Annotated in this window: 193 protein-coding genes, 3 tRNA genes, 2 pseudogenes and 1 riboswitch (1 of these 199 cut by a window edge); of the genes and pseudogenes, 118 read left to right on the top strand and 80 right to left on the bottom strand. The window is 71.4% G+C overall.

Annotated elements, in window-relative coordinates; genetic code table 11:
- A pseudogene (locus tag LVO85_RS01000) lies at positions 1 to 729 on the bottom strand (IS256 family transposase) (it extends 521 nt beyond the left edge of the window).
- A 1291-nt stretch (positions 730 to 2020) separates the two neighbouring features.
- Here LVO85_RS01000 and LVO85_RS00995 point away from each other — a divergent pair.
- Positions 2021 to 3562, top strand: a complete 1542-nt coding sequence (locus LVO85_RS00995; protein ID WP_232745542.1) for a PfkB family carbohydrate kinase — start codon at positions 2021 to 2023, stop codon at positions 3560 to 3562.
- 63 nt (positions 3563 to 3625) lie between these two features.
- Here the strand turns inward: LVO85_RS00995 and LVO85_RS00990 are convergent, their stop codons facing one another.
- The 4 genes from LVO85_RS00990 to LVO85_RS00975 all read right to left on the bottom strand — a co-directional run bounded on the left by LVO85_RS00990 (position 3626) and on the right by LVO85_RS00975 (position 8336).
- Positions 3626 to 3868: a nuclear transport factor 2 family protein gene (locus tag LVO85_RS00990; protein WP_232745541.1), complete on the bottom strand. Its 243-nt coding sequence runs from the start codon at positions 3866 to 3868 to the stop codon at positions 3626 to 3628.
- 153 nt (positions 3869 to 4021) lie between these two features.
- A complete protein-coding gene (locus LVO85_RS00985) occupies positions 4022 to 6862 on the bottom strand; it encodes a TIR domain-containing protein (RefSeq protein ID WP_232745540.1) in 2841 nt (946 codons plus the stop codon).
- Between the two features lie 246 nt (positions 6863 to 7108).
- Entirely contained in the window at positions 7109 to 7570 is a 462-nt protein-coding gene (locus tag LVO85_RS00980; RefSeq protein ID WP_232745539.1) for a transposase, read from the bottom strand.
- Positions 7500 to 8336 (bottom strand): IS110 family transposase, encoded by an 837-nt coding sequence (locus tag LVO85_RS00975; protein WP_232745538.1) that lies wholly within the window; start codon positions 8334 to 8336, stop codon positions 7500 to 7502. Before LVO85_RS00975 ends, LVO85_RS00980 begins: the two co-directional genes overlap by 71 nt.
- 792 nt (positions 8337 to 9128) lie before the next feature.
- Here LVO85_RS00975 and LVO85_RS00970 point away from each other — a divergent pair.
- Entirely contained in the window at positions 9129 to 9785 is a 657-nt protein-coding gene (locus LVO85_RS00970; RefSeq protein ID WP_232745537.1) for a histidine phosphatase family protein, read from the top strand.
- A gap of 67 nt (positions 9786 to 9852) precedes the next feature.
- Positions 9853 to 10527: a hypothetical protein gene (locus tag LVO85_RS00965; RefSeq protein ID WP_232745536.1), complete on the top strand. Its 675-nt coding sequence runs from the start codon at positions 9853 to 9855 to the stop codon at positions 10525 to 10527.
- Here the strand turns inward: LVO85_RS00965 and LVO85_RS00960 are convergent.
- The 3 genes from LVO85_RS00960 to LVO85_RS00950 form a co-directional block, all read right to left on the bottom strand.
- Entirely contained in the window at positions 10486 to 12183 is a 1698-nt protein-coding gene (locus LVO85_RS00960) for a carbamoyltransferase family protein (RefSeq protein WP_232745535.1), read from the bottom strand. The two genes, LVO85_RS00965 and LVO85_RS00960, sit on opposite strands and share 42 nt — an antisense overlap.
- A gap of 585 nt (positions 12184 to 12768) precedes the next feature.
- On the bottom strand, positions 12769 to 14595 hold the full coding sequence (locus LVO85_RS16895) for a cutinase family protein (RefSeq protein WP_232745534.1): 1827 nt from the start codon (positions 14593 to 14595) through the stop codon (positions 12769 to 12771).
- Positions 14573 to 16378 (bottom strand): cell wall-binding repeat-containing protein, encoded by a 1806-nt coding sequence (locus tag LVO85_RS00950; protein ID WP_232745533.1) that lies wholly within the window; start codon positions 16376 to 16378, stop codon positions 14573 to 14575. The genes LVO85_RS16895 and LVO85_RS00950 overlap by 23 nt, the downstream gene beginning before the upstream one ends.
- Before the next feature lie 1015 nt (positions 16379 to 17393).
- On the opposite strand from LVO85_RS00950, the gene ehuB reads away from it, so the two are divergent.
- The 5 genes from ehuB to LVO85_RS16600 all read left to right on the top strand — a co-directional run bounded on the left by ehuB (position 17394) and on the right by LVO85_RS16600 (position 21693).
- On the top strand, positions 17394 to 18320 hold the full coding sequence (gene ehuB, locus LVO85_RS00945) for an ectoine/hydroxyectoine ABC transporter substrate-binding protein EhuB (protein WP_232745532.1): 927 nt from the start codon (positions 17394 to 17396) through the stop codon (positions 18318 to 18320).
- A 9-nt stretch (positions 18321 to 18329) separates the two neighbouring features.
- Complete coding sequence (locus LVO85_RS00940) at positions 18330 to 19115, top strand: amino acid ABC transporter permease (RefSeq protein WP_232745531.1); 786 nt, start codon at positions 18330 to 18332, stop codon at positions 19113 to 19115.
- The gene (ehuD, locus tag LVO85_RS00935; RefSeq protein WP_232745530.1) at positions 19112 to 19753 is read left to right on the top strand and encodes an ectoine/hydroxyectoine ABC transporter permease subunit EhuD; all 642 of its coding nucleotides are present in this window, start codon (positions 19112 to 19114) and stop codon (positions 19751 to 19753) included. The genes LVO85_RS00940 and ehuD overlap by 4 nt, the downstream gene beginning before the upstream one ends.
- A gap of 10 nt (positions 19754 to 19763) precedes the next feature.
- Positions 19764 to 20519, top strand: a complete 756-nt coding sequence (gene ehuA, locus LVO85_RS00930) for an ectoine/hydroxyectoine ABC transporter ATP-binding protein EhuA (protein ID WP_232745529.1) — start codon at positions 19764 to 19766, stop codon at positions 20517 to 20519.
- A gap of 186 nt (positions 20520 to 20705) precedes the next feature.
- A riboswitch (cyclic di-AMP (ydaO/yuaA leader) is annotated at positions 20706 to 20884 on the top strand.
- Complete coding sequence (locus LVO85_RS16600) at positions 20884 to 21693, top strand: C40 family peptidase (protein ID WP_269812793.1); 810 nt, start codon at positions 20884 to 20886, stop codon at positions 21691 to 21693. Its footprint overlaps the riboswitch before it by 1 nt.
- Here the strand turns inward: LVO85_RS16600 and orn are convergent.
- On the bottom strand, positions 21675 to 22361 hold the full coding sequence (orn, locus tag LVO85_RS00915) for an oligoribonuclease (RefSeq protein WP_332875388.1): 687 nt from the start codon (positions 22359 to 22361) through the stop codon (positions 21675 to 21677). The two genes, LVO85_RS16600 and orn, sit on opposite strands and share 19 nt — an antisense overlap.
- A 54-nt stretch (positions 22362 to 22415) precedes the next feature.
- Between orn and LVO85_RS00910 the strand changes: the two genes are divergently transcribed.
- Positions 22416 to 23576 (top strand): PrsW family intramembrane metalloprotease, encoded by a 1161-nt coding sequence (locus LVO85_RS00910; protein ID WP_232745528.1) that lies wholly within the window; start codon positions 22416 to 22418, stop codon positions 23574 to 23576.
- Here the strand turns inward: LVO85_RS00910 and tyrA are convergent.
- Complete coding sequence (gene tyrA / locus LVO85_RS00905; RefSeq protein ID WP_232745527.1) at positions 23538 to 24656, bottom strand: bifunctional chorismate mutase/prephenate dehydrogenase; 1119 nt, start codon at positions 24654 to 24656, stop codon at positions 23538 to 23540. The two genes, LVO85_RS00910 and tyrA, sit on opposite strands and share 39 nt — an antisense overlap.
- A 37-nt stretch (positions 24657 to 24693) precedes the next feature.
- Here tyrA and LVO85_RS00900 point away from each other — a divergent pair.
- From LVO85_RS00900 to LVO85_RS00885, 4 genes are all read left to right on the top strand, one after another.
- Positions 24694 to 24766 (top strand) — tRNA-Arg (locus LVO85_RS00900).
- A gap of 111 nt (positions 24767 to 24877) precedes the next feature.
- Positions 24878 to 26563, top strand: a complete 1686-nt coding sequence (locus LVO85_RS00895; RefSeq protein ID WP_232745526.1) for a dynamin family protein — start codon at positions 24878 to 24880, stop codon at positions 26561 to 26563.
- Positions 26560 to 28197: a GTPase gene (locus tag LVO85_RS00890; protein WP_232745525.1), complete on the top strand. Its 1638-nt coding sequence runs from the start codon at positions 26560 to 26562 to the stop codon at positions 28195 to 28197. Before LVO85_RS00895 ends, LVO85_RS00890 begins: the two co-directional genes overlap by 4 nt.
- A gap of 155 nt (positions 28198 to 28352) precedes the next feature.
- Positions 28353 to 28871 carry a single-stranded DNA-binding protein gene (locus tag LVO85_RS00885; protein ID WP_232745524.1) on the top strand — a complete coding sequence of 173 codons (519 nt, stop codon included), beginning with the start codon at positions 28353 to 28355 and terminating at the stop codon, positions 28869 to 28871.
- Between the two features lie 66 nt (positions 28872 to 28937).
- Here the strand turns inward: LVO85_RS00885 and LVO85_RS00880 are convergent, their stop codons facing one another.
- A complete protein-coding gene (locus LVO85_RS00880) occupies positions 28938 to 30791 on the bottom strand; it encodes a bifunctional metallophosphatase/5'-nucleotidase (RefSeq protein WP_232745523.1) in 1854 nt (617 codons plus the stop codon).
- Between the two features lie 212 nt (positions 30792 to 31003).
- On the opposite strand from LVO85_RS00880, the gene ettA reads away from it, so the two are divergent.
- A complete protein-coding gene (gene ettA / locus LVO85_RS00875) occupies positions 31004 to 32686 on the top strand; it encodes an energy-dependent translational throttle protein EttA (RefSeq protein ID WP_232745522.1) in 1683 nt (560 codons plus the stop codon).
- A gap of 25 nt (positions 32687 to 32711) precedes the next feature.
- Positions 32712 to 33626, top strand: a complete 915-nt coding sequence (locus LVO85_RS00870; RefSeq protein WP_232745521.1) for a pseudouridine synthase — start codon at positions 32712 to 32714, stop codon at positions 33624 to 33626.
- On the opposite strand, the gene LVO85_RS00865 is transcribed toward LVO85_RS00870, so the two are convergent.
- Positions 33616 to 34548, bottom strand: a complete 933-nt coding sequence (locus LVO85_RS00865) for an acyl-CoA thioesterase (protein WP_232745520.1) — start codon at positions 34546 to 34548, stop codon at positions 33616 to 33618. The genes LVO85_RS00870 and LVO85_RS00865 overlap by 11 nt on opposite strands.
- Positions 34549 to 34605: 57 nt before the next feature.
- Between LVO85_RS00865 and LVO85_RS00860 the strand changes: the two genes are divergently transcribed.
- Together LVO85_RS00860 and LVO85_RS00855 are read left to right on the top strand one after the other, a co-directional pair.
- Positions 34606 to 35058, top strand: coding sequence for an acyl-CoA thioesterase (locus LVO85_RS00860; RefSeq protein WP_232745519.1), 453 nt, complete (start codon positions 34606 to 34608; stop codon positions 35056 to 35058).
- Positions 35055 to 35705, top strand: a complete 651-nt coding sequence (locus tag LVO85_RS00855; RefSeq protein WP_232745518.1) for a hypothetical protein — start codon at positions 35055 to 35057, stop codon at positions 35703 to 35705. The genes LVO85_RS00860 and LVO85_RS00855 overlap by 4 nt, the downstream gene beginning before the upstream one ends.
- A gap of 2 nt (positions 35706 to 35707) precedes the next feature.
- Here the strand turns inward: LVO85_RS00855 and LVO85_RS00850 are convergent, their stop codons facing one another.
- The gene (locus LVO85_RS00850; protein ID WP_232745517.1) at positions 35708 to 36253 is read right to left on the bottom strand and encodes a helix-turn-helix domain-containing protein; all 546 of its coding nucleotides are present in this window, start codon (positions 36251 to 36253) and stop codon (positions 35708 to 35710) included.
- A gap of 68 nt (positions 36254 to 36321) precedes the next feature.
- Between LVO85_RS00850 and LVO85_RS00845 the strand changes: the two genes are divergently transcribed.
- A complete protein-coding gene (locus tag LVO85_RS00845; protein WP_232745516.1) occupies positions 36322 to 37617 on the top strand; it encodes an MFS transporter in 1296 nt (431 codons plus the stop codon).
- Positions 37618 to 37662: 45 nt separating this feature from the next.
- Here LVO85_RS00845 and LVO85_RS00840 read toward each other — a convergent pair whose 3' ends face one another.
- The 3 genes from LVO85_RS00840 to LVO85_RS00830 are packed head-to-tail and all read right to left on the bottom strand — an operon-like array spanning position 37663 to position 40763.
- Positions 37663 to 39378: a glycoside hydrolase family 13 protein gene (locus tag LVO85_RS00840; protein ID WP_232745515.1), complete on the bottom strand. Its 1716-nt coding sequence runs from the start codon at positions 39376 to 39378 to the stop codon at positions 37663 to 37665.
- A gap of 60 nt (positions 39379 to 39438) precedes the next feature.
- Positions 39439 to 39846 carry a globin gene (locus LVO85_RS00835; RefSeq protein WP_232745514.1) on the bottom strand — a complete coding sequence of 136 codons (408 nt, stop codon included), beginning with the start codon at positions 39844 to 39846 and terminating at the stop codon, positions 39439 to 39441.
- Positions 39847 to 39872: 26 nt separating this feature from the next.
- On the bottom strand, positions 39873 to 40763 hold the full coding sequence (locus LVO85_RS00830; RefSeq protein ID WP_332875387.1) for a mechanosensitive ion channel family protein: 891 nt from the start codon (positions 40761 to 40763) through the stop codon (positions 39873 to 39875).
- Positions 40764 to 40853: 90 nt separating this feature from the next.
- On the opposite strand from LVO85_RS00830, the gene malQ reads away from it, so the two are divergent.
- Positions 40854 to 42986 (top strand): 4-alpha-glucanotransferase, encoded by a 2133-nt coding sequence (gene malQ / locus LVO85_RS00825; protein ID WP_232745512.1) that lies wholly within the window; start codon positions 40854 to 40856, stop codon positions 42984 to 42986.
- 230 nt (positions 42987 to 43216) lie between these two features.
- On the opposite strand, the gene pepN is transcribed toward malQ, so the two are convergent.
- On the bottom strand, positions 43217 to 45784 hold the full coding sequence (gene pepN, locus LVO85_RS00820) for an aminopeptidase N (RefSeq protein ID WP_232745511.1): 2568 nt from the start codon (positions 45782 to 45784) through the stop codon (positions 43217 to 43219).
- Between the two features lie 107 nt (positions 45785 to 45891).
- Between pepN and LVO85_RS00815 the strand changes: the two genes are divergently transcribed.
- Positions 45892 to 46359 (top strand): ribose-5-phosphate isomerase, encoded by a 468-nt coding sequence (locus LVO85_RS00815; protein WP_232745510.1) that lies wholly within the window; start codon positions 45892 to 45894, stop codon positions 46357 to 46359.
- Between the two features lie 66 nt (positions 46360 to 46425).
- Here LVO85_RS00815 and LVO85_RS00810 read toward each other — a convergent pair whose 3' ends face one another.
- Both LVO85_RS00810 and LVO85_RS00805 read right to left on the bottom strand, forming a co-directional pair.
- A complete protein-coding gene (locus LVO85_RS00810; RefSeq protein ID WP_232745509.1) occupies positions 46426 to 48033 on the bottom strand; it encodes a BCCT family transporter in 1608 nt (535 codons plus the stop codon).
- 231 nt (positions 48034 to 48264) lie between these two features.
- Positions 48265 to 48335, bottom strand: a tRNA-Gly gene (locus LVO85_RS00805).
- A 91-nt stretch (positions 48336 to 48426) separates the two neighbouring features.
- Here LVO85_RS00805 and LVO85_RS00800 point away from each other — a divergent pair.
- The 5 genes from LVO85_RS00800 to clpX all read left to right on the top strand — a co-directional run bounded on the left by LVO85_RS00800 (position 48427) and on the right by clpX (position 52993).
- Positions 48427 to 48500, top strand: a tRNA-Pro gene (locus LVO85_RS00800).
- 78 nt (positions 48501 to 48578) lie between these two features.
- The gene (gene tig / locus LVO85_RS00795; protein ID WP_232745508.1) at positions 48579 to 50000 is read left to right on the top strand and encodes a trigger factor; all 1422 of its coding nucleotides are present in this window, start codon (positions 48579 to 48581) and stop codon (positions 49998 to 50000) included.
- A gap of 174 nt (positions 50001 to 50174) precedes the next feature.
- Entirely contained in the window at positions 50175 to 50780 is a 606-nt protein-coding gene (locus LVO85_RS00790) for an ATP-dependent Clp protease proteolytic subunit (protein ID WP_232745507.1), read from the top strand.
- Between the two features lie 27 nt (positions 50781 to 50807).
- On the top strand, positions 50808 to 51473 hold the full coding sequence (locus LVO85_RS00785) for an ATP-dependent Clp protease proteolytic subunit (RefSeq protein ID WP_232745506.1): 666 nt from the start codon (positions 50808 to 50810) through the stop codon (positions 51471 to 51473).
- A 239-nt stretch (positions 51474 to 51712) separates the two neighbouring features.
- On the top strand, positions 51713 to 52993 hold the full coding sequence (gene clpX / locus LVO85_RS00780) for an ATP-dependent Clp protease ATP-binding subunit ClpX (protein WP_332875386.1): 1281 nt from the start codon (positions 51713 to 51715) through the stop codon (positions 52991 to 52993).
- 84 nt (positions 52994 to 53077) lie between these two features.
- On the opposite strand, the gene LVO85_RS00775 is transcribed toward clpX, so the two are convergent.
- From LVO85_RS00775 to valS, 6 genes are all read right to left on the bottom strand, one after another.
- On the bottom strand, positions 53078 to 53626 hold the full coding sequence (locus LVO85_RS00775; protein WP_232745504.1) for a hypothetical protein: 549 nt from the start codon (positions 53624 to 53626) through the stop codon (positions 53078 to 53080).
- Positions 53623 to 54918: a DUF58 domain-containing protein gene (locus tag LVO85_RS00770; protein ID WP_232745503.1), complete on the bottom strand. Its 1296-nt coding sequence runs from the start codon at positions 54916 to 54918 to the stop codon at positions 53623 to 53625. The genes LVO85_RS00775 and LVO85_RS00770 overlap by 4 nt, the downstream gene beginning before the upstream one ends.
- On the bottom strand, positions 54915 to 55907 hold the full coding sequence (locus tag LVO85_RS00765; protein WP_232745502.1) for an AAA family ATPase: 993 nt from the start codon (positions 55905 to 55907) through the stop codon (positions 54915 to 54917). Before LVO85_RS00765 ends, LVO85_RS00770 begins: the two co-directional genes overlap by 4 nt.
- An 88-nt stretch (positions 55908 to 55995) precedes the next feature.
- Positions 55996 to 56493, bottom strand: a complete 498-nt coding sequence (locus tag LVO85_RS00760) for a hypothetical protein (protein ID WP_232745501.1) — start codon at positions 56491 to 56493, stop codon at positions 55996 to 55998.
- A gap of 8 nt (positions 56494 to 56501) precedes the next feature.
- On the bottom strand, positions 56502 to 57263 hold the full coding sequence (locus LVO85_RS00755) for a DUF4129 domain-containing protein (protein WP_232745500.1): 762 nt from the start codon (positions 57261 to 57263) through the stop codon (positions 56502 to 56504).
- Between the two features lie 4 nt (positions 57264 to 57267).
- A complete protein-coding gene (gene valS / locus LVO85_RS00750; RefSeq protein WP_232745499.1) occupies positions 57268 to 59970 on the bottom strand; it encodes a valine--tRNA ligase in 2703 nt (900 codons plus the stop codon).
- Positions 59971 to 60143: 173 nt separating this feature from the next.
- Here valS and LVO85_RS00745 point away from each other — a divergent pair, with 173 nt between their 5' ends.
- From LVO85_RS00745 to LVO85_RS00680, 13 genes are all read left to right on the top strand, one after another.
- Complete coding sequence (locus LVO85_RS00745) at positions 60144 to 61721, top strand: alanine/glycine:cation symporter family protein (protein ID WP_232745498.1); 1578 nt, start codon at positions 60144 to 60146, stop codon at positions 61719 to 61721.
- A 368-nt stretch (positions 61722 to 62089) separates the two neighbouring features.
- Positions 62090 to 65359 carry an isoleucine--tRNA ligase gene (gene ileS / locus LVO85_RS00740; protein ID WP_232745497.1) on the top strand — a complete coding sequence of 1090 codons (3270 nt, stop codon included), beginning with the start codon at positions 62090 to 62092 and terminating at the stop codon, positions 65357 to 65359.
- Positions 65356 to 66717: a bifunctional folylpolyglutamate synthase/dihydrofolate synthase gene (locus tag LVO85_RS00735; protein ID WP_232745496.1), complete on the top strand. Its 1362-nt coding sequence runs from the start codon at positions 65356 to 65358 to the stop codon at positions 66715 to 66717. The genes ileS and LVO85_RS00735 overlap by 4 nt, the downstream gene beginning before the upstream one ends.
- Positions 66714 to 67172: a DUF4233 domain-containing protein gene (locus LVO85_RS00730; RefSeq protein ID WP_232745495.1), complete on the top strand. Its 459-nt coding sequence runs from the start codon at positions 66714 to 66716 to the stop codon at positions 67170 to 67172. The genes LVO85_RS00735 and LVO85_RS00730 overlap by 4 nt, the downstream gene beginning before the upstream one ends.
- Before the next feature lie 5 nt (positions 67173 to 67177).
- Entirely contained in the window at positions 67178 to 68002 is an 825-nt protein-coding gene (locus tag LVO85_RS00725) for an undecaprenyl-diphosphate phosphatase (protein ID WP_232745494.1), read from the top strand.
- A 10-nt stretch (positions 68003 to 68012) separates the two neighbouring features.
- On the top strand, positions 68013 to 68450 hold the full coding sequence (gene ndk, locus LVO85_RS00720; RefSeq protein WP_232745493.1) for a nucleoside-diphosphate kinase: 438 nt from the start codon (positions 68013 to 68015) through the stop codon (positions 68448 to 68450).
- A 307-nt stretch (positions 68451 to 68757) separates the two neighbouring features.
- The gene (locus tag LVO85_RS00715; protein ID WP_232745492.1) at positions 68758 to 69165 is read left to right on the top strand and encodes a hypothetical protein; all 408 of its coding nucleotides are present in this window, start codon (positions 68758 to 68760) and stop codon (positions 69163 to 69165) included.
- Positions 69162 to 70418 carry a cupin domain-containing protein gene (locus LVO85_RS00710; RefSeq protein WP_232745491.1) on the top strand — a complete coding sequence of 419 codons (1257 nt, stop codon included), beginning with the start codon at positions 69162 to 69164 and terminating at the stop codon, positions 70416 to 70418. Before LVO85_RS00715 ends, LVO85_RS00710 begins: the two co-directional genes overlap by 4 nt.
- A 6-nt stretch (positions 70419 to 70424) precedes the next feature.
- Positions 70425 to 71342, top strand: a complete 918-nt coding sequence (locus LVO85_RS16595; RefSeq protein ID WP_269812792.1) for a sucrase ferredoxin — start codon at positions 70425 to 70427, stop codon at positions 71340 to 71342.
- A complete protein-coding gene (gene mreB, locus LVO85_RS00695) occupies positions 71339 to 72373 on the top strand; it encodes a rod shape-determining protein (protein WP_232745490.1) in 1035 nt (344 codons plus the stop codon). Before LVO85_RS16595 ends, mreB begins: the two co-directional genes overlap by 4 nt.
- Positions 72374 to 72377: 4 nt before the next feature.
- The gene (mreC, locus tag LVO85_RS00690; RefSeq protein ID WP_232745489.1) at positions 72378 to 73157 is read left to right on the top strand and encodes a rod shape-determining protein MreC; all 780 of its coding nucleotides are present in this window, start codon (positions 72378 to 72380) and stop codon (positions 73155 to 73157) included.
- A complete protein-coding gene (locus tag LVO85_RS00685; protein ID WP_232745488.1) occupies positions 73154 to 73642 on the top strand; it encodes a rod shape-determining protein MreD in 489 nt (162 codons plus the stop codon). Before mreC ends, LVO85_RS00685 begins: the two co-directional genes overlap by 4 nt.
- Positions 73633 to 75633 carry a penicillin-binding transpeptidase domain-containing protein gene (locus LVO85_RS00680; RefSeq protein ID WP_232745484.1) on the top strand — a complete coding sequence of 667 codons (2001 nt, stop codon included), beginning with the start codon at positions 73633 to 73635 and terminating at the stop codon, positions 75631 to 75633. Before LVO85_RS00685 ends, LVO85_RS00680 begins: the two co-directional genes overlap by 10 nt.
- Before the next feature lie 30 nt (positions 75634 to 75663).
- Here LVO85_RS00680 and LVO85_RS00675 read toward each other — a convergent pair whose 3' ends face one another.
- The 5 genes and pseudogenes from LVO85_RS00675 to LVO85_RS17135 form a co-directional block, all read right to left on the bottom strand.
- The gene (locus LVO85_RS00675) at positions 75664 to 77091 is read right to left on the bottom strand and encodes a Dyp-type peroxidase (protein WP_232745481.1); all 1428 of its coding nucleotides are present in this window, start codon (positions 77089 to 77091) and stop codon (positions 75664 to 75666) included.
- A complete protein-coding gene (locus LVO85_RS00670; RefSeq protein WP_232745479.1) occupies positions 77091 to 77654 on the bottom strand; it encodes a carboxymuconolactone decarboxylase family protein in 564 nt (187 codons plus the stop codon). The genes LVO85_RS00675 and LVO85_RS00670 overlap by 1 nt, the downstream gene beginning before the upstream one ends.
- 76 nt (positions 77655 to 77730) lie before the next feature.
- On the bottom strand, positions 77731 to 78276 hold the full coding sequence (locus tag LVO85_RS00665) for a carboxymuconolactone decarboxylase family protein (RefSeq protein ID WP_232745477.1): 546 nt from the start codon (positions 78274 to 78276) through the stop codon (positions 77731 to 77733).
- Positions 78276 to 79436 carry a thiamine pyrophosphate-binding protein gene (locus tag LVO85_RS00660; RefSeq protein ID WP_232745475.1) on the bottom strand — a complete coding sequence of 387 codons (1161 nt, stop codon included), beginning with the start codon at positions 79434 to 79436 and terminating at the stop codon, positions 78276 to 78278. The genes LVO85_RS00665 and LVO85_RS00660 overlap by 1 nt, the downstream gene beginning before the upstream one ends.
- A gap of 274 nt (positions 79437 to 79710) precedes the next feature.
- Positions 79711 to 79827, bottom strand: a pseudogene (locus LVO85_RS17135) (thiamine pyrophosphate-binding protein); the annotation flags it as partial.
- Between the two features lie 432 nt (positions 79828 to 80259).
- Between LVO85_RS17135 and ppc the strand changes: the two are divergent.
- Both ppc and LVO85_RS00645 read left to right on the top strand, forming a co-directional pair.
- Positions 80260 to 83004 (top strand): phosphoenolpyruvate carboxylase, encoded by a 2745-nt coding sequence (gene ppc / locus LVO85_RS00650; RefSeq protein WP_232745472.1) that lies wholly within the window; start codon positions 80260 to 80262, stop codon positions 83002 to 83004.
- 43 nt (positions 83005 to 83047) lie between these two features.
- Positions 83048 to 83878, top strand: coding sequence for an Fpg/Nei family DNA glycosylase (locus tag LVO85_RS00645; protein ID WP_232745470.1), 831 nt, complete (start codon positions 83048 to 83050; stop codon positions 83876 to 83878).
- A 31-nt stretch (positions 83879 to 83909) separates the two neighbouring features.
- Here LVO85_RS00645 and LVO85_RS00640 read toward each other — a convergent pair whose 3' ends face one another.
- The 3 genes from LVO85_RS00640 to LVO85_RS00630 form a co-directional block, all read right to left on the bottom strand.
- Positions 83910 to 84632 (bottom strand): PIG-L deacetylase family protein, encoded by a 723-nt coding sequence (locus LVO85_RS00640; protein WP_232745468.1) that lies wholly within the window; start codon positions 84630 to 84632, stop codon positions 83910 to 83912.
- Between the two features lie 108 nt (positions 84633 to 84740).
- Positions 84741 to 84932: a hypothetical protein gene (locus LVO85_RS00635; RefSeq protein WP_232745466.1), complete on the bottom strand. Its 192-nt coding sequence runs from the start codon at positions 84930 to 84932 to the stop codon at positions 84741 to 84743.
- 206 nt (positions 84933 to 85138) lie between these two features.
- Positions 85139 to 86449 carry a hypothetical protein gene (locus LVO85_RS00630; protein WP_232745464.1) on the bottom strand — a complete coding sequence of 437 codons (1311 nt, stop codon included), beginning with the start codon at positions 86447 to 86449 and terminating at the stop codon, positions 85139 to 85141.
- 243 nt (positions 86450 to 86692) lie between these two features.
- Between LVO85_RS00630 and rpsO the strand changes: the two genes are divergently transcribed.
- Together rpsO and LVO85_RS00620 are read left to right on the top strand one after the other, a co-directional pair.
- Positions 86693 to 86962: a 30S ribosomal protein S15 gene (rpsO, locus tag LVO85_RS00625; RefSeq protein ID WP_232745462.1), complete on the top strand. Its 270-nt coding sequence runs from the start codon at positions 86693 to 86695 to the stop codon at positions 86960 to 86962.
- Between the two features lie 161 nt (positions 86963 to 87123).
- A complete protein-coding gene (locus LVO85_RS00620) occupies positions 87124 to 89604 on the top strand; it encodes a polyribonucleotide nucleotidyltransferase (protein ID WP_232745452.1) in 2481 nt (826 codons plus the stop codon).
- An 86-nt stretch (positions 89605 to 89690) separates the two neighbouring features.
- Here LVO85_RS00620 and LVO85_RS00615 read toward each other — a convergent pair whose 3' ends face one another.
- From LVO85_RS00615 to LVO85_RS00595, 5 genes are all read right to left on the bottom strand, one after another.
- Positions 89691 to 89843: a hypothetical protein gene (locus LVO85_RS00615; RefSeq protein WP_232745449.1), complete on the bottom strand. Its 153-nt coding sequence runs from the start codon at positions 89841 to 89843 to the stop codon at positions 89691 to 89693.
- Positions 89844 to 89950: 107 nt separating this feature from the next.
- Positions 89951 to 91147 carry a heparan-alpha-glucosaminide N-acetyltransferase domain-containing protein gene (locus LVO85_RS00610; protein WP_232745447.1) on the bottom strand — a complete coding sequence of 399 codons (1197 nt, stop codon included), beginning with the start codon at positions 91145 to 91147 and terminating at the stop codon, positions 89951 to 89953.
- 2 nt (positions 91148 to 91149) lie between these two features.
- Entirely contained in the window at positions 91150 to 91461 is a 312-nt protein-coding gene (locus LVO85_RS00605) for an AzlD domain-containing protein (RefSeq protein WP_232745445.1), read from the bottom strand.
- Complete coding sequence (locus tag LVO85_RS00600; protein ID WP_232745444.1) at positions 91458 to 92153, bottom strand: AzlC family ABC transporter permease; 696 nt, start codon at positions 92151 to 92153, stop codon at positions 91458 to 91460. The genes LVO85_RS00605 and LVO85_RS00600 overlap by 4 nt, the downstream gene beginning before the upstream one ends.
- A complete protein-coding gene (locus LVO85_RS00595) occupies positions 92150 to 92716 on the bottom strand; it encodes a GNAT family N-acetyltransferase (protein WP_232745442.1) in 567 nt (188 codons plus the stop codon). The genes LVO85_RS00600 and LVO85_RS00595 overlap by 4 nt, the downstream gene beginning before the upstream one ends.
- Positions 92717 to 92841: 125 nt before the next feature.
- Between LVO85_RS00595 and paaA the strand changes: the two genes are divergently transcribed.
- The 5 genes from paaA to paaE all read left to right on the top strand — a co-directional run bounded on the left by paaA (position 92842) and on the right by paaE (position 96665).
- Positions 92842 to 93852, top strand: coding sequence for a 1,2-phenylacetyl-CoA epoxidase subunit PaaA (gene paaA, locus LVO85_RS00590; RefSeq protein WP_232745440.1), 1011 nt, complete (start codon positions 92842 to 92844; stop codon positions 93850 to 93852).
- On the top strand, positions 93849 to 94172 hold the full coding sequence (paaB, locus tag LVO85_RS00585) for a 1,2-phenylacetyl-CoA epoxidase subunit PaaB (protein ID WP_232745438.1): 324 nt from the start codon (positions 93849 to 93851) through the stop codon (positions 94170 to 94172). The genes paaA and paaB overlap by 4 nt, the downstream gene beginning before the upstream one ends.
- Entirely contained in the window at positions 94169 to 94948 is a 780-nt protein-coding gene (gene paaC, locus LVO85_RS00580; RefSeq protein ID WP_232745437.1) for a 1,2-phenylacetyl-CoA epoxidase subunit PaaC, read from the top strand. The genes paaB and paaC overlap by 4 nt, the downstream gene beginning before the upstream one ends.
- A gap of 5 nt (positions 94949 to 94953) precedes the next feature.
- Positions 94954 to 95478 (top strand): 1,2-phenylacetyl-CoA epoxidase subunit PaaD, encoded by a 525-nt coding sequence (paaD, locus tag LVO85_RS00575; protein ID WP_232745436.1) that lies wholly within the window; start codon positions 94954 to 94956, stop codon positions 95476 to 95478.
- 62 nt (positions 95479 to 95540) lie between these two features.
- The gene (gene paaE / locus LVO85_RS00570; RefSeq protein WP_232745433.1) at positions 95541 to 96665 is read left to right on the top strand and encodes a 1,2-phenylacetyl-CoA epoxidase subunit PaaE; all 1125 of its coding nucleotides are present in this window, start codon (positions 95541 to 95543) and stop codon (positions 96663 to 96665) included.
- A gap of 42 nt (positions 96666 to 96707) precedes the next feature.
- On the opposite strand, the gene LVO85_RS00565 is transcribed toward paaE, so the two are convergent.
- A complete protein-coding gene (locus LVO85_RS00565; protein ID WP_232745430.1) occupies positions 96708 to 97640 on the bottom strand; it encodes a dihydrofolate reductase in 933 nt (310 codons plus the stop codon).
- Entirely contained in the window at positions 97637 to 98458 is an 822-nt protein-coding gene (locus LVO85_RS00560) for a thymidylate synthase (protein ID WP_232745427.1), read from the bottom strand. Before LVO85_RS00560 ends, LVO85_RS00565 begins: the two co-directional genes overlap by 4 nt.
- Before the next feature lie 212 nt (positions 98459 to 98670).
- Between LVO85_RS00560 and LVO85_RS00555 the strand changes: the two genes are divergently transcribed.
- From LVO85_RS00555 to LVO85_RS00525, 7 genes are all read left to right on the top strand, one after another.
- Positions 98671 to 100356 (top strand): ribonuclease J, encoded by a 1686-nt coding sequence (locus LVO85_RS00555; protein ID WP_232745426.1) that lies wholly within the window; start codon positions 98671 to 98673, stop codon positions 100354 to 100356.
- 288 nt (positions 100357 to 100644) lie between these two features.
- Positions 100645 to 103146: an FtsK/SpoIIIE family DNA translocase gene (locus LVO85_RS00550; protein WP_232746160.1), complete on the top strand. Its 2502-nt coding sequence runs from the start codon at positions 100645 to 100647 to the stop codon at positions 103144 to 103146.
- A 29-nt stretch (positions 103147 to 103175) separates the two neighbouring features.
- Positions 103176 to 103880, top strand: a complete 705-nt coding sequence (locus LVO85_RS00545; protein WP_232745425.1) for a two pore domain potassium channel family protein — start codon at positions 103176 to 103178, stop codon at positions 103878 to 103880.
- Positions 103881 to 103923: 43 nt separating this feature from the next.
- Complete coding sequence (gene rimO / locus LVO85_RS00540) at positions 103924 to 105387, top strand: 30S ribosomal protein S12 methylthiotransferase RimO (protein WP_232745423.1); 1464 nt, start codon at positions 103924 to 103926, stop codon at positions 105385 to 105387.
- Positions 105384 to 105965 carry a CDP-diacylglycerol--glycerol-3-phosphate 3-phosphatidyltransferase gene (pgsA, locus tag LVO85_RS00535; RefSeq protein ID WP_232745420.1) on the top strand — a complete coding sequence of 194 codons (582 nt, stop codon included), beginning with the start codon at positions 105384 to 105386 and terminating at the stop codon, positions 105963 to 105965. Before rimO ends, pgsA begins: the two co-directional genes overlap by 4 nt.
- Positions 105962 to 106468 carry a CinA family protein gene (locus tag LVO85_RS00530; RefSeq protein ID WP_232745417.1) on the top strand — a complete coding sequence of 169 codons (507 nt, stop codon included), beginning with the start codon at positions 105962 to 105964 and terminating at the stop codon, positions 106466 to 106468. The genes pgsA and LVO85_RS00530 overlap by 4 nt, the downstream gene beginning before the upstream one ends.
- Positions 106469 to 106559: 91 nt before the next feature.
- Positions 106560 to 106901 (top strand): helix-turn-helix domain-containing protein, encoded by a 342-nt coding sequence (locus LVO85_RS00525; protein ID WP_232745415.1) that lies wholly within the window; start codon positions 106560 to 106562, stop codon positions 106899 to 106901.
- Between the two features lies 1 nt (position 106902).
- Here the strand turns inward: LVO85_RS00525 and LVO85_RS00520 are convergent, their stop codons facing one another.
- Together LVO85_RS00520 and LVO85_RS00515 are read right to left on the bottom strand one after the other, a co-directional pair.
- Complete coding sequence (locus tag LVO85_RS00520) at positions 106903 to 108228, bottom strand: alpha-amylase family glycosyl hydrolase (protein WP_232745413.1); 1326 nt, start codon at positions 108226 to 108228, stop codon at positions 106903 to 106905.
- 42 nt (positions 108229 to 108270) lie between these two features.
- The gene (locus tag LVO85_RS00515) at positions 108271 to 109131 is read right to left on the bottom strand and encodes a DNA-formamidopyrimidine glycosylase family protein (RefSeq protein WP_232745411.1); all 861 of its coding nucleotides are present in this window, start codon (positions 109129 to 109131) and stop codon (positions 108271 to 108273) included.
- 109 nt (positions 109132 to 109240) lie between these two features.
- On the opposite strand from LVO85_RS00515, the gene LVO85_RS00510 reads away from it, so the two are divergent.
- Positions 109241 to 109996: a hypothetical protein gene (locus tag LVO85_RS00510; protein WP_232745409.1), complete on the top strand. Its 756-nt coding sequence runs from the start codon at positions 109241 to 109243 to the stop codon at positions 109994 to 109996.
- Positions 109997 to 110052: 56 nt separating this feature from the next.
- Here LVO85_RS00510 and LVO85_RS00505 read toward each other — a convergent pair whose 3' ends face one another.
- The gene (locus tag LVO85_RS00505) at positions 110053 to 114837 is read right to left on the bottom strand and encodes an Lhr family ATP-dependent helicase (RefSeq protein WP_232746159.1); all 4785 of its coding nucleotides are present in this window, start codon (positions 114835 to 114837) and stop codon (positions 110053 to 110055) included.
- Complete coding sequence (locus tag LVO85_RS00500; protein ID WP_232745407.1) at positions 114834 to 115046, bottom strand: hypothetical protein; 213 nt, start codon at positions 115044 to 115046, stop codon at positions 114834 to 114836. Before LVO85_RS00500 ends, LVO85_RS00505 begins: the two co-directional genes overlap by 4 nt.
- A gap of 154 nt (positions 115047 to 115200) precedes the next feature.
- Here LVO85_RS00500 and LVO85_RS00495 point away from each other — a divergent pair, with 154 nt between their 5' ends.
- The 4 genes from LVO85_RS00495 (at position 115201) to LVO85_RS00480 (ending at position 120435) form a co-directional block, all read left to right on the top strand.
- Positions 115201 to 117138, top strand: a complete 1938-nt coding sequence (locus LVO85_RS00495; protein WP_232745406.1) for an ABC transporter transmembrane domain-containing protein — start codon at positions 115201 to 115203, stop codon at positions 117136 to 117138.
- Positions 117135 to 119099, top strand: a complete 1965-nt coding sequence (locus LVO85_RS00490) for an ABC transporter ATP-binding protein (RefSeq protein ID WP_232745405.1) — start codon at positions 117135 to 117137, stop codon at positions 119097 to 119099. Before LVO85_RS00495 ends, LVO85_RS00490 begins: the two co-directional genes overlap by 4 nt.
- 46 nt (positions 119100 to 119145) lie before the next feature.
- A complete protein-coding gene (locus tag LVO85_RS00485; protein ID WP_232745404.1) occupies positions 119146 to 120069 on the top strand; it encodes an AEC family transporter in 924 nt (307 codons plus the stop codon).
- Positions 120070 to 120210: 141 nt separating this feature from the next.
- Complete coding sequence (locus tag LVO85_RS00480) at positions 120211 to 120435, top strand: DUF3046 domain-containing protein (protein ID WP_232745403.1); 225 nt, start codon at positions 120211 to 120213, stop codon at positions 120433 to 120435.
- Between the two features lie 88 nt (positions 120436 to 120523).
- On the opposite strand, the gene LVO85_RS00475 is transcribed toward LVO85_RS00480, so the two are convergent.
- Together LVO85_RS00475 and LVO85_RS00470 are read right to left on the bottom strand one after the other, a co-directional pair.
- Positions 120524 to 121624 (bottom strand): aspartate-semialdehyde dehydrogenase, encoded by a 1101-nt coding sequence (locus LVO85_RS00475; RefSeq protein WP_232745400.1) that lies wholly within the window; start codon positions 121622 to 121624, stop codon positions 120524 to 120526.
- Positions 121621 to 122901 (bottom strand): aspartate kinase, encoded by a 1281-nt coding sequence (locus LVO85_RS00470; protein ID WP_232745398.1) that lies wholly within the window; start codon positions 122899 to 122901, stop codon positions 121621 to 121623. The genes LVO85_RS00475 and LVO85_RS00470 overlap by 4 nt, the downstream gene beginning before the upstream one ends.
- 177 nt (positions 122902 to 123078) lie before the next feature.
- On the opposite strand from LVO85_RS00470, the gene LVO85_RS00465 reads away from it, so the two are divergent.
- From LVO85_RS00465 to LVO85_RS00450, 4 genes are read left to right on the top strand one after another with little or no spacing between them, the layout of a single operon-like run.
- Positions 123079 to 124005, top strand: coding sequence for an ABC transporter ATP-binding protein (locus LVO85_RS00465; RefSeq protein ID WP_232745396.1), 927 nt, complete (start codon positions 123079 to 123081; stop codon positions 124003 to 124005).
- Positions 124005 to 124805: an ABC transporter permease gene (locus tag LVO85_RS00460; protein ID WP_232745395.1), complete on the top strand. Its 801-nt coding sequence runs from the start codon at positions 124005 to 124007 to the stop codon at positions 124803 to 124805. Before LVO85_RS00465 ends, LVO85_RS00460 begins: the two co-directional genes overlap by 1 nt.
- Positions 124802 to 125656, top strand: coding sequence for an ABC transporter permease (locus LVO85_RS00455; RefSeq protein ID WP_232745393.1), 855 nt, complete (start codon positions 124802 to 124804; stop codon positions 125654 to 125656). The genes LVO85_RS00460 and LVO85_RS00455 overlap by 4 nt, the downstream gene beginning before the upstream one ends.
- Positions 125657 to 125702: 46 nt before the next feature.
- The gene (locus LVO85_RS00450; protein WP_232745390.1) at positions 125703 to 126941 is read left to right on the top strand and encodes an MgtC/SapB family protein; all 1239 of its coding nucleotides are present in this window, start codon (positions 125703 to 125705) and stop codon (positions 126939 to 126941) included.
- Between the two features lie 7 nt (positions 126942 to 126948).
- Here LVO85_RS00450 and LVO85_RS00445 read toward each other — a convergent pair whose 3' ends face one another.
- Positions 126949 to 127536 (bottom strand): MOSC domain-containing protein, encoded by a 588-nt coding sequence (locus tag LVO85_RS00445; protein ID WP_232745385.1) that lies wholly within the window; start codon positions 127534 to 127536, stop codon positions 126949 to 126951.
- A 48-nt stretch (positions 127537 to 127584) separates the two neighbouring features.
- Between LVO85_RS00445 and LVO85_RS00440 the strand changes: the two genes are divergently transcribed.
- From LVO85_RS00440 to LVO85_RS00430, 3 genes are all read left to right on the top strand, one after another.
- Entirely contained in the window at positions 127585 to 128715 is a 1131-nt protein-coding gene (locus LVO85_RS00440; protein ID WP_232745384.1) for an NYN domain-containing protein, read from the top strand.
- A gap of 230 nt (positions 128716 to 128945) precedes the next feature.
- On the top strand, positions 128946 to 130025 hold the full coding sequence (gene recA / locus LVO85_RS00435) for a recombinase RecA (RefSeq protein ID WP_232745380.1): 1080 nt from the start codon (positions 128946 to 128948) through the stop codon (positions 130023 to 130025).
- Positions 130026 to 130030: 5 nt separating this feature from the next.
- Positions 130031 to 130762 (top strand): regulatory protein RecX, encoded by a 732-nt coding sequence (locus LVO85_RS00430; RefSeq protein WP_232745377.1) that lies wholly within the window; start codon positions 130031 to 130033, stop codon positions 130760 to 130762.
- Between the two features lie 51 nt (positions 130763 to 130813).
- On the opposite strand, the gene LVO85_RS00425 is transcribed toward LVO85_RS00430, so the two are convergent.
- Together LVO85_RS00425 and LVO85_RS00420 are read right to left on the bottom strand one after the other, a co-directional pair.
- Positions 130814 to 131824, bottom strand: a complete 1011-nt coding sequence (locus LVO85_RS00425; protein WP_408637656.1) for an NAD(P)-dependent alcohol dehydrogenase — start codon at positions 131822 to 131824, stop codon at positions 130814 to 130816.
- A 2-nt stretch (positions 131825 to 131826) separates the two neighbouring features.
- Positions 131827 to 132330 carry a DUF5709 domain-containing protein gene (locus LVO85_RS00420; RefSeq protein WP_232745376.1) on the bottom strand — a complete coding sequence of 168 codons (504 nt, stop codon included), beginning with the start codon at positions 132328 to 132330 and terminating at the stop codon, positions 131827 to 131829.
- A gap of 85 nt (positions 132331 to 132415) precedes the next feature.
- On the opposite strand from LVO85_RS00420, the gene LVO85_RS00415 reads away from it, so the two are divergent.
- The 3 genes from LVO85_RS00415 to LVO85_RS00405 are packed head-to-tail and all read left to right on the top strand — an operon-like array spanning position 132416 to position 135379.
- Complete coding sequence (locus LVO85_RS00415) at positions 132416 to 133162, top strand: sulfite exporter TauE/SafE family protein (protein ID WP_232745375.1); 747 nt, start codon at positions 132416 to 132418, stop codon at positions 133160 to 133162.
- A gap of 32 nt (positions 133163 to 133194) precedes the next feature.
- On the top strand, positions 133195 to 134739 hold the full coding sequence (gene miaB, locus LVO85_RS00410; RefSeq protein WP_232745374.1) for a tRNA (N6-isopentenyl adenosine(37)-C2)-methylthiotransferase MiaB: 1545 nt from the start codon (positions 133195 to 133197) through the stop codon (positions 134737 to 134739).
- A gap of 46 nt (positions 134740 to 134785) precedes the next feature.
- Positions 134786 to 135379 carry a gamma-glutamylcyclotransferase family protein gene (locus tag LVO85_RS00405; RefSeq protein ID WP_232745373.1) on the top strand — a complete coding sequence of 198 codons (594 nt, stop codon included), beginning with the start codon at positions 134786 to 134788 and terminating at the stop codon, positions 135377 to 135379.
- Positions 135380 to 135400: 21 nt separating this feature from the next.
- Here LVO85_RS00405 and LVO85_RS00400 read toward each other — a convergent pair whose 3' ends face one another.
- Both LVO85_RS00400 and LVO85_RS00395 read right to left on the bottom strand, forming a co-directional pair.
- Entirely contained in the window at positions 135401 to 136189 is a 789-nt protein-coding gene (locus LVO85_RS00400) for a DUF1295 domain-containing protein (protein ID WP_232745372.1), read from the bottom strand.
- Positions 136189 to 137508, bottom strand: a complete 1320-nt coding sequence (locus tag LVO85_RS00395) for a class I SAM-dependent methyltransferase (RefSeq protein WP_232745365.1) — start codon at positions 137506 to 137508, stop codon at positions 136189 to 136191. Before LVO85_RS00395 ends, LVO85_RS00400 begins: the two co-directional genes overlap by 1 nt.
- Before the next feature lie 53 nt (positions 137509 to 137561).
- On the opposite strand from LVO85_RS00395, the gene LVO85_RS00390 reads away from it, so the two are divergent.
- Entirely contained in the window at positions 137562 to 137948 is a 387-nt protein-coding gene (locus LVO85_RS00390) for a hypothetical protein (protein ID WP_232745361.1), read from the top strand.
- Between the two features lie 17 nt (positions 137949 to 137965).
- Here LVO85_RS00390 and LVO85_RS00385 read toward each other — a convergent pair whose 3' ends face one another.
- Entirely contained in the window at positions 137966 to 142207 is a 4242-nt protein-coding gene (locus tag LVO85_RS00385) for an FtsK/SpoIIIE domain-containing protein (protein ID WP_232745359.1), read from the bottom strand.
- A 143-nt stretch (positions 142208 to 142350) separates the two neighbouring features.
- Between LVO85_RS00385 and LVO85_RS00380 the strand changes: the two genes are divergently transcribed.
- The 8 genes from LVO85_RS00380 (at position 142351) to LVO85_RS00345 (ending at position 153924) form a co-directional block, all read left to right on the top strand.
- The gene (locus tag LVO85_RS00380) at positions 142351 to 144543 is read left to right on the top strand and encodes an ATP-dependent DNA helicase (RefSeq protein WP_232745357.1); all 2193 of its coding nucleotides are present in this window, start codon (positions 142351 to 142353) and stop codon (positions 144541 to 144543) included.
- Positions 144540 to 145526: a DNA polymerase III subunit delta gene (holA, locus tag LVO85_RS00375; RefSeq protein ID WP_232745355.1), complete on the top strand. Its 987-nt coding sequence runs from the start codon at positions 144540 to 144542 to the stop codon at positions 145524 to 145526. Before LVO85_RS00380 ends, holA begins: the two co-directional genes overlap by 4 nt.
- A 177-nt stretch (positions 145527 to 145703) precedes the next feature.
- The gene (gene rpsT / locus LVO85_RS00370; RefSeq protein ID WP_232745354.1) at positions 145704 to 145967 is read left to right on the top strand and encodes a 30S ribosomal protein S20; all 264 of its coding nucleotides are present in this window, start codon (positions 145704 to 145706) and stop codon (positions 145965 to 145967) included.
- A gap of 224 nt (positions 145968 to 146191) precedes the next feature.
- Positions 146192 to 149122, top strand: coding sequence for a leucine--tRNA ligase (leuS, locus tag LVO85_RS00365; RefSeq protein ID WP_232745353.1), 2931 nt, complete (start codon positions 146192 to 146194; stop codon positions 149120 to 149122).
- 16 nt (positions 149123 to 149138) lie between these two features.
- The gene (locus LVO85_RS00360; protein WP_232745351.1) at positions 149139 to 150002 is read left to right on the top strand and encodes a DegV family protein; all 864 of its coding nucleotides are present in this window, start codon (positions 149139 to 149141) and stop codon (positions 150000 to 150002) included.
- 105 nt (positions 150003 to 150107) lie between these two features.
- Positions 150108 to 150998, top strand: a complete 891-nt coding sequence (locus LVO85_RS00355) for a helix-hairpin-helix domain-containing protein (protein ID WP_232745349.1) — start codon at positions 150108 to 150110, stop codon at positions 150996 to 150998.
- Positions 150995 to 153370: a DNA internalization-related competence protein ComEC/Rec2 gene (locus LVO85_RS00350; RefSeq protein WP_232745348.1), complete on the top strand. Its 2376-nt coding sequence runs from the start codon at positions 150995 to 150997 to the stop codon at positions 153368 to 153370. Before LVO85_RS00355 ends, LVO85_RS00350 begins: the two co-directional genes overlap by 4 nt.
- Before the next feature lie 89 nt (positions 153371 to 153459).
- Complete coding sequence (locus LVO85_RS00345) at positions 153460 to 153924, top strand: hypothetical protein (RefSeq protein ID WP_232745346.1); 465 nt, start codon at positions 153460 to 153462, stop codon at positions 153922 to 153924.
- 21 nt (positions 153925 to 153945) lie between these two features.
- Here the strand turns inward: LVO85_RS00345 and LVO85_RS00340 are convergent, their stop codons facing one another.
- Entirely contained in the window at positions 153946 to 154869 is a 924-nt protein-coding gene (locus LVO85_RS00340) for a LysR family transcriptional regulator (RefSeq protein WP_232745345.1), read from the bottom strand.
- Between the two features lie 30 nt (positions 154870 to 154899).
- On the bottom strand, positions 154900 to 155328 hold the full coding sequence (locus tag LVO85_RS00335; RefSeq protein WP_232745342.1) for a hypothetical protein: 429 nt from the start codon (positions 155326 to 155328) through the stop codon (positions 154900 to 154902).
- A 94-nt stretch (positions 155329 to 155422) separates the two neighbouring features.
- Between LVO85_RS00335 and LVO85_RS00330 the strand changes: the two genes are divergently transcribed.
- The 4 genes from LVO85_RS00330 (at position 155423) to LVO85_RS00315 (ending at position 159021) form a co-directional block, all read left to right on the top strand.
- Complete coding sequence (locus LVO85_RS00330; protein ID WP_232745340.1) at positions 155423 to 156139, top strand: AIM24 family protein; 717 nt, start codon at positions 155423 to 155425, stop codon at positions 156137 to 156139.
- Between the two features lie 73 nt (positions 156140 to 156212).
- On the top strand, positions 156213 to 157286 hold the full coding sequence (locus LVO85_RS00325) for an aminotransferase class V-fold PLP-dependent enzyme (protein WP_232745338.1): 1074 nt from the start codon (positions 156213 to 156215) through the stop codon (positions 157284 to 157286).
- Positions 157287 to 157394: 108 nt separating this feature from the next.
- Positions 157395 to 158123 carry a response regulator transcription factor gene (locus LVO85_RS00320; RefSeq protein ID WP_232745336.1) on the top strand — a complete coding sequence of 243 codons (729 nt, stop codon included), beginning with the start codon at positions 157395 to 157397 and terminating at the stop codon, positions 158121 to 158123.
- A gap of 34 nt (positions 158124 to 158157) precedes the next feature.
- The gene (locus LVO85_RS00315) at positions 158158 to 159021 is read left to right on the top strand and encodes a Sir2 family NAD-dependent protein deacetylase (RefSeq protein ID WP_232745335.1); all 864 of its coding nucleotides are present in this window, start codon (positions 158158 to 158160) and stop codon (positions 159019 to 159021) included.
- Between the two features lie 49 nt (positions 159022 to 159070).
- On the opposite strand, the gene lexA is transcribed toward LVO85_RS00315, so the two are convergent.
- Positions 159071 to 159793 carry a transcriptional repressor LexA gene (lexA, locus tag LVO85_RS00310; RefSeq protein WP_232746157.1) on the bottom strand — a complete coding sequence of 241 codons (723 nt, stop codon included), beginning with the start codon at positions 159791 to 159793 and terminating at the stop codon, positions 159071 to 159073.
- 206 nt (positions 159794 to 159999) lie between these two features.
- Between lexA and LVO85_RS00305 the strand changes: the two genes are divergently transcribed.
- Positions 160000 to 160383 carry a LysM peptidoglycan-binding domain-containing protein gene (locus LVO85_RS00305; protein WP_232745334.1) on the top strand — a complete coding sequence of 128 codons (384 nt, stop codon included), beginning with the start codon at positions 160000 to 160002 and terminating at the stop codon, positions 160381 to 160383.
- A gap of 56 nt (positions 160384 to 160439) precedes the next feature.
- On the opposite strand, the gene LVO85_RS00300 is transcribed toward LVO85_RS00305, so the two are convergent.
- Positions 160440 to 161018 carry a YdeI/OmpD-associated family protein gene (locus LVO85_RS00300; protein WP_232745333.1) on the bottom strand — a complete coding sequence of 193 codons (579 nt, stop codon included), beginning with the start codon at positions 161016 to 161018 and terminating at the stop codon, positions 160440 to 160442.
- 103 nt (positions 161019 to 161121) lie between these two features.
- Between LVO85_RS00300 and LVO85_RS00295 the strand changes: the two genes are divergently transcribed.
- Complete coding sequence (locus LVO85_RS00295) at positions 161122 to 161514, top strand: MmcQ/YjbR family DNA-binding protein (RefSeq protein ID WP_232745330.1); 393 nt, start codon at positions 161122 to 161124, stop codon at positions 161512 to 161514.
- Between the two features lie 4 nt (positions 161515 to 161518).
- Here LVO85_RS00295 and LVO85_RS00290 read toward each other — a convergent pair whose 3' ends face one another.
- From LVO85_RS00290 to LVO85_RS00280, 3 genes are all read right to left on the bottom strand, one after another.
- Positions 161519 to 161992 (bottom strand): hypothetical protein, encoded by a 474-nt coding sequence (locus tag LVO85_RS00290; RefSeq protein ID WP_232745329.1) that lies wholly within the window; start codon positions 161990 to 161992, stop codon positions 161519 to 161521.
- A gap of 93 nt (positions 161993 to 162085) precedes the next feature.
- On the bottom strand, positions 162086 to 164629 hold the full coding sequence (locus LVO85_RS00285; protein WP_232745327.1) for a glycoside hydrolase family 65 protein: 2544 nt from the start codon (positions 164627 to 164629) through the stop codon (positions 162086 to 162088).
- A 1-nt stretch (position 164630) separates the two neighbouring features.
- On the bottom strand, positions 164631 to 165341 hold the full coding sequence (locus LVO85_RS00280) for an HAD family hydrolase (RefSeq protein ID WP_232745326.1): 711 nt from the start codon (positions 165339 to 165341) through the stop codon (positions 164631 to 164633).
- Positions 165342 to 165457: 116 nt separating this feature from the next.
- Between LVO85_RS00280 and LVO85_RS00275 the strand changes: the two genes are divergently transcribed.
- Positions 165458 to 167548, top strand: coding sequence for a RecQ family ATP-dependent DNA helicase (locus LVO85_RS00275; RefSeq protein ID WP_232745324.1), 2091 nt, complete (start codon positions 165458 to 165460; stop codon positions 167546 to 167548).
- A 29-nt stretch (positions 167549 to 167577) separates the two neighbouring features.
- Here the strand turns inward: LVO85_RS00275 and LVO85_RS00270 are convergent, their stop codons facing one another.
- On the bottom strand, positions 167578 to 168072 hold the full coding sequence (locus LVO85_RS00270) for a nucleoside deaminase (RefSeq protein ID WP_232745323.1): 495 nt from the start codon (positions 168070 to 168072) through the stop codon (positions 167578 to 167580).
- 117 nt (positions 168073 to 168189) lie between these two features.
- Here LVO85_RS00270 and LVO85_RS00265 point away from each other — a divergent pair, with 117 nt between their 5' ends.
- From LVO85_RS00265 to LVO85_RS00250, 4 genes are all read left to right on the top strand, one after another.
- On the top strand, positions 168190 to 168588 hold the full coding sequence (locus LVO85_RS00265; protein ID WP_232745322.1) for a hypothetical protein: 399 nt from the start codon (positions 168190 to 168192) through the stop codon (positions 168586 to 168588).
- A gap of 57 nt (positions 168589 to 168645) precedes the next feature.
- Positions 168646 to 169437, top strand: a complete 792-nt coding sequence (locus LVO85_RS00260) for an SDR family NAD(P)-dependent oxidoreductase (protein WP_232745321.1) — start codon at positions 168646 to 168648, stop codon at positions 169435 to 169437.
- A gap of 64 nt (positions 169438 to 169501) precedes the next feature.
- Positions 169502 to 169801 carry an ATP-binding protein gene (locus LVO85_RS00255; protein ID WP_232745320.1) on the top strand — a complete coding sequence of 100 codons (300 nt, stop codon included), beginning with the start codon at positions 169502 to 169504 and terminating at the stop codon, positions 169799 to 169801.
- A 9-nt stretch (positions 169802 to 169810) separates the two neighbouring features.
- Positions 169811 to 170281: a GyrI-like domain-containing protein gene (locus tag LVO85_RS00250; RefSeq protein ID WP_232745319.1), complete on the top strand. Its 471-nt coding sequence runs from the start codon at positions 169811 to 169813 to the stop codon at positions 170279 to 170281.
- Between the two features lie 12 nt (positions 170282 to 170293).
- Here the strand turns inward: LVO85_RS00250 and LVO85_RS00245 are convergent, their stop codons facing one another.
- Together LVO85_RS00245 and LVO85_RS00240 are read right to left on the bottom strand one after the other, a co-directional pair.
- Positions 170294 to 171253, bottom strand: coding sequence for an LLM class flavin-dependent oxidoreductase (locus tag LVO85_RS00245; protein ID WP_232745318.1), 960 nt, complete (start codon positions 171251 to 171253; stop codon positions 170294 to 170296).
- Between the two features lie 117 nt (positions 171254 to 171370).
- Positions 171371 to 172189, bottom strand: coding sequence for a class I SAM-dependent methyltransferase (locus LVO85_RS00240; RefSeq protein WP_232745317.1), 819 nt, complete (start codon positions 172187 to 172189; stop codon positions 171371 to 171373).
- A gap of 106 nt (positions 172190 to 172295) precedes the next feature.
- Here LVO85_RS00240 and LVO85_RS00235 point away from each other — a divergent pair, with 106 nt between their 5' ends.
- Complete coding sequence (locus LVO85_RS00235) at positions 172296 to 173927, top strand: LuxR C-terminal-related transcriptional regulator (RefSeq protein ID WP_232745316.1); 1632 nt, start codon at positions 172296 to 172298, stop codon at positions 173925 to 173927.
- 10 nt (positions 173928 to 173937) lie between these two features.
- Here LVO85_RS00235 and LVO85_RS00230 read toward each other — a convergent pair whose 3' ends face one another.
- On the bottom strand, positions 173938 to 174429 hold the full coding sequence (locus tag LVO85_RS00230; protein WP_232745315.1) for a hypothetical protein: 492 nt from the start codon (positions 174427 to 174429) through the stop codon (positions 173938 to 173940).
- 415 nt (positions 174430 to 174844) lie between these two features.
- Positions 174845 to 175444, bottom strand: a complete 600-nt coding sequence (locus tag LVO85_RS00225) for a DUF6318 family protein (RefSeq protein WP_232745314.1) — start codon at positions 175442 to 175444, stop codon at positions 174845 to 174847.
- A 411-nt stretch (positions 175445 to 175855) separates the two neighbouring features.
- Here LVO85_RS00225 and nrdR point away from each other — a divergent pair, with 411 nt between their 5' ends.
- The 6 genes from nrdR to LVO85_RS00195 all read left to right on the top strand — a co-directional run bounded on the left by nrdR (position 175856) and on the right by LVO85_RS00195 (position 189895).
- Positions 175856 to 176344, top strand: coding sequence for a transcriptional regulator NrdR (gene nrdR / locus LVO85_RS00220; protein ID WP_232745312.1), 489 nt, complete (start codon positions 175856 to 175858; stop codon positions 176342 to 176344).
- Positions 176345 to 176395: 51 nt separating this feature from the next.
- Positions 176396 to 179233 carry a vitamin B12-dependent ribonucleotide reductase gene (locus tag LVO85_RS00215; RefSeq protein WP_232745311.1) on the top strand — a complete coding sequence of 946 codons (2838 nt, stop codon included), beginning with the start codon at positions 176396 to 176398 and terminating at the stop codon, positions 179231 to 179233.
- A 121-nt stretch (positions 179234 to 179354) separates the two neighbouring features.
- Positions 179355 to 179702 (top strand): hypothetical protein, encoded by a 348-nt coding sequence (locus LVO85_RS00210; RefSeq protein WP_232745305.1) that lies wholly within the window; start codon positions 179355 to 179357, stop codon positions 179700 to 179702.
- 67 nt (positions 179703 to 179769) lie between these two features.
- A complete protein-coding gene (locus LVO85_RS00205; protein WP_232745303.1) occupies positions 179770 to 181431 on the top strand; it encodes an NERD domain-containing protein in 1662 nt (553 codons plus the stop codon).
- Positions 181432 to 181557: 126 nt separating this feature from the next.
- Positions 181558 to 185175: a hypothetical protein gene (locus LVO85_RS00200; RefSeq protein ID WP_232745301.1), complete on the top strand. Its 3618-nt coding sequence runs from the start codon at positions 181558 to 181560 to the stop codon at positions 185173 to 185175.
- Position 185176: 1 nt separating this feature from the next.
- Complete coding sequence (locus LVO85_RS00195) at positions 185177 to 189895, top strand: hypothetical protein (protein WP_232745299.1); 4719 nt, start codon at positions 185177 to 185179, stop codon at positions 189893 to 189895.
- 24 nt (positions 189896 to 189919) lie between these two features.
- Here the strand turns inward: LVO85_RS00195 and LVO85_RS00190 are convergent, their stop codons facing one another.
- Positions 189920 to 190777: an SDR family oxidoreductase gene (locus LVO85_RS00190; protein WP_232745298.1), complete on the bottom strand. Its 858-nt coding sequence runs from the start codon at positions 190775 to 190777 to the stop codon at positions 189920 to 189922.
- A gap of 142 nt (positions 190778 to 190919) precedes the next feature.
- On the opposite strand from LVO85_RS00190, the gene LVO85_RS00185 reads away from it, so the two are divergent.
- Positions 190920 to 191846 (top strand): trypsin-like serine peptidase, encoded by a 927-nt coding sequence (locus tag LVO85_RS00185; protein ID WP_232745296.1) that lies wholly within the window; start codon positions 190920 to 190922, stop codon positions 191844 to 191846.
- A 120-nt stretch (positions 191847 to 191966) separates the two neighbouring features.
- Positions 191967 to 192185 carry a PLDc N-terminal domain-containing protein gene (locus LVO85_RS00180; RefSeq protein WP_232745294.1) on the top strand — a complete coding sequence of 73 codons (219 nt, stop codon included), beginning with the start codon at positions 191967 to 191969 and terminating at the stop codon, positions 192183 to 192185.
- 106 nt (positions 192186 to 192291) lie between these two features.
- Here LVO85_RS00180 and LVO85_RS00175 read toward each other — a convergent pair whose 3' ends face one another.
- Complete coding sequence (locus LVO85_RS00175) at positions 192292 to 192657, bottom strand: PH domain-containing protein (RefSeq protein WP_232745293.1); 366 nt, start codon at positions 192655 to 192657, stop codon at positions 192292 to 192294.
- 78 nt (positions 192658 to 192735) lie between these two features.
- Between LVO85_RS00175 and LVO85_RS00170 the strand changes: the two genes are divergently transcribed.
- From LVO85_RS00170 to LVO85_RS00145, 6 genes are all read left to right on the top strand, one after another.
- Positions 192736 to 194145 (top strand): MoxR family ATPase, encoded by a 1410-nt coding sequence (locus LVO85_RS00170; protein ID WP_232745291.1) that lies wholly within the window; start codon positions 192736 to 192738, stop codon positions 194143 to 194145.
- 61 nt (positions 194146 to 194206) lie between these two features.
- Positions 194207 to 194413 (top strand): dodecin family protein, encoded by a 207-nt coding sequence (locus LVO85_RS00165; protein ID WP_232745290.1) that lies wholly within the window; start codon positions 194207 to 194209, stop codon positions 194411 to 194413.
- Between the two features lie 53 nt (positions 194414 to 194466).
- Entirely contained in the window at positions 194467 to 196461 is a 1995-nt protein-coding gene (locus LVO85_RS00160) for a vWA domain-containing protein (RefSeq protein WP_232745287.1), read from the top strand.
- Positions 196462 to 196507: 46 nt separating this feature from the next.
- On the top strand, positions 196508 to 197428 hold the full coding sequence (locus LVO85_RS16590; RefSeq protein ID WP_332875385.1) for a J domain-containing protein: 921 nt from the start codon (positions 196508 to 196510) through the stop codon (positions 197426 to 197428).
- Positions 197429 to 197500: 72 nt separating this feature from the next.
- Positions 197501 to 199903 (top strand): HNH endonuclease signature motif containing protein, encoded by a 2403-nt coding sequence (locus LVO85_RS00150; RefSeq protein ID WP_232745286.1) that lies wholly within the window; start codon positions 197501 to 197503, stop codon positions 199901 to 199903.
- Between the two features lie 142 nt (positions 199904 to 200045).
- Positions 200046 to 200375 (top strand): hypothetical protein, encoded by a 330-nt coding sequence (locus tag LVO85_RS00145; RefSeq protein ID WP_232745285.1) that lies wholly within the window; start codon positions 200046 to 200048, stop codon positions 200373 to 200375.
- A gap of 43 nt (positions 200376 to 200418) precedes the next feature.
- Here LVO85_RS00145 and LVO85_RS00140 read toward each other — a convergent pair whose 3' ends face one another.
- Genes LVO85_RS00140 through LVO85_RS00130 form a run of 3 tightly spaced genes read right to left on the bottom strand, consistent with a single transcriptional unit; the run spans position 200419 to position 203331 of the window.
- Positions 200419 to 201117, bottom strand: coding sequence for a GntR family transcriptional regulator (locus LVO85_RS00140; protein WP_232745284.1), 699 nt, complete (start codon positions 201115 to 201117; stop codon positions 200419 to 200421).
- 25 nt (positions 201118 to 201142) lie between these two features.
- Entirely contained in the window at positions 201143 to 202114 is a 972-nt protein-coding gene (locus LVO85_RS00135; RefSeq protein WP_232745283.1) for a hydroxymethylglutaryl-CoA lyase, read from the bottom strand.
- Positions 202111 to 203331, bottom strand: a complete 1221-nt coding sequence (locus LVO85_RS00130) for a CaiB/BaiF CoA transferase family protein (protein ID WP_232745282.1) — start codon at positions 203329 to 203331, stop codon at positions 202111 to 202113. Before LVO85_RS00130 ends, LVO85_RS00135 begins: the two co-directional genes overlap by 4 nt.
- A 214-nt stretch (positions 203332 to 203545) precedes the next feature.
- On the opposite strand from LVO85_RS00130, the gene LVO85_RS00125 reads away from it, so the two are divergent.
- The 5 genes from LVO85_RS00125 to LVO85_RS00105 all read left to right on the top strand — a co-directional run bounded on the left by LVO85_RS00125 (position 203546) and on the right by LVO85_RS00105 (position 209735).
- A complete protein-coding gene (locus LVO85_RS00125; RefSeq protein ID WP_232745280.1) occupies positions 203546 to 205624 on the top strand; it encodes a hydantoinase/oxoprolinase family protein in 2079 nt (692 codons plus the stop codon).
- A gap of 3 nt (positions 205625 to 205627) precedes the next feature.
- Positions 205628 to 207502, top strand: a complete 1875-nt coding sequence (locus tag LVO85_RS00120) for a hydantoinase B/oxoprolinase family protein (RefSeq protein WP_232745277.1) — start codon at positions 205628 to 205630, stop codon at positions 207500 to 207502.
- Positions 207499 to 208134, top strand: a complete 636-nt coding sequence (locus tag LVO85_RS00115; RefSeq protein ID WP_232745276.1) for an isochorismatase family protein — start codon at positions 207499 to 207501, stop codon at positions 208132 to 208134. The genes LVO85_RS00120 and LVO85_RS00115 overlap by 4 nt, the downstream gene beginning before the upstream one ends.
- Before the next feature lie 381 nt (positions 208135 to 208515).
- Positions 208516 to 208785: an amidohydrolase family protein gene (locus LVO85_RS00110; RefSeq protein WP_232745275.1), complete on the top strand. Its 270-nt coding sequence runs from the start codon at positions 208516 to 208518 to the stop codon at positions 208783 to 208785.
- An 8-nt stretch (positions 208786 to 208793) separates the two neighbouring features.
- Complete coding sequence (locus tag LVO85_RS00105; RefSeq protein WP_232745274.1) at positions 208794 to 209735, top strand: amidohydrolase family protein; 942 nt, start codon at positions 208794 to 208796, stop codon at positions 209733 to 209735.
- 207 nt (positions 209736 to 209942) lie between these two features.
- Here LVO85_RS00105 and LVO85_RS16890 read toward each other — a convergent pair whose 3' ends face one another.
- Positions 209943 to 210728: a matrixin family metalloprotease gene (locus LVO85_RS16890; RefSeq protein WP_232745273.1), complete on the bottom strand. Its 786-nt coding sequence runs from the start codon at positions 210726 to 210728 to the stop codon at positions 209943 to 209945.
- Between the two features lie 7 nt (positions 210729 to 210735).
- Positions 210736 to 212628: a heavy metal translocating P-type ATPase gene (locus tag LVO85_RS00095; protein WP_232745272.1), complete on the bottom strand. Its 1893-nt coding sequence runs from the start codon at positions 212626 to 212628 to the stop codon at positions 210736 to 210738.
- A gap of 77 nt (positions 212629 to 212705) precedes the next feature.
- Between LVO85_RS00095 and LVO85_RS00090 the strand changes: the two genes are divergently transcribed.
- Complete coding sequence (locus LVO85_RS00090; RefSeq protein WP_232745270.1) at positions 212706 to 214181, top strand: CYTH and CHAD domain-containing protein; 1476 nt, start codon at positions 212706 to 212708, stop codon at positions 214179 to 214181.
- 10 nt (positions 214182 to 214191) lie between these two features.
- On the opposite strand, the gene LVO85_RS00085 is transcribed toward LVO85_RS00090, so the two are convergent.
- Both LVO85_RS00085 and LVO85_RS00080 read right to left on the bottom strand, forming a co-directional pair.
- Entirely contained in the window at positions 214192 to 214731 is a 540-nt protein-coding gene (locus LVO85_RS00085; protein WP_232745269.1) for a potassium channel family protein, read from the bottom strand.
- Between the two features lie 42 nt (positions 214732 to 214773).
- Entirely contained in the window at positions 214774 to 217593 is a 2820-nt protein-coding gene (locus LVO85_RS00080; RefSeq protein ID WP_232745261.1) for an FAD-binding and (Fe-S)-binding domain-containing protein, read from the bottom strand.
- Between the two features lie 69 nt (positions 217594 to 217662).
- Here LVO85_RS00080 and LVO85_RS00075 point away from each other — a divergent pair, with 69 nt between their 5' ends.
- Entirely contained in the window at positions 217663 to 218022 is a 360-nt protein-coding gene (locus tag LVO85_RS00075) for a hypothetical protein (RefSeq protein WP_232745260.1), read from the top strand.
- A 51-nt stretch (positions 218023 to 218073) separates the two neighbouring features.
- Entirely contained in the window at positions 218074 to 218514 is a 441-nt protein-coding gene (locus tag LVO85_RS00070; protein WP_232745258.1) for an aromatic ring-opening dioxygenase LigA, read from the top strand.
- 73 nt (positions 218515 to 218587) lie between these two features.
- Here the strand turns inward: LVO85_RS00070 and LVO85_RS00065 are convergent, their stop codons facing one another.
- From LVO85_RS00065 to LVO85_RS00045, 5 genes are all read right to left on the bottom strand, one after another.
- Positions 218588 to 219154: a DsrE/DsrF/DrsH-like family protein gene (locus LVO85_RS00065; RefSeq protein ID WP_232745257.1), complete on the bottom strand. Its 567-nt coding sequence runs from the start codon at positions 219152 to 219154 to the stop codon at positions 218588 to 218590.
- 55 nt (positions 219155 to 219209) lie between these two features.
- Positions 219210 to 219524, bottom strand: coding sequence for a TusE/DsrC/DsvC family sulfur relay protein (locus LVO85_RS00060; protein ID WP_232745255.1), 315 nt, complete (start codon positions 219522 to 219524; stop codon positions 219210 to 219212).
- A 38-nt stretch (positions 219525 to 219562) separates the two neighbouring features.
- A complete protein-coding gene (gene sqr, locus LVO85_RS00055) occupies positions 219563 to 220801 on the bottom strand; it encodes a type III sulfide quinone reductase, selenoprotein subtype (RefSeq protein ID WP_232745254.1) in 1239 nt (412 codons plus the stop codon).
- 294 nt (positions 220802 to 221095) lie between these two features.
- A complete protein-coding gene (locus tag LVO85_RS00050; RefSeq protein ID WP_232745253.1) occupies positions 221096 to 221290 on the bottom strand; it encodes a hypothetical protein in 195 nt (64 codons plus the stop codon).
- Positions 221291 to 221445: 155 nt separating this feature from the next.
- A complete protein-coding gene (locus LVO85_RS00045) occupies positions 221446 to 221961 on the bottom strand; it encodes a DUF421 domain-containing protein (RefSeq protein ID WP_232745251.1) in 516 nt (171 codons plus the stop codon).
- A 97-nt stretch (positions 221962 to 222058) separates the two neighbouring features.
- On the opposite strand from LVO85_RS00045, the gene LVO85_RS00040 reads away from it, so the two are divergent.
- Positions 222059 to 222955: an SDR family oxidoreductase gene (locus LVO85_RS00040; protein ID WP_232745249.1), complete on the top strand. Its 897-nt coding sequence runs from the start codon at positions 222059 to 222061 to the stop codon at positions 222953 to 222955.
- Between the two features lie 67 nt (positions 222956 to 223022).
- Here the strand turns inward: LVO85_RS00040 and LVO85_RS00035 are convergent, their stop codons facing one another.
- Positions 223023 to 223496 (bottom strand): DUF4190 domain-containing protein, encoded by a 474-nt coding sequence (locus tag LVO85_RS00035; RefSeq protein WP_232745248.1) that lies wholly within the window; start codon positions 223494 to 223496, stop codon positions 223023 to 223025.
- Positions 223497 to 223519: 23 nt separating this feature from the next.
- Positions 223520 to 223984 (bottom strand): DUF2752 domain-containing protein, encoded by a 465-nt coding sequence (locus LVO85_RS00030; RefSeq protein ID WP_232745246.1) that lies wholly within the window; start codon positions 223982 to 223984, stop codon positions 223520 to 223522.
- 72 nt (positions 223985 to 224056) lie between these two features.
- Here LVO85_RS00030 and LVO85_RS00025 point away from each other — a divergent pair, with 72 nt between their 5' ends.
- From LVO85_RS00025 to hrpA, 5 genes are all read left to right on the top strand, one after another.
- Positions 224057 to 224743 carry a VOC family protein gene (locus tag LVO85_RS00025; protein ID WP_232745244.1) on the top strand — a complete coding sequence of 229 codons (687 nt, stop codon included), beginning with the start codon at positions 224057 to 224059 and terminating at the stop codon, positions 224741 to 224743.
- Positions 224744 to 224833: 90 nt separating this feature from the next.
- On the top strand, positions 224834 to 225460 hold the full coding sequence (locus LVO85_RS00020; RefSeq protein ID WP_232745243.1) for a hypothetical protein: 627 nt from the start codon (positions 224834 to 224836) through the stop codon (positions 225458 to 225460).
- Entirely contained in the window at positions 225451 to 226704 is a 1254-nt protein-coding gene (locus tag LVO85_RS00015; protein WP_232745241.1) for a DUF445 domain-containing protein, read from the top strand. Before LVO85_RS00020 ends, LVO85_RS00015 begins: the two co-directional genes overlap by 10 nt.
- A 58-nt stretch (positions 226705 to 226762) precedes the next feature.
- Entirely contained in the window at positions 226763 to 227191 is a 429-nt protein-coding gene (locus tag LVO85_RS00010) for a hypothetical protein (protein WP_232745240.1), read from the top strand.
- Between the two features lie 38 nt (positions 227192 to 227229).
- Positions 227230 to 230686 (top strand): ATP-dependent RNA helicase HrpA (hrpA, locus tag LVO85_RS00005; protein ID WP_232745239.1); only part of this gene is annotated, 3457 nt, incomplete at its 3' end.

Genomic DNA, 230686 nt, shown 5'->3' with positions numbered 1-230686 from the left:
TCGCCTCGACCAGCCCTGCGCGTGCGTCGGAGGTGACGAGCCACACGCCGCTCAGGCCGCGGACGAGGAGGTCGGTGAAGAACTCGTTCCACGCACTGCCTGTCTCGGCGGTGGCCACCCGCAGGCCGAGGACCTCGCGGTGCCCGTCACCGTTTGACGCCGGTCGCCAGCAGCACGACCGCGTTGATGACGCGCCCGCCCTCGCGGACCTTCATGGTGAGCGCGTCGGCGGCGACGAAGGTGAACGGGCCGGCCTCGTGCAGCGGGCGGTGGCGGAAGTCGTCGACGAGCTGGTCCAGGTCGGCGGCCATCCGGGAGACCTGGGACTTGGACTGGGAGTCGATGCCCAGGGTCTTGACGAGCTTGTCCATCCGGGCGGGTGGACACCCCGGCGAGGCAGCAGTCGGCGACCACGGTGATCAGCGCGGACTCGGCCCGCTTACGCCGCTCGAGCAGCCATTCAGGGAAGTACGTGCCCTTGCGCAACTTCGGGATCGCGACGTCGAGCGTGCCGACGCGGGTGTCCAAGGGCCGGTGCCGGTAGCCGTTGCGCTGGGCCACCCGGCCGGGGTTGGGGCGCCCGTACTCGGCACCGACGACGGCGTCGGCATCCGCGGACAGCAGGGTGTTGATGATCGACCGCAGCAGCTGCCGCAATAGATCAGGGCTGGCCTCGGCCAGCGCTTCGCCGAGCAGGCCGGCAGGGTCGACAATGTGAGGAGCGGTCATCGTGTGACTCCGTTCGAGAGTGCTGTGGAAGGTTCACTCGAAGGATCACGCGGTGGCCGCGTCCTCGTCCGACGTACACGCCGGGGACGACCTCAGCGACCGCGCTACACCACTATCCGGGACTCAACTCGCCCGATCGATCACCCAGCCTTCGACATGTAGAGACTTCCGGCTCTGCGTCTTTTGAGAGCGAGTGCGGCGCGCCGTGCGGCGGTGTGAGCTTGGAAGTGGGTCTAGGCCCTCGTCGTGCTGCCGTGCCGTGGGCATGGGCGGCGCGTACTGCGACAACTGTGACCTGCTCCTCGGCCTGGGCGGGGTGCGCACACTAGTGGTCGACCGTGCCCCTGGCCTGCTGACCGTGCCCGTCAAGTCCTCGCCTGTCCTGGTCGGCTGGCCTGTGCGGGGTGGTCGCTCGCTCAGTCCCTGGGCCGGCGGACGGTGCGGCTGGTCGACGCGCCCTGTTTCAGCGCACCCCGGTCGTCCTATTGTGGCGCAAGCGGCGGTACCGGTGGCGGGGGGACACGTGCGAGGTGGCGATACTGCACTGAGCAGGACCCTGACCTGGCCAGGCGCCGCGGGTTGCTGACCACCCGGGCGGCCCGGTGGGCAATCGGTCCGATCCGCCGTGAGCACCAGCGTGCAAGGCAGCGCTCTGAGCACGGCTGGCGGCCAGCTTCGACTGATCGGATCGGTCAAGCTCAGTTGAGAGAGAAGTTGCTTTCCTCGTTGCCCGCGTGGAGGTCGGAAGGCAGTTTCGGCACTCCCTGAACGAAACCGTCGCGCGGCGAGGATCGCCAACGCGCGAGTACTCCCGGGGCGGAACGTGATGACTGGGGATCTGGGGAGTACTGAAAATCCCACCGGATGGGCCTGGGCCGGACACCTCGCCGACGCCTTCGACCGCATCCTCGCCTTGCACCAGCCTGACCGGACGTGTCCCAATCGACTCACCACCCGAGCCCTCCGGAGCAGTGGAAGCCCGAGCCCCACTCGGGCAGATCGGACCCCACCCCTGCCCGCGGCCCTCCCATACGCCATTTCGCGGCCCGCGCTGCACTTCAGGCCCCCGAGCCACCCCAGTGAACATCGAGGTCAGCGGCTCGACGCCCCACGAGGAATCATCCTCGTACACCACACCTAGGGGACTTGACCCCTTGTTCTGCCGCGCCGACGGCGGGTATTTCGACCGCTGCTCGGCCCTGGAGAGGAGCATGTGCCACCATGGGTTGACCACGCCCAGCGTCGAGCTAGTTCTACGGGCATGTCCGCTTGCGCCAGAGAAAGGGAAATCATGTCGGACGTCGTCGGCATAGGGATGATTAATATCGACTACATCGTTGATTCAATACAGGCCCAGCGAATGAATCCTGAAGAAGGGGCGGGGAGGCTTGATAGCTTTGAATATGGCGTGGAGCGGGGCGCTTCCGAGGAAACCATCAAGAATGCACTGCAATACCTAGGCAGCTATCAACCGCGCATCAGTCCCGGAGGATCCGCCTTGAATGTGGTTGCGTCGCTCGCGAGCACCTCTGCTCCCCTGCGCGTTGGCTACGTGGGGATCCGTGGCGTGAGCCCTGAGCAGAGCTTCGACTTTGCGGACTGGTTTAGTGTTCTTGGTATCGACACGCCACACGTGTATGACAGCCAAGAGTCAGCGGGGATCTGCGTTAGCTTCACGCGCGGAGCCGAACGGTCGATGCTTACCTCCAGTGGGGCCAACCAACAATTTGAGGAGATGGTCTCGCGCAACTATGCGCAAATTCTGGAGTATCTTTCTGGGGCGCGATTGGTTCATGTGACCGCATTCGCCGAGCAGCGGGAGCCTATCGTCTTGGCTACGCTTCTCCAGGAACTGAAAGCAAAATGGCCGGCTGTAACGATAACTTGCGACCCGAGCGCGCTTTGGGCTCCAGTTGACCGCCCAAAGGCAGTGAACGATATCCTTGCTAGCGTTGACATCATCATCATGAATGCTCGTGAGTTCGATCTGATCTCGTGCCGCATGCCAGGAATGTCCGACAAGGATGCCGCCTCCGAGTGCTTCCGGCTCGTGGCAAATCTTAGATCGGTGATTGTAGTGAAGAGATACGACCGGATTAAGATTTTCCACCGTGTAGGAGCGGAGGTCAACGAACGCATTTTTCAGAATCCCCACATTCTTGACGCGACTGAGGTCGTCGATGACACTGGGGCCGGGGACGCTTTTGCGGCTGGCTTTATTGGTGGCCTTTGCCTGCCAGGATTCGAGGAGGCCGACTCGGTAGACTTGGGACTTCGTCTTGCCAGGAGAAAGCTCCGTTTTGTAGGAATGACCGGGATTGCCGACTTTCGTCAAGACTTTCTGGAAGCTAGTTCGGACATCGTTTCGCGAAGTTTGGTGACCGAAGCCGGATCAGGGAGGGCGCGTGTCTTTATTGGACATGGGCGGGATTCAGAATGGCGGCATGTGAAGGATTGCCTCGAAGGCTGGGGCCTGAAGACCAGCTACTTCGAGTCCGCCCCGGTCGCCGGCCGATTCGCGAGCGAGGTGTTGACCGAGCAGGCTCTTCAGGCGGACTTCGCAGTCATAGTTGTAACTGGCGACGACGTAGCCGAGGGCCAAGTGCGGGGGCGACAGAACGTTGTCCATGAGATTGGTCTCATGCAGGGACGCTTGGGGTGGACTAAGGTTGCCATTCTAATGGAGGAGGGCGTTGAGGCATTCTCCAATATTGCCGGGCTACAGTACCTCCGTTTCGGCAAAGGACGGGTGCAGCATGCTTTCCATGACCTCGAGGTTATGTTGGTTCGAGAGGGGATGCTTCGACCAGCAGCGACCTACACCGACGTGTAAGGCTCACTGGGAACTGAAGACATGCTTTCCTACGATATCTTCCAGCGGCTTGTGGGTGTTGCTCTAGGGGCTTTTGGGACGCCGGAGCGGTGAGTTGTGCTCGTGGGCGATGAGCCACTGGCTGTCGTTGTCGACGAATTCGGCCGACGCGCGGCTGATGGCTGTGCCGGGTTCGTCGGCAACGTTGAACGAGCAGCGGAAGATCCCGGTGGCGATGGCCACAGGGCCGAAGTCGTCGTTCTTGAGGTCTTCGAACCACAACTTGAAGTCTTCCACTGGCCTGAAGTCGTCGATCTCGCCTTGCATGGTCCATGGCGGTGGTCGACCCCCAGCCGGGCCACGGGGCCACGGCGCTCTCGACGACTTCATGCCGGTTGCGTCATGAGCGCTTCATCGTGCAACCGAGACAATTATGCCCGAGCGCAGGACTCCAGGCCTTCTGTATCGATGCGGTACCACTCATGGCGAGTCAGCTCCGGCGGGTCTATACGGTCCCATCGCGTTCTCCGGGTAGGTGCACCGAGTCGGCCAATCATTCGGGAGGAAGGCCTCGATCTGGGCGCGTTCAACGTGCCGTGACACGATCTCGCAGGCAGCCCGCCAGTCCGATACCGCAAGCCACATGCGCTCTGTGCCGTCGTCGCTGCCGCTGGCGAGCAATGACCCATCGGGGGAGAACGCCACCGACTCGACACTGCTGGTGTGGCCGGTGAGGGGGTCGCCGACCTGGTCGCCGGTGCTCGGGTCCCACAGCAGCACCGAGCCGTCGTCGCTGCCGCTGGCGAGCAATGACCCATTGGGCGAGAACGCCAGTGCCTCGACCCAGGCGCTCTGGCCGGTGAGGGGGTCACCGACCTGGTCGCCGGTGCTCGGGTCCCACAGGCGTGCGTCGTCTAAGGCGCTGCCGCTGGCGAGCACGGACCCGTCGGGTGAGAAGGCCACCGAAAGGACACTGCTGTTGTGGCCGGTGAGGGGGTCGCCGACCTGGTCGCCGGTGCTCGGGTCCCACAGCCGCACCGTGGTATCCGTGCTTCCGCTGGCGAGCAATGACCCATCAGGGGAGAACGCCACCGACGTGACGTTACTGGTGTGGCCGGTGAGGGGGTCGCCGACCTGGTCGCCGGTGCTCGGGTCCCACAGCCGCACCGTGGTATCCGTGCTTCCGCTGGCCAGCAACGACCCATCGGGGGAGAACGCCACCGAGGAGACCTGATCGGTGTGGCCGGTGAGGGGGTCGCCGACCTGGTCGCCGGTGCTCGGGTCCCACAGCCGCACCGTGTGGTCGAAGCTGCCGCTGGCAAGCAAGGACTCGTCAGGGGAGAACGCCACCGACGTGACGTTACTGGTGTGGCCGGTGAGGGGGTCGCCGACCTGGTCGCCGGTGCTCGGGTCCCACAGCCGCACCGTGTCGTCGCCGCCGCTGGCTAGTAGCCGTCCGTCAGGGGAGAACGCGACCGACCTGACGTCGCCGGGGTCGCCGTCGGGCGGCTCCCTGAGCGGCTGGCCGATGAGTTCGCTGATCGACGGGTCCCACAGTTGCACCGTGCCGTCGTCACTGCCGCTTGCCACGGTCAAGCCGTCGTGGGAGACCGCTACTGCCCTGACCGCACTCGCGTGGCCGAAGACGGGGTCGCCGACCTGGTCGCCGGTGCTCGGGTCCCACAGCCGCACCGTGTGGTCGAAGCTGCCGCTGGCCAGCAACGATCCATCAGGAGAGAACGCCACTGACGTGACGAAGTTGGTGTGGCCGGTGAGAGGGTCTCCCACCTGTTCGCCGGTGGTCAGATCCCAGACGCGCAAGACGTCGTCGCCGCCGCCGCTGACAAGCAGGGAACCGTCGGGCGAGAACGCCACCGAGAAGACGCTGACGGTGTGGCCGGTGAGGGGGTCGCCGACCTGGTCGCCGGTGCTCGGGTCCCACAGCCGCACGTTGCCACCGCCGCTGGCCAGCAAGGAACCGTCGGGCGAGAACGCCACCGACCAGACGACGGTGTGGCCGGTGAGGGGCTCACCGACCTGGTCGCCGGTGCTTGGGTCCCACAGCAGCACCGAGCCGTCGCCGCCGCCGCTGGCCAGCAAGGAACCGTCGGGCGAGAAGGCCACCGAAAGTACAATGCTGGTGTGGCCGGTGAGGGCGCCGCCGACCTGGTCGCCGGTGCTTGGGTCCCACAGCAGCACCGAGCCGTCGTCGCTGCCGCTGGCCAGCAAGGAACCGTCGGGCGAGAACGCCACCGAGGAGACCTGGTCAGTGTGGCCGGTGAGGGGCTCACCGACCTGGTCGCCGGTGCTTGGGTCCCACAGCAGCACCGAGCCGTCGTCGCTGCCGCTAGCCAGCAAGGAACCGTCGGGCGAGAACGCCACCGAGGAGACCTGGTCAGTGTGGCCGGTGAGGGGCGCGCCGATCGCCTGGGCGGCAGCGCGACCAAGGGCAATGCTTCCCCCGACCATCGCTGCGGTTGCTCTGGCACGGGCCGTTGAGTCCTGTGGCTCACTCTCCGCGGCCAGCCCGAGCGACAGCGCCGGGTTGGTGCCCCGCACCGCAGTCGCCGACGCCGTGAAAGACAATGCTACGGCCTCACTCCGCTGCCGGATAGCCTCCTGCCGTTGCGTCACCGCCACCCCCGCCGCCAGGAGGGAACATACGGTCAGTATGACCAACCCCGCCACCGCGGCGCGCCGCCAATTGCGGAACCGGCGCAGTTCCCGCAGGTCGTCGCTGGCCAGCTGGTACTTGGTCATGCCGTGCATGGGTGCCGCGAGGTCGGTGACGGTCTCCCGGAACACCGGGCTGGCAAGATCCCACGGCGCCAACTCGGTCACGTCCACGTAGAACGGCTCCGTCGGGAACGCCCCGGGTCGGGTCATCATCGGCAGGGCCATATCGTTCTGTTCGGGATCGAACGACTCTGTGTGCTCGTTCCACCGCAACCGACCTCCGACAGTGACCAGCATCAGCCCTTCGGGGCCCCGGGTGTCGAGCCAGTGCGCGACCTCCCTGTTCACCCATACCGAGGCTGCCGCCGCCGGTGACAAGATCACGACCATGAACCGGGAGGCGTCCAACGCCTCAACGACCTTGCCCCACAGGTCAGGACTGGCCGTCAGGTCGGTCGCGTCCCGGAAGACCCGCAGCGCGTGAAGGCGGCCCATCGGTCGGCCGACACGCGCCAAACCTTTCTGGATCCCCGCCGCCGCTTTGCGGTCGCTGTGACTGTAGGAGATGAACGCGTCAAACCGCGAGGAGGTGGCACTCACAACTGCGGGGGCATCACCCATGCCGTCGCGCGCCGGACCAGCCACCGCTGATGCACCTCCCCGCAGTTGCTTCGCAAAGGCTCCCACTAGGGACATAAGTCGTCAACGGTGCAGGATCCGAGTCTCCCGGTCGCTGCTGGACCAACGGGCTGTACGAGTGCATGAGCGCACTCCTGGCAGTCGACGGTGGGTCGACCGCATGGTCGCCGGCGGAGTTGCGAATGAAGACGTGGCAACAGCGCTGCTGGACGGGGTGCGAGAGCCTGGCCACCTGTCCTCATCGCCGGCCAACTATTCCCCATTTTGGCGAATACCCGAAGGTGCTCGACACGGTACCTCATCGAGCCGTTCGCCTGGCCGTTCGAATTTATCCGCATCACCGATGAGGCCGCCGCATCCGCGCGCGCCCGATGACGGCATCACCACCCGAAACGACATCAGTGGCACGTGCGCCACATCGTCGGGCTGCTCGTGCTGAGCGCCGACCTGGAGCGCCGGGAAGAGCTCAGGACATGGGCACCCAACTGATTGCGAACGCCGACCGGTGGCTCTGGTGATGGGGGCGGTGCCGGCGTAGGCCTTGCGGCCCTTGGCGTCGGCGTAGCGGTGGGGGTCGTCACCGAACTCGCCGAGGATCCGGGCGCCGAGGATCACGCCGAGACCGGGCAGGCTGGTGTAGATGTCAGCGTCCCGGTGCCGGCCAAAATGCTCGGCCACCACCTGCCCGAGGGCCTCGATCTGGTTGTTCAGCACGGTGATGAGTGCGACTTCGGAGGTCACGATCGTGGCGTAGGCGTGCTGCACGGGGTGCGGGTTGGCGCAGTTCCGGGGCGGTCAGGACGTTCCTGATCTTCTCGGCACGAACGGTGACGTCGCGCCGGTTGGCTGCGGTCAACGCCCGGACGACCTTGGCTTTGGACAGCCTCGAGGCGGTGTCCGGGTCCGGTGCCTGGGCGAGCAGCTGCAGCGTCTCTGGCGCATCCAGCTCCTCGTACGCCGTCAGCGCGGCGGGGAAGAACTCCCTTAGCGCTGAACGCAGGCGCAGCACGTGCCGGGTCCGGTCCCAGATCACCGACTGGTGGGCGCTCGGGCTGACCTTGACCGCCTCCTCGGTGGCGCTGTCGGGGGCCACCGTGCGGTGGTGGGCCCGGTCCAGGCGGACGATCTCGGCCAGCAGATGGGCATCAGCGGTGTCCGACTTCACCCCCGAGGTCGAGTGCCGCTCCCGGTAGCGGGCGACGGACTTCGGGTTCAACCCATACACGGTGTACCCCGCCGTAACCAAGGCGCCGACCCACGGGCCGCGGTCGGTCTCGATACCGACCACCACCTGCGCGGCCGCCTCGGCCGAGTCCAGGTCGGCCCACTCCTCGGGCGCGTGCTCGGCGACCAGCGCGTGCAACCGCGTGATACCGCCCAAACCCTCAGGCAGGCGTCGTCGCGCCAGGATCCGTCCCTGGTCGTCGACGAGCTCGACGTCGTGGTGGTCCTCGGCCCAGTCATCACCTACGAACAACATCGCCCAACCTCCTGCGCCTCGTTGCGATCCGTTGCAGCAGCGTGGAGGAGGACTCCCGGCGATCTAATGGTCAAATACTCACCCGAACGATCTGGGGGCACGTCATCCCAGCAGCGGTCACGCCTCCTCACGACCGGCGGGCGCACGGTCTGCCGCAAGACCTCAACGATCAGATTCGGAGAGTGCTGACCCTGACTTGAACCAGGCGAAGCCAGCGACTATCGTGAGGATGATCGCTGCGAATGGATGCCCACAATGACCCAGTCCAGGGTGCCGATCTGGCCCGGTGCCTCATCTCTCGTCCATCGCCGTAACAGGCCGGCGAGGAGAATTGGCCCGCCTGCAAGGCAGGGGAGTACCAGCGCGCCGCTCAGTCGTTGGCGAGAGGTTCACGGCGCCGGCGCACCATGATGCCCATATCGATAAAGGAGACTTCGGCCGGCGGCAACTACAGCGACCAAGCCAGGTCCTATCGAACCAGTCCACTCCAACCACGACGGCGTAACTGAGGGCGAAAAGGGAACCGGCGACCATGGCAAGCGTGGTTCGGGCGTGTTCCCACTCACTGCGTCTGCTGGCAGGGGCTGGTACCATCGCGTCGGCAAGGGACAACTATCTCGGGCAACGGAAGCATTCGGTGCGATCAGTCCCAGAACGGGACGACTCGCCTTGACGCATGCAACGCCAGCGGGGCGTTGCGGCGACGTCGGACGCTTCCACCACGCGGATAGCGCAGGTGGTACTGTGACCACAAATCTTCCGTGATCAGGTCGGATCTTGAGGGGCTGCTCAGTGCAAAAGTGGGTCTATCTGGTTCGCCACGGCCAAGCACTCAAGAACGTCGCGGACCGACATGGGGGACCGGGGACCGGCCTCACGGGAAGAGGTTACGACCAAGCGCGAGCCGTGGCGAGATACATGGCAACGGCAGGGAGAATTGATGATCGAGGGGAACTGATCGGCGACACAGTTCCACAGGTTCGTGAGACGGTCAGCGCGATCTCTGCGGAGAACCAATGGGATGTCCGCTTCGACGAGAGGCTCCGAGGAACTCACCTCGGAGTGCTTGCGGATCTCTCGCGTGAAGATGCGGCATCGCACCACCCCGGCGCAGCGAACAGACTCGAAGAGTGGCGGAACGGCCTAAGGAGAATAGATGAGTTACAAATCCCTGAGGCGGAACCCGTAGAAGAGTTTCGCGCTAGGGTCAAGTCCGCCTTGGGCGACCTCTTGCAGTCGTCGCGGACACACACAATCATTGTCGCGACCAATTCGACCCTCATAATGATCCAGAACATCCTAATGCTGGGCAGGGGGTTTGACTACGAACTCTACCGACCCCACACGTTTCCAAATGGGTCTATTACTGCGTGGATTGTGGCTTCAGAATCTTTTCCCGAAGACGTCAGCCTAATCGTAGACAGGTACGTGCCTGATGAATGGCCTTGACTCAGTCTCGTCAATGCTAGAGTCCCTCTCGTTCAGGCCAACTCGCCACTCAAAGGCAGTGAACTCGGTGGCACTCCTTCTCACACTTGCGGCCTATGGATACTTCTCGACAGATTTGGCGCCGAAACTCTCAAACAATAGTTGGTTGAACATAGCAGTGGGGCTAGCTGTTAGCTTGGGCGTGTATATCGCTCTTTACAACTTTCTGGTCTGGCTGTTCGGTGCGGTCCTGGAGGATAAGATAAATCCGCGCGAGGCCATATCGGGGGAGTGGATATACCGCATCACCGTTCTGGGTGCGAACACGCAATCTCGATACGGGATCTGCACAATCGAGAAGGTGCGCGATGAGTACGTTGTCTCAGGTATCCACTATCACCCATTGCGCGCCTCCTTCACTTCGAAATTCGTGTCGACACATGTGCATCTTCGTGGAGGAGAGCTGACGGTCCTTTACAAGTCCGCCGGTGTGGATGAAGAGGTCTACGTCCGTGAAGGCGTCTATCGATTGACCACTCAGGGTACACCACCAGACCGGATCAGCGGCGTTTGGGCTGACATGCCGTCCAAGAACTCCGGTGAAATCATAATGCAAAGGCGCACGAAAGCGGGTGACGCCATCCTCCGCACCCATGGCTTTCCGATTGACAAGGCTGACGCAGATCGCATCTTGCTGCAGTCCGCTATGGGTGCGGCGGAATCACCGCCATTGCAAGTCGACGAAGTTCCCGGCCAAGAATAGCCCATCTAGACCCATCGCCAGACCAGAAGCAATGGCATCGGCGGCGCTCAAGACCAGAGGTTCGTCTCGACCGTTGAAGGACGTGTTCACAAGCACGGGGCAGCCAGTTAAAGATCCAAACTCCTGCAAGAGTTTGTAAAGAACCGGATCGTCGTCTTCGCTGACCGTTTGCACCCTAGCAGTACCGTCCGTATGCACTACAGCAGGGATTCGCGGAACCCAGTCGGAGCGGACTGAGACGCTCCTAGACATGTACGGTGAGGGTCCGGAAAGGCCAAAGATGGTAGGAGCGGCCTCTACCGTGGTACAAGGGGCTAATGGTCGGAACTCATCACGATTCTTGACAGCCTGGTTTATTCTCAGCCTCATTTGATGGGCTCTAGGATCCGCAATGATGCTTCGGCCGCCAAGTGCACGCGGACCAAATTCCGCACGTCCGTTAACTAGGCCGATCAGTTGTCCTCGGGCAAGATGCCGTGCCAGTTGTGAAACTTCGATAGGCGTCGCCGCGAGGCCAGCGCTCTCAGCCGCAGAGATCGCAGAGCGTGGGGTGAGTGTCGGCCCTAGGCGAGACGTTGACAACGGGTGGACGGTTTGGCCAGAGTTCCATGCGCAAAGTGCAGCGGCACCGATCGCAAGTCCCCCATCATGGGGGTAGGGCGGGATGACTAGTTCGTCGATACCATCATTTCTTGCCAGGACCCCGTTGGTAACGCAGTTTAAAGCCACGCCACCTGCCAAGGCGACGCGCCTTCGACCAGTCTCCTCGGTAAGCCACATCGTGAGGTTTAGCACCGTTTCGTTCAAGTGAGCTTGAAGGCTCGCAGCCAGGTTTCGGTGGAGATCGGATATGGCCTCTGCAGGGTGGCGCGATGGGCCGAACTCATGCACGAACCGGTCAGATACCGTAGAATGCCGAGCACTGCTAGCAGATAGGCGAAAATACGACGTGTCGACCTTAAAGTCACCCGCGAAGTTCATGACGATCTGTGCAATGCGTTCCTGGAATGTCGGCTCTCCATAGGCAGCAAGGCCCATGACCTGCCCCTCCTTGGAGGGCCCGAAAAAGCCGAGATGCCTACAGATCGCGCCGTACACTTTTCCAAGAGAGTGCGGGTAGCGGATCCGCCGAATACAAGATGGCGCGGAATTGCGCTTCCCGATGTAAAAGGAGACGGTGTCTATCTCGCCGATGCCGTCCATCACGAGAATGGCCATATCGGCGGTGTCTGCGACCCCGCTAACGGACGCCGCGTGAGCATCGTGGTGACGGAAATACTGCGGGCGCGTTCCCGGTTTGGCGGCCGCCGCTAGAGACCCGCCAAGTCGGCGCACACGCCTGGTGGTATTTATCTCCTCAATGGAAGATTTCCTGGCCCAGCCAGCACCTTTTCGAAAGTCGAGACTGTCGTAGACTGGTCGAGTCAACTGGGCTGCTCTGCGCATTGGTAGACCGATTGAGTCAACGTCGCCGAGGGTGAGTGATGTCTCTCTCAAGATGATCTCTAGTGCGGCAACAGGAGCCGCACGGGATCCTTTCACCCGATCGAGCCGTTCCTGCTCGAGCGCCATTAGGATGTTTCCGTCGCTCATTAGACAGACCGCCGAATCGTGAGTTCCGTAGCCGACCCCTAGGGTGATGCGCGATGCGGTCATGCGCCGAATTCTCGCACGTTAGTGGTGGATGAGCCGCGTGCCGCGGTCCGGCACCGGCGCGGGCTGGTCGCGGACCGCAAGAAGGCGCTGCAGCGGCTTCACCACCAGCTCAACGCCCTGTGTCCTGGTCTGGCCGCGCCGTCTGGGCACGGCAGGTCGCTGGGGATCGAGGGGCCGACAGGGCAGGCCGTGCTGGCGTGCGCGGTCGCCTTCGCCGGACGACCACCATCGGTACGATCGCTGATCGCTGATCGGTCGCGCTCCGGGTCGGCTCACCCTGGCGACGGCACAGTACTGGGCAGGACGTTAGCGGGACTGCCTGCTACCACCGGCGGACGCCGCCACCCGGGCCGAACGACTGGGCAGGGACCTGACCCGGTGCGCATCCCCGCCATCAGGACCCAAGAGGAGAGGCCTAACAACAGGCTGTCCGCCAGTCAGGGACAGGAACAATGACGTCCTGCAGCGGGTGTGGAGAAGCTGATCGACCTGCCCAGTGTTCGGTGACTTGCTGACCTAACAGAGAGGTCCATAACTGACTTTTATTGACATGAACATTTCTAACTTTGTGCCAGGCGAATCGCGCTATCCGCCAGGCAGTCCGAACGCCACCATATACCCAAGAGCCTCCAACTCATCGTTCGTGTAGTTGGTGTGCTCAGACGCGCCGGCACCCAGGAAGCTTGCGCAGATGAGGTCGCCATTGTGGCAGAGCGCCGTGGTGCGGCTCGCAATAATGTCCGGGAGGGGACCGCTCGGTGTCGTCTCTTGCCATAGCGTCGGCAATGACCAGACTCCAGGACTAATCGATTCGAGAAGGCCCGGGACTGACACCTGCAATTGACCATTGACCAAGCTCGCTGTGCGCCAAAGGTCCTCGCCGCCACCCACAACTCTGCCAGGGTCAGAAACAAAGCCCACCGCCACAAAACGCTCCAGAAGAGCTAGATCCGATTCCGCCAATACGCGCATTGCCACATGAGCTGCCAAGGCGCCTTGAGAGTATCCAAGCAACACGAACTCGCTGTCGGGACAGTCTGAGGCCTCTTCATAAGCCCTGGAAATGAGCTTATCAACTCCATCAAAAATCGAGTCCATGTAGGCGCTAGGACTCACGCGTGGATCCAGCACTGGCACCGGAAGGGCCTGATACTGGACGGCGACTCGTTTTTTCGTTCCAGGTTGGAAGCGATCGAATGCTGCATAGATTTCTTCATTGTATGTTCCAAAGCCATCAGTCTCGCCAACAAAGGCAGGCTTATCCCAACCTAGGAATATGTTCCAATCGGCTTGGGGCTCCTCGCCAGAGCCGCGAAGTCCAAAGACGACGTATTTGGCGCACCGGGAAGCGTTTCCGTCCGGCACTGGTTGAGCGGGAGCAATCGGAGGCCGAGGCGGCGGAACATAGCCTACCCAAGGGGTGTACATGACCCCAGACCCAACAACGTCCCCAGGGACGGGTCCTTCCGGTGAGCCCCAGTCTATGTGTCTAGCGTCAACGTAGCTACCATTAGAACTAATGCCAATGACATTCTCAACGAGTCGGCCAGATAAAGCTGCTGTTCCTCCATTGACCGCGAGTCCCGTTGCAGAATAGCGGATTTCAACCTGGGATAGAGTCGCTGATCCACCTGGCTCGACTGTGATTCCTTGCCAGTCGCCGCGCTCTGGTGTCTGTGTGCTGTCGACGTCCCCGCCGACCGAGTCATCCCTGGAGGAGGTGAACACCACTGGCGCCTCCTGCGACCCCGCCACGACCAACGAACCGCGCACCTTCAGGCCGCTATGGCTGTCCGTGGACCGGAGCGACTTGACCACGGCTCCCTCGTTGACCGTCATCGTCACCCCGGCCGGGATCTCCAGGCCTCTCCAAGACCTATCGCCGATGACCCACGGCAACCCGGGTCGGGGCAGGGTCAGGTCTTCGGCCAGCGACCCCGACACAAACATCGCAGCACCCGTGGACGAGTCAGCAGTGTTCCCGGACAGCAACGATGGCAAGAGCTCCTCGCCGTAGATGCTGACGGCGCGAGCATAACTGGGCAGTTCTCCCTCGATGGTGTTGTCCGAAACTCTCGGAGCCGGAGAACCCGACCCAGCTACGGTAATGACCGATCCGTCGTACACCCCTCCGGACATCTCGGTAAACGTGTTTCCCGAGATCACCACAGGAGCCGGATCGCTCTCACTCAGCGACACTGAAACAGTGGTGCCATGGCTCAAGGTCGAACCCGTCAACGAGAAACCAGTTGCGACGGCAGCAGTCACTCCCCGCCCATATCTCACCTCGGCGTTGTCCATCGAGAACGTCCCACCTGGCTCGACTGTGATTCCTTGCCAGTCGCCGCGCTCTGGTGTCTGTGTGCTGTCGACGTCCCCGCCGACCGAGTCATCCCTGGAGGAGGTGAACACACACCACTGGCGCCTCCTGCGACCCCGCCACGACCAACGAACCACTCACCTCTAGCGCTGTGTCGATTGAGGCGGCCTTGATGACGGTTCCTGGCTCCACTGTGAGGGTGACGCCGCTGGAGATAGTGACCGTGCAATCCGCGACATAGACCTGTGCCTTGGTAGGTGACCAGGTCTCGGAGGCAGTTAACGTGCCACAGACGCGCTTCGACGGAACCGCACCGGTATCGGTCGTGGTCGTGGTCGTGAGTGTGGCACCGGTGGTGTTGGTGTTGCCCGCGGTGTCACGGGTGAACACGGTGTAGCTGTACTGCGTGTCGGCCTCGAGGCCTTCGTCGGTGACCGACTCGGCCAACGGGTCGCCCAGTGCCACCGGCTCGCCATCCTCGGGGCCGTCCGGGGCGGTCCCGCCCACGGCGCGACGCACGATCAGCTCGGCCAGGTCCGCGTCATCGGGGTTCGTCCAGGACAGCGTCACCGACGTCGAGGACACCTCCGCCACGGTCAACGCGCTTACCGGGCCCGGGGCCTCCACATCCGGTGCCGGGGCGGTCGTGGTCGTGAGTGTGGCACCGGTGGTGTTGGTGTTGCCCGCGGTGTCACGGGTGAACACGGTGTAGCTGTACTGCGTGTCGGCCTCGAGGCCTTCGTTCCCGTCATCGGGGTTCGTCCAGGACAGCGTCACCGACGTCGAGGACACCTCCGCCACGGTCAACGCGCTTACCGGGCCCGGGGCCTCCACATCCGGTGCCGGGACCGCCGCAACAGCCGCGTCCAACGTGTCCTCGCACACCGCGCTGGTCCCACCCAGGGCGATCACCTGGGCGGGTTGCAGCACCGCGAGTTGGGCGCTGACGGCCGCGGGCAGAGACCCGCAGTTCGCGCTCACCAGAAACACCGGACCGTCAGTCAGGGACCCCGCTGCGACGGCGTCAGCGAAGACATCACCGCGGGCGAGGTAGGCCACCGGTGCGGTGCTGCTGAACTGGTAGGAACCGATCGCCACCGCGGTGGCGTACCGGTTGGGTCCCGCCAAGCGGTCTGTGGTGCGGCCGGCCGCGACCGATCCCAACGTCTCATCGGCTAGGGCCGCGTCCCCGCCCAGGCCCACCACTCGCTTGGGGGACAGGCGTGCGATCTCGGCGGCTACCACGGCCGGTACCCGCCTGCCGTCACGGACCAATAGCACCGGCCCGGCTGTCAGGACCCCACCGGCCACCGCGTCCGGGGAGTCCTGGGAGTTCGCGACGTATACCTCGGCGAGCGGACCGGCCGGGAACTCGTACTTGGAGATCTCTACCGCGGTCCCCTCACGGTTCGCACCGGCGAGACGGCTCTTCGCACGGCCATCCGAAGCCTCGTCCAGGGTCGCCTCACACACCGCGCTGTCCCCACCCAAAGCGGTGACGCGCTCCGGGGCCAGGCGAGCGATCTCCTCGGCCACCACGACGGGCACACCTCGGCAGGACGGCAACAACAGCACAGGCCCATCACTCAACGACCCCGCCGCCAATGCGTCAGCGAACACGTCCTGACGGGCCAGGTACACCACCGACGCCCCGTCAGGGAAGCTGCGCTTGGAGATCTCGACCGCCGTCGCCCTCCGGTCCGGACCCGACAAGCGCCACTTGTCGGTGGCCGCGACCGTGTCCTGAGCAGCCAAACCGGCGGCGGGCGCTGCAGTTGGCCCGGTTGTAGGCCAAGCGAGGGGCGTCGCCGATCCCGAACTCACCCCAGGCGGTGCTACAAAGAACATCGCGCTGAACATCACGACGGTCGTCACGAGGGCAAGGGCACGAGCGAATCGACCGGACACGAAGCCACCAATCACGGATTAGGCGGCCCCCAGGAACCGCGCCACAAGTGCGTGGACCCCGTTCTACCGTGGAACGGATACTGCGACAAGCCCTATTTCTGCGACAAGATGAACGTCGCTGACGGCGCGTGGGCGTCCGGCGAGCAACGTTTGCAGTCGGCGCCTCCCAGATCGCTGGTCACCTCCCGGCGGGGTTTGGGCAGCCGGGTTGAGTTCCGCTCTCTAGCTAGTTGAACTTCACGGTCTCAGTGAGCGGCCTAACTGGTGGTCTGGGTAGCGGGCGGCGAGGTCGTCGCGGAACCCGCGAGGACGGCACCCCGCAGGCCGGGCAGGCCGCCTCGACGCCTGGGTGTCGATGAACACCTCCCTGCCCTCAACGCATCACGGTGCAGCACCGCGACCACGCGGTACTCCGGCAGGTTGGACAACACGGTGGCAGCATCGGCGGCATCGTCGAACGTGCATACCCCAAGATCGGCGAGCTTGCACTACCTACTTGGGGTGTGCGGACCTGACACAGGACTGACACGATGGTCTCTGGGGCCTCGACAGTGCAGGTCAGTTCACTTGCGATTGAGTTTCCCGTCACTCACCCCACGCGATGTCGGACGGCATCGAGACCCCCGGACCGTGGAGGTCCGGGGGTTCTCTCGTCCTTGGGCTGGTCCTTCGACCGAAGGGTTGCGAAACGGTAACGATCGACCTGGCCCGTCGGGCCTCATCGGGTGCCGGTCGGGGGGGTCGGGGGCGTGTCCGGGAGGCTCGGCATCGTCGCTGGTCACAGGGCTTGTGACGGGTCGAGGACGCGCGCGGCCCGGGCCCCCGATCCGGTGCCCCGCTGCCGTCAGAGGCGACTTGAGGACCTGTGGACAGCCTGCATAGGTTCAAGGCACACCCCCCCTGTCCGATCGGGGCGACGTGTTCTCGTCGGCCTCTGCCGCCGAGAGGGCGACTGCCTCGTCCAACCGAAAGGACGTATGTCATGTCCCTGCGCACTTCGCGTACCCACGCCTTCACCGCCATCGCCGCGGCCGGAGCTCTCACCCTCGCGGCGTGCGGCTCCGACGACGACACCACCTCCTCCGCCGAGGGCGGCGGAGGGACCCTCGAGACCCTCCAGGACGAGGGCACCATCACCGTCGGCTTCGCCGGCGAGGAGCCCTACAGCTACACCGACGACGACGGCGAGCTCACCGGCGCGACCGTGGCCCTGCACCGTGAGGTCTTCGGTGCCCTGGGCATCGACGAGGTCGAGGGTGTCGAGGTCGAGTGGGACGCCCTGATCCCCGGTCTCAACGCCGGTCGCTTCGACGCCATCTCGGCCGGCATGTCGATCCTGCCCGAGCGCTGCGAGCAGGCAGCCTTCGGCGACCCCGAGATCATGTACACGACGGCGCTGCTGGTGCCGGAGGACAACCCCATGGACCTGGCGGACCTGCAGGACGTCGCCGAGTCCGGAGCCACCTTCGCGGCGATGAGCGGTGCGATCGAGCAGGGCTACGCCGAGGACCTGGGCATCGAGACGATGACGGTGTCGACGCCGCAGGACGGCATGGACGCGGTCGTCAGCGGTCGGGCCGACGTCTACGCCCTCACCGGCATCTCGCTGCGCGCCATGGCCGACAACAACCCCGACGCCCCGATCGAGGTGACCGAGGCGTTCGTCGCCGAGGTCGACGGCGTCCCCCAGGTCGGCGCGGGTGCGACGGTCTTCCGCACCGACGACGACGACCTGCGCGAGGCCTACAACGAGGAGCTCGCCTCGATCATCGGTGACCAGGCGGAGTACGAGCGCGTGCTCGGCCCGTTCGGCTTCACCGACGCGGAGCGGCCCACCGAGGACATCACCACGGAGATGCTCTGCGCGGGCGAGCTGCCCGAGGCGGACGACGCCGAGTCCACGGACTGACCCTGCGCGGTGACTGACTTCCTCGACACGCTGACCGCGGCGGCGCCGCGGCTGTGGGAGGCCACCCTGGTCACCCTGCAGCTGTCTGTCGGCGGCGCCGCGGTTGCGTTCGTCGTGGCCGTCCTCCTCGGCCTCGCCTCGCTCAGCGGCGTCGCCCTCGTGCGCGGGACGAGCCGGGTCGTCGTGGAGTTCTTCCGCGGCACCTCGCTGGTCGTGCAGCTCTTCTGGCTGTTCTTCGTGCTGCCGCAGCTCGGCGTCGACCTGCCCTCGATGACCACCGGCATCCTGGCGCTGGGGCTCAACTACGGCGCCTACGGCTCGGAGGTCGTGCGGGGCTCGATCAACGCCGTGCCCAAGGGTCAGTGGGAGACCACCGTCGCCCTGTCGATGTCACCGGTGACGACGATGCGACGGGTGATCTGGCCTCAGGCCTGGGCGCTGATGCTGCCCGGCCTGAACAACCTGCTGATCATGCTGATCAAGGGCTCCGCGCTGGCCGGGTTCATCTTCCTTCAGGACCTCACCTTCGTCACCGACCAGCTGCGCCGCACCACGGACACCTTCGTGGCGTTCGGTATCGGGATGGTCATCTACTACCTGATCGCCCTGGGGGCCTCAGGCGTCCTGCGCTGGCTGGAACGGCGTGCGCAGCGCCGGCTCGGGCTCGCGCCCCCCACCCGACGTGAGCGCATCCGGCAGAACGCCGAGACCGCGCGGCTGCAGGGCACGGGGGCTGTGGGCGCCCCCGCGGGAGGTGGCGCCGCGGGCGCGCCTACGGGAGGCGGTGCACCGTGAGCTTCGACTGGGAGTTCGCCCTCCAGATCCTGCCCGACCTGCTCGAGGCCTTCGTGCGCATCACCCTGCTCGTCACCGTCGTCGGGTCGCTGACCGCCGCGGTGCTGGGCCTGGTGTGGGCCATCGGCCTGCGGTCGCTGCCCGCCTGGGTCGGGCGTCCGCTGTCGTTCGTCCTCGACTTCATCCGGATGACGCCGCTGCCGATCCAGCTGCTGTTCGTCTACTACACGTTCAACAACCTCAGCGCACTCAGCGTGGGCATCATCGTCATCGGCGTCCACTACTCGACGTACATGGCGGAGTCCTACCGGGCGGGCATCGAGTCCATCCGCAAGGGCCAGTGGGAGGCCGCGACGGCGCTGTCGCTGCCACCGCACCGCACGTGGCGCGCGGTGATCCTGCCGCAGGCGCTGCGGGCCACGCTGCCCTCCCTGGGCAACTGGGCCATCGCCATGTTCAAGGACACACCGTTCCTGATCGTGATCGCAGTGCCGGAGCTGGTGACGGAGGCCAAGGAGATCGGCGGCCGGACGTTCAGCTACGTCGAGCCGTTCACCCTGGCCGGCCTGATCTTCCTGGTCGCGAGCTACCCCACCGCCGTCCTGATGCGAAAGCTGGAGAACCGTCTTGCCTACTGACAGCACACCGATGATCCGGTTCGAGGACGTCGTGAAGAAGTTCGGCGACACCACCGTGCTCGAGGGGCTGAGCTTCGCCGTCGAGCGCGGTGAGCGGGTCACCCTGATCGGGCCCAGCGGCTCGGGCAAGACCACGATCCTGCGGCTGCTGATGACCCTCGAGCACCTGACCGACGGGTTCATCTACGTCGACGGCGACCCGCTCACGCACGAGCTGCGGGGTGGCAAGCGGGTGGAGCGCCGGCCCAAGGACGTCACCCGCATCCGGCGCCGCATCGGCATGGTGTTCCAGCAGTTCAACCTCTTCCCCAACATGACCGTCATCGACAACATCACCGAGGCGCCGGTCCACGTGCTCGGCCAGTCACGGGAGGAGGCCCGGCAGCGAGCCCACGCCCTGCTGGACCAGGTGGGCCTGAAGCACCGGGCAGGTGCCCACCCCATGGAGCTCTCCGGCGGGCAGCAGCAGCGGGTCGCCATCGCCCGGGCCCTGGCGATGGACCCGGAGGTCCTGCTGCTCGACGAGGTCACCTCCGCCCTCGACCCGGAGCTGGTCAACGACGTCCTGGAGGTGCTGCGCGAGGTCGCCCGGACCACCGACATCACGATGCTGATCGTGACCCACGAGATGCAGTTCGCCCGCGACGTGTCGAACAGGGTGCTGATGTTCGACCACGGGCACATCCTCGAGGAGGCTGCTCCGGACGTGATGTTCACCAGCCCGGAGCACGAGCGGACCAGACAGTTCCTGCAGGCGATCCTGTGACGTGCAGGTATGCCGTCAGAGCGCCACGGGCGTCGCAGCATGCTGCGTGGTGCCGGGCCTCGCACGTCGTCCACACGTCGTGACCGGACCGTGACATGACCCCGTGGGCCCTGTACGTTGGACAGCGCTCCTCTCCCCTAGGAGCCCCCGCAGTGGTCGCCGAGTCCTGTCACCACCTCGTCGGGGCCTTACGCACTACCGCATGACAGGAGCGGGGGACCCACGTTTCGTGGGGCGTCGTGAGACGCCCCTTGGGGTGAAGTCCTCCCGGCGGCACCAGCAACCCATGGTGCCGCCGCACGGACCGGGTAGTTCCTCCCGCCCGAACCCGACAGCTGACCCCGTAGGCGTAGGTGAGGTCTCCATGTCAACCAGCATTCCCGGGCGCCATCGCGCCCAGCGTCGCAACGTCCTCAAGCCCCTGGCCCGCACCTCCGCCACCATGGTCGCCGCGGGCGGTCTGGTGGCGTCCATGTCGGGCGGGGCCCAGGCCACGCCCGCTCCTGCGGCTCCGCCTGCACCGTCCGCCCAACCGGTGGCCCTTCCCTCGTCGCCCGCTGCTCTGCCTGCGGCCCCGGTCATCCTGCCGACCACTCCGCGGTGGAGCACGATCCGCTACGGGGCCCGAGGCAGCCACGTCAAGACCGTCCAGCGCATCGTCGGGTCCTACGCCGACGGCGTGTTCGGCCCCAAGACGCTGGCGGCCGTGAAGCGCTACCAGTCACGCAACGGCCTGGTCGTCGACGGCATCGTCGGGCCCAAGACCGCAGCCAAGATGGGGCTGACCACAGCGGCGGCCTCGCGCAGCAGTGCCACCCGGAGCACGAGCCGCAGCACGTCGAGCAGCGGCGTGGTCGGCATCGCAGCGTCCTACACCGGCATCATGTACCGCTGGGGCGGCAGCACCCCGGCCGGCTTCGACTGCTCCGGCTTCACCCAGTTCGTCTTCGGCAAGGCCGGTATCAGCCTCCCCCGCACCACCGAGGCGCAGCGCCGGGCGACCACCCGGGTGTCCAGCCCCCGGCCCGGTGACCTCGTCTTCTGGGGGGCACCGGCCTACCACGTCGCGATCTACGCCGGCAACGGCATGATCTACGACTCTGGCCGGGCCGGGCTGCCCACGCAGAAGCGCAAGATGTTCTCCGGCGTCACGAGCTACGGGCGCGTCGGCTGAGCCTGCCCCGCTGAGCCCGACCTCCCCGGGTCGGGTTCAGCGGGCCGCGCGGCCGAGTGGCGCAGAGCGATCTCCCGCAGCCTGGCCGTGTCGAGACCGGGCGGAGCCTGGAAGACCGCCTCCCGGTAGTAGCGCAGCTCGGCGATGCTGTCGAGGATGTCACCCAGCGCGCGGTGGCCGCCCGTCTTGGCGGGGGAGGCGAAGTAGGCCCGGGGGAACCAGCGCCGGGACAGCTCCTTGATGGAGGAGACGTCGACGATGCGGTAGTGCAGGTGCTGCTCGAGCTCGGGCATGTCGCGGGCCAGGAAGGCCCGGTCGGTGCTCACCGTGTTGCCGGCCAGGGGGGCCTTGCGCGCCTCCGGCACCCAGTGCCGCACGTAGGCCATGACCTGTTCCTGGGCCTCCTGCAGGGTCGTGCCCTCGGCGAGCACGTCGAGCAGCCCGCTGTCGACGTGCATCTGGCGCACGAAGTCGCCCATCTGCGCCAGCGCTGCATCCGGGGGCCGGACGACCAGGTCGACCCCGTCACCGAGGACCTGCAGGTCGAAGTCGGTGACCAGCGTCGCCACCTCGATCAGCGCGTCGTCGACGACGTCGAGGCCGGTCATCTCGCAGTCGATCCACACGAGCCGGTCGCTGGACTGTCGGGGCGTCACCTCGGAGCTCACGGGTGTCACCCTAGCCATCCCCTGCGCGGCCGGGGCCAGGTAGGGTCTGCGCTCATGACCGGGCCTGTCCTGCCGGCGGTCGAGCCCAACGCCACCGTGCGCCCGCGGATCCGACGGCTCCTGCTCTGGGGAGCCGCGGCCACGGCCTTCCTGCTCGCCGCCCTGCTGATCGCGATCCTGGTGACCGAGAGCGTCGGTCTGACCGTCGGGCTGCTGGCCGCCGTCATCAGCACCACCGCGATCGGTGTGGTGCTGCCCGTCTTCCTCTGGGTCGACCGGCTGGAGGCCGAACCCGCCAGGATGCTGTGGTTCGCCTTCCTCTGGGGTGCACTGATCGCCACGTCCGCCAGCCTGCTGGTCAACACGGCAGCCGCGGTGGCCGCCGACGCCGTCGGCCTCGACCCGGACGTCGTGGCCGGCGTCGTCTCCGCGCCGGTGGCAGAGGAGCTCTTCAAGGGGCTGGGGCTGCTGCTGATCTTCGTCGTCGCCCGGCGCGAGTTCAACGGGGTCGTCGACGGCATCGTCTACGGCGGGGTGGTCGCCCTGGGCTTCGCCTACGTGGAGGACATCTTCTACCTGGCGCAGAACTACCAGCTGCTCGGTCAGGAGGGCCTGGTCGCCACCTTCGTGCTGCGCTGCCTCGTCACCCCCTTCGCCCACCCCATGTTCACCATCTGCACCGGCATCGGGCTGGGCCTCATCGCGCACCGACGCACCTGGTCACGGGCGTGGGTGCCGCTGTTGGGGTATGCGGTGGCGGTCGCGGGGCACGCGCTGTGGAACGCCTCCGCGCTGTCGGAGCTCTTCCTGCTGCTCTTCGTGCTGGTGCAGGTGCCGCTCTTCGTCGGCTTCGTCCTGGTGGTCGTCTACGCACGGCGTGCAGAGGCGCGGATGATGCGCGAGCACCTCACCGGCTACGGACTGAACGGATGGTTCACCCCGGCCGAGGTGGCGATGCTGGTCTCGCCGTCCGAGCGTCGCCGGGCACGCGCCTGGGCCCGTGACCGGGTCGGGCCTGCCGGATCCTTGGCCATGCGCGCGTTCCAGGACGAGGCCGCTGAGCTGGCCATCGCCCGCGACCACCTCGAGCGCGGTGACCTGGACCACGGATGGGTGCAGCGGGAGCAGCGGCTGCTGTCCTCCGTGACGCTGCACCGCCAGGCCTTCGCCGGACCCTCAGCGAGTGGAGTCGGCGTGGGCCAGCAGGGAGCGTGACTCCTCCAGGAACCGCCCGGCATACGGCCCGAACCACTCGCCGATCTCCCGGAAGCGCGCCGTGAAGCCCTCGCTGTCCCCCTCCCGCAGCAGGCGCAGAGCCTCGCCGTAGCGCTCGTGGTAACGCTCGATCAGGGCGAGGTTGTCGGGCGAGGCGGTGATGATGTCGAAGTACAGTTCAGGGCTCTGCGCGAAGAGGCGGCCGACCATGATGAGCTCGAGGCGGTAGATCGGCGAGGAGAGCGCGAGCAGGTCGGGCAGGGCGCTGTCCTCGGAGGCCAGGTGCGCGCCGTAGGCGAACGTCGAGAAGTGCCGCAGGGCCTGGATCAGCCCCATCGCCGCGTCGTGGTCGACCGCCGACACCTCGTGGACCCGGGCTCCCCACAGCCGGATCTGCTCCAGCAGCCACGCGCCGGCCTCCGCGTCACGGCCCGGGCACGAGGCGACGACCTGCTTGGCGAACGACTCCTGGTCGGGGCCGAACATGGGGTGCAGGCCGATGACCGGCCCGGGATGGGCTGCGAGCATGGCCTCGACCGGGCCGCGCTTGGTCGAGGTGATGTCGGCCAGCAGGCAGTCCGGGGGCAGCGGGGGCAGCGCACGGATGACCGCGACGGTGTCGTGGATCGGCACGCTCACGAGCACCATCCCCGCGCCGTCGACGATCTCCTCCGCCCGGTCCCAGTCGTCCCGGTCGAGGACGCGCACGGCATACCCCGAGAGCAGGAGCATCCGGGCGAACATCGCCCCCATCTGTCCGGCGCCCCCGACCACCACGACGGGGCCCAGCCCGGGGGCCTGCTGCGTGAAACCCATGTTCTTCTCGTGGCTGTACGCCTCGCGCATGCAGCGTCGCAGCACGTCCTCGATGAGGTCGGGCGGCACGCCGAGCAGCTCGGCCTGCTCGCGCCGGGCCGCGATCATCGCCCGCTCACGGTCGGGGGCGTAGATGGGCAGCCCGTGGCGGCCCTTCACCTCGCCGACCCGGGACACCAGGTCGAGCCGCCGGCCGAGGAGGTCGAGCATGGCCTGGTCGACATCGTCGATCTGTGCACGCAACTCGGCGAGAGGCTCGTCCATGACCGCTGATGCTAGTCGTGCCTAGACTGCTGACCCGGCCCCCGTAGCTCAATGGACAGAGCAACGGCCTTCTAATCCGTAGGTTGCAGGTTCGAGTCCTGCCGGGGGCGCGTCCGGTGCGACCGCAGGTGGCGCACCGGAGGACGGGTGTGCGGCGGTTCGCTTTGGCTGCGGACGCCGCAGGAGGCAGGCTGGGGCACGTGACGGAGAAGGACACAACCATGGCGTTGCTGACAGCGGTCGAGCGCCTGCGTGCAGCGACGGAGACCGTGCGGCTGCCGCTCGACCTCCCGGACGCCGAGGGCGCCCGGGAGGCTCAGGGTGCCCTCGTCCGCCAGCTCGACGACTACGTGCTGCCGCGCCTGCGTGCCCTGGACGCCCCGCTGCTCTGTGTCGTCGGCGGGTCGACCGGTGCCGGCAAGTCGACGCTGGTCAACAGTGTCGTCGGAGATGTGGTGACCCGCACCGGTGTCCTGCGACCGACGACGCGCGCGTCCGTCCTGGTGCACCACACCGAGGACGAGACGTGGTTCGCCGGCGACCGCATCCTGCCCGGGCTGGCCCGGCTCACCGGGGGCCCGACGGACAAGGACGACCCCTCCTCCGTCCGGATGGTCGCCACCGACGCACTGCCCACCGGGCTGGCACTGCTGGACGCTCCCGACATCGACTCGGTCGTGCGGGCCAACCGTGACCTGGCCCGGCAGCTGCTCGCCGCCGCCGACCTGTGGCTCTTCGTCACCACCGCCGCGCGGTATGCCGACGCGGTCCCGTGGGACCTGCTGCGTCAGGCCGCCGAGCGCGGGACGTCGGTGGCGATCGTGCTGAACCGGGTGCCGCCGGAGGCCATGGAGGAGGTGCGCCTGCACCTGGCCCAGATGCTGAGGGAGCAGGGGCTGGGCAAGTCGCCCATCTTCACCGTCCCCGAGGTCGAGCTGGACAAGGTGAAGATGCTGGCGCCGCAGCACACCAGCCGGCTGAGCGGCTGGCTGCACTCGCTGGCCGGCGACGCACGGGCCCGCTCCGTGGTGATCCGGCGGACCCTGGCGGGCGCCCTCGGCTCGCTGGGCGTGCGGGCGGACGAGCTGACAGCGGCAGCCGACGGGCAGCTCCAGGCCCGTGACCACCTGCGCGCGGTGGCCCACACGGCCTACCGCGACGGGCTGGAGGGTGTCGAGGCCGGCATGGAGGACGGCTCGCTGCTGCGCGGAGAGGTCCTGGCCCGCTGGCAGGAGCTCGTCGGCACCGGGGAGTTCCTGCGCCAGGTCGAGGTCGGCATCGGCCGGCTTCGCGACCGGGTCACCGCCTTCTTCACCGGCAAGGAGGCCTCCACGGAGCCCCTGGGGGAGGCCCTCCAGAGCGGCGCGTCGGCGCTGGTCACCTCACACGCGCAGGTCGCGGCCAGCACGGCGGCCCGGGGCTGGAAGTCCAGCCCCGGCGGGGCCGGCCTCATCGAGGCCCACCCGCACCTGGGCAAGGCAGGCCCCGACCTGCAGCCTCGGGTGGAGCGGCTGATCCGCGACTGGCAGGCGGAGGTCTTCCAGATGGTGCGCGACGAGGCCGGCAAGCGCCGCACGACCGCGCGCTACCTGGCCTTCGGGGTGAACGGACTGGCGGTCATGCTCATGCTGCTCGCCTTCAGCGCCACCGGTGGTCTCGTCGGGGCCGAGGTGGCGATCGCGGGTGGCTCGGCGATCATCGCCCAGCGCCTGCTGGAGGCCGTCTTCGGTGACCAGGCGGTGCGGGAGATGGCCCGTCAGGCCCGCAAGGCCCTGCTCGTGCGGGTCGAACGGCTGCTGCACGAGGAGCAGGACCGATACGACGGTGTGCTCGACGAGGTGCCGTTGTCGCGGACCGCGGTCGACCAGGTGCGCACCGCTGCCCACGACGTGGAGGCCGCCCGATGACCGTCCGCACCACAGGCGCTCGGGAGGACTCGCTGACCTGGCGCGCCGACCAGCTCGAGGAGGCGCTCGAGACCGGGGCCCGTCAGCTCGACCCGCAGGCGGTGGCGACGGCGCGCGAGGTCGTCGGCCGCGCACGGGAACGCTGGGCCCTGAAAGGAGGGCGCACCGTCGTCAGCCTCGCGGGGGCGACCGGCTCGGGGAAGTCCAGCCTGTTCAACGCCCTCGTCGGCGAGCCCGTCGCCGCGATCGGAGCGCGCCGTCCCACCACTGCGTCGGCGACGGCTGCCGTCTGGGGCCAGGAGGAGTCGGCCGGGCTGCTGGACTGGCTCGGTGTGCCGCACCGGCACCAGGTGGCGGACGCGGACGGCCAGGGCGACCTCGACGGTCTGGTCCTCATCGACCTGCCCGACTTCGACTCCCGCGAGCTCTCGCACCGGGTCGAGGCCGACCGGATCCTGGCGCGCTCGGACGTCTTCGTCTGGGTCACCGACCCGCAGAAGTATGCGGACGCGCGCCTGCACGAGGACTACCTCGCCACCCTGCGCGACCACCAGACAGTGATGATCGTCGTGCTCAACCAGACCGACCGGGTCACCGAGGCCGGCGGCAGCACACGCATCAAGCACGACCTGCGCCGGCTGGTGGCGGCCGACGGGGCAGGCGACTTCGAGGTCATCGGCACCTCGGCACGGATCGGTCTAGGGGTCGACGACCTGCGGGCCGCGATCGCGTCGGTGGTCTCGGAGCGGCATGCCTCCGAGCGCCGGCTGAGGGGTGACATGGCCGGCGCCGCACGGGAGCTGACCGGCGGCGTGGCCTCCGGGGAGCCCTCGGTCGACGACGTGGCCGACGGTGACCTGCACCAGGCGCTGGTCAGGGCGGCCGGGATCCCCGTGGTCCTCGGCGCCGTGCACAAGGACTACCTGCGCCAGAGCCGGGCCAACGCCGGCTGGCCGTTCACCCGGTGGCTCTCGGGTCTGCGTCCCGACCCGCTCAGGCGGCTGCGCCTCGGGGACGACCGGGCCGGCACCAGCGGCATCTCCCCGTCCGACGTGCGCACCGTGCTCGGCCGCTCCTCCCTCCCCCCGCCCAGCCCGGCCGCTCGCTCGGCGGTGCAGCTGGCGACCCGTCAGGTGGGGGAGCGCGCCGGGCAGGACCTGCCGCCACGCTGGGCCGACGCCGTCGCCGACGCCGCCAGCCCCGAGGACTCGACGCTGGCAGACGCGCTGGACCAGGCCGTGATGGCGACCCCGCTGCGGGCGCGCAACCCGTTCTGGTGGTCGTTCCTGCGGGTCGTGCAGCTCCTGCTCGCTCTCACGGCCGTGGCAGGCCTGGTGTGGCTCACGGTGCTGGCCGTGCTGGGCTACCTGCAGATCGACACCGAGGTGCCCATGTGGGGCCCGGTGCCCGTCCCGGCCCTGATGCTGGTGGGTGGTCTGCTCCTCGGCCTGGTCCTGGCGCTGCTCTCCCGGGTCTTCGGCCGGGTCGGTGCGAGCCGCCGCCGCGCGCTCATCAGGGCACGGCTGGACAAGGCCGTCGACGGGGTGGCCAAGGAGCATGTGCGCCGGCCGGTCGGCACGGTGCTGGAGCGCCACCGCCAGACCCGCCAGCAGCTGCAGGCCGTGCAGTCCTGAGCTGGCGGACGGCCCTGTCGTCCACATCCCTGCCACGAGGGCCCCTGCTGTGCACAGCAGGGGCCCTCACGGTCCACGGCGTAGCACCGCGCGCCAGGGTGAGGGGACGAGCCGCACCATCGGGGGCGGCCGGCACACCACGAGGGGTGAAGACGATGAGTGATGGCTACTACACGGTCTCGGGCAATGTCACCTACGAGCCGCGCCGCAGGGTCGGCAAGGAGAGCGGCACACCGTTCACGACCTTCGGGCTGGCGGAGAACCGCTCCCGGTACGACTCCGTGACGGGGGAGTCGGTGCCTCTCGGCACCCACTTCTACGAGGTGGTCGCCTTCCGGTCCCTGGGGGCGAACGCGGCCGACTCGCTCAAGGTCGGCGACCCGGTGGTGGTGCACGGACGGCTGAAGATCGACGACTGGGACAACGGGGAGCGTCAGGGCACCTCCGTGCAGATCGACGCCTCGAGCATCGGGCACGACCTGACCTTCGGCACATCGACCTACGCCAAGCGACGCAGGGTGCGCTCACCCAGCCAGGACCGTGTGGCCACCGAGCTGGGAGGTCCGCGCATCGACGTGCGCACGGGTGAGGTGCTGGACGAGGCGGTGCCGCCGCAGGACGCCGCGCCTCTTCGCGAGGACCTCGACGGCGGTGCGGGGGACGACGCCGCCTGAGAGGACACCGGACATGACGACGGGGCGGCCCGTCCGGGCCGCCCCGTCGTCACCGTGGGTCCCCGGTCAGGGGGAGGGGATGGTGAAGTCGCCCACCGGCCCGAAGCGCCGGTAGGTGTCGTCCTCGACCGTGAGGTCGGGGTAGTCGGCCGCCGTGATGGTGCCCAGTGCCTCGATCCAGTCGGCGAGCGCCGTCTGGTAGGTCACCCCGAGCGTGGTGAACGACACGTCGGTCAGCGGGTAGTTGTCGCCACCGCGGAAGGTGAAGTCGTTGGTGACGAACTGGAAGGACTCCCCGGGTGCCACGAGGACCCCGTCCTCGACGACGACGACCCGGGTGCCGTCAGCCTTGGTGACTACGGCCTCGCGGATCCGCTCACCGGGGGTGAGGACCGTCGTGCCGTCGAAGACCTGGACCTGCTGTGCCGCGTCGTAGACGAACTCCACACCGCTCCACTGGCCGAAGCGCCCGTTCCCGGTGTCCGGCAGCGAGGACACGCTGTGCTCCAGCACGTCCTTGAGCGTCTGGCCGTCGATCTCGGCGATCGACACGAGGTTGAAGAAGGCCCCGATGTCGAAGGTCGTGAGCTCGGTGACCTCGGACCCCGGCGCCAGCTGGACGTTGTTGCGGATGCCGCCGCTGTTGAGCAGGGCGATGTCGGCCTGGCCCACACCGAACTCGTCCGCCCGTGCCCGGGCGGCCTCGACCATGGCGTCGGTGAACAGGTCACCGACGTTGGTCTCGCGGAAGCGGATCGGCGGGTTCGCGCCGTCGAGCCACACCTCGGTGGTGCCCAGGACGTTCTCGGCCAGGTCGGAGACGTACTCCGCGACCGGGGCCTCGACGTTCTCGGCGATGAACGGGTCGCGGGGTCCCTCGAGCGGCACCGGGAGCAGCGCCGACTCCTCCTCGACCACGTCGATGACCTCACCCTGCTTGTCGAACTTCAGCACGAGGCGGCCGATGTCGCGGTAGTTGCCCACGGTGGTGACGACGGGGACGCTGTCGCCGTCGGCATCCGTGGCGGTGGCCGGGAAGGGGTCGAGGCGCTCGACGCCACCGCCCGCGATGGCCGCGTCGACGCCGCTGACCTCGCCGATGAGCTCGAGGTCGCTGTCGAGGTTCTGCAGGTGGCTGGAGAGGATGATGATGTCCACACCGTCTGCGGTGAGCGCGTCGACCTCTGCCTGCACGGCCTTCGCCGCGTCGGTGGTCGTCACGTTGCGCGGGCTAGAGATCGACCCGAGCTCCTCGTAGATCGCGCCGACGACCCCGATCTCACGGCCGGCCTTCTCGACCACCGTGCTGCCGGCGATCCTTCCCTCCGCCTCGAGGGCGGCGAGCCGCGGCTCGCCCGAGACGTCGAGGTTGGCGGAGACGAAGGGGATGTCGCCTGTGGCCTCGATGAAGTCGGCGAGCAGGTCGGGCCCGAGGTCGAACTCGTGGTTGCCGATCGTGATCGCGTCGAAGCCTCCCTCGGTGTAGACCAGGGCGTCGTAGAAGGCGTCCGGGTTGTCCAGGGAGGCGTTGAGACGCGGACCCGAGAGGTAGTTGTCCCCACTGGAGATCGTGATGGCCGCCCGCGGGTTGAGCGCAGCCTGGACGGCCTTGGCGCGCTTGCTGGCCTGGGCGGGGAGGCGGGTGCGCTCCGCCTCGCCCTCGGCCTGCAGCTCCTTGAGGTCGGCGACGAAGCGCGCCGCTCCAGGGTCCTCGTCGGTCGGGAGGAGCACGGACTCGCCGTCGTTGATGTGCAGGACGGTCAGCTCGAACCCGGAGCCACCCTTCGGGAGGTTGTCACCCCCTCGGCCTCTGTCGTTCGGCCCAGCGAGGGCCGGAGCCCCGGTGGCGAGCACCATGCACAGCGCCACCAGAGAGGCTGACGCCCTCCTGGCCGTGCGCTCACGGTTGACCTGGGTCACGTTGTTCTCCTTTGTGCAACGGGTGACAGGGCGGCGACCGCGACGCAGGACGGGTGAACACGGGTGGACACGGGTGACCGTGCGCGATGTCGCTGCACCGAACGGTACCCCCGGGCGCACCGACCCCACCACCGGGACGGGTGAACGGCGCATGACCGGCTCGTGGTGCGCGGATTCTTCCCGGTCCGCCACCGGCGGCTAGCCTGAGCGCCATGGCTGAGTTCATCTACACCATGAGTCGTGCCCGCAAGGCACACGGCGACAAGGTCATCCTCGACGACGTGACCATGTCCTTCTACCCCGGCGCCAAGATCGGCGTGGTCGGCCCCAACGGCGCCGGCAAGTCCACGATCCTCAAGATCATGGCCGGGCTGGACCAGCCGTCCAACGGGGAGGCCCGGCTCACGCCCGGCTACAGCGTGGGCATCCTGCTCCAGGAGCCCCCGCTCAACGAGGACAAGACCGTCCTGGGCAACGTGGAGGAGGGGCTCGGCGAGATCAAGGAGAAGGTCGACCGCTACAACGAGATCTCCGCGCTGATGGCCGAGCCCGACGCCGACTTCGACGCGCTCATGGCCGAGATGGGGCAGCTGCAGGAGGCGATCGACGCCGCCGACGCCTGGGACCTGGACTCCCAGCTCGAGCAGGCGATGGACGCCCTGCGCTGCCCGCCGCCGGACGCCGACGTCACCGTGCTGTCCGGTGGTGAGCGACGCCGCGTCGCGTTGTGCAAGCTGCTGCTGAGCAAGCCCGACCTGCTGCTGCTCGACGAGCCCACCAACCACCTCGACGCCGAGAGCGTGCAGTGGCTCGAGCAGCACCTGGCCGCCTACCCCGGTGCCGTCCTCGCCGTCACCCACGACCGGTACTTCCTCGACAACGTCGCCCAGTGGATCGCCGAGGTCGACCGCGGTCGCCTCTACCCTTACGAGGGCAACTACTCCACCTACCTGGAGAAGAAGCGCGAGCGGCTGGCGGTCCAGGGCAAGAAGGACGCCAAGCTCGCCAAGCGCCTGGAGAAGGAGCTGGAGTGGGTCCGCTCCAACGCCAAGGCCAAGCAGACCAAGAGCAAGGCTCGGCTCGGCCGCTACGAGGAGATGGCGGCCGAGGCCGACAAGACCCGCAAGCTCGACTTCGAGGAGATCCAGATCCCGCCGGGCCCGCGCCTGGGCTCGCAGGTCATCGAGGTCCGCGACCTGCGCAAGGGCTTCGGGGACCGGGTCCTCATCGACGACCTGTCGTTCACCCTGCCGCGCAACGGCATCGTCGGCGTGATCGGTCCCAACGGTGTCGGCAAGACGACGCTCTTCAAGACGATCGTCGGCTTCGAGGAGCCGGATGACGGTGCGGTGAAGATCGGTGACACGGTCAGCATCTCCTACGTCGACCAGAACCGCGGTGGCCTCGACCCGGACAGGAGCCTGTGGGAGGTGGTGTCCGACGGGCTGGACTTCATCCAGGTCGGCCACGTCGAGATCCCTTCGCGGGCCTACGTGTCCCAGTTCGGCTTCAAGGGGCCCGACCAGCAGAAGAAGGCCGGCGTCCTCTCCGGCGGCGAGCGAAACCGGCTCAACCTCGCGCTCACCCTGAAGCAGGGCGGCAACCTGCTGCTCCTGGACGAGCCGACCAACGACCTGGACGTCGAGACCCTCGGCTCCCTGGAGAACGCCCTGCTCGACTTCCCCGGCTGTGCAGTGGTCATCAGCCACGACCGGTGGTTCCTGGACCGGGTGGCGACGCACATCCTGGCCTACGAGGGCACCGACGAGGACCCGGACCGGTGGTACTGGTTCGAGGGCAACTTCGGCGCCTACGAGGAGAACAAGGTCGAGCGGCTGGGTGCCGACGCGGCCCGTCCGCACCGGGTCACCTACCGCAAGCTGACCCGCGACTGACGGCGGCACGGACACCAGGGGTCGTATGCCGCGTCGCCGCCCCCGAGCCCCGCTGCCACCGCGGGACGGTCTCGGGGCGGCCCGCCTCAGGATGCCCGCCGAGGGCGGTTGGGCCGGCGTCGTCGACTTCCTGGCCGACCGCACCGGTGACGCCGACGGTGTCGAGCGACGCGTGGCCCTCGGCGAGGTGCTGCTCGGTGACGGCACGCCGGTCACCCGCGCCACGGCATACCGCCCGGGCGAGGTGGTTCACCTCTACCGTGACCTGCCCGTCGAGGTGCCGGTGCCGGGGCGACCGGAGCTGCTGCACCGGGACGACGACCTCGTCGTCGTCGACAAGCCGCACTTCCTGGCGACCACGCCCCGTGGTCGGCACGTCGTCCAGAGCGTCGTCGTGCAGCTGCGCCGCCGCCTGGGCCTGCCCGACCTGGCGCCCGCCCACCGGCTGGACCGGCTGACCGCCGGGGTGCTGCTGCTGACCACCCACCCCCGGGCGCGCCGCCCCTACCAGGAGCTCTTCGCCCGCGGAGCCGTGGCCAAGACCTACGTGGCGGTCGCGCCGGTCCGCGCGGACCTGACCCTGCCCACCCGGGTCAGCGACCGGCTGGCCAAGCCGCGTGGCAGCCTGCAGGCGGTCCGGGTGCCCGGTGAGCCCAACGCGCACACCCTCGTCGAGCTGGTCGGGCGCTTCGAGGACCTGGGGCTCTACCGCCTCCGGCCCACCACCGGCCGCACCCACCAGCTGCGGGTGCACCTCGCGGGTCTGGGCGTGCCGATCGTGGGCGACCCGCTCTACCCCCGGGTCCGCGAGATCGCTGCGGACGACTTCGGCGACCCGCTCCAGCTGCTCGCCGCCGAGCTCTCGTTCGTGGACCCGCTCACCGGCGCGGCACGCACCTTCAGCAGCCGCAGACGTCTCCGGCTGGCGCCTACTGCTTGATGCGGACCATGCCCTCCTGGGCGACGCTGGCCATGAGGGTGCCGTCCCGCCCGAACATCAGCCCGTGGCCCAGCCCGCGGCCGTTCTGGGCCGAGGGGCTCGCCTGGCTGTAGAGGATCCAGTCGTCGGTGCGCGGCGTGCGGTGGAACCACATGGCATGGTCCAGGCTCGCGGGTCGCAGGCGCGGGTCGCCCCAGGTGATGCCGTGCTTGCGCAGGATCGGCTCGAGCAGGCTGTAGTCCGAGGCGTAGGCCAGCACCGCCGCGTGCAGCAGCGGGTCGGCAGGCAGCTCGCGAGGCACCCGGAACCACACGTGCTGCTGGGCGACCGCGTCCCCGGTGTCGAGGTAGAGGGGGCCTTCCACATGCTTGATCTCCACCGCCCGGCGGCGGGCGAAGTGGCGTGCGGCGGGGTGGTCGATGCCGGCAAGGATGTCGGCGTCGGAGGTGAGCTCCTCCGGCTGGGTGACGTGCGGCATCCGGGTCTGGTGGTCCAGCCCCCCGGCCGCCTCCTGGAAGGAGGTGATCATCGACAGCAGGATCCGCCCGTCCTGCACGGCGTGCACCCGCCGGGCGGAGAACGAGCTGCCGTCGCGCATGCGCTCGACGAGGAAGTGGATGGGCCGGTCGGCGTCCCCAGGGCGCAGGAAGTAGCCGTGCAGGGAGTGGATGTGCCGCTGACCGTCCCCGTCGTCGATCTCGGCGACCGTGCGCCCGGCCGCGACGACCGACTGGGCCAGCACCTGCCCGCCGAACACACGGCCGTGCGGCTGCGGCTGCGAGCGCCCGAGGAAGACGTCGCCGTCGGAGTCGCTGAGGTCCTCGCCCAGGCCGCCGGGCGAGGCGACGTGGATGGTCGTCGACCCTTCCCTGGTGAGGTCCAGCACGTCGAGCAGGTCGTCGATCGGGTCGTCGAGAGTCACGCACGCAGACTAACGAGGGTGTCCGCGGCGGAGCCATACGGCTGACAGGATGGCCGCATGCCGACCGACTGCTACTACGTCGACGTGCCCGTCCGCTGGTCCGACATGGACGCCTACGGCCACGTCAACAACGTCATGTTCGTCCGCCTGCTCGAAGATGCCAGGGTCTACGCGCTGCGTGACTGGTTCGGCCACGACCGTGACCTGATCGACGACGGGCTGCTCGTCGCGAGGCAGGAGATCGACTACCTGGCGCCGATGACCTTCAACTACCGACCGGCGCGGATCACGATGTGGTGCAGCCGGGTCAGCGGCGCCTCCTTCGACATCGCGTATGCCGTGGGCCAGGCCGACAGCGACGTCACCTACGCGCTGGCCGAGGTGACGCTGGTGGCCTACGACCTGCAGGCCGAGCAGCCTCGCCGGCTCACCGGACCGGAGCGTTCGGCGCTCGCGGCGGTGGCCGGCGAGCCGGCCCGGCTGCGCTCCCGGTCCCGGGGCACCCGGTGAGCACGCCGACGCTGCGCTTCGCCGACGTCGAGGCGATCCAGGACCTGGGCACCTACGTGGCCCGGGCCCGGCACCTGGACGCCGACGGAGCGGTGCGGCTGGTGGCCTCCGGTCCGGTGCTGGCGGCGTGGGTGCGGGTGCTGCCGGGCCAGGGGCTCCTGGGGCAGGGGCTGGTGCTGGGTCTGCGCGTGATGCCGCTGGACGGAGACCACGACCTGGACACGACCGTGCCGCTCGGTGGCATCACCGACCGTCTGGCCCGCCGGGCTGCGGAAGGCCGGGTGGACACCGAGCTGCCGGTGCCGCCCACCACCGTCGCCGCGCCGTGGACGGCGCTGACTCCTCCGCGCACCGGGTGGGAGGTCGTGGCCGAGGTGGACCCCGACCTTCTCGTGGAGACCGCCCGGCAGGGCATCACGGCCGTGGCGCAGGGGACGCCCGGCGGAGCGGGCGCGCAGGCCGTGGCCGCGCTGCGCGCCCGGATCTGGGGGGTGGACCTGCCCGGGACCCCGCCGGGCACCCCGGCGGGCACCGCCTTCGCGGCCTACAGCCTGGGGTTCGTGCGCCCCGGGGAGCCGGCCGTCGTGCGCAGGCAGGGGCCGTGGACCCGCCTCAGCACCACGGTCGGGCACGTCCTGGCACGCTGACCTCAGCCCTCGCGACGGGGCGTGGAGGTGTCGGGGTGCAGGGCGACGAACAGCGACATCGGCCTGCCCGCAGGGTCGCGGGGCCGGTCGTGCAGCTCGCGCAGCAGCGCGTAGAGACGCTGGGTGAGCTCCTCGAGGTCCTCCTCGGACAGGCGCAGCCCCAGGCGGGCCATCTCACGCTGGTCCTCGGGCACGGACCGGATCTCGGAGAGGAAGGCGTCCAGCATGGAGCTGCTGCCGGAGCTGGAGCTCACGTACCACGACTTGCCGGTGGCCCGGTAGGGGATCTCGCGGGCCCCGCGGGCCCCGCGCCGGGGCTCCTCGGCGCGGAGGTAGCCGGTGCGGACGAGGGTGCGCACGTGGTGCAGCACCGAGGCCGGGGGTCGCCCGAGCTCGTCGGCGATCTCCTTGTTGGTGAGGGCCGCGTCCAGCGTCAGCCGCAGGATGCGCAGACGCAGGCCCGAGGCGAGCGCCCGGGCCTCGGCGTCGGTGGCCTCACGCGGCTCGAAGGTCCCCGCCGGCTCGGCGGGCTGCGGGGCGGACGGCATACGGGCAGTGTAGTCATCGACGACAAAGTGATTGACAAAACCCAATCACTTGCTCCAGAGTGCTGTCCATGACCTCGCGCAGCGCCTCCTTGTGGCGCCACCACGACTTCCGCCTGATCTGGGCCGGTGACACCGTCAGCGTCTTCGGCATGCAGATCGTCGGCCTGGCGATCCCGATCCTGGCAGTGCAGGTGCTCGAGGCCAACGAGGTCCAGATGGGGCTGCTCGGTGCCCTGCAGATGCTGGCCTTCCTGCTGCTCAGCCTGCCCGCCGGCGCGTGGGTCGACCGCTGGCGCAAGAAGCGGGTCCTCGTGATCGGCGACCTCACCCGCGCCGTGCTGCTGCTCGCGCTGCCGCTCGCCTGGTGGGCCGGTGTGCTCGCGATGTGGCAGGTGTATGTCGTCGCGCTGGTCACCGGGGCGGTCACCGTCTTCTTCGACGTGGCCAACCAGTCCTACCTGCCGCAGATCGTCGAGGGCGACCAGATCGCCGACGCCAACGGCAAGCTGCAGGCCAGCCAGCAGACGGCCGCGGTCGCCGGGCCGGCGCTCGGCGCGGTGCTGGTCCGGGTGGTCGGCTCGCCCTACGCCATCGCGGTGACCTCGGTGTGCATGGCGCTCTCCTCGCTCTTCGTCAGCCGTGTCCGCCACGTCGAGCAGGCACCCGACCGGCAGGCCCGCCGGCCGCTGCGCACCGAGATCGGTGAAGGGCTGTCCTTCGTCGTCAGGCACCCGCTCCTGGTCCGGATCACCGCGTGCACCGGCCTGTCCAACTTCACCAGCGGCTTCGTCGAGGCGCTGTTCGTCATCTACGTGCTGCGCACCCTCGGGCTGGCCGAGACCACCCTGGGTCTGCTGCTCTCCGTCGGTGCCGCCGGCGGGCTGCTCGGCGCGCTGAGCGCCGCGCGCTTCGCCGCCTGGGTGGGGGAGGGACGCTCCATCCCGCTGGCGGCCCTCGTCGTGCCCGTGGGGGCAGTGGCCACGCCGCTCGCCAGCGCTCTGCCCACGACCGTGCCGGTGCTCATGGCCGGTGCCCTGCTGATGGGGTGGTCGGTCGTGGTCTACAACATCGTGCAGGTCAGCTTCCGGCAGCGGCTGTGCCCCAAGCCCCTGCTGGGCAGGATGAACGCCTCGATCCGCTTCCTCGTCTGGGGGCCGATCCCGCTCGGTGCCCTGACCGGTGGCTTCGTCGGCGCGGCCGTCGGCGTCGTCCCGGCGCTCTGGGCCACGGTCGTGCTCTTCGCCCTGGCGGCCCTGCCGGTGGTGCTCAGCCCCCTGCCGATGATGCGAGACCTGCCCCGTTCGCTCGACGCGCTCTCCGGCGAGGCGGAGAGTGACGAGGCGGACACCCGCCCGGTGCGCTGAGGCCGCGCGCACCGGGCAGGCCCTGCCCGGTGCGCGCCGGTGCGGTCAGCCGCGCAGCCAGACCGTGGTGTCCGTGGGCAGGGCGTCGTCGACCAGGGGATGCGTGCTGACCAGCACCTGTGCACCCTCCGGCAGCGGCAGCGGCAGGGGCTGGTCGCCCAGGTGGGTCAGCACCACGACCGCACGGCCGTCGGCCCCCCTGACCCGCAGCGCCACCGTGTCCTCGCCGTAGCCCTCGACCCACTCCAGGTCGCCGGCCCCGAGGTGGTCGTCGTGGCGCAGGCGCAGCAGCGCACGGTAGAGCTCCAGGGTCGAGCCGTCGACGCCCGCCTGACGGTCCGCGGCGAGCGCGCCGTAGACCTCGGGCTGGGGCAGCCAGGTGTCCCACGTGTCGCCGAAGCCGTAGGCCGTGGCCCCGGCCTCCCAGGGCATGGGGATGCGGCAGCCGTCACGGCCACGCTCCGTGTGCTCGCTGCGGAACCACGCCGGGTCCTGGCGCACCGCGTCGGGCAGGGCGGTGTGCTCGGGCAGCCCGAGCTCCTCGCCCTGGTAGAGGTAGGCCGAGCCCGGCAGGGCCAGCATGAGTGCCGTGGCGGCGCGGGCCCGGCGCAGGCCCAGCACGGCGTTGGGCTGAGGGTCCTCGAGGCCGATCCCGTTGGGGCGCCGCCGCCCGACCGGCAGGCCGAGCCGGCTGGCGTGCCGCACCACGTCGTGGTTGGAGAGCACCCAGGTGGTGGGCGCGCCGACGTCGTGCGCCACCTCCATCGAGCGGGTGACCACCTCCCGCAGGTCGTCGGCCTGCCACGGGCACTCCAGGAAGGGGAAGTTGAACGCCTGGTGCATCTCGTCGGCGCGGGTGTAGTCGGCCAGCCGCTCCAACGGCTCGACCCACGCCTCGGCCACCAGGATGCGGTCCGCGTCGGGGTCACCGTCGGGGTTGTAGGAGTCCAGCACCTCCCGCCACCCCCGGTAGACCTCGTGCACGCCGTCCTGGTCCCACATGGGGTGCCGGACGTGGCCGCTGTCGGACTCCAGCAGATGCGGCTGGTGGTCGACGTCGGGCAGGCCGGCCTCCTTGACCAGGCCGTGGGCGACGTCCACCCGGAAGCCGTCGACGCCCCGGTCCAGCCAGAAGCGCAGCACGTCGTGGAACATCTCGCGCACCTCGGTGCGCTCCCAGTTCAGGTCGGGCTGGGTGACGTCGAAGATGTGGAGGTACCACTGCCCGGGGGAGCCGTCGGCCTCGGTGACCCGCGTCCAGGCCGGGCCGCCGAAGACGGAGCGCCAGTTGTTGGGAGGCTCCGAGCCGTCCCCTGCACCCTCACGGAACATGTAGCGCTCCCGCTCGGGGGACCCCGGTCCCCCGACCAGTGCCTCCTGGAACCACTCGTGCTGGTCGGAGGTGTGGTTCGGCACGAGGTCCACGATGACGCGCAGACCCAGGTCGTGGGCGGTGGCGATGAGGGCGTCGGCGTCCTCGAGCGTGCCGAAGACCGGGTCGACCTGCCGGTAGTCGGCCACGTCGTAGCCGGCGTCGGCCATCGGGGAGACGTAGAACGGGCTGATCCAGATGGCGTCGACCCCGAGGTCGCGCAGGTAGGGCAGGCGACGGGTGATGCCGGGCAGGTCACCGACCCCGTCGGCGTTGCCGTCCGCCCACGAGCGAGGGTAGACCTGGTAGATCACCGCGTGCCGCCACCAGGGGACGGCACCGGTCGCGGTCTCGGAGGTGCGGGGAGCAGGCTTCGGTGCAGAGGTCACGGGCGTCCATGATGCCGCACGGTCGCCGTGGGTGGACGTCCTGTCATTCGCCCTGCCAGATCATGCGTCGTCGGCGTTGACCATGAAGTGCGCGGCGTGCGCCATGTAGGCACGCATCTGGTGGTCGTCCATCGGGTCCAGGTGCAGGCTGTCGATCGCCGCGTTCATGTGCCTCAGCCAGCGGTCGCGCTGGTCGGGGGTCACCGCATACGGCATGTGGCGCATCCGCAGCCGCGGGTGGCCGCGCTGCTCGCTGTAGGTGGTGGGGCCACCCCAGTACTGCTCCAGGAACATCCGCAGCCGCTCCTCCGCGGGGCCGAGGTCCTCCTCGGGGTAGAGGTCACGCAGCGGCTGGTCGTTCGCGACACCCACGTAGAACTCGTGCACGAGCCTGACGAAGGTCTCGTGGCCGCCGACGCGCTCGTAGAAGGTCTGCTGCGGATCCGCGGACTGGGGCTGCTGGCTCACCGACCCAGTCTCGCATCCGCGCGCGCTCAGGTCTGCGACGGACCGTAGGGGTTGATCTGCGGGCCGCGCACCCCCTCCTCGTCCAGGACGGCCTTGACCCGCTGCCTGATGACGCGTGGCATCCCCCACTGCTCGCCGGGCTGGCACTTGGCGAAGATGCGCAGGGTCATCACCCCACCGGAGACGGACTCCACGCCGGCGACGCTCGGCTGCTCGACCAGCTTGTCCTGGTGCTCGGGGTCGTCCCAGACGTCCTCGACGACCCGGTTGAGCAGCGGTATGACGCGGGCCGGGTCCTCGTCGTAGGCCACGGGGATGTCGATGGTCGCGACCGCCCAGCCCTGGCTCTTGTTGCCGATCCGGATGATCTCGCCGTTGCGGATGAACCACACGACGCCGCTCGCGTCCCGCAGCCGGGTGACGCGCAGGGTGACCTCCTCGACGGTGCCGACCGCCTCGCCGGTGTCGATGACGTCGCCCACGCCGTACTGGTCCTCGATGATCATGAAGATCCCGGACAGGAAGTCCTTGACCAGGGCCTGGGCACCGAAGCCCAGCGCGATGCCGCCGATGCCGGCCGAGGCCAGCAAGGGTGCCAGCGAGACCCCGAACTCGGCGAGCACGGTCAGGAAGGCCACGGTGAAGATCACGATCACGGTGATGTTGCGCAGCAGCGACCCCAGGGTGAGGGAGCGCTGCCGGCGGCGTTCGACCTCGGCTCCGGTGGCCACCGACAGCATCCGGTCGACCGTCCCGCGCTGGTGCTCCTCGGCCCGGGCCACCATCGTGGCCTCGACACCGGCGATGGCGCGGAAGACCAGCCACCGGGCCACGAGGGCCAGCACGATGACGAGCACGATGCGCAGCGGGGGCCCCAGCAGCCAGGTCGCGAAGTCATCCCACGTCGTGAACGGCATACGCTGCATTGTGGACCATCCCTGCTGAGGGAGTGACAGACTGGCCCTGCCCACCACCCGCACCACGCCACCCACACGAGAGGTCGACCTGTGACTGAGCCGCTCCCCGCGAGTCTGACCGAGCTGGCGCACGCCCACGGCGTCGCCACGGAGTTCTGGGACTGGCAGGGCCGGCATACCCTCGTCAGCGCGGAGGCGATCCGCGCCGTTCTCTGGGCGCTGGGCGTGGACGCCTCCGACGACGAGGCGGCCACCGCGGCGCTCGCCGAGCGTCAGGTCGAGGCGTGGCGACGTGCGCTGCCACCGGTCTACGTCGTCCCCGAGGGACGTGAGCCCCGTGTGCCGCTGCACGTCGACGCCGGTCAGGAGGCCGTGCTGGCCAGTGTCCGCCTGGAGTCGGGGGAGGTACGTGGCCTGTGGCTGGTGGAGGGCGAGCGCCCGACCCGGGAGGTCGACGGGGTGACCCGGGTGCGGCTGACGGTCGGCGTCCCGGGAGACCTGCCGCTCGGCTGGCACGAGATCGAGGTGACCCCCGCGGACGCCTCCGGCGACCGGCTGCGGATGCCTCTGGTCGTCTACCCGAACGCGCTCGAGCTGCCCCCCGCGCTGCAGGGTGACGGCACGCAGCGCTGGGGTCTGATGACCCAGCTCTACGCCATGCGCTCGGCCCAGTCCTGGGGCGTGGGCGACCTGGCCGACCTGGGTGACGCCGGGGCCTGGGCCGCCGGTCTCGGCGCCGACTTCGTGCTGGTCAACCCGCTGCACGCGGCCGAGCCGGTGCCGCCGTTGGAGCCTTCGCCCTACCTGCCGACGTCCCGCCGTTTCGTCAGCCCCCTCTACATCCGGGTCGAGGACGTGCCGGAGGTGGCCTACCTCTCCGCCGCGGAGCGCCAGCTGGTCGAGTGGCACTCCGACGACGCCAAGCGCTTCCTGGAGCTGGAGTTCCTCGAGCGGGACGCGGTGTGGGTGGCCAAGGAGGCGGCGCTGCGCCTCGTCTTCCGCCAGCCGCGGTCACTGCGGCGGGAGCGCAACCTGCACGCCTACATCGAGCGCGAGGGCCAGGGGCTGATCGACTACGCCACCTGGTGCGTGCTGGTCGCCGAGCACGGCCAGTCGTGGCGCGACTGGCCCGAGGAGCTGCACGACCCGCAGAGCCCGGCCGTGGAGTCGTTCCGCGAGCAGCACTCGGACGCGGTGGAGTTCCACTGCTGGATGCAGTGGGTCCTGTCCGAGCAGCTGGCCAAGGTGCAGAAGGACCTGGTCGACACCGGGATGCAGATCGGTGTCGTCCACGACCTGGCCGTCGGTGTGCACCCCACCGGGGCCGACTCCTGGATCCTGGGCAGCGCGCTGGCTCGCGGCGTGACCGTGGGAGCACCGGGGGACCAGTACAACCAGCGCGGACAGGACTGGAGCCAGCCCCCGTGGCGCCCGGACCGGCTCGCCGAGGCGGGCTTCGCGCCCTACCGCGACATGCTCCGCAACGTCCTGCGCGACGCCGGTGGCCTGCGCGTGGACCACGTCATCGGGCTGTTCCGGCTCTGGTGGATCCCCGAGGGCATGGAGCCCCACCAGGGCACCTACGTGCGCTACGACCACGACGCCATGATCGGCATCCTCATGCTGGAGGCACAGCGGGCCGGTGCCGTCGTCGTCGGTGAGGACCTCGGCACGGTCGAGCCCTGGGTGCGCGACTACCTGCGCGAGCGGGGCATCCTGGGCACCTCGATCCTGTGGTTCGAGCGGGACGAGCACGGTCCGCTGGCCCCCGAGCGCTACCGCGAGCTCTGCCTGGCCACCGTCACCACGCACGACCTGCCGCCGACGGCGGGCTATCTCGACGGCGTCCACCTGGACCTGCGGCACAACCTCGGGCTGCTGACCCGTCCGCTGGAGGAGGAGCGCGCCGAGGACGAGGGCGCCCGCGAGGAGGTGCTCCAGGTGCTGCGTGACCGTGGCCTGCTGCGCCCGGGGGCCGGCATCCCCGAACAGGTGGAGGCGCTGCACCGCTACCTCACCTGGTCCCCGGCGCGGATGCTGGGGGTGTCGGTCTCCGACCTGGCCCAGGACAGGCGCATCATCAACCAGCCGGGCACCGACGAGGAGTACCCGAACTGGCGGGTCCCCCTCGCCGGCCCGGAGGGTCGCCCCGTGCTGCTCGAGGACCTGTTCACCTACCGGTCGGCGCGACGGCTGGCGCGGACGGTCTCGCGCCGCTCCTGACACCCTCGCCCCTCGCCTGCGAGGGAGTGTGCACCGCCCCACGCGCCGTGCGAGGGAGCCTGCGCCGCACACACACGCTGTGCGAGGGCGTCTGCAGCGTGAGCCGGCGCGGCCGGGACGCGCGCCGACCAGCGAGGACGGCTCCGACGTCTCGGAGACTCCCTCGCAAGCGGCGGTGTGGACCGGGAACTCCCTCGCAAGCGGGGGGAGGGCTGACCCCGGGTCGTGACTCAGGCGGGGGTGTCCGCCTGCTGGGCCCGCACCGCGCGGGCCACCCCGTCCCGGTTCTCGGCGACGGTGCGGCGCAGACCGCCGGGCACGTCCGGGTGTCGGTCGAGCCACGCCTGGGTGGCGTCCAGCAGCCCCTGGTCGGCCACCGCGGCGGGGTAGAAGCCGGTCGCCAGCACCTCGGCGATGTGGTGGGTCCGGTCGGCCCACACCTGCTCGACCACCCGGTGGTAGCGCTCGACGTAGGGCTGCAGCAGTGCGGTGTCGTGCACCCGGCCGAAGCCCAGCGCCGTCGATGCGATCACGGCGTTGGGCAGCTGGGTGCCCTCGACCGCGGCCACCCAGGCCTCCTCCTTGGCCTCCGCGGTCGGGCGCGACGCGAGCGCACGAGCCGCCTTCTCGCGACCGGTGGCGGTGTTGTCCCGCTCCCGCTCGGCCTCGACCTCCGCCGCGCCTGCGGCACCCGCGGTGGCCAGCGACGTCAGCAGTGTCCAGCGCATGTCCTGGTCGAGGGCCAGACCTTCCAGCGGGGCGTCCTCCGTGAGCAGCCCGCGCACCAGGGCGACATCGGCGTCGTCCTGCGCGAACGAGGCCCACGCGCTCACCAGCTGCAGCTGGGCGTCGCTGCCCGGCTCGGACGCCCAGGCAGCGCCCCGCAGCGCGGTCGTGAGCTCGCGGACGAGCTCTGCGCGGCGTGCCGGAGCGGTGTAGGACAGCGCGGCGACCGTCACCTGCTGCAGCAGCGTGCGCAGCAGCGTCGAGTCGTCCTCACCCGGCAGTGCCCGGGTGACCAGACGCACGTAGTCGGTGGCCGGCAGCTGTCCGTCACGGGTCATGTCCCAGGCCGCACCGAGCACCAGGGCCCGCGGCAGCGAGTCGGTCAGCGCGCGCGGGTCGCCGAGGGCCGTGGCCAGCGAGTGCTCGTCCAGCCGGATCTTCGCGTAGGCGAGGTCGTCGTCGTTGACCAGCAGCAGGTCCGGCATCCGGCGGCCGACCAGCTCGCGCACCTCGGTGCGCTCGCCGTCGACGTCGAGCTCGATGCGGTGCGTGCGCACCAGCGCACCCCCGCTGAGGTCGTAGCAGCCGACGGCCAGGCGGTGAGGCCGCAGGGTGGGGTGCGCCTCGGGTGCGGTCTGCACGACGGCGGCCTCGCGGATGACACCGTCCTCGACGGTGAGCTCCGGGGTGAGCGTCGTGACACCGGCGGTCTCCAGCCACAGCTGTGACCAGCCCTGCAGCTCGCGACCCGAGGTCTGCTCCAGCTCGGCGAGCAGGTCGGCCAGGGTGGTGTTGCCCCAGGCGTGCTTGGCGAAGTAGGCGCGCAGCCCGTCCCGGAAGGCCTCGCGACCGACATACGCCACCAGCTGCTTGAGCACCGAGGCGCCTTTGGCGTAGGTGATGCCGTCGAAGTTCACCTCCACCGCGTCGAGGTCGACCATGTCGGCCGCGACCGGGTGTGTCGAGGAGAGCTGGTCCTGCTTGTAGGCCCAGGCCTTCTCGGAGGTCGCGAACGTCGTCCATGCCTGCGTCCACCCGGTGGCCTCGGCCTGGCACGTGGTGGAGGCCCACTCGGCGAACGACTCGTTGAGCCACAGGTCGTCCCACCACTGCATGGTCACCAGGTCGCCGAACCACATGTGGGCCAGCTCGTGCAGGATCGTCAGCGCGCGACGCTCGACGACCGCCTCGGAGACCTTGGACCGGAAGACGTACTGCTCGACGATGGTGACGGCACCGGCGTTCTCCATGGCGCCCATGTTGTACTCGGGCGTGAAGACCTGGTCGTACTTGTCGAACGGGTAGGCTTGGTCGAACTCCTCCTCGAAGAAGGCGAACCCGGCCTTGGTGCAGTCGAGGATGTTGTCGGCGTCGAGGTAGGGGCGCAGGCTCCTGCGGCAGAACACGCCCAGCGGCACCGTGCCCTTGCGCGACTGCACCTGGTCGCGGACCACGTCGTAGGGTCCGGCGACGAGCGCGGTGATGTAGGAGGAGAGCCGCGGCGTGGCCTCGAAGTCCCAGCGGGCGACGCTCACGTCGTCGACGTTGGCGGCCTCGGGCGCCGCCACCGGCTGCGGGGTCGGCTGGTTGGAGATGACCTGCCAGTGCGCGGGCGCGGTGATGCTGAAGGCGAAGGTGGCCTTGAGGTCGGGCTGCTCGAAGACGGTGAACACCCGACGGCTGTCCGGGACCTCGAACTGGGTGTAGAGGTAGACCTCCCCGTCGACGGGGTCGACAAAACGGTGCAGCCCCTCGCCGGTGTTCATGTAGCGCCCGGTCGCGTCCACCGTGAGCACGTTGTGCTCCTGCAGGTCGGTCAGGCGGATGCGTCCCTCGGTGACGTGCTCGGCCGGGTCCAGCGGCCGGCCGTTGAGCTCGATGGTCTCCACGGACTCGGCGATGAGGTCGACGAAGGTCTCGGCACCCACCTCGCTGGAGTCGAACTCCACGGTGGTGACCGTGCGGAAGGTCCGGGGGCCACAGGTCAGGTCGAGCGAGACGACATACGCCCTGGTCGAGATGAGCTGGGACCGTCGACGGGCCTCGTCGCGGGTCAGGTTGGTGCCGGACATGCAGGAGCCTCCTGGTGGGGGTGCTGGGGGACAGGTGGAACGATGGTGCCACGAAGGTGGCCCCCGCAGCGCAGTGGTGGCCCACGGAGCCGAGCTGAGGAGCACACATGCGGGTCCACATCGGCGGCGACCACGCCGCCTACGAGCTGCAGCGCGACCTGGTCGCCTGGGTCGCCGAGCAGGGCCACGAGGTGGTCGACCACGGCCCGGTCGCCTTCGACGCCCAGGACGACTACCCGGTCTTCGTGCTCCGTGCCGCCGAGGCCGTCGCCGGGGAACCGGGCTCGCGTGGCGTGGTGCTGGGAGGCTCCGGCAACGGGGAGCAGATGGCCGCCAACAAGGTCGCCGGCATCCGGGCAGCACTCTGCTACAGCACCGAGCTGGCCGTCCTCGCCCGGCAGCACAACGACGCGCAGGTGATCTCCGTCGGTGCCCGTATGCAGACGCTCGAGGAGGCGCGAGCGATGGTGCGGGCCTTCCTGGACACCGACTTCTCCGGCGAGGAGCGCCACCAGCGGCGCATCGACATGATGAGCGCCTACGAGAGCGACCGGACCCTGCCTGCCCTTCCCTGACGAGCCCTGAGCGCAGCACGGGACCCCCGAAGAGCAGTGCTCCGGGGGTCCCGTGGACCAGGGGTGCTAGACGTCCAGCACCTCACGGGCTCGTTTGCGGCGCCTGGCACGGCCGCCGCGGGTGAGGAAGGCGTCCTCGCCGTCCTCGAAGATCGCCTTCATCAGGGCGAACAGCATGATGAAGACCATGATGAAGATGGGCAGGCCGATCACCGTGATGACCTGCTGCAGCGCGGCCAGGCCGGCGTCACCACCGAGGACGATGAGCGAGGCAGCCAGTGCGCCCTCGGAGACACCCCAGAAGACGCGCTGACGCACTGGGCCGGCCTCGGCGTCACCGGCACACAGGATGTCGACGACGAGCGAGGCGGAGTCGGAGGAGGTGGCGAAGAAGAGCGCCACGATGACGACGGCCAGGCCCTGCAGGAGCGTGGTGCCCGGGAAGTTTGTGAAGAACTCGAACATCGCCAGCGGCACGCTCTCGGCGACCGCAGCGGAGATGTCGCCGCCGTCGCCACCGATGCCGTCGAGCTGCATGGCCGACCAGCCGAAGATGGCGAACCAGACGAGGGTGAACACCGACGGGGCGATGAGGACCCCCAGCACGAACTCACGGATCGTGCGGCCCTTGGAGATGCGCGCGAGGAACAGCCCCATGAAGGGCGCCCAGGTGACGGTCCAGGCCCAGTAGAAGACGGTCCAGCCGCCCTGCCAGCCCCAGCCGCCGTCGTCGGTGTAGGTCGCCATGGCGTCGTTCCAGAACGACAGCGGGATGACGTTGGAGGCGTAGATGCCCACGCTCTCGATGATCTGGCGGAAGAGGAAGACCGTCTCGCCGGCGAACAGGACGAAGAACATGAGCCCGATGGCCATGCCGATGTTGAGGTTCGACAGGCGGCGCACACCCTTGTCCAGACCGGCGACGATCGAGGCCACCGCCACCGCGGTCAGCACGGTGATGATCACGACCTTGGGCCACACGGCGTCGGGCCAGCCGAGCAGCTCGGACAGCCCGGCGTTGATCTGCGAGGTGCCCAGACCGAGCGAGACCGCCAGGCCGAAGAGGGTGCCCAGCACCGCGAAGACGTCGATCGTCTTGCCGATCGGCCCGTAGATGCGCTCCTTGAGGAACGGGTAGAACACCGAGCTGACGCGCATCGGCAGCCCACGGCGGTAGATGAAGTAGGCGAACGCCAGGCCGGGCACCGTGAAGATCGCCCAGGTGTGCAGGGACAGGTGGTAGAGCGAGAAGGCCATCGCGTCCTGGGAGGCCTGGACGCTGAACGGCTCGACGTTGTCGCGAGGGGGCGTGGTGAAGTGGGAGATCGGCTCGGCGACACCCCAGAACATCAGCACCGTGCCGATGCCACCGGCGAAGAGCATGGCGAACCAGGACAGGTTGCCGTACTCGGGTCTGGCGTCGTCGCTGCCCAGCCGGATGGAGCCGTAGCGGCTGAAGGCCAGCCAGAAGAGCGCGATCAGCCAGGTCGTCACGCCCAGGATGAAGAACCACCCCAGGTTGGTGACCACCCACTCCCGGCCGTTGCCGAACCCCTCGCCGATGGGCTCGGGGAACAGCAGCAGCACGACGAGGATCAGGACCATGAGGCCTGCGGACCAGAAGAAGATGTGCGCGTTGGTCCGCAGACCGAGGCGGCGTGCGAGGTCTTCCATCGTTCGAGCACCTTTCACCAGAAGTGGCTCGGCGGAGGTCATCGGGTGGGTTTGCTCTGCTCGGGGACGCTGTCGGGGTGCCGGGCCGTTGACCATTACATTTGTCCAATTGTCGACGAATGTCCAGTGACCGGCGGGTAGCCGGGACGGCGCAGGGGACCCTCGGGCGACCCCTCCTCCGACGACAGCAGCGCCCGACGGGTGGGTCGGGCGCTGCTGCGCCGTGCTCGGAGCGGGTGACGAGAATCGAACTCGCGTAGCCAGTTTGGAAGACTGGGGCTCTACCATTGAGCTACACCCGCGTGCTGCCGCGACGTTCCCCCGGCAACGGGGCGTTAGTGTAGCCCCCGCCCCGCACTGCCTTCCACACCGGTCGACTGGTCGGGGCCGGCACGGGGTATGGCGCAGCTTGGTAGCGCGTCCGCTTTGGGAGCGGAAGGCCGCCGGTTCGAATCCGGCTACCCCGACGACATACCATGCCCTGACCGTCTTCGTCCCTCGGCCACCGAGCCGTGCCCCCCGATCCGACTTTGGAGTGCCCTGCAGTGAAGAGTGCCGTCGAGAACCTCAGCCCGACCCGGGTGAAGCTGACCGTGGAGGTCCCCTCCGCCGACCTCAAGCCGCGGATGGACGCGGCCTACAAGACCATCGGTGAGCAGGTGACGGTGCCCGGCTTCCGCAAGGGCAAGGTCCCTTCGCGCATCATCGACCAGCGCTTCGGCCGTGGCGCCGTCGTGCAGGAGGCCGTCAACGACGCCCTGCCGGAGTACTACTCCCAGGCCATGCAGGAGAACGAGCTCACGCCGCTGGGACAGCCTGAGGTCAGCTTCACCGAGCTCCCGCTGGGCGACGGCCAGGACCTCAAGTTCGAGGCCGAGGTCGACATCGTGCCCGCCTTCGACCTGCCCGACTTCAGCACCATCTCCGTCGAGGTCGACCCCGTGACGGTGGACGAGGCCGACGTCGAGTCCCGCATGGACAACCTGCGTGCCCGCTTCGGCACGCTGGTCTCCGTCGACCGCGCAGCCGCGGCCGGCGACTTCACCTCCGTGGACCTCAGCGCGAGCATCGACGGTGAGGAGATCGACTCCGTCACGGGCGTCTCCTACGAGATCGGCTCGGGCACCATGCTCGAGGGGCTCGACGAGGCGCTGGTCGGCGCCTCGGCCGGGGACACCGTCGAGTTCACCAGCCCGCTCGCCGGGGGTGACCGCGCCGGGCAGGTCGCCGACGTCGTCGTCACCCTGCAGTCGGTCAAGGAGCGGGAGCTGCCGGTGCTGGACGACGAGTTCGCCCAGCTCGCGTCCGAGTTCGACACCCTCGAGGAGCTCCAGGCCGACCTGCGTCGGCAGGCGGAGCAGGGGGCGAAGTTCGAGCAGGGCGTGCAGGCGCGCGACAAGGTCCTGGAGCAGATGCTGGAGCTGACCGAGATCCCGCTGCCCGACAACCTGGTGGAGCAGGAGGTGCACGAGCACCTCGAGAAGGAGAACCGCCTCGAGGACGACGAGCACCGCAGTGAGGTGGAGGCCTCGACCCGCAAGGCGATGAAGACCCAGTTCCTGCTGGACGCCCTCGTCGCCCAGAACAACGTGCAGGTCGACCAGGGCGAGCTCATCGAGTACATCATGATGACCGCTCAGCAGTACGGCATGAACCCCAACGAGTTCGCCCAGCAGATCGACAGCCAGGGCCAGGTCCCGGCCATGGTCACCGAGGTCGGTCGGCGGAAGGCGCTGGCCACCGTGCTGGAGCAGGCCACGGTCACCGACAGCGACGGCAACACGGTCGACCTCAGCGAGCTCGACCCCGGCTCCGGTGACGAGGCCGACGACAAGGCTGAGGACGGCCAGACCGACAGCGACGAGGCCGCCGAGTCGGCTGCCGACGTCTCCGTCGAGGACTCCGCCGCCGCCGACTCCGACGAGCAGGACGCCGCCGAGGACGAGGCGACGGCGAAGGACGCCTGAGCCCACGGCGCACCGACCCGCCACCACCGCCCGCCGGCACCCGCCGGTGGGCGGTTGTGCGCTCAGGGCGAACACGACCTGATCAGGGGAGTGAGCGCGGCGGGGCGGACGTTAGTGTCACTGACGAGGCCCCGCGAGGGGCGCACCCGACGTTTCACGAGCAAGGGAGCACGCATGAGCAACACCGAGATCGTCTCGGCAGGTGACCGGCCGGTCGCCGGGCTGGACGACCAGATCTACAACCGCCTGCTGAAGGAACGCATCATCTTCCTCGGCTCCGACGTGCGTGACGACAACGCGAACGCGATCTGTGCCCAGCTGCTCCTGCTGGCCGCCGAGGACCCGGAGGCCGACATCTGGCTCTACATCAACTCACCGGGCGGCTCGGTCACCGCGGGGATGGCGATCTTCGACACCATGCAGTGGGTGCCCAACGACGTCGCGACCGTGGCGATGGGCCTGGCCGCGTCGATGGGCCAGTTCCTGCTGTCGGCCGGCGAGCCCGGCAAGCGCTACGCGACCCCGCACGCCCGGGTCATGATGCACCAGCCCTCGGGTGGCATCGGCGGCACGGCCAGCGACATCAAGATCCAGGCCGAGCAGATGCTGCACATCAAGAAGCAGATGGCCGAGCTGATCGCCGAGCACACCGGCCAGAGCATCGAGCAGATCGAGCGCGACTCCGACCGGGACCGCTGGTTCACCGCGCACGAGGCCAAGGAGTACGGCTTCGTCGACCACGTGTACGAGCGCTCCGGCGACGCCGGCGCCAAGGCCTGAGACACCGACGAGAGTGTGGAGACACGTATGACGCAGCCCCAGTACCCGTATGCCGGTGGCCAGGCCTTCGACCAGGGTCCCAGCAGCCGTTACATCCTGCCGCAGTTCGAGGAGCGCACCTCCTACGGCACGAAGCGGCAGGACCCCTACACCAAGCTCTTCGAGGACCGGATCATCTTCCTCGGCGTGCAGGTCGACGACGCCTCCGCGGACGACGTCATCGCCCAGCTCATCGTGCTGGAGAGCCAGGACCCCGACCGGGACATCCTGATGTACATCAACTCCCCGGGTGGTTCGTTCACCGCGCTGACCGCGATCTACGACACCATGCAGTACATCCGGCCGGACGTGCAGACCTTCGTCATCGGCCAGGCCGCCTCTGCTGCCGCCGTCCTGCTCGCTGCGGGAGCCCCGGGCAAGCGCTTCGCGCTGCCCAACGCCCGCGTGCTCATCCACCAGCCCGCGCTGGCCGGCGGTGAGTACGGCCAGGCCTCCGACATCGAGATCCAGGCCAACGAGGTGCTGCGGATGCGGGTCTGGCTCGAGGAGACCTGGGCCAAGCACTCCGGCCGTTCGGTCGAGCAGGTCCGGCAGGACATCGAGCGCGACAAGATCCTCACCGCCGCCGAGGCCAAGGACTACGGCCTCATCGACCAGGTGCTCGACTCGCGCAAGGCCTCCCTCGAGCCCTGACCGCAGTCCGACCCCGGCGACGCCCCACCCTTGTGCCCACGGCATACGGGGTGGGGCGTCGCGGTGTGTGGGTGGGTGCGAACGGCATACCGGCGTCGTTGCGCTGACAGCGGACAGCAGCGCGACTCACACGCCGGAACCTCAGATATGACTGTCTTCTGCGCGAGCCGCGGGGTAGCGTCGGGGCATGGCGCACGGCGGGTCGACCGTGAGCCCGGCTTCGAGGAAGGGACCGGCACGTGGCACGCATGGGTGAGAGCAGCGACCTGCTGAAGTGCTCCTTCTGCGGGAAGAGCCAGAAGCAGGTCAAGAAGCTCATCGCGGGCCCGGGGGTCTACATCTGCGACGAGTGCATCGACCTGTGCAACGAGATCATCGAGGAGGAGCTGGCCGAGTCCAGCGACCTCGGGCTGGGCCAGCTGCCCAAGCCGCGCGAGATCAACGCCTTCCTGGAGCAGTACGTCGTGGGCCAGGACGCCGCCAAGCGGGCGCTTGCCGTGGCGGTCTACAACCACTACAAACGGATCCAGGCCGGTGAGGGACGCAAGGGCGAGGACGCCGTCGAGATCTCCAAGTCCAACATCCTGCTCATCGGGCCGACAGGCTGCGGCAAGACCTACCTCGCGCAGACCCTGGCCCGGATGCTCAACGTCCCGTTCGCCATCGCCGACGCGACGGCCCTGACCGAGGCCGGCTATGTGGGCGAGGACGTGGAGAACATCCTCCTCAAGCTCATCCAGGCCGCGGACTTCGACGTCAAGCGCGCCGAGAGCGGCATCATCTACATCGACGAGATCGACAAGATCGCCCGCAAGAGCGAGAACCCCTCGATCACCCGTGACGTGTCCGGCGAGGGTGTGCAGCAGGCGCTGCTGAAGATCCTCGAGGGCACGACCGCCTCGGTGCCCCCGCAGGGCGGTCGCAAGCACCCGCACCAGGAGTTCATCCAGATCGACACGGGCAACGTGCTCTTCATCGTCGGCGGTGCCTTCGCCGGGCTGGAGAAGATCATCGAGGCGCGGGCCGGCAAGCAGGGGCTCGGCTTCGGTGCCGAGCTGCACTCGCCCAAGGACCCGGCGGAGCGCTACGAGGACGTGCTGCCCGAGGACCTGATGAAGTTCGGGCTCATCCCCGAGTTCATCGGACGGCTCCCTGTCATCACCACTGTCTCCCCGCTCGACCGTGACGCGCTGGTCAACATCCTGACCGAGCCGCGCAACGCGCTCGTCAAGCAGTACCAGCGGATGTTCGAGATCGACGGTGTCGAGCTGGAGTTCACCGAGGACGCGGTCGGTGCCGTCGCCGAGCAGGCACTGCTCAGAGGCACCGGAGCCCGCGGCCTGCGCGCCATCCTGGAGGAGGTGCTCCTGCCGGTGATGTTCGACGTGCCCAGCGAGGAGGACATCGCCCGGGTCGTCATCACGCACGAGGTCGTCCTCGACAACGTCAACCCGACGATCGTGCGCCGCGAGGTCGAGACCCGCGCCCGCAAGCGCAACCAGCGCAAGGAGTCCGCCTGACCCGTGGTCAGGCAGTCCGCACCGGGCCATGACCGCAGGCAACGCGGTCATGGGGTGCACAACCCCGAGCAACGCGGGGTGGGGTCAGGTGGGGCAGCGGCGGGTGACGAGGGCGTAGTGCGCCGCGAGCCCCAGCGCGACAGCGGTGAGCGCGAGCAGGGGTGGCGCCGGGCCACCGGGCAGCGTGAGGCCTGAGATCACCCACGCGAGGCCCCACAGCCCCGTGGTGGCGGCCGCGACCACCCCGACGCGTCGCCCGTGGAGCACCCAGTAGCCCCCCGGCAGCGGAGCAGCCGAGGGCACGGTCGCGGCGAGGGCGCAGGCGGTGTGCATGACCAGCAGGCTCAGCGCGACGACCAGGACTGCGGGATGCCACACGGCATCGAGGGCCGCGGTCCACGACCCGGCCACGAAGAGAATCGCCACCAGGGGCATGGGCCCGTGCGGCAGGGCGGCGGCCAGCAGTCCGGCCAGCACGACCCCCGCCACGGCCGCCCCGCCGGCGTCCGCGACCACGGCCAGCACGACGGCGGTCAGCACCGCCGGACCGACGACGCACAGGCGCACCAGGATCTGGCTCCGGCTCATCGTGCGCAGCTCGTAGGTCACGTCGCGTAGCGGGTTGTCGATCACGCCGCACCCCCCGCGGGACGACGGGTGAGCTGGCGCAGGACGGCGTCCAGGCTGCCCGGGCCGCGCCACGGCACCACCGGCACGCCCAGTCCCTGGACCCGGCGGATCTCCTGGTCACGCTCGAGCATGCGGATGCGCCAGGCCAGCTCGGCGACGGCGTCGTCGAACCGCGGGTGGGTCTGCTCGGCGAGCGTGTCGACGATGACCACGGGCAGGCCGCTGCGCGACACCACGGCGGCCTGCAGGACGGCGTCCTGGGACGCCAGTGCCGAGACCATGACGACGAGCGTGCCGGCCCGCATGCCGGTGCGCAGCCGTCGCGGGTCGTTCTCCTCCCGGGGTCCGGGCTGCACGGTCGCCAGGGCCTGCAGGATGCGCAGGAAGTGCCGACGTCCCGTGCCGACCCGCACGGTCGTGGGTGTCCTGCGCGAGAGCACCCGCAGGCTGACCCGGTCGCCCTGCTGCAGGAAGTGCTCGGCCACCGCGGCCGCTGCGCGCACCGACAGGTCGAGGCTCGAGGGTCGGCCGCTCAGCCCCTCGGAGCGCCCGAGGTCGTAGTGCGCGTCGAGGACGACGGCCACGTGGGTGTCCTGGTCGGCGTGTGTCGTGGTCACGTGCAGCTCACCCGTGCGCAGGGACCGCGGCCAGTGGATGCGCTTGAGCCGGTCACCCCACTGGAAGGGCCTGATCGTGGCGAACTCGCTGCCGTCCCCGCGGCGGTCCGAGCGGTGCAGGCCCACGATGCCGCGGGGGTGCGGCGCCGGGGCGGAGGAGTCGAAGCGGGAGGCCTGCGGCACCGCGGTGAAGGGCTGTGCAGGCAGCGGCACCGGGCCCCACCGGAAGGCGCCCCAGGGGCTGGCACCCGCCACGAGCGCCGGCCCGGCCTGCCGGGTGCCCCACCGATCGGCGACGACCGCCACCCCGGTGTCGACCTCGCTGTCCTGGCCGACGAGGCGGACCCTCGTGCCGTGGTCCGGTCGCAGCCGCACGTAGGGGGAGGAGGACACCGACATCGCCACGCTGTCCTGGTGCTCGACCGGGCCGACCGTGGCGGTGAGGTGGCCGTTGCGGCCCTCCGGCACCTGCAGGCGGGAGAAGGCGATGCGCGTGCTGGGGAGCCCCGTGGGACGGGTCAGCGCTCCCCAGGCCGCCACGGCCACGAAGGGAACCGCCAGCACCACCACGTCGAGCCGCTGCAGCAGGAGCGCCGCCAGCGACAGCACAGCGGCCAGCGACAGCGCACGCAGGTGGGCCGCAGTGAGCTGCCAGCGGTCGCGTGGCCCGCCGCTCACGAGGCGGCGCCACCTCGCGCCGCGGGCACCGGGACCTCGGCCAGCACGGACTCCACGACGGTGGCTCCGCCGGTGTCGGACATCCACAGCTCCGGCTTGATGGAGATGCGGTGGTCCAGCACGGCGTGCGCCACGGCCTTGACGTCCTCGGGAGCCACGTAGTCACGCCCCTGCACCACGGCATACGCCCGTGCCGTGATCATGAGCGCGAGGGAGCCGCGGGGCGAGGAGCCCACCTGCACCGAACGGTGCCGCCGGGTGGCCGAGGCGAGCTCGACGCAGTAGCGGCTGATCTCGTCCTCGACCGGCACGGTCTCCACCGCGCGCTGCAGGGTGAGGAGCCCTGCGGCGTCGGTGAGCGCCGGGAGGTGCTGGTCCTCGGTGCGTCGTGCGATGCGGCGCCGCAGCACGTCCCACTCCTCCTCGGCCGTGGGGTAGCCGAAGGACACCCGCATGAGGAACCGGTCGAGCTGGGCCTCGGGCAGCGGGTAGGTGCCCTCGTACTCCACCGGGTTGGCCGTCGCCAGCACGTGGAAGGGGCGGGGCAGGGCGAAGGTCTGGCCCTCCACCGTCACCTGGTGCTCCTGCATGGCCTCGAGCAGTGCCGACTGGGTCTTGGGCGGGGTGCGGTTGATCTCGTCCGCGAGCAGCAGCCCGGTGAACAGCGGCCCGCGCCGGAAGACGAACTCGCCGTTGCGCTGGTCGTACACGAACGCGCCGGTCAGGTCGGCCGGCAGCAGGTCGGGCGTGAACTGGGCCCGGGTGAAGTCCAGACCGAGGGTCTGCGCGAAGGACCGGGCGGCCAGGGTCTTGCCCAGACCCGGGAAGTCCTCCAGCAGGACGTGTCCTCCGGCGAGCACGGCACTCAGCACCAAGGTCAGGGCCTCCCGCTTGCCGACGACGGCCTGCTCGACCCCGTCGAGGACAGCGCCGGCCACCCGGGAGACCTCGGCGAGGTCAGGTGTCGGCTCGGCTGCCTCGGTGCTCACTCGTCTCCCCCTGCGTCGTGGGTGCGCCCGCCGTGCGTGCGTCGGGCATCGGGGACGAAGCCTGCCACACGGCGCACGGGGGCGCCGGTCATATCGCCTCGATGTGGTCCAGCGCCCGGCTCAGCTGCCGGGCGCTGCGGCGCGCCGTGCCACGAGGGGGAGTGGTCAGGTAGCGCCAGAGGTCCTGGGGGAGCACCTCCTGGGCCGCCACGGGGTCGGTGCGGGCGTCGATGCCGTGGGCAGCACGCAGCCGCTCGACGGTCAGGTCACAGAGCAGGGAGTGGATCTCGTCGGGGCGGTCGCTGCGCTCCAGGGCGTCTCTGAGGTCCCGACGCAGTCTCACCAGACGGTCGTCGGTGGCCAGGGGGACGGCCGACTCCTCGCGCAGCGGCACATGCCACGACGCCGCCTCCGCCTCCGTGCTGTGGTCCCCGATCGACCAGACGAGCAGCCCGCCGGTCACCGTCACGAGCAGCATGACCACCGCTGCGAGCCACGGCTCCTCAGGCAGCGACCCGACGTACCAGAGCAGCGAGCCGGCCACCAGGAAGATGGTGGCTGCCGCCACGACGCGGTCGCGCCACACCGACGCCTTCACCGGGGCCCGGCCGTCGGGTCGGCTCCCGGGCCGGCGCTGCTCGCCTGCGCGTGGTCGGCGGCCTCGCGGGCCTCTGCGGCACGCCGCCGGGCCGCCGCGTCGCGCAGGTCGGCGTTGATGCGGTCCAGGGCCGCCACGGCCCGGGTGCGCTGTGCCTCGGTCACGGTATGCCGTGAGAAGCGCGCCTCCCGGTAGAGCCCCGCCAGCGCCTCGACGGCGGCCTCGTCGACCTCCCAGGTGCCCAGCACCCGGCGGGCCAGGTCCAGGGAGGTCTCGGCGGGGGAGCGGTCCAGACCCGCCCGGGCCACGCCGTCCTCGACCGCGACCCAGCAGGCGACGACGGCGTTGCGCGGCTCACCCTCGACCAGGGCTGCGGCGCGGGACGGGGCGGAGGTGGCCTCGACCAGGATGTCGAGCTCGGGGTCCAGGTGCACGGTCTCGACCTCGTCCTCCTGACGCCGCAGGAGGGCACGCACCAGCAGACCGACGAGCAGCAGGGCCGCGGCCAGCCCGAGGACGACCAGCCAGTCCAGGCTCATCTCGACCGGCTCGGGCTCACCGTCCTCGACCGGCACCGGGTCCTCCGGCGGCGGTGGCTCCTCGGGCAGGACCGGCGGCTCCTCGGCGACCGGCAGCTCGGCGGTGTCCCCGGTGGGTGGGCCGACCAGCGGGTCGCCCGAGGCCGCGCCCCAGAGCAGCAGGAGCAGGCCCAGCGCGGTCGCGAGGACGGCGACGGCCACCTGCCCCCTGCTCCTCATGACGTCAGTCTGTCACCAGGGCGACGTCCTGCACGGCGAGGACGTCGGCGACCTGGTAGCCGACGTCGCCTGAGACCTTGCCGGCAGCGCACAGGTCACCGGCAGCACGGCGCACGAGTGCGAGGTCGGCCTCCGGCGCCCGCACCGTGGCCGCGGAGATCTCGGTGCGCATTTTGACCTTAGCCTCGGACTTCGCCTTGCGCAGCCCCGCCAGCGCCCGGCCGACGACGTCGAGCATCCGCGCGTCCGCGTCCTCGACGGCCGGTGCCAGCTCGGCGGCCGTCGGCCAGGGCTGGGTGTGCACCGAGTCGGTGTGCCACCAGGACCAGACCTCCTCGGTGGCGAACACGAGCACCGGGGCCAGCAGGCGCATGTAGACGTCGAGCGCCACCTGCAGCGCAGCCCGGGCGGACTCGGTGGCGGCCGGGTCGAGACCCTCGGCCGAACCGTAGGCGCGCTCCTTGACCAGCTCGAGGTAGTCGTCGCAGAAGGTCCAGAAGGAGGTCTCGGTGACCTCCAGCGCGCGGGTGTGGTCGAAGGCCTCATATGCCGTCGTGGCGGTCTCGACCACCTGGGCGAGCCCGGCGGTCATCGCCCGGTCCAGGGGCTCGCAGATCCGGGTGACGAGGGTCTGCAGCGGTTCCGGTGCGGGCAGGGTGCCGTCCTCGGAGGCCCCCATCGACAGAGCGAACCTGCTGGCGTTGAGCGCCTTGATCGCCAGACGACGGCCGACCTTCATCTGTCCCTCGTCGAACGCTGCGTCGGTGCCCAGGCGACCCGAGGCCGCCCAGTACCGGACGCCGTCCGAGCCGTGGGCGTCCAGGAGCCCCTCCGGCGTCTGGGCGTTGCCCTTGGACTTCGACATCTTCTTGCGGTCGGGGTCCAGGATCCACCCGCTGACGGCGGCGTGCTGCCACGGCAGCGAGCCGTGCTCGTGGTGCGCGCGCACGACCGTCGCGAACAGCCAGGTGCGGATGATGTCCTGGCCCTGGGGTCGCAGGTCCATCGGGAAGGTGGCCCGGAAGAGGTCGCGGTCGTTGCCCAGCTCACCGTCGGGGCGGCCGCCCACCGGCCACCCGGAGGCGATCTGCGGGGAGAGCGAGGAGGTGGCCCAGGTGTCCATGACGTCCGGGTCGCCGGTGAAGCCCCCGGGCTGTCCGCGCTGGGCCTCGGTGTAGCCGCGTGGCGCCTGGCTGCTCGGGTCCACCGGCAGCTCGTCCTCGGACGGGGTGAGGGGGTGGTCGAAGTCGACGTCGCCGTGGGCGTCGACCGGGTACCAGACCGGGATCGGCACACCGAAGAAGCGCTGCCGGCTGATCAGCCAGTCACCGTTGAGACCGCCGACCCAGTTGTTGTAGCGGGTGCGCATGAAGGAGGGGTGGAAGTCCATCTCCTCGCCTCGGGCGATGAGCGCGTCCCGCAGCTCGGTGTCCTTGCCGCCGTTGCGGATGTACCACTGGCGGGTCGAGACGATCTCCAGCGGCTTGTCGCCCTTCTCGTAGAAGTTGGCCTTGCGCTGGGTCCTCACCGGCTCGCCGTCGAGGTCGCCGGACTCCCGGAGCGCGGCCACGACGGCCTCGCGGGCACCGAAGACGGTCCGCCCCGCCAGCCCCTCGGCATACAGCTGCTCGCCCGGGCCGCCGGCCACCCACTCCGGCACCTCCGCCTGCAGACGCCCGGAGCGGGTGATGACCGAGCGGTTGGGCAGGTCGAGCTCGCGCCACCAGGTCACGTCGGTGAGGTCACCGAAGGTGCAGCACATCGCGATGCCCGCACCCTTGTCCATCTCGGCCAGCGGGTGCGCGACCACGGGCACCTCCACACCGAAGAGCGGGGAGGTGACCGTGGTGCCGAACAGGTCTGCGTACCGCTCGTCGTCGGGGTGGGCGACGAGGGCCACGCAGGACGGGATGAGCTCGGGACGCGTGGTCTCGACGTGCACGGGGCTGCCGTCGGGGCGGTGGTAGGCCACCCGGTGGTAGGCGCCCGGGTAGTCGCGCGCCTCCAGCTCGGCCTGGGCGACCGCGGTCTGGAAGGTCACGTCCCACAGGCCCGGGGCCTGCTGCTGGTAGGCCTCGCCGCGGGCGAGGTTGCGCAGGAAGGCCTGCTGCGAGACCGCCCGTGAGCGGTCGTCGATCGTGCGGTAGGTGAGCGACCAGTCGACGGACAGCCCGAGCTTGCGCCAGAGCTGCTCGAACTTCTCCTCGTCCACGACCGTGAGCTCGTTGCACAGCTCGATGAAGTTGGCGCGGGAGACCGGCTGCTGGTCCTGGACGCGGGCGGCCTTGGCGGCGGGGTCGTCGCTGCCACGCAGGGGCGGCTCGAAGTGCGGGTCGTAGGGCAGCGTGGCGTCCCCGCGCACGCCGTAGTAGTTCTGCACCCGGCGCTCGGTGGGCAGGCCGTTGTCGTCCCAGCCCATGGGGTAGAAGACGGTGCGCCCCGTCATCCGCTGGTAGCGGGCCAGGCAGTCGGTGTGCGTGTAGGAGAAGACGTGGCCGACGTGGAGTGACCCGCTGGCCGTGGGCGGCGGCGTGTCGATCACGAAGAGCCGCTCGCGGGGTGCCGCGAGGGCCGCCGCGCGGTCGAATCCGTAGGTGCCCTGCTCGGCCCATACGCCCGACCAGGTCTGCTCCAGGCCGTCCACGGTCGGACGGTCGGGCAGGGTGATCGGGCGCAGGCGAGGTCCGGAGGGCACGTCGTGGGTCATGCGCGGCATTCTCCCAGACCGTCCGGGTGGGTCGGTGCAGGTCGGGCTGCGGACACGACGACATATACGGGTGGGGGTATAGTATGGTTCCCGACCGGAGGTCACGGTTTGGTCACGTATGTGGTGGGGTGCTTGCCGTGTGGCCCACGCCACGGTTCGGTAGCGACATGTTCATGCACCCCGTGATTCTCCCGTTGCAAGACGGCGTCGTCGGCGAGGAAAGCACGCTCGCCCGTATCGAGGAGGCCGTCAACTCGGCCTTCACCGATGTCAACTACTGGGCCAACACGATCATCTTCTGGTCGCCCGAGTGGTTCCCCATGCCCTGGATCGTGGCCTGGCTGCTCATCGCGGCCATCGTCATCACCATCTACCTGGGCTTCATCCAGTTCCGCGGCCTCAAGATCGCCACCGAGGTCATCCGCGGCAAGTACTCCTCCCCTGACGACCCCGGCGAGATCCCGCACTTCCAGGCGCTGACCTCGGCGGTCTCGGGCACCGTCGGCCTGGGCAACATCGCCGGTGTCGGTGCGGCGGTCACCCTCGGTGGTGCCGGCGCGACCTTCTGGATGATCCTGGCCGGCCTGCTCGGCATGGCCACGAAGTTCGCCGAGTGCACCCTCGGCGTGAAGTACCGCACGGTCTACGAGGACGGCACCGTCTCCGGCGGCCCGTTCAAGTACCTCCCGGTCGCCTTCAGCAAGTTCCCGAAGTTCCTCGCGGTCGGTCTCACCGGCCTGTTCGCGGTCGCCATCCTCTTCTTCGGCGTCGGCGGCGGCAACATGTTCCAGGCCAACCAGACGCTGTCCCAGGCGATCGAGGTGACCGGCGGCCAGGACGACAGCTTCCTCGCCAACCCGGGCGCCGCCTTCGTCTTCGGTCTCGTGCTTGCCGCGATCATCGGCCTGGTCATCATCGGTGGCATCAAGTCCATCGGCCGGGTGACCTCGACCCTGGTGCCCTTCATGGGTGGCGTCTACGTGCTGGCCTGCCTCATCGTCATCCTGGGCAACATCACGCAGGTGCCTTCCGCCATCGGCACCATCGTCTCCAGCGCCTTCGCCCCCGACGCTCTCACCGGTGGCTTCATCGGTGTGCTGATCGTCGGCCTGCAGCGCGCCGCCTTCTCCAACGAGGCCGGTCTGGGCTCCGCCCCGATCGCGCACTCCGCGGTCAAGACCCGCCGCCCGGTGTCGGAGGGCTTCGTGGCTCTGTTCGAGCCCTTCATCGACACCGTCGTCATCTGCACCATGACCGCTCTCACCATCGTCATCGCGGACACGGCGTTCTGGAACGAGACCCGCGAGGCACTGGCGGAGGACTCCACCTACAACTACGGCGGCGGCGTGGCCGTCACCTCCGACGCGTTCGAGAGCGTCATCGGCTGGTTCCCCTACGTGCTGGCCGTGGCGGTCGCGCTGTTCGCGATCTCGACCCTCATCACCTGGTCCTACTACGGCAACAAGGCGTGGAACTACCTGTTCGGTGAGTCGACGACCTCCAACCTCATCTACAAGGCGGTCTTCCTCAGCTTCACCGTCATCGGCTCCGTGCTGACCTTCGGTGAGGTGCTCTCGTTCGCCGACGCGTTCCTGTTCGTCTGCGGCTTCGTGAACCTGCTCGGGGTGTACTTCCTGCTCCCGACCATCAAGCGGGAGATGAACGAGTACATCGCCGACCGCAACAGCGGCCGTCTGGCCCAGCTCGGTCTGAGCGACGAGGAGAAGGACATCCCCGCCGACCAGATCTGACCCACATTCTCCGTCCAGCGGGACGGGGTGCTGGAAGGGCCGGGAGCCACGTGCTCCCGGCCCTTCTGCCTGCCCACGGGGCGCCTGGACGGGGTGGACGGGCAGGTATGCTGTGGCACCTGGCGTCTGAGCCGTCATCAGCGGCGAGCCTTCCGGAAGAACAGCGCGCACGACATGCCTCACAGGGATGCCGTGCGCTCCCAGTAGAACCGGACGGGTGGGCCCGTCACAGCCCGCGAACGAAGCGGTCGCACGTCACCGCCGGGACACCGGTGTGGCGGACGGCAAGCGAGGTGGTACCGCGGCGCGCCCGACGTGTCGTCCTCGTGGCACGCAGCACACCACCGCAGCGCACCAGGAGAGCTTCGATGACCTACCCCAAGGTCGACACCGCCGGCCAGGGCATGACCCCCTCACCGCGCTTCCCCGAGATCGAGCAGAGCGTGCTCGCGCACTGGGCCGACCACGGCACCTTCGTCAGAAGCGTCGAGCAGCGTGATGCCGGCACCGACGGCTCGGGGGAGTACGTCTTCTACGACGGTCCTCCGTTCGCCAACGGCCTGCCGCACTACGGGCACCTGCTCACCGGCTACGTCAAGGACCTCGTCCCGCGCTACCGCACCATGCGCGGCGAGCGGGTGGAGCGCCGCTTCGGCTGGGACACCCACGGGCTGCCCGCCGAGCTGGAGGCGATGAGCCAGCTGGGCATCAAGACCAAGGACGAGATCGTCGAGCTCGGCATCGAGGCCTTCAACGCCAAGTGCCGGGAGTCGGTGCTCAAGTACACCGACGACTGGCGCGACTACGTGACGCGCCAGGCCCGCTGGGTCGACTTCGACCACGACTACAAGACGCTCAACCCCGACTACATGGAGTCGGTCATCTGGGCGTTCAAGACGCTGCACGACAAGGGGCTGGTCTACGAGGGCTTCCGCGTGCTGCCCTACTGCTGGAACGACCAGACGCCGCTGTCCAACCACGAGCTGCGCATGGACGACGATGTCTACCAGGTCCGCCAGGACCCTGCGGTCACCGTCGGGCTGCGCCTGGAGACCGGTGAGCTGGCCCTGGTCTGGACCACGACCCCGTGGACGCTGCCCGCCAACCTGGCCGTCATGGTCGACCCCGGGATCGACTACGTCGTCGTGGAGTCCGACGTCACCGGCCGCAGCGAGCGGTACGTGATCGCCGAGGCCCGCCTGTCGGCCTACGCCCGCGAGCTGGGGGAGGAGCCCGAGGTCGTCCAGCACCTCACGGGCGCCGACCTCGTCGGACGCTCCTACACGCCGCCCTTCTCCTACTACGCCGGCCACGCGCGGGCGCACCGGGTCGTCGAGGCCGACTTCGTCACCACCACCGACGGCACCGGCCTGGTGCACAGCGCGGGCGCGTTCGGTGAGGAGGACAAGCTGGTCACCGACCGCGAGGGCATCGAGCCGGTCATGCCGGTCGGCCCCGACGGCGCGTTCACCGCACCGGTCACCGAGTACGCCGGCATGCTCGTCTTCGACGCCAACAGCCACATCATCGAGCACCTCAAGGCCCAGACGTGGGAGTCCGGCGACACCGGGTCGGTCACCGAGGGGACGGTGCTGCTGCGCCGCGAGACCTACGACCACTCCTACCCGCACTGCTGGCGCTGCCGGCAGCCGCTGATCTACAAGGCCGTCTCCAGCTGGTTCGTCGCCGTCACCGACGTCAAGGACCGCATGGTCGAGCTCAACCAGGACATCACCTGGGTGCCCGAGCACGTCAAGGACGGCCAGTTCGGCAAGTGGCTCGGCAACGCCCGTGACTGGTCGATCTCCCGCAACCGCTTCTGGGGCAGCCCGATCCCGGTGTGGCGCTCGGACGACCCGGCCTACCCGCGCATCGACGTCTACGGGTCCTTCGCCGAGATCGAGCGCGACTTCGGCCGGCTGCCGCGCAACGCCCAGGGCGAGCCGGACCTGCACCGGCCGTTCGTGGACGAGCTCACCCGGCCCAACCCCGACGACCCCACGGGCCGGTCGACCATGCGCCGGGTCGAGGACGTCCTCGACGTGTGGTTCGACTCCGGGTCGATGAGCTTCGCCCAGGTGCACTACCCGTTCGAGAACGCGGAGTGGTTCGAGCACCACTTCCCGGCCGACTTCATCGTGGAGTACATCGGGCAGACCCGGGGATGGTTCTACACCCTCCATGTGCTGGCGACGGCGCTGTTCGACCGACCGGCCTTCTCCACCTGCCTCGTGCACGGCATCGTCCTCGGCAACGACGGGCAGAAGATGTCCAAGTCGCTGCAGAACTACCCGGACGTGCGCGAGGTGTTCGACCGTGACGGCGCCGACGCGATGCGCTGGTTCCTCATGTCCTCCCCGATCCTGCGCGGCGGCAACCTGGTCGTCACCGAGCAGGGCATCCGCGAGGGCGTGCGCCAGGTGCTCATCCCGCTGTGGAACGCGTGGTACTTCTTCGGGCTCTACGCCAACGCCGAGAGCCGGGAGGCCTCCTGGCGCACCGACTCCCCGGACGTGCTGGACCGCTACCTGCTGGCCAAGACGCGCGAGGTGGTGCTCGACGTCGAGACCCGGATGGACGCCTACGACGTGGCCGGTGCCTGCGACTCGGTGCGCGGCTTCGTCGACGTGCTGACCAACTGGTACATCCGCCGCTCCCGGCCGCGCTTCTGGGGCACGACGAGTGCGGGTGAGGACGGCGCCCAGCACGCCTTCGACACCCTCTACACGGTGCTGGAGGTGCTGTGCCGCATCAGCGCGCCGCTGCTGCCGCTCACCACCGAACAGGTATGGCGTGGGCTCACCGGCGGCGAGTCGGTGCACCTCACCGACTGGCCCGTGGCACAGGACCTGCCGGAGGACCATGCGCTGGTCGAGGCCATGGACACCGTGCGCGCGGTCTGCTCCACCACGCAGGCGCTGCGCAAGGCCGAGCGCCTGCGGGTGCGCCTGCCGCTGCAGTCGCTCACCGTCGTGACCGGGCAGGCCGCGGGCCTGGCCCCGCTGGCCGGCATCGTGCGGGACGAGGTCAACGTCCGCGAGGTGAAGGTGCTCGACCTCGACGACGCGGCCGCCTCCGACTTCGGGGTGGAGCAGCGGCTCACCGTCAACGCGCGTGCCGCCGGGCCCCGCCTGGGTCGGGACGTGCAGACCGTCATCCGGGGCAGCAAGTCCGGTGACTGGTCGGTGGCCGAGGACGGCACCGTGACCGCGGGCGGTCTGCCGCTGGTCGAGGGCGAGTTCACCCTCGAGACCGTCGTCGGCGGTGGGTCGGCCGGCACGCAGGCCACGGCGATGCTGCCCGGTGGCGGCTTCGTGGTGCTGTCCACCGAGGTCACCGACGACCTCGCCCGTGAGGGACTGGCGCGTGACCTCATCCGCGCTGTGCAGCAGGCCCGGAGGGACGCGGGGCTGCAGGTCACCGACCGGATCAGCCTGACCGTGGTCGGGGACGACGACGTCTGGCAGGCGGCCACCGAGCATCAGGGGCTCATCATGGGCGAGACCCTCACCGTGCAGTTCGGGGCCGCCGGGGCCGGGACGCCGCTGCCGCCGGCCCGTGGGACGGCCCATGCGAGCGAGGCGGAGCTCGACGGCGGCCGCACCGTCCAGCTGCTGGTCAGTGCGGTGGCATCATGAGCACCCCTACCCCTGACGACCTGCGTCTGCGGATGGCGCTGGTCACCGAGGAGATCCTGCAGCGCTCGCCGGAGAACGTCGTCGAGCCCACCCTGGAGCGGGTGCGCCAGGTGATGGACCTCATGGGGGACCCGCAGCACAGCTTCCGGGTCGTCCACCTCACCGGCACGAACGGCAAGACGTCGACGACCCGCATGGTCGAGCGGCTGCTGCGTGAGATGGGTCTGAACACCGGCCGGTTCACCAGCCCGCACCTGCACGACGTGCGGGAGCGCATCGTCATCGGCGGCGAACCGGTGGACGAGCAGCGGTTCCTCGACGCCTACGACGAGGTGCTGCCGTTCGTGCACATGGTCGACGAGCGCTCGCAGGCCGAGGACGGCCCGCGGATGACGTACTTCGAGGTGCTGGTCGCTGTGGCCTACGCCGCCTTCGCCGACGCGCCGGTCGACGTGGCCGTGGTCGAGGTCGGTCTGGGCGGGGTCTGGGACGCGACGAACGTCGCCGACGGCGACGTGGCCGTCGTGACCCCGGTCGCGATCGACCACACCCGGCTCCTCGGCGACTCCCTGGAGGCGATCGCCACGGAGAAGGCCGGGATCATCAAGGAGGGCGCGATCGCGGTCGTGGGGGTGCAGGAGCCCGAGGTCATGCAGATCCTGCTGGACCGCGCCGACGAGGTCGGGGCCACCGTCCAGGCCGAGGGGATCTCCTTCGGTGTCCTCGAGCGGGAGGTGGCCGTCGGTGGCCAGCTCCTCACCCTGCGCGGGCTGTCCGGTGACTACCGCGAGCTCTTCCTGCGGCTGTTCGGTGCCCACCAGGCGCACAACGCAGCCCTCGCGGTGGCCGCCGTCGAGGCCTTCGTCGGCGGCGGTGAGCAGCCGCTGACCGACGAGGTGGTCCGGACGGCCTTCGAGGACATGTCCTCGCCGGGCCGGCTGGAGATCGTGCGACGCAGCCCCACCGTCATCGTCGACGCAGCGCACAACCCCGCCGGGGTCACCGCCCTCGTCGAGGCTGTCCGAGAGTCGTTCACGTTCGGCCGGCTGGTCGGGGTGCTGGCGGTGATGCAGGAGAAGGACGCCGAGACGATGGTCGGGCTGCTCGAGCAGGTGCTCGACCACGTCGTGGTCACCCGCACCAGCTCGCCCCGCGCCATCCGCCCTGACCGGCTGGCGGAGATCGCCGTGGCCTACTTCGGTGAGGACCGGGTCAGCGTCGTCCCTGACCTGCCCGACGCGCTGGACACCGCTGCCGGCCTGGCCGACGACGGTGGCATGACCGGGGCCGTGCTTGCCACGGGCTCCGTCGTGACGGCGGCGGAGGTGCGCATGCTCCTCGGCGTGACCGGCACATGAGCCTGGCCGCGCTGACCGGGGGTTCAGGGACCCCCGGCAAGATGACCCGTCGGCTGGCCGCGACCACGCTCGTGGGACAGGGCATGACTGTCTTCTTCGGCGCACTGGTCGCGCGGCAGTTCGAGGTGACCGAGGGCGACCCCGAGGGCCTCGCCACGACCTACCTCTACGGCGGCATCGCGCTGGCGCTGCTGTGCGTGCTGACCTCGGGGCTGCTGCGGCGGCGTGCCGGCATCTGGCTGGGCTGGCTGTGCCAGGGGCTGACCCTGGCCACGGCCGTGGTGCTGCCCGCCATGGCGATCGTCGCCGTGGTCTTCGGTGCGTTGTGGTGGCTGTGCCTGTCCCAGGGTCAGAAGATGGACGAGCTCACGGCCCGTTTCCTGGCCGAGCAGGAGGAAGGTGCTGCGCCGGACGCAGCCGCACCGCAGACCGACGACACGACGAAGGACGACTGACGCCGGTGGACTACCTGACCGCGATCGTGCTGGGCCTGGTGCAGGGGCTCACCGAGTTCCTGCCCATCTCCAGCAGTGCACACCTGTCCATCGTCGGCCAGCTGATCGGGGGAGAGGACCCCGGTGCGGCCTTCACCGCCATCAGCCAGCTCGGCACCGAGGCGGCCGTGCTGGTCTTCTTCTGGCGCGACATCGTGCGGATCATCGCCCAGTGGTCGCGCGCGCTCGTCGGCAAGGTGCCGCAGAGCGACCCCGACGTGCGGATAGGCTGGCTGGTCATCGTCGGCTCCATCCCGATCGCCGTCCTCGGCTACACGCTGCAGGACTGGATCGAGACCGACCTGCGCAACCTGTGGCTCACGGCCTCGATGCTGCTCGTCTTCGCGCTGGTCATCTACGCCGCAGACCGCTTCGCCCGCAACGAGCGGCCACTGGAGTCCCTCACCTGGAAGCACGGCATCTACTTCGGGCTGGCCCAGTCGCTCGCCCTCGTCCCCGGGGTCTCCCGCAGCGGCGGCACGATCGCCGCCGGCCTGTTCATGGGCTACAAGCGTGAGGCCGCCGCACGGTACTCTTTCCTGCTGGCCATCCCCGCGGTCCTCGGCTCCGGCTTCTACCAGCTCGCCAAGATCTCGGACGACCCCGCGACGCCCGCCTACGGGCCCATCTTCGTGGCGACGGGCATCGCCTTCGCGGTCGCGCTGGCCGTCATCGCCTGGTTCATGCGCTACATCTCCACCCACACCTTCACGCCCTTCGTCATCTACCGCATCGTCCTGGCGCTGCTGCTCTTCGCGCTGCTGGGCACCGGTGCGCTCGAGGCTCGCTAGGCTGCAGCCCGTGACCGATCAGACCCAGCAGCCCGAACGCTCCCTCGTCCTGGTCAAGCCGGACGGCGTCCGCCGGGGCCTCACCGGGGAGGTCCTGCGCCGCATCGAGGCCAAGGGCTACACCCTGGCCGCGCTCGCCCTCGTGCAGGCGACCCCCGAGCAGCTCGCCCGACACTACGCCGAGCACGAGGGCAAGCCCTTCTACGGGCCCCTCGTCGAGTTCATGTCCTCCGGGCCGGTGGCGGCCGCCGTCGTCGAGGGACAGGGGTGCATCGCCGGGTTCCGCTCCCTCGCGGGGGCCACGGACCCGACCGCGGCCGCTCCGGGGACGATCCGCGGCGACCTCGGGCGCGACTGGGGCCTGAAGGTGCAGCAGAACATCGTGCACGGCTCGGACTCGCCGGAGTCGGCGGCCCGCGAGATCGCCATCTGGTTCCCGAGCCTCTGACCTCGGCGGGAACGGGACCCTGCGGTTGCACGTCGCCGCAGGTCGTGTAGACAGTCAGGTGATGCCGGGACGCCGACGTCCGGCACGTCACGACTCAGGGAGGCTCCCATGACCGATCCCAGGAACCACGACGACACCTACGACGCGCAGCCCACGCCGACCAACGAGGACGACGTCAGCACCGAGGAGCTCACCAACGAGGGCGACGTCAGCCGCGAGAAGCCCTACAACGAGGAAGACATCATCGACGCCACGAACGTGAGAGCGGCCATGGCCGAGCACGGTCCGGCCGACGGTGGTGCCCAGGGTGGTGGTGCCGACGGCGGCGCTGACGGTGGTGCCGACGGTGGTGCCGACGGTGGTGCTGACGGCGCTGCGGGGCACGGTCCGGCCGACGGTGGTGCCCATGGCGGCGGCGCTGACGGTGGTGCCGATGGTGGCGCCGACGGTGGTGCCGATGGTGGTGCTGACGGCGCTGCGGAGCACGGTCCGGCCGACGGTGGTGCCCATGGCGGCGGCGCTGACGGTGGTGCCGATGGTGGTGCCGACGGTGGCGCTGATGGTGGTGCCGATGGTGGTGCTGACGGCGCTGCGGGGCACGGTCCGGCCGACGGTGGTGCCCATGGCGGCGGCGCTGACGGTGGTGCCGATGGTGGTGCCGATGGTGGTGCTGACGGCGCTGCCGACGGCGGCGCGCACCGGGCTCACTGAGTGAGCGCACCGCATACGGCTGACCAGCGGGTGGGGGCCGGCTCCCCGGCCCTCACCCGGCTGCTCGGCGACGACGCTGCCGGCTTCGCCGCGCAGTCCTGGGGGAGGCGTGCCCTCCTGACAAGGGCGGCGCAGCGTGGCGGTGACGACTTCGCCGACCTGTTCTCCACGGATGCGGTCGACGAGCTGCTCTCTCGTCGTGGGCTGCGCACCCCGTTCATCCGGATGGCGCGCAACGGCACGACACTGCCGGAGTCCTCCTACACGACCGGGGGCGGTGTCGGAGCTGGGATCGGCGACCAGGTCAGCGACGACAAGGTCATGGCGCTCTTCGCCGACGGCGCCACGATCGTGCTGCAGGCCCTGCACCGCACCTGGGGGCCCGTCGTGGACCTGAGCCAGCAGCTGGCCGCCGACCTCGGGCATCCCGTGCAGGTCAACGCCTACGTCACGCCGCCGCAGAGCCAAGGCTTCAGTGACCACTACGACGTCCACGACGTGTTCGTGCTGCAGATCCACGGTGCCAAGCGCTGGGCCGTCCGCGAGCCGGTGCTTGACGCCCCCCTGCGTGACCAGCCCTGGGCAGACCGGCGGGCCGAGGTCGAGGCCGCCGCGGCGCTGCCTGCGCACCTGCAGGAGACCTTCCAGCCCGGCGACTGCCTCTACCTGCCGCGTGGCTTCATCCACTCCGCGCAGGCGCTCGGCGGGGTCAGCATCCACCTGACGATCGGCGTCCACGGCTGGACCCGGCACCACCTCGCGGAAGGTCTCATCGACCAGGCCCGAGCCCGGCTGCGTGAGGACGCGGGGGTGCGGGCCTCCCTGCCGGTGCAGCCCCACGGGTCGCTGGCCGAGGACGTGGCCCTGGCCCGGCAGGCCCTGCTGCGAGCGGTCGGCGACGTGCCGGACGAGGCGGTCGCCGCCTGGCTGACCGGGCGTGCCCGCGCCGCGCAGCGGCCCGAGCCGGTCGCGCCGCTGGCCCAGCTGGAGGCGGTGCAGGCCGTCGGCGCGGCCACCCTGGTGCGGCTGCGCGACCACCTGATGCTGGAGACGATCCCCGGGGACGGGGACGAGGTGGTGGTCCGGTCACGTGCCGGCCGGGTCCGTATGCCGTCCAGGGTGTGCGCCGTGCTCGAGGCACTCGAGGCTCGCGGGCCGTCACGCGTCGGTGACCTGGACGAGGACGAGCACCAGGCGGTGGAGACCGTCCGGCTGCTCGTCCGGCACGGGATCGTGGTGGCCGACGACGTAGCCTGAGCGACCATGACCGACTTCCGCTGCTCCGACGACGCGCGCCTGCGCGGTGACCCGCTCGTGGGCACGGCGCCGCCGGCTCGTCGCTGGCTGCTGCTGGAGCAGGACGGCGGCTGGGCCCCCCAGGCGTTCGAGGGGATGCGGCTGGATGTCGCTGTCAAGGACGACCTGGCCGCGGCCGCCGGGATGAGCGGCGCCCGCATCATGCTCATCCGTCGCCCCGGCCGACGCAGCTCGCCGGTGTGCCTGGAGCGGGCGTGGTGCGTCGTCGACGCCGGCGCCCCGGAACCGGTCACCTGGGGCAGCTGGTCCTACGACACCGACCTGCATGCCGCCGCGGACCTGCTGCGAGGTCTGGCCGCACACGGCCCCGCGCGTGCACCGCTGCGTCCGGCGGGCCGCGCTCCCGAGCTCCTGCTCGTGTGCACCCACGGGCGCAAGGATGTCTGCTGTGCGGTGCGTGGACGCCCGGTGGCAGCCGACCTGGCCCGGGCCTGGCCGGAGGCGACGTGGGAGTGCTCGCACACCGGTGGTGACCGTTTCGCCGCCAACCTCGTCGTGCTGCCCGACGGCGTCATGTACGGCGGGCTCGACCCGGACTCCGCGGTCGAGGCCGTCACCGCCCACCACCAGGGGGCACCGCTCACGGCGCACCTGCGCGGCGTGACCGGTCACGCCCCGGCCGTCCAGGCGGCGGTGGTCGCGGCGCACGAGCAGCGTGGGCCGCTGCCATGGGGGGCCGTCCAGCCCGTGGGCTCCCGGACCGACGGTATGTCGCACCGGGTCGTGCTGGCCGTGGGTGACCAGCGCCTCGAGGTCTCCGTCACCGACCGGGTGACCGAGCCACACCGGCTCACCTGTAGTGCGGTGGCTCCCGGCCGAGCCACGGTGCCCGTGGCAGGGCCCGTGCGTACCATCGCGGGGTGAGCACACGACGGAGCACGAGGCTGCTCGGCCGTGACCTCGCGGTCGACCTCGGCACGGCCACGACGCTCGTCCACCAGCGCGGCCGTGGGATCGTCCTGGACGAGCCCACCGTCGTGGCGCTCGACGCGGCGACGGGACGGCTCCTGGCAGCCGGCACCCCGGCATACGAGATGGTGGGGCGCACCCCGGCGGCGGTGCTCACCCGCCGTCCGCTCTCCGACGGGGTCATCACCGACGCGGACCTGACGGAGCAGATGCTGCGCCACTTCGTCTCCCGGGTCAGCCCCTCGCGGCTGCTGCGGCCGCAGATGGTCGTGTGTGTGCCGAGCGGTGTCACGCCCGTGGAGCGGCGGGCCCTGGAGGACGCCGCGATCCGGTGCGGTGCGCGCCGGGTCTTCGTCCTGGAGGAGGCGATGGCCGCTGCCATCGGCGCAGACCTGCCGGTGCACCAGGCCTCGGCCTGCCTGGTCGTCGACATCGGGGGCGGCACGACGGACGTCGCCGTGATCAGCCTCGGTGGGGTCGTCAACGCGCGCAGCCTGCGCGTGGGCGGCAACGCGGTCGACGAGGCGGTCGTCGCCGGGGTCAAGGCCCGTCACGACCTGCTGCTCGGGGAGCGCAGCGCAGAGCACATCAAGCTCACCGTGGGAGCTGCGGCACCCCTGCCGGAGGTGCTGCGTACCCGTGTGCGTGGGCGGGACCTCAGCACCGGGCTGCCGCGCACGGTCACGCTCGACTCGACCGAGGTGCGCGAGATGGTCGAGCCGGTCCTGGCGCGCATCGTCGAGGTGGTCGTCGAGGTGCTGGACCTGTGTCCGCCGGAGCTGGCGGGCGACCTCGTCGACCGCGGCGCCGTCCTGACCGGCGGGGGAGCACTGCTGCGCGCCATGGACCAGCGCCTGCACCGCGAGCTCGGTCTGCCGGTGCGCGTCGCGGAGGATCCCCAGCGTGCAGTCATCCGCGGGGCCGGCGCGTGTGTCGAGGATGTGGGCGCGCTCGACCGGCTGCTCGTCACCCCGCAGCGGTGGTGACGGGGTGCGCCGGCTCCTGCTCGTCCTGCTCGTGGTGACCTCCCTCGTGCTGGTCGTCGACCTCGCCAGACCGCAGTGGACCTCCCCCCTGGTCGACCTCGGTGCCACCGCCCTCGGCCCCGTCCAGAGCGTCGTCCAGTGGCCCACGGGCGGGGCCGCGAGGGCCCGGGCGGAACGGGACGAGGCACTGATGCTGCTCGACCGTGCCCGGTCCGAGCGCGACGCGCTCGCCGGACGCCTCCAGCTGCAGGAGAGCGCGCCGGCGACCCAGGAGCTGGTGCTCGCGCGCGTCGTCGGCGTCAGCGCCGGCTCCGCACCAGTGGGAGCGAGGGAGGTGACCATCGACCGCGGCGAGGACGACGGCGTGCGCGCCGACCGGAGCGTGGTCGCGGCAGAGGGGCTCGTGGGCCGCGTGGTGTCCACGACGGCGACGACGGCCGACGTGGCCCTGCTGGGGGACCCGCGGGTCGTGCCCGGTGTGCGGGTGGGCGAGGACCGGGTCCTGGGCGCCCTCGACGCACGGGCAGCCCCCGGCCTGCCCGTGCGACCCTTCGGCGCGCTCACCCTGACCGTGCTGGGGGAGGCACCGGTGGCGGTGGGGGACGAGGTCCGCACGGTGGGCAGCCCCGGCGCGGGGCCGTACGTCGCCGACGTGCTGGTGGGTCGGGTGACGGCGGTGGACCCGGACGACGGCCGGCTGGGCAGCACCGCGGAGGTCACCCCGCTCGCCCCGCTGGACCGCCTGGACCATGTCGGCGTCGTCGTGCCGGAGGGCCCACCGTGAGCCACCTCCCCAGCGTCCTGGGGCGCGCCGTGCTGCTGCTCGCAGCCGTGCTGCTGCCCGCCCTGACCCCCTGGGTGGTCCCTGCCCGCCCCGACCTGGTCGTGCTCGTCGTCGCCGCCGCCGCGCTGCTGCACGGGCCGGTCACCGGTGCGCTGGTCGGCCTGGCCGGCGGCTGGCTGGTCGACCTGGCGCCACCGGGCACGGAGGTGCTGGGCAGCGCAGCGCTGGTCTACGCAGGTGCGGGCGCGCTGGTCGGGACGGCCCGACGGTATGCCGCGTGGTCGCCCCTGGTGCCGCTGGTCGCGACGGTGGTCGGTGCGGCGGCGGTGCTGGCGGTGCGGGGGACGGCCTCGGCCGCGGGGGTGGGGCTTGCCGCGCCCGGTGACCTGCTGTGGACACTCCTGGTGACCTCGGTGGTGGCCGTGGTGGCACTGCCGCTGCTGGTGGCGCTCGAGCGATGGTGGACGGTGCGCGGATGGGCCTGACGGCAGGACGGGGCGGCCTCGGAGTCGGCCCGGTCTGGGCGCTGATGGCCGTCGTGCTCGTGCTGGGAGCCGTCCTGCTGGGCCGTCTGGTGCAGTGGCAGCTCGTCGAGCACCCGGAGCTCGTGGACCAGGCTGTCGTCGAGAGCACCCGGGAGGTCATGACCCCCGCGGTGCGCGGCCGCATCCTGGCCGCGGACGGGACGACCCTGGTCGGCAACGTCGCCACGACGGTCGTCGCGGTGGAGCCCGAGGTGCTGCTCGAGGCTCCTGACGAGGGACGTGGGCTCATGGTCGCGTTGGCTGTCGCGCTGCGCAGGCCCGTGGAGGAGGTGTGGGGTCGCACCCGGCTCTGCGGCACGGCGGGGGCACCGCCGGTGCCGTCGTGCTTCAGTGGCTCGCCCTACCGCCCGGTGCCGGTGGCCTACGACGTCGACCCGCTGCACGCGCTCGCCGTGCTGGAGGACCCGGAGCGCTTCCCGGGTGTCGCGGTGGAGACCAGACCGGTGCGGGACCACACCGCAGACCTGGTCAACGCCGCCCACGTGCTGGGCTACCTCGGCCGTCCCGTCCAGACCGAGGTGGAGGCCTCCGAGGGCACGCTCACGGCGGAGGACCTCCTGGGTCGCGACGGGTTGGAGGCGACCTACGACGACGTGCTGCGCGGCACCCCCGGTCGCACCACCCTGACGGTCGACCCCCGTGGCGTCGTGACCGGCCTGCGCACACGCACCCCCCCGGCCCCGGGGGCCGACCTGCTCACCCACCTCGACCCCGAGGTCCAGGCCGCTGTGGAGGAGGTCCTGGCCGACACGGTGGAGACGTCCCGGGAGGAGGACTGGCCGGCCGACTCGGCGGCTGCGGTGGTGCTCGACGTGCAGACGGGGGCGGTCACTGCAGCGGCCAGCTGGCCGACCTACGACCCGGACGTCTGGGCGCGCGGTGTGACCCAGGCCGAGCTCGACGCGCTCACCGACGCTGACCGGGGCGAGCCCCTCTCGGACCGCGTGCTGGGGGAGACCCTGCCGCCGGCCTCGACGTTCAAGGTCGTGTCCCTGCCGGCCGCACTCGCCTCGGGGGTCGACCCGGACGGCAGCTACCCGTGCCCCGGCGCGGTGAGCATCTCCGGTCAGCGGTTCACCAACTACGAGTCACGGGCCTACGGCGACCTCGACCTGCAGCGGGTCATGGAGGTGTCCTGCGACACCGTCTTCTACCGCTGGGCCTACGACACCTGGCGCGACCTGGGCGGACTGGACCAGGAGGAGGACCTCCGGGACCCCTACGTGCTGCTGGCTCAGGACTTCGGCCTGGGGCGGCCCACCGGCATCGACCTGCCAGGGGAGGTGGCCGGGCTGGTGCCCGGTCGGGAGTGGAAGCGCGGCTACTGGGAGGCGACCCGGGAGGAGTCGTGCGCCCGGGCCGAGTCCGGCTACCCGGAGGAGAGCGACACCGAGCGGCGGCAGTTCCTCGAGCAGCTGGCACGCGAGAGCTGCACCGACGGCTGGCAGTACCGGCCGGGCGACGCGGCCAACTTCTCGATCGGGCAGGGTGACCTGTCGGTCACCCCGCTGCAGATGGCAGTCGTGTATGCCGCCATCGCCAACGGAGGCACCCTGGTGACCCCGCACGTGGCCTCCGGTGTCCGGTCGGCGGACGGCGAGCAGCTGGAGACGTTCGCGCCGGGGCCGGCGGGGGAGGTCTTCCTGGAGGAGCGGGCGCTGGAGGTCGTCCGCCGCGGCCTCGAGGGGGTCAACACCGACGGCACCGGTGCGCCGGCCTTCGCGGGCTTCGACCTGGAGTCCTACCCCGTCGCCGGCAAGACCGGCTCGGCCGAGTCGTTCGGGCGTCGCTCCACCGCCTGGTACGCCTCGTACGGACCGGTGGACGACCCGCGGTATGCGGTCGTGGTCGTGGTCGAGCAGGGCGGCATCGGCGGTGAGGTCGCCGCGCCCGCCGCCCGCCGCATCTGGGACGTCCTGCGCGAACGGTGACGGAGCGAGCGGCGTCGGGTGCTGCAGACCTCACATGGTCCGTAGCGCAGAGAGGCTGGGCACGAAGAAGTACTCACCGCCGCGCATGCGGACGTGGTCGCCGAACTCGAAGGACCTCTCGGAGTGCGGCCGTCCCCACTGTGTGGGCCACACCTGCGGGTTGCGCTGCTCGTCCGCCGGGCACTGGCCGGCGACCGGGTCCCTGCCCACGGCGTCCTCCAGGAAGTCCTGGTTGTTGCACCAGGTGTGCTGGATGAAGATGAACTGGTCCTCGATGTTGGCCTGGTAGCACAGGAAGAGCAGGCCGGTGTCGGTCCACTCCTGCGGGGGGTCCAGGTCGGGGGTGCCGTAGCTGATGCCGCGTCGCACGATGCGCCGGCTCCGCTCGATCGTCTCCGGTGACCCGAACCTGCGGTAGGTGTCACCACGAGGGTTGGACCGTCGGGCATGGCTGGCCAGTGGGCACCGCAGGCCCGTCCAGTCGTCGTCGTAGTTGAAGTCGTTGAACTCGTTGCGCCAGCCGGGGACGCTCTGCTCACCCACCGGGGTGCCGTCCTTGAACCGGCCCATGACCAGGGCACCGGCCAGGTCTCGGTCGACGCCCAGCGCGTCTGCCATCTGTGCGGTGTGGTCAGCGAAACCCCGCAGGTTCTGCTGCAGCTTCCGGTAGACCACGAAGCTTCCATAGGCGTCCGGACCGCCGCCGGGGTCGGGGACGATGACGCCGCCGATGTTGATGCTCGGGTCGTAGTGCTCGAAGCCGCCGTTGGCGTAGGCACGGTCCAGGTCGGACTTGAGGACCAGTGGGTCACTGACGCCGTCGGTGAAGCCGAAGTGCTCGATGACCTGGCCGATGTCGTTGCGCAGAGCGTGTCCGCTCTGCACGCAGACGATCTCGCCGGCTCCCCCCGACAGCGCGGCGGCGAGCTCCTTGACTGCTGCGTCGACCGCTGCCGCCGCCTCGTCGTCGTCGTGCCCGTCGCTGCCGTAGGCAAAGAGAGCCAGCGCGTGGACCTCGGACCGGAACGCCTCCTCCCAGTCCTGCGGGTCGTCCGCCAGGGGGTTGGCGGTCGGCTTGTGATCCCCGCGGGGAGCGGTGTTGTAGGTCTGGTCGAGGTCCTTCATGCCGGCGGTGAACGCCTTGTCCCGGGGAGCTCTCGCCTGGTCCACGTGGAGAGCGCGGTAGCCGTCGCCGCTCAGCATGAGGGAGGTGAAGAGATGCTCCTTGCCGGTCGCCTTCCACTCCACCGCCGACTCGTGCTGCTGAAGGGCAGAGGTCACACTCTCCGCCATGGAGCGCACCCAGGTACGGGCGAGCTCCGCGTCATGGAAGCGCACGAACACATGTCGCGAGACGTCGCGGCCGTGGCTCTTGAGGATGCCGCCCTGCAGGTCGCTGAACGAGGACCGAAGGTCGGGGTCGGTGATGTCGAGGTTGGTCGAGTTGAGGTTGATCATCAGCCACTCACTGGTCGTCGGGGCAGGGATGGTGCGCCGTCCGGTCCCGGGAGCTGCCAGAAGTTGAGGACCTGGGAGACGAGCGCGTAGTAGCCGGTCAGGCCCACGACCTCGGTGACCGTCTGGTCGTCGTACCTGTCCAGCAGCGCCTGGCGGGTGGCCGGGGCCACCTGTCTGCGGCGCAGCAGCTCGCGCACGACCTGGATGACCTCTGCGTGCGCTGCAGGCACGCCCTGCAGGTCACGCCCGTACTTCACGACGTCGACCGTGTCCTGGGACACGCCGGCCTCGAGGGCGTACTTCTCGTGGAAGGACCACTCGAACTCGCAGTCGGTCTCTCGCAGTGCCGCCAGGATGGTCAGCTCGCGCACCTCCGGCTCCAGCACGGAGTGGAAGCGTATGTAGGCACCCATGTCCGAGACCAGCCGCGCCAATGGCGGGCTGTTCAGCAGGGCGGCCAGCGCTCCCACGACCATGCCGCGGCTCTGCTGGATCTCGGTGAAGACCTCGAGCGCCTCGCCTTCGAGGCCGTCAGGAGTCGTGTGCACCGGTAGGCGTTCCATCACAGGGATCTCTTCTCCGAGGGGGCGGTGTGCGCCGCACGCAGATGGGGGTGGGAGGCGTGGGCGGTGACCATGGTCAGAAGGGCTGTGGGCCGGCGTCGGGGAGGGGGACGTCGAACGAGACGGCGATCGTGGCGATGAACCGGTAGAACCCGCACACCGCAACCATCTCGACCAGACCCTGGGTGCCGAACTCGCCCTCGAGCAGTGCTTGCAGGTCGGGGGGGACCACCTCCTGCGCGGCGATGTGGCGGGCCAGCTCCCAGACGGCCTTGTGGGCCAACGGGATGTCGGCGGTGAGCGGGTCACCGGTGCGCACGGCCTCCACCGACGCGCTCGACAGCTGCTCCGCCTCGGCGAAGGGCACGTGCTTCTCCCACATGAAGGGGGTCCCGAGGCTGCGTGCCGTCGCCATGATGGCCAGCTCACGGATGTCCCCGGGGAGGGTGGAGCCGAAACGGAAGAAGCCGCCCAGGTCCCCCACGTGGGCGGCCAGGTCCGGATGGTGCATGAGCACCTGGTACATACCGGAGAGGCCGTGGCGCGGCCCGGCGAGCCGGTCGTAGATCTCCTGCCCGTGAGGGTCCAGCACCTCGCGGGTCGCGGGGGGGATGCGAGCCATCAGTGTGCCTCCATCCATTCGCGGCCGGCCTCGGTCCACGCGGTGATGGGGGTCGCGGCGTCCCGGTCCGTGCGGATGTCCAGGACGAAGGGCCCGGATGCGGCGAAGGCCCGCTCGAAGGCCGCGGTGAGGTCGGCAGGGTCCTCCACGCGCAGCCCGTCTGCTCCCAGCGACCGGCCGAAGGCCACCCAGTCATGGGTCTGCAGCGTCGCCAGCGCCCCGGCGGAGTCACTCATCGTGCGAGCGCGCAGGTAGACGTTGCCGAGAGCCGAGTTGTTGAGCACGACGAACACGACCGGGAGCCCATGGGCGGCGGCCGTCTGCACCTCCATGCCGTGCATGAGCATGCAGCCGTCTCCGGTGACGACCACCACCGGGTCCCCCGGCCGGGCGACCTGGGCGCCGACGCCCGCTGCGACGGCCCAGCCCATGGGTGCCAGGGTGGTGGACGACAGGTAGTCCTGCGGCCGGTAGGCGTCCCAGTGGTGGCCGGTGAAGGCCCGGTGGGCGCCGGAGTCGACGAGGACCACCGTGCTGTGTGGGGCCACGGCCCTCAGGTCTGCGACGACCCTCGCCGGATGGATCGGCACCTGGTCGCTGCTCTGGGTGTCGCTGTCGTAGTGGCGGTCCTGGACCTGGATGCTGTCCAGCCAGCGCTGCCGGTGCTGGGAGCCGGTCTCCAGGGCGGTGGCGAGTCCGGTGTCGGCGAGCAGGACCTCCAGGGTGGCACGCACGTCGCCCACCACGGTGTGGTCCACGGGGTAGTTGCGACCGAAGACGGTCGGGTCCAGGTCGACCTGGACGATCCCTCCGTCGGGACGCAGCCTCTCGCTCCAGACCATGGTGTCGCGCTGGTTGAGGCTCGAGCCGAGCACCACCACGAGGTCGGCCTCTCCGCCCAGCAGCGCGGCTGTGGCATGCCGGGTGCCGGCGTAGCCGAACACCCCGAGCGACAGGTCGTGGTCCTCCGGGAAGCTGCCCTTGGCGCGCAGGGTCGTCGCGACCGGCAGGTGGAACCGCTCCGCGAAGGCGACCAGCGTCTCGGAGGCCCCTGACTGGACGGCACCGTTGCCACACAGCAGGACGATGTTCTGGTGCTCGGCCATGGTCGTCGCCAGCGCGGCCACGGCGGCGGTGTCGACCAGACGAGGCGGGTCCACGGTGGCGTCGGTCAGCGGGCGGTAGGTGTCGTGGACCTCTGCGCTTCTGGATGTCCTTCGCCAGTGACAGGTTCACCGGTCGGCGCTCCAGGCCGAGCATGGTGCGCAGCGCCACGTGCAGGTGGTGCGCGACGTCACCGGCCTTGACGACCTCCTGGGCGTAGGCCGTCACCGGCCGCAGGAAGGCCATGTCGTCCATCCCGGCCGGGCTGGCGTCCTGGAACGCACCTCGGCCCTCCCATGCAGTGGGCACCTGACCGGTGATGCACAGCACCGGGGACTCGTCGGCGTACGCCGCCGCCAGGGGGCCGACCATGTTGGCGACGCCCGGCCCGCCGATGGCCAGGCAGACACCGAAGCGGCCACTGGCTCGTGCGTACCCGTCGGCCATGAAGGCGGCCCCGCCCTCATGGGCAGCGACGACTGCCGAGACCCCCGAGGGCTCTCCCAGCTCATGCCTTTCACTGATGATGCGGTGGGCACGGGGCGGATCGCCGAGCCGTGGGCGACTGTCGCCTTCGCGGTCAACGTGGGGCTGCTGTCCCTGGCGGTCGGAGCGCTGGCTCGCCATGTCCAGCGCGACGTCTCCGTGCATCACCCCGGCCGTCCTCCCCATGGACTCGACCGCCACCGCAGACACCATCTGTACCTTCTGCCTGCGGTCACCGCCGGGGCGGTTGTGCTGGCGTTCGTGCAGCCCCTTGCGGCGGTGGGGGTGCTCTTTGCCGAGGTCGTCTGGGCGGGGTGGCGCGGTCTGCGTGGCACCGGGTGAGGCCTGGCCGGGCAACCTGGGCGTTACACGAGGCTCGGTAGGGTTTCCTGCGTGAACCAGGATCCGATCAGCCCCGAGCTCCGCGCCGACGTCCGCCGGGTGTCCACCCTGCTGGGACAGTCCCTGGTGCGCCACCACGGTCAGACCCTGCTCGACCGCGTCGAGAGGGTCCGGCTCACGACCAAGGAGAGCAAGGCCGGCGACGAGGCTGCGGCGGCAGAGGTCCGGGAGGTCCTCGCCGGGCTGCCGCTGCACCAGGCCACCGACCTCGTCCGTGCCTTCGCGGCCTACTTCCACCTGGCCAACGCGGCCGAGCAGGTGCACCGGGTGCGCACCCTGGCGGCCCGACCGGAGGACCAGGGGTGGCTGACGACCGCGGTCGCCGACATCGTGGCTGCGGGAGGAGCCGACCTGCTCGCCGCGACGGTGGCCGAGCTCGACGTGCGCCCGGTGTTCACCGCGCACCCGACCGAGGCCAGCCGCCGCTCGGTGCTGACCAAGATCCGGCACCTGTCCGACGAGCTCGCCCAGGACACCGCCCCCGAGAGCGTGGCCCGCCGCAGACAGGACCGGCGGCTCGCCGAGCTCGTGGACCTCATCTGGCAGACCGACGAGCTGCGGCAGGCCAGGCCCACCCCGATGGACGAGGCCCGCAACGCGATGTACTACCTCGACGAGGTGCTCACCGCGACGATGCCCGACCTGCTGGGGGACCTGGCCGACCTGCTGGCGCAGCACGGCGTCACCATGGACCCCGGCCGCACGCCCGTGCGCTTCGGCTCCTGGATCGGTGGCGACCGCGACGGCAACCCCTATGTCACGCCCGCCGTCACCGCGGACGTCCTGCGGCTGCACCACCAGCACGCGGTGAAGGTGGCGCTGGCGCTCGTGGACGTGCTGACGTCGCAGATCTCCAGCTCGACCGTCGTCGTGGAGGTCACCCCCGAGCTGCTGGAGTCGCTGCAGCAGGACCTCGACCACCTCCCCGGTCTCGACCCGCGGGTGAAGGAGCTGAACGCCGCCGAGCCCTACCGGCTCAAGCTGACCTGCGTGAAGGCCAAGCTCCTCAACACGCGCCGCCGGGTCGACGCAGGCACGGCCCACGAGCCGGGGCGCGACTACGACAGTGCCGCGGAGATCGTCGCCGACCTCCGCCTGGTGGCCGAGTCGCTGCGCGAGCACGGCGGGTCGCTGGTGGCCGACGGTCGGATGGCCCGTGCCATCCAGACCCTGTCGGGGACCGGCCTGCACCTGGCCACGCTGGACGTCCGCGAGCACGCCGAGAAGCACCACGAGGCGGTCGGCGGGATGCTCGACGCCGTGGGGGGGCTCGAGCGGCCCTATGCCGACCTGGACCGGGACGAGCGCTGGGCGGTGCTCACCGGTGAGCTGGCGTCCCGGCGCCCGCTGCTGGTCCGCGCCGCCGACCGCGGTCAGACCCTGGCGGTGTTCGACGAGATCCGCCGCGCGGTCACCACCTACGGCCCCGACGTCGTCGAGACCTACATCATCTCCATGACGCAGGGCCCCGACGACGTCGTCGCGGCCGCGGTGCTGGCCCGGGAGGCGGGGCTGGTCGACCTGCACGGCGACGGGTCGGGGGAGGGTGCCTTCGCGCACGTCGGCTTCGCGCCCCTGCTGGAGACGATCGACGAGCTGCGTGGAGCCGCCGAGCTGGTCGACGCGCTGCTGAGCGACCCGGCATACCGCACGGTCGTCCGCCTGCGCGGCGACGTGCAGGAGGTCATGCTCGGCTACTCCGACTCGAACAAGCAGGCGGGCGTCCTCACCAGCCAGTGGGGGATCCACCGTGCCCAGCGGGCGCTGCGGGACGTCGCCCACCGGCACGGTGTGCGGCTGCGCCTGTTCCACGGCCGGGGAGGGTCGGTCGGTCGTGGTGGCGGACCGACCTACGACGCGATCCTGGCCCAGCCCCCGGGCGTGCTGGAGGGGGAGATCAAGTTCACCGAGCAGGGTGAGGTCATCTCCGACAAGTACTCCCTGCCCGCGCTGGCCTACGAGAACCTCGAGCTGTCCCTCGCGGCCGTGCTGCGTGCCACCGCCCTGCACCGGGACCCGAGGTCGTCCACCGAGCAGCTGCAGCACTGGGGTGAGGTCATGGACCTCGCCTCGGACGCCGCGTATGCCGCGTACCGCCGGCTCATCGACAACCCCGACCTGCCCGCCTACTTCGTCGCGGCCACCCCGGTGGACCAGCTGGGCGCGCTCAACATCGGTTCGCGGCCGAGCAAGCGGCCCGACACCGGCAAGGGGCTGGAGGGGCTACGCGCCATCCCGTGGGTGTTCGGGTGGACCCAGACCCGGCAGATCGTCCCCGGCTGGTTCGGCGTCGGCTCGGGGCTGCGCGCGGCCCGGGAGGCAGGTCACGGCGAGGCGCTCTCCGAGATGCTGCGCGAGTGGCACTTCTTCGCGGCCGTGCTGTCCAACGTGGAGATGACGGTCGCGAAGACCGACCTGGAGGTGGCGGCACACTACGTCGACACCCTCGTGCCTCAGGAGCTGCGGCACGTCTTCGACGCGGTCAGGGCCGAGTTCGACCTCACCGTCGACGAGCTCCGGCAGCTCACCGGCAAGGACGCGCTGCTGGAGGACCAGCCGGTGCTGCAGCGTTCGCTGGCGGTGCGCGACCAGTACCTCGACCCCATCTCCTACCTGCAGGTGGAGCTGCTGCGCCGGCTGCGCGACGGTGACGCCGGCGAGGACGAGGCCGAGCTGCAGCGTGCCCTGCTGATCACCGTCAACGGGGTCGCCGCCGGCCTGCGTAACACCGGCTGACCCCGGCGTCCGCCCCTCGCGCGCCCTGGGCGACGATGGGGGCATGCCCGAGGGACACACCATCCATCGCCTGGCGCGTGACCTCAGCAGCGCCTTCGCCGGCCGTGCCCCTCGTGTGACGAGCCCACAGGGCCGGTTCGCTGACGGCGCGGCGCTGCTCGACGGTGCCGTGCTGGAGTCGGCCGACGCCTGGGGCAAGCACCTCTTCGTGGACTTCGCCGGGGAGCGGCGCCTGCACGTCCACCTCGGTCTGATCGGGAGGTTCACGGTGACCTCGGTGCCGGAAGGCGAACCGGAGCCACCGGCGCGCGGCCAGGTGCGGCTGCGGCTGGCCGACGCCGGGTCGGTGGCCGACCTGCGCGGGCCCATCGTCTGCGCCACCCGCACCCCCGACGAGGTCGCCGAGGTCATCGCTCGCCAGGGCCCCGACCCGCTGCGTGCCGAAGCCGACCCGGACCGCGCCTGGGCGATGGTCCGCAGGGGGCGGCGCTCCGTGGCCGAGCTGCTGATGGACCAGAAGGTGCTGGCGGGCGTCGGGAACGTCTACCGCAGCGAGGTCCTCTTCCGGCACCGGGTCGGGCCGATGCACCCCGGGCAGCGGATCAAGCGGCAGACCTGGGAGGCGATCTGGGAGGACCTGGTCCGGCTCATGCCGCTGGGCGTCGCGAGCGGACGGATCCTGACGGTAAAGGAGCAGGTGGACCGGGTCGAGGCGCAGCTCGCCCGCGGCGTGCAGCCGTGCCCCGGGCCACGGCGCTACTACGCCTACAAGCGGACCGGCCAGGAGTGCCTCAGGTGCGGGTCCACGATCCGCACCGCCGTCGTGGCCGGCCGCAACCTCTTCTGGTGCGCCAACTGTCAGCGACGCACGTAGGCGCCACGTCCTCGGAGCCCGGTCGGCGGCGTCACCGCTGGTGCGCCTCCAGCCGCAGGGTGTGCTCACCCAGCTCCGGGTCGTCCTGGGACCCCAGGATCATCTCGAGCAGCCTGCGGGGGGTGGGGTACTCCGGGCCGAGCGCGTCCAGGTACCGCCGGTGTGCCTCCAGGGAGGCCACGCCCGACTCGAAGGTGTCGCTCACGTCGACGGCATGGCTCGGCTCGGGTGACCCCGCGAAGGCCAGCCACCTGACCCCCGACCACGGTTCGAGGCCCGCGTCGAGGAGATCGGTGAAGATCCACCGGTTGCCGGCGTCGGCGCACGCGTCCAGGGTGGCCAGTCCGACAGCACGGTGGTCGGCCTGGTTGAGCCCGCCACCGGCGAAGGTCTCACGGTAGGTCCCGGCCAGCACCACGTCGGGTCGGCGGCGCCGGATCTCGCCGGCGAGCGCCCGGCGCAGCGGCAGACCGTACTCGACGGTGCCGTCGGTGAGGCCGAGGAACTCCACGGCGTCGACGCCGACCACGGCGGCGCCCTCGCGCTCCTCCTGCTCGCGGACCGGTGCGGCCTCGTCCGGGTGCATCCCGTCGATGCCGGCCTCGCCACGCGTGGCGAGCAGGTAGGTCACGGTCTTGCCCTGGGCCGTCCAGCGCGCAACGGCGGCCGCGATGCCGTACTCCAGGTCGTCGGGGTGGGCGGCGACGCACAGGGCGGTCTGCCAGTCCTCGGGGAAGGTCTCCAGGGTTGCCATGGGTCCACCTTCCCATCCCGCCGGCCCAACGCGCCCCCGTTCACACGCAGGATGCTCCCCCTCGGAGGTGAGGGGGAGCATCCTGGTCCGGGTGTCCTGCAGGTGACGTCACTGGGGGACCGGGTGGACCACCCAGCGGCGGAGTGCTGCCAGACCGAGCCGGCGGCGCCGGCTGCGGCTCAGGACGATGTCGGACTGCGGACGGTTCCGGGCGCGCCGGTCGAGCTCTGCTGCTCGGTCGAGGTTGCGGTCCCGCTCCGCGGCCATGTCCTGGGCGACCATGCCGTTGAGCATGTTCATGGTGTCCTACCTTTCACGGGTCGGGAGGGCGGGCCCCTCCCGGTTCTTCTGGGTGACTCACAGGGGTGAGAGTCCAGCGGAGGCGAGTCCGCTGTGGTGATGCTGTTCCAGAGACCCGCGACGGTCCTGTGATACGCCTCACAGGACGCCACCCCCGACTCTCCGGTCGGGGGTGGCGCCGATGGTGCGGTGGTGGTGCTCAGGGATCAGTCGTGCGGCGGCACCTCGCACAGGGCGGTCCCGGTGTTGCCTGCCTCGTCCGTCGCCGACAGCTCGGCGTCACCCTTGAGACGGAAGTGCCACTCCACCTCGCCGGTGAAGGCGGTGACCCTCGGCTTCGCGCCGGGAGCCTGGGTGAGCTTGAACGTCGTGCCCGAGGCATAGGGGCCGAACTCGGCGTCCGACCCGGTGTCGGACACCGTGATCTCGACCGAGTCGTCGACGTTGTCCTCGGCGACCATCCTGAAGAAGCCCGCCTCGCTCTCCTCGGGCAGGATCATGCCCGCGGGGTTCGGGCCCTGCTCGCAGCTGACCGTCGGCGGGGTGACGTCGTTGACGTCCACCGAGATGGTCTGCGTGAAGGCGGGGCCGGCGTCCTGGCCGTCGATGGTGAAGTCGACCTCGCAGGTCAACGTGGTGCCCTGCGGGGCGTCGGCCGCGACCGTGACGGTCTCCTCGAAGACGGCGTCGTCACCGCTGGTGACGACCTGGGACGCCGGGTCGAGCTCGACCGACAGTCCCTCGTCGCACGTCGGCGAGCCGGCGACCTCGACCGGCAGGTTGGTCAGGCCATCGAGGATGGCGTCGGCCACCGCGTCGGCGCCGACACCGGAGAAGAAGCTGCCCCCGGTGGCGGCGGTGATGCGGGTGGCCTGACCGGTGGCGTCGAGCCCATCGAAACCGACGCTGATGGCCAGCGTCTTGACCCCGGCGTCGACCAGTGACTGCGTGGCGTCCGCCTCGGTGATGTCCAGCCGTGGGTCGTGGCCCGGCGCGTCGCCGAACCAGGCGACCACGCGGGAGGAGTCTGCGCGGTAGGAGATCTCGCCGCCGCCGTCGCCCAACGCGTAGAGGGCCGGCAGCTGCGCCTCGGGCTCGTCGCCGCCGTTGCACAACGTGATCCCGTCGACCGCGGCGACGGCGGTGGCGGCGTCGTCCGTGAGGTCCTGGATGACCTCATAGGGCGGCACCGGCTCACCGATGTCGCAGTAGATGGCGACGGCGAACTGGGCGTCCGGCTGCGCGGTCTCGACGGCGGTGATGATGTCGGCCATGTTGGCCTTGACGTTGTCGATCGCGATGCCCATGCTGCCGGTGTGGTCGACCAGCAGGACGATGTCGGGCTTGGGCGGGACCTCCGGCGTCGTGACCGTCTTGGTGATCGTGATGCTCTCGCCGGGGTCGAGCGCCTCGTCCACGCTGGCCGGGCTCACCCCCGGGTCCGCTGCCGCGGCGGCCGTGGCTCCCAGCAGGGACGCCAGAGCCAGGCCCGCGATCGCGCGCTTCCTGTGCTTCATGATGTGCTCCTCGAGTCGGTGGGAGGCCCGTGTGCGCTCCCACTCCTCCGAGAGTGATCCTGGTCACACTGTGATACAAGGGGCTCGGGAGATGTGTCGCACTCCAGTTTCGGTGGGCGACGGATTGGGGTGTTGCCTCGCCGCGCTGCTAGATTGGGCGATGCCGTCCGAACGGCCGCGGACCCAGAGTGCCCTGGTGGACATGCCCAGGCGCGCCGCGCAACGAGATCAAAGGAGTCGCCCATGGGGCTGGACGCTGCAGTGAAGAAGCAGATCATGGATGAGTACGCCACCACCGAGGGCGACACCGGGTCGCCGGAGGTGCAGGTCGCGCTGCTGACCCAGCGCATCCGCGACCTCACCGAGCACTCGCGCGAGCACAAGCACGACCACCACAGCCGCCGCGGCCTGCTGCTGCTGGTCGGCCGACGCAAGCGTCTCCTGCGTTACCTCGAGGAGACCGACATCGAGCGCTACCGAGCGCTGATCAAGCGCCTCGGTCTGCGCCGCTGAGCCACGCAGGGGAGCGACTCCCGGAACCGTCCGGGGGTCGCTCTTCCTGCGTATGACGGGCACGTCCCGTCACCGGCCCGCACCGCGGGTCACCACAGAAGGACACAGCCGGGCACAACGACGATGTCCCGCGCGCAGAGATGAGAGAAAAGGAGGACCCGATGGAGGGTCCAGAGATCACGTTCGCCGAAGCCACGATCGACAACGGCAGCTTCGGCACCCGCACCGTCCGGTTCGAGACCGGGCGTCTCGCCCGCCAGGCCGGTGGCGCCGTCACCGCATACCTGGACGAGGACACCATGCTCCTGTCCACGACGACCGCGAGCAAGCAGCCCAAGGAGCACCTGGACTTCTTCCCGCTGACGGTGGACGTCGAGGAGCGCATGTATGCCGCGGGCAAGATCCCCGGCAGCTTCTTCCGCCGTGAGGGTCGCCCCTCGACCGAGGCCATCCTCACCTGCCGGCTGACCGACCGTCCGCTCCGCCCGACCTTCGCCAAGGGCCTGCGCAACGAGGTCCAGGTCGTCATCACGGTGCTGTCGCTCAACCCCGACCACCAGTACGACGTCGTGGCGATCAACGCCGCGTCCGCGTCCACCCAGATCTCCGGTCTCCCGTTCAACGGACCGATCGGTGCAGTGCGGGTCTCGCTGATCGACGGCCAGTGGGTGGCCTTCCCCAACTTCAGTGACGGCGCCCGCTCCACCTTCGACATGGTCGTGGCGGGCCGGCTCATCTCCGAGGACCGCGACGGTGACGGCAACCCCGACGTCGCGATCATGATGGTCGAGGCCGAGTCCACCGAGGCCACCTGGGACCTGGTCAAGAACCAGGGCAAGCAGGCTCCCACCGAGGAGGTCGTCGCCCAGGGCCTCGAGGCCTCCAAGACGTTCATCGCCGAGCTGTGCCGGGCCCAGGCCGACCTCGCCGCCAACGCGGCCGCGCCGGCCCAGGAGTTCCCGCGCTTCCTCGACTACGAGGACGACGCCTACGCGGCCGTGGAGTCCGCCGTGTCCGCGGACCTCACCGCGGCGCTGCAGATCGCCGGCAAGGCCGAGCGCGAGGAGCGCATCGACGAGATCAAGGCAGCGATGAAGGCCTCCCTCGCCGGCACCGACGACGCGCCCTTCGCCGGCCGCGACAAGGAGCTGTCCGCGGCCTACCGCTCGGTGCAGAAGAAGGTCATCCGTGAGCGCATCCTGCGCGACAAGGTGCGCATCGACGGCCGCGGTCTGGCCGACATCCGGGCCCTCTCGGCCGAGGTCGAGGTCATCCCGCGTGCGCACGGGTCGGCGATCTTCGAGCGCGGCGAGACCCAGATCATGGGTGTCACCACGCTCAACATGCTGCGCATGGAGCAGATGCTGGACACGCTGTCGCCGGTGAGCCGCAAGCGCTACATGCACAACTACAACTTCCCGCCCTACAGCACCGGTGAGACCGGTCGCGTCGGGTCGCCCAAGCGTCGCGAGATCGGTCACGGTGCGCTCGCCGAGCGTGCCCTCATGTCGGTGCTGCCGACGCGTGAGGAGTTCCCCTACGCGATCCGTCAGGTCTCCGAGGCCCTCGGCTCCAACGGGTCGACCTCGATGGGGTCGGTCTGCGCGTCGACGATGTCGCTCTACAACGCGGGTGTGCCGCTGCGCGCTCCGGTCGCGGGTATCGCGATGGGCCTCATCTCCGACACTGTGGACGGTGAGACGGAGTATGCCGCGCTCACCGACATCCTCGGGGCCGAGGACGCGTTCGGTGACATGGACTTCAAGGTCGCCGGCACGCGCGAGTTCGTCACGGCCATCCAGCTCGACACCAAGCTCGACGGCATCCCCGCCTCCGTGCTCGGCAGCGCGCTGACCCAGGCGCACGACGCGCGGATGCACATCCTCGACGTCATGACCGAGGCCATCGACGCCCCCGACGAGATGAGCCCCTACGCGCCCCGCGTCATCAGCGTCAAGGTCCCGGTGGACAAGATCGGTGAGGTCATCGGCCCGAAGGGCAAGATGATCAACCAGATCCAGGAGGACACCGGCGCCGACATCTCGATCGAGGACGACGGCACCGTCTACATCGGCGCCACCGACGGCCCCTCGGCCGAGGCCGCGCGTGCGGCGGTCAACGCGATCGCCAACCCGCAGATGCCGGAGATCGGCGAGCGCTTCCTGGGCACCGTGGTCAAGACCACGACCTTCGGCGCGTTCATCTCGCTGCTGCCGGGCAAGGACGGCCTGCTGCACATCTCCGAGATCCGCAAGCTGGTGGGCGGCAAGCGCATCGACGCGGTCGAGGACGTCATGTCGATCGGCCAGAAGGTGCAGGTCGAGCTCAAGGAGATCGACCCGCGCGGCAAGCTCTCCCTGGCCGCCGTGGTGGCCGAGGAGGCTGCGCCGGCAGCCGAGGCCCCGGTCGCCGAGGCCCCCGCGGCCCCGGTCGCCGAGCCGGTCACCGTGACCGAGCCGGCTGCGCCCGCGGCCGAGCCGGCCACCGAGACCGGCACCGACGCCGACACCGGTGACGACGCCGGCGAGCAGGGTGAGTCGGGCGACCGTCCGCGCCGCAACCGTCGCCGTCGTGGCGGGCGTGGCCGCGGCAGCGCGGGTGAGGGCTCCGACACCGGCAGTGGTGAGGGCTCGGACGCCTGACCCCAGGCATCACCACAGGTGGGCGGCACGGTCCTGGGACCGTGCCGCCCACCTGTGCGTGCGGGTGGTGCGTGGGTCGGGTGACCTCAGGCGGCCGTGCGCGGTGTGCGGACCGCGAGCTGACGGGACGCCTCAGGCACGTGCCACCGCATCTCCATGTGCACGTGTCCGTGGATGTCCGTGACCGGCACCCAGGTGAGGACGGGGCTCGGTCGTGAGATCGGGCGCTGCTGGAGCATGACGTACACCTCCTGTTCACCTTCTGTTCACGTAGGTTACAACACGGTGTCCGCACAGGAGAGGTGCTGTCCTGCGCCCGGAGTGTCGGTGGAGCGCGCCGCGGCCGTCACCCCCGGCGGGCGGGGCGCCCTGGAGGGGGTCGCCGGGGGGCAGGCCCTGCGGCGGACCCCGCGGAGAGCTGGGAGACGACCACCTCGACGGGCCCTCGGGCTCCGGCAGCCACGAAGAGAGCACCCAGCCCCAGGACCCCGAGCACATGTGCGACGGTCGAGTCGCTGAGCGGCACCGTGTCGGGCAGGGAGAGCACGGCCACGTGCAGGACGTAGAGCGTCAGCGTCATGGTCCCGGCGCCGGACACGGTCCACAGGACGCTGCGGCCCCAGCCTCCGAGTGCCCCAGCCAGGGCCAGGCAGCCTCCGAGCAGCAGCAGCGCCGTGCCGCTCGTGTGGGCGAGGTCGACGATGCTCCCGCTGTGCGGTGACCAGACCAGCAGCCACCACAGCGGCTCGGTGGGGTGGGTGCCGTACAGGCCCTCCCGCAGGTTGGTGTCGAGGGCCGGCCAGCCGGACGCACCGGAGGACTCGACCAGCGCGCGGCGCACACCGGGGGAGCGCGTCACCGCCGCGGACACTCCGAGAGCTGCCGCTGCCAGCAGTGCTCCACCCGCCGTGAGGCTCGCGGCCAGACGGGTGCTGCGCAGCTCTGCCCGGCCCAGCGCCAGACCGACGAAGAGGTACGTGCCCCACGTGAGGACGGGGTAGTAGCCGGTGACCACGAGCTCGAGCACGAGCCCGACAGGGTCGGTGAGTGACAGCGGGTTGGGCACCTGGTAGGACGGCGCGGGCAGCCAGGGGCGGACGGCCAGGCTCGCCACCGGGCTGAGCAGGCCCCAGCCGAGGGCCAGCAGTGCCAGCCGTCGGCAGGACCACCGCAGCACCGGCAGCGAGAGCAGGAACAGCACGCCGTAGTAGGTGAGGATGACCGCCACCCCGGAGGGCAGGCTCCCCAGCGCCAGCCCGACCACCGCGATGAGCAGCGCGCGCACGGCGATCCGGCGGCGGTGTGCCGACAGGACGGAGGGTGCCGCCGACGGGGCCTCGCGGGTCGTCAGGGCGATCGAGACGCCGGCCAGCACGGCGAAGAGGGCCGCCGACCTGCCCGCGACCAGCTGGAACCACGGGTCGACGCCTCCGGGGGCCGTGGCGTCGCGCACGAGCACCGTGTGGGCGACGACCATGCCCAGCAGGGCCAGGGCGCGCGCGACGTCGACGCCGACGATGCGCCCGGGGGCCGGTGCGCGCATCGTCAGCCTGCCATCAGGCGGACCAGCGCCGCCGTCACGGCGGCCAGCACCACCACGAGCAGGAACGGCGCCCGCAGCACCAGGGCGACCACGGCCACGACGACGCCCGCGGCACGGGCGTCGAGCGTGAGGGTGCCGCTGCCGTCCAGGAGGGCCTGGGTCACGACGAGCGAGGAGAGCAGGGCGACGGGCAGCAGGGGTGTGACGCGCTGGACCCAGGGCCTGGCCAGGACCTGCTCGGGCACCAGGTAGCCCGAGAGCTTCAGCAGGAAGGCGAGCACGCAGGCCAGCAGCACCGCCACCCACAGCGTCATGCGACGGCCCGCCCCGCCGGCCGGGGAAGGCCCACGGCCAGGGCTGCGAGCCCGGCCACCAGCACCGGCACCCCGGCGGGAGCGACGGGGGCGACCACCACCGTGAGCACGACGGCGAGCGCGGCGGTGGCAAGGGGCTCACGGCCGCGCAGCCGGGGCCACAGCAGCGCCACGAACGCGGCGGCCGCCGCCGCGTCGAGACCGTAGGCCCGCGGGTCGCCGAGGGCGTCACCGGCCAGTGCTCCGACGAGGGTCGTGAGGTTCCAGAGCGCGAAGACCGTCAGTCCGGTGACCCAGAACCCGATGCGCGCCTGGCGCAGGTCCCGCTGCCCGATCGCGACCGCGGTGGACTCGTCGATGGTCAGGTGCGCGGCCAGCGGGCGCACGAAGCGCGGCACGTCCAGCACCCGCACCATCTGCAGGCCGTAGAAGGCGTTGCGGACGCCGAGCAGGGTCGACGTGGCCACGGCGGCGACGGGGGACCCACCCGCACCGATGACGCCGAAGAAGGCGAACTGCGAGCCGCCGCTGAAGAGCAGGAGGGAGGTGAGCACCGTCTGCCAGACCGACAGGCCCGCCGCGACGCCGAGCGCACCGCAGCTGATGCCGTAGGCGCCGGTCGCCAGGCCGACGGCGAGGCCCTGCCGCAGCGCCGGCCCCTGCAGGTCGGCGAACCGGGCACGCTCGCTCACAGGTCGGCCACCACGCGGATCTCCCGCAGGGTCTCACCGGCGGGACCGACGACCCGCTCCCGCCAGGCTCCGTCGGGCTGCAGGCCACCGGTGCCCAGGAAGGCTCGGGTGGCCTCGTCCCCGGCGGGGACCCACGCGACCACGGCCCGGTGGTCATGGGCGCGAAGGGTGTCGGCCGTGGCGTTGAGCAGCCGGGAGCCGTGGCCCTGGCGGCGCGCGTCGGGGTGCACGCCCAGGACGAGGAGCTCGCCGGCGCCCTCCGGCAGGCCCGCCTCCCCGGGGTCGGCGGGCCCGAGGGCGGCCAGACCGACGACTTGGTCGCCGGCACAGGCCACCAGCGCCCGGTGGGCCGGGGTGGGTGGGTGTTCCAGCGACTGGCGCCACACCGAGGCGAACCGGGGCCCCTCGAGCTGGTCGAGCACCGCCTCGGGCAGCACGTCGGCATACGTCTCGCGGAACACCGTCGCCTGGACCAGGCCGATGGCGGGTGCGTCGGTGGCCCGGGCGGTGCGCACGCTCGCGTCGGCGACCGGGCCGGGGCTGTGGGTATGCGGATGGCTCACCCCGCCAGTGTTCCACCCGGTCATCGCCGTCTGCGCCGCGCCGTGTGCCGGTGTGCTGTGACGTTGCGGCGTCACACGACGACGGGATGTAACAGGAAGCCCGTTCGTGCGGCATACTGGTGGGTATGTACGGCAACGACTTCGGAGAGCCGCTCAACGCCGCCGAGACCGAGGACTACACCTCGGCAGTGCAGGAGTACTTCGACGGCCTCATCGCGGACGACCAGCGCATCGAGCCACGGGACGCCATGCCCGAGGGCTACCGCTCGACCCTGATCCGGCAGATCGCGCAGCACGCGCACTCGGAGATCATCGGGATGCAGCCGGAGGGCAACTGGATCACCCGCGCGCCCAGCCTGCGCCGCAAGGCGATCCTCATGGCCAAGGTGCAGGACGAGGCAGGTCACGGGCTCTACCTCTACTCCGCCGCGGAGACGCTGGGCGTCGACCGCGCGGAGCTGCTGGACAAGCTGCACAACGGCCGCCAGAAGTACTCCTCGATCTTCAACTACCCGACGCTCACCTGGGCCGACGTCGGGGCGATCGGCTGGCTGGTCGACGGCGCGGCCATCATGAACCAGGTGCCGCTGTGCCGGTGCTCCTACGGGCCGTACGCCCGCGCGATGATCCGCGTGTGCAAGGAGGAGTCGTTCCACCAGCGCCAGGGCTTCGAGATCCTGTGGACCCTCGCGCGTGGCACCGACGAGCAGCGTGCGATGGCGCAGGACGCCGCAGACCGCTGGTGGTGGCCGGCCCTCATGATGTTCGGCCCGCCGGACTCGGGGGAGGCCGCCACCCAGGGCCACACGGCGCAGAACATGGCGTGGGGCATCAAGCGGTTCAGCAACGACGACCTGCGTCAGAAGTTCGTCGACATGACCGTGCCGCAGGCCGACAAGCTCGGTCTGACCCTGCCCGACCCCGACCTGCGCTGGAACGAGGAGCGCGGACACTACGACATCGGACCCATCGACTGGGACGAGTTCTGGAGGGTGCTCAAGGGTGACGGCCCCTGCAACAGCCAGCGGGTCGAGCACCGTCGGGCCGCCCACGAGGACGGCGCCTGGGTGCGGGAGGCAGCAGCGGCGTATGCCGCCAAGCACGCAGCGGGCGAGGTCCGGGGGGCGGTCGCATGAGCGACGACACCACCGCAGCGCACGCCCCCGGCGCCAACGCCCAGGGGTGGCCGCTCTTCGAGGTCTTCGTCCGGGCCAAGCGCGGGCTCTCCCACGTCCATGCCGGCTCGGTCCACGCGCCCGACGCCACGATGGCGCTGCGCAACGCCCGTGACCTCTACACGCGGCGTCAGGAGGGTGTGTCGCTGTGGGTCGTGCGCTCCGACGACATCACCGCCAGCAGCCCCACCGAGCGCGACTCCTTCTTCGACCCCGCGGCCGACAAGGTCTACCGGCACCCGACGTTCTACGACGTGCCCGAGGACGTGGAGTACCTGTGAGCACACCCACGACCACCGACACCACGCTGCTGCACACCGCCTACGTGCTGGGCCTGGGGGACGACGCGCTGGTCTACTCCCACCGGCTCGGGGAGTGGCTGACCCGTGCCCCGCAGATCGAGGAGGACATGGCACTGGGCAACGTGGGCCTGGACCTGCTGGGCCAGGCGCGGTCGCTGCTCACCCACGCCGGGGAGCTCGAGGGCCGGGGCCGCGACGAGGACGCCCTGGCCTACCTGCGCGACGAGCGGTCGTTCCGCAACGTCCAGCTCGTGGAGCAGCCTCGGGGCGACTTCGCCGACGAGATGGCGCGGATGCTGTGGTTCGCGAGCTACCAGCTGGCGCTCTACGTCCGGCTGGTCGACTCCGCCGACGAGGTGCTCGCCGGGGTGGCCGGCAAGGCCGTCAAGGAGGTGGCCTACCACCGCGACCACGCCGCCCAGTGGGTGGTGCGCCTCGGTGACGGCACCCCGGAGTCGCACGAGCGCATGGCCGCCGCGCTGCAGCGGGTCGCGCCCTACGTGGCCGAGCTGACCAGCGACGACGAGGCGTCCGTCTGGGCCGCGGAGCGGGGCATCGGTGTGCTGCCCTCCTCGGTCGAGGACGAGGTGCACGAGTACGTCGCCTCCGTGCTCGCGCAGGCCACCCTGGAGGAGCCCGAGCCTGCGCGCTGGCACGCCCGCGACGGCCGGCGCGGCATCCACTCCGAGGCGCTGGGCTACCTGCTCGCAGAGATGCAGCACATCCACCGCAGCCATCCCGGCGCTGCCTGGTGACCGTGATGAGCCAGGGGGGCATGGTCGGCGACCGTGCGGAGCAGTCGCTGGAGCAGGCGATCCGCGCGATCCCCGACCCGGAGATCCCGGTCATCACCATCGACGACCTGGGCATCGTGCGTGAGCTCTCGGTGGAGGGCGACCGGGCGGTGGTCACCATCACGCCGACCTACAGCGGGTGCCCCGCCATGCGGGCGATCGCCGACGCCATCGAGGTCACGGCCCGGCGGCACGGGGTGCGGGCCGAGGTCGTCACCCGGCTCGCCCCGGCGTGGACCACCGACTGGATGAGCGAGTCCGGCAAGGAGTCGCTGCGGCGCTTCGGGATCGCGCCCCCGACCGGCACCGCGGCCCACTCCGGCCGTCCGGCCGGCCCCGTGCCGGTCGACCTCAGCGTGCGTCAGGTCCGCTGCCCGCACTGCGGCTCGGACCGGACCGAGGAGACCAGCAGGTTCGGCTCCACGGCGTGCAAGGCCCTGCGCAGGTGCCTGTCCTGCCGCGAGCCCTTCGAGGAGTTCAAGCCCATCTGACCCGGGCCGGTGCCGGTGGTCCGGCCGCCTGTCCAGTCCTGTCGCCCCCAAGGAGACCACGCGTGAGCGTCACCCTGAGCCGCCCGACCCGACGACGGGCCGTGTTCCACGACCTGCAGGTCACGGCCGTCGAGCGGCTGACCGAGCAGGCCGTGGCCCTCACCTTCGCCGTGCCCGAGGAGCTGCGGGCGGACTTCGACTTCGAGCCGGGCCAGCACCTGACCCTGCGCGCCGAGATCGACGGTGAGGACGTGCGCCGCTCCTACTCCATCTGCATGTCCCGGGCGGAGTCACGCCGGCGCGGCGAGGTGCGGGTCGCCACGGCGCGTGTCCCCGGCGGTGTCATGAGCGCCTGGCTCAACGACCACGTGGCCGTCGGCGACACGGTCTCGGTGATGACGCCCATGGGCGGGTTCACCTGTGCGACCGACCCCCGGGCGACCCGCCACCACGTGGCCGTCGCGGCAGGCTCCGGCATCACACCCGTGCTGTCCCTGCTGACCACGGCGCTGGAGGAGGAGCCGGGGTCGCGTGCCACGCTCGTCTTCGGCAACCGGCGCACCGACTCCATCATGTTCCTCGAGGAGCTGATGGGGCTGAAGAACCTCTATGCGGGTCGGTTCACCCTGGTCAACGTGCTCTCCCGCGAGGCGCAGGATGTCGAGCTCTTCCACGGTCGCATCGACCGGGCGCGGTTCGAGCAGTTCCTGGCCACCATGCTGCCGGTCGACGACGTCGACGAGTGGTATCTCTGCGGCCCGTTCGGGATGGTCGAGGCGGTGCGGGAGGTGCTCGCCGAGCGGGGGGTGGACGAGCACCACGTCCATCACGAGGTGTTCCACGTGGAGGATGCCGCCAGCCCGGCGCGGACACCCGTCGACGAGGCGGCCGAGCAGACCGACGGTCCGGCCGCCACCGTGACCATCACCCTGGACGGTCGCACGACGCAGGTGCCGATGCGCTCCAAGGCCGAGACCATCCTGTCGGCCACCCTGCGGGAGCGGCCGGACGCACCGTTCAGCTGCACCGGCGGGGTGTGCGGCACGTGCCGGGCCCGCCTGGTCGACGGCGAGGTGACGATGGACCGCAACTACGCCCTGGAGCCCGAGGAGGTGGCCGCCGGTCTGGTGCTGGCGTGCCAGTCCCACCCGGTCACCGACACCGTCACGCTCGACTACGACGCCTGAGCGGGCTCTCGCAGACCGCCGCCGCCCCGGCGCAGGGGAGAGTCAGCGGCGCTCGTAGGTGACGAAGGCGAAACCCTGCTGTGGCTCGCGGGCGCTCTCGCGCCAGCGGGTCTCGTCGATCCGGGGGAAGTGGACGGAGCCCTCGGGCGAGCGGTCGACCTCGGTGACCACCAGCCGGGAGGCGTGCTCGATCGTCTGCCGGTAGACCTCACCGCCGCCGACCACGAACACCTCGTGGTCCCCGGCGACCAGCAGGGCCTCGGCCAGCGAGCCGGCCACCTCGGCGCCCTCCGCGGACCAGTGCGGGTCACGGGTCAGCACGATGGTGCGGCGGCCCGGCAGCGCCCGGCCGATCGAGTCCCAGGTGCCGCGGCCCATGAGCATCACCCCGCCGAGGGTGGTCCGTCGGAAGTGCCGGAGGTCCTCGGGCAGGTGCCACGGCATGGCGCTGCCGTCCCCGATGACACCGTTGCGCCCGACCGCGGCCACGAGGGTGAGCTGCTGGCCGAACCCGCGGGTGAGCACCGCGCCGAGCATCCCGCGGGCGAGCACGTCGAGCGCCTGCTGCTCGTGCGGCACGACCCGGTCGGGCAGGGCGGAGAGTGCCCACCAGCGCAGCTCGGCGTTCTTGTGCGGCTCGGCCACGCGTGGCACCCCGCTCCACCGCTGCAGGCGGAAGAACAGGTCCACCCGCTGCTCCACCGGGTCCGGCAGGGCGCACGTCCGCTGCAGGGTGGCGACCGGCTCCAGGTCGGCGACCTCGACCCCGATGCCCAGCTCCTCCCGTGCCTCCCGCACCGCTGCGTCGAGCACGGACTCACCCGGCTCCACGTGGCCGGCGGCGCCGCAGGCCCACCAGCCGTCCATGTAGTGCGTGCCCCGGCGCAGCTGGAGCAGCACCTCCGGCCCCTCGGGGCCACCACGGACGAGGAACAGGTAGGCGGACGGGACGAGCGCGTGCCGGGCCTGCGTCATACGGCGATGGGTGCCTTGATGCCGGGGGCGGCGACGTAGTCGCGCACCTCGACATCGGCCAGGTCGAAGGCGTCGATCTCGGTGACCTCCGGGTTGAGCCACAGGGTCGGCAGCCGGCCGGGCTCACGGCCGAGCTGCAGCTCGGTCTGCTCGAGATGGTTGAGGTAGAGGTGGGCGTCGCCGAGCGTGTGCACGAAGTCGCCGACCCGCAGCCCGGTCACCTGCGCCACCATGTGCGTGAGCAGGGCGTAGGAGGCGATGTTGAAGGGCACCCCCAGGAACACGTCGGCACTGCGCTGGTAGAGCTGGCAGGACAGGCGCGGCGGCGCGTCCGGGGAGTCACCGTGCCGGGGAGCCACGTAGAACTGGAACAGGGTGTGGCACGGCGGCAGGGCCATCCTGCCGACCTCGGCGACGTTCCACGCGGAGACGATGTGGCGCCGGGAGTCGGGGTTGCTGCGGATCGAGGCGATGACGGCCGCCAGCTGGTCGACCGTGCCGCCGTCCGGTGTGGGCCAGGAGCGCCACTGGTGGCCGTAGATCGGGCCCAGGTCGCCGTGCTCGTCGGCCCACTCGTCCCAGATGGTGATGCCGCGCTCGTGCAGCCAGCCGACGTTGGTGTCGCCGCGCAGGAACCACAGCAGCTCGCCGACGATGGAGCGCAGGTGCAGCCGCTTGGTGGTCAGGGCGGGGAAGCCCGCCTCCAGGTCGAAGCGCATCTGGTGACCGAACACCGACAGCGTGCCCGTGCCGGTGCGGTCGTCCTTGCGCACCCCCTCGTCACGCACGCGCTGGAGCAGGTCGAGGTACTGGCGCATAGCGAGCATCGTATGCCGTGCGGCAGTGTGACGCAGGTCACGTCGAGATCCTGTAACGCTTCCGGGGGTGCGCTCGATGTAACTGGTGATCGCGCCGTCACTCGGACCCCCCGAGCGAGTGACGGCGCGTTCTCATGTCCGGGCCCGGTGTCCGTCCCCGCCCGACGCGCGAGGTGTCGGGGACACCCGCGCTCCTCGGTAGGGTGAGGCCCATGAGCCACCCACATCCTGAACTCACCGAACCCGGCCCGATCCCGGACGGGGGAGTGCGCGTCGTCGCCCTGGGTGGTCTCGGCGAGATCGGCCGCAACATGACCGTCTTCGAGCACGCAGGCAAGCTGCTGATCGTGGACTGCGGCCTGCTCTTCCCCGAGGAGAACCACCCCGGCGTCGACCTCATCCTCCCGGACTTCTCCTACATCGAGGACCGGATGGACGACGTGGTCGCGATCGTCCTCACGCACGGGCACGAGGACCACATCGGCGCGGTGCCCTTCCTGCTGCGGCTCAGGCAGGACATCCCGATCGTCGGCTCGACCCTGACCCTGGCCCTCATCGAGGCCAAGCTCAAGGAGCACCGGATCAAGCCCTTCACGCTGGCGGTCATCGAGGGTGACGTGGAGCAGCTCGGGCCCTTCGAGTGCGAGTTCATCGCCGTCAACCACTCGATCCCGGACGCCCTCGCCGTGCTGATCCGCACGACGGGCGGCACCATCCTGCACACCGGTGACTTCAAGCTCGACCAGGTGCCTCTCGACGACCGCATCACCGACCTGCGCGCCTTCGCCCGGGCCGGCGAGCAGGGCGTCGACCTCTTCCTCGTCGACTCGACCAACGCCGACATCCCGGGCTTCACGATGGCCGAGCGCGCCCTCAGCCCGGCGATCGAGCGGGTGTTCCAGCAGGCCCGACGGCGCATCATCGTCGCCTGCTTCTCCTCGCACATCCACCGGGTGCAGCAGGTGCTGGACGCGGCCGAGTCGTCCGGACGCAAGGTCGCGATGGTGGGCAGGTCGATGATCCGCAACATGGGCATCGCCACCGAGCTGGGCTACCTCCACGTCCCCGACGGGGTGCTGGTGGACCTGGGCAAGCTGACCCAGCTGCCCGACGACGAGCAGGTGCTGATCAGCACCGGCTCCCAGGGCGAGCCGATGGCCGCTCTGTCCCGGATGGCCAACCGCGACCACAAGATCGAGGTCGGCCAGGACGACACCGTCCTGCTGGCCTCCTCGCTCATCCCCGGCAACGAGAACGCCGTCTACCGGGTCATCAACGGTCTCACCCGCCTGGGCGCCAACGTGGTCCACAAGGGCAACGCCACGGTCCACGTCGGCGGGCACGCCAGCGCGGGCGAGCTGCTGTACGTCTACAACATCGTCCAGCCCGGCAACGTCATGCCGGTGCACGGCGAGTGGCGCCACCTGGTGGCCAACGGCGACCTCGCCGTCCAGACCGGCGTGCCCCGCGAGCGCGTCATCCTGGCCGAGGACGGGGTCGTGGTCGACCTGGTGGACGGGGTCGCCCGGATCGCCGGCGCCATCGACTGCGGCTACGTCTACGTGGACGGCTCCTCCGTGGGCGGCACCACGGAGACCCTGCTCAAGGACCGGCGCATCCTGCGCGACGAGGGCTTCGTGACCATCATCGTGGTGCGCGACACCGCGAGCGGCAAGATCGCGGCCGGCCCGGAGATCCAGACCCGCGGCTTCGCCGAGGACGAGGCGATCTTCGCCCAGGTGCTGCCCAGGCTGGAGCAGGCGCTCGAGGAGGCCCGGCAGAACGGCGCCAACGACACCCACCAGCTGCAGCAGGTGATCCGCCGCACCGTCGGGTCCTTCCTCGGAGGCAAGCTGCGCCGCCGCCCGATGGTCATCCCGATCGTCATCGACGCCTGACCACTCGGGCCGCATCCAGGCCTCCGGCAGCCGATCGGCGGGCTGCCGCCGCGTGTGACGCGTGATACCCGAGTGAATGTCGCGTACCGTGACACCGTGGCCAAGACTGCGACGACCTCACGCGCCCGCTCCGGCGGGAAGCCGGGGAGCACCCGCCCGGCCAGCCGGTCGGGAAGGTCCTCCTCGCCGGCCCGGGGCGGGGGAGCGCGCGCCGCGCGTCCGGCCACGACGACCCGCGACCGACGGGCCCCGCTGCCATGGCGGGCCGCCCGCGGCGCCTGGATGGGAATGGCCACGTTGACTGCAGGAGCCGTGCGCAAGATGGGCGACAAGGCCCCGACCGAAGCACTCGAGCCCGAGCACCGCCGGGACGGCGTCGGCTTCCTCCTGCTCGCGCTCGCGCTCGTCGTCGCACTCCGCGAGTGGTGGGGGCTGCAGGGGCCGGTGGGTGACGGGGTGCACGCCGTGGCCGCAGGCACCTTCGGCCTGGTCGCCCTGGTGCTGCCCGTCGTGCTGCTCTTCTTCGCGCTGCGCATGCTGCGACGGCCCCAGGAAGGCGCCGCCAACCACCGGATGGCCATCGGCACCGTCGCCCTGCTGCTGGCGGCCTCCGGGCTGACCCATCTCGCCGTCGGTGCCCCCGACTACGGCGCGGGGGCCGAGGCGATGCAGCAGGCCGGGGGCATCCTCGGCTTCCTCATGGCCGCGCCGCTCGTCGCGGCGGTGACCACCTGGGGTGCCGTGGTCCTGCTGGGGCTGCTCGGCGTGTTCGGCTTCCTGGTGCTCACGGCGACCCCCGTGCACCGCATCCCCGACCGGCTGCGCGAGGTCGAGGAGCACCTGTTCAACTCCAGCCGGTTCGACGACGGCCCCGCCCGCGGAGGACGCCGGCGTGGCGACGTCGACGGCGAGCGGGTGGGTGACCGGGCCTTCGACCAGGCCGCCGAGGTGCAGCGCGGCAAGGGCCGCTCGCTGCGCGCTCGCCCGCCGGCTGCTGCGGCGACCGAGGAGGACGGTCCGAAGCGCGCACGGGGAGCCGGGAAGGCTGCCGACCGGGGCGAGTCCACCGAGCCCATCCCGCGGGTCGACCCGACCGCCACGGTCCCGGCGACGTCGGGACCGGCGCCGGCGAAGGCGACCCTCGAGCCGCCGCCGCACAGCCCCCTCCCGCAGCGGGTCGAGCAGCTCGTGCTGGCCGGCGACGTCACCTACGCGCTCCCGGACAACGCCCTGCTCAAGCCGGGCAGCCCGCACAAGACCCGCTCGGAGGCCAACGACAAGGTGGTCGACGCGCTCACCGGCGTGCTCGACGACTTCGGCGTCGACGCCCAGGTCACCGGGTTCATGCGGGGCCCGACGGTCACCCGCTACGAGGTCGAGCTCGGCCCGGGTGTCAAGGTCGAGCGGATCACCGCGCTCTCGAAGAACATCGCGTATGCCGTGGCGTCGGCCGACGTGCGCATCCTCTCCCCGATCCCGGGCAAGTCCGCCGTGGGTGTGGAGATCCCCAACACCGACCGCGAGAACGTCAGCCTCGGCGACGTCCTGCGCAGCCAGGCCGCCCGCAACAACACCCACCCCATGGTGATGGGCGTCGGCAAGGACGTGGAGGGCGGCTACGTCATCGCCAACCTGGCCAAGATGCCGCACCTGCTGGTGGCCGGGGCGACCGGCTCGGGCAAGTCGAGCTTCGTGAACTCGATGATCACCTCGGTGCTCATGCGCTCGACACCCGACGAGGTGCGGATGATCCTGGTGGACCCCAAGCGGGTCGAGCTCACCGCATACGAGGGCATCCCGCACCTGATCACCCCGATCATCACCAGCCCCAAGAAGGCGGCCGAGGCGCTCGCCTGGGTGGTGCGCGAGATGGACCAGCGCTACGACGACCTGTCGGCCTTCGGCTTCAAGCACATCGACGACTTCAACAAGGCCATCCGCAGCGGTTCGATCACCCCTCCGCCGGGCTCCGAGCGTGTGCTCCAGCCCTACCCCTACCTGCTCGTCGTCGTCGACGAGCTCGCCGACCTGATGATGGTCGCCCCGCGCGACGTGGAGGAGTCGGTCGTGCGGATCACCCAGCTCGCCCGGGCCGCCGGGATCCACCTGGTGCTGGCCACGCAGCGGCCCTCGGTCGACGTCGTCACGGGCCTCATCAAGGCCAACGTGCCCAGCCGGATGGCGTTCGCGACCTCGTCGGTCACCGACAGCCGGGTCGTCCTGGACCAGCCGGGTGCCGAGAAGCTCATCGGCCAGGGTGACGCGCTCTTCCTGCCGATGGGGGCCTCGAAGACCATGCGGGTCCAGGGAGCCTGGGTCACCGAGTCCGAGATCAGCAGCGTGGTGAAGCACGTGACCGGCCAGCTCAAGCCCGTCTACCGCGAGGACGTCACGGTGGCCGCGCCCAAGAAGCAGGTCGACGAGGACATCGGTGACGACCTCGACCTGCTGCTGCAGGCTGCCGAGCAGGTCATCACCACCCAGTTCGGCTCGACGTCCATGCTGCAGCGCAAGCTGCGGGTCGGCTTCGCCAAGGCCGGACGTCTGATGGACCTCATGGAGTCGCGGGGCATCGTCGGTCCGTCCGAGGGCAGCAAGGCGCGCGACGTGCTCGTCAAGCCCGACGACCTGGAGCCCACCCTGGCGGCGCTGCAGGGCCAGGAGCCGCCGCCCAGCCCCGACCCGGTCGAGCGCTCCGAGGAGGACGTGCAGGTCGGTGACGTGCTGGGAGACGAGTACGACGAGGTGGAGGAGACCGAGGACGCATGGGAGCTGACCGGCCGTGGGTGACCACGGGCGAGACTGACTAGGGTCGGTCCATGTTCACCTACGCCGGTGCTGCGGGGCGCAACCGCTACCAGCGGTACTGGGCGGCGCTGCGCGAGCACCCCTCGGGTGTCCTGCTGGCCGTCCAGCTGGTCGCCATCCTGGTCTTCCCCTACACGACCAGCGGGGGTGCGGGGCGCACCGTCATCTCCGTCCTGGGGCTGGTCGTGCTGCTCCTGGCGGTCGCCGCGGTCGACCGCACCCCCTCGGTGCGCATCGTGGCCTGGACGCTGGGCACCCCGGTGTTCCTGCTCACCATCGGCGAGGCCATCTGGCCCGACGTCTTCTGGGTCGGCCTGCTGTCCTACGTCTTCCACGCGATCTTCTACTTCTACACGGCCGTCTCGCTGCTGCGCTACATGTTCGCCGACGCCTGGGTCTCCCGTGACGAGCTCTTCGCCACGGGGGCCTGCTTCACCGTGCTCGTCTGGGCCTACGCCTACACCTACGGGGTGGTGCAGATGATCTGGCCGGGGTCCTTCACCGTGGAGGGCGGGCACGAGCAGCTGACCTGGTTCGAGCTGCTCTTCCTGTCCACGACGACCCTCACCGGGACCGGCCTGTCCGACATCGGCCCGGCGGCGGACTCCAACCCGGCTCGCTCGGTGATCATGATCCAGATGCTCAACCAGGTCTTCTACATCGCGCTGGTGGTGGCCCGCCTGCTCGGGCTCACCCTGGTGAAGTTCCGTCGGTGAGGCCACGGGGGCCGCGGGGCCCGCGGCCTCTAGGGTGGGGGACATGACCCAGCGCAGCGTCGCCCTCGTCACCCTGGGGTGCACCCGCAACGAGGTGGACTCCGAGGAGCTGGCCGGCCGGCTCGCCGCGGAGGGGTGGCTGCTGGTGGAGGACGCCGCCCAGGCGGACGTCGCCGTCGTCAACACCTGCGGCTTCGTGGAGCAGGCCAAGAAGGACTCCGTCGACGCGCTGCTGGAGGCCGGCGACCTCAAGGAGTCCGGTCGCACCCGTGCGGTGGTGGCCGTCGGGTGCCTCGCCGAGCGTTACGGCACGCAGCTGGCCGAGCAGCTGCCCGAGGCCGACGCGGTGCTCGGCTTCGACTCCTACACCGAGATGTCCACCCACCTGCAGGCCGTCCTGGACGGCCACTCCCCGGCCTCCCACGTGCCCCGCGACCGGCGCACGCTGCTGCCGGTCGCGCCCGCCGCACGGCATACGACCAGCGCCTCGGTGTCGCTGCCCGGTCACCAGCAGGCCCCGCTGGCCGAGGTCGCCCCGGCCTCGGGCCCTCCCGTTGTGCGAGCCCGGCTCGACGGCCGCCCGTGGGCCCCTCTCAAGCTCGCCTCCGGCTGCGACCGGCGGTGCGCCTTCTGCGCCATCCCGATGTTCCGCGGGTCGTTCGTCTCCCGGCGGCCGCACGAGGTGCTCGCGGAGGCCCGCTGGCTGGCCGAGCGGGGTGTGCGCGAGGTCTTCCTGGTGAGCGAGAACACCACGTCCTACGGCAAGGACCTCGGCGACCTCCGCCTGCTCGAGCAGCTGCTGCCCGAGCTGGCCGCGGTGCCGGGCATCGAACGGGTGCGCGTGTCCTACCTCCAGCCGGCCGAGATCCGCCCCGACCTGCTGGACGCCATCGCGTCCACCCAGGGGGTCGTGCCCTACTTCGACATCTCCTTCCAGCACGCCTCCGGGCCGCTGCTGCGGCGCATGCGTCGCTTCGGCGACCGCACCTCCTTCCTGACCCTGCTCGAGCAGGTGCGCGCCCGGGTGCCCCAGGCGGGCATCCGCTCCAACGTCATCGTCGGCTTCCCGGGTGAGACCGAGACCGACCTCGCCGAGCTCCGCTCCTTCCTCGGGGAGGCCCGGCTCGACGTGGTCGGCGTGTTCGGCTACTCCGACGAGGACGGCACGGAGGCCGAGGGCTACACCGGCAAGCACGCCCCCGAGGTGGTGGCCGAGCGGGTCGCCGAGCTCACCTCGCTGGTCGAGGAGCTCACCTCGCAGCGCGCCGAGGAGCGCGTCGGCGAGCAGGTCTCGGTGCTGGTCGAGGAGGTCGACGAGGACGGCGCGGTGCTGGGGCGCGCGGAGCAGCAGGGGCCCGACGTGGACGGCACGACCCGGCTCGTGGGGGAGGGCGCCGGGCTGCTGCGCGTGGGGGAGGTCGTCGCGGCGACGGTCGTGGCCACCGAGGGGGTCGACCTGGTCGCCGCAGCGCCGGTGGCCCCCCTGGCACAGGAGGTCCGTCGATGACGACACCCCCCGCCGCGCAGGGCAGCGCCTGGAACATCCCCAACGCCCTGACCGTGCTGCGCCTGGTGCTGGTGCCGGTCTTCCTGTGGCTGCTGTTCGTCGAGGGGGGCGAGTCCCCGTCGATACGCGTCTGGGCCGCGGCGGTGTTCGCCCTCGCCACGGCCACCGACTGGCTCGACGGCGACATCGCCCGTCGCCAGGGGCTGGTGACCGACTTCGGCAAGATCGCCGACCCGATCGCCGACAAGGCCCTCATGGGGGCGGCCCTCATCGGGCTGTCCTCCCTCGGCGAGCTGCCGTGGTGGGTGACCATCGTGATCCTGGTGCGGGAGGTCGGCATCACGCTGATGCGTTTCGTGGTCATCCGCTACGGCGTGATGGCGGCCGGCCGGGGCGGCAAGCTCAAGACGCTCCTGCAGGCCCTCGGGCTCCTGCTCCTCATCCTCCCGCTCACCGGCCTGCTGCACTCCCTGGGGCTGTGGGTGATGTATGCCGCGGTGGTGGTCACCGTGGTGACAGGTCTGGACTACGTCGTGAAGGCCTGGCGGCTCTACCGCGAGGCCACCTCGGACCGATGAGCGACCTGGTGGTCGACCCGGGTCGGGCGGCCAGGGTGGTCACCGCGCTGCAGGTGCGCGGCCAGACGCTGGCGACCGCGGAGTCGCTCACCGGCGGGCTGGTGGCAGCCACCGTCACCGCAGTGCCCGGAGCGAGTGCCGTGATGCTCGGTGGGGTGGTGGCCTACGCCGTGGCGACCAAGCAGGCGCTGCTCCGCGTGCCTGCAGCGGTGCTCGCCGAGCACGGCGCCGTCTCGGAGCAGACAGCGCGCCTGATGGCCGTGGGGGCGCGGACCTCGCTGGGGGCCGACTGGGCGGTGGCGACCACCGGGGTCGCCGGTCCGGAGCCCAGCGAGGGCCATCCCCCCGGCACGGTGCACGTCGCGGTGCACGGGCTGCTGCCCGACGGGGAAGAAGTGGACCGGCACCGGGTGTTGTCCCTGCACGGCACACGGTCCGACATCCGGGTCGCGACGGTCGACCACGTCCTGGGCCTGCTCCTGGAGGCGGTCACGGGGGGCTGAGTCAGCGCCTTGTCAGGCAGTCACGGTACGGTGGACCCCACGAAGTGCCGACGAGGTGTTGACGCCGTGACGCGCGAAGGAGGGTTCGGCGATGGTTCTGCTTCGACGAGAGCTGGGCGACGTCCTGCGCGAGAAGCGCCAGGACCAGGGCCGCACCCTGCGCGAGGTGTCCGCCAGCGCCTCCGTCTCGCTGGGCTACCTCTCGGAGGTGGAGCGCGGTGAGAAGGAGGCCTCCTCCGAGCTGCTGGCCTCCATCTGCAAGGCGCTCGACCTGCCGATGGCCCAGATGCTCAGCGACGTCGCCGACCGGGTGAGCCTGGCCGAGGCCGCCGAGCGCCAGGTCACCGCCATGCTCACCGAGGGCCTGGCCAAGCCGATCCACCACGGTGCGATCGCCCGAGGCGAGCGCACCGCGGTGCACTCCGCCGCCTGACTCAGGTCGTCGCGACCACGTAGCCCCAGGCAGGCAGGGCCAGCGTCGCACCCTCGCGGTAGTCCACCGGTGCTCCGGACCACGGGTCCGTGTAGGCGCGGTCCTGGGCAGGCCCGCCGGCGAGGGTGACGGTGACCTCCTGGCCACTGAGGTTGAAGGCCCCGAACACGGCGTCCTCGCTCTCGTCGCCGTCGTGGGCACGCACGAAGCTGATCACCCGGCTCTCCACGTCGTTGGGGACCCGCACCATGCGCGCGCCCCAGGCAGCGTTCCACAGGGCGGGATGCGCCTTCTTGAGCGCGAAGAGGCTGCGGTAGAGCTCGCCCTGCGGGTCCTGGCGCCACTCGATCCGGTCCTTGTCGAAGAACACCAGGCGCCGGTCGTTGCCGGCCTCCTGGCCGCTGTAGATGAGCGGGATCCCCTCGCTGACCACCGACAGGACGATCGCGGCCTCGCGCATCTCGCCGAACTGCTCGTACTCGGTGCCGTCCCAGGCGTTGTGGTCGTGGTTGGACACGAAGAGCATCCGCATGATGTCGCGTGGGTAGGCGCGCTCGTTCCACGCGTAGTAGACCTTGAGCGCCTCGGTGTCCGCCTTGCCCTGCGCGATCTTGTGCAGGGTGTCGTTCCAGGACCACGCGTAGGTCGCGTCGAACGCGGCGACGTGCAGGTCGCGGGCCTCCCACTCGGCCAGCAGGAAGACCGGCTTGACCTTCTCCAGCTCGGTGCGGGCGTGCTCCCAGAAGTCCGTCGGCACGTAGCCCGCGACGTCGCACCGGTAGCCGTCGACGTCGGCCTCGCGCACCCAGTAGGTCATCGCCTCGGTCATGTAGCGACGCAGCCCCGGCTGGTCGTAGTCCAGGTCGATGACGTCGTCCCAGTCCCACCAGGGCGTGGGCCGGAAGTCGCCCTTGTAGTCCCGGGCGTACCACTCCGGGTGCTCGGTGGCTAGGTGGTTGTCCCAGGCCGTGTGGTTGGCCACCCAGTCCAGGATGACCTTCATGCCGAGCTCGTGGGCGGCAGCGACGAAGTGCCGCAGGTCCTCCAGGGTGCCGAACTCGGGGTTGACGGCCAGGTAGTCCTTGACGGCGTACGGGCTGCCCAGCACCCCCTTGCGGTTCAGCTCACCGATCGGGGTGACCGGCATCAGCCACAGGATGTCGACGCCGAGCTCCTTGAGCCGGGGCAGGTGCGCCTCGGCGGCGGCGAAGGTGCCCTCGGCAGTGAAGTGCCGCTGGTTGATCTGGTAGATCACTGCGTCGCGCGTCCACTCCGGGTGGGACAGCCGGACGTCAGGGGCAGGGGTGTACGGGTCGGAGGTCTGCACACGACCAGTCGACCACACCCGGCCGCGGGAGACGAACCTCGCTCAGCGGCGGAGGTGGTCACCGCGTCCGTAGCCCAGCGGCAGCTGTCGCCCGCCGTCGTCGGTCGGTGCCCGCCCGCCCTGGCACGTGGGGCAGGAGAAGACCACCCGCTGCTGCGGCTGCGCGCCGATGGGGGCCACCCGCACCGTGTCGCCACACCGCTTGCAGGGCAGCCCGACCCGACCGTGCACCCACGCGTCGTCGACCAGGTCGGTGCGCCCTGTGATGGTCGTCCGCCCCACGCGGCAGCTGGTCACCAGGAGGCGCCGTGCGGTGTCCACCAGCTCCGCCACCGTGTCCGGACCGACTTCGGCCACGCTCGCCCAGGGGTGGACGCCGTGCAGGAAGAGCGGCTCGCTCGCGAAGATCGTGCCGATGCCGGCGAGGTTGCGCTGGTCGAGCAGCGCCTCGGTGACGGTGCGGCCCGGCTCGCGCGTCAGGTTGGCCAGGGCCTGCGCACGGTCGAAGCCCGGGTCCAGCAGGTCGGGCCCCAGGTGGCCGACGACCCGGTGCTCCTCGGCGGTGCGCACCAGGTCGAGCATCCCCAGGCTGTCGCCGACCGCCACCTGCCCGTCGGTCCACAGGACGGCGCGGACCGTATGCCGGCCGGCGGCTGCCGTCGGACGCGCACCGCGGTGCACCCTCCAGCTGCCCTCCATGCGCAGGTGGCTGTGCAGGGTCAGCCCGCCTTCGACACGATGCAGCAGGTGCTTGCCGCGCGGCACGACCTCCAGGGTGCGTCGCCCGCCGAGGTCCGTGGTGGCCAGGCGGGGCACGCGCAGGTCCGACCCGAGCAGCACCTGCCCGGCCAGCCCGCGGTGGAGCCGACGGGCCGTCCGCCAGACGGCGTCACCCTCGGGCACGGCTCGGCTCCTCGGGACCTCGTGCGGGCGGCATACCACCACGGTAGGCGACGCCCGGAGAGGGCGCCGCGGAACAAACCACGGGTGCCGGTGCGTCGTACTCCACACGATGGCGACGACACCGGAGGGCAGACGCGGGGGCACCGGTGCGTCCCGGCTGCCGGTGGTCGCCGTGCTGGGGGCGACGGCGGCCGGCCTGGTGCTGGCAGGGCCCGTCATCGCCGAGCAGGCTGCCGAGCTGGGAGCACGGGTCACCGCGGAGTGCACCGTCCGGACGGACGACAGCCGGACCCCCCTGAGCACCGAGCAGGCGCAGCGGGCCACGACCGCTGTCGCGCTGGCCGCACGCGGCCAGGAGGGCCCTGACACCGAGGACGTGCCGCCGCAGGTCCTGGACCTGCTGGCCGACGGACCCTCCGACGACGCCGGACCCGTGCTCTCCTGCCGCGCCCGGCAGGACCCGGCGCTGCCGCGCGAGGAGCCGGGGGACTCGGGGCTGACGCCGCGTGCGGAGGGGGTCCTCGAGGCCATGGGCGAGGTGTTCGGGGAGCTGAGCCTCGGGGGCTTCGCCCCCGGTGGGGTGGACAGCGGCCACGGTGCGGAGTCCACCCACTACGACGGCCGCGCGGTCGACGTCTTCTTCCGGCCGGTGAGCGAGGAGAGCCGCCGCGAGGGGTGGGTGCTGGCGCACTGGCTGGTTGCGCATGCCGAGGACCTGCACATCCAGTACGTCATCTGGGACGACCGCTACTGGGGGGTCCGGGGCTCGGGCCGGGGCTGGCGCTCGTACGACGCCCCGGCCCCGGCCGACGAGGTCCTGCGCCACCTCGACCATGTCCACGTCGACGTGCTGCGCGGGACCTGAGCAGTCGGAGGACTCCGCGTCCTCGGTCCAGCCGTCGCGCGCAGGCTCTGCGGACCTCACCGACGCAGTCGCAGCCCCTGCGGTGCGGTGTGGAAGCCCGCCGTCTCGAGCGCGGCCGCGAAAGGGTGGTCGCCCAGGGCCGGGCGTCCGTCGATGCGGTGCACCGTGAGCGCTGCCAGGGCCCGGTGCCGCACCTGGTCGGCCAGGGCATGTGCGGCCGGCTGGAGCGCCTCGGGGTCGTCGGTCCAGGTCAGGGCGGTGCGGCCGCCGCGCTCCAGGTAGGCCACGAGCACGCCGTCGGCCAGCACGACGAGCGCTCCGGCCTTGCGACCGGGGCGGTGCGAGCCCTCCACGTCGGCGGGCTGCTCGGACCACGGCACCGCAGCGCCGTAGGGGCTGGCGGGGTCGGTGGCCGCGAGCACGTGCACCTCGGGCGTCTCACCGCGGCGGTCCTCGCCGAGCGCGCGGAGGCGGTCGACGGCGCCGGTGGTGCCGAACTGCGCCGCTCCCAGGTGCTCCACGAAGTAGCCGCGGCGCACCCGCCCGGCCTCCTCCGCACCCGCCAGGATGCGGTAGACGCCGGCATACCCTCCCGGGATGCCCTCGGCCACGACACTGCCCCGGGTCAGCACGCCGTATCGGTCGAGGAGCTGCTCCGCGGTCGCGAGGGCGCGCACGGTCGGGTCGTCCTCCGGCGCCGGCAGCACCGACCAGCGCCCGACCCCGGTGGGTGGCCCACCGCGCGCCGGCATCGACGGGCGAGCGGGCCGGGAGGCCAGCGCCACCGACGAGCGTGACCAGCGGGTGGACCGTGCGCCCCTGGGACGGGTCCGGTGCGCTGTGCGACCTCCGGACAGCAGCGCGCGCAGCGGGGCGACCGTGTCACCGGTGAGGTGCCCCGTCCAGACCAGGTCCCACAGGGTGCGCAGGAGCGTCTGGTCGTCCACGAGGCCGTCGACCGTCCCCACGGTGTCGGACAGCGCGCGGAAGAAGAAGGCTCCCCCCTGCTCGAGCAGGCCCAGCACCCGCAGCGCGGTGTCGTCGTCGACCCGGTCGGGCGCGGCCAGGGTGAGGTGTGCGGTCTCGGCGAGATGCAGTGACACCCAGCCGTCGTCCCCGGGCAGCGACCCGTGGCCCTGCCAGAGCACCTCGCCCCCGGTCATCAGCTCGTCGAGCAGGGCCGGCCGGTAGTCGCGGACCCGTGCCGGCAGCACCAGGGACTCCAGGGCGCTGGCCGGCACCCGGGCGCCCGCCAGCTGCTCGACCGCACGGTGCACCCCGTCGACGCCACGCAGCCCGCCCACCGACTGCCACTGCGGCAGGAAGCGGGCGTAGGTCGTCTGGGCGACCGGCTCGACCTCCTGGCGCAGCGCCGCCAGGGAGCGCCGGCGCAGCATCCGGAGCACGTCGGCGTCGCAGAGGTCGGGGCTCGACGGCTCGCCCGCGGCACCGTCGAGGGGGCGCAGCGCTCCCTCGACGAGACGACCGGCACTCACCAGCCGGCGCACGGCGTCCCGGACCACCGCCGGGCCGAGCCCGAGCCGACCGGCCAGTGCCTCGGGGCGGAACGGGGTGTGGGTGCGGGCATACCGCACCACCAGGTCGCCGATCGGGTCCTCCACCGGCTCGAGGAAGGTCCCGGCCACGCCGGGGGGCAGAGCGGCCCCCAGGGCGTCCCGCAGCCGTGCGGCGTCCTGGGCGTCGGCCCACCGCTGCTCACCCGCGACGCGGACGTCGATCACCTGCCGTTGCTCGGCCAGGGTGGCCAGCCACGTGCCCACCTCGGCCCGGGCCTCCGCCACGGTCCGCTCGGTGACCTCGGCCGTCGACAGCGGGCCGAGGGTGCGCAGCAGGTCGAGGACCTCGTGCCGGTCACGGCAGGCGCGCTCGGGGACCAGCCGCTGCAGCTCGGCCTCGGTGCGCGCCACCACCTCGGGGTCGAGCAGGTCGCGCAGCGAGGCCCCCTCGCCGCGGCCGAGCAGCTCGGCCAGCAGTGTCGGGTCCAGGGAGAGGGCGGCAGCGCGCCGCTCGGCCAGCGGGGAGTCACCCTCGTAGAGGAACTGGGCGATGTAGCCCATGAGCAGGGAGCGCGCGAAGGGCGACGCGGTCTGGGTGTGCACCGACACCATCCGGACCGAGCGGTCCGCCAGCCCGCGCATCACCTGACGCAGCGCCCCGACGTCGTAGACGTCCTGGACGACCTCGCGCACCGCCTCCAGCACGATCGGGAAGGTGGGGTAGCGGGCGGCCACCTCCAGCAGCTGGGCCGAGCGCTGGCGCTGCTGCCACAAGGGCTGGCGCCGGCCGGGCTTGCGCCGCGGGAGCAGCAGGGCACGGGCCGCGCACTCGCGGAAGCGCGCGGCGAAGAGCGCGGAGCCGCCGATCTCCGTCGTCACGAGGTCCTCGACCTCGTCGGGGTCCAGCGTCAGCATCGCCGCCAGGTCGGCGTCGAAGGTGGCCGCGGACGCCGTGTCGGTGTCGTCCCCGAGGTCCGGCAGGCGCAGGACGATGCCGTCGTCGGCCGCCATGGCCTGCACGTCGGCGCCGTAGCGCTCGCGCATCCGCGCCGCCAGGCACAGGGCCCACGGAGCGTGCACCGGGGTGCCGTAGGGGGAGTGCACCACGACCCGCCAGTCACCGATCTCGTCGCGGAAGCGCTCGACCACGACCGTGCGGTCGTCGGGGAGCTGCCCGGTCGCCTCGCGCTGCTCGGTGAGGTAGTCCAGCAGGTTGTCGGCGGCCCACTCGTCGAGCCCGCGCTCCCGCAGGGTGGCGTGGGCGGTGTCCCGGGGAGCAGCGGAGGTCTCCCGGACGAACCGGCCCACCGCCCGTCCGAGCTCCGCGGGGCGGCCGGGGCTGTCGCCCTTCCAGAACGGCAGCCGGCCGATCTGGCCGGGCGCCGGGGTGACCAGCACCTGGTCGTGGGTGATGTCCTCGATGCGCCAGGACGTCGTGCCGAGGGTGAAGACGTCGCCGACCCGGGACTCGTAGACCATCTCCTCGTCCAGCTCGCCCACGCGTCGGCCGGGGCCGTCCCCGGTGGCCAGCATCACGGCATACAGCCCACGGTCGGGGATGGTGCCTCCGCTGGTGACGGCGAGGAGCTGCGCACCGCGACGCGCCGAGAGGGTGTCGGTGATGCGGTCCCAGACGATGCGCGGACGCAGGTCGGCGAAGTCCTCGCCCGGGTAGCGACCGGCGAGCATGTCGAGCGTCGCCTCGAGCAGCGGCCGGGGCAGGGAGGCGTAGGGCGCCGAGCGACGGACCAGCTCGTGCAGCTCGCCGACGGTCCAGTCGTCCATCGCGACCATCGCCACGACCTGCTGGGCGAGCACGTCCAACGGGTTGGTGGGCACGTGCAGACGCTCGATGTCGCCGCTGCGCATCCGCTCGACGACGACCGCCGTCTGCACGAGGTCGCCCCGGTGCTTGGGCAGGAAGACCCCCCGTGACACCGCCCCCACCTGGTGACCCGCGCGGCCGACCCGCTGCAGCCCGCTGGCCACGCTCGGCGGCGACTCGACCTGCACGACGAGGTCGACCGCACCCATGTCGATGCCGAGCTCCAACGAGCTGGTCGCGACCACGGCGGGCAGGGTGCCGGACTTCAGCGCGTCCTCGATCTGCGCGCGGTGCTCCTTGCTCACCGACCCGTGGTGCGCCCGTGCCAGCACCGGTGCAGCGCCCCGGGCGGAGCCGGACTGGGCCATCACCTGTGCCGGTGGGCGAGCGGGGGTGACGGCGACCCCGGGGCCGGACCCGTCGGGGTCGGCCTCGGCGGGGTGCTGCTCGTCCCAGATCTCGTTGATCCTGCTGGTCAGCCGCTCGGCGAGGCGGCGGGAGTTGGCGAAGACGAGGGTGGAGGTCTGCGCGGCGACGTGGTCGACGACCCGGTGCTCCACGTGCGGCCAGATCGAGGCTCGCTCGGCCGGGTCGGGGGCGGGCATCCAGCCGCCGTCGGCGTCGTCCAGGTCGGGCAGCACGGGGCCCTGCCCGACCACGAACCCGTCGTCGCTGCCGGGCTCCTCCGTCGGGGCTGCTGCCTCGGCGACGTCGTCCGGTGCGGGTGGCTCCTCCGGAGCGAGGGCGGCGCTGCCCGGGTCGGTCATGTCCGGCACGGGCACGACGACCTGCAGGTCCCAGCGCTTGGTCGAGGGCGGCTGCACGACCGTGACAGGACGCCCGCCGGTGAGGTAGCGGCCGACCTCCTCGACCGGCCGCACCGTGGCGGACAGTCCGATGCGCTGGGCAGGTCGCTCCAGCAGGGCGTCGAGGCGGTCGAGGGTCACGGCCAGGTGGGCACCGCGCTTGGTGCCGGCCACGGCGTGGACCTCGTCGACGATGACGGTCTCGACGCCTGTGAGCGCCGAGCGTGCTGCCGAGGTGAGCAGCAGGAAGAGCGACTCGGGAGTGGTGATGAGCACGTCTGCGCCGTGCTTGGCGAACGCCCGTCGCTCCGAGGCCGGGGTGTCCCCGGAGCGGACGGCCACGCCGACGTCCGGGACGGACCCTCCGAGGCGGGTGGCCGCATGACGGATGCCGACGAGGGGCGACCTCAGGTTGCGCTCGACGTCGACCGCGAGCGCCTTGAGCGGGGAGACGTAGAGGACCCGGCAACGGCCGCGCTCGTGGTCGGAGGGTCGGGGTGCGGCCCAGATGCGGTCCAGCGCCCACAGGAAGGCGGACAGGGTCTTGCCGGACCCGGTCGGCGCCACGACGAGGGTGTGGTCGCCGCTGCTGATGGCGTCCCACGCGCCCAGCTGCGCCTCGGTGGGGCCCGGGAAGGACGCGGTGAACCACGCCCGGGTCGGGGCGGAGAAGCGTCCGAGGACGTCGTTCAGCGCTGTCGGTCCTCACGCTGGGGGACCAGGCGCGGACGCTGCTCGGTGACCACCGTGTTGCCGTAGGCGCCGGTCACCGGCGGTGGGACGGGCCGCTCCGCCTCCTTCGTCATGTGGTGCAGCGTCCGGTGCGGCGGCCGCCAGACCTTGGCGGCGACCAGCGCCTTCTGCCACCAGGCCAGCTCGGGCTGGGGGGGTCGTGTCAGCACGGGAGGTCCTCCACTCTCGACAGTGTTGCGCGTCAGGCTCTCGGTCTGGCGACATCCTCTCACCTCCCGCCGACAGGGGCCCGTGCCGTGCGCGCCGGGGCACGCCGAAAACCCGTGGTGGACTGTCGGATCAGCGACCTAGTCTTGATGGGTTATGCGCGACTTCCCACCACCCTTCTCTGCGTTCACCGAGGACGCCACGCACCGCCCTGACGCGCGCTCACCCCTCCGCCTGCTCTGGTGGATGGTCCGGCAGCAGGGCGACCTGATGCTGGCCGCCTCGGCCTTCAGCGTGCTCTGGATGCTGCCGACCGCACTGACCCCGTGGGTGTTCGGCCGTGCGGTCGACGAGGGCATCGTGGCCGGCGACGCGTCCCGCACCCTGGCCTGGACCGGCGTGCTCCTGCTGGTGACCTTCCTGGGGGCCGGCAGCGGCGTGTTCTACCACACGGTGGTCGTGCGGTCCTGGCTCGTGGCGCTCTACGGCACCACCATGCTCGTCGGGCAGAAGACCGTCCAGCTCGGTCACGTGCTGACCCGCCGCAGCCCCACCGGCGAGGTCCTGAGTGTCTCCGGCAGCGACGGGGACCAGTTCGGTGGCTTCATGGAGATCGTCTCGCGCGCGGTCGGCAACCTGGTGGCCTACCTCGTCGTCGCGGTCATCGTGCTGCAGATCTCGCCGCCGCTGGGGCTGGTCGTGCTGCTGGTGGCGCCGCTGCTCGTGCTCACCTCGACCCCGCTGCTGCGCCCGATGGGGCGCGCGCAGACACGGGAGCGTTCCCGCGACTCCGAGCTGACGTCCATGGCCACCGACATCGTGGCAGGGCTGCGCATCCTGCGCGGCATCGGCGGCGAGCGCATCTTCGGCAACAACTACGCCAGGCAGTCCCAGAGCGTGCGGGTGGCCGGGGTGCGCGCCGGTGGCTGGGCAGCCCTGGTCGAGGCCGTCGGGGTGCTCTTCTCCGGGTTGTTCATCGTGGCCCTGATGTGGCTCGGCGTCCGCGAGGTGCAGGAGGGACGGCTCTCCGTGGGGGAGCTGATCACCTTCCTCGGCTATGCGCTCTTCCTCGTCCAGCCGATCCGGGTGTTCTTCGAGTTCGCCCAGAAGGTCACTCGGGCGCTGGTCTCGGCCCGCAAGGCCGTCGCCGTGCTCGGCCAGCCTGAGCCGTGGCCCCCGGCGTCCTACCGGAGCGTGCCCGAGCGGGCCGAGCTCTACGACGCCCGGTCCGGGCTGCTGGTGCGACCCGGGCTGCTGACGATGGTCGTCAGCGGTGACCCGGAGGAGAGCGCGGCGCTGGCCGACCGGCTGGGCCGCTACCTCCCCGGCGGGGTCGACCCGGCGCCGCTCGACGGCGGTGACGACCTGTCCGGAAGGGCGGCGCGCAAGGCTCGCCGGGCGGCGGAGCAGCAACGGCGCGACCTGCTGGAGCGCGACTCCGCCCGGGCCGAGGAGCCCTGGGGGGTGCTGCTGGGCGGGGTGGACCTGCGTGACCTGCCGATCGAGCAGGTGCGGCGCACCATCCTGGTCAGCGACACCGGAGCCTATGTCTTCGGCGGCACCCTGCAGGAGGCGCTCGACCCGCACGGCCGGCTGAGCCGGCAGCAGGCCGAGGAGGCCATGCATGCCGCGTCGGCCGAGGACGTCTACGACGTGCTGCCAGGCGGCTGGCAGGGCGTGCTCGACGAGCGCGGCCGCGGGCTGTCCGGCGGCCAGCGGCAGCGTCTCGTGCTGGCCCGTGCGGTGGCGGCGGACCCCGAGGTGCTCGTGCTGGTGGAGCCGACCTCGGCGGTCGACGCCCACACGGAGGCGCGGATCGCCGAGCGGCTTCCGCGGGCCAGGCAGGGCCGCACGACCGTGGTCATGACGGCCTCGCCGCTGCTCCTGCACCACGCCGACGAGGTCGCCTTCGTCTCCGAGGGCCGAGTGGCGGCCGTCGGCACCCATGACGACCTCGTGGCCCGCTGCCCCAGCTACCGCCGGGTCGTCCTGCGCGGCGAGCAGGACGAGGGTGCGACGCCGGCCCGGGCGCACGGCATACGCACGACGACACCGCACGACTCCGCAGAGCGCGAAGGAAGGAGGACCCCATGACCACCGTCGACCAGATGGACGGCCCACCCGTGACCGGCGGGGTCCTCGGCGACTCCGCGGACACCTGGCGTGACCCGGGCACGCGCGAGCCGGCCGTGCCGGCCACGCTCGACGTGCCCACCGGGCTGGGCTGGCGGCAGCGCAACCGTGCGCTGTGGCAGCGGCACCACGTGCGCCGCCGCCGCGCCCAGGAGCACCTGGCCTCCTCGCAGAACCCCGAGCGGGGGCTGCCCGTCGCGCCACCGCGCACCGTGGTGACCTACGTGCGCGACCTGCTCGGCAGACGCAAGGGCCTGATGACACTGGTCATCCTCGCCAACGCGCTCGCGGCCGTCACCGGGCTGGCGGTGCCGCTGCTCCTCGGCGACCTCGTCGACGTCGCGGTGGACACCGAGGGCCAGGTGCCGCAGGACACCCTCACCCGCTTCGTGGTGCTGGTGACCCTGGTGCTGGTCGCGCAGGCCGTGACGACCTACCTGGCCAAGTGGCTGGCAGCGCGGCTCGGGCACGGCGTGCTCGCGGAGGCACGTGAGCACGTCATCCGCGCGGTGCTGCGGCTGCCGCTGGGCAAGGTCGAGAGCGCGAGCACCGGTGACCTGGTCACCCGCGTCACCCGTGACGTGGGGGCCATGAGCCAGAGCGTGCGCTGGGCGCTGCCCGAGTTCGTCATCGGCACCGTCACGGTGGTGCTGACCATCGTCGCGATGCTGTTCAACAGCTGGGTGCTCGCGGTGCCCACGCTCGTCATGGTGGCCCTCTCGGTGTTCCAGGTCCGCGCCTACCTGCGGGATGCTCCGGCGGCCTACCTGACCGAGGGTGCGACCTACTCCCGCATCAACACGACCCTCACCGAGACGGTCGAGGGCGCCCGCACGGTGGAGGCCTTCGGGCTGCAGCGGGAGCGGAGGCGGGTCTCCGACGAGGACATCGCGGTGTCCTCCCAGGCGGAGCGCTACGGCCTGACGCTGCGCAACGTGCTCTTCCTGGTGATGGACATGGCCTTCAGCCTGCCGCGGGTCATCACCCTGGGCGTCGGGGCCGTCGGCTACGTCCAGGGCTGGGTGAGCCTGGGGCAGCTGACCACGGCGATGCTCTACATCGAGACGTTCTACGGGCCGTTCGACCGGCTGGTCGGCACCATCGACGAGCTGCAGGTCGGGGTGGCGTCCACCACCCGGCTGCTGGGCATCGCCGAGGTGCCTCCGGACCGCACGCCGGGCGAGGAGCGGCCTCAGGGCCGGCGCCTCGTCGGTCGTGAGCTGCGCTACGCGTACCGCGAGGGCCAGGACGTGCTGCACGGCATCGACCTCGACCTGCGCACCGGGGAGCGGCTGGCCGTGGTCGGTCCCTCCGGGTCGGGCAAGTCGACGCTGGGCCGGCTGCTGTCGGGCATCCATGCCCCCCGCAGCGGGTCGGCCCAGGTCGGCGGTGTGGAGCTCACCGACCTGCCGCTCGACGTGCTGCGCACGGAGGTCGCCCTGGTGACGCAGGAGCACCACGTGTTCCGTGGCTCGGTGCGCGACAACGTCGTGCTGGCGCGGGACGGCTCGTCGGACGACGCCGTCGTCACCGCGCTGCAGACGGTCGACGCGTGGGGCTGGGTGTCCCAGCTGCCCGACGGCCTCGACACGCGCCTGGGGTCGGGCAACCAGCCGTTGACCCCGGCGCAGGCCCAGCAGATCGCGCTGGCCCGGCTCATCCTGGCCGACCCGCACACGCTCGTGCTGGACGAGGCGACGTCGCTGATCGACCCGCACACGGCCCGTCACCTCGAGGGGTCGATGAGCTCGCTGCTGACCGGCCGCACCGTGGTCGCGATCGCGCACCGGCTCCACACGGCGCACGACGCCGACCGGATCGCGGTCGTGCAGGACGGGCGGATCATCGAGCTCGGCAGCCACGACGAGCTGATGGACGCGGGTGGCGAGTACGCCGCACTGTGGCGGGCCTGGACGTCCTGACGTCCACACCCCACGGAGTGGCCCCGCACCGTGGATACTCCGTGGGGTGATCGCCGTCCTGCAGGGCTTCGCGCTGATCGCGGCGGTCGTCGCGGTCGGCTGGCTGCTCGCGCACACCGGCCTGTTCGCCGAGGCGGAGCAGCGGATGCTGGCCAAGCTCACCTTCTGGGTCGGCTCCCCGGCGCTGCTCTTCGTCATCATCGCCGACGCGGACGTGCGGGAGATCTTCTCCGGCTTCCTCGTGGCCACCTTCGCCGGGGTCGTGCTCACGACCGTGGTGTATGTCGTGACCGCGCGCCTGGTCTGGCGGCGGGGGCCCGGCCACCTGGTCATGGGGGCGATGAGCGCGTCCTACGTCAACTCCAACAACCTCGGGGTGCCCATCGCCGCCTACGTGCTCGGCGACGCCGCCATCGCTGCACCGATCCTGCTGCTGCAGCTGCTCCTGCTGCAGCCGGTGTGGCTGGCGGCGCTCGACCTCACCTCGGGGCGGCACACGGCCGGTTGGCGCAGGGCGCTGGGGCCGCTGACCAACCCGCTCACCATCGCGTCCGTCCTCGGTCTGGTCGTGGCGATCACCGGTGTCACCGTGCCGGCGCTCGTACTGGACCCGTTGGAGCTGCTGGCCGGGCTGGCGATCCCCGGGATGCTGCTCGCCTTCGGGGTCTCGCTGCGGCTCTCGCCGCTGCCGGGAGCCGACGGCACCGGGCCGGAGCTGGCTCTCATCGTCGCGGCCAAGCTGCTCGTGATGCCGCTGACCACTGCCCTCGTCGCGCGTCAGGTGCTCGGCCTGTCCGAGACCTGGGTCGTGGCCGCGACGGTGATGGCGGCCTTGCCGACCGCCCAGAACGTGTTCATCCTCGCGGTGACCTACGGACGCGGCGTCGCACAGTCGCGCGACGCCATCTTCCTGACGACGATGCTCTCGATGCCGGTCATCCTGGTGACGGTCTGGTGGGCCGGGGGCTGACGGGCGCGACGCCCACCACCACGACCTCACCGCCGTCGTCACCACCACCAGCGTCACCGGGCACCGCCACACCCGGCGGCCCCACCGGCCGGACCACAGGCACGTCCGGGGCCACCGACACGGCCGGGGTAGCGTGGAGCCATGCGGTTGAGCCAGTTCTGGGCGTTGATGGAGCAGGAGTTCGGGGGGCCCTACGGCCGCTCCGTGGCTGCCTCCCACGTCCTGCACGCCCTGGGGGACCGCACGGCCGCGGAGGCCATCGAGGCCGGTGTGCCCGTGCGCCAGGTCTGGACGGCCTTGTGCGACGACCTGCGCATCCCCGAGGAGCGCCGCCGGCTGGCGGACCAGGGCTCGCCTCGCCGCTGAGCCGGTCGCGGCGCAGGAGCTCGCCTGGCCAGGCTCCGACCGGGCGGCGGACGGACCAGATGAATGCCCAGGCGCTGCCCCCGGCGGGTCACACCAGCCCGCGCTCCGACAGGGCCTCCACGATCTGCACGGCGTTGAGGGCGGCGCCCTTGCGCAGGTTGTCGTTGCTGACGAAGAGCACCAGGCCCCGGCCGCCCGGGACCGACTGGTCGGTGCGGATGCGACCCACGAACGACGGGTCCGACCCTGCAGCCTGCAGCGGGGTCGGCACGTCGGACAGCTCCACCCCTGGGGCGTCGCGCAGAAGGTCGGTGGCCTGCTCCGGGGAGAGCGGGCGCTCGAACTCTGCGTGGATGGCCAGGCTGTGCCCGGAGAAGACCGGCACCCGCACGCAGGTGCCGGCGACGGCGAGGTCGGGCACCCCGAGGATCTTGCGCGACTCGTGGCGCAGCTTCTGCTCCTCGTTCGTCTCCCCGGAGCCGTCGTCGACGAGGTCGCCGGCGAGCGGGAGCACGTTGAAGGCGATCGGTGCCACGTAGACCTCGGGCTCGCCGAGCTCGACGGCGGCACCGTCGTGGGCGAGGCCCTCGAGGTCACCCGCCGCAGCCGTGCGGGTCTGGCCGGCCAGCTCTGCCACGCCGGCGAGCCCGGAGCCGGAGACCGCCTGGTAGGTCGCCACGACCAGGCGCTGGAGACCGGCGGCGTCGTGCAGCGGCTTGAGCACCGGCATCGCCGCCATGGTGGTGCAGTTGGGGTTGGCGACGATGCGGACGCCCTCGGCCGAGACCGCCTGGTCGAGCGCCTCGGGGTTGACCTCGCTCACGACCAGCGGCACCCGGTCGTCCATCCGCCAGGCCGAGGAGTTGTCGACGACGACCGCGCCTGCCGCCGCGAAGCGTGGTGCGTGCTCCCGGGCGGTGCCACCTCCGGCCGAGAAGACTGCCACGTCGATGCCGCTCAGGTCGGCGGTGGCCACGTCCTCGACCACGACCTGGCGGGGTGCGTCGGCATACGGCTGGCCGTCCCACTGCCCGTCCCAGGGCAGCCGGGTGCCGGCCGAGCGTGCCGAGGCGAAGTAGCGGATCGAGGCGACCGGCAGGTCGTGGTCGGCGAGCAGCCGTCGCAGGACCCGGCCGACCTGGCCGGTGGCCCCGACGACGGCCAGGTGCAGGGGTGCGCCGGCGCTCATCGGCCCGACCCCCCGTAGACGACGGCCTCCGCCTCGGCGTCGAGGTGGAAGGCGGTGTGCACGGCGCGCACCGCCTCCTCGAGGCGCTGCTGGTCGGTGATCACCGAGATCCGGATCTCGCTCGTGGAGATCATCTCGATGTTGACACCCGCGTCGGCCAGCGCCCCGAAGAGCCTCGCCGCCACATGGGGGTTGGACCGCAGGCCGGCACCGACGAGGGACAGCTTGCCGATGTGGCTCGTGTAGAGGACGTCGGCGAAGCCCATCTCGTGCTGCAGCGCGCGGACGGCAGCCACGGCGCGGACGCCGTCCTCCTCGGGGATGGTGAAGGAGATGTCGGAGGTGCCCTGGTGTGACGTGCTGACGTTCTGCACGATCATGTCGATCGACACGTCGACGGCGGCCACCGCGCCCACCACCTTGGCGGCGGCGCCGGGCCGGTCGGGGATGCCGACGGCAGTGACCTTGCCCAGCGACTTGTCGTGGGCGATGCCGGAGATGAGGGGGTCTTCCATGGTGTCCTCCAGGGCAGAGGTGAGCGGGCGGCCGACCAGGATCCAGGTGCCCTCCTGGTCGGAGAACGAGGACCGGACGTGGATCGGCACCGTGAACCGGCGCGCGTACTCCACGGCGCGCAGGTGCAGGATCTTGGCCCCGTGGGCGGCCATCTCGAGGGTCTCCTCGATGGTGATGCGGGTGACCCTCGCGGCGGAGGGCACGATGCGGGGGTCGGCGGTGTACAGGCCGTCGACGTCGGTGTAGATCTCGCACACGTCGGCGTCGAGCGCTGCCGCCAGGGCCACGGCGGTGGTGTCCGAGCCGCCGCGGCCGAGGGTGGTGACGTCCTCCTCCTCGGAGATCCCCTGGAAGCCGGCCACGATCGCCACCCCGCCGCCGCGCAGGGTCGCCCGCACGCGGTCGGGGGTGACGTCCAGCAGGCGGGCGCGGCCGTGCGAGCTGTCGGTGCGCATGCCGGCCTGCTCGCCGGTGAAGGAGCGCGCCGGCACACCGAGGTGCTCGATCGCCATGGCCAGCAGCGCCATCGAGATCCGCTCGCCGGCGGTCAGGAGCATGTCCATCTCGCGCTCCGGCGGTGGGCCGGGGCTGATCTCGGTGGCCAGGTCGAGCAGCTCGTCCGTCGTGTCACCCATGGCGGAGACCACCACGGCCACGTCGTGGCCCGCGCGGTGGGTGTCGACGATCCGCTGGGCGACGCGGCGGATCGCGGCGACGTCGGAGACCGACGAGCCGCCGTACTTCTGGACGAGCAGAGCCATGGGGACGAGGTCTCCGACGGTCGGGGGCAGGAGCGAGCGGGTATGCAGCAGCGCGGGCAGCCGACACCGCTGTCGGACCCGCGCGTATGGCGGTTCAGTGTAGGGGTGGATGCCTGACGTCACGTAAACCGGTGGTGACCGGTGGGGACTGTCGGCGCTGCGGCATACAGTGCCGGTGTGGACGAGGCGTTGGTCGAGGCGCGCGGCCTGCGCAAGGAGTTCGGCGACTTCACCGCCGTCGACGGGATCGACGTGACGGTCCACCGCGGGGAGGCGTTCGGCTTCCTCGGGCCCAACGGGGCGGGCAAGTCCTCGACGATGCGCATGGTCGCGGCCGTGTCGCCGCCGAGCGGGGGCACGCTGCGGCTGTTCGGCCTCGACCCGGCCACCGACGGTCCCTCGATCCGGGCTCGGCTGGGCGTCGTGCCGCAGCGGGACACCCTCGACGAGGAGCTGACGGTCGCCGAGAACATCCGCATCTACGGGCGCTACTTCGGGCTGAGCCGCGCCGAGGTGCGCCGACGGGCCGCCGAGCTGCTCGACTTCGCCCAGCTCAGCGAGCGTGCCGACTCGCGGGTCGAGCCGCTGTCGGGGGGCATGAAGCGCCGGCTCACCATCGCGCGCTCGCTGGTGAACAACCCCGAGATGCTGCTCCTCGACGAGCCGACGACCGGGCTGGACCCGCAGGCGCGGCACGTGCTGTGGGACCGGCTGTTCCGGCTCAAGCGCTCAGGGGTGACCCTCGTGCTCACCACCCACTACATGGACGAGGCGGAGCAGCTGTGTGACCGGCTCGTGGTGATGGACCACGGCGCCATCGTCGCCGAGGGCTCACCGCGTGAGCTCATCCAGCGGCACGCCACCCGTGAGGTCCTCGAGCTGCGGTTCGTCGAGGACGACCTCTCGGGGCATGCCGCCGCCGTCGACGGAGTGGGGGAGCGCGTCGAGGTGCTGCCCGACCGGCTGCTGGTCTACGCCGCCGACGGGGACGAGGCCGCTGCCGAGGTGCACCGGCGCGGGGTGCGGCCGCTGTCCTCGCTGGTGCGTCGGGCCACCCTCGAGGACGTCTTCCTGCATCTGACCGGCCGGACGTTGGTCGACTGATGGCGACCGTGGGCCGAGGGATGCCGAGTGCCCGGTGGGCACCGGCCTTCGAGATGTGGTGGCTGCTCTACCTGCGCACCTGGAAGGGCAACCTGATCAGCCGGTTCCTGCTGCCGGTGCTGTTCCTGGTCTCCATGGGGGTGGTCCTGGGAGACCTTGTCGACGAGCGGACCGGTGGGGTCGGTGGCGTGCCGTACCTGCAGTTCGTCGTGCCCGGCATCCTGGCCGCGCAGGCCATGTGGAGCGCGATGAGCGAGTCGACCTACTCCGTCACCGGGGCGATCCGCTGGAACATGGGCTACCACGCCATGCTCGCCACGCCGTTGGGGGTCGGGGACGTGCTGCTCGGCCACCTGCTCTACGTCACGGTGTCGGTGAGCATGGCCACGGTGGTGTTCGTGCTGGTCGGTGCCCTGTTCGGGGCCTGGGTCTCGTGGTGGGTGGTCGCCGCCGTCCCGGTCGTCGTGCTGACCGGCATGGCGTTCAGCGTGCCGTGCTTCGCCCTCTCCGCGATGCTCCGCGACAACGTCGAGCTCGGCTACACCGTGCTCTTCCGGTTCGTCATGACGCCCCTGTTCCTCTTCTCCGGCACGTTCTTCCCGGTCGACCAGCTGCCCGCGGTGCTGCAGCCGGTCGCCTGGGTCACGCCCCTGTGGCACGGGGTGGAGGTGTCGCGCGACCTGGCCCTGGGCGCCCCGGACTGGGGCGCCGTCGCCCTGCACACGGCATACCTCGTGCTCCTGGTGATGCTGTCGTCGGTGTGGGCGCTGCGGGCCTTCCGCAGGAGGCTGGTCGTATGACGTCGGGTGCCGGCCGGCCGGCGCCCTCGACGGGGACGACGCCGCGCGCCGTGTCGGTGGTGGCACGGGCCCTGCCCGTCCCGGCCGGCGCCGGCATGGCCCGCATCCTGGTCGAACGCAACGTCCTGGCGTTCCGGCGCGGCTGGGTCCTGCTGCTGTCGGGCTTCGTGGAGCCGGTGTTCTACCTGTTCAGCCTCGGCATCGGCCTCGGTGCCCTCCTGCAGACCGTGACCACCGACGCGGGTGAGCAGGTGCCGTACGCCGTGTTCGTCGCGCCCGCGCTGCTGGCCGCCTCGGCCATGAACGGTGCCATCTTCGACTCCACGTTCAACGTGTTCTTCAAGCTGAAGTTCGCCCGGCTCTACGACTCCGTGCTGGCGACCCCGCTCGGTCCGCGCGACGTCGCGGTCGGTGAGATCACCTGGGCCCTGATGCGCGGCACGCTCTACTCGACGGCGTTCCTGCTCGTCGCGGCGGCCGCGGGTGTCGTGACCTCCTGGTGGGCGCTGCTGGCGCTGCCCGGGGCGGTGCTCATCGGCTTCGCCTTCGCCGCCGTCGGCATGTGGGCGACGACCTACATGCGCTCCTGGACCGACTTCGACTACGTCACGCTGGCCATCCAGCCCCTCTTCCTCTTCTCGGCGACCTTCTACCCGCTGGCGGCCTACCCCGATGCGGTCCGTGCGGTCGTGGCGTGGACGCCGCTCTACCACGGCGTCGCCCTGGAACGCGCCCTGATGCTGGGTGACGTCGGCCCGGGACTGCTCGTCCACGTGGCCTACCTCGTGGTGATGGGTCTCGTCGGCGTGCTCGGCGCGGCGCGACGCATCGAACGGCTCCTGCTCTCATGAGAGCCGTCTCACCCCACCGACCCCCGCTGCGTGGTGGGATGGGCAGATGGAGGTGACAGCAGAGACGATCTCCGGACTGGTGACCGCGCTCGGCGTCGGCCTGCTCATCGGCCTGGAGCGGGAACGTCGCAAGCGCGACGGTGTCGACCGGGCGGCCGGGGTGCGCACCTTCTCCTTCATCACCCTCGCCGGCGCCCTGGCCTACCTGCTGGGTGACATCCCGCTGCTCACCACCGGGCTGGCGGTCGGGGTGCTGGCCGTCGTCAGCTACCTGCGCACCGCGGAGGACGACCCGGGTCTCACCAGCGAGATCGCGATCCTGATCAGCTTCCTGCTCGGTGTGCTGGCGATGGAGGAGCCGGCCCTCGCCGCCGGCCTGGGTGTGGTCGTCGCCGTGCTGCTGGCCCTCCGGGGCAGGTTGCACCGGTTCAGCCGTGAGGTGCTCAGCACCGACGAGGTCCACGACCTGCTCCTGCTGGCCGGCGCCGCCCTGGTGGTGCTGCCCCTGCTGCCCGACCGCACCGTCGACCCGTGGGGGGTGCTCAACCCCTCGGCGGTGTGGAGGTTCGTCGTGCTGGTCATGGGTGTCGGCGCCGCAGGGCATGTCGCGCTGCGGATGGTCGGTGCCCGGCGCGGCCTGCCGCTGGCCGGCTTCTTCGCCGGGTTCGCGTCCTCGACGGCCGCGGTGGCCGGCTTCGGGCAGCAGTCCAAGGAGGCACCGGCGCTCCTGCGCCCCGCCGTCGCCGCCGCCCTGCTGGCCAACCTCGCCTCGCTGCTGCTCTTCGTCGCCGTGGTCGGCGCCGGCGCGCCCGAGCTCCTCGCCGAGGCGTGGCCCACGCTGCTCGGCGCCTGCGTCGTGCTCCTGGGTGCCGCCCTGGTCGGGCTGTTCAGGCTGGCCGGGACGGACCGTCACGGCAGCCAGGGCGGTGTCCCCGAGCACGCCTTCAAGGTGAGCCACGCCCTGGCGCTGGGGGCGGTGATCACGGTGGTGCTGCTCCTTTCCGGGTGGCTGCAGGAGCTCGTGGGGGACGGGGGTGCGCTGGCGGCGGCAGCGCTCGCCGCCATGGTGGAGCTGCACGGAGCGGCGGCGACGGTGACCCAGCTGGCCGCGACCGGCAGCCTCTCGGTGAGCAGTGCGAGCTGGGGGCTCGTGGCCCTCCTGGCCGCGAGCAGCGTGGTGAAGTCCGTGCTGGCGTTCACCGCCGGGGGGCGGCGCTTCGGCCTGGGGGTCACCGCGGGGCTGATGGCGATGGTGCTGGCCGCCGCTGCGCTCACTGTCGTCTGACGGCAGCTCAGACCTGCTGCAGCGGGCGGTGCGGCGCCGCCGGCAGGCGCACCGTGATCGGCCGGCCGGCAGCGACCGGCCCTGATGTCGTGACGACGGCCATGACCCCCACCCGGCGCACGACCGCACCGTCGGCGTCGCGGCCCACGGCCAGGCGCAGCAGCCCGGGGCGGAGGTCGTCGATCTGCCGGCACGGGTTGCGCAGGCCGGTGACGCGGACCGTGGCCGTGCCGCCCAGGGTGAGGTGGGTGCCCTCCGGCAGGTCGCGCAGCCGTATGCCGGAAGTCAGCACGTTCTCTCCGAGGTCGCCGGGCCCGAGCGCGAAGCCGTGGGCGGCGGCCTCCAGCAGGAACTCCTCGTCGAGCAGGTGGACCTGGCGCAGGTTCGGCCGCTCGGGGTGCCGGCGGCGGGGGTGCAGGTGCTGCACGGTGGTGCCCGCGTGGGCGTCACCGTCCACCCCGTGCCCCGCCACCAGCCGGATCTCGGCCCGCGGCTGCTTGCTGAAGCGGTGGCGGTCGTCCCTGCTGACCGCACGGACCAGGCCGGCACGGAAGACCGTCGGCCGGTCGGCGGACGAGGAGGCAGCGGACGGCATACCCCATCGTGGCACGCGGACGCCGGGTCGACGCGTAGTCTCGGGGCCGTGGATGACGAAGACCGCATCGCCCTGTTCCTCGACTACGAGAACCTCGCCCTGGGGGCGCGGGACCACCTCGGCAACCCCTTCGACCTTCGGCCGGTGAGCGACGCCCTCGCCGAGCGCGGGCGGGTCGTGGTCCGCCGGGCGTACGCCGACTGGTCCTACTTCGACGAGGACCGCCGCATGCTCACCCGCTCGCACGTCGAGCTCATCGAGATGCCCCAGCGGATGGGCGCGTCCCGCAAGAACGCCGCCGACATCAAGATGGCCGTCGACGCCATCGAGCTCGCCTTCGTGCGCGACTACATCTCGACGTTCGTCATCTGCACCGGGGACAGTGACTTCACCCCGCTCGTGCACAAGCTGCGGGAGCTCAACAAGCGCGTCATCGGCTTCGGGGTGCGGGACTCGACCTCGGCCATGCTGCCGCCCGCCTGCGACGAGTTCCTGTTCTACGACGACCTGGAGGGCGTGGAGCCCGCCACCGAGGCCGCGCGCAAGCGCAGTGCCGCCTCCGGCCGGGGCCGCAAGGGACGTGGCGGGGACGACAAGGCTGCCGCGGCTCGCCAGGGACAGAGCGAGAGCCCCGCCGCGCAGGTCGTCGAGCAGCCGGTGGTGCCCGAGGAGGCGGAGGAGCCCCCTCGCGAGCAGCAGGACATCGCGGTGCTGGTGGCGCAGACGGTCGCAGGCCTGCAGCAGTCCTCCGGTGGGGCGGTGACCGCGTCCGTGCTCAAGCGCACCCTGCTGCGCAAGGACCCCACGTTCACCGAGACCACCCACGGGTTCCGGGCCTTCGGGGAGCTCCTGGAGCACCTGTCGACCAGAGGGGTCATCGAGCTCGCGACGGGACCGGCCAAGGGGGACCCGGAGATCCTGCTGCCCGAGGTGGGGGACCGGTCGCACGCGTTCGGGCTGCTGCGCGACGTGGTGGCCGACCTGGCCGCGGACGGTGACCCGGTGGGCCTGTCGGGCCTGAAGAACCAGGTGCGCCTGGCCCAGCCGGGGTTCAGCGAGAAGAAGCTGGGCTACCGCTCCTTCCTGCAGTTCTGCAAGGCAGCCCAGGCCGAGGGCGCCGTCGAGCTGGACTGGAGCGACGAGGACGACGACTACCTCCTGACGGTGCACGACGACTGACGCGGCGTGTCGCCGCTGCCCTCAGCGTGTCGTACACACTTTCGACCTAGGGTGGTCCACAGGTGCTGCTGGAGCGGGCTCGTCGTCCACACCTCACCGTGGTCGCAGTGGTCTGTCGGTGGCGGCACCTAGCGTCTGACTGGCAAGGGATGAGGCGCCTCCGCGGAGGGGTCGACACCAGGGTCGGTCGAAGGTAGGCGCGCCCACCCACGTCAGTGAAGGAGCAGCAGATGGCACAGTCAAGCAAGGTCACCGCGATCGGCGGCGACAAGTTCAAGGCCCTCGACACGGTCATGGCGCAGATCGAGAAGGCGCACGGCAAGGGCTCGGTCATGCGTCTGGGGGACGACGTCCGCCCCCCGATCGCGGTCATCCCGACCGGTTCCATCGCGCTGGACGTGGCCCTCGGCATCGGCGGCCTGCCGCGCGGCCGGGTGGTGGAGATCTACGGCCCGGAGAGCAGCGGTAAGACCACGGTGGCCCTGCACGCGGTCGCCAGCGCCCAGAAGGCCGGCGGCATCGCGGCCTTCATCGACGCCGAGCACGCGCTGGACCCGGAGTACGCCAAGAAGCTCGGGGTCGACACGGACGCGCTGCTGGTCAGCCAGCCCGACACGGGCGAGCAGGCCCTCGAGATCGCCGATATGCTGATCCGTTCCGGAGCCCTGGACATCATCGTCATCGACTCCGTCGCAGCCCTGGTGCCCCGCGCCGAGATCGAGGGCGAGATGGGGGACAGCCACGTCGGTCTCCAGGCGCGGCTGATGTCGCAGGCGCTGCGCAAGATCACCGGCGCGTTGAGCAACACCAACACGACGGCGATCTTCATCAACCAGCTCCGCGAGAAGATCGGCGTGATGTTCGGCAGCCCCGAGACGACGACCGGCGGCAAGGCGCTGAAGTTCTACGCCTCGGTGCGCATCGACGTCCGCCGCATCGAGACCCTGAAGGACGGCTCCGACCCTGTCGGCAACCGGACCCGGGCCAAGATCGTGAAGAACAAGGTGTCGCCGCCGTTCAAGCAGGCGGAGTTCGACATCCTCTACGGTCACGGCATCTCCCGGGAGGGTGGCCTGATCGACATGGGCGTCGAGCACGGCTTCGTCCGCAAGGCCGGTGCCTGGTACACCTACGAGGGGGAGCAGCTCGGGCAGGGCAAGGAGAACGCCCGTGCCTTCCTCATGGACAACCCCGACATGTCCGAGGAGATCGAGCGCCTCATCAAGGAGAAGCTCGGGGTCGGGCCGCGGCGCGACGAGGTGCCCGCAGGAGTCGACCCCGAGACCGGTGAGGTCTCGGTCAACTTCTGAGCCCGATGGCCTTCCCGACCCCAGACACCCCAGACACGTCCGATACCCCAGATACGTCCGACACCCCGGACGCCCGTCGGCTCGCCGCCGCACGGGAGGCCCTGGCCGCCGCCGAGCGTGCGGCCAGGGCTCCTGGTGGCGGCAGTGCTGAGGACCTGCCGGCGACCGAGGGTCCCGGCATCGCGCCGGCGAGGTCGCGCTCCCGGTCTGCAGCGGCCACGGAGGGCTCGGACGCCGGTGCGGGTGCGGCGGCTGCCGACCCCGAGCAGCTGGCCCGGCAGATCGTGCTGCGCCAGCTCTCCGTGGGCCCGCGCACCCGCAAGCAGCTCGCCGACAAGCTACGTGGGCGCGGCTGTGAGGAAGAGGTGGCGCAGCGCGTCCTGGACCGGATGACCGAGGTCGGTCTGGTCGACGACGAGAGCTATGCGGAGATGTTCGTCCGCTCACGCCGCGAGACGAAGGGCCTGGCGACTCCGGCGCTGCGGCACGAGCTGCGCCAGAAGGGTGTCCCCGACGAGGTCGCCGAACGCGTCCTTCAGGAGGTGCAGCCCGAGCACGAGCGGGCCAGCGCCGAGGCGCTGGTCGCCAGGCGGTTGCGGACCATGCACGGCCTGGACCGGGAGGTGCAGACCCGCCGGCTGGCCGGGTTCCTGGCCCGCAAGGGGTACTCCGCCGGTCTGTCCTACGAGGTCATCCGCGACGCGTTGCTGCAGGCCGAGGAGCACCGTCGCGACTGAGCTGCGGACGGACTGAGTCGCGGAGGGACCGAGCCTCTGGAGGAGGGTGGCTCATTCGCCGGGACGGACGATGCTCTTGACCGTGCCCGGGGCGCGGGTGCTGCGCAGAGCCTCCTCCACCTGGGCGAGGCCGAAGCGGCCCGTGACGAGCTCGTCCAGGGAGATGGCGCCGCCGGCGGCCAGAGCGATGGCGGCGGGGTAGGTGTTGGCGTAGCGGAACGTGCCCGTGAGGACGATCTCGCGGTGCTGCAGCAGGCTCAGTGGCACGGCCACCTCGTCACTGCCCATGCCGACCAGCACCACCGTGCCGGCGGGGCGCACCGCGTGCAGGGCCGTCAGGACCGACGATGCCGCCCCCGAGCACTCGATGGCCGCGTCCACCTCGAGCCCGGTGAGCGTGCCGGCGCCGGCGGTGACGTCCACGGTGCGGGTCGCCCCGCAGGCGCCTGCCATCGCCAGTCGCTCGGGCGAGATGTCGGTGCAGACGACCTCCGTCGCGCCCTGGGCGCGGGCCACCTGCACGGTGAGCAGGCCGACCGGGCCGGCCCCGCAGACCAGCACCCTGCTGCCCACGCCGACCGCCGCCTTGCGACAGGCCCACACCCCGACGGACAGCGGCTCGACGAGCGCGGCCGCGTCGTCGGAGAGGTGGTCGGGCACCGGGTGGGCGAAGTCGGCCGGCACGGTGACGAGCTCGGCGAAGGCGCCGTCGACCGGGGGCGTCGCCATGAACCGCACGTCCGGGCACAGGTTGTAGCGACCGTGCTTGCACTGGTCGCAGCGGCGACAGGGGACACCCGGCTCGACCGCCACGCGCTGGCCGACGCGGGCCGCGTCGACCCCCGCCCCCACGGCGGTGACGACGCCGGAGGCCTCGTGCCCCAGCACCAGCGGCCCGCGCACCACATACGGGCCGATCCGCCCGTGGTCGTAGTAGTGGACGTCCGAGCCACAGATGCCGACCGAGCCGACCCGCACGAGCACCTCGTCAGCGGCCGGCTCCGGCTCGGGCCGCTCGACGAGCGAGACCGCACCCGGAGCCGTCAGCACGCTGACGCGCACGGTCAGTCCTCGACGTCCTGGTCGTCGCTCTCGGTGTAGTGCATCGCGGCCTGCTCGGGTGACTGGCGCCGGCCCCGCGGGAGCTCCTCGGCGTACGCCTCGCTCTCGGAGTCGGACTCGGCGCCGCCGTCCGGCGCGACGAGGCGACCCACGTCGTAGGCACCGTCGCCCACGAAGTCACGCTCGGCGGGGATCGCGTCCGGGTCGTCGCCACCGGCCATCTCCGGCTCGTCCAGACCGCTCTCGTTGTCGGGGGCTCCGTAGGCCGTGTCGGGGTCGGGCACCTCCTGCCGGATCCGCTGCTCGATGGTCTCCTCCTGGGCCTGCTCGTCCGCGGTGACCCCGAAGGCCAGCGAGCCGCGCAGCCGGTCCGGGGCGTCGTAGCCCGCCTCGACGGGGTCCTCACCCGGGATGAGGGTGTCCTCCGGCTGCAGCTGGTCCTCGTCGTCCACGCTGTAGGTCGTCAGGTCGTCGCTCATGGACTCACGGCCGGGCTGGTCGCTCATCTGCCATCACTCCTTCGTCGCGTCCTGCCGAGCCTAACCCCGAGGGCTACGGTGTGCGGGTGGCCGGGACGGAGAGGACGCCGTGGTGAGTGTGCCGGTGCTCCTCGCGATGGCCCTCGCCCTGCTGGTCGGCTCGGCCCTGCAGCGCATCGCGGGCATGGGGATGGGCATGGTGGTGGCTCCGTCCCTGACCGTGCTCCTCGGGGCCGCGACGGGTGTCGCGGCGAGCAACGTCGCGGCGGTGCTCACCGCCCTGCTCATCCTGGTCGTCCTGCGCGGCGACGTGGACTGGGGGCGCTTCGCCGGGATCGCCCCTCTGATGGTGGTCGGCTCCGTCGTCGGGGCGCTGGTCATCCTGGTGCTGGACGCCTCCTGGCTCGACGTGCTCGTCGGCAGCACGATGCTGCTGGCGCTGGCGTGGTCGATGACCGTCGGACCCCGCGTCAGGGTCCACGGCACGGGTGCGGCGCTCACCGCAGGGGCGGCGGGTGGCTTCATGAACGCCACGGCCGGCATCGCGGGCCCTGCCATGACCGTCTACGCGCTCGCCACCGACTGGGGCCAGCGGTCCTTCGCGGCCACGCTGCAGCCCATCTTCCTGCTGGCCAACCTGGCTGCGCTGGTGAGCAAGGCCGCCGTGGGAGCCATCCCGCTCGACGCCGGGCTGCCGTGGGCCGCCTGGCTGCTCGTCGCAGTGAGCGTGCCCGTCGGGGTGCTGCTGGGCGGTGTCGCCTCGCGCTGGGTCGGCCTGCGCGCCGCCCGGCGCGCCGCGGTCACCATCGCCGTCGTCGGTGCCGTGATCACCCTGGGCCGAGGCCTCGGCGGTCTGTGACACCCGACCTCCCGGTTACCCTGGGAGGCGCGATGGACACGGCGACTGCGACCCCGAAGACCTATGACGTGCGCACCCACGGGTGCCAGATGAACGTCCACGACTCCGAGCGACTCTCCGGCCTGCTGGAGACGGCAGGCTACGTCGACCTGTCCGGCCTGCCCGTGGACCGACGGCCCGAGCACGCCGACGTGGTCGTCTTCAACACCTGTGCCGTCCGGGAGAACGCCGCCAACAAGCTCTACGGCAACCTGGGCCAGCTGCGTCCGGCCAAGCTCGCGAACCCGGACATGCAGATCGCCGTCGGCGGCTGCCTGGCGCAGAAGGACCGTTCGACCATCGTCGAGCGCGCCCCGTGGGTCGACGTCGTGTTCGGCACCCACAACATCGGCTCCCTGCCCGCCCTCCTCGACCGCGCCCGGCACAACGAGGCGGCCGAGGTCGAGATCCTGGAGGCGCTGGAGACCTTCCCCTCCACCTTGCCGACCCGGCGGGACTCCGCCTACAGCGGCTGGGTCTCGATCAGCGTGGGCTGCAACAACACCTGCACGTTCTGCATCGTGCCCGCCCTGCGTGGCAAGGAGCGGGACCGCCGACCGGGAGAGATCCTCGCCGAGGTCGAGGCGCTCGTGGCCCAGGGTGTCGTGGAGGTCACGCTGCTGGGGCAGAACGTCAACACCTACGGCGTCGAGTTCGGCGACCGGCTGGCCTTCGGCAAGCTGCTGCGTGCGTGTGGCGAGGTCGAGGGGCTGGAGCGGGTGCGCTTCACCAGCCCGCACCCGGCAGCCTTCACCGAGGACGTCATCACCGCGATGGCCGAGACCCCCAACGTCATGCCCAGCCTGCACATGCCCCTGCAGTCCGGGTCGGACAAGGTGCTCAAGGACATGCGCCGGTCCTACCGCAGTGCACGGTTCCTGCGGATCATCGACCAGGTCAGGGAGCAGATCCCCGACGCGGCCGTGACCACCGACATCATCGTCGGGTTCCCGGGGGAGACCGAGCAGGACTTCCAGGACACGCTCGACGTGGTGCGCGCCAGCCGCTTCTCCAGCGCGTTCACGTTCCAGTACTCCATCCGCCCCGGCACCCCGGCCGCGGAGATGGACCACCAGGTGCCCAAGGCCGTGGTCCAGGAGAGGTTCGAGCGGCTCGTCGCCCTGCAGGAGGAGGTCTCCTGGGCCGAGAACCGCACCCAGGAGGGTCGCGAGCTCGAGGTGCTCGTGGCGCCCGGTGAGGGACGCAAGGATGCCGAGACCCAGCGACTGTCGGGGCGGGCCAGGGACAACCGGCTGGTCCACTTCGCGGTGCCCGAGGGCGCCGAGGTGCCGCGGCCCGGTGACATGGTCACCGTTGCCGTCACCTACGGTGCCCCGCACCATCTCGTCGCTGACTCCGGGCTCGAGGGCGGGGTGTATGCCGTGCGCCGCACCGCCGGGGGCCACGCCTGGGAGGCGCTGCAGGGAGGCGACGCACCGGCCGGGTCCGCCAAGCCCGCCGTCAGCCTGGGGATGCCGTCGGTCGGCCGACCGGCCGCAGCTCCGGTCGCCGCACCTGCCTGCGCGGTCGCACCGTGACCCCGACACCACGACCGACCGCGACGCCGGGACGGACGTCGGGACGATGACCGGGGGACGGGTGGGGGTGTTTGCCTACGGGTCCCTGGTCGACGCGTCGAGCGCGGCCCGCACCCTGGGACGGCCGGTCAGGCAGCCCCGGCCCGCTCGGCTCGTCGGCTGGCGTCGCCGTTTCTCCACCGCGCGGGACAACGTGCGGTCCGAGAAGACCTTCGCCCGGGAGCACGACGGCTGGGTGCCGCCTGCCGTGCTGGTGCTCAACGTCGAGCCCGCGACGGGTGGGGGCGCGGAGCCGCCCAACGGCGTGGTCATCCCCGTCACGTCCGAGGAGCTGGCGCTGCTGGACCGGCGCGAGCTGCGCTACGCACGGGTGGAGGTCACGACGTGCGTGGACGAGGTGGCCTCGGACGTCGACCACGTGTTCACGTATGTCGCCGACGAGGAGCACCGGGCGGTCGAGCCGCCCGAGGGGGCGGTGGTGCTGCAGGCGTACGCCCAGGCCGTGGAGGACGCGTTCGCGTCCTGGGGGGATGAGCATCTGGACACCTACCGCAGCACGACGCTGCCCTACCCGGCACCGCTCATGGCCGGGCGGCTGGTGCGTGACCGCATCCCCTCCGGCAACCCTCGAGGCTGGTAGCCCGAGCGTCGGGGTGCTGCGTCAGGTCCTGGGCGGGCGGGGGAAGAAGTAGGCGGTGCGCTGCATGTACTCCTGGAACGCGGGACGCTGCGACATCGACTTCTCGAGCAGCCTGGCCCCGGAGACGTTGCGCAGGAAGTGCGTCATCGCCAGCGGAGCGATGACGGTCCACGCCGTGCCCCAGGTCGCGGCGGAGAGCGCGATGAGCCACAGACCCCACCACACGCAGGCGTCGCCGAAGTAGTTGGGGTGACGGGTCCAGGCCCACAGCCCCTGGTCCATCACCTTGCCCTTGTTGTCCGGGTCGGCCTTGAAACGGGCGAGCTGGGCGTCGCCGACCGCCTCGAAGAACAGCCCGGTGGCCCAGACGGCGACGCCGAGCAGCAGCACGACCCACCACAGCCCCTCGGTCGCGTCCGCCGCCGCGGAGGCCTGCAGCGGCATCGAGATGACCCACTGCAGCAGGCCCTGGACGCCGAACACGCGCAGCGCGGCCTCGAGGGGTCCCTTCTCACCGTAGAGCTCGGTGTAGCGCGGGTCCTCGCCCTTGCCCTGGGAGCGCCGGTAGATGTGCCAGGACAGGCGCAGGCCCCACACCGCGACGAGGGCGGCCAGGAGCACGCGACGGGTGAGGTCACCCGACCCCGCGGCCAGGGCCACGACACCGACGACCACGAAGCCGGCGCCCCAGACGACGTCGACCACCGCGAGCTTGCCGACCTTGCGGGACCACACCCAGGTCAGAGCCTGCATGAGGGCGAGGGCGAGCAGGCTGAGCCCGCTGACGAACAGGAAGCCGGACCAGTCCATCAGGACTCCTTCACGGCGGACCAGGTGGTCGGCCGGGCGTTGGGAAGGCCGCTGGGGCCCTCGTCGTGGCGGCGGACCAGGAGGATCTGGTCGACGCCCATGCGGCCCTGCTCGAAGGTGAGGGCGCCGCCGGCGAGGTAGAGCTCCCAGACGCGGCAGACCTCCTCGCCGACCAGCTGCACCAGGTGGTCGCGGCGCTGCCGGAAGCGCTCCTCCCAGGCACGCACGGTCCACACGTAGTGCTCCCGCAGCGCGTGCACGTCGCGGACCTCCAGGCCGCCCTTCTCCAGCAGCTGCACGGTGGCCCCGAGCGGGCGCATGCTCATGTCGGGGGCGATGAAGGACTCGATGAAGGGCCCCCCGCCGGGGTTCTTGCCCGGGCGGGACATCTGCTGCACGAGGACCCGCGCCCCGGGGGCGGCGAGACGGTGCAGCGTCGCGGCATACGTCGGGTAGTTGACGTCGCCGACGTGCTCGCCCATCTCGATGGAGGTGACCGCGTCGAAGCCGGTCTCCGGCACCTCCCGGTAGTCCTGCAGGCGGATCTCCACCAGGTCGGCGACGCCCAGCTCGGCGGCGCGCTTCTGCACGAACGCCTGCTGCTCGCGCGAGATGGTGACACCCAGCACCTGGGCTCCGTAGACGCGCGCCGCGTGCAGCGACAGGGAGCCCCAGCCGCAGCCGACGTCGACCAGGCGCATGCCACGGCGCTGGTCCAGGCCGACCTTGCGGCAGACGAGGTCCAGCTTGTCGCGCTGGGCGTCCTCCAACGTGTACGCCGGGGTCTCACCGCCACGCACGAGGTCGACCGAGGGGTCGGTGACGTAGGCGCAGGAGTAGGCCATCTGCTCGTCGAGGATGGTCTCGTAGAAGTCGTTGGACAGGTCGTAGTGGTGGCTGATCGCCGAGCGGTCCCGGCGCAGGGAGTGCAGCCTCCCGCCGAGCCTGGCCTGGGAGGCCGGCGGCTCGGGACGGGCGCCCAGCACGCCGAGGTCCTTGGCTGCCTTCGCCCCCCGGGCGAGCAGCGCCGGCGTAGGGCGCAGCGAGGTGACGCCCCGCTCCGCGAGGATGCGCCGCACCTCGCGCAGCCCGTCGCCCAGGTCGCCCTCGACCTCGACCTCGCCGGTGACGAAGGCCTGGGCCGCGCCCAGCTCGCCGGGGTGCCACAGCAGGCGACGCAGGGCGTTGGGGGAGGTGATGCGCACGCGCGGTGCGTCGACGGGTCCGGCGCTGCTGCCGTCCCACGCGGTGACGTGGCACGGCAGAGATCCGCCGGTGAGGGGGCTGACGAGGTCGGCGAGGGTTGATGCGACGGTCACGCGGCTCAGGGTATGCGGTGAACCTGACGCTCACGCGACTAGCCTGCTGTGTCGTGAGCACACCGGCCTCCCCGACCCCGCGCCAGACGACCTTCGGACGGGTCGCCGCGGCGATCGTGGGGGCCGAGGCCCTGGCGATCACCGGTTTCGCCGTGTTCTACCTGCTGGAGCTGCTGCAGGGGCAGGGCAGCGACCCGGTCGTCGTGATCATGTCGATCGTCACGATGCTGGTCTTCGTGGTCGGCCTGGGCTACGTGGCCTACGGGCTGTGGACCCGCCACCCCCGGGCGCAGGCGCCGGCGATCGCCGCCAACGGGCTGCTGGTGCCTCTGGGGATCGCGATGTTCCAGTTCGCGCCGACCCTGGTGGCAGCGGCGGTGCTCGTCGGTGCCGTGACCACGATCGTGGCGACGATCGGGATGGGCCGGCTGGACGACTGACCAGGGGCTTCGGCTGGTCACGGTGTCACCCCGGGCAGCGCCACCTGCACCGGCTCGCAGGTGCCGCGATGCACGAGCACACCCCGTCCGGGCACGGCCGGCCCACCGGTGGGCACGGACACGCCCAGCGGCCCGCCGTCCCCGGAGCCCCGCGGCTGCAGGACCACCCCGGTGCGCGAGCGGGCCGTGAGCGGCACGAGGCCGCGGTAGGCCGTGACCGCCCGCTCGGTCTCTGCAGCGACGACCAGCGCGCCGGGCCCGCCCGGGCCAGGCCCCCTGGGGCCGGGTGCCCGCGCCCCCGCATGTGCGGCGCTGCCGCTGGTGAGCGAGGCGGCCCAGCGCAGGACCACCTCCTCGACGGCGGTGTCCGTGAGCTGCTCGGCGTCGTCGACGAGCACGCAGGGGCCGGGCCTGCCGGCGAGCTCGTCCGCCAGGTCGGCGGCAGCCCGGCCCGGAGCGACCCGCACCACGCGGTGCCCCGATCGGCGCAGCTCCTCCGCGAGCGTGTCCAGGACGGTGCTCCGGCCGCTGCCCGGTGGTCCGAGCACCAGCGCCGCGTCCCCGCGCTCGGGGGAGAGTGCCAGGACGGTAGGGCCGCCCTCGTCACCACCCAGCCCGAGCAGCGGCTCGCCACCGCACGCGGCGCCGGGCGGACGGCTCCCGGTGAGCTCCTGCAGGGTGCACCGGGTGGGCAGCTCGACCACGCGCCACGGACGCCGGTCGGCGGGCACGGCGGTGGCACGGTGGACGATGCTGTCGACCGTTGCGGCGAGGGCAGCCACCTGCGACGCCCCGGCCGGGTCGTCACCCGGCACGGCGACCTGCGCAGTGACCCCGTCCCGGGTGCGGACGGCCCGCCCCGGTGGCATGGTGTCGGGGATCTGCTCGCGCCGCAGCCCCGCGAGCATGAGGTCGGTCGGGTCGGCGAGGCGCAGTGCCCACACGCACGGCAGCAAGGCGGACACCCGCCCGGTCAGGAGCGTGCGGTCACCGGTGACGACCGCGACGATGCCGACGGCCGGTCCCTCGGCCAGCAGACGCAGGGCGGCCTCCAGGCCGGAGCCGCGGCCCTGCTCGGCCTGGGCGCCGGCGAACCTGCCCCACCCGTCGACCACCCACACCAGGAGCGGCCACGGGTCGGGACCTGCGGACTGCTCGGCGTACGAGGTGAGCCCGGCCGCGGCCAGTGCCTGCCGGCGCTCCTGGAGGGTCGCGACCAGCCTGGCCAGGACACGGGCGGTGCGCGCCGGCTCCTCCGGCGTGACCAGCGCGCCGGTGTGCGGTGCGGCTCCGAGGACGGTCAGGCCCGAGCCGCTGTCGAAGCAGTAGAGGTGCAGCCGGCCGGGGTCGTGCCGCTGGAGGAGCCCGCCCAGCACGGTCCGCACGAGCGTCGTGGCGCCGGCGCCGGGCGCGCCCACGACGGCGAGATGGCTCTCCTGCACCGGGTCCCAGCAGGCCGGTGCCTGCCGCTGCTCGCTGGGCAGGTCGAGCAGGCCCCAGGGCACCGCGAAGGGCCGCGCGCGTCCTGGCACGGGCGTCTCCGCATCCGGCACCTGCGCATCCGGCACCTCGGCCGCCGTCAGCACCGTTGGCAGGGGCGGCAGCCACGGGGACGCAGGAGCCGCAGCGCTCAGCGCCGAGGCGGCCTCGGTGACGGCCGTGACGACCAACGGGAGAAGCCCCGGCGTCGAGCCGTCGGTCGAGAGCTCGTCGACCTCCTCCTCGACCCAGGGACCCGGGACCGGCCGGACCCTGGGGCCCCGCGCCGGGTCGGTCTCACCTGCAGGCCCGGCCACCCTGGCGACCTGCACCAGGCGAGGGGCCTCTGCCCCGGTGCGCAACAGGGCGCGGCCCGGCACCCCTTCCGGCAGCGCGGCCGCGGAGGGGGAGTCGAGGACGTCCAGCGAGTCGGAGGTGTCGCGCAGCCGCAGGGCGATGCGCAGGTTCATGTTGGCGCGCACGTCGGCGGAGACGATCCCGGCCGGTCGCTGGGTCGCGAGGACCAGGTGGATCCCCAGGGACCGCCCCAGCGCCGCGATGCGGACCAGTCCGTCGACGAAGCCGGGCAGCTCCTCGGCCAGGGCACGGAACTCGTCGATGACGATGACGAGCCGGGGCAGGCCGGTCTCCGGGTCGGTGGCACGGTAGCCGGTGAGGTCGCGGGCGCCCACGTCGGCCAACAGCCGCTCGCGACGCTTCAGCTCCGCCCCCAGCGAGGTCAGCGCGCGGTCGGCCAGATGCGGGTCGAGGTCGGTCACCAGCCCGACGCAGTGCGGCAGGGCCGCGCAGTCCGCGAAGGCCGACCCGCCCTTGTAGTCCACGAGCACCATGACGAGCTCGTCCGGCCGGTTGACCACCGCGAGCGAGGTGACCAGGGTGCGGAGCAGCTCCGACTTGCCCGCTCCGGTGGTGCCCGCCACCAGGGCGTGGGGGCCGTCGACCGCCAGGTCCACCGCGACCGGACCCGCCGGTCCGAGGCCCAGGACGCACCGGGTGCTCCGCGGTGCCTCCCGCCATCGTCGGCGCAGGGACGCCGCGTCGGCCGCCTCGGGCAGCACCCGGGGCAGGGTGACCTCGTCCGGCAGCTCGGTCTGCGGGCCACCTTCCGCGGCGGCCACGGTGGTCCATGCGGCGGTCCGCCGCACGGTCCTGGCCGCGCGCGCTGCGGTCAGCAGGTCCGGGGAGAACGGTCTTCCGAGGGCGCCGACGTGCAGCACCGCGGTCCAGGCGTCGACGACCTCCACGAGGTGGTCGACGCGGCCCAGGGCGTCGGAGGTGGCCGCCAGGCGTAGCCCGAGCGCGGCAGCGGCCGGCACGGCAGGCGACGCCGCGCCAGGGCCATGCCCCGGCGGCGCGTCGGCCAGGCGTTCGTCGAGCACCAGTGCGGTGTGCTGCCGCCGGTCGCGCAGGTGGGGTGCCCATGCCAGCCACTCCCACTCCGCGTCTGCCCGGGGCAGGACGAGCCTGAGCGTCGCGGGGTCGTAGGCCAGGAGCACCTGCGTCAGCAGGCTGCGGGCCAGGGCCCGGGTGTGCTCCACGGGCCCGACGAGGCCGAGCACGCCGGACCACTCCAGCAGCACGGGGACGTCGCGGCCGACGACCGGCACGTCGTCGAGCCGCACCGAGGTCGGCTCCTCACCGCGCCCGAGCCGCACGACGAGCCGGGGTCGCCGGTCCTCGTCCGGCAGCCCACGGTGGGGCCGACCGTCGTGGCCCTCGTCGTCGCGTCCGGTCGAGGAGCGGGACCACAGCGGGCGGCAGGGGTCCTCGCGCACGGTGACCCACCAGCGGGCGAGGTCGGGGTGGCCGGCGCGGGCGAGGTCCACCTCCGCGGCCACCGCACGCGACACCTGCGCCCGTCGCTCGCGCAGGACCTCCGCATGCCGCGAGCACGCCCGTGCGTGCTCCGTGCGCCGCTGCCGCCGCTCCCCGAGGTGGCTGCCCAGCGCCATCGCCGGCGCCATGAGACCGAAGAGGACCAGCAGCGGCATGCGCAGCACCACTGCCAGCCCGAGGGAGACCAGCAGCGGCAGCAGCCACCCCAGTACCGGTGGGGCGGTGACCACGGGCTGCTCCGGAGGGGGCGGCAGACGCACGTCCACCGTCCGCGGTGAGGACCGCCCCCACGGCACCGGGGTCACCACCAGACGGCCCTCTCCGTCGGGCACCCGGTGCAGGGGCACGGCAGGGTCGTGCACCAGCTCGAGCACGCTGCCACCGATGTGGAGGCGCTCGCCGGGGGACCAGGGGGTCTGCGAGGTGACCCTTCTCTCACCGGTGACGTCGCTGATCACGGCGCCGTTGGTCGACCCCGTGTCGGTGACCACGACGCCCGCGCGGGTCGCCAGCACCGTGCAGTCGTGGCGGGACAGCGCCTCGTCGGCGACGACGAGCCCGCACGAGGGGTCCCGCCCGATGCTCACCTTGCCACCTGCCGGAAGCGGCACGCAGGCGCCGCAGTCGGGTCCCTCCACCACCCTGACCTCGGCAGGGGAGCGGGTGGGCTCCTCCCTGGGCCGTGTCCGTGCGGCGGTGAGGCGCAGGGTGGACCCGTGCAGCAGGGGCGGCCGACCGACGACCGCGTCCGCCGGCACCGGGTCCGGCGAGCCGGAAGGCGTGGCGACGGCATACGAACGCGGGTCGGCGGGCCACCCCCGCGGCAGCACGGCTGCGACCTCGGACCAGGCACAGGGTGCCTGCGTGACGACCTCCACGTGCTCCGCGCGCCGGCCGTCGGTGAGAGTCAGCAGCAGTCTCATCGGCGGATGGTGACAGGAGGGTGGTGACCGGCGCAGAGCTCGTCCACAGCACGCCCGTGCACACCCGCCGCGTGCCCTACGGGCCTGGTGTGGACGTCCACAGGGGACCAGGGTGTGGCAGCGCCAGCGCATACCCTGGGCACGTGCCCACCACCATCGCCCCTGATCTCGACGTCCTGCTCGAGGCTGCTGTCGAGGCCGTCGGCGGCACGCAGCGGCCGGGCCAGGTGCAGATGGCCGAGGCCGTGCGCGACGCGGTGCAGCACGAGGAGCACCTGCTGGTGCAGGCAGGCACGGGCACCGGCAAGTCCTTGGCCTACCTGGTGCCGGCGGTCGCCCACGCCATGGCCACCGGGAAGCCGGTCGTCGTGGCCACCGCGACCCTGGCGCTGCAGGCCCAGATCATCGACCGCGACCTGCCGCGGATCGCCGACGCGCTGCGCGGGCCGATGGGTCGGCGACCCACGTTCGCGCTGGTCAAGGGTCGAGCCAACTACCTGTGCAAGCACAAGCTGGTCGGCGGGTTCCCGGACGAGGACGAGGACAGCCTGCTGTCCGTCGGCGCTGTCGACGCCGACCGGTCCCGGCTCGGGGGGGAGATCCTCCGGCTGCGGGAGTGGTCGGAGGTCACCGAGTCGGGCGACCGTGACGAGCTCGTGCCGGGGGTGAGCAACCGGGCCTGGCGACAGGTCTCCGTGAGCGCACGGGAGTGCCTGGGCTCCCGCTGTCCGCTGGCGGGCGAGTGCTTCGTCGAGCAGACCAGGGAGGCCGCACGGGAGGTCGACGTGATCGTGACCAACCACGCGTTCATGGCCATCGACTCCTTCGAGGGCCGGCAGATGCTGCCCGACCACGACCTGCTCGTCATCGACGAGGCGCACGAGCTGACCGACCGGGTGACCTCCACGGTCACCGACGAGCTGACGGCGACGACCGTGACCGCGGCGGGCAAGCGGGCCGCTCGGTACGCCGACACCGACCAGCTCTCCGACGCCGCTCAGGACCTGCAGGACGTGCTCGACCAGCTGCCCGAGGGCCGGTTGGCCAACGGCCTGCCGGAACGGCTGGCGACGGTGCTCGCCGCCGTGCGTGACGCCGCCCGCGGTCTGCAGAGCGAGCTGAAGGGGGAGGCCAAGGAGGCCGGCGACGGCGCGCGGCAGGTGGCGCGGGCGGCGGTCGACGAGCTGTTCACGACCGCCGAGCGCGTGCTGGCCGAGCGCGAGCTGGACGTCGCGTGGGTGTCCCAGGACCCCCGGCGCGGGGCGGTGCTGCGCGTCGCACCGATGAGTGTCGCGCTGCTGCTGCGCGAGAAGATCTTCGGCGACCGCACGGTGGTGCTCACCTCGGCGACCCTGGAGCTCGGCGGCTCGTTCGACGCCGTCGCCGCCACCCTGGGTCTGCTGGGCGAGGACGCCCCACGGTGGCAGGGGCTCGACGTCGGCAGCCCCTTCGACTACCCCCGGCAGGCCATCGCGTATGTCGCAGCGCACCTGCCTGCGCCGGGGCGTGACGGGGCCGCACCCCAGGTCTTCGACGAGATCGAGGCGCTGGTGCGTGCAGCCGGCGGCCGCACCCTCGGGCTGTTCAGCTCGCGACGCGCGGCCGAGGCTGCCGCGGAGCAGCTGCGCACACGGCTGCAGGACACCGGCATCACCGTGCTGTGCCAGGGCGACGACCAGACCCCCACCCTGGTCCGCCAGTTCGCGGAGGACGCCGGCACCTGCCTCTTCGGCACCCTGTCGCTGTGGCAGGGCGTCGACGTGCCGGGCTCGGCCTGTCAGCTGGTGCTCATCGACCGCATCCCCTTCCCCCGACCCGACGACCCGCTGTCGTCGGCGCGCACGGAGGCCGTCGGCCGCCGCGGCGGCAACGGCTTCATGGCCGTCTCGGCCACCCACGCCGCGCTGCGCCTGGCCCAGGGGGCCGGTCGTCTCGTGCGACGCAGTGACGACCGGGGGGTCGTGGCGTTCCTCGACTCGCGCATGATGACCGCTCGCTACGCAGGCTTCCTGCAGCGCTCGCTCCCGCCCTTCTGGCCCACGACGGACCGCGAGCTCGTGCTGGGCGCACTGCGCCGTCTGGACCAGACGGCTCCGCCACCGGTCCCGGTGCAGCACCCCACGAGCCGCCCCGCGGCCGGGCCGCCGCCGGTCGCCCGCTCGCCCCGCACCGCGGTGACCGGCGGGCACGCCTGGACCGACGAGCAGGATGCCGAGCTGCGTGACGGGCTGGAGTCCGGGGTGAGCGTCGAGGAGCTCGCGGACCACCTCGAGCTGGCCCCCGACCTGGTGACCACCCGCATCAACCAGCTCGGGCTCGTGGCGGGTGCGTCGTGAGCACCCCCGTACCCCCGGCATACACCCTGGTCACCGGACCGGAGGAGGTGCTGGCCGACCGTGCCGTCGACAGCATCGTGAGCCTGGTGCGCGAGCACGAGCCGGACACCGAGGTCGTGCGTCTCTACGCCGCGACCTACGCCCCGGGGGACCTGGGTGTGCACGCGAGCCCCTCGCTCTTCGGCGGCGGCTCGGTCATCGTCGTCCACGACCTCGACGAGGCCGACGACCCCCTGCTGGAGGACGTGCTGCAGCTCCTCGACCGGCCCGCGGAGGGCATCCACCTCGTCGTGCGTCACAAGAGCGGCAACCGCGGCAAGCGTGTCCTCGACGCCTTGCGCAAGGGCGGCGCCCGGGTCATCGAGGCCAAGGCCATCAGGTCCGAGGCCGACAAGACGGCCTTCGTGGTCGAGGAGTTCCGCACGGCCCGGCGGCGGGTCGAGAAGGAGGCGGCGCTGGCCCTGGTCCAGGCGGTCGGCAAGGACGTGCGCGAGCTCGCGACCGCGTGCGCCCAGCTGGTGCGCGACACCACCGGCGTCGTGACGGTGACCCAGGTGGAGACCTACTACGGCGAGAAGGTCGAGACGACGGGGTTCAAGGTGGCCGAGGCGGCCCTCTCCGGCGACGAGGCCGAGGCGCTGCGGCTGCTGCGGCACGCGATGACCGGCGGCCTCGACCCGGTGCCGATCATCGCGGTCCTGGCCATGCAGCTGCGCCAGGTGGGCCGGGTCGGCGCGGCCGGGCGGGCCAGTGCGAGCAGCGTGGCCAAGGACCTCGGCATCGCGCCCTGGCAGGTGGACCAGGCGCGCCGGGTGGCGCAGGGCTGGGACGGTGACCGCCTCGGCCGTGCCATCGAGGCCGTGGCGGCGGCGGACGTCGACGTCAAGGGTGGCCTGCGCAACGCCCTGACCGTCCCCAGGTCCCCGGAGTACGCCGTGGAGCGCGCGGTCACGGTCATCTGCCGGGAGCGGCGCAGCCGCTGAGTTTGGGTCCGGTGCCTGCGGGGCGGTAACGTTGCTCCTTGCGTGCGCGCTCAGGTCGTGCGCGCATGCAGCATCACCACCGCGAGACTCTTTGCAGGGTGCCCCACGCCCGGTCCCGAGTCCCGCGACTGTCGCCCTCAACGACACACACCTACCGACCGAGCAGGAAGACACTTCGTGGCAAACATCAAGTCCCAGATCAAGCGCGTCAAGACCAACGCCAAGCGCACCGAGCGCAACCGTGCGCACAAGTCGGAGCTGCGCACCTGGATCCGCAAGTTCAAGACCGCCCACTCCAGCGGAGACGCCGAGGCCACGCAGCAGGCGCTGCGCGACGCCTCCCGCAAGCTGGACAAGGCCGTGACCAAGGGTGTCCTGCACAAGAACCAGGCGGCCAACAAGAAGTCCGCGATGGCCAAGCAGGCCGCCGAGCTCGGCTGAGCGCAGCCGGGCTCGCCGGCTCGGGCCGGCCACGCTGCGAGGGCGTCCACCCCACCGGGGGAGGGCGCCCTCTGCGCTACGATGACGCACATGACTCCGGCCTGCGTGCAGCTCCTTCTTACGCAGCCGCGCTGACGACGCACCACCCAGCGCGGCTGACCCCTCGGGCACCGAGGGGCTTTTTTGTGCACGCACCCGCCCGCCAGACGAGCAAGGACGAGCTGATGAGTGACGACACCCCCCGCCACCGGTACACCGCGGCCGTGGCCGACCAGATCGAGCAGCGCTGGCAGGACCGGTGGGACACCGCGGGCACCTTCCACTCCGCCAACCCGGCCGGGCCGTGGGCCGAGCCGCAGGACCCTCGCCTGCAGGAGGGCCGCGGACACCTCATGGTGATGGACATGTTCCCCTACCCCTCGGGCGCCGGGCTGCACGTCGGCCACCCGCTGGGCTTCATCGCCACCGACGTCTACTGTCGCTACCAGCGCACGACGGGGCGCAACGTGCTGCACACCATGGGCTTCGACGCCTTCGGTCTGCCGGCCGAGCAGTATGCCGTGCAGACCGGCCAGCACCCCCGGGTCACCACCGAGCGCAACATGGAGATCTACCGTGCCCAGCTGCGCAGGCTGGGGATGGGCCACGAGCTGCGACGTTCGTTCGCGACGATCGACCCCGACTACTACCGGTGGACCCAGTGGATCTTCACCCAGATCTACCACAGCTGGTACGACCCCGAGACGGTGCGCCCGGACGGCGGCACCGGGGCGGCACGGCCGGTCAGCGAGCTGGTCGCGCAGTTCGAGACCGGTGGACGCGAGACCCACGACGGGCAGCCCTGGGCCGACAAGACGGCGAAGGAGCGTGCTCTCGAGCTGGACCGGCACCGGCTGGCCTACGTCTCCTCGGCACCGGTCAACTGGTGCCCGGGTCTGGGCACGGTGCTGTCCAACGAGGAGGTGACCAGCGAGGGCAAGTCCGAGCGCGGTGACTTCCCGGTCTTCAAGCGCAACCTGTCCCAGTGGATGATGCGCATCACCGCCTACGCCGACCGCCTGGTCGACGACCTGGACCGGCTGGACTGGCCGGAGAAGGTCAAGCTGATGCAGCGCAACTGGATCGGCCGCTCCACCGGGGCCACGGTGCGCTTCACCGTCCCGTCGGCGAGCCCCGGCCACGACGGCGGCCGGCCGGTCGAGGTCTTCACGACCCGACCGGACACGCTCTTCGGCGCCACCTTCATGGTCCTGGCCCCGGAGCACCCGGGCCTGGCCGAGATCGTGCCCGACGCCTGGCCCGAGGGCACAGACCCGGTGTGGACGCATGGTGCGCAGTCCCCGCGGGCCGCGGTGACCGCATACCAGCAGCAGGCCTCGACCCGCAGTGACCTGGAGCGTCAGGCCGACACCAAGGCCAAGTCGGGCGTCTTCACCGGTGCCTTCGCGACCAACCCGGTCAACGGCCGGCCGATCCCGGTGTTCGTCGCCGACTACGTGCTGATGGGCTACGGCACCGGCGCCATCATGGCCGTGCCTGGGCAGGACCAGCGCGACTGGGACTTCGCCACGGCCTACCACCTGCCCATCGTGCGCACCGTGCAGCCGACCCCGGACCACCCGGAGGACCAGGCGTTCACGGGCGAGGGACCGGCGGTCAGCTCCGCCAACGACGAGGTCAGCCTGGACGGGCTCGACGTCACCGAGGCCAAGGAGCGGATCATCGCGTGGCTGAGCGAGCGTGGCCTGGGGGAGCCCACCGTCACCTACCGTCTGCGGGACTGGCTGTTCAGCAGGCAGCGCTACTGGGGCGAGCCGTTCCCGGTCGTCTGGGACGACGAGGGTGTGGCGCACACGGTGCCCGACCACATGCTGCCCGTCGAGCTGCCCGAGGTGCCGGACTACAGCCCGCGCACCTTCGACCCGCAGGACGCCGGCTCCTCCCCGGAGGCGCCGCTGGCCCGCGCCGAGGACTGGGTGACGGTCGAGCTCGACCTGGGTGACGGGCGCGGGGTGCGCACCTACCGGCGCGAGACCAACACCATGCCCAACTGGGCCGGTTCGTGCTGGTACTACCTGCGTTACCTGGACCCGGCCAACGACGCTGCTCCGGTGGACCCGGCGGTGGAGGAGTACTGGATCGGCCCGCGGGAGCAGACCGTGCCCGGTGCCCCGGCCGGGGCGCAGGACCCCGGCGGGGTCGACCTCTACATCGGCGGTGTGGAGCACGCGGTGCTGCACCTGCTCTACTCCCGCTTCTGGCACAAGGTGCTGCACGACCTGGGCCACCTGAGCAGCGAGGAGCCCTTCCGGCGTCTCATCAACCAGGGGATGGTCGAGGCCTACGTCTACCGTGACGAGCGCGGCTTCCCGGTGCCGGCGGCCGAGGTCGAGGAGCACACCGACCCCGCCGGCGGGCCCTCCACCTTCACCTGGCGAGGTGACCCGGTGACGCAGGAGCAGGGCAAGATGGGCAAGTCGCTGAAGAACGTGGTGACGCCCGACGAGATGTGCGAGCAGTACGGCGCGGACACCTTCCGGGTCTACGAGATGTCGATGGGCCCGTTGGAGCAGTACCGGCCCTGGGAGACCCGTGCCGTCGTCGGGTCGCACCGCTTCCTGCAGCGGCTGTGGCGCAACGTGGTCGACGAGGAGACGGGCGCGGTGCGGGTCGCCGACATCCCGATGGACGAGGCGACTGCGCGGGCGCTGCATCGCACCGTCGACGGCGTGCGCACCGACTACGAGGCCCTGCGCTTCAACACGGCGATCGCCAAGATGATCGAGCTCAACAACCACCTGACCAAGCTCGCGGAGGTGCCGAGAGCGGCCGTGGAGCCGCTGGTGCAGATGGTGGCTCCGGTGGCGCCCCATCTGGCCGAGGAGCTGTGGTCACGGTTGGGCCACGACGCGTCGCTGGCCTACGAGCCGTTCCCCGAGGCCGACCCGGCTCTGCTGGTGGAGGACACGGTCACGGCGGTGATCCAGGTCAAGGGCAAGGTGCGTGACCGCATCGAGGTGCCGGCCGACATCGACGAGGGCGAGCTGCGCGAGCGGGCCCTGGCCACCGACCGCATCCGCGACATCCTCGGGGACGGGGCGGTGCGCACGGTCATCGTGCGGGCCCCCAAGCTGGTCAACATCGTGCCGGTCTGAGGGAGGGGACCCTGCCGTGAGCACTGTCGTCGTCACCGACTCGACCGCGTGCCTGCCTGCCTCGATGGCGCAGGAGCACGGGGTCGAGGTGGTGCCGCTGCACGTGGTCGTCGGTGGCCGCACCTTCGCCGAGGGCGTCGACATCACCCCCGGCGAGGTCGCCGAGCTCCTGCGACGGGGCAAGGAGACGGTGAGCACGTCCAGGCCCTCGCCCGGAGAGCTCGTGCAGCACTACCGAGAGATCGCCGCCCGGCGTGGGGCCGACCACCTCGTCTCGGTGCACCTGTCCTCCCGGATCAGCGGCACCCTGGAGGCGGCAGAGCTCGCTGCGGCCACGATGGCCGGTGAGTTGCGGGTCACGGTGGTGGACAGCCGGACCCTGGGGATGGCCATGGGGTATGCCGTGCGCTCGGGGGCCGACGCCGCAGCCGCCGGGAGCACGGTCCAGGAGGTGGTCGACGTGGTGCGTCGCCGGGCCGCGCAGGCCTGCGCCTGGTTCTACGTCGACACCTTGGAGTACCTCCGGCGTGGCGGGCGGGTCGGCGCCGCCCAGGCACTGGTCGGTGGCGCCCTGTCCATCAAGCCGCTGCTGCAGGTCAGCGACGGCCAGGTGCAGCCCTGGGAGAAGGTGCGCACCCGCGGGAAGGCCCTGGCCAGGCTGGAGGCCCAGGCTGTGCAGACTGCACGCGAGCTGCGGGAGCAGGGCCGCGACGTGTCCGTGGCGGTGCACCACCTCGGCTTCGCCGAGCGTGCCGCAGAGGTCACCGACCGGCTGGCGGCGGCCCTAGCGGACTGCGAGGTCCAGCTGGTCGAGCTCGACGCGGTGCTCTCGGTGCACACCGGACCAGGCACCGTGGCGGTCGTCGTGTCGCCCGCGTAGCCGGTCACCCGTTCGATCCTCCACAACCGCGGCGCCTGAGCCGTCACGTCCACAGGCTCGACCCGCTCGAGGCTGCCGGGTCCTGAGGGTTCCTAGCGTGCGGTCATGGCACACGGCGAGGACCGGATGGAGCGCCTGCTGGGGGCTCTCGGGGTCGGCCCGGGCGAGGTCGACGGTGAGGTGCCCGAGGGCCGGCACCGACGCCGTGAGGGGGTGCCCCTCCTGCGCCTACCGGCCGCGCTGCGCTCGGCTCAGGTCCGGGTGCCGTCGGCGGCGGTGGGAGGCCTGGTGGCGGTGCTGGTCGCCGTGGCTGTCGTGCTCGGGGTCCGGGTCGCCTGGGCCGAGCGGACCGCGGCTCCCACCCCCGTGCCGGTCGCGACGACGGCGCCCACCGGAGGTGCTGGGGGGCAGGAGGCGCCCACGCGACCCGAGGGCGGCTCCACGGACCCCGCACTCCCCGGAGGGACCGGGGCCACCGCCGTCCCGACGGACACCTCACCCACCGCAACCACACCTGCGGTGGCCGACCTGGTGGTGCACGTCATCGGTGCCGTCACCGAGCCGGGAGTCGTCGAGGTGCGGCCCGGCGCGCGGGTCCAGGACGTCGTCGACCGGGCCGGCGGTCCGCGCGAGGACGCCGACCTCGGCCGCCTCAACCTGGCTCGCGTGGTCGCCGACGGGGAGCGGGTCTGGGTGCCCGTGCACGGGGAGGAGGCGCCGGACGAGGTGACCGGGCCGTCCGCGCTGCAGGCACCGGGTGCACCGTCCACCGCCGGTGCCGACGGTGCGGCTGTCAGCGCCGTCGTCGACCTCAACAGCGCAGACCAGGGGCTGCTGGAGTCGCTGCCGGGGGTGGGCCCCGTCACGGCGGCGGCGATCCTGCAGTGGCGCGCCGACCACGGACGGTTCTCCTCGGTGGACGAGCTGGTGGAGGTCAGCGGGATCGGTCCGAAGACGCTGGAGACCTTGCGACCGCACGTCACGGCAGGCCCGTGAGCGCACCGGCGGACGGTGCGCCGGAGGCCTGCCGTCGCCTGGACCTGCGCCTGCTCATCCCGGCGCTGGTCGCGTGGGCGGCCGCCGTCGTGATGCTCCCTCACCCACCGCGCTGGCAGCTGGCCGGGGCCGGGGGCGCCGTCGTGGTCGGCACGGCCACAGCCGTGGCGCTGCGAAGGCTGGCGCGACCGGCCGCGGTCGTGGTGGGCGGGCAGGTGCTGCTCGGCTCGGTCACCGTCGTGCTGGTCCTGCTCGCCGCGGCGGGTCACGGCAGCATCGACCGCGCCGGCCCCGTCCTCGAGCTCGCGGAGACGCGAGCCGTCGTGCAGGTGACCGGCCGGGTGCTCACCGAGCCGCGGGTGGTGCAGCACAGTGACGAGCGTGCCGACCTGGTCGTGCTGCGGCTGCGCGTCGAGCAGGTCACCGCCCGCGGGAGGACAAGCACCCCCCGCACACCCGTCCTGGTCCTTGCCGAGGCCGGCACCGGATGGGAGGACGTGCGCTGGCATGCCCAGGTCGGCACCGTCGGGCGGCTGTCCCCGTCGCGGGAGCCCGGCGGGGACATCGTGGCCGTGTTCTCCCCGCAGGACGGGCCGGCGACCCTGTCCCCGCCCTCACCGTCGGTGCGCTGGGCCGAGCCGGCGCGGGAACGGCTGCGTGCGGCGGTCGACCCGCTGCCCGTCGACGCCCGGGGTCTCATCCCCGGACTGGTCATCGGTGACACCTCGCTCACCCCTCCCGAGCTCACCGACGCGATGCTCGACACCGGCATGAGCCACCTGTCGGCGGTCAGTGGCAGCAACGTGGCGATCGTGCTCGGCGCGGTCGTCGTGCTCTGCGGCTGGACCGGGGTGCCTCGCCGGTGGCGCGCGCCGCTGGCCCTGGTGGCGCTCGTGGGCTTCGTCGTGCTGTGCCGCCCCGAACCCAGTGTCCTGAGAGCAGGGGCGATGGGGGTCGTGGGCCTCGTCGCCCTGAGCGCGGCGCGGCGGCGGGTGAGCCTGCCCGCGCTCGCCGTCGCGGTGGTCGTGCTGCTGTGCGTCGACCCGTCCCTGGCGCGCTCCTACGGCTTCGCCCTGTCGACCCTGGCGACCCTCGGCCTGGTGGTCTTCGCCCGCCCCTGGGGTGATGCGATCGCCCGGCGGTTGCCTCGCCGGGCCGCCCTGATGGGTGACGCCATCGCCATCCCCCTCGCTGCCCAGGTCGTGTGTGCGCCGGTGATCGTCCTGCTCCAGGGCAACATCAGCACCGTCGCGGTGCTCGCCAACCTGTTGGCCGCTCCGTTGGTGGCGCCCACCACGATCGCCGGCATCGCGGCGGCCGTCGTCGGGGTGGTGTGGCTGCCCGGCGCCGTCCTCGTCGCCTGGCTCGGTGCACTGCCCGCCTGGCTGATCGGGCGCATCGCCCGGGTCTGCGCGACCGTGCCGATGGGACAGGTCGACTGGGTCGACGGTCCGGCCGGTGCCTGGCTGCTGACCGGCCTGACGGTGCTGCTGCTCCTCGCCGGTCCGCGGCTGCGGTGGGAGTGCGCCCGCCACCCGTATGCCGCCGGGTCGGCCCTGCTGCTGTTCGCGGCCGTGCTGCTGCCGGTGCCGGGCCCGTCGGGATGGCCGCCGCGCGGATGGGTGGTGGCCGGCTGCGACGTCGGCCAGGGCGACGCGTTCGTGGTCCCGACAGGGCCCTCGTCCGCCGTGCTCGTCGACGCAGGGGCCGACCCGGAGCTGGTCATGGCCTGTCTGCGTCGACTGGGGGTGCGCCGGCTCGACGGCCTGGTCCTCAGCCACTTCCACGCCGACCACGTCGGCGGGGTGTCCGGAGTGGTCCAGGCCGTGCCGGTGGGCGCGGCCTACGTCACGTCGGTCCGGGACCCACCGGTGCAGGCCGACCGCACGCGGGAGCTGCTGGCCGCTGCGGGTGTGCCGGTGCACGAGGTCGTGGCAGGAGACCTCCTGCAGTGGGGTGGTGTCCGGGCGCGGGTGCTCTGGCCGGACGGCGGGCTCGGCGCCACCGTGGGCGCCAACGACGCGAGCCTCGTGCTCGACGTCGACGTCGGCCGCACGCGGGTGCTCTTCACCGGTGACATCGAAGAGCTCGCCGCCGGCCGGCTACGGCGGCTCCTGGCCGGCCAGCGGGTGGACGTCCTCAAGGTGGCCCACCACGGCTCCGCAGACCAGGACGCCGCTCTGGTGCAGGGGTTGGCCGCCCGGGTCGCGATGATCGGCGTCGGAGCCGACAACACGTTCGGCCATCCGGCGCCGAGTGCGCTGTCGCTGCTGCGCAGGTCCGGTGCGGTGGTCCTGCGCACCGACCTGGACGGCGACATCGCCGTCGTCGAGACGGGCGACGGGTGGGCTGTCGCCGCACGGGGTGGATGAGCGCGCGCTGGCCCAAAGACGGCAAAGATGCTGAGGTGACACAGGAGGGCTCGGCCACCCGGCGGGCTCGGACTAGGAGAGGCGGGCCCATGACCGGTCAGCAGGACGGCGACGTGCCGCAGGAGTACCAGGACAGCACGCAACAGCCGTCCGTCGAGGACGGGACGGACATCGGACGGCCGGCCGGTGGGCCTGTCGTGCACGGCGAGGGCCGACACGCGCCGGAGTCGGCAGCCGGGAAGGGGGCTCGGACAGAGCGGCGCGAGCCGGCCACCGAGGGGGGCAACCTCGTCCAGCTGCCCGAGGGTGCGACCTTCGGCACCTCGGAGGAGCCGTCGGCGCAGCGGCGGGAGGAGCTGGCCCGGTTCGCCGGACAGGCGCAGGAGGAGATGCAGAGCGGGGCCGAGCACGAGCACGAGCACGGTGACGGGCCGCAGGACGGTCACGAGCACCACGCGGGGCACCAGCATCACGGCGGACACGACCATCACGACGACCAGGAGCATCACGACGATCACGGACCTCACGACGGTCACCGGCACGGCCAGGGGTGATCCGGTCCGACGCGGGCGCGGTCAGGCGTCGCCGGTGTCCAGCTCGCGGGCGCTGGCGCACAGCGCGTCGAGGGTGGCCTTGACCGCCGGCACGCGCTGCAGGTCGGGGGTCGTCACGACCTGGACAGCCCGCCGGGAGCCAGGATGCACCGGCCTGGTCACGACGTCGGGGTGCGTGACCGAGTGCAGGATCAGCCGTGGCACCAGGGCGACCCCGAGGCCGGCTGCCACCAGGCCGAGCACAGCGACGTAGTCCTCGGTCTCGAAGGCCACGTCAGGACGGAAGCCGGCGCTGCCCGCCAGGGAGAGCAGGTGCCCTCGGCACCGGGGACACCCGGCGATCCACGGCTCGTCCGCGAGGTCGTCGAGCTCGACGACCTCGGCACCTGCCAGCCGGTGGTCCGCCGGGAGGGCGACCATGACGGGGTCGGTGAGCACGTCGAGGACCACCAGGCCCTGCAGGTCGTCCTCGCCCCGGCCCGCGTCGGTGCCGTCGTAGGTGAACGCCACGGCGAGGTCACAGGTGCCCTCGCGCAGCGCGGCCAGGGACTCCGGAGGCTCAGCCTCCGAGAACTGCACCGTGATGCCGGGGTAGTCGGCCTTGACCTTGGCCAGCGCCTTGGGCACCAGGGTCGCGGAGGAGGAGGGGAAGGCCATGAGCCGCACACGACCTGCCTGGAGGCCGGCGATGGCGGCCACCTCCGCCTCGGCGTTGTCGAGCGCCGCCAGCACGTGGACGGCATGGCGGGCCAGCACCTCGCCGGCCTCGGTCAGCCGGACACTGCGCCCGTTGCGCTCGACCAGGATGGTGCCGGACCGCTGCTCCAGCCTCCGCACCATCTGCGAGATGGCGGGCTGGGTGTAGCCCAAGGAGTGGGCGGCAGCGGTGAAGCTGCCCTCGTCGGCGATCGCTCGCATGACACGCAGCCCGGCAGCATCGAACATACCCCGAAGGATAACCCGAGGTGATGCGGATCAGAATCCGGGCGGCGGAGGAGGAGGTGGTGTGCCGTAGCCGGAGCGCGGCCCGTCCTGGTCGGGCCCGGACCCGGTCGGCGAGGGCTCGGTGGGTGCCGTGCCGGCCCCCGGGGGCGGGGGTGCCGCAGCGGCACCCGGTGGGGGCGGCGCCGCGACGGTGCCCGGTGCCGGCGGCGGGGGGCTCGACAGGGCCAGCGAGCCCAGCCGGCCCTGGCTCTCGAACTCACGCAGGGCGTCCAGGGCGCGACGGCGAGCGTCCTCGTCGACGGCCCGGCCCTGCTGCTCCATGAACGCGATGATCCCGAGGTCGCGCAGGTAACGGTCGGTCTCGACCTGACCTCCGGTCTGGGTGGCCTGGGTCAGCGCGGAGTCGGCCTGACGAGCCAGGTCGGTGGCAGCAGCCTTGGCCTTGTCGAGAAATCCCATGTCGGTCGCTCCTCGCTGCATCAGGGGCCTGTTCGCCCGCTCCTCTTCGGAGGATAGTGGCCCCCACAGCCGACACGAAAGGGGATGTGCCGCCATGACGCTGCACGGATCGTTGTTCCGCGACCACCAGGAGAACCCGTCCACGGACCCGTTCGTCCTCCAGAACAAGAAGCTGCTGAAGGTCTCGATGGCCTACGGGCCCGTGCTGGCACGGGGCGGGACGATGGTTGCCTACCAGGGGGATGTCCGGTTCACCAACCGGGGTTCCGGTGGTCTGAACAAGCTCATCAAGTCGAAGGTCACCGGTGAGGGCGTCTCGGTCATGACCTGCGAAGGGTCCGGAGAGCTCTTCCTGGCCGACCACGCCTCGGAGATCCAGGTGCTCTACCTGGAGAACGACGAGATCTCGGTGAACGGCCGCTCCGTGCTGGCCTTCTCCTCCTCGATCGACTGGGACATCCACCGCATCCAGGCCCGCGGAGCGATGACGACGGGGGGCCTCTACAACGTCTCGCTGCGCGGCACCGGCTACGTCGCCATCACGACCAAGGGCGAGCCGGTCGCCTTCGACGTCGCGTCGGCTCCGACCTTCGCCGACGCGGACGCCGTGGTGCTCTGGACCGCGGGGGTGCGCATGGACCTCAAGATCGACACCGGGGGCCTGGGCTCGGTCATGCGTGGCGGCACGGGCGAGCTGGTCCAGATGGCGTTCTCCGGCCAGGGCCATGTCGTCGTCCAGCCTGCGGAGAACGTGCCGCAGGGCAACCAGCAGTCCTCGCAGCAGTCGGGGCTGGGCGGGTTGCTCAGCTGACATAACGCGTCATGAGGACAACGACACGAAGTGTGTCGTTGTGTCATCGCCTGGCCTGCGTCATCGTGGAGGTATGCAGGAGCTCGCCGACGCCCGCGCCGCCTTCGCTCCGAGCCGCGGCTACCTGAACGCGGCCACCATGGGGCTGCCGACCGTCAGGACCGTCGAGGTGATGCAGGAGGCTCTCCTGCAGTGGCAGGCCGGCGAGGGATGTCCGGTGGCCTACGACCACGCCGTGAGCGCAGCCCGCGCGGCATACGCTCGCCTGGTCGGCGTGCCGCGCGGGCACGTCGCGGTCGGTTCGCAGACCTCCGTCTTCGCCGGCATGGTCGCCGCGTCCCTGCCCGACGGGGCCGAGGTGGTCGTCATCGCGGAGGACTTCACCTCGGTCGTCTTCCCGTTCCTGGTGCAGGCACCGCGGGGGGTCCGGGTGCGCCAGGTGCCGCGCGAGAAGCTGGCTGGTGCCGTGACGACCGGCACCGACCTGGTCGTGTTCAGCCTGGCGCAGAGTGCCTGCGGCTGTCTGGTCGACCTCGACGCCGTCCTCGAGGCAGCGAGGCGGCACGGGGCGATGACCTTCTGTGACGTCACGCAGGCGGCAGGGTGGATGCCGGTCGATGCCGACCGGTTCGACCTGACGGTCTGCTCGGCCTACAAGTGGCTCTGCCAGCCGCGGGGGACCGCCTACCTCACCGTGCGGCCCGAGGTGGCCGACCGCCTCGTGCCGGTCGACGCAGGGTGGTATGCCGGGGAGTCGGTCTGGGACTCGGTCTACGGCCCCGAAATGCACCTGGCGCAGGATGCCCGACGCTTCGACGTCTCGCCGGCCTGGCTGTCCTGGGTGGGGGCGGTGCCGGCGGGCGAGCTGTTCGCCGCGCTCCCGGTCACCCAGGTGCGCGACCACGACGTGGCCCTCGCCGACGGGCTGCGTGAGCGTCTGGGGCTCCCGGCCCAGCAGCGCCCCGTCGTGACGGTGCCCGACGTGGACGGCCGGGTGAGCGCAGCCCTGGAGTCTGCGGGAGCACGCGTGGCCTCGCGGGCCGGGTCCGTGCGCATCGCCTTCCACCTCTGGAACGACGAGGACGACGTCGACCTGGCGGCCCAGGCTGTCCGGGGCGTCAGCGCCGGCACCCCCGTCCTGCGCTGAGCCGCTGCGCCGCAGACACGCTCGCTGACCTGCGCGCCCGGAGCTACCGACGGGTATCATGGCGCCGATCCAGCCGTCCTCGGGGGAGGAACGAGTTCACCTGCGACCATGCTCGCGCCCTCTGCAGTGCCCGCCCGTTCCTGTGCCCACGGGGGGCCCTTACGCGTCCTCGTCATCGAGGGCGAGACCTTTGTCACTGCGCTGATCAGCAAGGCCCTGCGCTACGAGGGCTGGCAGGTCCAGAGCGCCCCTACCGGCGCCGAGGGCGTGCGCCGAGCACACGAGTTCGCACCCGACCTGGTCGTCCTGGACACCTCGCTGACCGACGTACGGGTGCGGGACGTCGCCCGCAAGCTGCACACCGACGGGCTGGACCTGCCCCTGCTCTTCCTGGTCCCTGCGGGTGGCGACGCGGAGGCCCAGGGTCTGTCCAGCGCGGCCGACGACTACGTCACCAAGCCGTTCTCGGTCGAGGAGGTGATCGCGCGTCTGCGTGCCCAGGTGCGCCGGCTGGGACTGGTCGAGGAGAGCGTGCCACCGACCATGAGGGTCGGTGACCTGGAGCTCGACGAGGAGACCCGTGAGGTCTTCCGCGAGGGCGTGGAGATCGCGCTGACGGCGACCGAGTTCGAGCTGCTCCGCTTCATGATGCGCAACCCCCGGCGCGTCATCTCCAAGGCGCAGATCCTCGACCGGGTGTGGCCCTACGACTTCTCCGGGTCGACATCCGTGGTGGAGCTCTACATCTCCTACCTGCGCCGCAAGATCGACCTGGACCGCGACCCGATGATCCACACCAAGCGCGGCTCCGGATACCTGCTCAAGCCTGCGGCCTGAGGCGACCGTCGGCCGGCTGACCTACCCTGTTCCCGTGACCGGCGTCACCACGCTTCCGCCTCGCACCCCCGTCGACGAGCAGGGGTATGCCGCAGTGCGCGGGCTCCTGCAGCAGGGCGGTGTCACCGTCCTTACCGGAGCCGGGATGTCGACCGCGTCCGGCATCCCCGACTACCGCGGTCCGGACGGCCGGCGGAGGGTGCAGCCCATGCAGTACTCCGAGTTCCTCGGCTCGGCGGACGGCCGACGACGCTACTGGTCGCGGGCCTTCTCCGGATGGGAGCGGTTCGCCGCCGCCCGGCCCAACGCCTCCCACGAGGCCGTCGCGGCGTGGCAGGCCGCCGGAGCCCTGCGTGGGCTCGTCACCCAGAACGTCGACGGGTTGCACCAGGCCGCCGGTGCCTCCGACGTCCTCGAGCTGCACGGCAACCTGGCGCGGGTCGTGTGTCTGGACTGCTCACGCACCTACCCGCGGGCGCTCATGCACGCCTGGCTGCGTGCTGCGAACCCTCTCTTCCGGGTGGACACCGACGAGGTGCGGCCCGACGGCGACGTGGTGCTCAGCGAGGCGCAGGTGGCCGGCTTCCACCTCGTGCACTGCCCGAAGTGCGGGGGAGACCGGTTGAAGCCGGACGTGGTGTTCTTCGGTGGTGCCGTCGACCGGACCCTGGTCGACCGGGCGTTCGCGCTCGTGGAGTCGGCGCGGTCCTTGCTGGTCCTGGGCTCGTCCCTGCAGGTCATGAGCGGCTACCGGTTCGTGCGCCGGGCCGCGGCCATGGGCGTCCCGGTGGCGGTCGTGACCCGTGGAGGCACCCGCGGCCACCGCGAGACCGATGTCCACCTGGACGCCCTGCTGGGGGACGTGCTGCCACGGCTGACGGTGGACCTGCAGGCGTGAGGGGCAGGCGGTCGACCGGGGCCGTAGGGCGACCGGATGCTCTCCGAGGTCACACCCGCCGCAGCACCGCGGTGACCTTGCCGAGGATGACCGCGTCCTCGCCGTCGATGGGGTCGTAGGCCTCGTTGTGGGGCATGAGCCACACCTTGGTGGCCGTGCGCTTGAAGGTCTTCACGGTGGCCTCGTTGTCGAGCATCGCCGCGACGATGTCACCGTTGTCGGCCGTGGGCTGGCGCCGCACGACGACCCAGTCGCCGTCGCAGATGGCGGCGTCCACCATGGAGTCGCCCACGACGCGCAGCAGGAAGAGGTCGCCGTCGCCGACGATCTGCTTGGGCAGCGGGAAGACGTCCTCGATGGCCTGCTCGGCCAGGATGGGTCCGCCGGCGGCGATCCGGCCGACGACGGGCACGTAGGAGGCAGCGGGCCGCTCGTCGCCGACGCCGGTCTCGTCGGGGCCGGCATCGACGGTGTCCGGCTCCACGTGACGGCGGTAGCCCGACGGTGCGCCTTCACCCACGCCCGGGAGCACGACCTCGATCGCCCGGGGCCGGTGGGGGTCACGTCGCAGGTAGCCCTTGCGCTCCAGCATCTTGAGCTGGTGCGCCACCGAGGAGGGGGAGGTCAGTCCCACCGCCTCGCCGATCTCGCGCAGGCTGGGCGGGTAGCCCCGCTGGTCGACGGAGTCGCGGATGACCTCGAGCACCCGCCGCTGACGGGCAGTCAGCTCGGTCGCACCCTCGCGCTCCGGCAGCTCATGGACCTTGGCCATCGACTCCCAACCCCTCTCGGTCACACAACCCCAGGTCAGCAGGTCTGTCGGTGGTGCCTGCTCGAATACCTGTCGTGAAGACATCGTACGAGTTTGCGACACCCGGGACAAACATGTGTTCGACCGGCGTGTCGACATTGCCGTACATCCGTGCTACAAAGTGGACAGACGTGCGATCGAACGCATGTGCCAACGGAGGAGGAACGATGAGCGCAGCAGCGGCCCTTCAGGACCCCACCGCCCAGCCCTGGGGCGGTCAGCCTCGTCGAGGGCACCTTCGCCTCGTCCCCGCCGCTCCGGACACCGAGGCGGCCCCGTCCCTCCGCCTGACGCGCCGGGGGCGTCTCACCAGGACGCTGGGCGTCCTGCTCGCGCTCGTGGTCGCTGCTGGCGCAGTCCTGCTGACGGTCCTGCCTGCCGACGCCGGCAGCGAGATCGTCGTGCAGCCTGGTCAGACGCTGTCGGAGATCGCGGTCACGCACCTGCCCGACCTGACGCCGGACCGTGCGATGGTGCAGATCCAGCGCGCGAACGGCATGAACACCGGGCACGTGCAGGCCGGGCAGACCCTGGTGATCCCGAGTCGCTGACGCCGCGGCACGCCACCGCACTGAGGCCGCCTGGTCGGCGCGGGTGACAGGACAGGTCAGCCGCCCCGCTGGTCCCGAGGTGTCCACTGGTTGGCTCGTTCTCCGCGGCCGGCCTGCTCTGCGGTGGTCACGATGCGCCGGGCTCGCGTGTCGGGACGCCTGGCCTGCACGATCCACTCCAGGATCCCCCGGCGCGCAGACGGCGGGAAGCGGTACCAGTGGCCCCGGGCGCCGGGCACGGCGTCGAGTGCCGCTGCCAGGTCGGGGGGCACGAGGAGGTTCTCGACGTCGTCCAGCATGGCCCAGCTGCCGTCGGCGACGGCGGCGTCGACCACACGCCGGCCCGCAGGCGTCATCAGACCGTCCCGCTGCAGCGCAGCGATGCGGAGCTTGTTCGGCCGGGACCAGCCGCTGCCCGGCGAGCGGCGGGCGAAGTAGAGCATGGTGCGTTGCTCGTCCACCCGGCGCTGGACGCTGTCCACCCATCCGAAGGCGAGCGCCTCGCTGACCGCCGCGTCGTAGCCGACCGCCGCGCGGCCGGTGGGTCTGCGCCACGAGACCAGCCATGCGGCACGCTCGCTGCCATGGTGCTCGGCCAACCACTGGCGCCACTCCTGGCGCGTCTCCGGATGCACCCGGGGGGGCGTCGTCCGCTGCGGTGCGCCGGCGGGGTGGGGTCATCGCGTCACCGCGTCGGTGTGCCGCCACCAGGTCACCGTCCGAGTCTAGGCTGCTGTCGTGGCCCATCCGCGGATGTTCAGCGACGAAGACCCGGTGCTCCGGCGCGTGCGGCAGCGGGCGCTGGCGCTCCCGGAGGCAAAGGAGAAGGTCTCCCACGGGCGGCCGACGTTCTACACGGGCAAGGTGTTCGCCTACTACGGCGGCGCGGTGCGGGTGGACCACGAGTGGGTGCAGCACGGGCAGGCGGTGCTGGTGCTGCCGGAGGAGTCGGAGCGAGAGGCGCTCCTGGAGGCGAGCCGCTCGTTCGTGCCGGCCTACCTGGGTCCGTCAGGGTGGGTCGGTCTGGACCTCACCGAGGACGCCGACTGGACCGAGGTGGCCGAGCTCCTCGAGGACTCGTACCGGCGCACCGCGCCACGGCGTCTGGTCTCCCTCCTCGACGGGAGGTGACCCGCTACTCGGAGGGGCTGGTCACGGCCTGGTGCACCACCGGCAGCTGGCCGGAGGGGATGAAGTAGCCACTGATGTGGGGGTCGAACATCAGGCCGGCGATGCCTGCGGCGAGGTACTCCTCGGCCGCCTCCACGACCTCGTCCGGACGCAGGGCGATGGCGCTGAGGTGGTCCTGCGGGCCGATCATGCCCTGCTGCACGGCGAAGTGCCGTGCTCGCTCGCTGTCGGTGAAGCTCAGGAGCATCAGCTGGTCGTCGATCTCCGCGGCAGCAGGCGACTCCTCACCCGGCTCGCCGACCGCGATGAACCACCAGTGTTCCAAGCCCATCGTGACGCGCCAGAGGGCTGCCATGCCGACCTGGTCGTCCGCTCCGCTGATCTGGGCCACGAGTCGGTCGGTCTCCGACTCGGCTGGCGCGGGCAGTGCCACGTCCCCCTGGGGGGCGGCGGCCGAGCTGTCCGTGGGTTCGGTCATGCGCTCTATGGCACCACAGGAACCCGCTGATGGGGAACCGAGGTGCTGCCGGGCGACGACATGGTTGCCTGATCGTGACCTGCCGGTCCGTGCTCACGCTCCGGGGTAGACCCCGGGGTGGTGCGGCCCCTGGTCGCCGTTCCACGAGTGGGGGACGATCGCGCTGATGGTGCTGCCGTCCGGGCGGCGCTCGCCGAGCAGAGGCTCCAACGTCAGCACACCGGTGCGGCGCGGACCGTGCCCCGAGAGCCGGACGGACAGCGGTTCGCTGCCCACCGTCAGCGGCTCGCCCCGCACCGACAGCTGCACCTTCTCGCCCGAGAGCACCTGGAAGCAGATCTCCTCCTGCGTCACGGTGATCTCGAGGTGTGAGCCCTGCCACTGCATCCGCCAGGTCAGACCCTCCCACTCCTGCGGCAGCCGCGGGTCGAAGGTGAGCTGCGCGTCGTAGTCACGCATACCGCCGAACCCACTGGCCAGGGCCGCCCAGACCCCGCCGGTCGAGGCGATGTGCGCCCCGTCGGTGGTGTTGCCGTGCCGGTCGTCGAGGTCGACGAAGAGGCCGGCGTAGAAGTAGCGCAGCGCCAGCTCGGAGTAGCCCACCTCGGCGGCCACGATGGACTGGACCACGGCGGACAGGGTCGAGTCACCCGTGGTGATCGGGTCGTAGTACTCGAAGTTGGCGCGCTTCTCCTCGGCGGAGAACTGGTCACCGGCCATGTACATCGCCAGCACCACGTCCGTCTGCTTGAGCACCTGGAAGCGGTAGATGACCAACGGGTGGTAGTGCAGGAGCAGCGGGCGCTTGTGGTTGGGGGTGTGGTCGAGGTCCCACATCTCCCGCTCGAGGAAGTGGAGGTCCTGCGGGTGGACCTTGAGCTCCTCGTGGTACGGGATGAACATGCCCTCGGCGGCCAGGCGCCACTCCTCGGCTTCCCCGGACTTCAGGCCCGTGCGGGCGGCGGCCCGGGCGAACTCCTCCGGCCGGGTGCGGGAGAACTCGTCGACGGCACGAGCGGCGACACGCAGGTTGAACTGCGCCATCACGTTGGTGAAGAGGTTGTCGTTGACGACCGTCGTGTACTCGTCCGGACCCGTCACGCCATGGATGTGGAAGGTCGAGTCCCCGTTGGTGCCACGCCAGAAGCCCAGGTCTGCCCAGAGCCGGGCCGTCTCCACCAGGATGTCGATGCCCTCACGCAGCATGAAGTCGCAGTCGCCGGTGGCCCGCACGTACTTCATCAGGGCATACACGACGTCGGCGTTGATGTGGTACTGCGCCGTGCCGGCGGCGAAGTAGGCCGAGGCCTCCTTGCCGTTGATGGTGCGCCAGGGGTACAGCGCGCCGTGCTGGGCCAGCTCCCCTGCACGGTCGCAGGCCGCCTCGAGCATGTTGTGCCGGAAGCGCAGCGCGTTCCGCGCCGCCTGAGGGTTGGTGTACACCAGGAAGGGGACCACGTAGCACTCCGTGTCCCAGAAGTAGTGGCCGCCGTACCCCGACCCGGTCATGCCCTTGGCTGGGATGCCGTGGCTCCCCGCCCGGATGGACGCCTGGGCCAGCTGGAAGAGGTTCCAGCGGACGGCCTGCTGCAGGGCCGGCTGACCGGCGATCCGGACGTCGGCGTTCCGCCAGAACTCGTCGAGCTCCTCACGCTGGTCCTCGTGCAGGGCCGCCACACCCCGTCCGACGGCGCGGTCCAGGGTGCGCCGGCAGCGGTCGGCCAGCTCGCGCACCGGCACCCCGCGCGAGGTGTGGATGGCCACGAGCTTCTCGAGCCGGACGGGCCGGCCTTGCTTGGCGTTGATGTGGAAGACGTGCTTGGCCATGTCGGCGTCGGCCGTCAGCTCCTCGGTGAGGTAGTTGTCGGTCTCGATGCGGTGGTGGGCGGCCACGGCGATCGTCATGCGCGACTCGTAGCAGCGGTAGCCGAGCAGCAGCCGGTCCCCGTCCGCCGCGTGCACCTGGGGCTCCAGGACACGGCGGTCGAAGCCCTCCGCCCTGCGCGGGTCGACGCCCTCGCCCATGGCGGCGGCGCGCACGTGGTACTCGTCGCCGCCGTCCTGGCGGTTGAGCAGCTGGGAGGAGACCACGACCGGCGCGTCGCCGTCGAGCATCTCGATGTCCAGGGTCATCACGGCCAGGTGCCGTGCCCGGGCGCTCGCCATCCGGGTGGTGCTGATCCTGACCCGTTTGCCGGCGCTGGTGCACCAGACGAGCTCGCGGCGCAGGATGCCGTCGCGGAAGTCGACCGCCCGCTCGTACCGCTCCAGGTCGGCGATGTCGAGCAGCAGCGGCTCGTCCTCGACGTAGACCTTGAGCACCTTGGGGTCAGGAGCGTTGACCAGGGTCTGCCCCACCCGGGCGAGCCCGTAGGCCTCCTCCGCGTGCCGGATCGGCCAGGTCTCGTGGAAGCCGTTGACGTAGGTGCCGTGCTTGTGGCTGTCCCGGCCCTCCTCCGGGTTGCCGCGCATCCCGAAGTAGCCGTTGGCGACGGTGAACAGGGTCTCGGTCGTCCCGAGGTCGTCGCGGTTGTAGGCGGTCTCCACGAGGCGCCACTCGTCGACCGGGAACCGGGTGCGGTCCAGCGGGTCGACCGAGGGGGGCGGGATGTGGGGTGACGGGTACTTGTGGCCCATGTCAGATCAGCTCCGCGAGATCGGACACGACGACCTCGGCGCCGTGCGAGGTGAGGATGTCGTGCCCGGCCCCGCGGTCGACGCCGACGACGAGACCGAAGTCACCCGCTGCACCGGCCTGGACGCCGGAGACGGCGTCCTCGAAGACGACGCAGGCCGTGGTGGGGACGCCGAGCTGCTGCGCGGCATACGTGTAGGTGTCGTGCGCAGGCTTGCCCGGCAGGCCCTGCTCGGCGGCGACCCCGCCGTGCACGACGACGGTGAAGCGGTCGGCGATCCCGGCGACGCGCAGGACGTCCGGGGCGTTCTTGGACGAGGAGACCACGGCCATCGCGACGCCGATCGTCTCCAGGTGGTCGACGAGCTGCAGCGAGCCGGGGTAGGGCTCGATGCCGCCCTCCTCGAGCACAGCGGTGAACAGCGCGTTCTTGCGGTTACCGAGCCCGCAGACCGTCTCCGCGTCCGGCGGGTCAGCGGGCTCGCCCGTCGGCAGCTCGAGCCCACGGGAGGCGAGGAAGTCGGCCACGCCCTCGTAGCGGGGCTTGCCGTCGACGTGGTCGAAGTAGTCCTGGTCGGTGTAGGCAGGTTGGCCGGGGTGTCCGGCGAGGAACTCACCGAACATCTGGGCCCAGGCGCGCATGTGCACCTCGGCGGTCGGGGTCAGCACCCCGTCGAGGTCGAACAGGGCAGCGTCGTAGTCGTCCCACTTCACGGTTGACCAGCCTAGGGCCTCATCACCGGTCCCCAGGACATCCGAAGCGGCCGGGCGACCCACAGGTATGCCGTGAGCGGACGGGTCCGTCGGTGACAGCGCCTAGCGTGGGGCCCATGAGAGACGCAGCGCTGAAGGCACTCCGCACGCTCGTCGGCCGGGACGACGCAGACTTCCGTGACGGCCAGTTCGAGGCGGTGCAGGCGCTCGTGGACGACCGGTCGCGGGTCCTGGTCGTGCAGCGGACCGGGTGGGGCAAGTCCGCGGTCTACTTCGTGGCGACGGCGCTGCGCAGGGCGGAGGGGGCCGGGCCGACCGTGATCGTCTCGCCGCTGCTGGCCCTCATGCGCGACCAGATCGCCGCTGCCGAGCGTGCCGGGGTGCGCGCGGTGACGATGAACTCCGCCAACGCGACCGACTGGGACCAGGTGCGGGCCGCACTCGCCGCCGACGAGGTGGACGTCCTGCTCGTCAGCCCGGAGCGGCTGAACAACCCACGCTTCCGCGACGAGCAGCTGCCCGACCTGGCCAGACGGTGCGGGCTGCTCGTCGTCGACGAGGCGCACTGCATCAGCGACTGGGGGCACGACTTCCGGCCCGACTACCGGCGCATCCGCTCGCTGCTGGGCGAGCTGCCCCAGGGCACCCCGGTGCTGGCCACCACCGCGACCGCCAACGCGCGCGTGGTGGAGGACGTCGCCGAGCAGCTCGGGGTGGGGGGTGCTGCCGTGCGCACCGTCCGGGGGCCGCTCGCGAGGGCCTCCTTGCGACTGGGGGTGCTGCCGAGACTGACCCCTGAGCAGCGCATCGGCTGGCTGGTCGCCCATCTCGACGACCTGCCCGGCAGCGGCATCATCTACTGTCTGACCGTCTCGGCCGCCGAGGACGTCGCCGAGGCGTTGCGCTCCGTGGGCGCCGAGGTGGCCTCGTACACCGGTCGGACCGATCCCGAGGAGCGGCAGGGACTGGAGGAGGCGCTGCGGCACAACCGCGTCAAGGCGCTCGTCGCGACCAGCGCACTCGGCATGGGCTTCGACAAGCCTGACCTGGGCTTCGTGGTGCACCTGGGGGCGCCGTCGTCCCCGGTGGCCTACTACCAGCAGGTCGGGCGTGCCGGACGAGCCACCGAACGGGCCGACGTGCTCCTGCTGCCGGGCTCGGAGGACCGCGACATCTGGTCCTACTTCGCCACGGCCGGGATGCCCCGCCAGGACCATGCCGACGCCGTGCTGACCGCCCTCGCCGAGGCAGGGCGGCCCCTGTCCACGCCGGCGCTGGAGACGATGGTGGACGTGCGTCGCACCCGGCTCGAGCTGCTGCTCAAGGTGCTCGACGTCGACGGCGCGGTCGACAAGGTGTCCGGGGGCTGGATCTCCACCGGGCAGCCGTGGACCTACGACCGGGAGCGCTACACCCGGGTGGCCGAGGCACGGCAGCGGGAGGCGCAGCTCATGCTCGACTACGAGACGGCCACGACCTGTCGCATGGCCTTCCTGCAGGAGTGCCTCGACGACCCGAGCGCGCAGCCGTGCGGGCGCTGCGACGTCTGCGTCGGTCCGTTCTACCCGACCGACATCCCGGAGCAGGCGCAGGAGACCGCCCGGCAGCGCCTCGGCGGGGTAGGTGTGCGACTGGACCCGCGTGCCGCCTGGCCAACTGGCATGCCGCGGCTGGGGGTGGACGTCAAGGGCAGGATCCCGGCGGAGGAGGTCGCCGAGCCCGGGAGGGTGCTGGCACGCCTGAGCGACCTGGGCTGGGGTCAACGGCTGCGCGGCCTGCTGCGCGAGGACGCCCCGGTGCCCGACGACGTGGTGCGTGCCTGTGTGCAGGTGCTCGCCCAGTGGGACTGGGCGCAGCGACCGGTCGGCATCGTCTCGGTCCCCTCACGCGCCCGACCCGTCCTGATCGGCTCGCTCGCCGAGCAGATCAGCCGGATCGGCCGGCTGCCGCTGCTGGGTGCGCTCGACCCGGTCGACGGCGGACCGGTGGGGGAGTCGGGGGGCAACAGCGCCTTCCGGCTGGCGGGTGTGTGGGACCGGCTGGTCGTCGGTCCCGACCTGGCCGCACAGATGGACGCGGTGCGCGGGCCGGTGCTCCTGGTCGACGACCTCGTCGACTCACGGTGGACCATGACGGTGGCCGCCCGGGCGCTGCGCCGCGCCGGGGCTCCCGCGGTGCTGCCGATGGCTCTCGCGACGCAGGGCTGAGCAGGTGGGACGGCGAGCGGCCGCGCACGTCAGTACGGAACTGCACCGGCGAAGCGCGTCCAGTCCTCGAAAGGGGCGCCGGCCTGCGGGCGGGTGAGCTGTCGGCGCGCCAGCGGCCAGACGGCGGAGTCGTCGGTGACCAGGAGACGGTGGAAGCTGGAGTCGTCGAAGCCCGCACGCGCGGCGTCGAGCCGCCCCGCGGCATACACGACCCTGTCGACCCTGGCCCACAGCGACGCGGCGAGGCACATCGGGCACGGCTCGCACGACGCGTAGAGCGTGCACCCCGCCAGCGAGAAGTCGCCGACCTCGTGAGCAGCAGCCCTGAGCGCCTCGACCTCAGCATGTGCCGTGGGGTCACAGGTGGCCGTGACGCGGTTGACGCCCCAGGCCAGCATCCCGCGGGCAGGGTCCACCACGACGGCGCCGAACGGGCCGCCTCCGTCGGGCACGTTGGCACGCGCCAGCGAGATGGCCTGGTCGAGGAAGTGCGCGTCGCGCTGCGTCGGGTCGTCCGCACCCATACGCCGAGGCTACTCGCGGGCGGTCTCGACAGGCTCACCTGCATCGGGGGATCATGGAGATGACCCGCGTGGGACAGAGGAGTCCCCGTCGTGCGGGGTCGGCCAGGGAGCACCGTGATGGACCCACTGTTGACGATCTGGGGGCTGTGCCTGCTGTCCCCCGTGATCATGTGGGGCGGCGACAAGGTGATGCAGGCACGGAGGTCGCGACGGCCCACCCGCGCCGCCCGCCCCGGTGACAGCGCCCAGCGGGTGCCCGGGCTGCCACGCGAGCGGCCGAGCCTCGAGCGGCTGGTCGCAGACCTGCACCGTCTGGAGCGGGAGTACCGCCGCGTCGAGTGCTCCGAGCCGCCTGCCAAGGCCCAGCGGCTGCGGGCAATCAGCCTGGCCTACGACGACGTGCTGTGCGAGTGCTGCCTGGCCCTGGGGCTGCCGCCGCCACCCCAGCGCCCGCTGAGCGGGGTGGACCGGATCCAGGCGGAGTGCGAGCTGGCCAGGCACGGGCTGACCTGGTGAGCGGCCGGGGTGACACCCGGTGCTTCGCCCGCAGGGTGCGTCGCCGACACTGGCGGCATGGACTTACGAGCCACGGCCCTGATCACCGGCGCGTCCAGCGGCATCGGTGAGGCCATCGCCGAGGAGCTGGCCGCTCGCGGGTGCACGCTGGTGCTCGTCGCGCGCCGTGAGGAGGCGCTGCAGGCGCTCGCGACCGGACTCCGGGAGCGGCACGGCATACGGACCGAGGTCGTCGTCGCCGACCTGGCGGTGCCCGGGGCCGCCGACGCGCTGGCCGTCGAGGTGGCCGGTCGCGGGCTGGTGGTGGACGTGCTCGTCAACAACGCCGGCCTGGGAGACTTCTCGGCGTTCGCCGACGCCGACCCGGCCAAGCTGGAGACGATGGTGCAGCTCAACGTCGGGGCACTCACGGCCCTGACGCGGGCCCTGCTGCCGGGCATGCTGGCCCGTGGGCACGGCACCGTGCTCAACGTCGCCTCGACGGCGGCGTTCCTGCCGGGACCGCTCATGGCGGTCTACTACGCATCCAAGGCCTACGTGCTGTCCCTGTCCGAGGCGCTGGCCGAGGAGGTGCGGGGCAGCGGGGTGCGGGTCTCGGTGCTGTGCCCGGGGCCGGTGGCGACCGGGTTCCAGGACGCTGCTGCGCTGCACCGCTCCCAGCTGCTCGAGGGCGGCACGCAAGTCATGGACGCGGCGACCGTGGCGACCGCCGCGGTGCGGGGAGTCGAGCGCGGCACCGTGCGGATCGTGCCCGGTGCGGTCAACAAGGTGACGACGGTGCTCCCGCGCCTCGTGCCGCGCTCGCTCGTGCCGCGGATCATGAAGCGGGTCCAGGCACCGGTCGACTGACCCTTGTCCGCGGTGTCGTGGCAGGTCTACGGTCGAGGGGACGGGCCACTGAGGAGGAGGCGCGATGACCGAGCTCCCGGGGTGTGCCTGCACGGGGCGGGGGCTGGGTCCGGTCGCCTCCACCTCCATCGGCGAGACGGAGAAGAACCTCGCCGCCACGTCCGTCGGGGCCGGACGCCGCGGGAGCGCGCTGCTCTTCGACGAGGCCGACGCCCTGTTCGGCAGACGGACGAGGGTGAGTCACGGGCACGACCGCTCCGCCGGCCAGAAGGACAGCTGTCTGATGACCTGCCGCATCTGCTCGGTGGCGCGGCTCACCGGGCTCCAGCAGGCGGGGGCGTCGCAGCCCGCGCCTCGACCGTGAGAAGGCGACATGACCCAGCAGGACGAACCGGAGATCGTGACCGTGGAGTCGGTGACCACCGCGGTGGTGCACGGCACCGTGCCCATGACCGAGCTGACCGACTTCTACGACAGCTCCTTCCACACCCTGGGGCGGGTCCTCGGGGAGCAGGGCGTGACGATGGTCGGGCCACCGTTCGGCCTCTACCTCGCCGAACCGACCGACACGGTCGAGCTGGAGGTCGGCTTCCGCACCGACCGGCTCATCGAGACCGACGGTGAGGCACACGCGAGCATGCTGCCGGAAGGACGGGTCGCGCGGGTCGTGCACACCGGCTCCTACGAGACGCTGGGGGAGTCCTGGGGGCGTCTGGCCTCCTGGATCCTGCATCAGGGGGCCTCGCCCGGGGGACCCATGTGGGAGGTCTACCTGACCGAGCCCACCCCGGACGCGGACCCCACCGCCATGCAGACGGAGCTCAACTGGCGCCTCGCCGACTGAACGGCCGGGCGGTCAGACCGCCTGCGGCAGCGTCCAGGCCTCGGCGAGCATCTCGTAGGAGCGTCGGCGCATGGCGGGGTCGTGCGTGTAGGTGGTGACGATCAGCTCGTCGACCTCGTAGCTCGCGACGAACCGCTCGAGGTGCGCGACCACCTCCTCCGGCGTCCCGACGGCCTGCACGGCCTCGTGGCCACGGGTGAGCGCGAGCAGCTGCTCGGGCAGCACGGCGGCGAGGTCGTCGACCGGTGGGTCCAGCAGCGCCGGCTGCCCGGTGCGGATGCGGACGCCCATGAGCTGCTGCGTGGTGAAGAGGTGGCGCGCCTCGAGGGTGGAGGGGGCAGCCAGCACGTTGATGCCGGCCATCAGCGTGGGGCGCTCGACCTGCGCGGTCGGGGCGTCGGCACGGAATCGGTCGCGGTAGGTCGCGATGGCCTCCCTGATCTGCTGCGGCGCGAAGTGCGAGGCGAAGGCGAAGGGGAGTCCGAGCGCACCGGCGACCTGAGCGCCACCGGTGGACGAGCCGAGCATCCACAGCGGCACGTGGGTGCCCTCACCCGGCAGGGCGCGGACCCGTGTGCCCGGCCGTGGGTCGCCGAGGTAGGCAGCCAGGTCGGCCACGTCCTGGGCGAAGGTGTCCAGGGAGCCGCTGCCCCGCGACAGCGCTGCCGCGGTCACCGGGTCGGTGCCGGGCGCCCGTCCCAGGCCGAGGTCGAAGCGGTCGCCGTAGAGGGTGGCCAGCGTGCCGTAGTACTCCGCCACCATGAGGGGGGAGTGGTTCGGCAGCATGACCCCACCGGAGCCGAGGCGGATCCGGTCCGTGTGCTCGGCCAGGTGGCCCAGCAGCAGCGAGGTGGCCGACGACAGGAAGGTCGGGGTGCCGTGGTGCTCCGCCATCCAGTAGCGGTGGTAGCCCCAGCGGTCGGCGTCCTGCGCCAGCTGCCGGGAGGCCCGCAGCGCCTCCTGCGGTGACATGCCCTGAGAGCGTGGCGCGAGGTCGAGGACGGACAGCGGTATGCGGTGGTGAGCGGACGGCATACCGGTTCCAACTCCGCTGCCGGGTGAGTCCTTCCCGCACGAGGCTCGGCCCGGTCAGGGACGGGCGAGCACCACGGAGGTCTGCATGTCGAAGGTCACCGCACCGTCCACGGTCCACGGGGTCAGGGCGGTGGCGAGATCGGCGAGCAGTGACTCCTTGCTGTCGGCGTCGAGGTCGGCGACGGCCTCGGCCAACGGCGCGAAGGCACCACCCACCGCTGCCAGCATCTGTGCAGCGGAGTCGTACCGGACGGGTTGCGACATCTGACGGATCTCGACCTCATGGAACGCGGCCGCGTCCAGCAGTGACCGGACCTCGTCGAGGTCACCGAGGGAGAACGGCGCCGAGGAGTCCCCGACCTCGTCCTGGTCGACGTACGCCGCGAGGGCGTCGTCGAAGGCAGGCATCACCGGATGATGGTCGAAGCCGCGCCAGATGCTCAGGGCCACCTGCCCGTCCGGTGTGGTCACGCGACGCATCTCCGACAGCCCGGCGAGACGGTCGGGGAAGAACTGCACGCCCTGCTGGCAGTACGTGACGTCGAAGGCGTCGTCGGGCAGCGGCATCGTGTCGGCCCCGCCGCAGACCCAGGTGATCGGTGGGTGCGTGCCCGCGCAGGCACGCGCGGCGACGTCGAGCATCTGCGGGTTGACGTCCAGTCCACTGACGGCGCCGGCCGGTCCGACCCGCGTGGCGGCTGTTCGGGCCACGGCCCCGGTTCCGCACGCTACGTCGAGGACCCTGTCGCCGGGGCGAGGGGTGGCCACCTTGAGCAGCTCCTCCGCCCAGGGCTGGAAGAGCAGTCTGACCAGGTGTTGCTCGTACACCTCGGCGGAGGGGGCGAAGGTGCGAGTCGCGGGTGTGGTGCTCATGACGTCCTCCAGGGATGGCGGTGTTGCTGTCCACCGTGCCTCAGCTCGACCGGTCAAGCATCGGTCACCTGACCTATCCGGGATGACGATCTGGGAGGATAGGCCCATGGACGCCGACGTCCTGCTGGCCCGTGGAGGTCAGGCGCTCGGTGCGGGTGACTGGGGGGAGGCGCGCACCGCGTTCCGTGCTGTGCTGGAGACCGAGAAGCACCCCGAGGCGTTGCGGGGGCTGGCCGAGGCGCTGTGGTGGCTGGCCGAGGCCACGGTTGCGGTGGAGACCATGGAGCGCGCCCATGTTGTGCTCAGCCAGAAGGGCGAGGTGGCGTCGGCCGTGCAGTCGGCGGTGTGGCTGGCCACGATCTACAAGAAGAGCCTGGGCAACGAGGCAGCCGCCCGAGGGTGGGTCTCCCGGGCCGACAGCCTCCTCGGCGAGGTCGATGACGAGGTCCTGCCCGGGTGGGTGGCACTGGCCAGGGCGTATGCGGAGAGTGACATGGACCGGGCGGTCGCGGCGGCGCGGGACGCTCTGGAGCGGGGCCGGCGGGGAGCCGACGTGGACCTGGAGCTGTCCGCCATGAGTGAGCTGGGCAGTGCCCTGGTGGCTGGTGGTGAGGTCGCCCGAGGGTTGGACCTGGTCGACGAGGCGATGGCACGCGTCTTCGCGGGCGAGTACGACTCTCCCAGCACGGTCTGTGCGGCGACCTGCTCGATGCTGACCGCCTGCGACCGGGCGGCGGACCTCGGCCGTGTCATGCAGTGGTGCCGGGTCGCGGACCGCTTCATGCGCACCTACGGCTGCCCCTTCCTGTATGCCGACTGTCGCCGCCGATATGGCAGCGTCCTGGTGTCGACAGGGCACTGGGTGGAGGCCGAGGAGGAGCTGCAGAACACCCTGCGGAGTGCTCCCCCGGGCACGGACTACCACGATCGAGGCCTCGTCTCGCTGGCCGACCTGCGGGTGCGGCAGGGCCGGCCGGAGGAGGCCGAGGTGTTGCTGACAGAGGCGCCCGAGAGGCTGGCCAGGCCGGTCCTCGCGCATGCCGCCCTGGTGCGGGGCGAGCACGATCTAGCGGCTGCGCTGCTGCGCCGGCACATGGCCCTCCGCGATGTCGCCGAGGATCTCTCCGAGACACTCGCACTGCTTGTGGAGTCGTTGCTGGCGACGAAGGACACGGTGGCGGCTCGACGGGTCCTCGACGAGCTGCGTGACGAGGAGGCCGCGCACGGCACTGCTTCGGCTGCCGGGCACCGTGCGCTCGCTGCTGGACGGACGGCCATGGCAGAGCACCGGCCGGAGTCTGCGGTCAGTCACCTGGAACGCGCAGTCGACCACTTCGCCGAGGCGGGGCTTCCCTACTGGACCGGCGTGTCCCGCCTCGTCCTGGCCGAGGCCCTGTCCGTGACGGAGGAGCCGGTCGCGGTCCGGGAGGCGCAGCGCGCCTATGCCACGTTGGACGGTCTGGGTGCGGCTCGGCTGGTGGACCAGGCGGCGGCGCTCGTGCGCTCGTTGGGGGGGCCTGGTCGCACCGGACCCAGGACGAGTCCGCAGGTGTTGACGGAGCGTGAGGAGGAGGTGCTGCAGCTGCTCGGGGAGGCACTGTCCAACCCGGAGATCGCCGAGCGCCTCTACATCAGCCGCAGGACCGTCGCTCACCACGTCAGCCACGTGCTGGCCAAGCTGGGCCTGCGCAACAGGGCTGAGGCTGCGGCATACCACCACCGCACCGGTCAGGCGTAAGACCGCCGGGTCAGCTGTCGTACAAGCGGTTGCGGGAGGTCAGGACCTCGAGTGGGACCGCGGGTCCGGCGATGGTCACGCGGGCAGGGATGACCGTCCAGTCCGCACCGTCGACACTGACCTCCCCACCGTAGGTGACCTCGATCGAGGGGTTGACCGTGCTCGCGGCTGTGTAGGTGTGCGTGACGTCGCCGTCCGGGTACGGGCCACCCAGGGACGACGTCGGGCCGTGCGAGCTGCCGTCCCCGAAGATGTAGGTCGCGTCCTGCAGGGTGGGGCGGATGCGGACCTCGCGGCCCACGAGCACCGTCGTGTCGACCTCCTGTGGCTCGAACCCTGCCTCGGGCCAGGCGAGCTCGAAGAACACCGGCAGGTTGACCAGGGCCCTGTTGTCGGAGGGCTGCAGGACGACCTGTGGAAGGGCGAAGTCCGTGCGGTGGAACTGCTCCACGATCATCGCCTCGGTCAGCCCCGGACTGTCGTCGCCTGAGCGAGCTGGCACTGACGGGGTGTAGCACGTGGGTCCAACAGGGGTTCATGGACCTAACGGCCCCGTGTCGTCGACCTCTCGTCGATAGATCAGTGAGTAGGGCCCCGGACTGCCAGGTGCATAGGTGTCACAAAACGAGACTGCGCGTGCGCAGAGGGCGTTTCGTGGATCCTCGATCGTGTTGCTGGGACAGTCGATCACTGCGACGAATTCGTACCAACTCGATGGACTCCGAGGACTCACGCCATCTGGGTACACGTCTCGCAGGCTTGCAGTGTCCTCTAGCGACAGTCCCACGTAGATGCCCCCTCCCTCGACGGTGCATTCCAGCCCGCGGCAGGGAAGGTCGTCAGTTTGCATCACCCACGATGCCGAGCCCTCTAGGAGTAGCGAAACCAGGAAGCCTTGAAGTGCACGCATCGCCTGTTCAGGCTTCGACCTGGATTTCGTCGATCAGCCAACCTTGGTCCCATACCAGTGAGAAGGCCAGGCTGGCTGACTCTGCGTTTAGCTCCGAGACTACGTCCCCTGAACCGTCGTAGACGGGTTGTGCGGCTTGGTCGATTGACGCTCTCACGATGGCACTAGCGCCGGCCTCTAGCAAGAGGGCGTTGGAGTCACTGACGCGCCACATCCTTGCCCTCAAAGCCTGACCATCCTGGGCGCTGTAGACGACTGTGTCTTCGTAGTTGCCGCACGACGAGCAGGTGTCGGTCGCCAACTCCTCCAGCAGCCCCTCTTGGGGACTCATGCCAGTGAAGTTGATGATCTCAACGTAGTGGAGCACGAAGGCCTCTGCACCGGCCTCGGTCTGCTCCTTCGCCTCATCGGGAAGCTCGGGGAGCGCGTCGGTGGGCGGGGACGCGGTCTCGGTCGCCGTCTCCGGCGCGGTGTCCTCGGGCGGCGCCGCGCTCGTCGCGCTCACCGAGTCGGTGGGCGTCGGCGGAGCAGCAGGCTGCGGGGCACTGCTGCAGGCAGTGGTGGTCAACAGGGCAAGGCCCACGGCTGTGGCGGTGATGAGACGCACGGGATCCCCCTCCATCTGGACTCTGGACTGCTGCGGACCGCCGCAGCGGCCACCAGTGTCACCGATCCAGGGCCCCTGTGCCGTCATCCACAGGTAAAGACTTGGTAAGGCTTGGCGCCTCCGGGCTGCCATCAGCGTGCCGCTGCGCACCCAGAGCCGGGGGCTCGGCCGTCGTCCGGGCGCGTGAGGAGGCGACATGCCGACACGGCGGGCGTTGCTCTTGCGTCCTGGGTCACAACGTGCCTACTATCCCCATATCTAGTAGTTACACACCTGTGATTCGTCCACATGTTGTGCACATCTGGGGGCCGTGAGCCACACGTCGTCCACAGGTCGTCCCCAACGTCATACCCAGGCACATCCCACCACAGGGTGTCGTCGTCGACCCCACACTGCCAAGGAGGAGGAGCCATGCACTGCCCGTTCTGCCGGCACACCGACTCCCGCGTCGTGGACAGCAGGGTGCAGGAGGAGGGCACCGTCATCCGGCGGCGCCGCCAGTGCCCCGAGTGCGGCCGTCGCTTCGGCACGGTCGAGACGGCGACGCTGTCGGTCATCAAGCGTTCCGGGGCGACCGAGCCGTTCAGCCGCGACAAGGTGCTGGCCGGTGTGCGCAAGGCGTGCCAGGGACGGCCCGTCACCGAGGACGACCTGCAGCGGCTCGGCCAGACCGTCGAGGAGACCATCCGGGCGTCGGGTCAGGCAGAGCTCGACGCGCACGAGGTCGGCATGGCAATCCTCGCCCCGCTCAGGCAGCTGGACGAGGTCGCCTACCTGCGTTTCGCGTCGGTCTACCAGGCCTTCGACTCCCTCGACGACTTCCAGGCCGCCATCACCCTGCTGCGCTCCGAGCGTGACGCAGCGGGTATGTCGGTGGGCCCTGCAAGCGTTGACCACTAGAGACCACGAGCACGAGATCCACCCAACACCGAGGCACAAGGAGCAAGGGACATGACGGAGACGACCGGGGCCAAGTCCCGTTCGCGTCGGGCCGACAAGGGCCTGACCATCGAGCGCATCTTCACCACGCCCGGGGTGCACCCCTACGACCAGGTCACCTGGGAGCAGCGCGACGTCGTCCAGCAGAACTGGAAGACGGGGGACGTCATCTTCGAGCAGCGCGGCGTGGAGTTCCCGGACTTCTGGTCGGTCAACGCCTCGACGATCGTCACGACCAAGTACTTCCGCGGTGCTGTGGGCACCCCCGAGCGCGAGAAGGGCCTCAAGCAGCTCATCGACCGTGTCGTGCTGACCTACACCCGCGCGGGCAAGGAGCACGGCTACTTCGCCACGGACGAGGACGCTGAGGTCTTCGAGCACGAGCTGACCTACGCGCTGGTGCACCAGGTCTTCAGCTTCAACTCCCCGGTGTGGTTCAACGTGGGCACCCAGAGCCCGCAGCAGGTCAGCGCCTGCTTCATCCTCTCGGTGGACGACTCGATGGACTCGATCCTCAACTGGTACAAGGAGGAGGGGTTCATCTTCAAGGGCGGTTCCGGGGCCGGGCTGAACCTGTCCCGCATCCGTTCCTCCAAGGAGCTGCTCTCCTCCGGCGGCACCGCATCAGGTCCGGTCTCCTTCATGCGTGGCGCCGACGCCTCGGCCGGCACGATCAAGTCCGGTGGCGCGACCCGTCGCGCGGCCAAGATGGTCGTGCTGGACGTCGACCACCCGGACATCGAGGAGTTCGTGATGACCAAGGCACGCGAGGAGGACAAGATCCGCGCGCTGCGGGACGCCGGCTTCGACATGGACCTCGGTGGGTCCGACATCGTCTCGGTGCAGTACCAGAACGCGAACAACTCCGTGCGTGTGAGCGACGCGTTCATGCGTGCTGTCGAGGACGGCACCGAGTTCGGCCTGACCTCCCGGATGACCGGTGAGGTCATCGAGACGGTCGACGCCCGCGAGCTGTTCGACAAGATCGCCCAGGCCGCGTGGGAGTGCGCAGACCCTGGCCTGCAGTACGACGACACCATCAACGACTGGCACACGAACCCCGAGACCGGCCGCATCACGGCGTCCAACCCGTGCTCGGAGTACATGTCGCTCGACAACTCCAGCTGCAACCTGGCCAGCCTCAACCTGCTCAAGTTCCTGCGCGACGACAACACCTTCGACGTGGAGACCTACCAGAAGGTCGTCGAGATGGTCATCACCGCGATGGACATCTCGATCTGCTTCGCCGACTTCCCGACCGAGTCCATCGGCGAGACCACGCGTGACTTCCGGCAGCTGGGCATCGGCTACGCCAACCTCGGTGCCCTGCTAATGGCGACCGGCCGTGGCTACGACTCCGAAGGCGGGCGCGCGCTGGCCGCGAGCCTGACCTCCCTGCTCACCGGGGCTGCCTACAAGCGGTCGGCCGAGCTGGCGGGGATCGTCGGTCCGTATGCCGGCTACGCCCGCAACGCGGACCCGCACAAGCGGGTCATGCGCAAGCACCAGGCCGCCAACGACGCGCTGCGTCCGCTGCACGCCATGGACTCCGAGATCCACAAGGCCGCCACGAAGGCGTGGGACTCCGTGGTGAAGGTGGGCGAGAAGAACGGCTACCGCAACGCCCAGGCGTCGGTGCTGGCCCCCACCGGCACCATCGGCTTCATGATGGACTGCGACACCACCGGCATCGAGCCGGACTTCTCGCTGGTCAAGTTCAAGAAGCTCGTCGGCGGCGGCTCGATGCAGATCGTCAACCAGACGATCCCGCGGGCTCTGGACATGCTCGGCTACACCGAGGAGACGATCGAGGCCGTCGTCGAGCACATCGCCGAGAAGGGCCACGTCATCGACGCCCCGGGCCTGAAGCCGGAGCACTACGAGGTCTTCGACTGCGCCATGGGTGCACGGGCGATCAAGCCCATGGGCCACGTGCGCATGATGGCGGCGACCCAGCCCTTCCTGTCCGGTGCGATCTCCAAGACGGTGAACCTGCCCGAGTCCGCGACCGTCGAGGAGATTGCCGAGGTCTACCTGCAGGGCTGGACGCTGGGCCTCAAGGCGCTCGCCGTCTACCGCGACAACTGCAAGGTCGGTCAGCCGCTGTCGGACGGCAAGAAGGAGGAGAAGAAGCAGGACGAGTCCGTCGAGGCCAAGGTCGAGAAGGTCGTCGAGTACCGTCCCGTCCGCAAGCGCCTCCCCAAGCGTCGCACCAGCCAGACGACGTCGTTCGCCGTCGGTGGGGCCGAGGGCTACCTGACCGCAGGCACCTACGACGACGGCCAGCTCGGTGAGATCTTCCTCAAGTTCGGCAAGCAGGGGTCGACCCTGGCCGGAGTCATGGACGCCTTCTCGATTGCTGTCTCGGTCGGCCTGCAGTACGGCGTGCCGCTGGAGACCTACGTCGAGAAGTTCACCAACCTGCGCTTCGAGCCCGCCGGTCTGACCGACGACCCCGACGTGCGCATGTCCCAGTCCCTGATGGACTACGTGTTCCGTCGGCTCGCCCTGGACTACATGGACTTCGAGACCCGTTCGTTCATGGGGATCCACACCGCCGAGGAGCGTTCCCGTCAGCTCGAGACCGGTTCCTACGCCCCGGGGGAGTCCGCCTCGGACGAGGAGGACTACGAGGACGAGCTGGAGTCCTACAGCCAGTCGCCCGCCCCGGCGTCCAGGCGCCAGGAGCGCACGGAGGAGCCCGCGATCCACTCGAGCACCGAGCTGTTCGAGCAGCTCCAGGGCAAGTCGGCCGACGCGCCGATCTGCATGACCTGCGGCACCAAGATGCGACCCGCAGGGTCCTGCTACGTCTGTGAGGGCTGCGGCAGCACCAGCGGCTGCAGCTGACCGGTCGAGAGTCCGCCACCACCGGGTCCGGCGCTCACCGCGCCGGGCCCGGTGCTGAGCCTCCGGCGGTAGGCACGAGGCGTCGGGGAATGGCCGACCGCGACGAACCCGTTCTCCAGCCATGAGCCTGTCGAGTGGCGCACTGGCCGAGCTGGCGGCCGAGCGACGCCGACTGGCGAACGAGGCCTGGTCGGCGCTGCTCGCCGGTGGGGCCTCCTGTCGGCTCGACGGGTCGCTGCCGGCGCATGAGGCAGCGAAGCTGCGTGAGGGCGAGAGCGTGGCGCTCGGCCTGGTGGCACGCCGGGCCCGCCGGGAGCCGTCGGCGACCGCTGAGGCTGTGCTGGACGGCGCGGCCGAAGCCTGGGCTGCCCTGCCCGTGCCCGGTCAGGGACGCGACTGGGACGCCTACCGTCGTGGTGGTGAGCAGGCCCTTGCCGGTCTGCGCACGGTGCTCACCGAGACGGCGTAGCTCCGCTGAGGTGGTCGTCGTGCGCGCCTAGACTGCGGGTGTCCGCGAGACCAGGAGGTCCGTCCTCGTGCCAGCCCGTGCCGTCCCACCGGAGCCCGTCTTCACGACCGAGTCCGAGGCGCTGGTGTGGCGCCACGTCGTCGGCGCGCTGACGTCCGACGACGTGGTGCTCGCCAACCTGAGGCTCACCGAGGGCAAGGACCACGAGCTCGACCTCGTCGTCCTCATGCCCGAGGTCGGCATCGTCGTGGTCGAGGTCAAGGGCGGGTCCGTCTCGGTCGACGACGAGGGCCGGTGGTGGCAGCACAGCGGTGGGCAGACCCGTCGGATCCACCCTGTCGACCAGGCCCGGGACGGCAAGTACGCGCTGCGGCACTACGTCGAGAGCGACCCGGGCTGGGCCCACTCCTCCCGCACCCGGGTGCGCTGGGGGCATGCGGTCGTCACACCGTTCACGCACCTCGACGACGACTTCGCGACGCCTGACTGCCCCCGCTGGGCCGTGCACGGCAGGGAGGACATGGGCTCCCTCGCCGAGCGGCTCCGCGAGGTCGCGACCCGTCAGGAGTCCGGCCACCGCGTGCCGAGCCATGACGACGTCGAGCTGGTCTGTGAGATCGTCCGCGGCCGTCACCGGCCCCGTCCCGACGTCGTGGCGGAGGCGGACGAGCGCGAGGCCGTCGCCGACCGGCTCACCCAGGAGCAGGCACTGCTGCTCAAGGTGACCCGGCTGCTGCACCGCGTGGAGGTGCGCGGGGGTGCCGGCAGCGGCAAGACGATCCTGGCGCTGACCCAGGCCAAGGACCTCACCCGGGGTGGCAACGGCCGTCCTGCGCAGCGGGTGGCGCTGCTGTGCTACTCCATCGGCCTGGCCGGCTACCTGAAACGACAGGTGGCCGCGCTGCCCCGCCGGCACCGTCCGGCCTTCGTCGGGACCTTCCACGAGCTCGGTATGCAGTGGGGCGCGCCGGAGGGGTCGCGGGAGGACAGCGACTTCTGGGAGGTCTCGCTGCCGGGCCTCATGGGTGACCTGGCCCAGCAGCTGCAGGACAAGGAGCGCTTCGACGCGATCGTCGTCGACGAGGCACAGGACTTCGCCGAGTCGTGGTGGTCACCCCTCATCCGGGCACTGCGCGACGAGGAGGCCGGCGGCCTGTTCGTCTACTCCGACGAGAACCAGCGCATCTTCCCGCGCTTCGGGCGCCCTCCCGTGGAGCTCGTGCCGCTCGTGCTCGACCACAACCTGCGCAACACCCGGCAGATCGCGGAGGTCTTCGCTCCGCTGGCCCCGATGAGGATGCGGCTCATGGGCGGCTCCGGTGCGGAGGTCTCCTTCGTCGCGGCACCCGCCGACGACGCCCTCGACGTCGCCGACGACCAGGTCGAGGCGCTGCTCGACGAGGGCTGGGAGCCCCTGCACGTCGCGCTGCTCACCACCGGCCATCGTCACCCCCAGCAGGTCGAGCTGCAGGACAGCCGCGGCCAGGACGGCTACTGGCAGAGCTTCTGGGACGCCGAGGAGGTCTTCTACGGTCACGTGCTCGGCTGCAAGGGGCTGGAGCGTCAGGCCGTGGTGCTGTGCGTCAACGAGGCGGAGTCGCGCCAGCGCTCGCGGGAGCGGCTGTACGTCGGGATGTCCCGCGCCACCGACCGGCTCGTCGTCGTCGGTGACCCGGGCGTCATCGCCGAGATGGGCGGTGCCCAGGTGGCCCGGGCACTGGGGTTGTGAGCCTTGAGCGCTGACGCCTCGCCCCTGGGCCGAAGGTGTTCCCAAGCGTCGCCGTGACCACTAGCCTCGGACCCACGGGGCCGGTGCCCTAACCCGGGACATCCCCCGACGCTGGGGAGCGGTCCTATGCCTCCGATCCGTCGCAGAGCCACCACCGCCCGGCTGCTCCGGCCGAAGGACCTGCTCGACCTGCGGGTGACCGCCGTCGGCGCCACGCTCCGTCGTGACGGGCACGGACCCGTCCTGCGCACAGGGCGGGAGAGCGGCCACCTCGTCGTCGACCTCGCCTTCCAGCACCTGGGGGAGCAGGCCTACCCGGAGTACCTCGGCAGCCCGGAGCCCCCCGAGGTCGACCTCGTCGCCGGGCACCGGGCGGCCCGCCCGTCCCGCCTGGTCTACGACCTGCCACCGGGGACCGAGGTGCCCTGGTCCCTGGCCGGGGTCCTCGCGGCCCTGCCGCGGCTGCGGCTGCGGGTCGCGCCGCTGGCCACGCCCGGCCCGGACAGCTACCCCGAGGACCTCTCCCCGGCCGCCGGACCGGGCGGCTTCGTGCTGCCGCCGTGGGTCTTCGAGGAGGTCCGCCTGGACGACGTGACCCTGGCGGGACCGCGCACCCTGACCCGCGCTGCCGTGGCGGCCCGCACCGTCCGTATGGTGCGTGGCATCAGCCACGGCGTGCTGGGGAGGGCGGTCGAGGGGCTGCCGGGGGTGGTGGCGGCCCCGGGCAGGCCGGTGCGCCCGACCCGCCCGCTGCGGCCGGTCCGGCCGGTGCGACCCCGGCCGCCGGCTGCCGACGAGACTGCCCTCGAGGTGCCCTACCGGCTCGTGGTCTCGCCGAGCGCTGCACACGGCGCCTTCGTGCACGACGTCGAGCCGGTGACCGCCGGCGACGACGCGAGCAGGGCCCAGCTGTGGCACACCCGGCTGACCACCCGCGTCGAGGACGAGGAGCAGCAGTTCCAGGGCCACACCGACGACCACCTCCAGCGGGTGGTGCGTGCCGTCTGGGCGCGCGACCTGGAGGCACCCGACCTCGCCGAGGACCAGGACGTCGTCCTGATGTCCACGACCCCGGTCGACCGCCGCACGCTGGTGCGGCAGAGCGCGGCGACGCACGAGGGGGTGACCCCGGTGCCCTTCCGGGTGCGCAGGCTGCACCTGTCCGCGCTCGGGGCCTGGGTCGACTGGCGTGGCGCCTGGGACACCACGCAGTGGAGCTCGCTGGAGGGCTGGGGCGGCACGATCACCAAGATCTCCTCCTACCGCCATGTCGCCGACATGGGGCGCGACTCCTATGTCCGGCTCACCTACCCGGGCTTCCTCTTCCCGTTCGGTCACCGTTGCGAGCTGGTCAAGCTCACCGAGCGCAAGGTCCACGAGCCCAGCCGCACGGCATACCTGCGCCAGCGGTTCTTCATCGTGCTCCGCGAGACCGTGCGCTCCTGGTCGCAGCGGGACACCCCGCTGCACCAGGTGACCCTGGAGCCCCTGGTCACCCCGGACCTGGACCCGGTCCCTGAGGAGCCGACCACCATGTTCTTCCCGCACCGGGGCGGCGTGCCGTTCCGGTGGGACCTCACCGGGGTGGACCGGGCGGGGGAGACGGTCTCGCTCTCGGCCCCGCTCCTCTTCGTGCCGGAGGCGGCGATCGACGACCTGCGCTCCGACAACACCCCCGCCCAGACCGGGCAGGCGGTGTCCGACGCCTACGCCACCCACCGGGTCGTCGACGCTCGCGGACAGCTCGTCTCCTTCGCGGCCCCGGCCGCGCACGGCGACACCCGGCTGGAGGTCAACACGCTGTCCTGGGACGGGCACACCGACGTCGACGAGTACACCTCCCGCCCCTTCCTGACCAGCAGCAACGCCGTGGTCCCGGCACTGCGGCACCTGGCGGGCCAGGCGCCGGGGGTCGACCTCACCTTCGCCGACGCCTACCTGGCCACGGAGCCCGGTGGTGACACCGCCCTGGGCTTCGGGACGCTGAACCCCTCCGGCCTGTTCCTGACCCTGGCCGGCCCCCCGGTGGGGCTGGACTTCTCCACCGGCACCGACCAGGCCGGCGGCTTCGTCTCGCCGAACCTCATGGTCCGCGCCCTGTCCCGCTCCCTCGGAGCCGTGGGCGACGACGGGTCCACCGCCGGAGGGCTGGCCGACGGCCGGTTCGACGCCGCGGCCTTCCTGCAGGGAGCGCTGCCGAAGCTGTTCGGCCTGTTCGACCTCGTCGAGCTCATCGAGGCCGTCACCGGTCAGCCCTTGGACCTCTCGGCGGCACCGAGCTTCGTCACCGAGGCCCTCGACACCGTCACCGCGGTCGGCGCCGAGGTGGAGCGGCTGCAGGCGGCGGTCACCGCGGCCCAGGCCCGGCTCGCCGAGGACCTGGCCCAGGCGGGCCTCAACGGTGCCCACACCGGGGCCACCCAGGCCATCCAGGACGCACAGGACGCGCTGGACACGGCTGCCGCACCGTTGCGCGGCCGCCTCCAGACCCTGGCCACCGCCCTCGCGGGCCTCGCCGGGAACCCGGCCGGCGTCACGGCCGTCGAGGACGCAGCAGCCGAGGTGCTCAGCGCCCTGCAGGCGCTGCGCACCGCTCTGGTGCACCCACGGCTGCCCGTGGCGGTCCGCTCCTCCCTCGCCAAGCCGCTGGAGGCGCTCGACGCGATCCTCTCGGCAGCCGAGCTCCTCCAGGCCGTCGTTGACTTCGCCGACGACCTGCTCACCCCGGCCGACGGCGTGACGGCCCGCTTCGAGTGGCGGCCCGAGATCGGCAGCTGGCCGTCCGAGGCCGCCCCGGTCTTCCACGCCAAGGACCGGCTCGGCTTCGGTCTGGCCGTGGAGGTGCGAGCCGGTGCGCAGGGCGCTCCGAGTGTCGACGTCAGCGCCGAGCTGCGCACCTTCGCCCTGCAGCTGCTGCCGGGTGAGCCGCTGATGGCGATGAACTTCTCGCGCATCGGCTTCCGCGTCAGCTCCGGCAGCGCGCCCGAGGTCGACGTCGTCTTCGACGGCATGGAGTTCCTCGGAGCGCTCGGCTTCGTCGAGACGCTGCGCCGGATGATCCCCTTCGACGGGTTCGCCGACCCGCCCTACGTCGACGTGGCCCCCGACGGGGTCACCGCGGGCTTCGACCTCGAGCTGCCCAACGTCTCGGTCGGGGTGTTCAGCCTGGAGAACATCGCACTGGGCGCCGACGCCCGGGTGCCCTTCCTGGGTGACGCCGTCACGGTGGGGTTCTCCTTCTGCTCCAAGGACTCGCCGTTCCGCCTCACCGTGATGTGCATCGGTGGGGGCGGGTGGGTCGCCCTGCGGCTCTCACCGATGGGCATGGTCGCGCTCGAGATGGGCCTGGAGGCCGCGGCCTCCCTGTCGGTCGACCTCGGGGTCGCCTCCGGCTCGGTCTCGGTCTCGGTCGGGGTCTACCTCAGGCTCGAGGGCGAGGCCGGGTCGCTGACCGGCTACTTCCGCATCCGCGGCGAGGTCGACGTGCTGGGCCTCATCTCCGCCTCCATCACCCTGGAGCTGTCCCTCACCTACGACTTCCCGACCGGCAAGATGGTCGGCAAAGCATCCCTGGTGGTCGAGGTCGAGGTGCTCTTCTTCTCCGCCTCGGTCACCGTCACCTGCGAGCGCCGCCTCGCCGGGTCCAAGGGCGACCCCGTCCTGAAGGACATCATGCCGCCGGACGCCGACGGCCACAGCGACGCCTGGTCCGCCTACTGCGCGGCCTTCGCCCCGGGAGCCTGAGATGACCACGACCCGCCTCCTCGCCACCGCGCTGCCGCACTCCCTGGCACCGGACGCGCCGTTCCACCTCTCGGTGTTCTTCACCCACCGGCTCACCCCGGACGCGGCGCCGTCCGTGCTGGGCGACTTCCCGGACACCGCGTCCTGGGTCACGACGCTGCTCGCGGGCACGCTGGACCTGGTCACCGACACTGCGCCGGGCGGCATCCCGGTGCGCGTCGTGTCCGAGCCCGCTCCCGACCAGGACGACTGGTCCGCCGTCTTCCCCGAGGACACCCCGGTGGTCGGCTTCCCGACACCGCACGTGACCGACGAGCCGTGGCGGACCTTCCCCGCCCATGCGATGGACGGGCACGCGCTCGACCTGCACCTGGGCTCCACCCTGGTCTCACCCCTGGCCCCGCCGCCCGTGCTGGGCAACCCGCTCGTCGAGGCGGTGCTGCAGCCCTTCGGCGAGCTGCAGACGGCGGTGCGCGAGCTCCTGGGCCAGGCAGGCGCGCGGGCCGAGCGTGACGCCGAGGTCTACCGGCGCAGGCTGGCGGAGGTGGCCGCCACGCTCGGCCAGCGGGGGCTGCGCGACGGGGGCTACCCGTCCGAGCCGACGGCGTGGACCTCGGCCGTGGAGGTGCTGCTGCGGGACACCGACGGCGACCGGAGGTTCACGGACTACCTGGACTCCCTGCTCGAGGAGACCTCGCTCGACGACCCGGTGCTCGTGGCGCTGCGGGACGTCCACGCGGCACGCCGGTTCTACCAGCGTGAGGAGCCGGCCTACCTCGACCGGCCCGACCCCGAGGCGGTGCACCCCCGCCCCGAGGTCCCCGAGCAGGACTTCCACGAGCGTGCCGGGTCCCTGGGCAGCACCCCCGTCCTGCTGCGCGCCCTGGGGCTCGTCGTCGACGTGGCGGTCGACGACCCCGACGACCGGCAGCTGCTGGCGGGTGCCTCCTGGGTCTCGGCCCGCTTCAGCCCCGCCGAGGGCGCGGACGTCGTGCGGCTGGCTCCACCGCGCACGTGGTGCGAGTCGTCCCGCGGGCACTTCCGTGCCGTGTCCTCCGACGCCTGGGCCGGGGGAGCGATGCCGCTGGGGGACCCCGACACCTACACGGTGCTGGACCTGGACCCCGACGCGTCCGCGCTCAAGCTGGAGCAGCATGTGCGCGACCTGCCCAGGGCGCTGGCCACCGAGCTCAACGGTGACCCGGTCACGGCCGCGCCGGCGTCGCTGCGCGCGACCGGCTTCTCCATCGCGCGGACCGGTCGCGACGCCGCGCTGCTGGCGCAGGTGCAGCGCGCCGAGACGCTCACCGCGGCCGACGACGACGGCACCGCTGCCGGACCGGACCTGTCCTACGACGACCTGGTGCGCGGCATACGGCTGGAGGTCTGGGACGACGAGAGCACGACATGGCACTCCGTGCACGCACGCCGGGTCGACGTCACCGCCGGCGGCAGGCCGGTGCTCGAGGACACCCCGGACACCGGCTTCCTGCAGCTTACCGGCCTGACGAAGGTCCCGGGGGAGGGCAACCCCTACTACCTGCACGAGGTCTTCGTCGGGTGGGACGGGTGGAGCCTGTCCGCCCCCCGGCCGGGCAAGGTCGTCGTGCACGGTGACGGCGTCAACGGTCCTGCCGGTGAGGAGCTGGTGCTCGACGAGCCGCCGGACCCACCGGCCGGCCACGTCCACACCACGACCCGGGTGGAGCCGGGCACCCTGCCGTGGCTGCGCTACGGACGTCGCTACTCCTTCCGTGTGCGTGGCGTCGACCTGGCCGGCAACTCGGTGCCCCGCCCGGCCGCGGGAGGGGCCGGGGGCCAGGCGCTCGCCGCCGCCGAGGACCAGCTGGAGCTGCTGCGCCGCACGTTCGCCGAGCGGGACCGGTCCGGGCTGCTCGGCGTCGTGCGTGAGGACGTGCTGGAGAGGCTTCCCGGTGGGCCCGGCCCGGAGGACACCGGGCTTCTCGACCTGCTGGCCCGCACCGCCGAGGACCTGTCCGGGGCGCAGGGGCGGATGGCCCGCGAGGCCCGGCCGCCCCAGGAGGTCCGGCTGCCGCAGGAGGCGGTCACGGGGGTTGAGGAGGTGGACTCCGTCCTGCTGCGCCGCGCCACCGAGCGGGTCAGCACCGAGCTGTCCGGCGAGGATGCCGCGCTGCGGCGCGGGGTCACCGTCGCGCTGGGACGGCTGGCCCGCACCCATGACACCTGGCGGGTGCGGGCCCATCTCGAGGTCGACCCCTCGGTCTTCGCGGGGCTGGACGACACGCGGGACCCGATCGTGCGGCGGCCCGGCTCGCCCCGGGTCCCCGGCGTGGGGGTGCCGCCCGTGGCTCCCCGGCCCCTGGCCGTCCCGGTCGTCACGACCCCCCGCCCGTTCCTGCGGTGGCACCCGGTGCCGCCGCCGACCCTCGTGGCACGGCACCCGCTGGGCCCTGGCGAGAGCCTGCAGCGGCTCGTCGTGCGTGACGACCAGAGCACCCAGCGGCACGTGGCCCCGCCCAAGGGCACCCAGCTGGAGGCCGAGCAGCACGGTGAGTTCGACGCCGCCATCGGCTCGAGCGACCCGGCGGTGCACGACCAGCTGCTGGCCACCGCACTCAAGGAGCGCGGCACCCTGCTCGACGAGTGGGTCCAGGACCTGGCCGACCCCACCGCCACCGTGCACCAGGACGGGATCGCGCTGCACACCCGCCCCGGCGCCGACCCGGACGCTCAGGTGACGCTCGAGCAGGTCACCACCCGGCGGGACACGCCTCTGGGCGAGGGACAGTACGTCGTCCACGACACCGACCGGCTCGTGCTTCCCTACCTGCCGGACCCGCTGGCGCACGGGGCGTCGCTGGTGTTCTACGACGCCGGTGCCGGGCACACTCTGCCCGAGCCCCGGGTGCTCCAGACGGTGGTGCTGCCGTATGCCGGAGGCTGGCCCGGCCGGGAGCCGCTGCGGCTGGTGCTGGAGCCGGGGGAGCAGCTCGGCGCGCGACGTGAGGGCAACCTCGTGCGGGTGTCGCTGCCGGCGGGGGAGGAGGTGCGGGTCGCGATGTCGTCGGCCCTCGACGAGGAGCGGCTGCAGGTGCTGGGGCTGTGGCGCTCGCACGTGGCCTCGGCGCCCGGCGGCGACGAGGCGGACGGACTGGCCCGGGCGCTGCTGGCGCGGGCCGCCGCCAACGGGTGGTTCTGGTGGCTCACCCCCTCGCACGACCTCCGGCTGGTGCATGCCGTGCGGCAGCCGGTGCGCCCACCGGAGCTGGCGGCCCTGAGGGTGCTGCTGCGCCCACCGGGGCTCACGGTCGCGGCCCTGGCCGGGGTGGTGGACGTGCACGGGCCGAGCACCGAGCGGCTGGTGCTGGAGGCGAGCTGGAGCGAGTGGGTCGACGACCTCGCCGCCGAGGGACCGCAGCGCGTCGAGCGCCAGGACGTGGTGCTGTCCTCACCGGTGCACCCGGACGACCACTACGGCCTGCTGCACCTCGTGGACGCCGTGGTCGGGGGCGACGGCGGCACCGTGCCGGTCGTGTCCCACCGTGCTCTCCAGACCTTCACCGACACCCACCACCGGCGGGTGACGTACACGCCACGTGGGGTGACGCGCTACGCCGAGTTCTTCGACCCGTCCGAGCTGCCCGCCCCGGACGACCCGTCGCTGCGCGGGGCGCCGCGGGAGCTGACGGTGGTCAGCTCTGCGCGCCCGGCGGCCCCGGTGGTCACGGACGTGGGGCCTCTCCTGCTGTGGGAGGAGCAGACCGAGGCGGACCAGCCGTTCGCTCTGCGACGCACCCGCCGCTCGGGCGCTCGCGTCTGGCTGGACCGGCCGTGGTTCTCCTCCGGTGACGGCGAGCTGCTGGGCGTGGTGCTCGCCGCCTCGGACGCCGTCCCGCCCAGCCTGTCCTCGCGGTGGGGCAAGGACCCGACCCAGCTCACCGGCATACCTCCCACCACGACGATGCCCCCGCTGGTGGGCCTGGGCGACCTCGTGCTCACCATGGTCGCGGGGGAGGTGGTCGACCCGCGTCCCGGGCGGCCGGTGACACCGTTCGTCAGCAGCGCGCTGGTCGACGCCAAGGACACGCCGACGGTGAGCGTGCTGGGCTACCGGCCCGAGTTCCACCCCGGCCGGCGGCAGTGGTTCGTCGACGTGGCGATGGACCCCGGCGACTCGGTGTGGCCCTTCGTGCGGCTCGCGCTCGCGCGCTACCAGCCGCACTCCCTGCCGGGTCACGACCTGTCGCCGGTCGTGATGGCCGACTGGGTGCAGCCGTTGCCGGAGCGGACTGCGACGGCCAGCCGGCGCACGGACGAGACGGTGCGGCTGACGGTGACCGGGCCGGTCGGCCTCAGCCGGCTGCCGGACCCCAGGTGGGGGATGACGTCCGTGACGTCGGAGGCGGCACTGGACGGTGCGGACGCGCTGCTGCGGGCCTCCCGCGAGGTGTTCGCCACGGTGCAGGAGGCTCCGGCCGCGGGCGGCAGCGACCTGGAGTGGGTCGACCACGAGCGCGTCCGGCTCCCGCTCGTGGGGTTCGCGGGCCTGCGGGTGACCTGGTCGGCCGAGCTGACCCTCCCGGAACCGGTCGCGGTGGCCACCCCCGGCTCCTCCACCCGTCTGCGGGTCCTCCTGGAGGAGCACGAGCACTTCGACGCCGACCCCGACGAGGGGCCCAACCGGCCGGGCAAGGGGCAGGCGCACCGGCTGGTCTACGCCGACCACGTCCCGCTCTGACACCTCGGTCGGCCGACACCTCGGTCAGCGGGCCGCAGTCGTCGGCCCCGCCCATCCGGCGACGACCTCGCGGAAGGGGGTGGCGGCCCTCCCCAGCACCCGCTCGACGTCGTCGCTCACGGTGGCGACCTCCCCGGCCGCGATGGCCAGGTAGGTCGAGACCCAGGCGTCGAGCTGCCACGGCTCGGGATGCCACCGGGCCCTCGAGGCACGCGCCTGCTCGAGGGACTCCTCGACGTAGCGGATCTCTCGTCCGGCGGTCTGCGACAGGACCGCCGCGACCTCCTGCAGGCTCAGCGCCTCCGGGCCGGTCAGGTCCAGGGTGCGGCCGGCATACGCCTGCGGGTCCTGGAGCACGGCCGTCGCCACCTCGGCGACGTCGCGCCGGGCCACCGCCGAGACCCGGCCGTCGCCCGCCGGGCCGCGCAGGGCCCCGTCGTCACCGACGAAGAGGGGCAGGACGTCGGCGTAGAAGCTGTCCCGCAGGAAGGTGGCGCTCAGGCCGCTGTCGCGGACGGCCTGCTCGGTCGCCCAGTGGTCGCGCGCCAGCGTGAAGGTCGCCTCCGGGGCGGCGTTGAGGAACGACAGGTAGACGAGGTGGCGCACGCCGGACGAAGCGGCGTCACGGACCATCGCGAGGTGCTGCTCCCGCCGGGTCGCCGACTCCGACGCGGAGACCATGAGGAGCACGTCGACCCCCTCGAGCGCACGGCGGCAGGCCACGCTGTCGCCGTAGGCCGCGCGTCTCACCTCCGCCCCGGCGAGCGCCGGTGCACGCGAGGGGTCACGGACCAGGAGCACCTGGGGCACTCCCGCCGCGCTGAGCAGCCGGGCCGTGCGGCCGCCGACATGGCCCGTCGCCCCGGTCACCGCGATGGTCATCGGGCTCCTCCTTGGGGTGTCGCTGACCGAACCCTTGCCAAGATTTGACCATTCTCGCGGAGACAGGCGTCCGAGGTGCTGCCTACGGTGAGGTGACTCGATCCGGCGCACGTCCGCGCCGGTGCCGTCACCTGGAGGACCGATGCGTCATTCCCGTCCCGTCTCCGTCGCCGCCGCCGTGGGAGCGCTCATGCTCGCCGCCGGTATGGCCCCCGCCACCGGCGCCGGGGGTGCCGTGCCCGACCACGCCGTCGAGCGTCATGCCGCCGCGACCAGCAAGGCCGAGCAGACGGCCGTGGCCGCCTACTGGACGCCGGCCCGGATGAAGTCCGCGGTCCCCCGTGGCGGCAGGATCGACCCGATGGCGCCGCCGGCCGGCAAGGGCCCCGGTGGCGGGGGTGGCGGCGGTGGTGGCGGCAACGCGGGCAAGGCGGTGCAGCTGCCGGCCGAGCCGCGCCACGGCAAGGTGTTCTTCACCCTGGGCGGCACCAACTACGTCTGCTCCGGCACGGCGACGGGCAGCACGAACGGCGACGTCGTCACGACGGCCGGACACTGCCTCAACGAGGGGCCGGGCGACTACGCCACCAACTTCGCCTTCGTGCCTGCCTACGACAACGGGCAGGACCCCTACGGCACCTGGGTGGCCGAGGAGCTGCTCACCACCTCCCCGTGGGCCGACCAGGGCGACATCAACCACGACGTGGGCTTCGCCGTGATGGCCGAGCAGGGTGGGTCCAGCCTGACCCAGGTCGTCGGCAGCTTCCCGATCGCCTTCAACCTCGGCTACGGCCTCGCCTTCGACGCCTACGGCTACCCGGCCGCCACCCCGTACGACGGACAGAGCCTGTGGCGCTGCTCCGGCACGGCCGGCCGCGACACCCGCGGCACCGACGACCATCGCCTGCCCTGCAGCATGACCGGCGGCTCCTCGGGCGGCGGCTGGATCACGGGCGGTCAGCTCAACTCGGTCAACTCCTTCGGCTACCGCGGCGAGAAGGACGTCATGTACGGCCCCTACTTCGGCAACACCGAGCAGGCGGTCTACCAGGCGGCCTCCACCTCCTGACCCTGTGACGACGCGGGCCTGCCCCCCGCCCGGGGGGCAGGCCCGCATCCAGGTCCGCACCGTTGACGGCGGCGGAGCCGGGCGCGAGGATGCGGGGAGGAGACACCGAGAGGGGACGAGATGGCCAGGATGCAGTGGGACGACTTCGACGAGGGGCAGAAGGCCGGCCTGATCGTGGCCACGTCGACCCAGGTGGCGCTCGCGGTCTCGGCGTGGACGGACCTCGCCGTGCGTCCCGCCGAGGAGGTCAGGGGGAGCAAGGCCAAGTGGGCGGCTATCATCGCGATCAACTACGTCGGGCCGATCCTCTACTTCACCCGGGGCCGTGTCCGGTCCTGACCGAGGATGATGCCTGTCTCCTGGTAGGTGGCCGCGGTCGTCGACGAGACCTACGAGGGCGCGGTCGTCGCGGCGTTCTGAGCGGCCGCGTCCTGACCGACGCGGCTCAGGAGAGCACGGACCGGGCGATGAGGTGGTCCAGGCGTCGCACGTCGATGCCCTTGCGCACGCTGATCTTGATGGTGCCGGCACGCGTCCACAGCTCGATCTCCGCGCTGAAGTCGAGGGTGCGGGCGTTCTCCGAGGACCACATGTGGATCGAGGAGTAGGGCAGCGAGTAGATCTCCACCTTGCGCCCGGTCATGCCCTGGGCGTCCCGCACGATGAGCCGGCGGTCGGTGAAGATCGCCGCGTCGCGCACCGTGCGGTAGGCCGCGACCGCCTGCTCGCCCGGCACGAGCAGCTCCGCGGCGTCGTCGGGGACCGGGCTCTCCGACACGAACGTCCAGCTCAGTGCTCCGATGGCATCCATGACCCGGGTCTCCTCTCGCGCGGCTCTACCTCGGACCCTACTCAGCCCCGGCGCAGGTGCCAGGGTTACCGTTGAAGTGTGACCCAGCCCACGTCGTCCACCGCCCCGCCCACGATCAGCACGCTCGGTGAGCTGCGGGCGTCGGGCTACCAGCTCACCGGCCTGAAGCAGGAGGTCAGGAGCAACCTGCTGGCGATGCTCGCGGCGGGACAGGACCCGTGGCCGGGCCTGCACGGCTTCGAGGGCACCGTGGTGCCGCAGCTCGAGCGGGCGCTGCTGGCGGGGCACGACGTGGTGCTCCTGGGTGAGCGGGGCCAGGGCAAGACCCGTCTGCTGCGCACCCTGGTCGGCCTGCTCGACGAGTGGACACCGGTCATCGAGGGCTCGGAGCTGGGGGAGCACCCCTACGCGCCGGTCACGCCGGTGTCCGTGCGCCGCGCGGCGGAGCTGGGTGAGCACCTGCCGGTGGCATGGCGGCACCGCTCGGAGCGGTATGCGGAGAAGCTCGCCACCCCCGACACGTCGGTGGCCGACCTGATCGGTGACGTCGACCCGATGAAGGTCGCCGAGGGGCGTTCGCTGGGCGACCCCGAGACGATCCACTTCGGGCTCATCCCGCGCTCGCACCGCGGCATCGTCGCGATCAACGAGCTGCCCGACCTGGCCGAGCGCATCCAGGTGGCGATGCTCAACGTGATGGAGGAGCGCGACATCCAGATCCGCGGCTACGTGCTGCGGCTGGATCTCGACGTGCTCGTCGTCGCCAGCGCCAACCCGGAGGACTACACCAACCGGGGGCGCATCATCACCCCGCTCAAGGACCGCTTCGGAGCCGAGATCCGCACCCACTACCCGGTGGAGCTCGACGCCGAGGTCGCGGTCATCCGGCAGGAGGCGCACCTGGTCGCGACCGTGCCGGACCACCTCATCGAGATCCTCGCGCGCTTCACCCGGTCGCTGCGCGAGTCCGGGGCCGTCGACCAGCGCTCCGGGGTGTCGGCGCGCTTCTCCATCGCCGGCGCCGAGACCGTGGCCGCCTCGGCCCTGCACCGCGCCACGGCGCAGGGCGAGCCCGACGCGGTGGCGCGGGTGGTCGACCTGGAGGCCGCCGTCGACGTGCTCGGCGGCAAGGTCGAGTTCGAGTCGGGTGAGGAGGGCCGCGAGCGGGAGATCCTGGACCACCTCCTGCGCCGGGCGACCGCCGACACCGTGCGGCACCGTCTGCGGGGCATCGACCTGGGCCTGCTGGTCGAGGCGCTCGAGGCCGGGGCGAGCGTGACCACCGGGGAGCAGGTCACGGCATACGACGTGCTCGCGGGGCTGCCCGTGCTCGGGGAGTCTGACATCTACGACCAGGTGATGGACCGCCTCGGCGCGACCAACGACGGCGAGCGGGCCAGCGCCGTCGAGCTCGCGTTGGAGGGTCTCTACCTCGCCCGGAAGGTCGGCAAGGAGTCGACCGGAGCCGGCGAGACGACCTACGGCTGAGGTTGCGACCTCCGCGGCAGGGGTCGATGGTGGAGGGACCCGAGACGGAAGAGAGGTCAGCATGAGCAGCATCGCCAGAATCACGACGATCAGCGCACGTTCCGAGACCAGCTTCGAGGACGCCGTGCGCAACGGTGTCGAGCGTGCCCACGCCACCCTGCGAGGTGTGTCCGGTGCCTGGGTCAAGGAGCAGAAGATCGAGGCCGCCGACGGCAGGATCACCGCCTACAGCGTGATCCTCGAGGTCACCTTCGTGCTCGACGACTGACCATTCGCCGGTCCGGCCGCCGGGCGCTCAGCCTCCGGGGTTACCGTGAGCGGGTGAGCGCCCGGCCGGATCGGCACCGGGCCCGCTACGGCAGGTTCGCCGGCGGGCCGGACCCGCTCGCGCCCCCGGTCGACCTGGCCGAGGCGCTGGAGGTCATCGGCGAGGACGTCATGGCGGGGTACTCGCCCGAACGGGCGATGCGTGAGCTCCTGCGGCGGGGGACCCGCGACCAGCAGGGGCTCGACGACCTCGCCCGTCGCGTCGCCGAGAAGCGACGCGAGCTGCTGACCAGGCACGGCCTGGACGGCACCATGCGAGAGGTCCGCGAGCTGCTCGACCGGGCGGTGCTCGCCGAGCGCAAGCAGCTGGCCCGGGAGATGGGGGACGACGCGCGCTTCGACGAGATGCGCATCGGGAGCCTGCCGCCGTCCACGGCTGCCGCCGTGTCCGAGCTGGGCGACTACCGCTGGCACAGCAGCGACGCCCGTGAGGACTACGAGCAGATCAAGGACCTGCTCGGCCGGGAGATGCTCGACCAGCGCTTCGCGGGGATGAAGCAGGCCCTGGAGGGAGCCACCGACGAGGACCGTGCGGCGGTCGCCGAGATGCTGCAGGACCTCAACCGGCTGCTCGAGGCGCACCGGCTCGAGGAGGACACCGACCAGCAGTTCCGTGACTTCATGGACCGCCACGGCGACTTCTTCCCTGAGAGGCCCGAGACGGTCGAGGAGCTGCTCGACGCGCTCGCCGCCCGGGCCGCCGCCGCCCAGCGGATGCGCAGCTCGATGACGCAGGAGCAGCGCGACGAGCTCGACGCCCTGGCCACGCAGGCCTTCGGGTCGCCCGACCTCATGCGCTCGCTGTCCCAGCTGGACGACAACCTGCGTGCCCTGCGCCCCGGTGAGGACTGGGGTGGGTCGGAGCGCTTCGAGGGCGAGCAGGGGCTCGGGCTCGGCGACGGCACCGGGGTGCTGCAGGACCTCGCCGACCTGGACGCGCTGGGGGAGCAGCTGTCGCAGGAGTATGCCGGGGCGCAGATGGGGGACGTCGACCTCGACCTGCTCTCGCGACAGCTGGGGCAGGACGCCGCCGTCGACGCCCGCACGCTCAGCGAGCTCGAGCGGGCGCTGCGGGACACCGGCCTGCTGCAGCGTGGTGCCGACGGGCAGCTGCGGCTCTCGCCCAAGGCGATGCGCCAGCTCGGCAGGTCGCTGCTCAAGGACGTGGCCGAGCGGATGTCGGGCCGGCCCGGGGCGCGCGACCTCCGGCGTGCGGGTGCGGCGGGTGAGCGCAGCGGCGCGACCCGTGAGTGGCAGTTCGGCGACACCGAGCCGTGGGACGTGACCCGCACCCTGCTCAACGCGCACACGCGCACGGCCGCCGAGGGGGGCGGCCCTGGGCGGCTGAGCGTCGGCGACGTCGAGGTGCACGAGACCGAGGCCCGCACCCAGGCGGTGGTCGCGCTGCTCGTGGACACCTCCTTCTCGATGGCGATGGAGGGCCGCTGGGTGCCGATGAAGAGGACGGCCCTGGCGCTGCACCAGCTCGTCTCGACCCGCTTCCGCGGCGACGCGCTGCAGCTCATCGGCTTCGGCAGGTATGCCGAGGTGATGCAGATCGAGACGCTCACCGGGCTGGACGCCCAGTGGGACAAGGGCACCAACCTGCACCACGGCCTGTTGCTGGCCAACCGCCACTTCCGCAGACATCCGAGCGCACAGCCCGTGCTGCTGGTGGTGACCGACGGCGAGCCGACCGCGCACCTGGATCCCGGCGGTGAGCCCTTCTTCGACTACCCGCCCCACCCGCTGACCCTGGCGCTGAGCGTGCGGGAGCTGGAGACCGCGGGGCGCCTCGGCGCGCAGACCACGTTCTTCCGGCTGGGTGCGGACCCGGGCCTGGCACGCCTCGTCGACGCGATGGCACGGCGGGTCGACGGGCGCGTGGTGGCACCCGAGCTGGACGACCTCGGCGCCGCGGTCGTCGGCAGCTATCTTGGCTCGCGACGCCCGGGGTGGGCGCAGGACGTATGGGGCTGGGAGGCCTGAGCGCGCCACGTCGCGACCTCCGGCCCGGGCAGAGGGGTTGCTGAGGGTGGACGACCACTACGCGGTGCTCGGTGTCGCGAGGGATGCCTCGGACGCCGACATCAAGGCCGCCTACCGGCGGCTCTCGCGGACCGCGCACCCCGACATGGGCGGCAGCGCCGCCCGGTTCGGTGAGATCACCGCGGCCTACGAGACGCTGATGGACCGTGGCCGGCGCGCGCGGCACGACGCCGTGCTGCGTGACGCCGAGCGCTCGGGTCGCACGCCACCGAGCAGGCCGGCGCGGCCGGGGGAGACCAACGCCGAGCGGCGGAGGGCGGCGGCGGCACGCGCCGCCGAACGTGCCCGGCGAGAGGCCGAGGAGACGGCTCGCCAGGAGGCCGAGGCGCGGGCGGAGGCAGAGCGACGCTGGCAGGCCGAGCTGCGCCGGCGGGACCGGGAGGCGGCGCTCGACGCCTGGGTGCGGGCGCGGGACAGGGCACAGCGCTTCCCGTGGCGTGCCGCCCCGCTGACCCTGGGGGTGCTGACCGCCGGGTATGCAGCCATGCCGTCCGACGTCGTCGCCCAGGTGCGTGACACACAGGCCATGGAGCTGCTGACGGCGCTCCTGGCCGAGGCCGTGCCCCGGGACTGGGCTCCGGTCGCCGTGGCCCTTCTCCTGCTGACGGCGCTGCTGACCGCGGTGGCCTGGGTGCGCAAGCTCGGCAACCCCGTGCCGCTGGTGGAGTGGCTGCTGGGGTGGGCCGCCGTGTTCGGCCTGATGGCCACCGCCGGCCGCTGGCCGGACCCGGTGACGGCGCTCGCCGTCTGTGGCGGCGTGGGGGTGCTGTGGGTGGCGTGGGCGGTCCGGCAGCAGCGGCTGCCTGGACCGTTGACCGCGGAGGAGTGGCGGTCCTGGCGGGTGTGGAGGTCCGGGGTGCGGCGTCGTGGTGGTGTCGGGCCGTCGATGGACGACCCGCCGAGCTGAGGCTTGTCGATGTTCGAACATATGTACTAGTCTTGGGTCATCGAGGAGGCCGAGACGACGAGGGGGTCGACGGTGCGGGGGACAGACAGCAGTCGACAGGGCGGGGGACGCGGTGCCGGGCATCCCCCGCCCGGTTCGCTGGACCAGCGCGACGAGCACGACGGTTATGACGAGCACGACCTTCCCGAGCTGGCTGTCGAGGAGATGAGCCACGACGACGACATCTACCGGTTGACGGACGCCGACCTCGAGTGGCTGTCCGCGCAGTCCCGGTCGGGGCACGCCGCCGCGAAGCTACGTGCTGGTCTCGACGGACTGGGGCTTCCGCCGGGGGTCGCCGACGCCTTCGACACGATGCTGCGATGTGCGGCAGCGGCGGTGACCGTGCACGGCTCGTCGTCCGATGGCGACGACGTGGACCGTGCACTGCTGACCGACGGAGCGCTCGCGGCTCGGGTGGTGCAGGGCTTCGCCGACGCGGTCGTCGTCGGAGCTGCACGGGTCCTGGTCCAGCAGGCGGCCGAGGAGCTCCTGGGTGAGGCAGGGACCGTCGACCCCGACGAGCTCTCCAGGACGGCGAGGCAGAGGTGGCGGGCCCGCGCGAAGTCGGCGGTCGCCCAGGAGCTCGCGGTGCTGACGGGCTACTCGGTGCAGGCATGCCATGACCGGGTGGGTTTTGCCGTGGCGCCGCCGCTCGCTGTCGGGACCGTCGACACCGCGCTCCGGCACGGGGCGACGGACTGGCGTGCGGTGAGCGACTTCTGGTCACGGTGCCGCCGTCTCGAGCCGGACGCCGCCGCGCAGGTGGCGCAGGAGGTGTTCGGGCCCCTGCTGTCGGAGCCCGAAGCCGCTTCCGCGAGCTCGAGTCCCTCGGATCCCGGTCCCTCGGAGTCGGGTCCTTCGGAGTCGAGACGCTGGGAGTCGTGGGGTGAGTTCCGACGCCGGCTGGACCGCGAGGTGTGCCGGGTCGAGGGAGCCGATGCGGCAGCGGCACGGGCTCGACGACGGGCCGCGGTCGAGGCCCGGGCCATGTCGGGAGAGGTGTGCGACGACGGCGTGGGTCGCATCGTGCTGACCGGTCCCACCACCTCGGTCGTCGGCGCCCTCGACCGCCTGCAGACGATCGCCCGCCGTGCACGCAAAGCCGGGGACGAGAGGTCGGTCAAGCAGATCCAGGCCGATACGGCGCTGGCCCTGCTGGTCCACGGCGTCCTGCCACTGCCAGGAGTCGGGAGGGGGTCGCGCGCCGCTCCCCGCCCCGACGCTGCTGCTCATGCAGGAGAGGCTGCCTTCGACGGGACTGCTCTCACGGCAGACGGGACTGCTCGCACGTCGGACGGGACTGCTCGCACGTCGGACGGGACTGCTCTTGACTCGGACGGAGCTGCTCAGGACGGCGAGGACGAGTGGCTGGTGCCCTTCCCGGAGGCTGTCTCACGGATCATCACCGGTTTGCCGACGACCACTGTCGATGTGGTCATGCCGCTGAGCGTGGTGGTGCCGCCAGGCGGCCCCAAGACCTCTACGGGACCTGAGAGACGAGGTCAACCGGTCGGCGAGCTTCCTGGCCACGGGTTCCTCACACCGGAGTGCCTCCGCGAGATCCTGGCCAGACCCGGGACGGTGCTCCATCGGCTGTTGACGGATCCGGTCGACGGCCGGGTGGTCGAGCGCTCGATCGCGTCGTACCGGCCGGACGTGGACATGGTGCGGCAGGTGCGCGCCGTGGACCGGTTCTGTCGGGCTCCGGGGTGCCTGGTGCCGGCGTCCCGTTGCGAGCTGGACCACGAGGAGCCCTTTGGCGCGGGCGGGGTGACGTCGGAGACCAACCTGAACGCCAAGCACGGGGCGCACCACCAGGTGAAGACAGCAGGGTGGTGGACATCGGAGATGGACTCCACGCGGACGGTCACCTGGACGACGCTCTTCGGCCGGGTGTACCGCACACGGTCCCACGACCACCGGCAGTACGACCACGAGCAGTCCCGCCAGGGGGAGTCCGGCCACCCGCAGTCCGACCACGGCCAGTCCGACCAGGTGCAGTCCGACCGCACTCTCGCGTCCGGGGCCGGGGCGTCGCGGCACCTGACGGATGCCGAGGTGGCGGCCGTGGAGGACGACGACCTGAGGGGCAGGCTGGTCTTCGCGGCGCTGTGCTCCCGGGAGGGGCATGACCGGTGGCTGGAGGCCCTCGACGACTACGACACCGGCGCCTGGACGATGGGGGTGGACAGCCCGCTCGGTCTCTTCCACCGGCATGGGGCGATGCGACGGCACGGTCCGCCGCCGGCGCAGGTCACGCCCGAGGAGATGCTGGCCTCGCTCGGGTACACCAGGCCCCACAAGAAGGCGCCGTCGAGCGGACCTGGTGAGACGCCGGGCTGCGAGGGTGCCGGCGCCTCGGAGGGGGCGTCGTCAGGCGTCGCTGACCGGGGGCGCTGGGCTCCCCGAGGCGACGAGCCCCCGCCGTTCTGAGCCGAGCTCCTGGCGTTCTGAGCCGGAGCGCCTGCCGTCCCGAGCCCGAGCCCCGCACTCCCGACCGTCGCCGACAGAGCAACGCTGGCGCCTCGGCCCGACACCGGCCACGATGGAGTCGACTTCGACAGATGGGATCGCGATGGACGAGCTGCCCCGGGTCACGACCGGAGTGGTGCACGAGCGGCCGGCCCGGCTCACGGTCGGCAGTGTCGTCGACGTGTCTCCCTGCACGGAGTCGCCACCCCTGCGCACCGGCGACGTGCTCAAGGTGCTCTTCGAGCGTTCCGGCGCGGAGGAGACAGGCACCGGCAACCTCCACCTCGCCGTCGCGGGCGAGGCCACCGCAGACGACCCCGGCCTCCCGGCAGATGGTCTCGGTCCGGAGACCGTCCGGGCGGTGGTGGCACACCTCGACGACCAAGGGGCGACGCTGAAGGCCCTCCACGACCAGGTGCAGCACGAGCGCTGACGTGACGAGCCCCGGGGCGGCGTCTGCCGCTGCCCCGAGGACCTCACGCGTGGCGGACGGTGGCGTCCTCCGTCGGGTCGCGGTGAGGGCTGGTCGCGTGCCGCGCGGACAGGATGTGCGCGCGCATCACGGCCTCGGCCCACTCCCCGTCGCGGGCCGCCGCGGCCTCGACGAGCTCGGCATGGTGCTGCATGCTGCGCTGCAGTGCACGAGGGTCGTACTGACGGAAGGTCCTGGTCACCACAGCGGGCCGGAAGAGCGCCTGCAGGGCGATCGCGAGGTGCCGGTTGCCGGATCCTTCGACGAACACCGCGTGGAACTCGTTGTTGAGCGTGGTCAACCCACCGGGGTCGGCGCCCTCCTCGACGATCCGCTCCATCCGGGCCGAGAGCTCGGCCAGCCGTGCCACGTCGGTGTCGGTCATCTCCGGCACGGCGAGGCGGGCAGCGACCGGCTCGAACTCCGCGCGCATCGCGTACAGCGCAGTCACGTCCTCGGGGGTGAAGGACACGACCTGGGCGCCACGGTGCGGGTGGATGTCGACCAGGCCTTCGGCAGCCAGCCGCTTGAGGGCGTCCCGCACCGGGGTGCGACTGACGCCGATCGCCTCGGCCAGGGACTGCTCGAAGAGCCGCTCACCGGCGGAGATCTCACCGGCGGAGATCCTCGAGAGCAGGGCGGTGTAGGCGCGCTCGGACGCATCCGCCGGCGTCGTGTCCGCAGGACCGGTCGGGCTCGTCATCCGTGGGCTCCCCGGGGTAGGTGCGTCATGTCGTGTCGGGCCAGGTGGCCCGTGCCAGATCATCGCGCGTCCCTCCGCGGGTGACGAACGAGGTGGACGGGATGCCGGTGAGCGCCTCGCTGCGACGCACCACCTGCAGGTATGCCGTGAGGTCGATCCCCGTCCGCACACCTAGACCGTCGCACAGGTGGATGAGGTCCTCCATCGGTGCGTTGCCCAGCACCGTCGGGTCGCCGGGGAACCACATGTCGCCGCCGAGCCCGGCGAACGACCCCTCGAGCCAGGAGGCGCCGGCCTGCATCGCGGCGAGGGCGTTGGCGGGGGCGAAGCCGTTGCGGTTGTGCAGGTGGACCCCGACGGGCAGGTCAGGGTGGCGGCGGCGGGTCCCGACGATGCCGTCGGCCATCTCGCGCGGCGTCTCCTGTCCGGAGGTCGCGGCGAGGTACACCGCCGACGCACCGACGTCCACGGCGGTGTCGACGACGAGGTCGCGCTCCACCGCAGGCACCGGCCCGCGGGCGGGCGCGAAGAACGCACAGGCTACGGCCACGAGCAAGCGGCACCCGGCCTGCTCGGCCACCCGTGCGATGTCCGGCAGCTCGGCCAGCACCTCCGCGGTGGTGCGACGTTGGTTCTTCACGCTCACTGTGTCGTCGGCGGAGACGACGACGACCATCTCGTCCAGCCCGCAGTCCGCCGCCCGTCTGGCGCCCCGGAGGTTGGGCACCAGCCCCCGGTAGGTGACGTCGTCGCGCCGGGGGACCGCTGCCATGACCTCGGCTGCGTCCGCCAGCTGCGGCAGCACCCTGGGGTGCGCGAAGGAGACCGCCTCGATCTCACGCACGCCGGCGTCGACCAGCAGATGCACCAGCTCCACCTTGTGCTCGGTGCTCAGGGGTGCGCTGACGGCCTGGAGCCCGTCGCGCAGCCCGACCTCGACAAGACGGATGGACGGCGGCAGGCTGAGCACGGCCCCGTCCGGCGCGGCGTGCGTCATACCAGACCTCGCTCGCGCAGGGAGTCCACCTCGGCGGCGTCGAGCCCGATCCCGGCGAGCACCGCGTCGGTGTGCTCACCCAGCGGCGGCCCCGGCCAGCGGATCGTGCCGCCGGTGCGGGAGAGCCGGGGGAAGACGTTCTGCATCTGCACGCCGCCGAGCACCGGGTGGTCCACCTCGGTGATGGTCTCGCGAGCCCGGAAGTGCGGGTCGGCGAGCATCTCCACCGGGCGGAAGATCTTGCCCACCGGCACGGCGTGCTCCACGAGCAGCTCCTCGAGGGCGTCTGCGTCGAGCGTGGCGCTCCACTCCCCGATGAGCGCGTCGAGATCCTCCTGGTGCTCCCCGCGTGCGCCGTGGGTGGCGTAGCGCTCGTCGGCAGCGAGCTCCGGTCGACCCATCGCGGCCGCCAGGCGGGCGAAGACCGTGTCCTGGTTGGCGGCGATGAGCATCCAGATGCCGTCGCGAGTGGGGTAGACGTTGCTCGGGGCGATCCTGGGCAGCACGGCCCCCGTGCGCTCGCGCTGGTAGCCGGTCAGCTGCCACTCCGGGACGAGGGACTCCATGACGCCCAGCACCGCCTCGTAGATCGCCGAGTCGACGACCTGCCCGCGGCCGCTGGAGTCGCGCTCGCGCAGTGCCGCCAGCGCACCGATCGTCGCGAACATCGCTGCGAGGGTGTCGCCGATGGAGATGCCCACCCGTGAAGGGGGAGTGGAGGGGTCACCGACGACGTAGCGCAGCCCGCCCATCGCCTCCCCGATGGCACCGTAGCCCGGGCGCTGGGAGTAGGGCCCGTCCTGTCCGAAGCCGGAGACCCGCACCATCACCAGCCCCGGGTTGAGCTCGCGCAGCGCCTCGTAGCCCAGGCCCCACCGCTCCATCGTGCCGGGGCGGAAGTTCTCGACCACGACATCGGCCTGCGCGATGAGCCGGCGGGCGATGTCCTGGCCCTCGGGCTCGCGCAGGTTGACCGTGACGGACTGCTTGTTGCGCCCCACGATGGACCACCACAGCGACTGGCCCTGAGGGCGTTCGCGACCCCACTGCCGCAACGGGTCACCGCGACCGGGGTCCTCCAGCTTGACCACGTCGGCGCCCATGTCGCCGAGCAGCTGGCCGCAGAAGGGACCGGCCAGGAGCTGGCCCACCTCCACGACCCGTATGCCGTGCAGCGGGCCGGGACTGGCGGCGGGCTCGTCGGGCGAGGTGCTCACGGTCGGCCTCCTGGGTGGTTGCGGACGGCGCCCAGGCAGCAGCGCTCGGGCGTTGTTGCATGCAATCTGGCAGATCGAGGCCGCTGGGACAAGCCCTGACAAAGATTTCTGGACCAATTGCATGCAAACCCTTGACGCGCTCGACGGCGCGTCCCTAGCGTGATCGGCAGTGAACGGGTCGAGGACGACCGCACTGCCCCCTGAGGAGGACCCCATGACCTTTCGGCTCGGCGTCGATGTCGGTGGCACGTTCACCGACATCCTGCTCATCAACGAGGACACCGGAGAGACCTTCCGGGGCAAGACCTCCTCGACCCCGCAGGACCAGTCGGTCGGGGTGCTGCGGGGCATCGAGCAGGTGTGCCGCGCGGCGGGGGTGAGTGTCTCCGAGGTCGGCGAGGTGCTGCACGGCACCACCGTGGCCACCAACGCGATCCTGGAGAAGAAGGGGGCCCGGGTCGGCCTGGTCACCACCAAGGGTTTCCGGCAGGTGCTGCAGATCGCGCGTTCTTTCGTGCCGGGCGGCCTGGCAGGCTGGATCATCTGGCCCAAGCCCGAGCCGCTCGCCGCGCTCGAGGACACCGTCGAGGTGGTCGGACGGATGGCAGCGGACGGGTCCGTCGTCACCGCGCTGGACGAGGACGACGTCCGCACCCAGCTGCGCCGACTCAAGGCGCAGGGCGTGGAGGCGCTCAGCATCAGCTTCATCAACGCCTACGCCAACGACGCACACGAGCGCAGGGTGGAGGAGATCGCCGGCGAGGAGCTGGCGGGCATCCCCATCTCACGCTCCTCGGCGGTGCTGCCCGAGCTCCGTGAGTACGAGCGCACCCTCACCACCGTGGCCAACGCCTACGTGCAGGGCCAGGTCTCCCGCTACGTGCGCAACCTCGAGAGCCAGCTCGACAGCTCGGGTCTGGACTCCCGGCTGTCGATCCTGCGCAGCGACGGCGGCCTCGTCTCGGCGCAGGTCGCCGCGGAGAACCCCGTGTCCTTGCTGCTGTCCGGGCCTGCCGGCGGTGTCTCCGGCGCTGTCTGGGTCGCCGAGCAGGCCGGCTTCAAGGACCTGCTCACCTTCGACATGGGCGGCACCTCCACCGACGTGGCCCTCGTGCAGGGACTGACCCCCCGCGTCGGGCGGGAGACCACGGTCGGTGACCTCACGGTCCGCGCCACCTCCGTCGACGTCCGCACGGTCGGTGCCGGGGGTGGCTCCATCGCGCACGTGCCGCCCCTGACACAGGCGCTGCGCGTCGGGCCGCAGTCGGCCGGCGCGGTCCCCGGGCCCGCCGCATACGGAGCAGGTGGTGCCGAGCCCACCGTCACCGACGCCGACGTCGTGCTCGGCTACCTGCCGACCCAGCTCGCCGGCGGCGAGATCACGCTGGACGAGGAGGCGGCTCGGGCTGCGGTGAAGACGATCGCCGACGCCGTCGGGCTGCCCTCGGTCGAGGCGGCCGCAGCGGGCATCTACGACATCGTCAACGAGAACATCTTCGGTGCGTTGAAGCTCGTCTCCACCCAACAGGGCTTCGACCCACGCGACTTCGCGCTCATCGCCTTCGGTGGCGCCGGACCGCTGCACGCCAACGCTCTGGGCAAGCTGACCGGCGCCTGGCCGGTCATCGTCCCGCCCTCACCCGGCGTGCTCTGCGCCTACGGCGACGCGACCACCACCCTGCGGGACGAGTCGGTGCGCACCCTCATCCGGCGGTTCAGCGAGATCACCGACGCAGAGCTGAGCGAGATGCTCGGCGAGCTCGCCACCGCCGCCAAGCGCTCCCTGCTGGAGTCGGGGCTGGCCGAGGACGACCTCACCGTCACGTATGCGGTGGACCTGCGCTACCACGGGCAGGGCTTCGAGATCCCGGTCGCGGTGGACGCCGGCTCACTCGACGGTGGCGTGCTGGACACGCTGAAGTCGTCCTTCGACACCGAGCACGAGCGGCTGTTCAGCTTCCTGCTCGACAACGAGCACGAACTGGTCACCGCGCGCGCGACCGCCAGCGGACCGCGCCCCAACCTCGCGGCCACGGCTCTGGCCGAGGGCGGGAGCGACCCCTCGGCAGCCGCCCGCGGCGACGTCCACGAGCTGTGGGTCGAAGGCCGGCAGGTGCAGGCGGTGGTCTACGACCGCGACCGGCTGCTCGCCGGCAACGTGGTGCCCGGCCCTGCCGTGATCGCCGAGATGGACTCCACGACGCTCGTCCTGCCCGACCACGCCGCGACCGTGCATCCCAGCGGCAGCCTGCTCATCCGTCCCCTCGACAGCACCGACACCACGGAGGCCTGAGACATGGCACAGCTGATCCAGACCACCACGGAGCCGCTGCAGCCGGTGGACGTGGACGTCGTCACCCTCGACCTGATCGAGAACGGCCTGCGCAGCGCCCGCTACGAGATGGACGAGGTGCTGTTCCGCACGGCGCTGTCGCCGGGCATCCGGGAGCAGCACGACGAGTTCCCTCTCATCGGTGACCCCGAGGGCAAGATGGTCGTCGGGCAGTTCGGCCTGTCGATCCCCGACTTCCTGGACAACTTCGACGGCACGATCGAGGAGGGCGACGTCCTGATGACGTCAGACCCCTACTCGTGCGGCGCCGCCATCAGCCACGCCAACGACTGGCTGGTCGTGATGCCGATCTACTTCGAGGGCCGGATCGTGGGCTGGGCCTCCCAGTTCGGGCACATGTCCGACGTCGGCGGCAAGACCCCGGCCTCGATGCCCACCGACGCGCGCACGATCTTCGAGGAGGGCGTGGTCATCCCGCCCTTCAAGCTCTACAAGAAGGGCGTGCTCGACGACGACGCCCTGCGCATCATCCTCAACCAGGTCCGCAAGCCCGACTGGAACCGCGCCGACCTCAACGGCATCGTCGCCGCGTGCCGCACCGCGTCCCGCCGGGTGCAGGAGATGTGCGCCCGGTTCGGCGTCGACACCTACACCTCCGCCCTGGACGCGCTGCTCGACCGCAACTACCGCGCGATGAAGACCCTGCTGGCCCTGGTGTTCGAGGAGGGCAAGCCGCTGTCGTTCACCGACTACATCGACGACGACGGGCGCGGGCACGGTCCGTTCGAGCTGAAGATGACGATCACCCGCACGGGCGACAAGGTGCTCATCGACCTCACCGGGTCGAGCCCGCAGGCCGAGGGCCCGGTCAACTACTACATCAACGAGAACCTCATCCGGATGTTCTTCGGCATCTACATGATCACGGTGGCCGACCCGCAGATCCTCTGGAACGACGGCTACTACCCCCTGGTCGACGTCGAGATCCCCGAGGACTCGTTCTGGAAGCCCCGCTACCCGGCCGCGCTCAACGGCCGCAACCACGGGATCGGCCGGCTCTTCGACCTCTTCGGCGGCCTGCTGGGCCAGTCCAACCCCGACCTGCTCAACGGCGCCGGCTTCTCCTCGTCGCCGCACTTCATGTACTCCGGCAACTACGGCGAGGGCGACCGCAAGGGGGAGTGGTTCCAGCTCTACTCGATCGGCTTCGGTGGCATCCCCGGCCGCCCCGTGGGGGACGGCCCCGACGGGCACTCGCTGTGGCCTTCGTTCGTCAACATCCCCTGTGAGTACCTCGAGTCCTACTACCCCCTGCGGGTCGACCGCTGGGAGACCGTCACCGACACCGGTGGCGCGGGGCTGCACCGCGGCGGCAACGGCGTCGACGTGTCCTACCGCTTCCTGGAGCCGGGCACGATCGCGATCCACGACGACCGCTGGCTCACCTACCCCTGGGGTGTGCGCGGCGGGGAGCCGGGGGCTCGCGGCCGCAAGTGGATCGACCGGGCCGACGGCACGACCGAGGTGCTGCCGAGCAAGGTCCACGACGTCGAGGTAGGCAAGGACGACGTGCTCCACTTCGTCACCTGGGGTGGTGGCGGGTGGGGTGACCCTCTCGAGCGGGACCCCGAGACCGTTGCCCTCGAGGTCCGCAGAGGGCTCGTCAGCTACACCGGCGCCCGGCGCTACGGCGTGGTCTGCAGCGAGGCGGGTGCGCTCGACAGGGAGGCCACCGACCAGCTCCGCTCCGAGCTGCGCACGGCCCGCGGAGGCGACGAGCTGCCGCTGTTCGACAAGGGCCCCGACCTGCAGACCATCCTGGACCGGGCCGAGGAGGAGACCGGCCTGAAGCCCCCGACCCCGCCGCGAGCACTGTGACCCGGCTCGAGCGCGCCTTCGACGACGGCTTCGCGGGGACCCTGACCCCGGGGCCGCGTCCGGCGCTGCTCGTGGTCGACCTCATGCGGGCCTACTTCGACCAGGCAAGTCCCCTGTGCCTGCCGTCGGAGCAGGGCCTGACCGAGGCGGCCGAGGTGCTCGCGGCGGCCCGGGGGGCCGGCATCCCCGTCGTGCACACCAAGGTGCGCTACGGCGAGGACGGGCTGGACGGCGGCATCTTCCTGCAGAAGGTGCCCGCCCTGCGTCACCTGGTCGGGGACAGCCCGTTGGGTGAGCTCATGCCGGCCGTCGCGCCGAGGCCCCACGAGGCGGTGATCGTGAAGCAGTACGCCAGCAGCTTCTTCGGCACCTCCCTGGCCTCGATGCTGCAGGCCCAGCGGGTCGACACCGTCGTCATCGTCGGCACCAGCACCAGCGGGTGTGTGCGGGCGACGGCCGTCGACGCGCTCCAGCACGGCTTCGTCCCGGTCGTGGTGCGCGAGGCGTCGTTGGACCGTGACCCCGCCGTGCGCAGCGCATCCCTCTACGACCTCCAGGCGAAGTACGCCGAGGTGGTCGACCTCGCGACCGCCCTCGACTACATCGCCTCCGTGTCCTCAGAACAGCGATGACCCCTCCGTGACCTCCCGTGAACGATCTGCGCACGCGCCAGCCGGCGCGTGCGTGCTCAGTGGGCGCGCCACCACCGCCCTTCACCAGGAGGTTCCGACATGGATCCAGCACTGTCCCGACGTAGTGTCCTCGCAGGCATGGGGGCCGTAGGCCTCACCAGCGCGGCGGCCTCAGCACGCGCCGATGCTCCACGCGCGGCGCGACCGCCCAAAGCCAAGGAGCTCGTCCTCGAGCCGGGAGCCGCGCTGGTGCCCGACGGAAGCCGCCAGCGACTTCTGCGGAACCCCTCGATCCGCGTGTCAGGTGACCGTATCGTCGAGGTGAGCGAAGGTGCGCTACGCGGTGGAGGGCCTCGCCTGCAGATGCGTGACCAGTTGCTCATGCCCGGTTTCATCAGCGGCCACACGCACGTGGCAGGTGGCTCGAGTACGCGGGGCATCTTCGAGGGCTCACGCAGCTACGTGCGCCCACTCGAGATCGCCGAGGAGCTGAGCGACGACGACCTGGACGCGCTGACGGCCTACAACCTCGCCGAGCTGATCCGCTCCGGATGCACGACCCAGGTGGAGATGGCCCTCAGCCGACGCCAGGCCGAGTCCTACGTGCGCGTGGCCGGCCCCTGGGGTTCTCGTGGTTACCCGGCGGCATGATCCCTGGCGTGCCACGGCTCTTCGGCTTCTGGCCGGTGGTCGACGAGGCAGCCTTCGAGGCATCCATCCCGCAGACGCTGGAAGAGATCGAGGCAGAACGACAGTTCGGTCTCAGATGGAACGGGAGCTTCGAGGATCGGATGCGTCCGATGATCGCGCCGCATGCGACAGACACCCACACACCCGAGACCATGACGGCGATCATCGACGTGGCCCGGGAGCTCGGCAACGGGATCCACCTGCACCTGGCACAGGGCGCCGGAGAGGCTGCGACCGTGCAACGACGCTGGGGGCAGCGGCCGGTGGCATGGGTCGACTCCCTCGGCATGTTCGACGTGCCGGTGTTCGGAGCCCACATGTCGGGAGCGGATCTGGAACTCGACCCCCCACTCCTGGCTCAGCGGTCCTACACCTATGCCACCTGTCCCCTCGCCGGCGGAGCCAACGGCGGCCTGCAGCCCTACCCAGAGATGCTGGCGGCTGGTGTCGCCGTCAACATCGGCATCGACACGCACACCAACGACTACCTGGAGTGCCTCAAGCTCGCGGTCATCAAGGGTCAGGCTCGACATGGCGCTATCAGCTCACGTGGGGCTGTGCCGAGCCAGAGTCCCACCATCCATGACGCCGTCCTCGGCGCCACCCAGGTTGCGGCCGACGGTCTGGGCCGGAAGGACCTGGGGCGGATCGAGGTAGGCGCGAAGGCCGACCTGGTCAGCGTCGATGTCAGTGGCTTCCTCGCGGGGTCGGGAGCCATGCCGCCCGACCCGCTGGTCAACCTCCTCTACGCGAACGGGCTGCATGCTCGAGCTGTCATGACCGACGGGAGCTGGCAGCTCTACGACGGCGCGCTGCAGGTGGCCGACGAACGGCGGGTCGTCCGTGAAGGCGGTCGTGTAGCCCAGCAGATCTGGGACCAGCTGCGTCGCGAGGGATGGCTCGACAGCTGAGCGCTACACATGGCCCGCCGTGGTCGACGGCCGCCTCGGCAGCGTCGAACGTCTGCAGGAGGTGAAGGCGCGTCGCGAGCCGATCGTCCTGGTCACCCACCCCAGCAACCCGGACCTGGGCACGAAGGCAGCCCGCTGTAGTGCACCGGGGTGGTGTGCTCCCCTCCTGAGCGAGCCGTCCGCCGGAGCGAGTCGTGACTCGCACGCTCAGCGGCAGGGCACGGAGCCCAGTGCTGCCAGGCCTGCCAGGTCGCCCGGACCGTATGCGGTGGTCACCGGGCTGGGGTGCATCAGCTCGGTAGGTGAGTCCACGTGTCCCAGGCCGACCAGATGGGCGAACTCGTGCACCAGGACGGTCTGGGCCACCACGCCGCTGCGGCCGGCCCGGGGCACGTCCACGTCGAGCACGACCGTGCCCGTGACGTAGTGGCGCACCCCGGCTCGCTCCAGCGCGGAGCTGCCACCGATGCCGACCGTCTCGCCGGCCAGGGCAGGCACCTCCTCCTCGTCCGCCCACCCGATGAGGACCGGGTCGCCGGCCTGCCGCTCGAGGAAGTCGCGGTCGTCGGTCTCACCGACCAGACGCAGGTCGAGCCCGGTGGCCTCGGCGGTGCGCTGCACGGCGACGTCCACCATCTCGGCGTAGCCGTCGGGGGCTCCCTCGGGGTTGACGACGACCTCCACCACGGTGCACGGGTCGTAGCCCACCGGCTCGTCACTGCCGGGCTGGGTCATGGCGAAGGTGTAGTCCCCGCTGCCGTTCGCCTCCAGCGGTGCACCGGAGACCGGCACCTGCTCGCTCCACGGGTCCTCGGTGCGCCACGCGTCGCCGGAGACGACGTCGGCCACCAGGGCACGGATGGTCCCGGCCTCGTAGCCCGGGTGGGTGGCCACGACGAGCCCCAGCACCGTGCCCACGACGAGCATCGTCATGAGCACACCGGACACGGCCGAGCCGGACCGGCGCCGCGGGGGCGGGTCGGGGTAGTACACGTTCACATCATGCGGGAAGCCGCTGGGTGCGCGCTGAGGGAGTGGGTGCGGGCTCCTGCCGCTCGATGGCGCCGGGCTGGGTCGCCAGGAGCGCCCAGCCGATGCAGGCCAGGTCGACGACCTCCTGCATCCAGGCCCCGGCGACCGCGGGCAGGTGTCCCAGGGCGGCGACCACCATCAGCGCCAGCGAGAGGCCGACGCCCAGGCCGATCGCCTGCCACGCCACGGTGAGCGTGCGCCGGCCGATCTGCACGGCCAGGGCGACACGCTGCAGGTCGTCGAGCATGACGACGACGTCGGCCGACTCGCCGGCTGCGGTCGAGCCACGAGCGCCCATGGCGACGCCCACGTCAGCCACGGCGAGCACCGGGGCGTCGTTGACCCCGTCACCCACCATGAGCACCGGGCGCTCCGGCGCGGAGGCCACGGCGGCGACCTTGTCCTCGGGCAGCAGGCCGGCCCGGACGTCGTCGATGCCGACCTGCCGGGCGATCGCCCAGGCGGTCGGCTCCGCGTCACCCGTCAGCATCATGGTGGTGCGCACCCCGGCACGGCGCAGCGCGGTGAGCGTGGCCGCGGTCTCCTCGCGCACCTGGTCGGCGAGCGCCACCAGCCCGGCATACTCGCTGTCCACAGCGACGTGCACGGCACTCTGGCCGGGCTCCAGGGGCGGCGTCACCCCCGGCGTCGTGGAGCACAGCCCGGCGACGAACCGGTGCTTGCCCACGGCGACCCCGCGGCCCTGCACCGTCGCCACGACGCCGTGTGCCGTCGACTCCCTTGCGTCGGTCGCCGGGAGCAGGGGGAGCCCTCGCTCGCGGGCCGCGGCGACGACGGCCGCGGCGAGCGGGTGCACCGAGCTCTGCTCGACGGCAGCGGCGTAGGTGAGCAGCTGCTCGTCGGTCAGCCCTCCGGTGGCGTGCACCGCCGCCACCTGGGGCCGGCCGTGGGTGAGCGTGCCGGTCTTGTCGAAGGCAGCGGTCCGGGCGCGGGCGAGCTGCTCCAGCGTGCCGCCGTCCTTGACGATGACGCCGTGCCTGGCCGCGCGGGACATGCCGGCCATGAAGGCTACCGGCGCGGCGATGATGAGCGGGCAGGGGGTGGCGACCACCAGCACCTCCGCGAAGCGGGTCGGGTCACCGCTCAGCCCCCAGGCGAGGGCGGCGACGGCCAGCGAGAGGAGGGTGAACGGCAGCGCGACGCGGTCGGCCAGCCGCACGAAGGGCGCCCGCGACTCCCCGGCCGAGCGCACGAGGTCCACGATCCGCTGGTACTGCGAGTCCGCCGCGGTCGCGGTGGCCCTCAGGTGCACGACCTCCGGGCCGGCGACCGACCCGGACAGCACGGACTGGCCGCGCACGCGCTCCACGGGCAGCGGCTCCCCGGTGAGGGAGGACTCGTCGAAGCTCCCCTCGGCCGAGACCAGGTCGCCGTCGGTGGGCACGACCTCACCGGGCCTGACCAGGAGCTCGTCGCCCACCTCGACCTCCTCCACCGGCACCTGCTGCAGCGTCCCGTCCGCAGCGACGCGGTGCGCGGTCTGCGGAGAGCGGGCCAGCAGGGCGGCGAGCTCACGTTCGGCACGGCCCACGGCGTAGTCGTCGAGAGCCTCGCCGGTGGCGAGCATGAGACACACGACGAGCGCGGCCCAGTGCTCCCCGACCGCCACGGTGGCCGCGAGGGCGGTGACCGCCAGGACGTCGATGCCGTAGCGGCCGCGGCGCAGGTCGCGCACAATCTCCCGGGTCTTCACCGCCGCAGTCACCAGGGCGTAGGCCGAGACACCCCAGCGGGCCGCGTCACCGAGACCCAGGGCGACCAGCAGCCCGGCCGCCGCCCCGACCGCCAGCGTCAGCGGCACGAGGGGGTAGGCACGACCGAGCCGGAGGAGCTGCCCCACACCACCAGTCCTACTCCGCTGCGGGCCGGTCCGCCAGCAAGGGCAGGCTCGGCATACCGGGCGGGATAGCCTCGGGCATGGCTTCTGTCAGCGACGAGGTGGAGACGACGTATGCCGTCGCGCCGGAGGCCGCACTGGCGCCGGTGCTCGCACGGGCCGTGGGGCACCTCGACGGGGTGGAGCTCGAGCTCGAGGGGGAGCGCCGGCACCTGGAGGCGACCTACGTCGACACCGCTGACCTGGGTCTGCTGAGCGCCCGGACCACGCTGCGCCGACGCACCGGTGGACCCGACGCCGGCTGGCACCTGAAGCTGCCCGGCGCCGACGACGCGCGCGTGGAGGTGCAGCTGCCGCTGGGCGACGAGGCCGACGGGGTGCCGCCGGCCCTGAGGTCGCTGGTCGCCGCCCGGGTCCGCGGTCAGGAGCTGGGCCCGGTCGCGCGGATCGTGACCGAGCGCACCGTCAGCCGGCTCGTCGACGGCGCCGGCGTCGTGCTCGCGGAGGTCGCCGACGACCGGGTGGCGGCGCGTCGCCTGGTGCCACCTGCCCAGGACCTGCAGTGGCGCGAGCTCGAGGTCGAGCTGGTCGAGGGCGACCGAGCCCTGCTGGCCGCGGTCGACGAGCAGCTGCTCGCCGGTGGTCTGGAGCATGCGAGCAGCCGGTCCAAGCTGGCGCGCACCCTGGGCGACCCGCAGCCCGCGCCGCACCCGTCGTTCACCCCCGGCTCGGCGGCCGGGGAGGTGGTGGTGCACCACCTGGCCGAGCAGGTCGAGCGGCTGGTGGCGGCCGACCCGCTGGTGCGGCTGGACCGACCCGACAGCGTGCACCGCATGCGGGTGGCCAGCCGGCGGCTGCGCAGTGCGCTGCGGACCTTCGCCCCGGTGCTGCAGCGGGGTCAGGTGAGGCCTGTGGCCGACGAGCTGCGATGGCTGGCGGGGGGGCTGGGTGAGGCACGGGATGCCGAGGTGCTGCGTGACCGGCTGCGCGAGCAGGGCGCGGCCGCCGGGGAGGAGGTCGCGGAGGGTGTGGCGCACCTGGACGAGGCCTACCACCGGGCGCACGACCAGCTGCTGCTGGACCTCGACTCCGAGCGCTACCGCCGGCTGCTCGAGGCACTGGGCAGTCTGGTGCAGCAGCCGCGGTGGACCGAGGCCGCGGACCGTCCGGCCCACGACGTGCTGCCGCAGCGGGTGCGCCGTGCCTACGCCGAGGTGCGGACGCGGATGCGGCAGGAGCGGTGGCACGAGGCCCGTAAGGCGGCCAAGCGTGCGCGGTATGCCGCCGAGGCGCTCTCGGACACCTTCGGCGAGGAGGCGGTCGCGTTCGCCGAGGCGATGGAGCGGCTTCAGGAGGTGCTCGGCCGCCACCAGGACAGTGTCGTGATGCGCGAGCACCTCCTCGAGCTCGCCGAGAGGGCCACGCCCCGGGAGGCGTTCACGTACGGACGGCTGCACGCACGGGAGCAGGCCCGTGGCGATGCGGACCTCGCGGAGGCGACGCAGGTGTGGGCCGAGGTGTCGGCGAAGCAGCTGCGCCGCTGGCTGCGTCGGTAGCCCTGGCGCCTCAGTGCCCGTCCGGTCCGGGGGTGGCGCCGATGGACCGGTCACCGGTGAGCAGGCGGATGCCAGTGCCGATGTAGATGAGGTTGAACAGCATGTGCACGGTGACGACCGCGCGGCCCAGGGTGCCCTGGGCGCTGACGTCGCCGAAGCCGACCGTCGACATGAGGGTGACCGAGAAGTAGAGCGCGTCCATCCGGTCGGCGATGCCCACGAACTGGTCCGGGGCGTGGACGCCGATCACCGCATACACCACGGCGAACGACAGGATGATGAGGTAGAGCGCGGCCAGCAGCCACTCGACCCGGGCGTAGGGCTGCTCCTTGCGGCGCAGGCTGTCGCGGACCCGCTGCCGGAGGACGACGTACAGGCCCACCAGAGCAAGGACCGACACGAGCAGCTGGAGGTAGAGCCGGGGACTGCCCCAGTCCAGGGTCACAGGGAGCATGAAGTAGCCCACGGTGAGCAGGGCCAGCGTCGTCGTGGTGCGCAGCAGCACGGGGACGGCGGGGTGGCGGCGCACCTGCTGCAGTGCCGTGACCATGGCTTCCTCCTTGCTCCGGTGGGTCAAGGATGCCGCATGCGCTCAGCGGGTCGCGGCAGCCAGCGCCTGCAGGACGTGCACGTAGCGCCGGCCGGTCGCCCGCGTCATGCCGATCTCACAGGTGCGGTTGCTGGAGACGTATGCCGTGGCACCCGTCTGGGCGACCTCCTCGGCCTCGCGCCGGCTCGCTGAGGCGGTCAGCTCGGGGTGCAGCAGCCCGCGGTCGCCGGCGAAGGCGCAGCAGCCCCACGACACCGGCACCACGACGTCCTCGCCGAACGCGGCGGCGACCCGCACGAGGGCCTCGGTGGTGCCGGCGCGGTGCGAGGAGCAGGTCGGGTGCACGACCACCGAGGGGAGCCGTCGGCGCACCGTCAGGGCCGGGAGCAGGTGGTCGGCCACGAACTCCACGGCGTCGACGACCCGCAGCTCCGGAGCGCGGGTGGCCAGCATCTCCACCAGGCCCTCGGCGCACGAGGAGGCGTCGACGACCACCGGCAGCCGGCCACCCTCGGTCGCCGCGCGCAGCGCGGGCACCACCCTGGCCGCCATCACGTCGTAGCCGGCGGTGAAGCCCTTGGACTTCCAGGGCGTGCCGCAGCACAGGCCTCCGAGGTGCTCGGGGGTGCGCACCGCGACCCCGGCCCGGTCGCAGAGCTCGAGCAGGGCGGGCCCGGACCCCTGGGCGCCGCTGCCGGCGCCGCCTTCGGGGCCGAACATCTGCCCGACGCAGGCCCCGAAGACCACGGCCTGGGCATCGTCGGCCCGACGGGCGATCCGGCGCCCGCCCCCCGCGGGCAGGCCCGCGTCGTAGAGGGGGACGGTGTCGGCGCCCACGACACGCCGGCCGGCCGCGGTGAGCGCCGTGGGCACGGCGCTGGGCAGGATGCGGGCGATGCTGAGCCCGGCACTGCCCAGCAGCGCCGCGCCACCCCAGCCACGGGCCGCCGCGGACCACAGCGCCCGGGCCGGCGCCGGAGCCGACTCGCGGCGCAGCCGCCGCACCAGGTCGCCGGTGTTGATCAGCACGGGGCAGGCGGTCACGCACATCCCGTCCACCGCGCAGGTCTGCTCCCCGGCGTAGACGTAGTCGCGCTCAAGCTCCTCGGCCAGTGCGAGGTCGCCACGGCTGCGCGCGCCGACCATCTCGCGGCGCAGCACGATGCGCTGGCGCGGGGTCAGGGTGAGGTCACGGGAGGGACAGACCGGCTCGCAGAAGCCGCACTCGACGCACCGGTCCACCTCCTCCTCCACCGGGTGGCTGGGCTTGAGGTCCTGGAGGTACGACGTGGGGTCCTCGGACAGCACGTTGCCGGGGTTGAGCAGCCCACGGGGGTCGATGAGGTCCTTGATCTCGCGCATCACGGCATACAGCTCGTCGCCGTACTGCCGGCGGACGAACGGGGCCATGATGCGGCCGGTGCCGTGCTCGGCCTTCAGGGTGCCACCCTGGCCCAGCACGAGGTCGACCATGTCCTCGGTGAACGCGGCGTAGCGCTCCAGCGAGGCGGGGTCGTCGAAGACCTCGTTGACGAGGAAGTGGACGTTGCCGTCCTTGGCGTGGCCGAAGATGACCGACCCCTGGTAAGCGTGCCGGTCGAAGAGCTCGGTGAGCGCCACACACGTGTCGCCCAGCACGTCGACCCCGACGCAGACGTCCTCGAGCAGCGCGCTCGTGCCGGCGGGGCGGTGCCCGGCGACCGCCGTGTACAGACCCTTGCGGACGCGCCACAGCCGGGTGCGGTCGGCCGCGTCGGTGGTGAGCTCGAACGGCTGCACCGGCAGGGAGCGCAGCGCGCGCTCGGCGCTCGCGGTCAGGTCGGTGAGCTCCTCGGTGGAGGTGGCCTGGTACTCGAGCAGGATCGCCGCGTGGTCGCGGATCTCGAGCTGCCGGATCACCTCGGGGCACGTGGGGTCGATGAGCGAGGCGGTCAGCGAGGCGGCGTCGAGCAGCTCGGCGGTGGCGGTGCCGGTGGCGACCATGCCGGGCACCGCGGCCGTCGCCGTGCCGATGTCGTCGAAGACGAGCAGCCCGGTGGCCCGGTGGCTGGGCACCGGGACGGTGCGGAAGACGGCCTCGGCGACGAAGCCGAGGGTGCCCTCGCTGCCGATCATCAGGTGCCGCAGGATCTCCAGGGGGTCCTCGAAGTCGAGCAGGGCGTTGACGCCGTAGCCCATGGTGTTCTTCATCGCGAAGAGCCGCCGCACCGTCGCCACCGAGGCGGGGTCGTCGAGCACGCGGCGGCGCAGCCGGGCCAGCCCCTCCCACAGCGCGGGGTGCTGGGCCCGCAGCGCCGCGGACGCGTCCGGCGCGGCGGTGTCCACCCGGTGTCCGGTCGGCAGCACGAGCACCATCGAGTCGAGCGTGGCGTAGGTGTTGAGCTCGGTGCCGCACTGCATCCCGCTGGAGTTGTTGGCGATGACCCCGCCGAGCGTGCACGCACCCTCGCTCGCCGGGTCGGGCCCGAGGGCCCGGCGGTAGGGGCTGAGCACCGCGTTGACATGGCGCACCGTGGTGCCGGGCAGCACCCGCACCCGGTGGCCGCCGTCGAGCACCTCGACCCCCTCGAAGTGGCGGCGGGTGTCGACCATCACCGCGTCGCTGACCGACTGGCCGGACAGGCTGGTGCCCCCGGCGCGGAAGGTGACAGGCGCCCCGGCCGCGTCGCAGGCGCGCATGACCGCCGCCACCTGGTCGGTGGACGCGGGCCGGACGACGACCTCAGGGGTGAGCAGGTAGTGCGACGCGTCGTGCGCCATCGCGTGGCGGTCCAGCGCCCGCCGGCTCACCGCGGCCTCGCCCACGTCGAGCTCCAGCTGCGCGCCGAGTCGGGCCCAGTCGCCTGCTGTGGTCGGCCTCACACCGCACACCATCCCACGGATCCACGACGAGTGAGCGGGCGCCCGGTCCCTCGTTGTTAGCGTGGGCCTGTGACCAAGCCGTTCTGGGGCCAGCTGGCCGCTGTGCTCGTGACCTTCGTGGCCGTCTCCGCACTGTCCATCGCCGACGGTCGCACCGACCAGGAGTCCGTGCTGGGCATCGGGCGGCTGGCGATCGCGGCGGTGCTGGCGGTCATCACGATCCAGCGCGTCCAGCGGATCGTGCAGCGGGACCGGGAGGCCCGGCCGAGGCAGGCGCTGGTCGTCCTGGCCGGGATCGAGACGGTGTATGTCGTGCTGGCCGCGGTCGCGCTGCTGGCCGGCTGGGCGGTGGTGGACGGCCCGGTGCCGGTGCTGCTGGGCCTGTTCCTGCTGGCGGTGCACGGCACCCTCGCGACGACGCTGGAGTGACGGGTGTGACCCGCGCCATACTGGCGGGGTCCGCACTCTCACATTGGAGGCATGATGGGCACCACCAGAACGATGGGCATGGTTGTCGCCGTCCTCGGCGTCCTCATGGTCGTGGCGGGGGCCGTGACCTACTACCTGGTCCACGACGAGCTCGCCAGCGAGAACATCACCGTGGCGGAGGATGCCGACTTCCTGGCCGGTGACGCGGTGGACGGACCGTTCTCCGCCTATGCCGAGGCGCAGATCATCGGCAAGCACGCCGAGGAGTCGACCGGAGGGCTCACCTACGCAGAGCTCGACCGGGAGGACCCGCTGCGCGACGTGGCGATGAACGCCTCGTTCCTGCGGGCCTCGCTGTTCACCTCGGTGGTCGCCTTCGGGGTGGCCGCCATGGCGATGGGGGTCGGCCTCGCCTTCCTCCTGACCGGCGTGGGGCTGATGGCCGCGGGCCGGCCGGTGGTCGCGGCGGACCGCGCCAGAGCGACCGTCTGAGACACGCGTCGAAGCCTGCCTGCTGACCCGGAGAGAGGGAAGGTCAACAGGCAGGCTTCGGTCCGTGTGCCGCTCAGATGAAGAGCAGCTGCCCACCCTCGCTGATGTCCATGAAGTCGGAGGCGCTGATGACGGCCTCCACGCCCTCGTAGAGGTCGTCCTCGGTCATTCCCTGCATGTCGTAGGACATCTTGCAGGCCCACAGGTGGGCGCCCATGGCCTGGATCTGCTCGAGCATCTCGGGCACCGGGGGGATCTCCAGGTCGTCGATCTGCTTCTTCATCATCTTCGTGGCGACCGTGGTCATGCCGGGCATCGCCGTCACGACCTGGGGCACCGACTTCCACCGCCACCCCGGCCGCACCGACCCGGCCTGCGAGACGTGCATGGCCGTGTTGCCCACGGGGGTGAACTTGAGGTCGTTCATCGTGTGCTTGTTGATCATGTCGAAGCCCCAGAAGGTGAAGAACAGGTGGGTCTCGATGCCCTCACCCAGGGCCGCGGTGGCCAGGACCAGGGCCGGGTAGGCCATGTCCAGGTTGCCCTTGGAGCAGATGATGACGAACTTGCGGTCGGCGGCCTCGTCGTCGCCGAAGTCCGGCACCAGCGTGGGGGCCAGGTCGGGGGTGGTGGTGCTCATGTCGATCGTCCTTTCACGGACTGCGGGGAGGAAGGAGGGGAGGCCGGGCGGGGGCTCACACGCAGCCGACCGGCTTGGGCACGCCGGCGATGTAGGACATCTTCTTGGCGGGCTTCTTCGGGAAGAGCTGGAAGAGCTCCTTGATCGGGATGCCGCCGACGGTGGAGACCCGGCGCAGGGTGGGGGTCTCTCCCTTGACGGCGTGGTCCTCGCGCACGAAGCGGATGACCCGCCAGTGGGCGTCGGTCAGGGTGATCCCGATCTGCGCGGCGAGTGCGGTCCCCAGCTCCTCGTCCCACTGGGACGGGTCGGTCAGGAAGCCCTCCTCGTTGACGTCGAGCTGGCGTCCGGCGAGCGTGGTGGTGGCCATGATGGTTCTCTTTCTCCTGGTGGTGTGCGCGTGGGGGGTCAGGCGGCGGGCCGGTTCTTGCCGGCCATGGACATCTGGGTGGGGACGGGCAGCTTGTGGCCGGGCAGGAGCACGTTCCAGTAGGCCCAGCGGAAGCTCAGCTTGCCGAGGTGGTTGAAGCGGGACTCCTGCAGCAGCCGCAGCGGCCCGACCTTCGCCAGCGGGAAGGTGCCGGTCAACGGCTCGGTGTCGTAGTTGAAGTCCAGGAGCATGCCCTTGCCGTAGCCGGACTCGATGAAGCAGTTGGCGTGCCCGTCGAAGCGGTGCGTCATCGGCCTGCCCTCGACGAGCTGCAGGAAGTTGTCGACGAAGATCTCGACGGAGAAGTGCGCGACCGAGCCCGCCTTGGAGGTCGGGATGTCCGAGGCGTCACCCAGCGCGAAGATGTTGGCGTGGGCGCTCGACTGCATCGTGCCCTTGTCGACCGGCACGAAGCCGAGCTCGTCGCCCAGGCCCGAGCGGGTCACGAACTCGGCGCCCATGTTCAGCGGCACGGTGACCAGCAGGTCGAAGGGCACCTCGCGCTCGTCGTAGGAGACCAGGGTCTTGGTGTCGGTGTCGATCCGCTCGACCATGAACTCCGGCTCGATCGCGATGTTGCGGTCGGCCAGCAGGTGGCCGATCTCGGCCGAGGCGACGGGCTTGGTGAACGCGCCGTCCAGCGGTGTCACGTAGACGATCTCGACCTTGTCGCGCAGGCCCTTCTTGGTGAAGTAGGCGTCGGCCAGGAAGGAGAACTCCAGGGGGGCCACGGGGCACTTGATCGGCATCTCGGTGATGTGCATGACCAGACGGCCGCCGGTGAACGAGGCGAGCGCGTCCCGCAGGGCCGTGGCGCCCTCGAGGGTGTAGAAGTCGAAGATGCTCCGGTGCCACTCATCCTCGGCCATCCCGGGGGTCTGGTCCGGCCGGGGCGTCGTGCCGCTGGCGACGACCAGGTAGTCGTAGGGAAGGGTGCGTCCGTCGGCCAGGTGGACCACGTCGGCCTCCGGGTCGATGCGGTCGATCTCGGCCTCCACGAAGGAGACGCCCTTGTGCAGGTGCCGGCGGCGCGGATGCACGACGTCCTCGGGCTCCAGCTCACCGAACGGGACGAACAGGTAGCCGGGCTGGTAGTGGTGGCGGTCGTCACGGTCGACGACGGTGATGCCCCACTCGCTCTCGGGGAGTGCCTTGCGCAGCTTGTTGACGATCATCGTGCCGGCGGTTCCGGCACCCAGGACGACCAGGTTCCTCATGACATGCCCTCTCTCTCGGGGGTCTCCGGGGAGGGCACGTCAGAAGGTCATGGCGTGTCCCCGTCGCCGGGGACCTCTGCCTTCGACTATACGGGAGGGGGTATGTGTTCCACCATCCGCGCGACCATGATGTCGATCACGGACCAAAGTCCCTTGCGGCGGTGAAGATGCAGGTCACAGAGGTTCTGCGGTGTCACGGGTGGTATCGCGCCGGACATGCGGGAGCCGCACGCTCCTCTGCGGACTGCGTGCGGCTCCGGTCGTCTGCTCGGGGCGTCGTTGGCCCGGGCATCGTCAGCGCGCGAGCTCGGCGATGCGGTCGTACTGCGCGCGGGGGCCGGCGGCGAGGACGGCGTTGCCGCGACGGACGCTGGCGACGATGCCGCGCGGGCTGCGCAGCGAGGTGCGCTCGGCGGCGGGGGTGGACTTCTGGCCGACGACGGCCAGGGCGGCGGTGGTGGCGACGACGAGCACGACGGGGATGAACATGGCTTACGACCTCTCTTGGGCGGCAGGCGTTCCGCTGCCGTTCGGGCGCACCCTTCGCGGGTGCGCCCGGTCATCGTCTCCTGCCGGGACCCTTAAGCACAAGTTCACGGCCCTAATGTGATCTGCGTAGCATCGCTACAAGGTCGAGGGGTCGGTCAGCCCGGCCAGCCCGCGACGTCCCGCAGGCCCGAGCCGTCCCCGAGGGCACTGCTCGGCACCACGCTCAGCGAGCCGTCCGGCTCCAGCACGACAGCGGCCACGAGCGCCACCGACCCCTGTCCCGCTGCCCGCACTGCCTGGTCCAGCTCGCCGCGGGTGAGGCGCACCTGCCGCAGCTGCTCGTCGAGCACCTGGCCGTCCCGCACGACCAGGGTGGGGGAGGCGTTGACGAACCAGCGCCCGCGGGGCAGCCACGTGGTCACCCTGGCGACCACGAACTGGGCACCCACCAGCACCGCCATCGCGGTGAGGGCGGCGAGCCAGGTCGTCTGCGGGTCGAGCACGGCGGTCGCCAGCACCGAGCCGATCGCCACCGTGGTGACGAAGTCGAAGGCGTTGAGCTTGCCGAGCGTGCGCTTGCCGCTGACCCGCAGCAGCACCACCAGGGTGGCGTAGGCGGCGACGCCGACGAGCAGGATGCGCAGGACGACCGACCAGTCGGCGAGCCACATGAGGGGCACCTCTCATCGGGGGGTGGACGTACCCGGCCATGACACCAGAGATCCGCTCGGCTCGCGGGCCGCGCCCGCCGATGGTTGCCTGGACGCCATGAGCAAGGACCAGCTGACCTTCGACAACCCCGTCGACCGCCACCCCCGGGTGGACCCGCCGAAACAGGACCAGGAGATGCCCGGCCTGGACGCCGAGCTGACGCCGAAGGCCGACCGCGGCGAGACGTCATACCGCGGCACCGGCCGGCTGCTGGGCCGCCGGGCCCTGGTCACCGGCGCCGACTCCGGCATCGGCTCCGCGGTCGCGATCGCGTTCGCCCGTGAGGGCGCCGACGTGGCGCTGAGCTACCTGCCCGCCGAGGAGGAGGACGCCACGAAGGTGGCGGCGCTGATCGAGGCGGAGGGCCGCACGGTGGTGAAGCTGCCCGGCGACGTCATGGACCGGCAGTGGTGCGGCGACCTCGTCGAGCAGGCGGTGCAGGGGCTGGGCGGCCTGGACATCCTGGTCAACAACGCCGGGCGCCAGGTGGCCACCGAGCAGCTCGAGGACCTCACCGACGAGCAGCTCGACGAGACCATGAAGACCAACGTCTACGCGATGTTCTGGGTCACGCGGGCCGCGGTGCCGCACATGCCGCCCGGGTCGGCGGTCATCTCCTCGACCTCGGTGCAGGCCTACAGCCCCAGCGAGCACCTGCTCGACTACGCCTCGACCAAGGCGGCCATCAACGCCTTCACCAAGGGTCTGGCCAAGCAGCTGGCCCCCCGCGGCATCCGCGTCAACGCGGTGGCCCCCGGGCCGGTCTGGACGCCGCTGCAGGTGGTGGAGGGCCAGCCCAAGGAGGCCCTGCCCGAGTTCGGGCACAGCACCCCGCTGGGTCGGGCCGGCATGCCGGTCGAGCTGGCGCCGGCCTACGTCTTCCTGGCCTCGGCCGAGTCCAGCTATGTCCTCGGCGAGACCCTGAACGTCAACGGCGGCCAGGACTCACCCTGACGACCTTCACCTGGCACGAGGACGGCCCGCAGCCATCGGCTGCGGGCCGTCCTCGTGCGGGCGAGGCTCAGAAGCTGTTGCTGCTGGAGGCGTCCATGATCCCCAGCGACAGCACGGCGACGAAGATGATGATGCCGATGACGAGGAAGGCGAGCGAGACCACGCCGAGCCAGAAGCCCACGGTGCCCAGCGTGCCGTTGTTGGCGGTGCCGGCGGCCTGCGCCGCCTGCGCCTTGCGGCCGTAGATGATGGCCACGATGCCCAGGATCTGGCAGGCGAACAGGCCGATGATGCCGGTCACCAGCGAGATGACACCGAAGTTGTTGTCGCGGTCGTTCGGCGCCCCTCCGCCGTAGTAGCCGGGTGCGGCCTGGTAGCCGGCGTCGGAGCCGTAGCCGTAGGAGGGGGTGCTGCTGTAGCCGCCCTGCTGCGGGGACCCCTGGGAGTGGTCGCCCTGGCCCTGCGAGGGAGTGCCGTAGGGGTCGCTGGACCCCTGGGACTGGTCGTCACCGCCGTAGGGCGGGGGAGGGGTGCTGGACATGTGTGTCTCCTGAGGGTCGGTGGTCAGGTGAGAGGGGACAGGAACGGTGCGAGCACCGGGACGTTGCGGAGAACCCCGAAGGCGACGATAGCGACGATGAGGGTCCACACCAGGCCGATGCGGTCGAGGAAGTCGGTGTGTCGCCCGCGCCAGGCGCGCACCAGCCAGAGCACCCACAGCACGACGGCGACGGGCAGGGCCAGCGTCACCAGCGGGTTCAGGCCCATCGCGACGTCCCACTGGCCGTGGGTGAGCGCATGGACGGCGCGCGTGCCGCCGCAGAAGGGACAGAGCAGACCGGTCGTCAGGCGCAGCGGACAGAGCCCGTAGCTGCCCTCCTGGGCGGGGTCGTAGACGTGCACCAGGAGCGTCGCCGCGGCGACCGCACCCCCGGTGAGCAGGGCGGCACGCACGCCGGGGCCGCGGCGTCCCTGCCGGTATGCCGTGCCGGCCCGCCCCGCGGGGGGCACGGTGTGCGTCGAGCTCACGATCCCCAGCCTAGGGGTCCACCGCGACCGGAGGTCGGGGTGCTGTCGGCGTGCTGTGCGACAGTGGCACCTATGGACGACCGGACAGTGACCACGCCCCAGCAGCTGGCCGACGACCCAGGGTTGTCCGACTGGCGCCACCTGGCGGGCACCCTGCAGGCCCGCTTCCGGACCGGGTCCTTCGCGCGGGGTGCGGCCCTGGTCGCCGCCGTCGCCGAGGTGGCCGACGAGCTCGACCACCATCCGGACGTCGACCTGCGCTACAGCCACGTGACGGTGGTGACCAGGAGCCATGACGTCGGTGCTCTCACCCGCCGCGACGTCGCCCTGGCCGTGCGGGTCAGCGCGCTGGCGGCCGACGCCGGCCACCCCGCGTGCCCACACGAGCCGGCGGTGCTGGAGATCGGGCTCGACGCCGTCGACCTTCCCGCCGTCCGCGCGTTCTGGCAGGCCGTGCTCGGCTACGACGACGTGGACGGTGCCCTCGTGGACCCGGCCGGTCGCCTGTCGCCCCTGTGGTTCCAGCAGATGGACCCGCCGCGCACCGAGCGCGGCCGCTTCCACCTCGACCTGACCGTGCCGCCCGAGATGGTGGAGAAGCGGATCTCCGCTGCCCTCGCGGCAGGCGGCCGTCTCGTCACCGACGCCTTCGCGCCCTCCTGGTGGGTCCTGGCCGACCCCGAGGGCAACGAGGTGTGCCTGTGCACCTGGCAGGCCCGTGACGAGCGCGGCGCCCACGACCCGGCGCTGCGGGGCTGAGCCGGTGCGCCCTGGCACCGGCGTGTCCGTGTGAAGGACGCGCAGGGTGAAGGACACAGAGTGTGAGGGACACAGCGTGAAGGACACAGCGTGAGCGGTCCTCCACGGGCGCTGGCGCTGGCGGTCGGGCTCGCCCTGGCGGGGTGCAGCAGCACGGCGCCCTCGACCCTGACCCTCGAGCCGCCGTCCCCGACGTCCCCGACGTCCACCGTCACCACGTCGACCGCACCCACCTCGCCCGCACCCACGGGCACGGCCGCCCCCGCGCCGACGCAGCCCTGCAGTGACGTCGGGCCCGTCGCCCCGTCGGAGTCCGTGGCGGCGACGGAGGTGGCCTTCGGAGAGGCCTACGACCTCACCATGGTCGACAACGAGGTGCTGGAGGACGACATCATCGAGCTCACCGTGGGCGCCCCGGTGCTGACCGCGCTCCCCGGTGCCACGGCAGACCAGCGCACGGGCTGGCAGGTGGAGGTCGAGGCGCGGCAGATCTCCGGTGCGCCCGGGGTGAGCCTGTTCGACCTGCTGCTCACCGACGCGCAGGGCGGCTCGTGCAGGCTGGACGCCGCCGAGCCGGAGACCGGCCGCCTCGCGCCCGGGGAGGCCGCACGGCAACGGGTGCGCCTGACCTTCGAGGTGGCGGGCGGCTCCGTCGACGACTACACCTTCTATCTCCTCGACACCCGAACCAGGGAGGCGGTGCTCCGATGGCGATGACGGCGGTCTCGGCCGGTGACCAGGCCCGGCTGCGCGACCTACGCCGGATGCGCGCAGTCGCGACCGGTCTCTTCGTGCTCGCCGCGGTGGTCTTCTTCCTCACCCTCGGCCGTGACGGCGGGTGGGGCTACGTGCATGCCGCCTCCGAGGCGGCCATGGTGGGGGCGATCGCCGACTGGTTCGCGGTGACGGCCCTCTTCCGGCACCCGCTGGGCATCCCGATCCCGCACACCGCGCTGGTGCCCCGCCGCAAGGACGCGCTGGCGACCAGCCTGGAGCAGTTCGTCGCCGAGCACTTCCTCACGCCGCAGGCGCTGCGGGAGCGCTACCTCGACGCCGAGGTGGTGCTGCGCACGGGCGAGTGGCTCACCGACCCCGTGCACGCCGAGCGGGTGGTCGCCGAGGCGGTGCCGCTGGTCTGCCAGGCGCTGGACCGGATCGGGCACGACGACGCGCTGGAGTTCGTGGACCAGACGCTGCTGCCGCGGCTGCGGGCCGAGCCGGTCAGCCCGGTCGCCGGGCACCTGCTCGAGGCGGTCGTGGAGGACCGGTCCCACCACGGGCTGGTCGACCTGGCGGCCCGGGAGCTCCACGCGTGGCTGTCGACGCACGAGGAGGACGTCAGCCGCATCGTGTCCTCCCGGGCGCCCTGGTGGTCGCCGTCGTGGGTGGACGACAAGGTCGTGGGCCGGGTCTACGCCGAGCTGCTCGCCTGGTCGCGCGAGGTCCGTGACGACCCGCGGCACCGGGTGCGGCAGGCCCTCGACTCCTACCTGCGTGACGTCGCCCGCGACCTCCAGCACGACCCGGCCACGATGGCTCGCGCCGAGGCGCTCAAGGAGCGGCTGCTGCGGCACCCGCAGGTCGGTGAGACCGCGGTGGCGGTCTGGGAGACGGTGAAGGCGACGGTGGTCGAGGCGCTGGAGGACGCGCACGGCCCGCTGCGCTCCCGGCTGGCCGCCGAGGTCTCGGCCTTCGGCCACCGGGTCACGACCGACCAGGCGCTGCGCGCCCGGCTCGACGCCTGGAGCGCCGACGCCGTCGTGGCCCTGGTCGAGCGCTACGGCACGGAGGTGACCAGTGTCATCTCCTCGACGATCCAGCAGTGGGACGGCAAGGTGGCCTCCGACCGCATCGAGCTGCACGTCGGGCGCGACCTGCAGTTCATCCGCATCAACGGCACGGTGGTCGGCGCCCTCGTCGGCCTGGTGCTGCACACGGTCACCCAGCTGGTGACCGGCTGAGCGCCGGCCTGTGGACAGCTTCTGCGGGCCTGCGGCGCCGGCGGGCAGCATCGGCGGCATGAGCTTCGAGGACCTGCCGGCCGACTGGCCGCACCGACCGTTGACCGACCCCGACTTCGTGCACGACGTGCTCGACCTGTGCGTCAGCGACGCCGACCGCCGCGAGGGAGGCCTGGCGTTCCTGGCGCTGCGCCCCGACCTCACCCTGGCCCAGCCGACGTTCGTGGCCGGCGAGCTGCCGCGGCTGGAGCGCCACACCCTGGTGCGCAACCTGGTGCAGGCCCTGAGCCATGCGGAGCCGGACGCACGCTTCGTCGTGGGCATCGCCCACCGGCACAGCGCCCTGACCGATGCCGACCGCGAGGTGCACCAGGTGGTCCTGGAGGTCTGCGCCGAGCAGGGGGCCGACGTGCTGAGCACGCACCTGGTCACGGCGTCCGGCGTCACCGCCCTCCCGGGGCCGCTGCGACGGCGACGGGCGGCGTAGGGATTGGCGCCGGCTGCGAGCGACCTATCCTGAACGGCATGTCCCCCCGTCGCACCGCTCCAGATCGTGCTGCGCGGGAGCAGCGCCACCAGGAGCGGCTCGCGGCCCGCCGGGCAGCACTGCCTGCCCGCATCACCTACCCGGCGGAGCTGCCCGTCGTCGAGCGCCGGGACGACATCGCGGCAGCGGTCCGCGACCACCAGGTCGTCATCGTGGCCGGGGAGACCGGCTCGGGCAAGACCACCCAGCTGCCCAAGATCTGTCTGGAGCTGGGCCGGGGCGTCCAGGGCACGATCGGCCACACCCAGCCACGGCGCATCGCCGCGCGCTCGGTGGCCGAGCGGATCAGCGAGGAGCTGGGGGTCGAGCTGGGCACGACCGTCGGCTACCAGGTGCGGTTCACCGACCGCTCGCGCCACGACACGCTGGTCAAGGTGATGACCGACGGCATCCTGCTCGCCGAGCTGCAGCGCGACCGTGACCTGCGCCGCTACGACACGCTCATCATCGACGAGGCGCACGAGCGCAGCCTCAACATCGACTTCATCCTCGGCTACCTCAAGCAGCTGCTCCCGCGGCGCCCCGACCTCAAGGTCGTCATCACCTCGGCGACCATCGACCTGCAGCGCTTCGCCGAGCACTTCGCCCAGCCCGACGGCACCCCGGCCCCCGTGGTCGAGGTGTCCGGTCGCACCTACCCGGTCGAGGTGCGCTACCGCCCGCTGGTCCGCCCGGCCCCGCCCGGGACGAAGGGCGAGGCCGACCAGGTCGTCGACATCGACCAGGTCACCGGCATCTGCGAGGCGGTCGAGGAGCTGTGGACCGAGACGCCCGCGGACGGCGCCGGCAGCGACATCCTCGTGTTCTGCTCCGGCGAGCGGGAGATCCGCGACGCCAGCGAGGCGCTGGCCGCGCTGCAGCTGCCGGCCACCGAGGTGCTGCCGCTCTACGGCCGGCTCTCCGCCGCCGAGCAGCACCGGGTGTTCGCCCGGCACAGCGGCCGCCGCATCGTGGTGTCCACCAACGTCGCCGAGACCTCGCTCACCGTGCCCGGCATCCGCTATGTCATCGACACCGGCACGGCCCGCATCTCCCGCTACAGCCAGCGCCTCAAGGTGCAGCGGCTGCCCATCGAGCCGGTCAGCCAGGCGAGCGCCCAGCAGCGCTCCGGTCGCTGCGGCCGGCTCTCCGACGGCATCGCCATCCGGCTGTACTCCGAGGAGGACTTCGCCTCGCGACCGGAGTTCACCGACCCCGAGATCCTGCGCACCAACCTGGCCAGCGTCATCCTGCAGATGACCAGCCTGGGCCTGGGGGAGGTCGCCCGCTTCCCCTTCCTGGAGCCCCCGGACTCGCGCCAGATCGCCGACGGCGTGCGGCTGCTCGAGGAGCTGCAGGCGATCGACCCCACCGCGCCGGCGCACCTGCCGCGCAGGCGGCTCACGGCATACGGCAAGGCGATCGTCACCCTCCCGGTCGACCCGCGGCTCGCCCGCATGCTCATCGAGGCCGAGCGCAACGGCGCGCTGCGCGAGGTGCTCGTCATCGTCGCCGCCCTGTCGATCCAGGACCCGCGCGAGCGGCCGGCCGACAAGCAGGCCCAGGCCGACCAGTCGCACGCCCGGTTCCGGGAGGGCACGGCCGAGGACTCCGACTTCCTGGTCATGCTCAACCTGTGGGACTACCTGCGGCGACAGCAGAAGGAGCTCTCGGGCAGCGCCTTCCGCCGCATGTGCCAGCGCGAGTTCCTGCACTACCTGCGGGTGCGCGAGTGGCAGGACCTGCACACCCAGCTGCGCCAGGCCACGAGGTCGCTGGGGCTGACCCTCAACGACAGCGAGCCCTCACCCGACCAGATCCACCAGTCGCTGCTGCCGGGGCTGCTCTCGCTGGTCGGGCTCTACGACCGCGACAAGCGGGAGTATGCCGGTGCCCGGGGTGCGAGGTTCCACATCCAGCCGGGCTCGACGCTGTTCCGCAAGAACCCCGACTGGGTCATGACCGCCGAGCTCGTGGAGACCACCCGGCTGTGGGCGCGCGTCAACGCGCGCACCGACCCCGCCTGGGTGGAGCGTGCCGCGGCACACCTGGTCAAGCGGTCCTATGCCGAGCCGCGCTGGTCGCGCTCCCGGGCGAGCGCGGTCGCCGACGAACGGGTCACCCTCTACGGCGTGCCGCTGGCCGCCGGGCGTCCGGTGCCGCTCGGCCGGGTCGACCCGGAGACCGCGCGCGACCTCTTCATCCGGCACGCCCTCGTCGAGGGCGACTGGGACACCCGGCACGAGTTCTTCCACGCCAACCGGCGCCTGGTCCGCGAGCTCGGCGAGCTGGAGGCCCGGGCCCGGCGCCGCGACATCCTCGTGGACGACGAGACCCTGGTGGGCTTCTACGACGCCCGGCTGCCGGCCGAGGTGGTCTCCGGCGCCCACTTCGACACCTGGTGGAAGCAGCAGCGCCGCACCGACGCCGACCTGCTGACCTTCACCGAGGAGCTGCTGGTCAGCGACGACGCCGACGCGGTGAGCCAGACCGACTACCCCGGCACCTGGCGCCAGGGCGAGCTGGAGCTGCGCGTCACCTACCAGTTCGAGCCCGGCTCGGACGCCGACGGCGTCACCGTCCACGTGCCCATCGAGGTGCTCAACCAGCTGCGCCCCGACGGTTTCGACTGGCAGGTGCCGGGGCTGCGCGAGGAGCTGGTGACCGCGCTGGTCAAGGCCCTGCCCAAGGAGCTGCGGCGCAACTTCGTGCCCGCCCCCGACCACGCCCGCCAGGCGCTGCGCGAGATGGACCCCGGGCAGGGCCCGGTCGCCGAGGCGCTGGCCCAGCGGCTCAGCGCACGGGGGCTGGTGCGCGTGCACGCCGACGACGTCGACTGGGCGAGGGTGCCCGACCACCTGCGGGTCACCTTCCGGGTGGAGCGGCTCGTGCGCCCCGGCGGCAAGAAGGGCAGAGCACGCGGACGGGTGGAGATCCTGGGGGAGGGCAAGGACCTGGCCGCGCTGCAGGCCGAGCTGGCGCCGGCGGTGCGCACGACGATGGCCCGCGCGGCCTCGGCGGTCGAGCGGCAGGGGCTCACGACGTGGGACTTCGGGCGGCTGCCGGAAACCTTCGAGCAGCAGGTCGGGGGTCGCACCGTGCACGGCTACCCGGCGCTGGTCGACACCGGGTCGGCCGTCGACATCCGGGTGCTCGGCACCCGGTCCGAGGCCGACCGGTCGACCCTGCTCGGCGTGCGCCGTCTGCTGCTGCTCGGCACGACCCCACCATGGAAGCGCATCCTCGCCCTGCTCAGCAACCAGCAGAAGCTCTCCCTGGGGCACAACCCGCACGGGTCGGTGCCGGCCCTGCTCGAGGACGCGCTGGCCGCCGCCGTCGACTCGGTCGTCGCCGAGATGCCGGGCGCCACCGTGCGCTCCCCGGAGGACTTCGACCGGGCGCTCGCCGGGGTGCGCCAGCAGACGACGCCGCGCGTCATCGAGATCGTGGAGCACC

This window comes from Ornithinimicrobium sediminis (assembly GCF_021272345.1).
GTDB lineage: Bacteria > Actinomycetota > Actinomycetes > Actinomycetales > Dermatophilaceae > Ornithinicoccus > Ornithinicoccus sediminis_B.
Note: the sequence above shows the minus strand (reverse complement) of the source record. Positions and strands in the feature narration are given on the sequence as shown.

Bases quoted from the DNA above. Each gene is read 5' to 3' on its own strand.
- LVO85_RS00995 (WP_232745542.1), top strand. From the start codon at position 2,021: ATGTCGGACGTCGTCGGCATAGGGATGATTAATATCGACTACATCGTT.
- LVO85_RS00990 (WP_232745541.1), bottom strand. From the start codon at position 3,868: ATGCAAGGCGAGATCGACGACTTCAGGCCAGTGGAAGACTTCAAGTTG.
- LVO85_RS00975 (WP_232745538.1), bottom strand. From the start codon at position 8,336: ATGTTGTTCGTAGGTGATGACTGGGCCGAGGACCACCACGACGTCGAG.
- LVO85_RS00960 (WP_232745535.1), bottom strand. From the start codon at position 12,183: ATGACCGCATCGCGCATCACCCTAGGGGTCGGCTACGGAACTCACGAT.
- ehuB (WP_232745532.1), top strand. From the start codon at position 17,394: ATGTCCCTGCGCACTTCGCGTACCCACGCCTTCACCGCCATCGCCGCG.
- ehuA (WP_232745529.1), top strand. From the start codon at position 19,764: ATGATCCGGTTCGAGGACGTCGTGAAGAAGTTCGGCGACACCACCGTG.
- LVO85_RS16600 (WP_269812793.1), top strand. From the start codon at position 20,884: ATGTCAACCAGCATTCCCGGGCGCCATCGCGCCCAGCGTCGCAACGTC.
- LVO85_RS00910 (WP_232745528.1), top strand. From the start codon at position 22,416: ATGACCGGGCCTGTCCTGCCGGCGGTCGAGCCCAACGCCACCGTGCGC.
- tyrA (WP_232745527.1), bottom strand. From the start codon at position 24,656: ATGGACGAGCCTCTCGCCGAGTTGCGTGCACAGATCGACGATGTCGAC.
- LVO85_RS00895 (WP_232745526.1), top strand. From the start codon at position 24,878: ATGGCGTTGCTGACAGCGGTCGAGCGCCTGCGTGCAGCGACGGAGACC.
- LVO85_RS00890 (WP_232745525.1), top strand. From the start codon at position 26,560: ATGACCGTCCGCACCACAGGCGCTCGGGAGGACTCGCTGACCTGGCGC.
- LVO85_RS00885 (WP_232745524.1), top strand. From the start codon at position 28,353: ATGAGTGATGGCTACTACACGGTCTCGGGCAATGTCACCTACGAGCCG.
- ettA (WP_232745522.1), top strand. From the start codon at position 31,004: ATGGCTGAGTTCATCTACACCATGAGTCGTGCCCGCAAGGCACACGGC.
- LVO85_RS00870 (WP_232745521.1), top strand. From the start codon at position 32,712: ATGCCGCGTCGCCGCCCCCGAGCCCCGCTGCCACCGCGGGACGGTCTC.
- LVO85_RS00860 (WP_232745519.1), top strand. From the start codon at position 34,606: ATGCCGACCGACTGCTACTACGTCGACGTGCCCGTCCGCTGGTCCGAC.
- LVO85_RS00850 (WP_232745517.1), bottom strand. From the start codon at position 36,253: ATGCCGTCCGCCCCGCAGCCCGCCGAGCCGGCGGGGACCTTCGAGCCG.
- LVO85_RS00845 (WP_232745516.1), top strand. From the start codon at position 36,322: ATGACCTCGCGCAGCGCCTCCTTGTGGCGCCACCACGACTTCCGCCTG.
- LVO85_RS00830 (WP_332875387.1), bottom strand. From the start codon at position 40,763: ATGCCGTTCACGACGTGGGATGACTTCGCGACCTGGCTGCTGGGGCCC.
- pepN (WP_232745511.1), bottom strand. From the start codon at position 45,784: ATGTCCGGCACCAACCTGACCCGCGACGAGGCCCGTCGACGGTCCCAG.
- LVO85_RS00815 (WP_232745510.1), top strand. From the start codon at position 45,892: ATGCGGGTCCACATCGGCGGCGACCACGCCGCCTACGAGCTGCAGCGC.
- LVO85_RS00810 (WP_232745509.1), bottom strand. From the start codon at position 48,033: ATGGAAGACCTCGCACGCCGCCTCGGTCTGCGGACCAACGCGCACATC.
- LVO85_RS00790 (WP_232745507.1), top strand. From the start codon at position 50,175: ATGAGCAACACCGAGATCGTCTCGGCAGGTGACCGGCCGGTCGCCGGG.
- LVO85_RS00785 (WP_232745506.1), top strand. From the start codon at position 50,808: ATGACGCAGCCCCAGTACCCGTATGCCGGTGGCCAGGCCTTCGACCAG.
- LVO85_RS00755 (WP_232745500.1), bottom strand. From the start codon at position 57,263: ATGAGGAGCAGGGGGCAGGTGGCCGTCGCCGTCCTCGCGACCGCGCTG.
- valS (WP_232745499.1), bottom strand. From the start codon at position 59,970: ATGACCCACGACGTGCCCTCCGGACCTCGCCTGCGCCCGATCACCCTG.
- LVO85_RS00745 (WP_232745498.1), top strand. From the start codon at position 60,144: ATGCACCCCGTGATTCTCCCGTTGCAAGACGGCGTCGTCGGCGAGGAA.
- ileS (WP_232745497.1), top strand. From the start codon at position 62,090: ATGACCTACCCCAAGGTCGACACCGCCGGCCAGGGCATGACCCCCTCA.
- LVO85_RS00735 (WP_232745496.1), top strand. From the start codon at position 65,356: ATGAGCACCCCTACCCCTGACGACCTGCGTCTGCGGATGGCGCTGGTC.
- LVO85_RS00730 (WP_232745495.1), top strand. From the start codon at position 66,714: ATGAGCCTGGCCGCGCTGACCGGGGGTTCAGGGACCCCCGGCAAGATG.
- LVO85_RS16595 (WP_269812792.1), top strand. From the start codon at position 70,425: ATGACCGACTTCCGCTGCTCCGACGACGCGCGCCTGCGCGGTGACCCG.
- LVO85_RS00680 (WP_232745484.1), top strand. From the start codon at position 73,633: ATGGGCCTGACGGCAGGACGGGGCGGCCTCGGAGTCGGCCCGGTCTGG.
- LVO85_RS00675 (WP_232745481.1), bottom strand. From the start codon at position 77,091: ATGATCAACCTCAACTCGACCAACCTCGACATCACCGACCCCGACCTT.
- LVO85_RS00670 (WP_232745479.1), bottom strand. From the start codon at position 77,654: ATGGAACGCCTACCGGTGCACACGACTCCTGACGGCCTCGAAGGCGAG.
- LVO85_RS00665 (WP_232745477.1), bottom strand. From the start codon at position 78,276: ATGGCTCGCATCCCCCCCGCGACCCGCGAGGTGCTGGACCCTCACGGG.
- LVO85_RS00645 (WP_232745470.1), top strand. From the start codon at position 83,048: ATGCCCGAGGGACACACCATCCATCGCCTGGCGCGTGACCTCAGCAGC.
- LVO85_RS00640 (WP_232745468.1), bottom strand. From the start codon at position 84,632: ATGGCAACCCTGGAGACCTTCCCCGAGGACTGGCAGACCGCCCTGTGC.
- LVO85_RS00635 (WP_232745466.1), bottom strand. From the start codon at position 84,932: ATGAACATGCTCAACGGCATGGTCGCCCAGGACATGGCCGCGGAGCGG.
- LVO85_RS00630 (WP_232745464.1), bottom strand. From the start codon at position 86,449: ATGAAGCACAGGAAGCGCGCGATCGCGGGCCTGGCTCTGGCGTCCCTG.
- rpsO (WP_232745462.1), top strand. From the start codon at position 86,693: ATGGGGCTGGACGCTGCAGTGAAGAAGCAGATCATGGATGAGTACGCC.
- LVO85_RS00620 (WP_232745452.1), top strand. From the start codon at position 87,124: ATGGAGGGTCCAGAGATCACGTTCGCCGAAGCCACGATCGACAACGGC.
- LVO85_RS00615 (WP_232745449.1), bottom strand. From the start codon at position 89,843: ATGCTCCAGCAGCGCCCGATCTCACGACCGAGCCCCGTCCTCACCTGG.
- LVO85_RS00610 (WP_232745447.1), bottom strand. From the start codon at position 91,147: ATGCGCGCACCGGCCCCCGGGCGCATCGTCGGCGTCGACGTCGCGCGC.
- LVO85_RS00605 (WP_232745445.1), bottom strand. From the start codon at position 91,461: ATGACGCTGTGGGTGGCGGTGCTGCTGGCCTGCGTGCTCGCCTTCCTG.
- paaA (WP_232745440.1), top strand. From the start codon at position 92,842: ATGTACGGCAACGACTTCGGAGAGCCGCTCAACGCCGCCGAGACCGAG.
- paaB (WP_232745438.1), top strand. From the start codon at position 93,849: ATGAGCGACGACACCACCGCAGCGCACGCCCCCGGCGCCAACGCCCAG.
- paaD (WP_232745436.1), top strand. From the start codon at position 94,954: ATGAGCCAGGGGGGCATGGTCGGCGACCGTGCGGAGCAGTCGCTGGAG.
- LVO85_RS00565 (WP_232745430.1), bottom strand. From the start codon at position 97,640: ATGACGCAGGCCCGGCACGCGCTCGTCCCGTCCGCCTACCTGTTCCTC.
- LVO85_RS00560 (WP_232745427.1), bottom strand. From the start codon at position 98,458: ATGCGCCAGTACCTCGACCTGCTCCAGCGCGTGCGTGACGAGGGGGTG.
- LVO85_RS00555 (WP_232745426.1), top strand. From the start codon at position 98,671: ATGAGCCACCCACATCCTGAACTCACCGAACCCGGCCCGATCCCGGAC.
- LVO85_RS00550 (WP_232746160.1), top strand. From the start codon at position 100,645: ATGGCCACGTTGACTGCAGGAGCCGTGCGCAAGATGGGCGACAAGGCC.
- LVO85_RS00545 (WP_232745425.1), top strand. From the start codon at position 103,176: ATGTTCACCTACGCCGGTGCTGCGGGGCGCAACCGCTACCAGCGGTAC.
- rimO (WP_232745423.1), top strand. From the start codon at position 103,924: ATGACCCAGCGCAGCGTCGCCCTCGTCACCCTGGGGTGCACCCGCAAC.
- pgsA (WP_232745420.1), top strand. From the start codon at position 105,384: ATGACGACACCCCCCGCCGCGCAGGGCAGCGCCTGGAACATCCCCAAC.
- LVO85_RS00530 (WP_232745417.1), top strand. From the start codon at position 105,962: ATGAGCGACCTGGTGGTCGACCCGGGTCGGGCGGCCAGGGTGGTCACC.
- LVO85_RS00525 (WP_232745415.1), top strand. From the start codon at position 106,560: ATGGTTCTGCTTCGACGAGAGCTGGGCGACGTCCTGCGCGAGAAGCGC.
- LVO85_RS00510 (WP_232745409.1), top strand. From the start codon at position 109,241: ATGGCGACGACACCGGAGGGCAGACGCGGGGGCACCGGTGCGTCCCGG.
- LVO85_RS00495 (WP_232745406.1), top strand. From the start codon at position 115,201: ATGCGCGACTTCCCACCACCCTTCTCTGCGTTCACCGAGGACGCCACG.
- LVO85_RS00490 (WP_232745405.1), top strand. From the start codon at position 117,135: ATGACCACCGTCGACCAGATGGACGGCCCACCCGTGACCGGCGGGGTC.
- LVO85_RS00480 (WP_232745403.1), top strand. From the start codon at position 120,211: ATGCGGTTGAGCCAGTTCTGGGCGTTGATGGAGCAGGAGTTCGGGGGG.
- LVO85_RS00475 (WP_232745400.1), bottom strand. From the start codon at position 121,624: ATGAGCGCCGGCGCACCCCTGCACCTGGCCGTCGTCGGGGCCACCGGC.
- LVO85_RS00470 (WP_232745398.1), bottom strand. From the start codon at position 122,901: ATGGCTCTGCTCGTCCAGAAGTACGGCGGCTCGTCGGTCTCCGACGTC.
- LVO85_RS00460 (WP_232745395.1), top strand. From the start codon at position 124,005: ATGGCGACCGTGGGCCGAGGGATGCCGAGTGCCCGGTGGGCACCGGCC.
- LVO85_RS00455 (WP_232745393.1), top strand. From the start codon at position 124,802: ATGACGTCGGGTGCCGGCCGGCCGGCGCCCTCGACGGGGACGACGCCG.
- LVO85_RS00450 (WP_232745390.1), top strand. From the start codon at position 125,703: ATGGAGGTGACAGCAGAGACGATCTCCGGACTGGTGACCGCGCTCGGC.
- LVO85_RS00445 (WP_232745385.1), bottom strand. From the start codon at position 127,536: ATGCCGTCCGCTGCCTCCTCGTCCGCCGACCGGCCGACGGTCTTCCGT.
- recA (WP_232745380.1), top strand. From the start codon at position 128,946: ATGGCACAGTCAAGCAAGGTCACCGCGATCGGCGGCGACAAGTTCAAG.
- LVO85_RS00430 (WP_232745377.1), top strand. From the start codon at position 130,031: ATGGCCTTCCCGACCCCAGACACCCCAGACACGTCCGATACCCCAGAT.
- LVO85_RS00420 (WP_232745376.1), bottom strand. From the start codon at position 132,330: ATGAGCGACCAGCCCGGCCGTGAGTCCATGAGCGACGACCTGACGACC.
- miaB (WP_232745374.1), top strand. From the start codon at position 133,195: ATGGACACGGCGACTGCGACCCCGAAGACCTATGACGTGCGCACCCAC.
- LVO85_RS00405 (WP_232745373.1), top strand. From the start codon at position 134,786: ATGACCGGGGGACGGGTGGGGGTGTTTGCCTACGGGTCCCTGGTCGAC.
- LVO85_RS00400 (WP_232745372.1), bottom strand. From the start codon at position 136,189: ATGGACTGGTCCGGCTTCCTGTTCGTCAGCGGGCTCAGCCTGCTCGCC.
- LVO85_RS00385 (WP_232745359.1), bottom strand. From the start codon at position 142,207: ATGAGACTGCTGCTGACTCTCACCGACGGCCGGCGCGCGGAGCACGTG.
- leuS (WP_232745353.1), top strand. From the start codon at position 146,192: ATGAGTGACGACACCCCCCGCCACCGGTACACCGCGGCCGTGGCCGAC.
- LVO85_RS00355 (WP_232745349.1), top strand. From the start codon at position 150,108: ATGGCACACGGCGAGGACCGGATGGAGCGCCTGCTGGGGGCTCTCGGG.
- LVO85_RS00345 (WP_232745346.1), top strand. From the start codon at position 153,460: ATGACCGGTCAGCAGGACGGCGACGTGCCGCAGGAGTACCAGGACAGC.
- LVO85_RS00340 (WP_232745345.1), bottom strand. From the start codon at position 154,869: ATGTTCGATGCTGCCGGGCTGCGTGTCATGCGAGCGATCGCCGACGAG.
- LVO85_RS00335 (WP_232745342.1), bottom strand. From the start codon at position 155,328: ATGGGATTTCTCGACAAGGCCAAGGCTGCTGCCACCGACCTGGCTCGT.
- LVO85_RS00330 (WP_232745340.1), top strand. From the start codon at position 155,423: ATGACGCTGCACGGATCGTTGTTCCGCGACCACCAGGAGAACCCGTCC.
- LVO85_RS00325 (WP_232745338.1), top strand. From the start codon at position 156,213: ATGCAGGAGCTCGCCGACGCCCGCGCCGCCTTCGCTCCGAGCCGCGGC.
- LVO85_RS00320 (WP_232745336.1), top strand. From the start codon at position 157,395: ATGCTCGCGCCCTCTGCAGTGCCCGCCCGTTCCTGTGCCCACGGGGGG.
- lexA (WP_232746157.1), bottom strand. From the start codon at position 159,793: ATGGCCAAGGTCCATGAGCTGCCGGAGCGCGAGGGTGCGACCGAGCTG.
- LVO85_RS00305 (WP_232745334.1), top strand. From the start codon at position 160,000: ATGAGCGCAGCAGCGGCCCTTCAGGACCCCACCGCCCAGCCCTGGGGC.
- LVO85_RS00290 (WP_232745329.1), bottom strand. From the start codon at position 161,992: ATGACCGAACCCACGGACAGCTCGGCCGCCGCCCCCCAGGGGGACGTG.
- LVO85_RS00285 (WP_232745327.1), bottom strand. From the start codon at position 164,629: ATGGGCCACAAGTACCCGTCACCCCACATCCCGCCCCCCTCGGTCGAC.
- LVO85_RS00275 (WP_232745324.1), top strand. From the start codon at position 165,458: ATGAGAGACGCAGCGCTGAAGGCACTCCGCACGCTCGTCGGCCGGGAC.
- LVO85_RS00270 (WP_232745323.1), bottom strand. From the start codon at position 168,072: ATGGGTGCGGACGACCCGACGCAGCGCGACGCGCACTTCCTCGACCAG.
- LVO85_RS00265 (WP_232745322.1), top strand. From the start codon at position 168,190: ATGGACCCACTGTTGACGATCTGGGGGCTGTGCCTGCTGTCCCCCGTG.
- LVO85_RS00260 (WP_232745321.1), top strand. From the start codon at position 168,646: ATGGACTTACGAGCCACGGCCCTGATCACCGGCGCGTCCAGCGGCATC.
- LVO85_RS00255 (WP_232745320.1), top strand. From the start codon at position 169,502: ATGACCGAGCTCCCGGGGTGTGCCTGCACGGGGCGGGGGCTGGGTCCG.
- LVO85_RS00250 (WP_232745319.1), top strand. From the start codon at position 169,811: ATGACCCAGCAGGACGAACCGGAGATCGTGACCGTGGAGTCGGTGACC.
- LVO85_RS00245 (WP_232745318.1), bottom strand. From the start codon at position 171,253: ATGTCACCGCAGGAGGCGCTGCGGGCCTCCCGGCAGCTGGCGCAGGAC.
- LVO85_RS00240 (WP_232745317.1), bottom strand. From the start codon at position 172,189: ATGAGCACCACACCCGCGACTCGCACCTTCGCCCCCTCCGCCGAGGTG.
- LVO85_RS00235 (WP_232745316.1), top strand. From the start codon at position 172,296: ATGGACGCCGACGTCCTGCTGGCCCGTGGAGGTCAGGCGCTCGGTGCG.
- nrdR (WP_232745312.1), top strand. From the start codon at position 175,856: ATGCACTGCCCGTTCTGCCGGCACACCGACTCCCGCGTCGTGGACAGC.
- LVO85_RS00215 (WP_232745311.1), top strand. From the start codon at position 176,396: ATGACGGAGACGACCGGGGCCAAGTCCCGTTCGCGTCGGGCCGACAAG.
- LVO85_RS00210 (WP_232745305.1), top strand. From the start codon at position 179,355: ATGAGCCTGTCGAGTGGCGCACTGGCCGAGCTGGCGGCCGAGCGACGC.
- LVO85_RS00200 (WP_232745301.1), top strand. From the start codon at position 181,558: ATGCCTCCGATCCGTCGCAGAGCCACCACCGCCCGGCTGCTCCGGCCG.
- LVO85_RS00195 (WP_232745299.1), top strand. From the start codon at position 185,177: ATGACCACGACCCGCCTCCTCGCCACCGCGCTGCCGCACTCCCTGGCA.
- LVO85_RS00190 (WP_232745298.1), bottom strand. From the start codon at position 190,777: ATGACCATCGCGGTGACCGGGGCGACGGGCCATGTCGGCGGCCGCACG.
- LVO85_RS00185 (WP_232745296.1), top strand. From the start codon at position 190,920: ATGCGTCATTCCCGTCCCGTCTCCGTCGCCGCCGCCGTGGGAGCGCTC.
- LVO85_RS00180 (WP_232745294.1), top strand. From the start codon at position 191,967: ATGGCCAGGATGCAGTGGGACGACTTCGACGAGGGGCAGAAGGCCGGC.
- LVO85_RS00175 (WP_232745293.1), bottom strand. From the start codon at position 192,657: ATGGATGCCATCGGAGCACTGAGCTGGACGTTCGTGTCGGAGAGCCCG.
- LVO85_RS00165 (WP_232745290.1), top strand. From the start codon at position 194,207: ATGAGCAGCATCGCCAGAATCACGACGATCAGCGCACGTTCCGAGACC.
- LVO85_RS00145 (WP_232745285.1), top strand. From the start codon at position 200,046: ATGGACGAGCTGCCCCGGGTCACGACCGGAGTGGTGCACGAGCGGCCG.
- LVO85_RS00140 (WP_232745284.1), bottom strand. From the start codon at position 201,117: ATGACGAGCCCGACCGGTCCTGCGGACACGACGCCGGCGGATGCGTCC.
- LVO85_RS00135 (WP_232745283.1), bottom strand. From the start codon at position 202,114: ATGACGCACGCCGCGCCGGACGGGGCCGTGCTCAGCCTGCCGCCGTCC.
- LVO85_RS00125 (WP_232745280.1), top strand. From the start codon at position 203,546: ATGACCTTTCGGCTCGGCGTCGATGTCGGTGGCACGTTCACCGACATC.
- LVO85_RS00120 (WP_232745277.1), top strand. From the start codon at position 205,628: ATGGCACAGCTGATCCAGACCACCACGGAGCCGCTGCAGCCGGTGGAC.
- LVO85_RS00110 (WP_232745275.1), top strand. From the start codon at position 208,516: ATGCCCGGTTTCATCAGCGGCCACACGCACGTGGCAGGTGGCTCGAGT.
- LVO85_RS00090 (WP_232745270.1), top strand. From the start codon at position 212,706: ATGGCTTCTGTCAGCGACGAGGTGGAGACGACGTATGCCGTCGCGCCG.
- LVO85_RS00085 (WP_232745269.1), bottom strand. From the start codon at position 214,731: ATGGTCACGGCACTGCAGCAGGTGCGCCGCCACCCCGCCGTCCCCGTG.
- LVO85_RS00070 (WP_232745258.1), top strand. From the start codon at position 218,074: ATGATGGGCACCACCAGAACGATGGGCATGGTTGTCGCCGTCCTCGGC.
- LVO85_RS00065 (WP_232745257.1), bottom strand. From the start codon at position 219,154: ATGAGCACCACCACCCCCGACCTGGCCCCCACGCTGGTGCCGGACTTC.
- LVO85_RS00060 (WP_232745255.1), bottom strand. From the start codon at position 219,524: ATGGCCACCACCACGCTCGCCGGACGCCAGCTCGACGTCAACGAGGAG.
- sqr (WP_232745254.1), bottom strand. From the start codon at position 220,801: ATGAGGAACCTGGTCGTCCTGGGTGCCGGAACCGCCGGCACGATGATC.
- LVO85_RS00050 (WP_232745253.1), bottom strand. From the start codon at position 221,290: ATGTTCATCCCCGTCGTGCTCGTCGTCGCCACCACCGCCGCCCTGGCC.
- LVO85_RS00045 (WP_232745251.1), bottom strand. From the start codon at position 221,961: ATGTGGCTCGCCGACTGGTCGGTCGTCCTGCGCATCCTGCTCGTCGGC.
- LVO85_RS00040 (WP_232745249.1), top strand. From the start codon at position 222,059: ATGAGCAAGGACCAGCTGACCTTCGACAACCCCGTCGACCGCCACCCC.
- LVO85_RS00035 (WP_232745248.1), bottom strand. From the start codon at position 223,496: ATGTCCAGCACCCCTCCCCCGCCCTACGGCGGTGACGACCAGTCCCAG.
- LVO85_RS00025 (WP_232745244.1), top strand. From the start codon at position 224,057: ATGGACGACCGGACAGTGACCACGCCCCAGCAGCTGGCCGACGACCCA.
- LVO85_RS00015 (WP_232745241.1), top strand. From the start codon at position 225,451: ATGGCGATGACGGCGGTCTCGGCCGGTGACCAGGCCCGGCTGCGCGAC.
- LVO85_RS00010 (WP_232745240.1), top strand. From the start codon at position 226,763: ATGAGCTTCGAGGACCTGCCGGCCGACTGGCCGCACCGACCGTTGACC.